Source organism: Polaribacter sp. Hel1_85, assembly GCF_000766795.1.
Taxonomy (GTDB): Bacteria; Bacteroidota; Bacteroidia; order Flavobacteriales; family Flavobacteriaceae; genus Polaribacter.
In genome coordinates this window covers 1331441-1562126 of the sequence record NZ_JPDS01000001.1, presented here as the reverse complement: position 1 = coordinate 1562126, position 230686 = coordinate 1331441, and the positions used below count along the sequence as shown (strand labels likewise).

At 28.8% G+C, this 230686-nt stretch carries 234 protein-coding genes, 7 tRNA genes and 3 pseudogenes (2 of these 244 cut by a window edge); 127 read left to right on the top strand and 117 right to left on the bottom strand.

Translation table 11 applies throughout. The features are described 5' to 3' along the window. The 12 genes from PHEL85_RS06845 to PHEL85_RS06790 all read right to left on the bottom strand — a co-directional run. Nucleotides 1-396: the 5' end (the start) of a cryptochrome/photolyase family protein gene (locus PHEL85_RS06845; protein ID WP_036822714.1), read on the bottom strand. The gene continues 912 nt to the left of window position 1, outside the view; 396 of the gene's 1308 nt are visible here — the first part of the coding sequence; the start codon lies at nt 394-396; its stop codon lies beyond the left edge, outside the window. Next, nucleotides 396-860 carry an SRPBCC family protein gene (locus PHEL85_RS06840; RefSeq protein ID WP_036822713.1) on the bottom strand — a complete coding sequence of 155 codons (465 nt, stop codon included), beginning with the start codon at nt 858-860 and terminating at the stop codon, nt 396-398. Before PHEL85_RS06840 ends, PHEL85_RS06845 begins: the two co-directional genes overlap by 1 nt. Before the next feature lies 1 nt (nt 861). After that, entirely contained in the window at nt 862-1323 is a 462-nt protein-coding gene (locus PHEL85_RS06835; protein WP_036823230.1) for a TspO/MBR family protein, read from the bottom strand. A gap of 4 nt (nt 1324-1327) precedes the next feature. After that, complete coding sequence (locus tag PHEL85_RS17750) at nt 1328-1501, bottom strand: Lacal_2735 family protein (RefSeq protein WP_036822712.1); 174 nt, start codon at nt 1499-1501, stop codon at nt 1328-1330. A gap of 4 nt (nt 1502-1505) precedes the next feature. Beyond that, nucleotides 1506-1979: a glutathione peroxidase gene (locus PHEL85_RS06825; protein ID WP_036822709.1), complete on the bottom strand. Its 474-nt coding sequence runs from the start codon at nt 1977-1979 to the stop codon at nt 1506-1508. A 15-nt stretch (nt 1980-1994) separates the two neighbouring features. Continuing rightward, nucleotides 1995-2678 (bottom strand): SDR family NAD(P)-dependent oxidoreductase, encoded by a 684-nt coding sequence (locus PHEL85_RS06820; protein ID WP_036822706.1) that lies wholly within the window; start codon nt 2676-2678, stop codon nt 1995-1997. A gap of 6 nt (nt 2679-2684) precedes the next feature. After that, on the bottom strand, nt 2685-2900 hold the full coding sequence (locus PHEL85_RS06815) for a hypothetical protein (RefSeq protein ID WP_036822704.1): 216 nt from the start codon (nt 2898-2900) through the stop codon (nt 2685-2687). Nucleotides 2901-2977: 77 nt separating this feature from the next. After that, nucleotides 2978-3202 carry a hypothetical protein gene (locus tag PHEL85_RS06810; RefSeq protein WP_036822700.1) on the bottom strand — a complete coding sequence of 75 codons (225 nt, stop codon included), beginning with the start codon at nt 3200-3202 and terminating at the stop codon, nt 2978-2980. A gap of 292 nt (nt 3203-3494) precedes the next feature. Further along, nucleotides 3495-4916, bottom strand: coding sequence for an SDR family oxidoreductase (locus PHEL85_RS06805; protein ID WP_036822697.1), 1422 nt, complete (start codon nt 4914-4916; stop codon nt 3495-3497). An 8-nt stretch (nt 4917-4924) separates the two neighbouring features. Then, nucleotides 4925-5545 (bottom strand): flavin reductase family protein, encoded by a 621-nt coding sequence (locus tag PHEL85_RS06800; protein ID WP_036822695.1) that lies wholly within the window; start codon nt 5543-5545, stop codon nt 4925-4927. After that, nucleotides 5545-6849, bottom strand: a complete 1305-nt coding sequence (locus tag PHEL85_RS06795) for an ABC1 kinase family protein (RefSeq protein WP_036822694.1) — start codon at nt 6847-6849, stop codon at nt 5545-5547. Before PHEL85_RS06795 ends, PHEL85_RS06800 begins: the two co-directional genes overlap by 1 nt. Nucleotides 6850-6856: 7 nt before the next feature. Beyond that, a complete protein-coding gene (locus tag PHEL85_RS06790) occupies nt 6857-7513 on the bottom strand; it encodes a TetR family transcriptional regulator C-terminal domain-containing protein (protein WP_036822691.1) in 657 nt (218 codons plus the stop codon). A gap of 291 nt (nt 7514-7804) precedes the next feature. Between PHEL85_RS06790 and PHEL85_RS06785 the strand changes: the two genes are divergently transcribed. The 11 genes from PHEL85_RS06785 (at nt 7805) to PHEL85_RS06735 (ending at nt 17476) form a co-directional block, all read left to right on the top strand. Continuing rightward, the gene (locus tag PHEL85_RS06785; RefSeq protein WP_036822688.1) at nt 7805-8191 is read left to right on the top strand and encodes a hypothetical protein; all 387 of its coding nucleotides are present in this window, start codon (nt 7805-7807) and stop codon (nt 8189-8191) included. A 6-nt stretch (nt 8192-8197) separates the two neighbouring features. Further along, nucleotides 8198-9472: an MgtC/SapB family protein gene (locus PHEL85_RS06780; protein WP_036822685.1), complete on the top strand. Its 1275-nt coding sequence runs from the start codon at nt 8198-8200 to the stop codon at nt 9470-9472. Nucleotides 9473-9758: 286 nt separating this feature from the next. Next, nucleotides 9759-10574, top strand: a complete 816-nt coding sequence (locus tag PHEL85_RS06775) for a DUF1269 domain-containing protein (RefSeq protein ID WP_036822682.1) — start codon at nt 9759-9761, stop codon at nt 10572-10574. Between the two features lie 50 nt (nt 10575-10624). After that, a complete protein-coding gene (locus tag PHEL85_RS06770) occupies nt 10625-11335 on the top strand; it encodes a 2,3-bisphosphoglycerate-dependent phosphoglycerate mutase (protein ID WP_036822679.1) in 711 nt (236 codons plus the stop codon). An 11-nt stretch (nt 11336-11346) separates the two neighbouring features. Further along, a complete protein-coding gene (locus PHEL85_RS06765) occupies nt 11347-11847 on the top strand; it encodes a hypothetical protein (protein ID WP_156109122.1) in 501 nt (166 codons plus the stop codon). Nucleotides 11848-11867: 20 nt separating this feature from the next. Further along, a complete protein-coding gene (locus tag PHEL85_RS06760) occupies nt 11868-12437 on the top strand; it encodes an HdeD family acid-resistance protein (protein ID WP_052108470.1) in 570 nt (189 codons plus the stop codon). A gap of 187 nt (nt 12438-12624) precedes the next feature. Beyond that, nucleotides 12625-14217, top strand: a complete 1593-nt coding sequence (locus tag PHEL85_RS06755) for an oleate hydratase (protein ID WP_036822674.1) — start codon at nt 12625-12627, stop codon at nt 14215-14217. 164 nt (nt 14218-14381) lie between these two features. Next, nucleotides 14382-14999 carry a DUF2238 domain-containing protein gene (locus PHEL85_RS06750; protein ID WP_036822671.1) on the top strand — a complete coding sequence of 206 codons (618 nt, stop codon included), beginning with the start codon at nt 14382-14384 and terminating at the stop codon, nt 14997-14999. A gap of 186 nt (nt 15000-15185) precedes the next feature. Beyond that, nucleotides 15186-15839: a BON domain-containing protein gene (locus PHEL85_RS06745; RefSeq protein WP_036822668.1), complete on the top strand. Its 654-nt coding sequence runs from the start codon at nt 15186-15188 to the stop codon at nt 15837-15839. 176 nt (nt 15840-16015) lie between these two features. After that, nucleotides 16016-16669, top strand: a complete 654-nt coding sequence (locus PHEL85_RS06740; protein WP_036822666.1) for a BON domain-containing protein — start codon at nt 16016-16018, stop codon at nt 16667-16669. A gap of 42 nt (nt 16670-16711) precedes the next feature. Next, nucleotides 16712-17476 carry an exodeoxyribonuclease III gene (locus PHEL85_RS06735; RefSeq protein ID WP_036822665.1) on the top strand — a complete coding sequence of 255 codons (765 nt, stop codon included), beginning with the start codon at nt 16712-16714 and terminating at the stop codon, nt 17474-17476. Nucleotides 17477-17481: 5 nt separating this feature from the next. On the opposite strand, the gene PHEL85_RS06730 is transcribed toward PHEL85_RS06735, so the two are convergent. From PHEL85_RS06730 to PHEL85_RS06645, 18 genes are all read right to left on the bottom strand, one after another. Then, a complete protein-coding gene (locus tag PHEL85_RS06730) occupies nt 17482-17853 on the bottom strand; it encodes a hypothetical protein (RefSeq protein ID WP_036822662.1) in 372 nt (123 codons plus the stop codon). A gap of 36 nt (nt 17854-17889) precedes the next feature. Next, a complete protein-coding gene (trxA, locus tag PHEL85_RS06725; protein WP_036822660.1) occupies nt 17890-18189 on the bottom strand; it encodes a thioredoxin in 300 nt (99 codons plus the stop codon). Nucleotides 18190-18251: 62 nt separating this feature from the next. Continuing rightward, nucleotides 18252-18665 carry a hypothetical protein gene (locus PHEL85_RS06720; RefSeq protein WP_036822657.1) on the bottom strand — a complete coding sequence of 138 codons (414 nt, stop codon included), beginning with the start codon at nt 18663-18665 and terminating at the stop codon, nt 18252-18254. A gap of 11 nt (nt 18666-18676) precedes the next feature. Further along, nucleotides 18677-19459 (bottom strand): RNA polymerase sigma factor, encoded by a 783-nt coding sequence (locus PHEL85_RS06715; protein ID WP_036822654.1) that lies wholly within the window; start codon nt 19457-19459, stop codon nt 18677-18679. 114 nt (nt 19460-19573) lie between these two features. After that, complete coding sequence (locus PHEL85_RS06710) at nt 19574-20221, bottom strand: carboxymuconolactone decarboxylase family protein (protein WP_036822653.1); 648 nt, start codon at nt 20219-20221, stop codon at nt 19574-19576. Between the two features lie 157 nt (nt 20222-20378). Further along, on the bottom strand, nt 20379-20873 hold the full coding sequence (locus PHEL85_RS06705; RefSeq protein WP_036822650.1) for a hypothetical protein: 495 nt from the start codon (nt 20871-20873) through the stop codon (nt 20379-20381). 98 nt (nt 20874-20971) lie between these two features. Continuing rightward, nucleotides 20972-22042, bottom strand: a complete 1071-nt coding sequence (locus tag PHEL85_RS06700) for a response regulator (RefSeq protein WP_036822646.1) — start codon at nt 22040-22042, stop codon at nt 20972-20974. Continuing rightward, on the bottom strand, nt 22039-24012 hold the full coding sequence (locus PHEL85_RS17295; RefSeq protein ID WP_081965080.1) for a sensor histidine kinase: 1974 nt from the start codon (nt 24010-24012) through the stop codon (nt 22039-22041). Before PHEL85_RS17295 ends, PHEL85_RS06700 begins: the two co-directional genes overlap by 4 nt. A gap of 63 nt (nt 24013-24075) precedes the next feature. Next, on the bottom strand, nt 24076-25131 hold the full coding sequence (locus tag PHEL85_RS06690; RefSeq protein WP_081965079.1) for a mechanosensitive ion channel family protein: 1056 nt from the start codon (nt 25129-25131) through the stop codon (nt 24076-24078). A gap of 93 nt (nt 25132-25224) precedes the next feature. Then, complete coding sequence (locus tag PHEL85_RS06685; protein ID WP_036822643.1) at nt 25225-25992, bottom strand: patatin-like phospholipase family protein; 768 nt, start codon at nt 25990-25992, stop codon at nt 25225-25227. Between the two features lie 65 nt (nt 25993-26057). Further along, a complete protein-coding gene (gene cls / locus PHEL85_RS06680) occupies nt 26058-27494 on the bottom strand; it encodes a cardiolipin synthase (RefSeq protein WP_036822640.1) in 1437 nt (478 codons plus the stop codon). 124 nt (nt 27495-27618) lie between these two features. Continuing rightward, complete coding sequence (locus PHEL85_RS06675; RefSeq protein ID WP_162179431.1) at nt 27619-29028, bottom strand: hypothetical protein; 1410 nt, start codon at nt 29026-29028, stop codon at nt 27619-27621. Nucleotides 29029-29075: 47 nt separating this feature from the next. Beyond that, nucleotides 29076-30674, bottom strand: coding sequence for an SLC13 family permease (locus PHEL85_RS06670; RefSeq protein ID WP_036822635.1), 1599 nt, complete (start codon nt 30672-30674; stop codon nt 29076-29078). A 58-nt stretch (nt 30675-30732) separates the two neighbouring features. Next, nucleotides 30733-31206, bottom strand: coding sequence for a CYTH domain-containing protein (locus tag PHEL85_RS06665; RefSeq protein ID WP_036822633.1), 474 nt, complete (start codon nt 31204-31206; stop codon nt 30733-30735). Nucleotides 31207-31211: 5 nt separating this feature from the next. After that, nucleotides 31212-31853: a hypothetical protein gene (locus PHEL85_RS06660; protein WP_036822630.1), complete on the bottom strand. Its 642-nt coding sequence runs from the start codon at nt 31851-31853 to the stop codon at nt 31212-31214. Between the two features lie 2 nt (nt 31854-31855). Continuing rightward, nucleotides 31856-32410, bottom strand: coding sequence for a hypothetical protein (locus PHEL85_RS06655; RefSeq protein WP_036822627.1), 555 nt, complete (start codon nt 32408-32410; stop codon nt 31856-31858). A 32-nt stretch (nt 32411-32442) separates the two neighbouring features. Further along, nucleotides 32443-33810: an OprO/OprP family phosphate-selective porin gene (locus PHEL85_RS06650; RefSeq protein WP_036822625.1), complete on the bottom strand. Its 1368-nt coding sequence runs from the start codon at nt 33808-33810 to the stop codon at nt 32443-32445. Between the two features lie 99 nt (nt 33811-33909). Next, nucleotides 33910-34344, bottom strand: coding sequence for an Hsp20/alpha crystallin family protein (locus tag PHEL85_RS06645; RefSeq protein ID WP_036822622.1), 435 nt, complete (start codon nt 34342-34344; stop codon nt 33910-33912). A 330-nt stretch (nt 34345-34674) separates the two neighbouring features. Here PHEL85_RS06645 and PHEL85_RS06640 point away from each other — a divergent pair, with 330 nt between their 5' ends. Next, nucleotides 34675-35166: an alpha/beta hydrolase gene (locus tag PHEL85_RS06640; protein ID WP_052108468.1), complete on the top strand. Its 492-nt coding sequence runs from the start codon at nt 34675-34677 to the stop codon at nt 35164-35166. Nucleotides 35167-35314: 148 nt separating this feature from the next. Here the strand turns inward: PHEL85_RS06640 and PHEL85_RS06635 are convergent. After that, nucleotides 35315-35389, bottom strand: a tRNA-Pro gene (locus PHEL85_RS06635). A gap of 82 nt (nt 35390-35471) precedes the next feature. On the opposite strand from PHEL85_RS06635, the gene PHEL85_RS06630 reads away from it, so the two are divergent. Both PHEL85_RS06630 and trxB read left to right on the top strand, forming a co-directional pair. Beyond that, on the top strand, nt 35472-36557 hold the full coding sequence (locus PHEL85_RS06630) for a PQQ-dependent sugar dehydrogenase (RefSeq protein ID WP_036822619.1): 1086 nt from the start codon (nt 35472-35474) through the stop codon (nt 36555-36557). 137 nt (nt 36558-36694) lie between these two features. Then, nucleotides 36695-37642, top strand: coding sequence for a thioredoxin-disulfide reductase (gene trxB, locus PHEL85_RS06625; protein ID WP_036822615.1), 948 nt, complete (start codon nt 36695-36697; stop codon nt 37640-37642). A gap of 86 nt (nt 37643-37728) precedes the next feature. Here the strand turns inward: trxB and PHEL85_RS06620 are convergent, their stop codons facing one another. Continuing rightward, nucleotides 37729-38175 (bottom strand): KTSC domain-containing protein, encoded by a 447-nt coding sequence (locus PHEL85_RS06620; protein WP_036822612.1) that lies wholly within the window; start codon nt 38173-38175, stop codon nt 37729-37731. Nucleotides 38176-38298: 123 nt separating this feature from the next. Between PHEL85_RS06620 and PHEL85_RS06615 the strand changes: the two genes are divergently transcribed. Beyond that, nucleotides 38299-39069, top strand: coding sequence for an RNA polymerase sigma factor (locus PHEL85_RS06615; protein ID WP_036822610.1), 771 nt, complete (start codon nt 38299-38301; stop codon nt 39067-39069). Between the two features lie 33 nt (nt 39070-39102). On the opposite strand, the gene PHEL85_RS06610 is transcribed toward PHEL85_RS06615, so the two are convergent. From PHEL85_RS06610 to PHEL85_RS06570, 9 genes are all read right to left on the bottom strand, one after another. After that, nucleotides 39103-40755 carry an ABC1 kinase family protein gene (locus PHEL85_RS06610; RefSeq protein WP_036822608.1) on the bottom strand — a complete coding sequence of 551 codons (1653 nt, stop codon included), beginning with the start codon at nt 40753-40755 and terminating at the stop codon, nt 39103-39105. Nucleotides 40756-40797: 42 nt separating this feature from the next. After that, nucleotides 40798-41184 (bottom strand): hypothetical protein, encoded by a 387-nt coding sequence (locus PHEL85_RS06605; RefSeq protein ID WP_036822604.1) that lies wholly within the window; start codon nt 41182-41184, stop codon nt 40798-40800. 103 nt (nt 41185-41287) lie between these two features. Then, complete coding sequence (locus tag PHEL85_RS06600) at nt 41288-42103, bottom strand: 5'-nucleotidase, lipoprotein e(P4) family (protein ID WP_052108467.1); 816 nt, start codon at nt 42101-42103, stop codon at nt 41288-41290. A 6-nt stretch (nt 42104-42109) separates the two neighbouring features. Next, entirely contained in the window at nt 42110-42475 is a 366-nt protein-coding gene (locus PHEL85_RS06595) for an arsenate reductase family protein (protein ID WP_036822600.1), read from the bottom strand. Between the two features lie 20 nt (nt 42476-42495). Continuing rightward, a complete protein-coding gene (locus PHEL85_RS06590; protein ID WP_036822597.1) occupies nt 42496-42711 on the bottom strand; it encodes a hypothetical protein in 216 nt (71 codons plus the stop codon). 259 nt (nt 42712-42970) lie between these two features. Further along, nucleotides 42971-44767, bottom strand: coding sequence for an acyl-CoA dehydrogenase family protein (locus PHEL85_RS06585; RefSeq protein WP_036822594.1), 1797 nt, complete (start codon nt 44765-44767; stop codon nt 42971-42973). A 24-nt stretch (nt 44768-44791) separates the two neighbouring features. Beyond that, complete coding sequence (locus tag PHEL85_RS06580; protein ID WP_036822591.1) at nt 44792-45985, bottom strand: acetyl-CoA C-acyltransferase; 1194 nt, start codon at nt 45983-45985, stop codon at nt 44792-44794. A 4-nt stretch (nt 45986-45989) separates the two neighbouring features. Then, complete coding sequence (locus PHEL85_RS06575) at nt 45990-48392, bottom strand: 3-hydroxyacyl-CoA dehydrogenase/enoyl-CoA hydratase family protein (RefSeq protein ID WP_036822589.1); 2403 nt, start codon at nt 48390-48392, stop codon at nt 45990-45992. A 13-nt stretch (nt 48393-48405) separates the two neighbouring features. Further along, nucleotides 48406-48864, bottom strand: coding sequence for a MarR family winged helix-turn-helix transcriptional regulator (locus PHEL85_RS06570; protein WP_036822587.1), 459 nt, complete (start codon nt 48862-48864; stop codon nt 48406-48408). 180 nt (nt 48865-49044) lie between these two features. Here PHEL85_RS06570 and PHEL85_RS06565 point away from each other — a divergent pair, with 180 nt between their 5' ends. From PHEL85_RS06565 to PHEL85_RS06550, 4 genes are all read left to right on the top strand, one after another. Beyond that, nucleotides 49045-49974, top strand: coding sequence for an ABC transporter ATP-binding protein (locus tag PHEL85_RS06565; protein ID WP_036822585.1), 930 nt, complete (start codon nt 49045-49047; stop codon nt 49972-49974). 4 nt (nt 49975-49978) lie between these two features. Then, nucleotides 49979-51298: an ABC transporter permease gene (locus PHEL85_RS06560; RefSeq protein ID WP_036822583.1), complete on the top strand. Its 1320-nt coding sequence runs from the start codon at nt 49979-49981 to the stop codon at nt 51296-51298. 133 nt (nt 51299-51431) lie between these two features. Further along, nucleotides 51432-52133, top strand: a complete 702-nt coding sequence (locus tag PHEL85_RS06555; RefSeq protein ID WP_235318238.1) for a mechanosensitive ion channel family protein — start codon at nt 51432-51434, stop codon at nt 52131-52133. 8 nt (nt 52134-52141) lie between these two features. Continuing rightward, entirely contained in the window at nt 52142-53305 is a 1164-nt protein-coding gene (locus PHEL85_RS06550; protein ID WP_036822577.1) for a sigma-54-dependent transcriptional regulator, read from the top strand. A gap of 79 nt (nt 53306-53384) precedes the next feature. Here the strand turns inward: PHEL85_RS06550 and katG are convergent, their stop codons facing one another. Beyond that, on the bottom strand, nt 53385-55589 hold the full coding sequence (gene katG, locus PHEL85_RS06545; protein ID WP_036822575.1) for a catalase/peroxidase HPI: 2205 nt from the start codon (nt 55587-55589) through the stop codon (nt 53385-53387). Nucleotides 55590-55914: 325 nt separating this feature from the next. Between katG and PHEL85_RS06540 the strand changes: the two genes are divergently transcribed. The 3 genes from PHEL85_RS06540 to PHEL85_RS06530 all read left to right on the top strand — a co-directional run bounded on the left by PHEL85_RS06540 (nt 55915) and on the right by PHEL85_RS06530 (nt 57206). Continuing rightward, nucleotides 55915-56556 carry a peroxiredoxin gene (locus tag PHEL85_RS06540; RefSeq protein ID WP_036822573.1) on the top strand — a complete coding sequence of 214 codons (642 nt, stop codon included), beginning with the start codon at nt 55915-55917 and terminating at the stop codon, nt 56554-56556. Nucleotides 56557-56637: 81 nt separating this feature from the next. Further along, nucleotides 56638-56946 carry a thioredoxin family protein gene (locus PHEL85_RS06535; RefSeq protein WP_036822570.1) on the top strand — a complete coding sequence of 103 codons (309 nt, stop codon included), beginning with the start codon at nt 56638-56640 and terminating at the stop codon, nt 56944-56946. Nucleotides 56947-56948: 2 nt separating this feature from the next. After that, the gene (locus PHEL85_RS06530) at nt 56949-57206 is read left to right on the top strand and encodes a DUF6952 family protein (protein WP_036822567.1); all 258 of its coding nucleotides are present in this window, start codon (nt 56949-56951) and stop codon (nt 57204-57206) included. Between the two features lie 51 nt (nt 57207-57257). On the opposite strand, the gene PHEL85_RS06525 is transcribed toward PHEL85_RS06530, so the two are convergent. The 7 genes from PHEL85_RS06525 to PHEL85_RS06500 form a co-directional block, all read right to left on the bottom strand. Next, entirely contained in the window at nt 57258-58025 is a 768-nt protein-coding gene (locus PHEL85_RS06525; protein ID WP_036822564.1) for an SGNH/GDSL hydrolase family protein, read from the bottom strand. A 2-nt stretch (nt 58026-58027) separates the two neighbouring features. Beyond that, nucleotides 58028-58186, bottom strand: a complete 159-nt coding sequence (locus PHEL85_RS17935) for a hypothetical protein (RefSeq protein WP_200882319.1) — start codon at nt 58184-58186, stop codon at nt 58028-58030. Between the two features lie 13 nt (nt 58187-58199). After that, complete coding sequence (locus PHEL85_RS06520) at nt 58200-58886, bottom strand: GNAT family N-acetyltransferase (RefSeq protein WP_036822562.1); 687 nt, start codon at nt 58884-58886, stop codon at nt 58200-58202. 66 nt (nt 58887-58952) lie between these two features. Further along, nucleotides 58953-60551 (bottom strand): pyruvate dehydrogenase complex dihydrolipoamide acetyltransferase, encoded by a 1599-nt coding sequence (locus tag PHEL85_RS06515; protein ID WP_036822559.1) that lies wholly within the window; start codon nt 60549-60551, stop codon nt 58953-58955. 3 nt (nt 60552-60554) lie between these two features. Further along, nucleotides 60555-61544, bottom strand: coding sequence for a pyruvate dehydrogenase (acetyl-transferring) E1 component subunit alpha (gene pdhA / locus PHEL85_RS06510; RefSeq protein WP_036822556.1), 990 nt, complete (start codon nt 61542-61544; stop codon nt 60555-60557). A 130-nt stretch (nt 61545-61674) separates the two neighbouring features. Further along, nucleotides 61675-62346, bottom strand: coding sequence for a hypothetical protein (locus PHEL85_RS06505; protein ID WP_156109118.1), 672 nt, complete (start codon nt 62344-62346; stop codon nt 61675-61677). An 81-nt stretch (nt 62347-62427) separates the two neighbouring features. Then, nucleotides 62428-63096: a M15 family metallopeptidase gene (locus PHEL85_RS06500; RefSeq protein ID WP_036822553.1), complete on the bottom strand. Its 669-nt coding sequence runs from the start codon at nt 63094-63096 to the stop codon at nt 62428-62430. 91 nt (nt 63097-63187) lie between these two features. Between PHEL85_RS06500 and ctlX the strand changes: the two genes are divergently transcribed. Together ctlX and PHEL85_RS06490 are read left to right on the top strand one after the other, a co-directional pair. Continuing rightward, nucleotides 63188-64123: a citrulline utilization hydrolase CtlX gene (ctlX, locus tag PHEL85_RS06495; protein ID WP_036822551.1), complete on the top strand. Its 936-nt coding sequence runs from the start codon at nt 63188-63190 to the stop codon at nt 64121-64123. A gap of 4 nt (nt 64124-64127) precedes the next feature. Further along, a complete protein-coding gene (locus PHEL85_RS06490) occupies nt 64128-64802 on the top strand; it encodes a PrsW family intramembrane metalloprotease (RefSeq protein WP_036822549.1) in 675 nt (224 codons plus the stop codon). Here PHEL85_RS06490 and pafA read toward each other — a convergent pair whose 3' ends face one another. Further along, nucleotides 64803-66446, bottom strand: a complete 1644-nt coding sequence (gene pafA, locus PHEL85_RS06485) for an alkaline phosphatase PafA (protein ID WP_036822546.1) — start codon at nt 66444-66446, stop codon at nt 64803-64805. It lies immediately after the preceding gene. A 108-nt stretch (nt 66447-66554) separates the two neighbouring features. Here pafA and PHEL85_RS06480 point away from each other — a divergent pair, with 108 nt between their 5' ends. The 5 genes from PHEL85_RS06480 (at nt 66555) to PHEL85_RS06460 (ending at nt 70387) form a co-directional block, all read left to right on the top strand. Further along, a complete protein-coding gene (locus PHEL85_RS06480; protein WP_036822543.1) occupies nt 66555-67295 on the top strand; it encodes an MlaE family ABC transporter permease in 741 nt (246 codons plus the stop codon). Between the two features lie 3 nt (nt 67296-67298). Further along, complete coding sequence (locus PHEL85_RS06475) at nt 67299-68066, top strand: ABC transporter ATP-binding protein (protein ID WP_036822540.1); 768 nt, start codon at nt 67299-67301, stop codon at nt 68064-68066. 60 nt (nt 68067-68126) lie between these two features. Then, nucleotides 68127-68199 (top strand) — tRNA-Lys (locus PHEL85_RS06470). Nucleotides 68200-68342: 143 nt separating this feature from the next. Continuing rightward, nucleotides 68343-68843: a CIA30 family protein gene (locus PHEL85_RS06465; protein ID WP_036823215.1), complete on the top strand. Its 501-nt coding sequence runs from the start codon at nt 68343-68345 to the stop codon at nt 68841-68843. Between the two features lie 62 nt (nt 68844-68905). Beyond that, nucleotides 68906-70387 (top strand): DUF389 domain-containing protein, encoded by a 1482-nt coding sequence (locus PHEL85_RS06460; RefSeq protein ID WP_036822537.1) that lies wholly within the window; start codon nt 68906-68908, stop codon nt 70385-70387. Nucleotides 70388-70430: 43 nt separating this feature from the next. Here the strand turns inward: PHEL85_RS06460 and PHEL85_RS06455 are convergent, their stop codons facing one another. Together PHEL85_RS06455 and PHEL85_RS06450 are read right to left on the bottom strand one after the other, a co-directional pair. Beyond that, nucleotides 70431-71024 (bottom strand): SprT-like domain-containing protein, encoded by a 594-nt coding sequence (locus PHEL85_RS06455; protein WP_036822535.1) that lies wholly within the window; start codon nt 71022-71024, stop codon nt 70431-70433. 10 nt (nt 71025-71034) lie between these two features. Continuing rightward, a complete protein-coding gene (locus PHEL85_RS06450; protein WP_036822532.1) occupies nt 71035-71715 on the bottom strand; it encodes an SDR family NAD(P)-dependent oxidoreductase in 681 nt (226 codons plus the stop codon). 64 nt (nt 71716-71779) lie between these two features. On the opposite strand from PHEL85_RS06450, the gene PHEL85_RS06445 reads away from it, so the two are divergent. After that, the gene (locus PHEL85_RS06445; RefSeq protein ID WP_036822529.1) at nt 71780-73060 is read left to right on the top strand and encodes a metal-dependent hydrolase family protein; all 1281 of its coding nucleotides are present in this window, start codon (nt 71780-71782) and stop codon (nt 73058-73060) included. A gap of 7 nt (nt 73061-73067) precedes the next feature. On the opposite strand, the gene PHEL85_RS06440 is transcribed toward PHEL85_RS06445, so the two are convergent. Together PHEL85_RS06440 and PHEL85_RS06435 are read right to left on the bottom strand one after the other, a co-directional pair. After that, entirely contained in the window at nt 73068-74582 is a 1515-nt protein-coding gene (locus PHEL85_RS06440) for a hypothetical protein (RefSeq protein WP_036822526.1), read from the bottom strand. A gap of 42 nt (nt 74583-74624) precedes the next feature. After that, nucleotides 74625-75668 (bottom strand): glutaminyl-peptide cyclotransferase, encoded by a 1044-nt coding sequence (locus PHEL85_RS06435; protein ID WP_036822524.1) that lies wholly within the window; start codon nt 75666-75668, stop codon nt 74625-74627. A 261-nt stretch (nt 75669-75929) separates the two neighbouring features. Here PHEL85_RS06435 and PHEL85_RS06430 point away from each other — a divergent pair, with 261 nt between their 5' ends. Both PHEL85_RS06430 and PHEL85_RS06425 read left to right on the top strand, forming a co-directional pair. Further along, nucleotides 75930-76181: a type B 50S ribosomal protein L31 gene (locus tag PHEL85_RS06430; RefSeq protein WP_036822520.1), complete on the top strand. Its 252-nt coding sequence runs from the start codon at nt 75930-75932 to the stop codon at nt 76179-76181. A gap of 382 nt (nt 76182-76563) precedes the next feature. Continuing rightward, nucleotides 76564-78075, top strand: a complete 1512-nt coding sequence (locus PHEL85_RS06425) for an FMN-binding glutamate synthase family protein (protein WP_036822517.1) — start codon at nt 76564-76566, stop codon at nt 78073-78075. A 210-nt stretch (nt 78076-78285) separates the two neighbouring features. Here PHEL85_RS06425 and PHEL85_RS06420 read toward each other — a convergent pair whose 3' ends face one another. From PHEL85_RS06420 to gcvP, 6 genes and pseudogenes are all read right to left on the bottom strand, one after another. Continuing rightward, a complete protein-coding gene (locus tag PHEL85_RS06420; RefSeq protein WP_036822515.1) occupies nt 78286-78582 on the bottom strand; it encodes a type II toxin-antitoxin system RelE/ParE family toxin in 297 nt (98 codons plus the stop codon). Then, nucleotides 78575-78823: a hypothetical protein gene (locus PHEL85_RS06415; RefSeq protein WP_036822513.1), complete on the bottom strand. Its 249-nt coding sequence runs from the start codon at nt 78821-78823 to the stop codon at nt 78575-78577. The genes PHEL85_RS06420 and PHEL85_RS06415 overlap by 8 nt, the downstream gene beginning before the upstream one ends. Before the next feature lie 169 nt (nt 78824-78992). Continuing rightward, a complete protein-coding gene (locus PHEL85_RS06410) occupies nt 78993-79895 on the bottom strand; it encodes a hypothetical protein (RefSeq protein WP_036822511.1) in 903 nt (300 codons plus the stop codon). A gap of 199 nt (nt 79896-80094) precedes the next feature. Beyond that, nucleotides 80095-80380: pseudogene (locus PHEL85_RS17605) on the bottom strand (hypothetical protein); the annotation flags it as partial. 99 nt (nt 80381-80479) lie between these two features. Then, a complete protein-coding gene (locus PHEL85_RS06405) occupies nt 80480-83752 on the bottom strand; it encodes a WG repeat-containing protein (RefSeq protein ID WP_036822508.1) in 3273 nt (1090 codons plus the stop codon). A 156-nt stretch (nt 83753-83908) separates the two neighbouring features. Then, nucleotides 83909-86794 carry an aminomethyl-transferring glycine dehydrogenase gene (gcvP, locus tag PHEL85_RS06400; RefSeq protein WP_036822506.1) on the bottom strand — a complete coding sequence of 962 codons (2886 nt, stop codon included), beginning with the start codon at nt 86792-86794 and terminating at the stop codon, nt 83909-83911. Nucleotides 86795-86982: 188 nt separating this feature from the next. On the opposite strand from gcvP, the gene PHEL85_RS06395 reads away from it, so the two are divergent. Together PHEL85_RS06395 and serA are read left to right on the top strand one after the other, a co-directional pair. After that, nucleotides 86983-87804 (top strand): membrane protein, encoded by an 822-nt coding sequence (locus tag PHEL85_RS06395; RefSeq protein ID WP_036822504.1) that lies wholly within the window; start codon nt 86983-86985, stop codon nt 87802-87804. Between the two features lie 141 nt (nt 87805-87945). Next, nucleotides 87946-89838 (top strand): phosphoglycerate dehydrogenase, encoded by a 1893-nt coding sequence (gene serA / locus PHEL85_RS06390; RefSeq protein WP_036822501.1) that lies wholly within the window; start codon nt 87946-87948, stop codon nt 89836-89838. Between the two features lie 186 nt (nt 89839-90024). On the opposite strand, the gene PHEL85_RS06385 is transcribed toward serA, so the two are convergent. Next, a complete protein-coding gene (locus tag PHEL85_RS06385) occupies nt 90025-91212 on the bottom strand; it encodes a C40 family peptidase (protein ID WP_036822498.1) in 1188 nt (395 codons plus the stop codon). A 99-nt stretch (nt 91213-91311) separates the two neighbouring features. Here PHEL85_RS06385 and kynU point away from each other — a divergent pair, with 99 nt between their 5' ends. The 13 genes and pseudogenes from kynU to PHEL85_RS06325 all read left to right on the top strand — a co-directional run bounded on the left by kynU (nt 91312) and on the right by PHEL85_RS06325 (nt 101715). Continuing rightward, nucleotides 91312-92571, top strand: coding sequence for a kynureninase (gene kynU / locus PHEL85_RS06380; protein WP_036822494.1), 1260 nt, complete (start codon nt 91312-91314; stop codon nt 92569-92571). Nucleotides 92572-92587: 16 nt separating this feature from the next. Beyond that, entirely contained in the window at nt 92588-93124 is a 537-nt protein-coding gene (locus PHEL85_RS06375) for a Crp/Fnr family transcriptional regulator (protein WP_036822491.1), read from the top strand. Between the two features lie 56 nt (nt 93125-93180). Next, complete coding sequence (locus PHEL85_RS06370; RefSeq protein ID WP_036822488.1) at nt 93181-93735, top strand: DinB family protein; 555 nt, start codon at nt 93181-93183, stop codon at nt 93733-93735. Nucleotides 93736-93895: 160 nt separating this feature from the next. Further along, entirely contained in the window at nt 93896-95320 is a 1425-nt protein-coding gene (locus tag PHEL85_RS06365; protein WP_036822485.1) for an FAD-dependent oxidoreductase, read from the top strand. A 220-nt stretch (nt 95321-95540) separates the two neighbouring features. Further along, a complete protein-coding gene (locus PHEL85_RS06360; RefSeq protein WP_036822482.1) occupies nt 95541-96062 on the top strand; it encodes a DUF1697 domain-containing protein in 522 nt (173 codons plus the stop codon). 88 nt (nt 96063-96150) lie between these two features. After that, complete coding sequence (locus PHEL85_RS06355) at nt 96151-96552, top strand: RidA family protein (RefSeq protein ID WP_036822479.1); 402 nt, start codon at nt 96151-96153, stop codon at nt 96550-96552. Between the two features lie 47 nt (nt 96553-96599). After that, nucleotides 96600-96920, top strand: a complete 321-nt coding sequence (locus PHEL85_RS06350) for a GIY-YIG nuclease family protein (RefSeq protein ID WP_036822476.1) — start codon at nt 96600-96602, stop codon at nt 96918-96920. A gap of 48 nt (nt 96921-96968) precedes the next feature. After that, entirely contained in the window at nt 96969-98411 is a 1443-nt protein-coding gene (locus tag PHEL85_RS06345; protein WP_036822474.1) for an aldehyde dehydrogenase, read from the top strand. Further along, a complete protein-coding gene (locus tag PHEL85_RS06340; protein ID WP_036822471.1) occupies nt 98404-98619 on the top strand; it encodes a DUF6500 family protein in 216 nt (71 codons plus the stop codon). The genes PHEL85_RS06345 and PHEL85_RS06340 overlap by 8 nt, the downstream gene beginning before the upstream one ends. Before the next feature lie 37 nt (nt 98620-98656). Beyond that, nucleotides 98657-98974, top strand: a pseudogene (locus PHEL85_RS17600) (GIY-YIG nuclease family protein). Between the two features lie 47 nt (nt 98975-99021). Then, nucleotides 99022-99798 (top strand): SDR family oxidoreductase, encoded by a 777-nt coding sequence (locus PHEL85_RS06335; RefSeq protein WP_036822468.1) that lies wholly within the window; start codon nt 99022-99024, stop codon nt 99796-99798. Between the two features lie 225 nt (nt 99799-100023). Further along, a complete protein-coding gene (locus PHEL85_RS06330) occupies nt 100024-100554 on the top strand; it encodes a 3-hydroxyanthranilate 3,4-dioxygenase (RefSeq protein WP_036822467.1) in 531 nt (176 codons plus the stop codon). Nucleotides 100555-100626: 72 nt separating this feature from the next. Then, nucleotides 100627-101715 carry an amidohydrolase family protein gene (locus PHEL85_RS06325; RefSeq protein WP_036822465.1) on the top strand — a complete coding sequence of 363 codons (1089 nt, stop codon included), beginning with the start codon at nt 100627-100629 and terminating at the stop codon, nt 101713-101715. Nucleotides 101716-101776: 61 nt separating this feature from the next. On the opposite strand, the gene PHEL85_RS06320 is transcribed toward PHEL85_RS06325, so the two are convergent. The 11 genes from PHEL85_RS06320 to PHEL85_RS06270 all read right to left on the bottom strand — a co-directional run bounded on the left by PHEL85_RS06320 (nt 101777) and on the right by PHEL85_RS06270 (nt 110861). Further along, a complete protein-coding gene (locus PHEL85_RS06320) occupies nt 101777-102400 on the bottom strand; it encodes a hypothetical protein (protein ID WP_036822462.1) in 624 nt (207 codons plus the stop codon). An 11-nt stretch (nt 102401-102411) separates the two neighbouring features. Beyond that, nucleotides 102412-103026 carry a DUF2306 domain-containing protein gene (locus PHEL85_RS06315; protein WP_200882318.1) on the bottom strand — a complete coding sequence of 205 codons (615 nt, stop codon included), beginning with the start codon at nt 103024-103026 and terminating at the stop codon, nt 102412-102414. Nucleotide 103027: 1 nt separating this feature from the next. After that, nucleotides 103028-103447: a DUF2141 domain-containing protein gene (locus tag PHEL85_RS06310; protein WP_052108465.1), complete on the bottom strand. Its 420-nt coding sequence runs from the start codon at nt 103445-103447 to the stop codon at nt 103028-103030. A gap of 79 nt (nt 103448-103526) precedes the next feature. After that, nucleotides 103527-104327, bottom strand: coding sequence for an alpha/beta hydrolase (locus tag PHEL85_RS06305; RefSeq protein ID WP_036822460.1), 801 nt, complete (start codon nt 104325-104327; stop codon nt 103527-103529). Between the two features lie 141 nt (nt 104328-104468). Then, a complete protein-coding gene (locus PHEL85_RS06300) occupies nt 104469-106643 on the bottom strand; it encodes a TonB-dependent receptor (protein WP_036822457.1) in 2175 nt (724 codons plus the stop codon). A gap of 100 nt (nt 106644-106743) precedes the next feature. Further along, complete coding sequence (locus PHEL85_RS06295; RefSeq protein WP_200882317.1) at nt 106744-107373, bottom strand: GyrI-like domain-containing protein; 630 nt, start codon at nt 107371-107373, stop codon at nt 106744-106746. Between the two features lie 10 nt (nt 107374-107383). Beyond that, the gene (locus tag PHEL85_RS06290) at nt 107384-108301 is read right to left on the bottom strand and encodes a GyrI-like domain-containing protein (RefSeq protein ID WP_036822451.1); all 918 of its coding nucleotides are present in this window, start codon (nt 108299-108301) and stop codon (nt 107384-107386) included. Beyond that, entirely contained in the window at nt 108288-108650 is a 363-nt protein-coding gene (locus tag PHEL85_RS06285; RefSeq protein WP_052108464.1) for a hypothetical protein, read from the bottom strand. Before PHEL85_RS06285 ends, PHEL85_RS06290 begins: the two co-directional genes overlap by 14 nt. Nucleotide 108651: 1 nt before the next feature. Continuing rightward, the gene (locus PHEL85_RS06280) at nt 108652-108960 is read right to left on the bottom strand and encodes a hypothetical protein (RefSeq protein ID WP_036822450.1); all 309 of its coding nucleotides are present in this window, start codon (nt 108958-108960) and stop codon (nt 108652-108654) included. Beyond that, nucleotides 108957-110258 (bottom strand): NAD(P)/FAD-dependent oxidoreductase, encoded by a 1302-nt coding sequence (locus PHEL85_RS06275; RefSeq protein WP_036822449.1) that lies wholly within the window; start codon nt 110256-110258, stop codon nt 108957-108959. Before PHEL85_RS06275 ends, PHEL85_RS06280 begins: the two co-directional genes overlap by 4 nt. Before the next feature lie 78 nt (nt 110259-110336). Next, nucleotides 110337-110861: a hypothetical protein gene (locus PHEL85_RS06270; RefSeq protein WP_036823207.1), complete on the bottom strand. Its 525-nt coding sequence runs from the start codon at nt 110859-110861 to the stop codon at nt 110337-110339. Between the two features lie 727 nt (nt 110862-111588). On the opposite strand from PHEL85_RS06270, the gene PHEL85_RS06265 reads away from it, so the two are divergent. Next, complete coding sequence (locus PHEL85_RS06265; protein WP_036822446.1) at nt 111589-113502, top strand: sensor histidine kinase; 1914 nt, start codon at nt 111589-111591, stop codon at nt 113500-113502. Further along, entirely contained in the window at nt 113502-114146 is a 645-nt protein-coding gene (locus PHEL85_RS06260) for a response regulator transcription factor (RefSeq protein WP_036822445.1), read from the top strand. The genes PHEL85_RS06265 and PHEL85_RS06260 overlap by 1 nt, the downstream gene beginning before the upstream one ends. 50 nt (nt 114147-114196) lie before the next feature. Here the strand turns inward: PHEL85_RS06260 and dnaK are convergent, their stop codons facing one another. Beyond that, nucleotides 114197-116101: a molecular chaperone DnaK gene (gene dnaK, locus PHEL85_RS06255; RefSeq protein ID WP_036823204.1), complete on the bottom strand. Its 1905-nt coding sequence runs from the start codon at nt 116099-116101 to the stop codon at nt 114197-114199. A 242-nt stretch (nt 116102-116343) separates the two neighbouring features. On the opposite strand from dnaK, the gene PHEL85_RS06250 reads away from it, so the two are divergent. Then, nucleotides 116344-116682 (top strand): DUF2853 family protein, encoded by a 339-nt coding sequence (locus PHEL85_RS06250; RefSeq protein ID WP_036822442.1) that lies wholly within the window; start codon nt 116344-116346, stop codon nt 116680-116682. An 85-nt stretch (nt 116683-116767) separates the two neighbouring features. Further along, nucleotides 116768-118193 (top strand): annotated as a pseudogene (locus PHEL85_RS06245) (L-serine ammonia-lyase). A gap of 80 nt (nt 118194-118273) precedes the next feature. On the opposite strand, the gene yaaA reads toward PHEL85_RS06245, so the two are convergent. Beyond that, complete coding sequence (gene yaaA, locus PHEL85_RS06240) at nt 118274-119032, bottom strand: peroxide stress protein YaaA (RefSeq protein ID WP_036822439.1); 759 nt, start codon at nt 119030-119032, stop codon at nt 118274-118276. 208 nt (nt 119033-119240) lie between these two features. Between yaaA and PHEL85_RS06235 the strand changes: the two genes are divergently transcribed. The 14 genes from PHEL85_RS06235 to PHEL85_RS06170 all read left to right on the top strand — a co-directional run bounded on the left by PHEL85_RS06235 (nt 119241) and on the right by PHEL85_RS06170 (nt 128127). Continuing rightward, nucleotides 119241-119780: an RNA polymerase sigma factor gene (locus PHEL85_RS06235; RefSeq protein WP_036822437.1), complete on the top strand. Its 540-nt coding sequence runs from the start codon at nt 119241-119243 to the stop codon at nt 119778-119780. Between the two features lie 41 nt (nt 119781-119821). Beyond that, nucleotides 119822-120358, top strand: a complete 537-nt coding sequence (locus tag PHEL85_RS06230) for a hypothetical protein (RefSeq protein WP_036822435.1) — start codon at nt 119822-119824, stop codon at nt 120356-120358. A 72-nt stretch (nt 120359-120430) separates the two neighbouring features. Further along, on the top strand, nt 120431-121306 hold the full coding sequence (locus tag PHEL85_RS06225) for a hypothetical protein (protein WP_036822432.1): 876 nt from the start codon (nt 120431-120433) through the stop codon (nt 121304-121306). Nucleotides 121307-121359: 53 nt separating this feature from the next. After that, complete coding sequence (locus PHEL85_RS06220) at nt 121360-121833, top strand: hypothetical protein (RefSeq protein ID WP_036822429.1); 474 nt, start codon at nt 121360-121362, stop codon at nt 121831-121833. Nucleotides 121834-121845: 12 nt separating this feature from the next. Then, nucleotides 121846-122751 carry a hypothetical protein gene (locus PHEL85_RS18090; protein WP_235318237.1) on the top strand — a complete coding sequence of 302 codons (906 nt, stop codon included), beginning with the start codon at nt 121846-121848 and terminating at the stop codon, nt 122749-122751. Nucleotides 122752-122856: 105 nt separating this feature from the next. Then, nucleotides 122857-123183, top strand: a complete 327-nt coding sequence (locus PHEL85_RS06210) for an ArsR/SmtB family transcription factor (RefSeq protein WP_036822426.1) — start codon at nt 122857-122859, stop codon at nt 123181-123183. Nucleotides 123184-123199: 16 nt separating this feature from the next. Then, nucleotides 123200-123823 (top strand): low molecular weight phosphatase family protein, encoded by a 624-nt coding sequence (locus PHEL85_RS06205; protein ID WP_036822423.1) that lies wholly within the window; start codon nt 123200-123202, stop codon nt 123821-123823. Nucleotides 123824-123829: 6 nt separating this feature from the next. After that, nucleotides 123830-124285, top strand: coding sequence for a DUF6428 family protein (locus tag PHEL85_RS06200; protein ID WP_036822421.1), 456 nt, complete (start codon nt 123830-123832; stop codon nt 124283-124285). Nucleotide 124286: 1 nt separating this feature from the next. Beyond that, nucleotides 124287-124775 (top strand): GNAT family N-acetyltransferase, encoded by a 489-nt coding sequence (locus PHEL85_RS06195; RefSeq protein WP_036822419.1) that lies wholly within the window; start codon nt 124287-124289, stop codon nt 124773-124775. 265 nt (nt 124776-125040) lie between these two features. Then, nucleotides 125041-125604: a TetR/AcrR family transcriptional regulator gene (locus tag PHEL85_RS06190; RefSeq protein WP_036822415.1), complete on the top strand. Its 564-nt coding sequence runs from the start codon at nt 125041-125043 to the stop codon at nt 125602-125604. A 57-nt stretch (nt 125605-125661) separates the two neighbouring features. Then, entirely contained in the window at nt 125662-126219 is a 558-nt protein-coding gene (locus PHEL85_RS06185; RefSeq protein ID WP_036822412.1) for a carboxymuconolactone decarboxylase family protein, read from the top strand. Nucleotides 126220-126254: 35 nt separating this feature from the next. Then, the gene (locus PHEL85_RS06180; RefSeq protein WP_036823200.1) at nt 126255-126896 is read left to right on the top strand and encodes a peroxiredoxin-like family protein; all 642 of its coding nucleotides are present in this window, start codon (nt 126255-126257) and stop codon (nt 126894-126896) included. After that, the gene (locus tag PHEL85_RS06175) at nt 126893-127300 is read left to right on the top strand and encodes a DoxX family protein (protein WP_036822409.1); all 408 of its coding nucleotides are present in this window, start codon (nt 126893-126895) and stop codon (nt 127298-127300) included. Before PHEL85_RS06180 ends, PHEL85_RS06175 begins: the two co-directional genes overlap by 4 nt. Further along, a complete protein-coding gene (locus tag PHEL85_RS06170; RefSeq protein ID WP_036822406.1) occupies nt 127297-128127 on the top strand; it encodes a DUF6503 family protein in 831 nt (276 codons plus the stop codon). The genes PHEL85_RS06175 and PHEL85_RS06170 overlap by 4 nt, the downstream gene beginning before the upstream one ends. A 202-nt stretch (nt 128128-128329) precedes the next feature. On the opposite strand, the gene PHEL85_RS06165 is transcribed toward PHEL85_RS06170, so the two are convergent. Together PHEL85_RS06165 and PHEL85_RS06160 are read right to left on the bottom strand one after the other, a co-directional pair. After that, nucleotides 128330-129370, bottom strand: coding sequence for an RluA family pseudouridine synthase (locus PHEL85_RS06165; protein ID WP_036822404.1), 1041 nt, complete (start codon nt 129368-129370; stop codon nt 128330-128332). Nucleotides 129371-129527: 157 nt separating this feature from the next. Beyond that, a complete protein-coding gene (locus PHEL85_RS06160) occupies nt 129528-130085 on the bottom strand; it encodes a PASTA domain-containing protein (protein ID WP_036822401.1) in 558 nt (185 codons plus the stop codon). A gap of 92 nt (nt 130086-130177) precedes the next feature. On the opposite strand from PHEL85_RS06160, the gene PHEL85_RS06155 reads away from it, so the two are divergent. The 7 genes from PHEL85_RS06155 to PHEL85_RS06125 all read left to right on the top strand — a co-directional run bounded on the left by PHEL85_RS06155 (nt 130178) and on the right by PHEL85_RS06125 (nt 137817). Beyond that, the gene (locus PHEL85_RS06155) at nt 130178-131158 is read left to right on the top strand and encodes a D-alanine--D-alanine ligase (RefSeq protein ID WP_036822398.1); all 981 of its coding nucleotides are present in this window, start codon (nt 130178-130180) and stop codon (nt 131156-131158) included. Between the two features lie 90 nt (nt 131159-131248). Continuing rightward, nucleotides 131249-131719, top strand: a complete 471-nt coding sequence (gene coaD, locus PHEL85_RS06150) for a pantetheine-phosphate adenylyltransferase (RefSeq protein WP_036822394.1) — start codon at nt 131249-131251, stop codon at nt 131717-131719. Nucleotides 131720-131734: 15 nt separating this feature from the next. After that, nucleotides 131735-132703: a hypothetical protein gene (locus PHEL85_RS17290; RefSeq protein ID WP_052108463.1), complete on the top strand. Its 969-nt coding sequence runs from the start codon at nt 131735-131737 to the stop codon at nt 132701-132703. A gap of 7 nt (nt 132704-132710) precedes the next feature. Beyond that, complete coding sequence (locus tag PHEL85_RS06140) at nt 132711-134456, top strand: M14 family metallopeptidase (RefSeq protein WP_036822391.1); 1746 nt, start codon at nt 132711-132713, stop codon at nt 134454-134456. A gap of 13 nt (nt 134457-134469) precedes the next feature. Then, a complete protein-coding gene (locus PHEL85_RS06135) occupies nt 134470-134985 on the top strand; it encodes a pyridoxamine 5'-phosphate oxidase family protein (RefSeq protein WP_081965091.1) in 516 nt (171 codons plus the stop codon). A 2-nt stretch (nt 134986-134987) separates the two neighbouring features. Further along, the gene (locus tag PHEL85_RS06130) at nt 134988-136085 is read left to right on the top strand and encodes a lactonase family protein (protein ID WP_036822389.1); all 1098 of its coding nucleotides are present in this window, start codon (nt 134988-134990) and stop codon (nt 136083-136085) included. A 43-nt stretch (nt 136086-136128) separates the two neighbouring features. Continuing rightward, entirely contained in the window at nt 136129-137817 is a 1689-nt protein-coding gene (locus PHEL85_RS06125) for an LIC_10190 family membrane protein (protein WP_036822386.1), read from the top strand. 103 nt (nt 137818-137920) lie between these two features. On the opposite strand, the gene PHEL85_RS06120 is transcribed toward PHEL85_RS06125, so the two are convergent. Both PHEL85_RS06120 and PHEL85_RS06115 read right to left on the bottom strand, forming a co-directional pair. After that, the gene (locus PHEL85_RS06120; RefSeq protein ID WP_036822383.1) at nt 137921-139549 is read right to left on the bottom strand and encodes a SulP family inorganic anion transporter; all 1629 of its coding nucleotides are present in this window, start codon (nt 139547-139549) and stop codon (nt 137921-137923) included. Between the two features lie 51 nt (nt 139550-139600). Then, entirely contained in the window at nt 139601-140197 is a 597-nt protein-coding gene (locus PHEL85_RS06115) for an NUDIX hydrolase (RefSeq protein ID WP_036822380.1), read from the bottom strand. 7 nt (nt 140198-140204) lie between these two features. On the opposite strand from PHEL85_RS06115, the gene pyrE reads away from it, so the two are divergent. Beyond that, a complete protein-coding gene (pyrE, locus tag PHEL85_RS06110; protein ID WP_036822378.1) occupies nt 140205-140846 on the top strand; it encodes an orotate phosphoribosyltransferase in 642 nt (213 codons plus the stop codon). Nucleotides 140847-140855: 9 nt separating this feature from the next. Further along, nucleotides 140856-141245 carry an orotate phosphoribosyltransferase gene (locus PHEL85_RS06105; RefSeq protein ID WP_036822376.1) on the top strand — a complete coding sequence of 130 codons (390 nt, stop codon included), beginning with the start codon at nt 140856-140858 and terminating at the stop codon, nt 141243-141245. On the opposite strand, the gene PHEL85_RS06100 is transcribed toward PHEL85_RS06105, so the two are convergent. Beyond that, a complete protein-coding gene (locus PHEL85_RS06100; protein ID WP_036822373.1) occupies nt 141242-141973 on the bottom strand; it encodes a biotin--[acetyl-CoA-carboxylase] ligase in 732 nt (243 codons plus the stop codon). The genes PHEL85_RS06105 and PHEL85_RS06100 overlap by 4 nt on opposite strands. Nucleotides 141974-142059: 86 nt before the next feature. Between PHEL85_RS06100 and rsfS the strand changes: the two genes are divergently transcribed. From rsfS to PHEL85_RS06055, 10 genes are all read left to right on the top strand, one after another. Further along, nucleotides 142060-142428, top strand: a complete 369-nt coding sequence (rsfS, locus tag PHEL85_RS06095) for a ribosome silencing factor (protein WP_036822372.1) — start codon at nt 142060-142062, stop codon at nt 142426-142428. A gap of 21 nt (nt 142429-142449) precedes the next feature. Then, nucleotides 142450-144438, top strand: a complete 1989-nt coding sequence (gene ftsH / locus PHEL85_RS06090; protein WP_036822370.1) for an ATP-dependent zinc metalloprotease FtsH — start codon at nt 142450-142452, stop codon at nt 144436-144438. 18 nt (nt 144439-144456) lie between these two features. Beyond that, on the top strand, nt 144457-145041 hold the full coding sequence (locus PHEL85_RS06085) for an LUD domain-containing protein (RefSeq protein ID WP_036822367.1): 585 nt from the start codon (nt 144457-144459) through the stop codon (nt 145039-145041). A gap of 1 nt (nt 145042) precedes the next feature. Continuing rightward, a complete protein-coding gene (locus tag PHEL85_RS06080; RefSeq protein ID WP_036822364.1) occupies nt 145043-145837 on the top strand; it encodes a phosphatidate cytidylyltransferase in 795 nt (264 codons plus the stop codon). 2 nt (nt 145838-145839) lie between these two features. After that, nucleotides 145840-146496, top strand: a complete 657-nt coding sequence (locus PHEL85_RS06075) for a phosphatidylserine decarboxylase family protein (protein WP_036822361.1) — start codon at nt 145840-145842, stop codon at nt 146494-146496. Nucleotides 146497-146501: 5 nt separating this feature from the next. Next, nucleotides 146502-146753: an acyl-CoA-binding protein gene (locus tag PHEL85_RS06070; RefSeq protein ID WP_036822359.1), complete on the top strand. Its 252-nt coding sequence runs from the start codon at nt 146502-146504 to the stop codon at nt 146751-146753. A gap of 18 nt (nt 146754-146771) precedes the next feature. Then, the gene (locus PHEL85_RS06065; RefSeq protein WP_036822357.1) at nt 146772-147401 is read left to right on the top strand and encodes a YceI family protein; all 630 of its coding nucleotides are present in this window, start codon (nt 146772-146774) and stop codon (nt 147399-147401) included. A 131-nt stretch (nt 147402-147532) separates the two neighbouring features. After that, complete coding sequence (locus PHEL85_RS17285) at nt 147533-151354, top strand: T9SS type A sorting domain-containing protein (RefSeq protein WP_052108462.1); 3822 nt, start codon at nt 147533-147535, stop codon at nt 151352-151354. A gap of 18 nt (nt 151355-151372) precedes the next feature. Next, nucleotides 151373-151546 (top strand): hypothetical protein, encoded by a 174-nt coding sequence (locus PHEL85_RS17930; RefSeq protein ID WP_200882316.1) that lies wholly within the window; start codon nt 151373-151375, stop codon nt 151544-151546. Between the two features lie 80 nt (nt 151547-151626). Then, the gene (locus tag PHEL85_RS06055; RefSeq protein WP_036822353.1) at nt 151627-152076 is read left to right on the top strand and encodes a hypothetical protein; all 450 of its coding nucleotides are present in this window, start codon (nt 151627-151629) and stop codon (nt 152074-152076) included. Nucleotides 152077-152079: 3 nt separating this feature from the next. Here the strand turns inward: PHEL85_RS06055 and PHEL85_RS06050 are convergent, their stop codons facing one another. Continuing rightward, on the bottom strand, nt 152080-152961 hold the full coding sequence (locus PHEL85_RS06050) for a TIGR01777 family oxidoreductase (protein WP_036823189.1): 882 nt from the start codon (nt 152959-152961) through the stop codon (nt 152080-152082). 126 nt (nt 152962-153087) lie between these two features. On the opposite strand from PHEL85_RS06050, the gene PHEL85_RS06045 reads away from it, so the two are divergent. Together PHEL85_RS06045 and PHEL85_RS06040 are read left to right on the top strand one after the other, a co-directional pair. Further along, nucleotides 153088-154212 (top strand): vWA domain-containing protein, encoded by a 1125-nt coding sequence (locus tag PHEL85_RS06045; RefSeq protein ID WP_036822351.1) that lies wholly within the window; start codon nt 153088-153090, stop codon nt 154210-154212. 60 nt (nt 154213-154272) lie between these two features. Further along, nucleotides 154273-155739, top strand: coding sequence for a hypothetical protein (locus PHEL85_RS06040; RefSeq protein WP_036822348.1), 1467 nt, complete (start codon nt 154273-154275; stop codon nt 155737-155739). A 4-nt stretch (nt 155740-155743) separates the two neighbouring features. On the opposite strand, the gene PHEL85_RS06035 is transcribed toward PHEL85_RS06040, so the two are convergent. From PHEL85_RS06035 to PHEL85_RS06020, 4 genes are all read right to left on the bottom strand, one after another. After that, nucleotides 155744-156319 carry a YdeI/OmpD-associated family protein gene (locus PHEL85_RS06035; RefSeq protein WP_036822345.1) on the bottom strand — a complete coding sequence of 192 codons (576 nt, stop codon included), beginning with the start codon at nt 156317-156319 and terminating at the stop codon, nt 155744-155746. 116 nt (nt 156320-156435) lie between these two features. Then, nucleotides 156436-157758, bottom strand: coding sequence for a hypothetical protein (locus tag PHEL85_RS06030; RefSeq protein WP_036822343.1), 1323 nt, complete (start codon nt 157756-157758; stop codon nt 156436-156438). 191 nt (nt 157759-157949) lie between these two features. Next, nucleotides 157950-158906 (bottom strand): alpha/beta hydrolase family protein, encoded by a 957-nt coding sequence (locus tag PHEL85_RS06025; protein WP_235318236.1) that lies wholly within the window; start codon nt 158904-158906, stop codon nt 157950-157952. Between the two features lie 47 nt (nt 158907-158953). Further along, entirely contained in the window at nt 158954-159334 is a 381-nt protein-coding gene (locus PHEL85_RS06020; RefSeq protein ID WP_036822340.1) for a DUF6249 domain-containing protein, read from the bottom strand. 146 nt (nt 159335-159480) lie between these two features. Between PHEL85_RS06020 and PHEL85_RS06015 the strand changes: the two genes are divergently transcribed. Beyond that, on the top strand, nt 159481-160065 hold the full coding sequence (locus PHEL85_RS06015; protein ID WP_036822338.1) for an RNA polymerase sigma factor: 585 nt from the start codon (nt 159481-159483) through the stop codon (nt 160063-160065). Then, entirely contained in the window at nt 160052-160465 is a 414-nt protein-coding gene (locus PHEL85_RS06010; protein WP_036822335.1) for a hypothetical protein, read from the top strand. The genes PHEL85_RS06015 and PHEL85_RS06010 overlap by 14 nt, the downstream gene beginning before the upstream one ends. A 317-nt stretch (nt 160466-160782) precedes the next feature. On the opposite strand, the gene PHEL85_RS06005 is transcribed toward PHEL85_RS06010, so the two are convergent. The 5 genes from PHEL85_RS06005 to PHEL85_RS05985 form a co-directional block, all read right to left on the bottom strand. Beyond that, on the bottom strand, nt 160783-161334 hold the full coding sequence (locus PHEL85_RS06005; RefSeq protein ID WP_156109116.1) for a hypothetical protein: 552 nt from the start codon (nt 161332-161334) through the stop codon (nt 160783-160785). A 133-nt stretch (nt 161335-161467) separates the two neighbouring features. Next, nucleotides 161468-162664: a BRCT domain-containing protein gene (locus tag PHEL85_RS17280; RefSeq protein WP_052108461.1), complete on the bottom strand. Its 1197-nt coding sequence runs from the start codon at nt 162662-162664 to the stop codon at nt 161468-161470. 138 nt (nt 162665-162802) lie between these two features. Further along, complete coding sequence (locus PHEL85_RS05995; RefSeq protein WP_036822331.1) at nt 162803-163705, bottom strand: DUF5777 family beta-barrel protein; 903 nt, start codon at nt 163703-163705, stop codon at nt 162803-162805. After that, on the bottom strand, nt 163695-164240 hold the full coding sequence (locus tag PHEL85_RS05990; protein WP_036822329.1) for a YceI family protein: 546 nt from the start codon (nt 164238-164240) through the stop codon (nt 163695-163697). The genes PHEL85_RS05995 and PHEL85_RS05990 overlap by 11 nt, the downstream gene beginning before the upstream one ends. Further along, on the bottom strand, nt 164233-164670 hold the full coding sequence (locus PHEL85_RS05985; RefSeq protein WP_036822326.1) for an OB-fold protein: 438 nt from the start codon (nt 164668-164670) through the stop codon (nt 164233-164235). Before PHEL85_RS05985 ends, PHEL85_RS05990 begins: the two co-directional genes overlap by 8 nt. A 151-nt stretch (nt 164671-164821) precedes the next feature. Here PHEL85_RS05985 and PHEL85_RS05980 point away from each other — a divergent pair, with 151 nt between their 5' ends. From PHEL85_RS05980 to PHEL85_RS05955, 6 genes are all read left to right on the top strand, one after another. After that, nucleotides 164822-165919 (top strand): LytR/AlgR family response regulator transcription factor, encoded by a 1098-nt coding sequence (locus PHEL85_RS05980; protein ID WP_036822324.1) that lies wholly within the window; start codon nt 164822-164824, stop codon nt 165917-165919. Nucleotides 165920-166071: 152 nt separating this feature from the next. Then, complete coding sequence (locus PHEL85_RS05975) at nt 166072-166431, top strand: cytochrome c (protein WP_036822321.1); 360 nt, start codon at nt 166072-166074, stop codon at nt 166429-166431. Between the two features lie 11 nt (nt 166432-166442). After that, a complete protein-coding gene (locus PHEL85_RS05970) occupies nt 166443-166859 on the top strand; it encodes an OB-fold protein (protein WP_036822319.1) in 417 nt (138 codons plus the stop codon). Between the two features lie 10 nt (nt 166860-166869). Next, nucleotides 166870-167415, top strand: a complete 546-nt coding sequence (locus PHEL85_RS05965) for a YceI family protein (RefSeq protein ID WP_036822316.1) — start codon at nt 166870-166872, stop codon at nt 167413-167415. 3 nt (nt 167416-167418) lie between these two features. Next, entirely contained in the window at nt 167419-168276 is an 858-nt protein-coding gene (locus PHEL85_RS05960; RefSeq protein WP_036822313.1) for a DUF5777 family beta-barrel protein, read from the top strand. A 72-nt stretch (nt 168277-168348) separates the two neighbouring features. After that, nucleotides 168349-168771, top strand: coding sequence for a thioesterase family protein (locus PHEL85_RS05955; RefSeq protein ID WP_036822309.1), 423 nt, complete (start codon nt 168349-168351; stop codon nt 168769-168771). A gap of 774 nt (nt 168772-169545) precedes the next feature. Here PHEL85_RS05955 and PHEL85_RS17275 read toward each other — a convergent pair. Genes PHEL85_RS17275 through PHEL85_RS05930 form a run of 5 tightly spaced genes read right to left on the bottom strand, consistent with a single transcriptional unit; the run spans nt 169546 to nt 174868 of the window. Then, nucleotides 169546-170982, bottom strand: coding sequence for a hypothetical protein (locus PHEL85_RS17275; RefSeq protein ID WP_052108460.1), 1437 nt, complete (start codon nt 170980-170982; stop codon nt 169546-169548). Between the two features lie 18 nt (nt 170983-171000). Next, the gene (locus tag PHEL85_RS05945; RefSeq protein ID WP_036822306.1) at nt 171001-171951 is read right to left on the bottom strand and encodes a succinylglutamate desuccinylase/aspartoacylase family protein; all 951 of its coding nucleotides are present in this window, start codon (nt 171949-171951) and stop codon (nt 171001-171003) included. Further along, nucleotides 171941-172816, bottom strand: coding sequence for a 30S ribosomal protein S6--L-glutamate ligase (rimK, locus tag PHEL85_RS05940; RefSeq protein WP_036822303.1), 876 nt, complete (start codon nt 172814-172816; stop codon nt 171941-171943). Before rimK ends, PHEL85_RS05945 begins: the two co-directional genes overlap by 11 nt. Then, nucleotides 172813-173253 carry an ATP-dependent zinc protease gene (locus tag PHEL85_RS05935; RefSeq protein ID WP_036822301.1) on the bottom strand — a complete coding sequence of 147 codons (441 nt, stop codon included), beginning with the start codon at nt 173251-173253 and terminating at the stop codon, nt 172813-172815. Before PHEL85_RS05935 ends, rimK begins: the two co-directional genes overlap by 4 nt. Nucleotides 173254-173311: 58 nt before the next feature. Continuing rightward, nucleotides 173312-174868 (bottom strand): NAD(P)/FAD-dependent oxidoreductase, encoded by a 1557-nt coding sequence (locus PHEL85_RS05930; protein ID WP_036822298.1) that lies wholly within the window; start codon nt 174866-174868, stop codon nt 173312-173314. A gap of 187 nt (nt 174869-175055) precedes the next feature. On the opposite strand from PHEL85_RS05930, the gene PHEL85_RS05925 reads away from it, so the two are divergent. The 4 genes from PHEL85_RS05925 to PHEL85_RS05910 all read left to right on the top strand — a co-directional run bounded on the left by PHEL85_RS05925 (nt 175056) and on the right by PHEL85_RS05910 (nt 180558). Beyond that, nucleotides 175056-175910 carry a PPK2 family polyphosphate kinase gene (locus tag PHEL85_RS05925; RefSeq protein ID WP_036822296.1) on the top strand — a complete coding sequence of 285 codons (855 nt, stop codon included), beginning with the start codon at nt 175056-175058 and terminating at the stop codon, nt 175908-175910. 94 nt (nt 175911-176004) lie between these two features. Continuing rightward, nucleotides 176005-176832, top strand: a complete 828-nt coding sequence (locus tag PHEL85_RS05920) for a 3'-5' exonuclease (RefSeq protein ID WP_036822294.1) — start codon at nt 176005-176007, stop codon at nt 176830-176832. Between the two features lie 114 nt (nt 176833-176946). Next, a complete protein-coding gene (locus PHEL85_RS05915) occupies nt 176947-177432 on the top strand; it encodes a hypothetical protein (protein WP_036822291.1) in 486 nt (161 codons plus the stop codon). A 207-nt stretch (nt 177433-177639) separates the two neighbouring features. Continuing rightward, entirely contained in the window at nt 177640-180558 is a 2919-nt protein-coding gene (locus PHEL85_RS05910) for a glycoside hydrolase family 3 N-terminal domain-containing protein (RefSeq protein ID WP_036823178.1), read from the top strand. A 125-nt stretch (nt 180559-180683) separates the two neighbouring features. Here PHEL85_RS05910 and PHEL85_RS05905 read toward each other — a convergent pair whose 3' ends face one another. From PHEL85_RS05905 to PHEL85_RS05880, 6 genes are all read right to left on the bottom strand, one after another. Next, complete coding sequence (locus PHEL85_RS05905) at nt 180684-181766, bottom strand: lysophospholipid acyltransferase family protein (RefSeq protein ID WP_036822288.1); 1083 nt, start codon at nt 181764-181766, stop codon at nt 180684-180686. Further along, complete coding sequence (locus PHEL85_RS05900; protein WP_036822285.1) at nt 181763-182695, bottom strand: bile acid:sodium symporter family protein; 933 nt, start codon at nt 182693-182695, stop codon at nt 181763-181765. Before PHEL85_RS05900 ends, PHEL85_RS05905 begins: the two co-directional genes overlap by 4 nt. Nucleotides 182696-182849: 154 nt before the next feature. Continuing rightward, a complete protein-coding gene (locus PHEL85_RS05895; protein ID WP_036822283.1) occupies nt 182850-183491 on the bottom strand; it encodes a DUF4159 domain-containing protein in 642 nt (213 codons plus the stop codon). Between the two features lie 41 nt (nt 183492-183532). Then, nucleotides 183533-184240 carry a 16S rRNA (uracil(1498)-N(3))-methyltransferase gene (locus PHEL85_RS05890; protein WP_036822281.1) on the bottom strand — a complete coding sequence of 236 codons (708 nt, stop codon included), beginning with the start codon at nt 184238-184240 and terminating at the stop codon, nt 183533-183535. A gap of 136 nt (nt 184241-184376) precedes the next feature. Continuing rightward, nucleotides 184377-185498, bottom strand: coding sequence for a hypothetical protein (locus PHEL85_RS05885; RefSeq protein WP_036822279.1), 1122 nt, complete (start codon nt 185496-185498; stop codon nt 184377-184379). Nucleotides 185499-185516: 18 nt separating this feature from the next. After that, nucleotides 185517-186677, bottom strand: coding sequence for a transporter (locus tag PHEL85_RS05880; protein ID WP_081965078.1), 1161 nt, complete (start codon nt 186675-186677; stop codon nt 185517-185519). Between the two features lie 179 nt (nt 186678-186856). Between PHEL85_RS05880 and PHEL85_RS05875 the strand changes: the two genes are divergently transcribed. The 6 genes from PHEL85_RS05875 to PHEL85_RS05855 are packed head-to-tail and all read left to right on the top strand — an operon-like array spanning nt 186857 to nt 193502. Further along, on the top strand, nt 186857-187114 hold the full coding sequence (locus PHEL85_RS05875) for a DUF4834 family protein (RefSeq protein ID WP_036822276.1): 258 nt from the start codon (nt 186857-186859) through the stop codon (nt 187112-187114). A 31-nt stretch (nt 187115-187145) separates the two neighbouring features. Further along, nucleotides 187146-189563 (top strand): YfhO family protein, encoded by a 2418-nt coding sequence (locus PHEL85_RS05870; RefSeq protein WP_410477243.1) that lies wholly within the window; start codon nt 187146-187148, stop codon nt 189561-189563. Next, nucleotides 189560-190750 (top strand): glycosyltransferase family 4 protein, encoded by a 1191-nt coding sequence (locus PHEL85_RS05865; protein ID WP_036822271.1) that lies wholly within the window; start codon nt 189560-189562, stop codon nt 190748-190750. The genes PHEL85_RS05870 and PHEL85_RS05865 overlap by 4 nt, the downstream gene beginning before the upstream one ends. Continuing rightward, complete coding sequence (locus PHEL85_RS18260; protein ID WP_316931325.1) at nt 190747-191346, top strand: hypothetical protein; 600 nt, start codon at nt 190747-190749, stop codon at nt 191344-191346. Before PHEL85_RS05865 ends, PHEL85_RS18260 begins: the two co-directional genes overlap by 4 nt. Nucleotides 191347-191392: 46 nt before the next feature. Beyond that, on the top strand, nt 191393-192010 hold the full coding sequence (locus PHEL85_RS18255) for a glycosyltransferase (RefSeq protein ID WP_316931323.1): 618 nt from the start codon (nt 191393-191395) through the stop codon (nt 192008-192010). A 4-nt stretch (nt 192011-192014) separates the two neighbouring features. Then, the gene (locus PHEL85_RS05855) at nt 192015-193502 is read left to right on the top strand and encodes a lipopolysaccharide biosynthesis protein (protein ID WP_036822269.1); all 1488 of its coding nucleotides are present in this window, start codon (nt 192015-192017) and stop codon (nt 193500-193502) included. On the opposite strand, the gene PHEL85_RS18085 is transcribed toward PHEL85_RS05855, so the two are convergent. The 10 genes from PHEL85_RS18085 to PHEL85_RS05805 all read right to left on the bottom strand — a co-directional run bounded on the left by PHEL85_RS18085 (nt 193493) and on the right by PHEL85_RS05805 (nt 202200). Further along, complete coding sequence (locus PHEL85_RS18085; RefSeq protein ID WP_036822267.1) at nt 193493-193801, bottom strand: DUF6122 family protein; 309 nt, start codon at nt 193799-193801, stop codon at nt 193493-193495. The genes PHEL85_RS05855 and PHEL85_RS18085 overlap by 10 nt on opposite strands. 133 nt (nt 193802-193934) lie before the next feature. Beyond that, nucleotides 193935-194513 (bottom strand): Crp/Fnr family transcriptional regulator, encoded by a 579-nt coding sequence (locus PHEL85_RS05845; RefSeq protein ID WP_036822264.1) that lies wholly within the window; start codon nt 194511-194513, stop codon nt 193935-193937. A gap of 34 nt (nt 194514-194547) precedes the next feature. Next, nucleotides 194548-195150: a WbqC family protein gene (locus PHEL85_RS05840; RefSeq protein WP_036822261.1), complete on the bottom strand. Its 603-nt coding sequence runs from the start codon at nt 195148-195150 to the stop codon at nt 194548-194550. 5 nt (nt 195151-195155) lie between these two features. After that, the gene (lepB, locus tag PHEL85_RS05835) at nt 195156-196859 is read right to left on the bottom strand and encodes a signal peptidase I (RefSeq protein ID WP_036822259.1); all 1704 of its coding nucleotides are present in this window, start codon (nt 196857-196859) and stop codon (nt 195156-195158) included. Nucleotides 196860-196938: 79 nt separating this feature from the next. Further along, the gene (gene dapB, locus PHEL85_RS05830; protein WP_036822256.1) at nt 196939-197640 is read right to left on the bottom strand and encodes a 4-hydroxy-tetrahydrodipicolinate reductase; all 702 of its coding nucleotides are present in this window, start codon (nt 197638-197640) and stop codon (nt 196939-196941) included. Nucleotide 197641: 1 nt separating this feature from the next. After that, complete coding sequence (locus tag PHEL85_RS05825) at nt 197642-198235, bottom strand: DUF5683 domain-containing protein (RefSeq protein WP_036822253.1); 594 nt, start codon at nt 198233-198235, stop codon at nt 197642-197644. Next, nucleotides 198236-199120: a ParB/RepB/Spo0J family partition protein gene (locus tag PHEL85_RS05820; RefSeq protein ID WP_036822250.1), complete on the bottom strand. Its 885-nt coding sequence runs from the start codon at nt 199118-199120 to the stop codon at nt 198236-198238. It lies immediately after the preceding gene. Nucleotide 199121: 1 nt separating this feature from the next. After that, on the bottom strand, nt 199122-199886 hold the full coding sequence (locus tag PHEL85_RS05815; protein WP_036822247.1) for a ParA family protein: 765 nt from the start codon (nt 199884-199886) through the stop codon (nt 199122-199124). 193 nt (nt 199887-200079) lie between these two features. Next, a complete protein-coding gene (locus PHEL85_RS05810) occupies nt 200080-201540 on the bottom strand; it encodes an aminoacyl-histidine dipeptidase (RefSeq protein WP_036822244.1) in 1461 nt (486 codons plus the stop codon). 27 nt (nt 201541-201567) lie between these two features. Further along, on the bottom strand, nt 201568-202200 hold the full coding sequence (locus tag PHEL85_RS05805) for an NAD(P)H-dependent oxidoreductase (RefSeq protein WP_036822242.1): 633 nt from the start codon (nt 202198-202200) through the stop codon (nt 201568-201570). Nucleotides 202201-202312: 112 nt separating this feature from the next. Between PHEL85_RS05805 and PHEL85_RS05800 the strand changes: the two genes are divergently transcribed. Beyond that, nucleotides 202313-203587, top strand: a complete 1275-nt coding sequence (locus tag PHEL85_RS05800; protein ID WP_036822239.1) for a DUF2851 family protein — start codon at nt 202313-202315, stop codon at nt 203585-203587. Between the two features lie 21 nt (nt 203588-203608). On the opposite strand, the gene PHEL85_RS05795 is transcribed toward PHEL85_RS05800, so the two are convergent. From PHEL85_RS05795 to uvrA, 7 genes are all read right to left on the bottom strand, one after another. Further along, the gene (locus PHEL85_RS05795) at nt 203609-206062 is read right to left on the bottom strand and encodes a thiamine pyrophosphate-dependent enzyme (protein WP_036822236.1); all 2454 of its coding nucleotides are present in this window, start codon (nt 206060-206062) and stop codon (nt 203609-203611) included. Nucleotides 206063-206256: 194 nt separating this feature from the next. Further along, nucleotides 206257-207894 (bottom strand): tetratricopeptide repeat protein, encoded by a 1638-nt coding sequence (locus PHEL85_RS05790; RefSeq protein WP_156109113.1) that lies wholly within the window; start codon nt 207892-207894, stop codon nt 206257-206259. A gap of 382 nt (nt 207895-208276) precedes the next feature. Next, nucleotides 208277-210097 carry a hypothetical protein gene (locus PHEL85_RS05780; protein WP_036822229.1) on the bottom strand — a complete coding sequence of 607 codons (1821 nt, stop codon included), beginning with the start codon at nt 210095-210097 and terminating at the stop codon, nt 208277-208279. An 11-nt stretch (nt 210098-210108) separates the two neighbouring features. Beyond that, on the bottom strand, nt 210109-210825 hold the full coding sequence (locus PHEL85_RS05775; protein WP_036822228.1) for a hypothetical protein: 717 nt from the start codon (nt 210823-210825) through the stop codon (nt 210109-210111). 129 nt (nt 210826-210954) lie between these two features. Continuing rightward, the gene (locus PHEL85_RS05770) at nt 210955-213765 is read right to left on the bottom strand and encodes an aminopeptidase (RefSeq protein WP_036822225.1); all 2811 of its coding nucleotides are present in this window, start codon (nt 213763-213765) and stop codon (nt 210955-210957) included. Nucleotides 213766-213877: 112 nt separating this feature from the next. After that, nucleotides 213878-214585: a TIGR00730 family Rossman fold protein gene (locus PHEL85_RS05765; RefSeq protein ID WP_036822222.1), complete on the bottom strand. Its 708-nt coding sequence runs from the start codon at nt 214583-214585 to the stop codon at nt 213878-213880. 55 nt (nt 214586-214640) lie between these two features. Continuing rightward, on the bottom strand, nt 214641-217463 hold the full coding sequence (uvrA, locus tag PHEL85_RS05760) for an excinuclease ABC subunit UvrA (protein WP_036822219.1): 2823 nt from the start codon (nt 217461-217463) through the stop codon (nt 214641-214643). 113 nt (nt 217464-217576) lie between these two features. On the opposite strand from uvrA, the gene PHEL85_RS05755 reads away from it, so the two are divergent. From PHEL85_RS05755 to rpoB, 22 genes are all read left to right on the top strand, one after another. After that, nucleotides 217577-217798, top strand: a complete 222-nt coding sequence (locus tag PHEL85_RS05755; RefSeq protein ID WP_036822217.1) for a hypothetical protein — start codon at nt 217577-217579, stop codon at nt 217796-217798. Nucleotides 217799-217801: 3 nt separating this feature from the next. Beyond that, nucleotides 217802-218806 (top strand): potassium channel family protein, encoded by a 1005-nt coding sequence (locus PHEL85_RS05750; RefSeq protein ID WP_036822214.1) that lies wholly within the window; start codon nt 217802-217804, stop codon nt 218804-218806. Nucleotide 218807: 1 nt separating this feature from the next. After that, a complete protein-coding gene (locus PHEL85_RS05745) occupies nt 218808-219707 on the top strand; it encodes an SDR family oxidoreductase (protein ID WP_036822211.1) in 900 nt (299 codons plus the stop codon). Between the two features lie 87 nt (nt 219708-219794). Next, nucleotides 219795-221381 carry an alanine/glycine:cation symporter family protein gene (locus PHEL85_RS05740; protein WP_036822208.1) on the top strand — a complete coding sequence of 529 codons (1587 nt, stop codon included), beginning with the start codon at nt 219795-219797 and terminating at the stop codon, nt 221379-221381. A gap of 16 nt (nt 221382-221397) precedes the next feature. Beyond that, entirely contained in the window at nt 221398-222285 is an 888-nt protein-coding gene (locus PHEL85_RS05735; RefSeq protein WP_235318235.1) for a helix-hairpin-helix domain-containing protein, read from the top strand. 20 nt (nt 222286-222305) lie between these two features. After that, nucleotides 222306-223472 (top strand): acyl-CoA dehydrogenase family protein, encoded by a 1167-nt coding sequence (locus PHEL85_RS05730; RefSeq protein ID WP_036822202.1) that lies wholly within the window; start codon nt 222306-222308, stop codon nt 223470-223472. A 300-nt stretch (nt 223473-223772) separates the two neighbouring features. Further along, nucleotides 223773-223970 (top strand): 30S ribosomal protein S21, encoded by a 198-nt coding sequence (gene rpsU / locus PHEL85_RS05725; RefSeq protein ID WP_036822200.1) that lies wholly within the window; start codon nt 223773-223775, stop codon nt 223968-223970. Between the two features lie 98 nt (nt 223971-224068). Further along, on the top strand, nt 224069-224956 hold the full coding sequence (locus PHEL85_RS05720; protein WP_036822198.1) for a tyrosine-type recombinase/integrase: 888 nt from the start codon (nt 224069-224071) through the stop codon (nt 224954-224956). 3 nt (nt 224957-224959) lie between these two features. Continuing rightward, a complete protein-coding gene (locus tag PHEL85_RS05715) occupies nt 224960-225268 on the top strand; it encodes an HPF/RaiA family ribosome-associated protein (protein ID WP_036822195.1) in 309 nt (102 codons plus the stop codon). 107 nt (nt 225269-225375) lie between these two features. Beyond that, nucleotides 225376-225449: transfer RNA gene (locus PHEL85_RS05710), tRNA-Thr, on the top strand. Nucleotides 225450-225505: 56 nt separating this feature from the next. Continuing rightward, nucleotides 225506-225587: transfer RNA gene (locus PHEL85_RS05705), tRNA-Tyr, on the top strand. 13 nt (nt 225588-225600) lie between these two features. Beyond that, nucleotides 225601-225673 (top strand) — tRNA-Gly (locus tag PHEL85_RS05700). A 15-nt stretch (nt 225674-225688) separates the two neighbouring features. Continuing rightward, a tRNA-Thr gene (locus PHEL85_RS05695) sits at nt 225689-225761 on the top strand. A 58-nt stretch (nt 225762-225819) separates the two neighbouring features. After that, a complete protein-coding gene (tuf, locus tag PHEL85_RS05690; RefSeq protein WP_036822191.1) occupies nt 225820-227007 on the top strand; it encodes an elongation factor Tu in 1188 nt (395 codons plus the stop codon). 77 nt (nt 227008-227084) lie between these two features. Next, nucleotides 227085-227156 (top strand) — tRNA-Trp (locus PHEL85_RS05685). Between the two features lie 20 nt (nt 227157-227176). Further along, nucleotides 227177-227365, top strand: coding sequence for a preprotein translocase subunit SecE (gene secE, locus PHEL85_RS05680; protein WP_036823174.1), 189 nt, complete (start codon nt 227177-227179; stop codon nt 227363-227365). Nucleotides 227366-227376: 11 nt separating this feature from the next. Further along, the gene (nusG, locus tag PHEL85_RS05675; RefSeq protein WP_036822188.1) at nt 227377-227925 is read left to right on the top strand and encodes a transcription termination/antitermination protein NusG; all 549 of its coding nucleotides are present in this window, start codon (nt 227377-227379) and stop codon (nt 227923-227925) included. A 75-nt stretch (nt 227926-228000) separates the two neighbouring features. Then, complete coding sequence (gene rplK, locus PHEL85_RS05670) at nt 228001-228438, top strand: 50S ribosomal protein L11 (RefSeq protein WP_036822186.1); 438 nt, start codon at nt 228001-228003, stop codon at nt 228436-228438. A 20-nt stretch (nt 228439-228458) separates the two neighbouring features. Continuing rightward, nucleotides 228459-229148 carry a 50S ribosomal protein L1 gene (gene rplA / locus PHEL85_RS05665; protein WP_036822184.1) on the top strand — a complete coding sequence of 230 codons (690 nt, stop codon included), beginning with the start codon at nt 228459-228461 and terminating at the stop codon, nt 229146-229148. A 19-nt stretch (nt 229149-229167) separates the two neighbouring features. Further along, nucleotides 229168-229683 (top strand): 50S ribosomal protein L10, encoded by a 516-nt coding sequence (gene rplJ, locus PHEL85_RS05660; protein ID WP_036822181.1) that lies wholly within the window; start codon nt 229168-229170, stop codon nt 229681-229683. A gap of 50 nt (nt 229684-229733) precedes the next feature. Further along, nucleotides 229734-230108: a 50S ribosomal protein L7/L12 gene (rplL, locus tag PHEL85_RS05655; protein ID WP_036822178.1), complete on the top strand. Its 375-nt coding sequence runs from the start codon at nt 229734-229736 to the stop codon at nt 230106-230108. 147 nt (nt 230109-230255) lie between these two features. Then, nucleotides 230256-230686 carry the 5' portion of a DNA-directed RNA polymerase subunit beta gene (gene rpoB, locus PHEL85_RS05650; protein ID WP_036822175.1) on the top strand. 3379 nt of this gene lie beyond the right edge of the window, so only the first 431 of its 3810 coding nucleotides appear in the window; its start codon is at nt 230256-230258; its stop codon lies beyond the right edge, outside the window.

Below are 230686 nucleotides of genomic sequence, written 5' to 3'. Positions count from 1 at the left end.
TACTTGATCCTTATAAGTTTTAAAAAGAATATTTTTTGATGTTAAAAAGTCTTTAATTTCTAAATCTCTTTTGATAGCATAAGGTTCATAATCGTGATTTGTGAAAATACTATCAATTTTATATTTTTCAGATAATTTTTTGAAAATATTAAGCGGTTTTCCTTTGATAAAAGATAAAGAACTTCCAATTTCCTTTAATCGGTTATTAATGTTTTCTACTTCTTGATGAATAAATGAAACACGTGCATCATCTTTAGGTAGTTTATTTAAAATTTCTTCATCAAAAATAAAAATTGGCAAGAGTTTTTTTCCTGATTTTAATGCATGAAATAATCCACAATTATCATTTAAACGAAGATCTCTTCTAAACCAAAAAATGTTAATTTTCTCAATCATTACTTTAATTCTCCAAAAAGTTCAATTAATTTCTTTTGTCTGTATGCAAATATTTCTTCCAATTTTGGTTTTACTAGAATTGGATGTGCTATTTGACCTAAAATCCCCATAGGAACTTTGTAATCTATAATGTCTTCCATTTCTACGCCACCTTCAATTGCTTTGATAAAGTGTTTGTGATGCCATAAAGCATAAGGTCCAAAACGCTGTTCATCTACAAAATATTTATTTTCTTTTACGTGTTTAATTTCTGTAACCCATTTTGTTTTTATCCCAAGAATTGGAGTAACAATATATTGTATAATTTGACCAGCAAACATTGGTTTTTCCGCTCCAGAAAGAATATCAAAACTCATGTAATCTGGAGTTATTGTTTTTAAATTCTTTGGACTTGACAAAAACTCCCAAGCTTTTTCTACAGAAATAGGTAAGTTTTGTTTTCTATGAAATGTGTAAATTTTCATCTTAATTATGAATTAGAATATAGAGATTTAATGAAGTAGCAATACACAGCCAAATCATATAGGGTAAAAGTAAAAATTTATAATAACCGGTTTTACTGCTTAATTTGAAGAAATAGTAAAATAGGAGAGAAGTAAGTAAAACAATTGTTATCAAACCAAATAAAATTAAATGTTGGTTAAAGAAAATGTAGTTCCAACTTACATTTAGAATAAATTGAATAAAAAAGATAATGGTTAATTTTATGCTGTAATCTTTTATATTAAGGCGACCTAAATAAATTGAAAAACAAATCATAATTAGAGTCCAAGCAATTCCAAAAACAATACCTGGAGGCGTCCAAGGAGCCTGATTTAAATTAGTATACCATGTTGTTAATGGCCCATTATTCATTAACCAGCTTCCAATTGCCAATCCACCAAAGTTGATAATTAAAAATAATAGTGTAAGTTTTAATTGCTTCATGGGTTTATAATTTTGATTGTAAAGATTCAATTTTCTTTAAAATATTGTCTGCTTCTAAATATTTTTTATCGCTATCAGTTCTGTTAATAGATTGCAATTTAAATGCTTCTTTCATTATCTTTTTATAAGAATCTTGCAAATTTTCTACTTCACTTTTCTTTTTAAATAAACCAAACATAGTTTTATGATTTTAAGTGTTTTGTGATTTTTGAACTCATTGGTTTTGTAATTGAAAAATAATAATCTATTAATTTTCCTTCTGGAGAAACTAAATACTTTTGAAAATTCCATTTAACTGTAGAATTTTTTCTGTTATTCATTTTTTTCGAAGTTAACCAAGTATATAAAGGATGTTGATTTGTGCCTTTTACATCAATTTTTTCTGTAATTAAAAAAGAAACACCATAATTTAATTCACAAAATTCTTGAATTTCTTCATTACTTCCTGGTTCTTGATTTCCAAATTGATTACAAGGAACTCCAATAATAATTAAGTTGTCTTTATAAGTTTTACTTAAATCTTCCAATTCTTTATATTGAGGAGTAAAACCGCATTTAGAGGCCACATTTACAAAAAGAATGTATTTATTTTTAAAATCTGATAATTGAATAGGATTATTCTGGAGACTGTTAATCTCTATATCGTAAATATTCATTTTGATTAGGTTTTATTATATTTTAAAACTGACAATTCCACAATCTAGTTCAAAAATTTGACCTGAGATTGAATTAGCTTTTTCAGAAATTAAAAAAGAAGCTAAATCTGCAACTTCTTTTGGAATTAAATATTTTTTTAAAGGATGACGTTCTGTAATATTTTCTATCATTCGTTCATTTCGCAATAATTTAGATGCCAAATCTGTATCTGTTACAGTTGGTGCAATTGCATTTACACGAATTGATGGCGCTAATTCTGCACCTAAAGATTTTGTTAAACCTTCTACAGCAGATTTTGCCGCAGCAACACTTGCATGAAAAGGCATTCCTAATTTTGCTGCAACAGTGCTAAAAAGTAAAATAGAAGGTTTGCTTCCTTTTTTTAAAGAAGGCAAATAATGTTGAATAGTTTTTACGGCACCAATAACGTTAATTTCAAAATCATTTCTGAAATCATCTAATTTTAGTCGAGAAATTGGTTTTAAATTGATGCTTCCTGGGCAATAGATTAAAGTATCTATTTCTTCAATTTTAGGGAGGTCATCTGTAAGAATATCACATGTATAGTGAGTAAGATTAGTGTGGGAAAGCAAAGGAGCAGTTCTACTTATATTTATAATTGAATTATCATCAATTAAAGATTTAATAATTGCATTTCCAATTCCTTTGCTTCCTCCAACAACTAAAATTTTATTCATAGGCTTTTAAGGTCTTCCTTTCAAGCGCTTTTCAATTTTTTGTTTAACTGCTGTTAAGCGCTTCATTTGATCCATTATTTTAATGTCTTTTTCTACTTTATATACTTCGTTTAGCTCTAAAATTAAGGCTTTAACCTCTCTAGATGCTACAATTCTATCACTTGTAGTTTTAAATGAATGTTTTCTGTGTTCAAATTCTTCAGCTCTTTCTAATAAATTCATTGCTTGTTTCTCTGTTTTATTCTATAATTTTCGAATATAATTATAAAAGTTAGAAAAGCAAGAAAAATATGTACTTATTATGAAGTTAATGGTTTTCCTTTTAAACGTTTTTCGATTCTTTGCTTAATTACAGTTAATCTTTTCATGATATCCATAATATTAGAATCTTTATTTTCTTTATAAACTTCATTTAAACTTAAAATTAAAGATTTCGCTTCTCTAGCTGCCAGAACACGATCACTGGTAGTTGGAAATCTCATTTTTCTTGTTTCAAATTCTTGTGCTTTTTTTATCAAATCCATATTTTGTTTTTCTTTTTTAAATCGTTTTTTTTAACTTCTTAAAGCTTCTTACTTTTTTATTATAAGAATAACATTTTATTATTTTAAGTTAAATTATGATTGTTCTGCTTCAAAAGTTGTTCTTTTTTCTCAGACCCTTTTAATAATGCATGCAATTGCTATGCCATTTAAAATAACATACTTTGATTTCAGATTTAATTATGTATCAAATATAGTAATGTTTATTTAAAATTAAAAAAGGTTAAACAAAAATTAACAAAGAATTATAAATTTTGAGGTGATTTTCTGTAATTTAATTGTTGATATTGTTAATCATCCCATTAAAAACAAACCAATGAAATGGCATTACTGCATACCAATATAATCTTCCAGCTAAACCATGAGGTCTAAAAGTTGCTGTTTGATACAACTTACCGTCTTCAATTTTAAACTCTAACCAAGCTTCACCTGGCATTATCATTTCTGCATAAAGTAGAAGTTTTTCTTTTTCTTTATCAGCATAAATTACGCGCCAAAAATCTAAAGCATCACCAGCATTCAATTCTGTTGGATGTCTTCTTCCTCTACGTAAACCTGCTCCACCAAAAAACTGATCTAAAAAACCGCGAATTTTCCATAGAAAAGTACCATAATACCAACCTGTTTCTCCTCCTATTGCCCAAATTCTATCTAATGTTCTTTTCTTATCTTTTAGTGTTCTTTTTTTATAATCTTTAAAACATCCATATTCTGGAACATTTATAAATTCATGTACATAGTTTTTTAATTTTCCACTACTTATATAAGAATCTTTCCAGCTAGAAATAATACTATTTTGTTCAATTTTTTTGAAAGCTAATTTTACAGCTTCTTTGTAGGACATTGGATTGATGTCTAACATTTTATTAATGTTACTTTTATTTCCAATAACTTCTACACCCATAGAGTTTACTAAAGAACTTGCTAATTTGTATGATGTAGAGGTTACAAAGTACAACCAATAAGAAGATAGTTTTGGTGTCATAACAGGTACAGTTAAAATCCATCTTTTTAACTTTCTTACTTCTGCAAATTGTAATAACATTTCTTTATAAGTTAATATTTCTGGGCCAAAAATATCATGAGAAGTGTTAAATAATTCTTCTTTACCGAGAGATTTATGTAAAAATGATAAAACATCTCTAATTGCTAAAGGTTGCGTTTTTGTGTTTAACCATTTGGGCGCAATCATTGCAGGTAATTTTTCTACAATATCTCTAATTATTTCAAAGGAAGAACTCCCAGAGCCAACGATAATTCCAGCTTTAAAAGTTGTTAATGCATATTTGTTAGAAGTTAAAGTGATTTCAACATTTTTTCTTGATAATAAATGTTTAGATAGCTTTGTATCATTAGTTATTCCGCTTAAGTAAATAACTTGTTTTACAGCTGTAATTTCTGTAAATCGTTTAAAATTGAAAGCACATTTTTCTTCTAAAACATGAAATTCTTTGGCTGAGTTAGACATCGAATGAATTAAGTAATAAGCAGCATCAAAATCTTTTGGAATGTTATTTAAACTATCGCTGTTTAAGAAGTCAGCTTCAATTAATAATACATTTTTTTGATTTTTGTAATAATCTTCTGCTCTTAATTTATCTCTAACAGGGCAAATAATGGTGTGACCATCATTTAATAATAACGGAATTAATCGTTTACCAATATAACCAGTGGCACCTGTTACAAGAATTTTCATACACTATGTTAAGTATTTTTAGGTCTTTGATAAGATAGTTGCTTCTTAAATTTAGGAATTGCATAAGCATCCAAACCATTAATAGCTGTAATGTTTCCTTTGGATAAATTAATTAATCCATCGTTTTCAAGGATTTCATCTTGAATATATAATTCTTCAATTTGCCCTACAATCAGCATCACATCATTAGAAGCAACATATATTTCTTCTACAAATTTCATACTCATTTGTACGGGGGAGTTTTTAACAAAAGGTACTTTAAAACGGCCTTTATATTCTTCTTTTAAATTAGTCATATTAAATTCAGAAATTTTTTCTGAATACTTGGCAGAAGTATGATGAGCATCTTCTATAATGTCTTCATAAATATGATTTATAGTAAAATTCCCCGTTTCTTTTATGTTTTTATATGTATCTCTAGGCACTGTTGTAGGTCTTAAAATAAAACCTAAAGTTGGTGGATTAGAACCTAAATGCGTGACAGAACTAAAAATAGCAACATTGGTTATTCCATCTTTAGAAATAGAGCCCAATAAATTAGCAGATTTAAAACCAGAGCAGCTATTAATAAGGTTAATCTTATAAAGATGATCTAAATTATTGATATCATTAAAGGTAAAAAAGGTCATTAATAAGTATTAAAATTATTAATTTTTATGTTTTGTGCTTTTAAATCGTGCATTAAATTATAAAGGCCAAAAAATGTTCTGTTAATGTAAATAAAGTGTTTAGAACCTCTGTTGCCATTCATGTTTTTAAGCTCTGTGTTTTTTGCATATTTTGTACCTAATTCTGATAGTTTACCAAAGAAATTTTCATCAGAAAAATCAAAAACTTCTTGATGAAATGGTTGTGTAAATAAACTTAGCATTTCATGAAACATTGCTCTAAAAAAATCTAATTCTTCTTTAGAGTCATCTTCTCTTAAAATTTCTAATTCAAATAATTTTTCTTCAAAATATGTTGGATTAGCAATGTTTTCTTTCTTTGCTAATTCAAAATAAGGAATGTAAAAATCTTCAGGAATCGTTTTCATACAACCAAAATCAATCACAATTAATTCATTTTCTGGAGAAATTAAAAAATTACCAGGATGAGGATCTGCATGAACTTTTTTTAATTTATGAATCTGAAACATATAAAAATCCCATAAAGCTTGTCCTAATTTATTTGATACTTCTTGGTTATTTGTTGAAAATTCTGATAAATGAACACCATGCATCCAATCCATTGTAATAATTCTATCTGATGATAATGCTGGATAATAATTAGGGAAATTTAAATTAGCAATATGTTTGCAGGCCTCTACAATATCTTGGCTTTGTTTAACTTCTAAAATATAATCGGTTTCTTCAACTAACTTATTTTCAACCTCTTTAAAATATTTATCAGAATCTTTACCTTTAATATTAAACATTTTAATAGCAATTGGTTTTACCAAAGCTAAATCTGAAGCAATACTTTGAGCAACACCAGGATATTGAATTTTTATAGCCAATTTTTTTCCATCTTTTTCTGCTTTATGAACCTGTCCAATACTTGCTGCATTTACAGAAATCGCATTAAATTTATCATAAATTTCATTTGGATTTTTGCCAAAGTATTTTTTAAAAGTTTTTGTAACCAAAGCAGGTGAAAGTGGAGGTACTGAGAATTGAGAAAGTGAAAATTTTTCTACATAAGCTTGTGGTAAAATACTTTTTTCCATACTTAACATTTGAGCTACTTTTAAAGCACTACCTTTTAATTGCTTTAGACCATCATAAATATCTTCTGCATTATTTTCGTTTAATTTAGCTTTAGCTTCATTTTCTGTTTTGGTAATTTTATCACCATAATATTTTAGGTAATTTACACCAATTTTTGCTCCAGTTGTAACTAATTTAGAAGCTCTTTGAATTTTCGAAGTTGGTATAGAATCAATTGTTTTCATAGGCTTTTTAATTAAAATTTACTTTTTCTTTGAGTATAAATTTTCCAAAATCGATGATACTTTGTAAAGGTGTTATATCCATTAAATCAAAACGAGCATTGATAGATTTTTCGATAAAAATATCTGTCTTTTCAAATGAAGGAGAAATGTCATCTAACCAAAATTTTATGGTAACTAATAAATGAAACCATGAAGATTCTTGTATCGATTTTTCTTGAATTTTTTCTAACTTTTCTTGTTTTAAATCTAATTTTTTAATTCCAATGTTATTTACATAACTTATGTAGTCTTTTCTTAGTTTTTTTAAACTTTTAAGTTTTTTAAAATCTCTTGTACTATTACCCAATGCATACACTAAATAGCTTCTATTAGCAGTAAGTATTTCAAAAAAAGTAAAATAAAAACTTAACAACTTGTTTCTGGCATCAAAGTTTTCGTAATCTTCACTTTTAGCTAACACTTTTATAGTATGATGAAAAAATTCAGAAAAAATTGATTCTTCTATAGTTTCAAAAGAACCATAAAATTTATAGAAACCTGCCTCTTCAAAATTATTTTCTTTTGCAAAACTATACACAGATTTTGGTTGATGATTGTTCTCTAGCACAAACTCCATGTACCAAGAAATTAAATTGTCTTTGGTAATTTTTTTCTTACGAGCCATAATTTTCAAATTTTATGTAAAGATACAAATGTTTAACATATTTTATATTTTGTTAAACAATAAATTTTTGTTAAAAAGTTAAGGCTAATTAAGTTAAGAAAATTATTGTAAAAAACAGGTTGATTGTGACTGACAATAGTTTCTAAATTAAAAAAGGATTTATCATCAATGTTTTAATTTCTATATAAATCATCAGAATGACTCAGGTCATTTCAACTATGTAAGTAAAACTCAATCTTTGTAAATAATTCAATCAGTAATTTTTTTAATAAATTTTTAAAAATAAATATTATGGAAACAGAAGTTTTATATAACACAAATATGCATTTTGAACATGTACACTGGAAAAGAGAACTTGCTTTTTGGGAAGACGAACTAAAATCTTTCAATAACAGATTGAGTGAACTTGTAACTCGTTGGACAGATAAAGATGTACTCGCTAAATTAGAACATTTTCAAAATGAATTTGTTCTTCATAATGGTGTAATTGAAGATTTACAAGAAACTATAGAAGAACATGAGACTCGTATTGCTGGTCAAAGTAAAAAAGGTTCAAATGCAATAGATACACAATTAGCTAAAAAACATGTTGAGTTTAGAAACCGTATTGAAACTCAAAGAGAAATTTACGTAAAGCTTAAAAAAGACTTTTTTAGATTTCTAGAAAAGTATATGTAGCAATAAATGCAAACATACCAAGATATAAATGAGCTAGTAGGAACCTATATTTTAGGTGTATTTATAAGTATGGGAATAGGCCTTATTATTGGTCTAGAAAGAGAATACGACAAACTTAAGGAAGAAAAAGGAATTGCAGGAATAAGAACTTTTCCTATTGTTGCTATTCTAGGTTTTTCTTTGGGTAGTCTTACAAATTTATTTACACCTTGGTTATTGATCATAAGCTTTGGTTCGTTTATTTTATTCTTAGCGATTAATCATTTTTTACACAAACCAGAAGAATATGGATATGGTTTAACTACCAATTTAGCATTAATAGCAACTTTTGTTTTGGGTATAATGGTTTCTGTCAAATTTTATAGAGATGCAGTTGCAACAGCCGTTATTATAGTTACATTACTTTCTCTTAAAACTCGATTTCGTTCAGTAATTAGTAATATTACTTCTGAAGAGCTTTTTGCATTTATAAAATTTTCCATAATAGCTTTATTAATATTACCATTTCTGCCAAATAAAGAATATGGTCCAGACAACTTATTAAACCCTTTTGAAATCGGATCAATTATAGTAATTGTATCTTTTTTAAATTTCATTGGATATTTTTTAGTCAAATTTGTAGGCTCTAAAAAAGGTATTATTCTTACTGCAATTCTTGGTGGACTTATTTCCAGTACTGCAGTTGCCTGGAATTACGCTTCAAGAAGTAAGGAGTTTCCAGAACTTTCAAAAAAATATAGTGCAGGTATAGTAGTAGCTTCTGCTATAATGTTTCCAAGACTTGCATTATTAGCTTATATTTTTAATAATGAAATTTTAAAATACTTAGCAATTCCATTTGGGGTGTTAATGTTGGTTTGTATTATAGCAACCTTTATATTGATGCGACGAGATGACAATAAACCTGCCACTGCTATTAAACTTGGTAACCCTTTAAATATATTGAACGCGATTGGGTTTGGTGTAATGTATTTAGTCATCCTTTTTGCCGTTTTTTATAGCAATCAGTTTTTTGGAGAAAGTGGTTTATATTATTCAGCTTTAATTGCTGGTTTGGCAGATACCGATGCTATAACTATAAGTATGGCAAAGTTTTCTTTAGATACAGAAAAATTAAAACTCGCATCATCAGTTATTATTGCAGCTACAATAAGTAATATGTTAGTAAAACTCGGAATTACGTTGTTTAAAGGTTCTAAAACAGCAAAAAAAATAGTAGGTTATGCTTTTGGAAGTGTAATTTTAATAGGTATTATATTTATTATTGTTAGCAAAGGTTAGTTAGTTTATTTTCTTTAAAATTTGGGCGTGACCACAAGGGTCAGGCTTTGCGCTACAATTCCTCGCATCTCCTTCGTCGAGCTGTGGGATTTCCACTTCAATCCTTCACGCAAATATCAAATCAGAATAATAACAATATTAAACTATTTATTTTTTTCATCAGATTGACTTAGGTCAGTGTGTTATTTTATATAACTATTTAATTTTGAAGTGTAATTGCTTATTTAAAGAGAAGTTAAAACTAAGAAAAACAATAATTAATAATAACATTTTAAAATTAAAAAAAATGGCAAACATTATCGTCGTTTCTTTTAAGGAAGAAACAAAAGCTATAGAAGCTTTACATAGAATAAAAGAATTAGATTTTTATGGAGATATTACACTTTATGAACATATGATGATTCGTAAAAGAGAAAATAATCAGTACGAAGTGTTAGATGATCAAAGAGTAGAAGAAGGTTGGAGAACTTTAACAGGAGCTGTAGTTGGAGGTTTATTGGGTGCAATTGTAGGACCTGTTGGTTTTGTAATAGGAATATTTTCAGGTTTAACTGTTGGTTCAATTATAGATACTAGTCGTTATGATTTTGAAGATGGTTTTATAGATAAACTAAGTAAAAAAATGAATACAGGAACAATTGCCATTCTAGCAGAAGTAAGTGAAGGTAGTTCTGTGTTTATAGATGATGCTCTTAAATCTTATAGTTCAGAAATTATAAGAAGTGAGGCAGGTTTAGAGTTTGATGATTATATAGTTGAACAAGTTGAAGATTTAGAAGATAAGATTGAAGGTCAGCGTGAAAAACTTAAAATATCAACAGCTGCTGAAAAAGCCAAAATTAACGCTAAAATAGCAGATTTAAAAGCAAAAAGAAAAGCTAAAATTGCTGAATTAGAAACTAAAAGTAAATCTGCTTTAAAAGAAATTAAAGACAAGACTAAAGTTCAAATTGATAAATTAGAATCTCGTCTTAAAGGTTATGAAAATTCTGTTTCTAATTCTTATGTAAAAGCAAGAGCAAATAGAATTCAGAAAAAAATTAATAAGCAAAAATCAAAATTAAGTAAACTCAGCAAGCAGTTAGAAGAAGTTCTTCTTTGATATTAATTGATGAAAAGCTCATTTTTCATATGGAAAAAAAAGCATAAATAATGGGAAAGTTAATATTGGTAAGACATGGAAAAAGTATCTGGAATATAGAAAATATATTTACTGGATGGACAGATGTTGATATTGCTGAAGAAGGTATTGAAGAAGCTAAAATAGCTGGTCAGCTTATTAGAGATCATCATTTATCAATAGACATTTGTTTCTCATCTTTTTTGAAAAGAGCAATAAAAACAGCCACTATTATTTTGGAAATTTCAGATTTAATGTACATAGATTTTATAAAAAGTTGGAAGCTAAATGAACGTTGTTATGGTGATTGGCAAGGAAGAAATAAAGATGAAGTAAAAAGAGAAATTGGAGAAGAATTGTTTTGGAAGGTTAGGAGAGGGTTTAAGACACTACCTCCTAATCTATCAATTCATGATGAAAGGCATCCTAAATTTGATGCTAAATACAATAAAGTAAGTATAGGTGATTTACCTAGAAGTGAGTCTCTAGAGCAGACAAAACAAAGAACTGTTCAATATTTTTTTGAAGCAATTGTTCCTGAATTAGTAAAAGGTAAAACAGTATTGATTTCGGCTCACGGAAATTCTCTTCGTGCTTTAATAGGATATATTGAAAATATTGCTTCTTCTGAGATGCCAAAAGTTGAGGTACAAACAGGTGTGCTAAATATTTATGAGTTTGATGAAAATATGAGTTTAAAAGAGCAATACCAATTAAAACAAACAAGTGTATTAAAAACTTAAAATAATTAATTATGAAAACAAAAATTTTGTCCTTAACCATGATGATAATTATGGCAGGAGTAATGTTAACAAGTTGTGGACAAGGATCCAAACAAGATGCAAAAAAAGTTAAAGGAGACATAAAAGAGCTCAACAAAGATTTAAAAAAAGGAGCACAAGATTCTAGTAAAGAGATACAAACAGCTATCAAATCAAATTGGAAACAATTTAAAGCTTCATCTGAAGTAGCAATTGAAAATACTGAAAAGCAGATTGAAGTTTTAAGAATTAAAATTGCTAAAGCTAATAAAAATGAAAAAGAAAGATTAACAAAAGCACTTGATAAATTAGAACAAAAAACCAAAGAACTTAAAGATAAATTAGCAAAACGAGGTAAAGAGTTTAAAGAAAATATGATTGATTTTAATCAATCTGCAAAAGCAGAAGAGCAAGAATTTGAGAGAGAGTTCACTCATGATATGAATGAATTAGGAACTGCCTTAAAGGATCTCTTTAAAAACAATGTGCAATAATTATTTAAAAAAATAAAATTATGGCAACTACAATTATAAGTTCAGCAGAATCTGAAGTAAAAAAATGGTGGATTTCCCTTTTATTAGGAATTCTATACATTATTGCAGGAGTTTGGGTGTTTCAAACACCATTGGTAAGTTACGTGTCATTAAGTATTGTTTTTAGTGTATTTATCTTTGTTTCAGGAATCTCTCAAATCACTTTTTCTATTTCAAATAAAAACGAGATAAGCAGTTGGGGATGGTATTTAGCGGGTGGTATTTTAGATTTAATTATAGGAATACTATTAATCTCTCACCCATTAATGACAATGACTATTTTACCATTTTATGTTGGTTTCTGGTTATTGTTTCAAGGTTTTATGATTATTGGTTTATCCTTTCAATTTAAATCTGCTGATGTACCCAATTGGGGATGGCTTTTATTTTTAGGAATTTTGACTTTACTGTTTTCATTTCTACTATTAGCGAATCCAGTTTTTGCGGGTTTAAGTATTATTTATATGACTGCTTTTGCATTTATATCTGCTGGTGTTTCTAGAATGTTTTTAGCAATTGGTTTAAAAAAAGTTAAGAACACTTTTAAATAAGAGTACTTAAAAAAAAAGTAGTGTTATAACTATAAACAGGTATAAGTTATTTTGATGAAGTCTGTTATTTGTTACTATAAGGATTAACTCCTTAATTATTAACAAATATTAAAAACTAACCTAAACAAAATTGGTTATTAGTTATAACGCTATTTTTTGATAGACATAATTATAAAAAATAGAAATAATGAAAGTAAATACAAAAGAAATTAAAGCCTATTTAGTGGGTGGAGGTATTGGGAATATGGCTGCGGCTTCATTTATGATCCGAGATGGAGAAATTCCAGCAGAAAATATAACAATTTATGAAGTACTACCAGTGTTAGGTGGAGTTTTAGATGCTGCTGGAAATGCAGAAAGTGGTTACTCTATGCGTGGTGGACGTATGTTATGTGCAGATATCTATGAATGCATGTGGTCACTAATGAAAACGATTCCATCATTAACAGATCCTAATAAATCAGTTTATGACGAAACCGTAGAATTCAATAAAGTAGTTAAAACTGATGCTCATGCGCGTATTATCAACAAAAATCGTGCGGTTCCAGATCTTTCTTCATTAGGTCTATCAATGCACAATCGATTTGAACTTCTTAGGTTATTAGAAACCAGTGAAGAAAAACTTGGTAATGATAGGATTACAGATTGGTTATCGCCAGAACTACTAGAATCAAATTTTTGGTATATGTGGATTACTTCATTTGCTTTTGAACCATGGCATAGTGCTGTAGAGTTCAAACGTTATATGCACCGTTTTTTAAAACAGTTTACACAAATTGCAACCATGGGTGGAATTTCACGTACGGTTTACAATGAATATGATTCGATTGTGCGCCCTCTTGAAGCTTGGTTAGTAGAAAAAGGAGTTAAGATTTTAAAAGGACACAAGGTTACCGACCTAAATCTCGATTTTGATGATGAAGATGGCAAATGGGCAGTAAATAAGCTTGAATATGAAGTAGATGGTAAAATAGAAACGATTCCGATTAGTAAGAATGATCTAGTATTTTTTCAAAATGGTTCTATGGGAGATGCAACAAGCATTGGGTCAATGACAAGCCCACCAAAACATTTAACCAAAGAAGATAGTAAAGGTTGGGTTTTATGGGAAAAATTAGCAAAAGGACGCCCTGAATTTGGTAACCCTGCTGTATTTAATTCTAGCATACCAGAGTCTAATTGGGAGTCATTTATTGTTACTTTGAAAGATCCTATATTTTTTGATAAAATGGAAGAGTTAACAGGGAATAAACATGGTACAGGAGCTTTAGTTACTTTCAAGGATTCTAATTGGTTATTATCAGTGGTCTTAAAACACCAAAGACGTTACCCACAACAACCAGATGGTGTACAAGTATTTTGGGGTTATTCTTTACGACCTGATCGTATTGGTGATTTTGTTAATAAGTCAATGACAGATTGCAATGGTAAAGATATCCTTAAAGAAATTTGCGGTCATCTTCGATTTGATATGGATGAGGTATTTTCAAAAGCAACTTGTATTCCTTGTAGAATGCCATATATAACTAGTATGTTTATGCCTCGTACAAATACAGATCGACCATTGCCAGTGCCAAAAACTTCAAGAAATTTGGCCTTTGTAAGTCAGTTTGTAGAAATCCCACATGATACCGTTTTTACAGTAGAATTTTCAGTTAGATCTGCACAAATGGCAGTTTATGAATTACTAAATATTGATTTGGAAATACCACCAATTACGCGTCATGACAAAAATTTAAAAGTGAATCTTGAAGCCGCTCTTAGAACATTAAAAAATTAAGTAAAAAAATCCTCAAGAAAAGTATTAATTTTTCTTGAGGATAAATAAAAACCAAGGACATTATAAAATGCATTAGATAGAAATTAGTTTAATTTATATAGTGTTTATTAATATAGATGTTTTTAGTGTTTAGTAAAAAAATAATAATTTAAAGCTGTGTAATAATGGTGAAAGAAAATAAGCTTTTTTTGTTTGGTTTTTTGTTTGCTATTGTGTGGATAAATTCTCTAGTTGGCACAACAGATATAGAAAATTGGCTTATAGAAAATACATTGACGGTTATTGCACTGCTTTTTTTTATTATTACCTATAAAAGGTTTCGTTTTTGTAATTTTAGTTATTTCTTGATTTGTGTTTTTATGTGTTTACATGTTTATGGCTCCAAATATACGTATGCAGAGAACTTGTTTGGCTATTGGTTACAAGATATATTTAATTCTTCAAGAAACCAGTATGACAGGGTTGTACATTTCTCATTTGGCTTTCTTCTGTATTATCCGTTACAAGAAGTTCTTTTAAAATGGATTCAACTTCAAAAGAATTTAGCACTAAAATTACCAATATTAATAATTATTTCTGCAAGTGCTTTATATGAAATTATTGAGTGGCTTGTCTCATCTGTGTTTTTTGTAGAACAGGGTATTTCATATTTAGGAACTCAAGGCGATATTTGGGATTCCCAAAAAGATATGTCAATTGCATTTTTAGGTGTTGTGCTTGCTGCAATGCTTTATTCTATTTCTGAATTTTATAAAAAGAAAAAGCTAACTATTAATAATTAATTAAGGTTTATTCATCAATACTTAAGTTTTTTTTATTCTAGTTTTAACTTACTTAGCTTCCAATAATATACTTCTTTTGTTAAAATTTTCAAAAAACAAATCATTCTGATGTAGGTCAGTGTCAGTAATTTAAAACCACAATACCTTTGAAGTATTAATAAATGTTTAATTAAAATATATAATATTATGAGAACAGATTTAAGTATTAAAGAAGATGTTTTGGATGAATTACAATGGCAACCAAGCATCGATGAAACCCAAATTGGGGTAGTTGTAAAAGATGGTATTGTAACACTATCTGGAACTGTAGATAGTTTTCAAAAAAAACAAGAAGCAGAAAAAGCAGCTAAAAGCGTATTTGGAGTAAAAGCGGTAGCAGAAGATATCGAAGTAAAATACAGTACAACTTCACAAAAATCAGATACGGAAATTGCAGTAGCAGCGGTAAATGCCTTAAAATGGAATATTTCTGTACCTGCAAATAAATTAAATGTTAAGGTTGAAAATGGTTGGATTTATCTAACAGGAGAAGTAATGTGGGCTTTTGAAAAAAATGCTGCTAAAAAAGCTGTTGAGAATCTTACAAGTGTAAAATATGTAGTAAATAATATTACATTAAAAAACAAAGTAGATGCTGGTGATATTAAAGCCAAAATTAAAAAAGCATTTGAACGTTCTGCGGATATTGATGCAAAAAATATTACGGTAAAAGCTGATGGACATACCGTTAAGTTAACAGGTAAAGTACATTCATTAAAAGAAAAAGATGAAGCTAGAAATACTGCTTATTATGCTCCAGGAGTTTGGACTGTAGATAATGAGTTGGAAGTAGTGTATTAAGTTTTATTAAAAAGATCTTATAAGAAATCATTATTATAGATTATTATAGAGAATTGCCCTAATTCATTTTTTGAGTTAGGGCAATTTTTTTCTACTGACTTAGGTCATTAGCTAATATTTTTTACTGCATTAATTTTGTACTATAACAATTATTGTAGAATTAAAATTCAGTTACCATGAAAACAGATTTAAAAATTAAAAAAGATGTATTAGAAGAACTTGAGTGGCAACCCAATATAGATGAAACTCAAATAGGTGTAATTGTAGAGAACGGAACTGTAATGCTCTCTGGTGTACTTGATGATTACCAAAAAAAAGTGGCAGCAGAAGAAGCTGTAAAAAGAGTAAAAGGTGTAAAAGCATTGGCTGGAGATATTCAGGTAAAGTATGGTGCAAATTATCAAAAAACGGATAAAGAAATTGGAAAAGCTATTGTAGAAGCTTTTGAATGGGATGTAGCTGTTCCAGAAGATAAAATTAACATCGAAGTTAGAGATGGTTGGGTTAATTTGTCTGGTGAAGTAGATTCATCTTATCAAAGATATACGGCTAAAAAACTGGTAGAAAAAATTATTGGTGTAAAATGGATTAATAATACCATAACCTTAAAAAAATCTATTTATACAGTTGAAATAAAAGAAAAAATTGCCAAAGCATTTAAACGTTCTGCAGATATTGATGCAGATGGAATTACTGTTGATGTAATGAAAGGGTTAGTGAAATTAAAAGGAATAGTAAATTCAATTTCTGAAAAGAAAGCAGCTGAAAAAGCAGCATATTTATCTCCAGGAGTTCATGTAATAATAAATGAATTAGAGGTTATAGACTAATCTATTATTATTATTATTATTATTATTATAAAACAATACAAAATGAAAATTGTCTCTTGGAATGTAAATGGTATAAGAGCCATGGTGAAGAAAGATTTTTTTGAATCGATACATATTTTGAATCCAGATATTTTGTGTTTACAGGAGACAAAAGCTCAAAATAGAGAAGTTGAAAAAGCTTTGTCGCAAATGAAGGATTATTATCAATATTATAATTCGGCTAATAAAAAAGGATATTCAGGAACTGCTGTATTGAGTAAATCCAAATCGTTATCTCTTATCAATGATATGAGCATTGTAGAACACGATGCCGAAGGAAGAATACAATGTGCAGAGTATGAAGGTTTTTATTTAATAAACGTATATGTTCCTAATTCTGGACAACAATTAGATCGTTTGCAATACAGAAAACAATGGGATTCTGATTTTCTAAGTTATTTAAAAGAATTAGAAAAAACCATGCCTGTCATAGTTTGTGGCGATTTTAATGTAGCTCATAGAGCAATCGATTTAAAAAATGATAAATCTAATTACAATAAAACAGCGGGTTATACACAGGTTGAAATTGATGGTATGGATAATTTTATAAAAGCAGGGTTTGTAGATGCTTTTCGATATTTCTATCCTGAAAAAATTACCTATACTTTTTGGAGCTATCGTTTTAAGTCTAGAGAACGAAATACGGGGTGGAGAATTGATTATTTTTTAGTTAGCAAATCTTTGATAGAAAAAATAAAAGACGTTTCGATTTATTCGGATGTTTTCGGTTCTGACCATTGTCCAGTTAGTCTTGAAATTACCTTGTAATTTAATCAAATGAATCGAGAAGGCTCATCAAGATACTTTTTTAAAACATCTACTTGAAATTCATTTACAACAGATAAGCTTTTATCTGCATTCATCAATACCAATCCATACCCTAAACGTGAGAGTTTGCAATCTTTAATAATTCCTTGATTTAATGCGCTAAAAACAGGTAAAAAATGCTTGTGAGTTTCAATACCTGAAGATTTTGCTACTTTAATCGCCATTGCAACTGCATCTGTAATTTGTTTAGGTGATAATCCTTTACCCAAAAGATCACTAGCCAAATACTTCATATTTATAGAGTAATAAAAATCCATAAAATCATGAATAGCTTCTGTTGTTTCATATCGCTTTTTATATATTAATAATTGCTGCATAATGTGTGATTTTAAAATTATTATTTAACATAGCTTTTAAGTATGTTGTGCAATAATACCAACTAATTGCGCTTTGCTTTGTACTCCAGATTGTCGCCAAACAATTTTTCCTTCTTTAAATAATGCCAATGTAGGTACACCTCTAACACCATAACGCTGTGCTATGGCTTGGTTTTTATCAATATCTATTTTGATAATGCGGACTTTTCCGTTTACCTCTTTTGCTAACTCTTTTATAATGGGAGATTGTGCTTTACAAGGCCCACACCATTCTGCATGAAAATCAACAAGAACTGGTGTCTTTCCATTTACTATTTTATTAAAATCTCCTTTCATGGGTTTGTCTTTTTAATTTTAAAATTAAACTAGGACATGCGAATTACTAGTTGGGTGTTTTGTTATTTGAGCCCTTTTACATACTCAAAAACAATACTTTTAAAGATTTTAAAATCAACTTTAAAGGAGGTTATTTTAGATGATATTTTACGATGTTTTTCTCTATAATCATTATCAGATAATCCTTTTTCTGCGAGTTCTATTCTAGACAACAACTGCTCATGTTCAATAATATTATCTTCAAAACCTTCAAATAAATCAGTATAAATTTTTTCTAAATTTATAAGCATTTTTTTATACTCTGGGTTATTGTTTTTATCTGATGTTTCTTTTCTTTTTAATAAATGATCAAAAAATTTAACTTCATCTTTCCAGAAGGCTATAGTGTCCAACCATTCTCTACTTTCAAAGTGCAAAACATCTAATCCAGCACCTAATAAAAATTGTTTCTTTGGGTTTAAAATTGTCTTGTTCATAATTTTAAGTTTTATTTGTTTTTACTACTATTAGAATATCTATTAAAAAGGCTTATTTGTAATGCTTTTTTTGCGTCTTTTAAAAGTTGTTTAACTTCTTCAATCGTATTATTTCTTATTTGAGCAATTTCTTCTAATTCTAAATGTTCATTTGTAGATAGTTCAAAAACAGTACGCATTGGCAATGGTAAGTTGTGTAATACCAAGGCTATGTGATTTTTAATTTCTTCGGTACTTAAGTTTTTATCAATTTTTCTCATCAATTCCTTTTCATTATCTTCAACAAAAACATGATTTAAAGTATAGTCATTATGATTATAAGACATATCATCTAGTTCTTCAATCATTAATAAATCTCCTCCTCCATCTGTACTGAATTGTTCTTGCATTGCATCCCATTCTGGTTTAGAATAATTATCAATATTTTTAAAGAAAAGATCATCAAATTCTTCATCTACAGTAATATCACCTAACAAGTCATTGGTTTTTTTAAATAACCAGAGATAGAAATCTTTTTCATTTTTAACCTCTTCAATATTATCATAAATTTCAATAAATAATTGATCGATAATATCATCTGCTTTGTATTTATTTATTGAAAAATGTCCTTTTTTTATGGCTGTATTTAATAACCCATTAACATACTTTCTTATTTCGGGTATTATTTTTAATACTAATTGGTTAAAAGAAGCTTGATCTCCATCTTTTTTTAGTTGAATAAGATTGGAAAAAGTATTGGTTACGAATAAACGGAACTCCTTTTTGTCTTGGTAATAAGAAACATTTGTTTGCATGATATATCCTTAAATAAGTTATAAGTAAAGGTGCAAATTTGATGCTTGAAATGAAATGACATAGGTCAGTCAATAAAAAATTATCATGCTAATCTGCTTTATAAGAATTCTACTTTATTTCTCTGTTGTAGTTTTATCTAGTCTTACATTTGGTAGCCCAATAAAGCCTCTTAATAAACCATGAATAATTGCAATTGGTAGTATAACCAATCCTAGGATTAGTGTTTCTAGCTCAAAAAATAACGAACTACCTTTGTATGGTTTTCCTTTAAACCTAGACTGTAATGCACTAAACGGAATACCAAGCATATTACCAATAGTCATTATTTGGATTACAGAAAGTATAATAGTTGCTTCTTTTTTACCATATTCTTTTATAACAGTATCAAGAGCGTATTTTTTAGGATAGCTTCTTGAATTTGCAAAATGTTGGGCAAACATAATTGCTTTGGCTTCTTCTGGTTTTATTAAATGATCTTTGCCACTTAATAAGCAGCTTATTTCTTCACCACTCATACCTTGGCGTAAAGCCATTTTAGCATGTCCATACGAACAAACAGAACATCCATTTACTTCAGTTACTGCCAATTGCAAACGTTTTACAAAATCATTATGAATTAATTGGCTTTTATTATTTTCAATCATTTTTATTATTGCTCTTGGTAAAAAAGCAAAAGCACGATACATTTCCCATAAGCTAAATTTATGTTTAAACTCGGTTTGTGAGCTTATGGTTTCTGGTATTTTTAAGCCTGTTTTCATTTTTTAATTATAACTAATTTATAATAGCAAAAAAAATATTTTGTAGTCAGAAGGTATTTGAATACTGGTTGTTATTAACGATTGTCTCTATCTTTTTACATAAACAGATTTAATGTTTTAGATACAAAATACTATTAAGTTATTCTATGCAACTTTTTTAAGTTAGTTCTCTTAAATTATCTTCGATTTGATTTAATTCATTTTTATATCCTCTAAGTATAAGTAAAAAGTCACCTTTATGCAGTGCTTTCAAATATAATATAGCTCTTACTTCATCTATACCTAAACCTCGTAAAATACCATAAGGACCTGTAGATAAAGCCCCAATTGTTTTTCTTCCTACTTTTTGTAGAAATATAGGTGCAAGAAATTCTGTAATAAAAATAGTTCCAATCTCTGGGTTAGAAAGAACTTTAAACTCTATAGGGTATTCACACAGTTTCTCACATCTTGTTTTTATTGCATTTTCTTGAATAATTAAGTTTTGCAAGTCACCTGGTTTTTTTTTTGCAACTTTGCCAAGAATAGATACTTGTAGATTACTCTCTTTATCTTTTTTAAGAATTTTTAAAGCTTCTTCAATTTCCTTAAATCTTGGATATGATTTTAAGAAAACTTGCTTTTGTTTTATCTCTTGAGTTTTGGTTTTCATGATAATTTAGTAATGTAAAATATTTACTTAATATTTTACATTACTAAGTTAATACTAAAGATACATTAAAGGAATGACCTGTATCATCTATATATTTTTTAGTTAAAATATGCAATATGTCTTAACTTATTTTTATTTAAGAGAATAACTCTTCTGTTAGTTTCAATATCAATTAATCCTTCATGCTTAAATTCAGTTAACATTCTAATAGCTGTTTCTGTTGCAGTACCAATTAATCCTGCAAAATCTTCTCTGGGAATATTAATGCCTATATGTTCATTATCTTTAATCATTCCTTTATCATCCAAATCTAAGAGTGCTTTGGCAGTTCTTTGTCTTACAGATGCAAATGCCATATTTACTAATTGATCTTGCATGTCAATTAAATTATTGGAAATTATTGCAATAAACTTATTAGAGACTTCTTTATTTTCATACAATAATTTGGTAAAATCAGACTTTGGGATTCCACAAATTTCAGCTTCAGCCAATACACTAGCTGTTTCTGTATAAATTCCTTTATCGCCAAGTAGTGATAACTGTCCAATAAAATCTCCTGGTCCATACAAACCTGTAACAAACTCTTTGCCTTTTTCTGTAGTTCTGTATGTTTTTACGTTTCCGCTTTCAATAAAATATAATTGATGGGCTGCACTTCCTTCTGTAAAAATTTCTTCTTTGATTTTGTATTTTTCAATATTACGATCTTTAGATAAATCTTCAAGATTTAAGTATTCTGAGGCTTCATTAATAAATTCGTTAAAACCTTCAATATTTTTAGAAAATTTTCTTTTCAAAAAAGCATTCTTTTTTAAACGGATTTTTATGGCATCTAATAATTCTTTTTCTTCAAAAGGCTTAGTTAAATAATCATCAACACCCAAATTCATACCTTTTCTTAGATCAGATTTTTCAGATTTTGCGGTTAAAAAAATAAAAGGAATTGCTGAGGTTTTAGCATTTTTACTAAGACTTTCAAAGACTCCATATCCATCCAATTCAGGCATCATAATATCGCAAATAATAATATTTGGAATATGTTTTAAGGCTTTTTTAACACCTATTTTACCGTTTTCGGCAGTAATAACTTCGTAATTTTCCAGTTCTAGGATATCAGCTGTATTTTCTCGTACATCTTGATTATCTTCAATTAATAGAATTTTTTTCATTTTTTTTCATTTAAAGGAAATTCAATATAAAAAGTAGCGCCTTTATTTAATTGGCTTTTAAAGTTGATAATACCTCCCATTAATTCTGTATACTGCTTCACAATATTTAGTCCTAAACCAGTACCTTCAATATTAGAAGCGTTACTTGCACGATAAAATCGTTGAAACATATTGTTTTGATCTTCGACTGGGATACCAATACCTTGATCTTTAATTTCTAGTAGTAACTTTTGATTCGTTTGTACTATTTTAAAAGTTATATTTTTCTTTTCTTCAGAATATTTTAAGGCATTTGATAGTAAATTATATATTATATGTTTTAATAATTTGGGATCTAAAAACACTTCGATATTTTGGTGCTGAGGTTGAAATGTAATGGTTTGTCCATTTTTTTTGATACTTTCAATTTCTTCACATAAGGATTTAGAGAAATCAACAATATTAAAAGAAACAGGTTGTGCAATTACTTTTCCTTCTTGAAGCTTACTTAAAGATAAGAAGTCGTTAAGTATTACAACCAAGTTTTTAACATTAGACCTAATTTTTGATACATGATTTGATATTTTTTCTTCTTTCCCCTGTGCATTTAGTTTTTTAATTAATATTGCTGAAGATAAAATAGCGCTTAAAGGTGTTCTAAATTCATGGGATGCCATAGAGATAAAGCGAGACTTTAATTTACTTAACTCCTGTTCTTTTTCTAAGCTATTTTTAATTTTTAACTCCACCTGTTTTTGTTCTGAAATATTACTATAAACAAACAAAGCTTGTTTGATTTTTTGCTCTTTATTTAGCAGAGGTGTTGTATTCACTAAATAAGAGTTGTTGTTGAATTCTATTTCAAAAGAGAGGTGTTCTCCATGAACTGTTTTTCTAACATCTTCTTTAAATCTTAACTTTCGCTCTTCCGAAAAAGATTTAATTTCATCAATAATTGTTCCTTTGGTAACTAATCCTTTAATGCCCATTTCTTCTAATCCCTCTCCTTCAATATAATCGATACTACAATTATCATTTACAACTGTAATGACACCATTAGGGAAATTTTGAGCAATATTATCGAGTAATAGTTTGCTAGTTAAAACTTCTATTTCTGCTTCTTTGGTAATTAATATTTGGTCCTCTAAACTTAAATTAGATTCTACTAATTTCTGAACTGTAGTAGTAAGTTCTTTAGTGCGCTCTTTTACTTTTTTCTCTAATTTTAAGGCATAATTGCGTAATTCTTCCTCATCTTCTTTTATTTTTTTTTCTGTATTTTTTTGTTTAGAAATATCGTGAGTTACACCAATAACACGTGTAGATTTTCCTTTTGAGTTTTTAAAAATTTTTCCTTTTTCATGAAGCCAATGAATTGATGAGTCAGGATGCACTATTCTATAATCTAATGTATAACTGCTAGCATTTTTTATAGCTCTTGAAACTTCTAGTTTTACATTTTCTCTATCTTCAGGATGTATTTTGTCTAAAAATGATTGATAAGTATCAGCATCATCTTTAGCTTTTAAACCGAATAAAAAGTTTTGGTATTCATCTCTTACAATTCTATTAGTAACTAAATTCCACTCCCAAGAGCCTAACTCACCAACCTCTAAAGCAAGTCTTTTTCGTTCTTCATTTTCTATAATATTTTTCTCTACGTTTTTGCTTTTAGTTACATCACGTATAATAATTAAAAAACTTCCTTCATCTGTTTCAACTATTCGTGATTCTAAATGTTTTAATGTATTCTTAACAACATGTGAATATTCTATAATTTGATTTTTTTCTTTTTTAAATTCATTAAACTTTTGCGGAATTAGGTCTTCAACTTTTTTATGAATTACTTCTTCTTTATTTAAACCAAACATTTGCTCAATAGCAGGATTAGCTTTAATTATAAAACTATTATTATCAACTATCAAAATGCCTTCCATAGAAGATTGGAAAATTTTTTGAAAAAGGGTGTTATTTTTTAATTCATCTATCATTCTGATATTTATATATTGTCTTAAGCCACTTATTTTGTAAGTGATATTATAGCCCTAATTGTTTTATTTTTTTAATTTTTCAAAACCTCTTAATTTGGGTAAACATGTAGGGTGTTTTTCTTTGATAAACTCGATGAGCTGTTCTCTAATTTCACATCTCATATTCCATGCATCTGAAGCATTTTTTGCACTAAAAGCAGCTCTTAACTCCATAGAACGAGCATCTGTATTAGTAACTAATAAGTTTGCAGTTTTTTTATCCCATAAAGGGTTGTTATTTAAAATTTCTAATAATTTTTTTCTTAAAACTTTAACAGGAAATGTATAATCTACATATAGAAATACGGTTCCAATAAGGTCTGTAGAATTAAAAGTCCAGTTAATAAAAGGTTTATCATTAAAATAACTCAAGGGTAATACCAATCTACGTTTATCCCATATTTTTATAACTACATAAGTTAATGTAATATTTTCTACTGTACCAAACTCTCCTTCTATAACAACTTCGTCATCAATTTTTATGGGTTGTGTAAATGCAATTTGAAATCCTGTAATTAAGTTAGCAATAGATTTTTGAGCTGCAACACCTACAATTATACCTATCACACCAGCTGAAGTTAGTATAGTAGTTCCTAATTTTTTTACTGCAGGAATATTCCACAAAATTGTTGCAATGGCAAGTGTAATAATAATGATAATAGAAAGGCTTTTTATAAAACGTAGTTGTGTTAAAACTTTTCTATCTTTTGCTTTATGTGTATTGTCTATAGAAAACTTTTGTTTTATGATTTCTTCTGTAGCATTTAATGATGCAATTACAATCCAAGAAATATTGATGATAATAAGTGCTTCAATTACTTTATACCAAAATGAGTTAAGCTCAAAAAGACCTAGAGAGCTATATATAAATAGAATAGGTAATAAAAATTTAGCTGGTGTTTTTAAATGTTTTAATAATTGTACTTTTAAAACGGCAGGTTTTTTGTTATTTGAAAACTTAAGTATTGAAAATAAAACCCATCTTATGCCAAGACCCAACAAGATACAACCCAAGATTACTAAACTATAAGTAATCCAAGATTCTAAATTAATTGGTGTTTTTATTTCATTGATAATCATGTGGTTTAACAAAGCTATATGAACATTCGTCCATTTAAAATGACTTTGGTCATAATTTTAAATGAAATACAATATTGAGTTTTTTACCCAAATTTATTTTGCGAATTTATTTTCGTTTTCTTCTAGAATTTTTTTAGTGGTTTTATAACCTAAATTAAAAATGGCTTCTATACTATTCATGTCAAAAGTTCCATAATTAATTAATTCTTCTGGGTATATAATTAAATCACAATCTGGAAATTTTAGCATAGATTCTGAGGCTACTTTAATTTTATAAGCTCTTTCAACAACTGTATATGAGTGTTTTAAATCTTTGATGCTAATCTTTTTTAAAGGATTAACGTATACGCCTATAATTTTATCACAATTATTCTTTAACGGTTCTACAGGAAAGTTATTTAAAGTACCACCATCAATGTAGAACTTTCCATTAATTTCCGTGGGTGTGAAAACACCAGGAAAAGAGGCAGAAGCGATTATTGGTTTTATGAGTTGACCTTTACTAAATATTTTTAAAGTTCCATCAATTACATTGGCTGCAGTTATGAATAACGGTTTTTTTAACACATCAAAATTGTCTTCAGGAAAATATGTTTTGAGGTCATCATAAAAGTTCTCTGAATTTATGAATCCAGGTTTATTTCGTGCATATCTATTCGTTTGAAAGATAGATATGGTTTTAAAAAAGTTTAATATTTCAGACCAATTTACTCCTGCAGCATATAATGCACCCACAATAGCTCCAGCACTCGTTCCAGAAATATGTGTTGGTGCAACACCAAATTCTTCTAATGCTTTTATGACGCCAATATGAGCTGCTCCTCGAGCTCCACCACCAGAAAAAACTAAACCAATATTCATAATATGATTTATTTTTACGAAGATATTGTGTCGATTTTGAATAGAGAATGACTATCGTCAGTTCATTATAAAACAGGACTAAAAACTTTTGCAAGACCTTCTTTTAAGCGGTCAGTTTTAGGTCTTTTAAGATATTCTTGATAATTTATCTTATTGCTTTTTTTACAATCTTTTAAAAAATCTTGTTTCAATAATGATGTAATTTGACTATCATAAATCAAGGTATTTACTTCGTAATTTTGTTCAAAGCTTCTTATGTCTAGATTTGCGGTTCCTATTGAAGTTAATTCATTATCAGAAATTATAACTTTACTATGTAAAAAACCATCAGGATATAAATATATTTTAACTCCAGATTCTAATAAATTTTCAAAATGAGAACGTACATTCCATTTTACTAAAAAACTATCAGAATTAGCAGAGAGTAAGAGCCTAACATCTATACCACTCATTGCTGCAACTTGTAAAGATTCCTTTATAGCTTCTCCAGGAATTATATATGGATTGGTAATATAAACATACTTTTTTGCGCTATTAATTATTGAAAAATAAAGCTGATGTATAGAAGAGAAATCAGAATCAGGACCACTAGCTACTATTTGTGCAGTTGATTTACCTGGTGTTGAGTTTTCTAAAAAATATTTAATATTTAACAAGCTATCGTTGCCACTAGCAAAACTCCAATCTAAAGCAAAAACAGCTTGTAAACTATTTACTACACTACCTTTTAGTTGTAAATGCATATCGTACCAATTACCTAAAACAGCATCACCTGTTATGTATTTGTCTGAAACATTAATTCCACCTGTATAACCAATAATACCATCAACAATAATAATTTTTCGATGATTTCTATAATTAATAGAAGATAAGAATTTACCTAAGCGCATTGGTAGAAAGCTGTAAACCTGTATTCCAGCTTCTTTTAGACTTTTTAAGTATTTATTACTTAATGTTCTACTTCCTAAAGCATCGTATAGAAAACGTATTTCGACACCTTTTTTTGCCTTTTCGATTAATATTTCCTTGAATTTTTCAGCTAAATTACCTTCTTCAAAAATATAATACTGAATGTGAATAAAATTCTTAGCCTTTTTTAAAGCTGTAAAAATAGCTTCAAAAGTAGCTTTTCCATTTTTTAATGGAATTAATTCATTGTTATGAGTTGGTATAAACTTCGATCCTTTGGTTATTAGTTTTGCTAATTTAATATGCTCTTTAATAACGGTTGGAATGTTGCTCTCTTTACTTTTATCTAAAGTATTATAATAATCATCTACTTTAGCGTAGTATTGAGTTATTTCCTTGGTTTTTTTAAGTTGATAAAATTTGTTCTTTCTTCTGTTTCTACCCAGAATAAAGTAAAAAAGAATTCCACCTATTGGAATCGTGAAAATAGCCAATAACCAAGCCAAGGTTTTTGTTGGTCTTATGCCATAGAGTAATAACCGAAACATTAATACAATTGCCAAAAGAAAATATAAAATAAGTGCTACTGTCATAGTTTAATGTTAGTCTCTTTCAATAGTTTTAAAAATAACACTTTATTTTGGGATGTAAAATGAGATGAATCATTCACTTTTTTTTTGGATAGAATTATTAAGAAAAAATTATTAAAGAAGCTAATTAGTCAAATATTGATACTTTTTCAATTCGCTTTATTCCGTTTCTACTCATTATAATTCTAAAACGATTAAATTCAATTCCTTCTTTGGTAAAGTATTTTTGAATAATATTAATAGGATAAACTTTGTCAGCTACTTTATTATGAATTTCTCCTTTTTTTACCAATATAAAATCTTTTTCGGGGTCATCCATATATTGGATAAATCTTTGAAAATTAAATCGTGTAATATCAGTTAAGCTAACAATATCTTCGTCAGGTAAATCATTCCCAAATTTTTCTGGATATATAATTACCTTTTTTTTATACTGAATAATTTGTTCTCTCAATGATTTTGTATTAATAATTCTATCTTTAAATCTATATTTTGTAATGGCTAAACCTAATTTATTGAAGGGGATAAAAGCAAAACTCTCTTTAAAAAGCCCGATTTTTTTATCTAATGAATTGGTTATTTTTATTTTATAATCGTAAAAAAGACTACTTGATTTGCTTACAAACAACATACTCATTACACCTTTTATTCTGTCTTTTAACATATAACCAACAACTAAAGCAATAAAAAAAGGAGTAGTAAAATTACCATAATACTGTTGGAAATAAAAGGCGATTCCTGTAGAAAAAACCATTGCAAATCCTGCTGAAATAGCTAATAAAGTTTGCTCAAGAACGGTACCATCTTTACGTATTTCTTGCTTTAAAAAGAATACACTATCAATATATTTTTTTAATTGATTTCGTTTATACAATAACTCTTCAGAACGAATAGATTTATCTTTAGGAGAGCTGTAAGCTTTCTTTTTTTTATATTTCTGTTCAAAATCTATTATTTTAATAATAGAAATAAGTTCTTTTTCAGAGAATTGATCTTGTAAATAATTATATAAACGTGTCATTTGTAATTCTACTACATTACTTATGTGCTCATCTGCATAATAAATAAATCTTTTACTATCTAAATGTAAAGAAGAAGTTGCTGTTTTGTCAACTAATACTCTGTATTTTGTCAGTATTTTAGAAATAATATCTAAATAATCATCAATTTTAATAAAACTTAATTTTTGAATGGTAAGAAATTTATCTGTTTGTTTACTTAATAAACTACTAAAGATTGATGCAAACATTTTTACCTGGTCTTCATATAATAAGCTATTTTTAGTAGAGTTGTTTTTAATAAATTTTTTAGTTTGTTTTTCTAATTTTACCAAAGGAGAATCTGCCTTTTCAATGATTTCATTTATCTTATAATTTGGTGTATTGTATTTTATAAATAGCCTTACATCATTATAAAATTTTGTACTTGGATATGTATTATTATTGATGTTTAAACTATCAGGGAAAAATAAATAAGTGATTGAAGTATATTCTGATATTTTTCTTTTGAAAATTTTATCATACGTAACGTTAATCACAATTGAAAACTTGTCATGTATTTTTATAGTTTTTTTAAGCATCCATATTAAAATAAACCATTTGGAGTAATGCCCAGCCATTTAAAGTAGGTCATTGCCATTAAAATAGAAATAACCCATGCAATAGTTTGCATAGAAATACCAAATTTAAAAGCATCTGTCATGCTATAGTGATTGGTAGAATAAAGTAACAATGCAGGTTTGCTGTTAAAGGGTAATACATAAACGTGCTCAATTAAAAAGGCCACTGGTAAAGCCAAACTAACAATTTCAAAACCAAAACGAGTTGCAACACCTATCGCAATAGGAATAAAGATCATTGTTCTCATGGTTTTAGATTGCATAAATAATGAGCTAAATACCATGAGTCCAGTTAAAACTATATATAGAACCCAAAAAGGAGTTGAATCTCCAAAACCTACTGCATCAAAAAATGCATTTACAGAAATTGAAGGCAAATCAGTTACTTTAAAACCTGCTCCCAAAGTATATGCACCAGCAGAGAATAATAATAAGTGCCAAGGTATATCAACATCATTCCATTTTATGATTCCTATTTTAGGCATTAATGCAATTATAGCTCCAACAAATGCAACTGCTGTAGGACTAATTCCATGCCATTTATCTGTAACCCAAAAACCTAAAATAAGTCCAAAAATTACAACAGATTTTAGCTCGTTAAAAGAAAATGAACCCATAGAATTCAATTCCTTTTTTAAGCTTTCCATACCACCAGAAATATTTGGTAAACGTTCATTTTTAGGTATTGGAAAAATAATTTTTGTACCAATAATCCAACCTATCATCATTAATCCTAATGCTACAGGAAAAGAGGCTATCATCCACTGTGAAAAAAAAATATCAGAACCAATGGCACCTCCAATTAAAGATGCCGCTAATAAATTAGCTCCAGATCCAGTTAAAAATGAAGATGCACCCATATTTATTTGAAATAAATTTTGGAGAATTAAATTCCGTCCAAAATTATTTCGATCTCCTTTTGATGCTCCATACACTGCTGCAACCACCATCATTATAGGAAGTAAAATTGCAGCTTTAGCTGTGGTAGCAGAAATAAATAAGGATAGAACAATGTTAATCACCATAAAGCTTAGCATAATAGTTGACGAATTTTTACCAAATTTAAGAATGAACCACAATGCAAATCGTTTTGCTACACCAGTTGCTACTAACATACTTGCCAAAATAAAAGACAATATATTTAACCACATTATTTTATGGCCTAATTGCGCATAAGCAACCTCTTCAGGCAATACTTTGGTTAATACTAATGCAATTATGAGTATTAATGAAGTTAAATAATTGGGTATAGCCTCTGTAACCCATAAAATTAAAGATGCCGTAAAAATCGCAAGCATTGCTTTGTTAGAATAGATAAATTGTTGCAACCCTATAGAATTGAAGTTCGCTTTTCCGCTTTCACTTAGTGTATTGACATCAATATTTTTTAAAAATGGAACTTCAACAAAGAACATTAAAAGTAAAAATGAAATGATGGCTAAAGGTGCACCTATTTGCATTAAAAAATTTTCGAATTTAGATTTTTCCCTTATTGGGAGTTTCTCCATTCTATAATTCTTCATGTCTAGAACATCAAACGCTTCTTTTTTTATTTTCTCTTGCATTTTTTGCTATTTATAATTGAAAAAGGCGACATTGAAATAGTCTTAATTGGATCTTACTTTACCACTCCTTAAAAGGTTTTTTCATAAGCATAGCATTGTAATATTCTACCTTACCTGTAACTTCTTTACCTAACCAATCTGGTTTTTCAAAAACCTCATTTTCTGATGATAATTCTATTTCAGCAATTATTAAACCTTCATTTTTACCATAGAACTCATCTACTTCAAAAGTATAACCGCCAAATTTTACATTAAAACGAGTTTTATCAATAAGCTCTTTTTCACAAATAGCTAATAACTGTTTTGCATCATCAACTAATATTTCTTTCTCCCACTCAAAGCGTGATGCACCCGATTCGTTACCAATTCCCTTAATTGTAATAAAAGCATTATTATTTCTGATGCGAATACGAACTGTTCTTTCTGGTACTGATGATAAATAACCTTGAGTTATTCTCATTTGTTGAACTGATTGGTCTTTGAAAGTGTTGTTTTTTACTAAAAATTTTCTTTCTATCTCTCTGTTTTTCATACTTTTTAATTTGATAAAGGTTTGTCAATCCATCCTATAATTCGTTTAATTGCTTGTAGATAATTGATGTTTTCTACACCTTCTAACTCTAAATCTGAGATTGTCTTTTTTATATCATTTAATTCAGTTGATTCAGAATTAATAGAAACAACTTTTACGCCGTTAATTAGAATATGACCAACTTCACAAATTGTATCGTTAACCATGTAACCAAAACGTTTTTTATGAACTTTAATAGCTTTCAACTTTGAATGCTCAACAACGATTGATAAAAACTCTTTGAGCGTATAGAGACCTTGTATTAATAAAGGAGTGTCTACCTGAAAGGCAGGGAAAACTTCTTTCTCCAACACTTCTTTAGTAATAGGAAACTCCGCTTTCATCAACGGATTCCATTGTTCTAAACCATCAATGGTTTGCACAAAGGTTTTAATATCCATTTTACCATTTCGAATCTTGGTATTATTTATATTATTTGTTTTAGACAGGATATAAATTTCATCAGATTCTCTTTCTCTTACCTTTTCAGGAACAGGAACAGACAATTGCGCCATTAATTTAGCTGATTTATCAAAATTGTGGCCAAAGGTTCTAAACTCAAATCTAGGTTTAGATTGCTCTCCAATTTTCATTACTGTTTTAGACATAATTATTGAACATTATATACGTTCCAAAGTGCTGGATTATCTTTAAAATCATCTGATTCATCTGTAGATCCTCCTCCTGGAGTGTCATCTAAATACATTGACCCATCATTTGAATAATAATATTCTGCTGTATCTGTAGCAATACGAATATAGAAAGAGACCTTTGCACTTGTTTCACTTAATGATAATCCCAAATCTGTACTTACTTCTTTTAGGTTAATTGTAACTCCGGTTTGTGTAAATGAAGCATCATCTTCACCTGAAACTTTATTCGCTTTTACATACTCAGGAGTGTCACCAACTGCAAAATAAATACGTGCTTCTTCAATAGTTTCTGTACTTGCATAAACTAGCACAACATTAATGTCTGTTTCTGGAACCGGATTTGATGGAAAAGTAATCTTAGTTAAAGGACTATCTGTAGAATTAACCGTAAGATTAACAACTGCATCGTAAGTGTTATCAGGGTCTGTATCTTCTAGAACTTTATCTTCAACACAACTTACAGTTGCTATTAAAGTTATTATGAATAGTATGAAATAATTTAAATTTTTCATTTTTATATAGTTTTAAATATTATTAATTTTGATTAGAAGTCAATTTCTAATCTCATTGATACCATACCAAAATCATCTCCTGCATTACCTTCTGTTTCTGTAATTTTTGAAGGATCTGTTGATAGGTTTCCATCAACATCGTAACCTACATATAATTTCCCTTTTCCATTAGCATATCTATCATTGTTATTGTAGGCGTAATTCAACATAAATTTTACATTCGGATTAAAGTGATAATTTAGACCTAAAGTATATCCTTCTGCCGATCCACCATAAACTGCTGCATCAAAATCATTTGCATCTACAAAATCATATCTAAAAGCAAGCTCTAAGTCTCCATACTCTTTTCCTCTAGTAATTCTTGTAAACTCACCTTCTGTTTTATTGTAGTTATATTTTCCTCCAAAAAGCAAGTAACCAGCTTGTGCATAAAATCCATCAAAATTTATTGTTGATAAATCATCTATTCTACTAATATTTATGAGTTTATATTCTCCTTGAAACATGAAGCCTTTGTAAGCTCCAGCTAATTCAAAATCAAACATTGTTTGGTAATCCACATTTAAGATATCATCAGTATCAATATATTTTTTTCTATTTATTGAGGAATGAGATCGAGTGCTGTATCTAAAAGAGTGTGGTACTTCTGCAGTCGTTTGTGGAGTTCTATAAGTAGCAGCAATACCAAAGTGCAATACTTTTTCGTTCTCAATAATAGGTCTATAAACAGCTCTACCAGTAAATGCATATCCTTCATCTAAACCGAGATCTTTATTGTGATCTTGTGATATTTCAAATTCTTCTAAATCTCCCACAGTATTAAAATGAATACCACCAGATAATAAGTACTTTTCTTTCCAATAATTAGCTTGTAAGCCTAAATGACGAGAAGGATCTAATTTAGAAGCTAAAGAGCGCTCCATAAATGTTATATATCTTGAAGTTGTAGTCGTTTCCATACCAAAACTTTCTCTAAAATGACCTGCCTTTATATTCAAATCGCCTGAATCAAAGGTATATTTAAGATATGCATCTTTTAATTCAACAGCACTACCTGAAAAATCTAAATCTAATTCGGCATACCAATTATTCCACATAATTGCTTTAATAGCAAATCGGGCTCTACGAATAGTTGCTCCATTACCAATAGGATTTAATGCATCATTTGAAAAAAAAGCACCATCAAATTGCACTCTATTATCTAACCATAATGAATAACTGTTATCATCAGAAGTAAACTTTAAAATACCTTCTTGAACTTCTCCGTGTAAACTAAGCCAACTTACTTTTTGACCATATTGATTAAGTCTAATGGAATCATTTTTTTTATTTTCCTGAGCAATTGATCCTAAATTATATAGGATCATTACTACTAATATTATATATAGTTTATTTTTCATCTCATTTGTGTTTTTGTTGTTTTCTATAATTTAAAATTTAGTTTTTACCCATTAAAAAGAGGAGCTAAACCAACTCCTCTTTTTAATGAATAGAAGTTTTTAAACAACCTCAATTTTCTTTGGCTTATGATTCTTAGATTCTTCTTTTTTAACAAGATTAAAACTAAGTACACCATCTTTATATTTAGCTTTAACATCTTCTTCTTTTACTGAATCTGGTAGATGTAGTTTTTTTTCAAAAGAATTATAACTAAACTCTTTACGAGTATAGTTTTCTTCTTTTTCTTCTTTAGAATTTGAACTCTCTGCAGAAATATTAAGACAACCATCATCAATGGTTACTTCAAAATCCTTCTTAGCAAATCCAGGTGCTGCTAATTCAACTTCAAAGGCTTCATCAGTTTCTTTAATATTTAAGGCAGGTTCGTCTAGTTTTTTGTTCCAAACATTATTACCAAAGAAATCGTCTTTATCAAAAAAATCTGATGTAATAAGATTTCCCCAAGGTCTACTTTTAAATTTTACTAGTGACATAATTTTATAATTTTAAATTAAACAATTTTAACAAGTCTAAATTATAATTAAGATGCTAGTTCTGAAATGATCTGGGTCAGGGGAGTGGAGTAATTGTTGAAAATATTCTATAATAATACTATTTGTTTTTTAAAAGTTGGATGGTAACTTTTGTAATGAAGTTTTTTATATCACTTAATTACTTTCTTTTATTACATTTTTTTTCTTTTGATGTGTTTTTGTTGTTTGAAAAAGATGAGTATAAGTTAATATATTAAGAATAACTTTTGTAGTTTAGGGATTTATGAAATAATTAGGTAAACCTGACAGTTTTCGATAGATGAAATTAAGATGCTAAAATGGTGTTTAAATATAGGTAGAATTGGTATAATGGGGTTTTCAGCAGGTGGTCATCTAGCAGCAACATTATCTACTCAGTATAATAAAAACGTGTATGATAATGATGAAATAAGTGCAAAACCTAATTTTTCTATATTGATTTATCCGGTTATTTCCATGAACGATGCCATTACTCATAAAGGTTCAAGAATAAATTTATTAGGAAACGTACCTTCAAAAACAGACATAGAAATATTCTCAAACGAGCTAGGTGTAAACAAAGAAACTTCTAAAACATTTTTAATACATGCAACTGATGATAAATCTGTACCTGTAGAAAATAGTATTCAATATTATCTGGCTTTGAATAAAAATAATGTGTCAGTAGAAATGCATCTTTATGAAAAAGGCGGGCATGGTTTTGGTTTAGGAAAAAACGGTAGAAGTAAATCTTGGCCAAAAGCTTGTGTGAATTGGTTAAAAAGTAATAATCTGATTAAATAATATAATTAAGTTACAAGTAATGTAGAAGGAATTTATTTTGTTTTAATTCTGAACCAATTTGTTATTTGATTTATATTAATTTAATTTTCATTACTGCTTAAAATAAAAAAAAACCTTGATAAAATTTATCAAGGTTTTTGAATTTAAGTCGGGGTGGCAGGATTCGAACCTGCGACCTCCTCGTCCCAAACGAGGCGCGATGACCGGGCTACGCTACACCCCGAAAATAGTCATCAATTTTAGGACTGCAAATATAGAATAAAATTTATATATTGTATTTAAATTCATCATTTAATTTATATAAAATGAATCGAAATATTTTACTGTTATTTTTTGTTTTTTTTCTTGTAATTAATTGTTTTTCACAAAGTAGAGAATATGAGTTAATTGTATCTGATTTAACGAATCCTTGGGGATTTACTTTTTTTCCAGATAATTCGATATTAATTACTGAAAAAGAAGGAAAGCTGATTCATTTTAAAAATGGGAAAAAAATAGAAATTTCTGGGGTTCCTAAAATATACTTAAGAGGCCAAGGTGGTTTTTTAGATGTAGAGTTGCATCCCAATTATAAAAAAAATGGTTGGATTTATTTTACTTACGCATCCTCTCTAGGAAAAGGAAATGGAGGTAATACAGCATTAATGAGAGCTAGATTAAAAGGGGGGCAATTAATTAATCAAGAAGTATTGTATCAAGCATCACCAAATAGTACAAAAAGTTATCATTTTGGCTCTAGAATTGCTTTTGATTCTAACAATCATGTATATTTTAGTATTGGAGATAGGGGAGATAGAGATGGAAACCCACAGGATATTACCAAAGATTGTGGTAAAATTTATCGCTTAAACGATGATGGTTCAATTCCACAACATAATCCGTTTGTAAATTCTAAAAATGCAAAAAAAGCAATATTTAGTTACGGTCATAGAAACCCACAAGGAATGGAAATAAATCCATTTACAAAAGAGATATGGTCTCATGAACATGGTCCAAAAGGTGGAGATGAAATAAATATTATTAAAAAAGGAAAAAATTTTGGCTGGCCAAAAGCTAGTTTTGGAGTAAATTATAGTGGAACTAAATTTACAGATAAAACTTCAATTCCAGGAATGGAAAGCCCTATATATTATTGGACACCATCAATAGCACCAAGTGGAATGGCATTTATAAACAGTGCTAAATATGGAAAATGGAAAGGAAACCTTTTAGTAGGTTCTTTAAAGTTTCAATATTTAACAAGATGTATTTTAAAAGGAAATAAAGTTTTTAAGGAAGAAAAGCTGCTAAAAAATATTGGAAGAATTCGTTCTGTAGAACAAGGTGTAGATGGTTTTATTTATGTTGGTGTAGAGCAACTAGGAATTGTAAAGTTACTTCCTAAAAAATAAGAAAAATCATTACTATTATTACTTTCTGTTTAAATATTTTAAATTTCTATTTTTCCATTGTTAAAACTTATAAACATTCGTTTTTAAAAGCACCAAAAAACTTTATTTTTACAGTTCAAAATTCGATACAGAATATTATGTCAGATACAATAGAAAAAATAAAATGTTTAATTATAGGTTCTGGTCCTGCAGGATATACTGCAGCAATATATGCAGCAAGAGCAGATATGAAGCCTATAATGTATACAGGTATGCAAATGGGAGGTCAATTAACTACAACAACCGAAGTTGATAATTTTCCTGGTTATGCAGAAGGTACAGACGGGACTGCAATGATGGAAGACTTAAAAAAACAAGCAGAACGTTTTGGTACAGAAGTTCGTTTTGGTTTGGTTACAAAAGTAGATTTAAGTAATAAAGTTGGAGGCATTCATAAAGTTATTGTGGATGAGTCTAAAGAAATTGAAGCTGAAACTGTAATTATTTCTACTGGTGCAACTGCAAAATATTTAGGCTTAGAAAGTGAACAACGTTTAATTGGTGGTGGTGTTTCTGCTTGTGCAACTTGTGATGGTTTCTTTTATAAAGGTCAAGATGTAGTTGTAGTTGGAGCAGGAGATACTGCAGCAGAAGAAGCAACTTACTTATCAAATATATGTAATAAAGTAACCATATTGGTTCGTAAAGATTATATGAGAGCATCTAAAGCAATGCAACATAGAGTTAATAAAACTAAGAATATTGAAGTTTTATACAATACTGAAATTGATGAGGTTTTAGGATCTAATGTAGTTGAAGGTGTTAGGGCTATCAATAATCAAACAAAAGAAACTACAGATATTTCTGTAACAGGAGTTTTTATTGCAATTGGTCATAAACCAAATTCAGATTTATTTAAAGGTGTTTTAGATATGGATGAAACAGGTTATTTAATTACAAAAGGAAAATCTACAAAAACAAATTTACCAGGAGTTTTTGCTGCTGGAGATATTCAAGATAAAGAGTACAGACAAGCTGTAACTGCTGCAGGTACAGGTTGTATGGCTGCTTTAGATGCAGAACGTTATTTAGGAGCATTAGAATAGGCAACAAAGTAGTATTTTCTATAAATAAAAAAAGAGATTACATTTTATATAATCTCTTTTTTTATCTATTGTTAAATGAAAAATTCTTAAACTGCTACAGAAGCTTTCATTGATTTTCTATAAGTAAAAGAATTAAAAATGTTTCTTTTTCCAAAATTGTTCATTGATCTTGCGTTTACAAATTTTCCAAAAAGAATTTTACTAACTCCAAAATATTCATATTTATTACCATCTGTAAAAGTAACTTCTAATAACATACCCTTATGATGCCAATCTGCAACTTGAAATTCTGTAATAGTAGTTTTATAAGCATCTAAGTTTGCTTCTTTAGTTTCTGGAGCAATACTTACTAAAAAATGATACCCATCTATAATTTGAGTACTCATAATGTCTGCTTCTTCTTTTTTTACTTCATCAGTAAATTTATCAGGATGCCATTCTTTAACCAAACCTCTATAAGATTTTTTTAGATCTTTTAAATTAATAGGACCTTCTACTTTAAAAAGTTTTTTATATTCTTTTATGCGCTTCATTGTAAGCTGATTTTTTTAAATGCGTGCAAAACTACTGATATTAAATGTTTTATTACTGATTTTTATCATTTAATTTATGCTTTCTTTTTTGCATCTTTAAGTATAAATCTAAATTATTTTATTATGAAAGCGAACATTTCCTATTATCAAAACAAAAATGAGTTTCGTTTGTTTGTAACGAAATCATTTTCTAGTTTAATAAAACTTAAAGAAGAAAAGAATCAATATTCCTTTAATCAATTGGTATTAAAAATTTTACCAGAATTAAGGAAATATGTGAATCAAAGATTAAATATAGCAATAAAAAAGGGGCGTTTTTCAAAAGAGAAATATAAAGCAGATGATATTATTGATGAACTTTTTATAACAATATACGATAATATTGAAGAGGTAGAAGATGAAAGTAAATTTTATGTTTGGTTATTTAAAAAAGCAAATAAATTGTTAGATGATGTTATTGTAGAGGAAGAATTTAATGAATTATTTTTCAAAAATATTGATGATTTTTCTAAACCAGAATGGGATGAAATGCAAGAAGAATTTAGTACTGATGGAGATGGAGATTTAGTAATGATTGAAGAATTAGATGACCTTTCTTATAACCATAATGATTACAGTCTAAACCAAGTTTTTGTAGAAGATAATGAGAAGTCTTTATCAGAAAAATTAGACAAAGATTTAAGTGAAGATAAGGTAAACGAACATATCGAATTAGTTTTACATAATATGCCTTCTTCAATGCGAACTGCTTTCTATTTGTATACAAATCAAAAATTAAAAATAGAAGAAATTGCAGAAATCCAAAAGAGAACTATTCATGAAGTTGAAAAACTTTTAGATGATGCAAAAAAAGTAATACAAAGAAGTTTGTTTAATAGGTATTCTAATGATTAAAAACACTTTCTATGCAAGTATTATGGGGTTTTATTAATGTTTCTTTCTGAAAACGGAAAAAATAATTGTGAGTCCTAAAATTGCAGAAATAATAAATCCCATTGCACCTAAAAGAGGAACACCATTTATTAAGGGGGGCATTTTTGCAATAACTAAAATGGAAGATCCAATAGATAAAGCAGCAATTATAATAGCAAATACCAAACGATTTGCTACTTTGGTAGTTGCTGTTTGAAATTCTCTAAGCCCTTTATGTTCATGAATTACAACTAATTTCCCTTCTTTAATTTTCTTAAGAATTGTGTCTATATCTTCTGGCAGATTATCTATAAGATTACCAATGTCTTGATAACGAGTTAAATTCTTTTTAAATAACCTTTTTAAGCTAAAACGTTTTTTTGTAATTTTAGAAATATAAGGTTTAAGATTATCTGTTATATTAAATTCTGGATCTAGTTTTAAACCTACACCTTCAATAATTATTACAGCTCTGATTAACATATATAAATAATGAGGTAAAACTATTTTATTAGTATACATAACACTTTTAAATTGTGTTAAGGTGTCTGCTAATTTTATATTTCCCAAAGAAGTATTACTAACTCCTGCCATTAATTCATATAAATCGTATTCTAGTTTTTTATAATCTGGAATTTCTGTTTTTATTGCTATTTTTTCTAAGACCGTAATAATTTTGGTGACATTTTCTTGTACAAAATATAAAAGAAAATCACTTAACGCTTCTTTGTCTTTTGGCATAATTGTACCCATCATTCCAAAATCTATAAAACAAATTTGTTCAGTTTTTGGTAGTACAAAAATATTTCCAGGATGAGGATCTGCATGAAAGAAACCAAAATCTAAAATTTGTTGTAAATACAAATCAACACCTACTTTAGCAACAATAGCTGGGTTTATATTAATAGAATTTAAGATGTCATTTTCTGAGACTTTAATGCCATCTATAAATTCCATACAAATAAGTTTATCACTAGATAAATATTTATATACTTTTGGAACGTAAATAACTTCATTGCCTTCAAAATTCTTAGAAAAACGTTCCATATTACTTATTTCTCTTAAAAATTGAAGTTCTTCTTTAATACTTTTTTCAAAAGATGCAACAATTTGCATAGGTTGAAAAGCTTTAGCTTGATTACTATATTTAAGAAGGTTTTTAGCAATTTGTTTCATAACCAAAATATCTGCTTCAATAATTTCTATAATATTTGGGCGTTGAATTTTTAGAACAACATCGTCTCCAGTAATTAATTGTGCTTTGTATACTTGTGCAAGTGAACCAGCAGCAATAGGAGTAGCGTCTATATATTTAAAATGCTCAGAAATAGTAATTTTAAGTTCTTGTTCAATAACTTTATGTATATCAAAATTATTAGCTATTGCAACATGATCTTGTAGCTTTTGCAATTCTTTAATTAAATCGGGAGGCAAAAGATCTTCTCTATTGCTAAATATTTGACCCAGTTTTACATAAGTTGGTCCTAATTCTTCTAAAACCATTCGAATGCGCTCAAACTTTGAAAAGGAAAGTGATTTTTGTGTATCTGGATGTTTTTTTAAAAAGTTATTTGGAACAATTTTTTTTAGCTGACTATTGGCCACAATATCTTCAAACCCATACTTTGTGAGTACTGTAAAGAGCTTGTTATATCTTTGAAGCTTCATTTTATTAGTAAGTTTTAGTCTTATTTTAAAAGAATACTAACCTTACATGTGTTTTGAAAGGAATCTAAAAAAACTTTTCTTGAGATCAGAATAATCATGTCTTTGTTTCTCTAAACTATCTCTGAAATCCCCATGGTTTTTCATCAGCTTTTCATCTAATACACTTGTGTTTATTTTACTTTGAGGAGCAATTTCGTTTTCATGCTTTTCAATTTCTATAAGCATATTGTCAATATCTGATTTAAGAATTGTAAATTTATTTTTATAATTTGCTAGTTTTTCAAGAACCTTTTTTTTCTTCCAACGTTTTACTAGTTCATCTAATCTCTCGTTTAAAAAAAATAATTCTTCTTTCCAGAAATTAAGCTCTCCTTTCCATTGTTCATGTTCAATATGCATGTTCGAGTTGTAAATAACCTCCTTTTTCATAATAGTAAATACTTTAAAAGTTATGACTCTTTTTTAATAACCAAAGATTTAAATTTTAAATCAAAAGAAAAATGACTTTAGTCACTTTAGTTAAAATATATTCTTAATAAGAAATGATTTTTTTACGTCTAATAGAGTCTTTCTGAGAATTTGTCCAATTAAATTTATTTTCTAAAATCCCTTTTGTTTCCCAATCACCATAAGTAGGGTTAGGGAAGATTATAAATTTTCTACCAAAAAATGTTTTTAAACTATCAACACTTTTATTTCTTTGAAAAGTAGATTGGTTTTCGAATACTGATGAAAAGTCAGTTAGATTATCACCAAGAAATAACACAATTTCATGTGTTTTTCTAACACGATTCCTTCTGGTTTCTTTTTGATTGTCTATGTTTTTTAATATTACATGAGCTTTATCTGCAAAAGGAAAACCTTTAACTTTTAGGTTTTTAATAGTTTCCTTTGTTTGTTTAGATGATCTGTTAGAAATATAAAAAATTGTTACATTTTTACTTTTTGCATAGTTAAAAAAAGACAACGCACCAGGTATTGATTTAGCTTGCTCTTTTTTCACCCATTCTGTCCATCTAATTGTAGAATAGTCTTCATCTAATTCAACTTGTTTACCAGCATAAGGACTATTATCTAATAAGGTTTCATCAATATCTGTTACAATTGCAATTGGCTTTTTAAACTCGTTCTTTATAAGAATGTTATCTAACTGAATTCTAGCTAAATTATAAGCTTGATAAGTTAAAGCTCTGTATTCTGCAGCATTTTGTTGCCATAAAACAGCTTGAATTGTGTGTTCTTTAATTGGAATGTTTCTTGAATTTTCTTGTTTAACTTGAGTTATTTGTGATTTACATCCAATAAAAATAATAAATATAAGAAGAGAAAAAAGAGTGCTATTTTTCATTATTAATTAAATTTTTATAATATCACTAGGTGTTTCCACTAAAATGGTAATGTCACCTCTAATAGCAATGGGTTGCTTCATGATTTCAGGATTGTGTTTTATCATTTTTATCCAATCATTTGTAGAAAAATTATGGTGTTCAAAATTTTTTTTATAGGATGAATGCTCTTGATTTACTAGTTCTGAAACATTAATATTTAATCTTTCAGCTAGTTCAATAATTTGAGTTCCTGTTAATTTTGTTTTTAATAAATCAATTTCTAAAATAGCCAATCCTTCTGCTTTTGCATAAGCTAAAGTTTGTTTTGCTCTTACAGATTTTGAATGATAAAACAATGTAATTTGTCTTTCTGATGTGGCTATTTCTCCCATAATATCGATTTTTAATTATTCTACTTTCTTGCTTTATGTGTTTCTATATGATGAAGTAATAATTGTTTTAAACTTTCAAGATATTCCTGCATAACTTTAGCATCCATATGTGGGTGATTTATTGAAGGAATTGTCATTGGGTTTTCATCTAAAGATCTGTATAACTCAGGATAATTAGTCTCAATATTAGTTGTAAGTTGCGTAATTTGAGTTAAAATTTTTTGAAGATTTTTCATGATTAATAATCTTTTATTAATACAATAGTGTTTATAAAGATAAGTACATTAATTAAAGATTATTATGATATTAGTCAGGCTATTGAAAATAAAAGCAACAAAAAAACCATCATGTACATGATGGTTTTTTAAACAAACAACTAACTATAACCATTAACCAAATTGATAAAGGTTAAATTTTAATAATATTTGATAGCCAGTTGAGCTTGAAAAAGAATTTGACAACTTCAACAAACTCAATTTGACATCAAGAGTTTTTTTAGAAGCAGTATTTATTTTCTGCTTTTACTTTTTCTGCTATTTCGTTACGTAAATCTACTATATCTGGGTAGTTTGTATATTTTGTAAATCGTTTTAAGCCCATTAACATCATACGTTGCTCATCACCTTCTGCAAAAGAAATAATACTTTCTTTTCCTTTTTCTTCAATGATATCTACAGCATGATACAAGTACAATTTAGACATTGCTATTTGTACAGATTGAGAATCTTCACCAAAACGTTTTGCGTTTTTCTCAGTTCTTAAAATTGCAGATTCTGCCATATATATTTCAATTAAAATATCTGAAGCTGCAATTAATAATTGTTGATGAGATTCTATTTCTTGACCATACTTTTGAAGTGCTGCACCAGCAACCATTAAAAAAGTCTTCTTTAACTTAGCAATCATATGTTTTTCTTCAGAAAATAACTCAGAATAATCTGGAGTTTCAAAAGAAGGAATACCCATTAAACTATTTGCTACTTCTGTTGCAGGTCCTAGTAAGTCTACATGACCTTTCATTGCTTTTTTAATCAACATACCAACAGAAAGCATTCTGTTAATCTCGTTCGTTCCTTCGTAAATACGTGCAATTCTTGCATCTCTCCAAGCAGATTCCATAGGTGTTTCTTCAGAGAATCCCATTCCACCAAAAATTTGAATTCCTTCATCAGCACAATTTTGTACATCTTCAGAAACCGCAACTTTTAAAATAGAACATTCAATAGCATATTCTTCTACACCTTTTAATTCTGCTTCTTGATGTGTATTTCCTGCTTCAATTCTTAAAGCAATTCTATCTTCAATATCTTTTGCTGCTCTATAAGATGCAGATTCACCAACATAAGTATTGGCTGCCATTTCTGCTAGTTTTACTTTAATTGCTCCAAAATCTGAAATAGGTGTTTTAAATTGTTTACGCTCGTTCGCGTAATTTACAGCATGAGAAACAATTCTACGTTGAGAATCTAAGCAAGCTCCTGCTAATTTAATACGACCAACATTTAAAGCATTCATTGCAATTTTAAAACCTTCACCACGTCCTGCTAGCATATTTTCAGCTGGTACAACTGTATCATTAAAAAATACTTGTCTAGTTGATGAAGCTCTAATTCCTAATTTATGTTCTTCTTCTCCTAAAGTAATTCCATTTGGACTGTCTTTATCAAATTCTACAATAAAACCAGTAATATTTTTATCTCCTTCAATACGCGCAAAAACAATCATTAAACGACAAAAACCTGCGTTTGAAATCCACATTTTTTGACCATTAATTTTATAAGATTTTCCATCTGCAGATAATTCCGCAGTTGTTTTTCCTGAATTTGCATCAGATCCTGCACCAGGTTCTGTTAAACAATAAGCTCCAAACCATTCTCCAGTAGCTAATTTAGGAACATATTTTTGTTTTTGTTCTTCAGTTCCATACAATGTAATTGGCATTGTACCAATACCAGTATGTGCACCAAAAGCAGTACTAAAAGATCCTGTTCCACTAGAAATATAATCACAAGTTAAAAGTGTAGAAACAAATCCCATTCCTAAACCTCCATAAGCTTCAGGAACAGCAACTCCTAAAAACCCTAATTCTCCAGCTTTACGCATTACATCTTCTGTAAGTGCATAATCTTTTGCTTCAAAACGAGCTTTGTGAGGAATGATTTCTCTATCATTAAATTCCATCACTGCTTCTTTCATCATTTGTTGCTCTTCAGAAAAATCTTCTGGAGTAAATACGTCTTCACAGTTCGTTTCTTTTACAAGGAATTGTCCACCTCTTAATAAATCTGCCATTTTTTTGATTTTTTAATTTTGTTATTAACTTAAGAATTCGAAAACACCTGCAGCACCTTGACCTGTACCAACACACATTGTTACCATTCCGTATTTATTTTTCATATCGCGTTTACGCATTTCATCAAATAATTGCACAGATAATTTTGCTCCTGTACAACCTAAAGGATGTCCTAATGCAATGGCGCCACCATTTACATTTACAATTTCTTGATTCAAATCTAACTCACGCATTACTGCTAAAGATTGAGAAGCAAAAGCTTCATTCAATTCAATTAAATCAATATCATTTTGTTTTAATCCTGCTTGTTTTAAAACTTTTGGAATTGCAGCTACAGGACCAATTCCCATAATTCTTGGTTCTACACCAGCTGCAGCATAATTTACAACTCTTGCAATTGGTTCTAGATTTAATTCTTTTACCATTTCTTCACTCATCACCATAACAAAAGCTGCACCATCACTCATTTGAGATGAGTTACCAGCAGTTACACTTCCTCCAGCAGCAAAAACTGCACGTAATTTATTTAAAACTTCAATTGAGGTTCCTTTTCTTGGACCTTCATCTTTAGTTACGGTATATTTTCTTGTTGCTTTTTTTCCATTATTATCTAAATATGTTTCCTCAACTTCAATAGGAACTATTTGATCTTGAAAACGATTTTCAGCCTGTGCCTTTAATGCTTTCATATGAGAGTTAAATGCAAATTGATCTTGGTCTTCTCTAGAAACATTAAATTGATTTGCTACAGCTTCTGCAGTATTTCCCATTCCCCAATAATAATCTGCATGACCAGAATTAACGGTATCATAATTTAATTCAGGTTTAAAACCTGTCATAGGAACAGAACTCATGCTTTCTGATCCACCAGCAATAATACAACTTGCCATTCCTGCTTGAATTTTAGCTGCTGCCATTGCAATAGTTTCTAATCCAGAAGAACAAAAACGATTTACTGTAACTCCTGGTACATCCACAGAATTTAATCCTATTAAAGAAATAAAACGTGCCATATTTAATCCTTGAGAACCTTCTGGCATTGCGTTACCTACAATTACATCATCTATACGTTTTACGTCTAGATTAGGTAATTCTTTCATCATGTGTTGAATGGTTTCTGCACCCAACTCGTCTGCACGCTTAAAACGAAAAACACCTTTTGGAGCTTTTGCAACTGCGGTTCTATATGCTTTTACTATATATGCTTGTTTGCTCATAATTTTAGTTTCTTAAAGGTTTACCAGTTTTTAACATGTGTTGAATTCTTTCCAATGTTTTACGTTCTGTACAAAGTGATAAAAACGCTTCTCTTTCTAGGTCTAGTAGATATTGTTCTGTAACCAATGTTGGTTCAGATAAATCCCCTCCAGCCATTACATAGGCTAGTTTGTTGGCAATTTTCATATCGTGTCCACTAATGTATTTAGAGTCTTTCATAGAATCTGTTCCTACTAAAAACATTCCTAAAGCTTGTTTTCCTAAAACCTTAACATCATTACGTTTTGCAGGTTGTGTATAACCACTTTCTGCCATTAATTTTGCATGTGCTTTTGCAGTTGCAATTTGTCTTTCTTTATTTACAACAACAACATCTTTTCCTTTTTGAAGTAAGCCTAAATCGAATGCTTCATGAGCAGAAGTTGAAACTTTTGCCATACCAATAGTTAAGAAGTTTTCTTGTAAAATGTTTAGTTCTACATCTCCTTTGTGAAATAAATCAGAAGCTCTTAAAGCCATTTCTTTAGAACCACCTCCACCAGGAATTACACCAACTCCAAATTCTACTAATCCCATATAAGTTTCTGCAGCTGCAACAACTTTATCTGCATGAAGTGATATTTCACAACCACCACCTAAAGCCATTCCATGAGGTGCAGAAATTGTAGGAATTGCAGAATAACGCATACGCATCATTGTGTCTTGGAAATATTTAATTGCATAATTTAACTCATCATATTCTTGTTCTACAGCCATCATAAAAATCATACCAATATTTGCTCCTACAGAGAAATTTGCAGCTTGATTACCAATAACTAAACCTTGAAAATCTTTTTCAGCTAAATCAATTGCTTTGTTAACTCCAGCTAAAACATCACCACCAATTGTATTCATTTTAGATTGGAATTCTAAATTTAAAATTCCATCTCCAATATCTTCAATTACAACACCAGAGTTTTTCCAAACTTCGTTTGATTTTCTAATATTATCTAATATGATAAATGATTCTTGACCAGGTTTCTTCGTTTGAGATTTAGAAGGAATGTCATAAAACTGAGTTGCTCCTTCTTTTACTGAATAAAAAGATGTTACACCAGAAGCTAACATTTCTGTTACCCAGGCTGCAGGTTCTTTTCCTTCAGCTTTCATTAATTCGATTCCTTTTTCTACACCAACTGCATCCCAAATTTCGAAAGGTCCATTTTCCCAACCAAAACCAGCTTTCATTGCATCATCTATCTTATAAAGCTCATCAGAAATTTCTGGAATTCTATTTTGAACATAAGCAAACATTGCAGCAAAGTTTTTTCTGTAAAATTCACCAGCTTTATCTTTTCCGCCAACTAAAATTTTAAATCGATCAATTGGTTTGTCTATTGTTTTTGTTAATTCTAAAGTTGCAAATTTTGCACGTTTTTTAGAACGGTATTCTAAAGTGTCTAAGTCTAAAGTTAAAATTTCTTTTTTACCATCAACTACTGATTTTTTGTAAAAACCTTGACCAGTTTTACTTCCTAACCACTTATTTTCCATCATTGTATTAATGAAACCTGGTAATTTGAAAAGCTCATGAGCTTCATCATTAGGACAGTTTTCATAGATTCCGTTTGCAACGTGCACCAAAGTGTCTAAACCAACAACATCTACAGTTCTAAAAGTTGCAGATTTTGGTCGACCAATAACAGGGCCTGTTAATTTATCAACTTCTTCAACAGTTAAACCTAATTCTTTTACTTGATGAAAAAGCGATTGAATTCCGAAAATTCCAATTCTATTACCTATAAATGCAGGAGTATCTTTAGCTAAAACGGAAGTTTTACCTAAGAATTTTTCACCATACATCATTAAAAAGTCTGTAACTTCTTGTTTACAATCTGGACCAGGAACAACTTCAAAAAGTTTTAAATATCTTGGTGGATTAAAAAAGTGAGTTACCGCAAAATGCTTTTGGAAATCTTCACTTCTTCCTTCATTCATAAATTTAATAGGAATACCAGAAGTGTTAGAAGATATAATTGTTCCTGGAGTTCTGTATTTTTCTAGTTTTTCAAAAACTATTTTTTTGATATCTAGTCTTTCTACAACAACTTCCATAATCCAATCTACATCTGCAACTTTTGCAATATCATCTTCTAAATTACCAGTAGTAATTCTGTTTGCAAATTTTTGATTGTAAATAGGAGAAGGTTTAGATTTTAGGGAAGCTCTAAGCGCATCATTTACTAAACGATTTCGTACAACTTTGTCTTCTAGCGTTAATCCTTTAGCTTTTTCTTTGTCGTTTAATTCTCTTGGAACTATATCCAATAATAGAACTTCAACTCCAATGTTTGCGAAATGACAAGCAATTCCGCTTCCCATAATTCCAGAGCCAACTATTGCTACTTTTTTAATTCTTCTAGTCATTAGTTAATTTGTTTTATACTGCTTTATTGTTGATATTTTCATAAATATCTCTGTCGGCAATCAATTTATTAATAGTTGCTGTTACTTTAAAAAAACCTGCTAAATCTTTTTCAGAAACATTATCTCTTACAGTTTCATTAAACTGTATAACATGACCTTTAGAAACTTTACGCATTTCTTTGCCATATTCTGTTAATTTGATGATAACACTTCTACCATCATCAGGGTTTTTTTCTCTACAAATAGCACCTTTATCTTCCATCGTTTTTAAAATTCTAGAAAGACTTGTAGGTTCCATTCCCATTAAAGGGCCTAAAGCTGTAGATGGAGTTCCGTTTTGTTTATCAATATTTAATAAAACAAAAGCAGTAGCCATAGTACTATCATGCTTTACAGCTCGCTCATTATACAATTTTGCAACAGCTTGCCAAGTTGCTCTAAGTTCATGATCTATTGATTTTAATTTCTCCATTTCGCCAAATATATAAAAATTTATTATGCATGCATAGTAAATTACAAAAAAGTTATGCATGCATAGTAAATTTTAACATAAATTAAAGTGTAACGTTTTAATACCTTTGAATACTAATACCTATAAAATATGTAAGTTTGTAGTTACTGATAACTTTCAGAAAAAAATTATTGAGACTCAATGAAGAATTTATTAGAAGTTAACAATGTTGTTAAGAAATATGGAGATTTTACTGCATTAAACAATGTTTCTTTACACATTCCTAAAGGAAGTGTTTTTGGTTTGTTAGGACCAAATGGCGCAGGAAAAACATCATTAATTAGAATTATCAATCAAATAACAATGCCAGATAGTGGTTCTGTTATTTTAGATGGAGAAGCATTAGCACCAAAACATACAGCACAAATTGGGTATTTACCAGAAGAACGTGGTTTGTATAAATCGATGAAAGTAGGTGAACAAGCTTTGTATTTAGCACAATTAAAAGGTTTAAGTAAATCTGAAGCTAAAAAACGATTAAAATATTGGTTTGAAAAATTTGATATTTCTGCTTGGTGGAATAAAAAAATTGAAGAACTTTCTAAAGGAATGGCGCAAAAAGTACAGTTTATTGTTACTGTAATGCACAATCCAAAATTATTAATTTTTGATGAACCTTTTTCTGGATTTGATCCAATAAACGCACAACTAATAGCAAAAGAAATTTTACAATTACGAGAGGAAGGAGCAACTATTATTTTTTCTACACACAGAATGGAGTCTGTTGAAGAAATGTGTGATGAAATTGCTTTGATAGATAAATCGAATAAAATTTTAGACGGAAAACTAGATGATATTAAACGTCAGTTTAGAACACATACATTTCAAGTTGGTTTAGAAACTGAAAATCCAAAAGAAGTAGAGGAGAAGCTAAGAAAGAGTTTTGAAGTTTTTCCTGCTGATTTTAAATTATTGAATGATAGTTTAACAATGAATGTAAAATTAACTGAAGGAAATACTTCTAATGATTTGTTATCGTTTTTAACAAGTAGAGGAGAAGTACAGCATTTTGTAGAATTAATACCAAGTGCAAATGATATTTTTATTCAGGCAGTAAATAAAAACAGTTAAGAAAATGAGCAAGTTAAAACTAATTATACAGAGAGAGTTTATTGCAAAAGTTCGTAATAAATCATTTATAGTGATGACTTTTTTAAGTCCACTTATTATGGTAGGTATGGGAGCTTTGGTTTATTTTCTGATGCAAAAAAATGACGAAAAAGTTAAAAAAATCGTCTATGTAGATAATTCTGGTATGTTCTCTAAAGAGGATTTTAAAGATTCTAAAACGATTCATTTTACAGATTATACAGCTTTAGGAGTTGAAGAAACAAAGAAAAAAGTTGAAGAAGGGAATTATTATGGAGCTTTAATTATCCCAAAACAAGATAGTTTAGAGTTATTGGCAAAATCAATAGAATTTTACTCTAAAGATTCTCCAGGTATGTCTGTAATGAGTTCTATGGAGAATAAAATAGAAACTAAAATTAGAAATGAAAAACTAACTAATTATGGTATCGATTTAGAAAAAATAAAGGCTTCTAAAATTAATACAGACATAAAAATGTTTAACTTTTCTGGAGAAGAATCATCTAAATTAATAAATGGATTAAAAATTGGTGTTGGAGCAATTGCAGGTTATTTTCTAATGATGTTTGTGATGATTTATGGAACCTCAGTAATGAGAAGTGTGATAGAAGAAAAAACAAGTAGAATTATAGAGATTATTGTTTCGTCTGTAAAACCTTTCCAGCTAATGCTGGGTAAAATTTTAGGAAATGCATCTGCAGGTTTATTGCAATTCTTTATTTGGGGAATTATACTTTTTATTATTTCAATTGTAGCTTCATCTATTTTTGGAGTAGATATGGTAGAAATGCAAACAGCTAGAGTTCCAGCAGAACAAATGGAAGCTGTAAAGCAAGCTACAGAAGGAGATAAAGGTCAAATGATTATTCAAGAAATTTTTAAACTTCCTATATTAAAAATGTTTGTATTATTCATTTTTTACTTCTTGGGTGGTTTTATGTTATATAGTTCTTTGTTTGCAGCAGTAGGTGCAGCAGTAGATAATGAAACAGATACACAACAATTTATGTTGCCAATAATGTTGCCTTTAATTTTAGGGGTTTATGTTGGTTTTGCAACCGTTATTAATGATCCTCATGGCTCAATTGCTGTGCTATTTTCACACATTCCATTTACTAGTCCAATAGTTATGTTAATGAGGGTTCCTTTTGGTGTTTCTTGGTACGAATTAGCAATATCTATGGCATTATTATTGGTTACCTTTGTATTCATGGTTTGGTTGGCAGCTAAAATATATAGAGTAGGTATTTTAATGTATGGTAAAAAACCAACTTATAAAGATTTGTACAAATGGTTAAAATATTAAGGATAGGTTTTTAATGGAAAAGATAAATGAGTTTCTAGATTTTTCAATAATTAATACAGAGAGTATACATATTAATGTAAAAACAGTTTTGTTTGTAATTGTTGTTTTTATATTAACCGGTCTATTTTTAAAGTTGATTAAAAAAATAGTTAATAGAAAATTGCAAGACGAAGATAAAGACAAATTTAAAGCGGTCTATTCTTTTATAAAATATTTTGTTTATGTAATAGTTTTAGTCATAGCTCTAGAATCTTCAGGTGTAAATGTTAGTGTTTTATTAGCAGGTTCTGCGGCATTATTAGTTGGTATTGGTTTAGGATTACAAACCTTATTTCAAGATATAATGTCTGGTATTTTTATTTTGATTGATAAATCATTACATGTAAATGATATTATAGAAATTGAAGGGAAAGTAGGTAAAGTCGAAGAAATTAGATTAAGAACTACAAGAGCAGTTACAATTGATGATAAAGTATTAGTGATTCCAAATCATAAATTTTTAACTAATAGTTTGTTTAATTGGACACAAAATGGAACTCAGACAACAGAAGCAGTTGAGGTAGGAGTTGCTTATGGTTCTGATGTAGAGTTGGTAAAAAGTATTTTAATTGATGTTGCAAAATCCCATCCAAAGGTTTTGAAAATCAAAGAACCCAGAGTCTTATTTACAGATTTTGCTGATAGTGCTTTGCAATTTAAATTGCTTTTTGTGATAAATAATAGTTATGAACATTTAACTATAAAGAGCGATTTACGCTTTGCAATTGATAAAAAATTTAGAGAAAATAATGTTACAATTCCATTTCCACAGAGAGATATACACCTTATAAAATAAAAAAAAATATGCCAAAGATTTTAATAATAGAAGATGAAGCTGCCATTAGAAGGGTCTTATCAAAAATTATATCAGAAGAAAATGAATCTTATAATGTTGAAGAAGCAGAAGATGGTTTGTTAGGAATAGAAATGATAAAAAACAATGATTACGATTTGGTTTTATGTGATATTAAAATGCCAAAAATGGATGGTGTTGAGGTATTAGAAAAAGCGAAAAAAATAAAACCAGAAATACCAATTGTGATGATTTCTGGTCATGGAGATCTAGATACAGCTGTAAATACAATGCGTTTAGGTGCTTTTGATTATATATCTAAGCCACCAGATTTAAATAGACTTTTAAACACGGTAAGAAATGCTTTAGACACAAAAACCTTAATTGTAGAAAATAAACGATTAAAGAAAAAAGTTAGTAAAAATTACCAAATGATTGGTGAGAGTAATGCTATTTCTCGTATAAAAGATATGATTGAAAAAGTTGCAGCTACAGATGCAAGAGTTCTAATTACAGGTCCAAATGGAACTGGAAAAGAATTAGTTGCTCATTGGTTACACGAAAAGTCAGACAGGGTAAAAGCGCCTATGATTGAAGTGAATTGTGCTGCAATTCCATCAGAATTAATAGAAAGTGAATTATTTGGACATGTAAAAGGTTCTTTTACAGGAGCAAATAAAGACAGAGCAGGTAAGTTTGAAGCTGCCAATGGAGGAACTATTTTCTTAGATGAAATTGGTGATATGAGTTTGTCTGCACAAGCAAAAGTATTACGTGCTTTGCAAGAAAGTAGAATATCTAGAGTTGGATCTGATAAAGATATAAAAGTAAATGTTAGAGTGGTTGCTGCTACTAATAAAAATCTAAAAGAAGAAATTGCTGAAGGTAGATTTAGAGAAGATTTGTATCATAGATTAGCTGTTATTTTAATTCAAGTTCCTGCTTTAAATGATAGAAGAGATGATATTCCTTTATTAGTAGACTTCTTTACAGCAAAAATTTCCCAAGAACAAGGAACTCCTAAAAAGATGTTTACATCTGGAGCAATTAAATTGTTGCAAGAATATGACTGGACAGGAAATATCCGTGAATTAAGAAATGTTGTAGAGCGTTTAATAATTCTTGGTGAAAAAGAAGTTTCCGCAAATGATGTTAAGTTATTTGCAACAAAATAAAAAGAAGTTTTTTTAACATATAAAAAAGGAGGTAATATAAAATTACCTCCTTTTTACTTTCTTATATTTTTAGAATAGTTTACAAATCAAAACGATCTAGATTCATAACTTTTGTCCAAGCTGCAACAAAATCGGTAACAAATTTGTCTTGTCCGTCGTTTGCACCATAAACTTCAGCTACAGCTCTTAATTCTGTATTAGAACCAAAAATTAAATCTGCACGAGTTCCAGAAAACTTCATTGCACCAGTTTTACTGTCTCTTCCAATAAATTCTTTATCTTCAGAATTAGTTGCTTTCCATGTTAAAGAAAAATCAAGAACATTTGTAAAGAAGTCGTTTGTTAAGCTACCAACAGTATCGGTAAAAACACCATGTTTAGAGTCATCAAAATTTGCACCTAAAACACGTAAGCCACCAACAAGAGCAGTCATTTCTGGAATTGAAAGTGTAAGTAAATTTGCTCGGTCTACTAATAAATCTTCAGCAGCAACATTTAATTTAGAGTTCATATAATTTCTAAAACCATCAGCTAAAGGTTCTAAATAACCAAAAGATTCTAAGTCTGTTTGTTCTTGAGTTGCATCACCTCTTCCTTGAGAAAAAGGAACGGAAATATTTCTTCCTGCTTTTTTTGCGGCCTCTTCAATACCAGTGTTTCCTGCTAAAACAATTAAATCAGCCATAGAAATTATACCCGTAAAATTTTTCTGAATTTCTTCTAAAGCATTTAAAACTTTATTTAATTCTTTCGGATTATTTACTTCCCAACTTCTTTGTGGTTCTAAACGAATACGAGCACCATTTGCACCTCCACGCATATCAGAGCCTCTAAAAGTAGAAGCAGAAGCCCAAGCAGTTTTTACTAATTCTGATGTTGTTAAACCAGAAGCTAAAATCATTTTTTTCAGAGAAAAAATATCAGCATCAGATAAATTATAATAAACTGTTGGTATTGGGTCTTGCCAAATTAATTCTTCTTTAGGAACCTCTGGGCCTAAATAACGACTTACTGGCCCCATATCTCTGTGTGTTAATTTGTACCAAGCTCTGGCAAAAGCATCTTCAAATGCTTTTTGATCTTTATGAAAACGTTTTGAAATCTCTAAATAGGTTGGATCCATTTTTAATGCCATATCTGCAGTAGACATCATTAAAGCTTGTTTGCCATTTGCATCTCCTGCTTTTGGTGCCATTCTAGCATTTGAAGCTTTTGTTGGAGTCCATTGATGTGCACCAGCAGGACTTTTCGTTAATTCCCAATCATAATTTAATAAAACATCAAAATATTCATCATCCCAACTTGTTGGACTTGGTGTCCAAGCTCCTTCTAATCCACTTGTAATTGTATCATCTAATACACCTGTTCCAAAAGTGTTTTTCCAACCTGTACTCATTTCTTCAATAGGTGCGCCATGAGGTTCTGGACCAACATATTTATCAGGGTCTGCAGCTCCATGTGCTTTCCCAAATGTATGTCCACCTGCAACTAAAGCAACAGTTTCTTCATCATTCATTGCCATACGTGCAAAGGTTATTTTTATGTCATGAGCTGATTTTAAGGGGTCAGGAACTCCATTTGGACCTTCTGGATTTACATAAATTAATCCCATGTGTACAGCTCCTAAATGGCCTTCTAAATCTCCATCACTTGTGTCATATCTTTCATCATTATCTAACCATTGGTTCTCAGAGCCCCAATAAATATCTTGTTCTGGTTCCCAAACATCTTCACGTCCTCCAGCAAAGCCAAATGTTTTGAATCCCATGGATTCTAATGCACAGTTTCCTGCAAGAATCATTAAATCTGCCCAAGAAATTGTATTCCCATATTTCTTTTTTACTGGCCATAATAACAATCGTGCTTTATCTAAATTCCCATTATCTGGCCAACTGTTTAAAGGAGCAAAACGTTGTGTACCAGAACCTGCACCACCTCTTCCATCTCCAACTCTGTAAGTACCTGCACTATGCCATGCCATACGAATCATAAATGGTCCATAATGGCCATAATCTGCTGGCCACCAATCTTGAGAATCTGTCATTAAATTAATAACATCTTGCTTTAATTCAGCAAAATTAACACTATTAAAAGCTTTTGCATAATCAAAATCTTCTCCCATAGGATTAGATTTCACACAATTTTGACGCAGAATATTTAATTTCAATTCATTAGGCCACCAATCTCTGTTAGAGGTTCCCCCTCCAGCAGGTTTTTTTTGTGCTCCACTGTGAAATGGACATTTACTTATATCACCATTAATACTGTTACCGTTGTTATCCATAATAATAAGTTTTTTGAGATTATTAACTCAAAGCTACAATAAATATTTAAATAATTTTTATCTATATTTTTTATCTAATTATAGATAAAAATTATATAAAATAAAAAAACACCTTTTTTAAAAATGGGTTTGTATGTTAAGATACAAAGTGTTGAAAATGTTTGGTTTATGGATGTTTATAAATAATATATATTAAATTATGTTTTTAACATAAGAAAAGCTTATTGTGAAATAAGTAAAAAGATTTGACATTGCTTTTTATTCGTTTTGTGTAGAATATATTTGCCGTGTTAAAAAAAATATTAATCATAAAAAATAGAGTAAAATGGCAACAGTAGTTGGAAAAAAATTCCCAGATTTAAATGTAGATGCAATGAATGAAATGGGAGATACATTTAAATTAAATGTATTGGAGGAAGCAGTTAATAACAAAAAGAAAGTACTGTTATTTTGGTATCCTAAAGATTTTACATTTGTTTGCCCAACAGAATTACACGCATTTCAAGCTGCTTTAGGCGAATTTGAAAAAAGAAACACAATTGTAATTGGTGCTTCTTGTGATACACCAGAAGTACATTTTGCTTGGTTAAGTACTGCTAAAGATAATGGTGGAATTGAAGGTGTAACATACCCAATTTTAGCAGATAGCAATAGAAATTTATCTTCTATCTTAGGTATTTTAGATATTTCTAATGAAACATTTGATGAAGCTACACAAACAATACAAGTAGAAGGAGATAATGTTACTTATAGAGCAACTTATTTAATTGATGAAGAAGGAACAGTTTTTCATGAAGGAGTTAATCATATGCCAGTTGGTAGAAATGTAAACGAATTTTTACGTTTAATAGATGCTTATGCTCACGTACAGTCTCATGGAGAGGTTTGTCCTGCAAACTGGGAAGAAGGTAAAGAAGCGATGGCTCCTAATGCAAAAGGAACTGCAGAATATTTAGCTGTTCACTAAAAAAAACATTTTAAAGGGAATGAGGTTCGTATTTTGGATTAGGGGCTAGATACGAACTCCCTTTATTTAAATATATACATTATGGTACAAGAATTAAGTCAAGATAATTTAGCAAACATAGTTTCAGAAAATAAAAAAGTAATAGTGCAGTATTCTGCAACTTGGTGTGGAAACTGTAGAATTATGAAACCAAAATTCAAAAAATTATCAACAGAAAATGAAGATATTGTTTTTGTAATTGTTGATGCAGAAAAATTTCCTGAAAGTAGAAAGTTAGCAGATGTTAGTAATTTACCAACTTTTGCAACTTTTGTTGATGGTAAATTTGTGAATCAGACTCAAACGAATAAGTTTGAAATATTAAAAGATTTGGTAAACGAAGTTATTTAATTATGAAACTACCTGTAATAAAACATTTAACTAATTTTATCGAAGAAAACGATCAAGATTATGTTTTAGAAACTATAGAAACATTAGAAGCTTTAACTGAAGTTCTGTCTTTAAAAGATGAAGAATTAGATGTTATTGGTGAAATAATTTCTAATTTATATGGAGCAGTGGAAGTGGATAAAATGATTAAAGAAGGAACACCAAAAAAAGAAGCATTAAATTCTTTTATGAAACGTGTTTTAGGCTCTATAGATAATTAAAAATAAGTTAATCATTACAATAAAAATCTCAGGTGAAAGCTTGAGGTTTTTTTATTTGTAATTTTTTTCAATAAATTCTGCCATTTCTTCTCCCCAAATTTTATAGGTTAATTTTGATGGATGAACACCATCACTAAAAAAGATGTTAGAATTGCTGAAATCCAAAGTATGTTTTTTACTCCATTCTTTAAGAGTAATTATTTCATCATAATAAAATAGGTTTTTTTTATTTCTGGTGAAATGGTATAATTCCTTTCCAAAAATTTCTACTAAATTACCAATCACAAATTTTATACTTTTAGTAAAAGCAGGAAACTCTTTTATAGGCGGCATATTTGTGAAAAATATAGGTGTATTTGGATATTTGTTTTGCAATAATTGTGTTAATTTATCAATATCTAAAGTCCATTTTTTAGGAGAGTTTAATGTAAAAGCATCATTTCCTCCTATTCCTACAATAATTATATCAGTAGTAAATTCTTCTATATTAGGAATAATTTTTTTAGTGAGTTGTTTTACTGTGTAACCACTTTTTGCATAAACTTTCCAATTAATATTACTCTTTAATTTTTTAGAAAGTGTGGTTGCTAAAGCTCCTGTAAATCCATTTTTATGATCATCTACGCCAACACCAGCAATTGTACTTTCTCCTATAGAGAGTATGTTTAAAGTTTTATTAAAATTACCATTTACAAAACCTTTAGGTTTTTTAGCTTCGGGTAGCTTAGGTACTTTTTTTCGAATATTTTTTCCTTCAAAATATAATAAAGGTAAAAGTGGTATCGAAATTATGCTACCTAAAACATATTTTAAATTCATAATTATTCTTTAGCTTTAGATTCATTTACCTTTTTAATAATAGCTTTTAAGCGTTCTTTATGAAGTTGCTTTTCTAACTTTACCTTATTGATTTTTCTATTCATCAATTTGGTATGTTTTGCTTTATTAACAGTGTTTTTTGCTTTTCCTTTTTTAGGCATTTGATAAAAATATTTATTTTCTACGGAATAACCACCAGTTCATGTCTCTAGTTAATTTATATCCTAATTTCTCATAAAGAGGAATTGCTTTGTTTCCTTTATTTGTGTGTAAGATAGGAAGTTTTTTCTCTTTTAAAATTTCTTTTGTAGTATAAGAAATTAATTGTTTTTCGAAACCTCTTCTAATATAATTAGGATGTGTAACAACAGAGCTAACTTCAATAAAATCATTGGTTTGCATTCTCTGACCAGAGATAGCAACTAATTTATTATCTTTAAAAATCCCAAAGAATTTACCCATTTCAAAACCTCTTTTTTGATAAAAACCAGGCATAACCAACCATATTAAATCATAAACTTCATCTATATTTTCATTAGTTAATAAAGTAATTTCTTCCGTTATTTCAACTTCAATTAAATTTTCTAAAATCATTTGACATCCATTAATCTTTTTCTCTAGAATAATTTTTTCATTGTCAATTATTGGTATTTGATTTTCTGAAACTAAAAAGAATTTTTCTGAAATTTTTGAGTATTCATTTAAAGCCTTTTTTGTTTTACTCGAGTCAAAAAAAGCACCAAAATTATTTATCTCAGGCTTGTAGAATTGAACACCATCATATTCTATTAGAAACTTATTATGAGCTTCATTTAAAGAATACCAAACTGGGTTTTTTAACTTCTCTTCTAATTTTTTCATTAAAAATAAATATATAAAAAAGCTCGCAATTTGCGAGCTTTTTTATGAAATATAGTTTTAAAAAACTTAAGCTAACATTGTAACTGGGTTTTCAATAAACGTTTTTAATGTTTGTAAAAATTGAGCACCAACAGCACCATCAACAGTTCTGTGGTCGCAAGTTAATGTCAAATTCATTGTGTTACCAACAACAATTTGTCCGTCTTTTACAACAGGTTTTTGTACAATTGCACCAACAGATAAAATAGCTGAGTTTGGTTGATTGATAATAGAATTAAAATTCTGTATACCAAACATTCCTAAGTTAGAAACAGTAAAAGTACTACCTTGCATATCTGCAGGAGCTAATTTCTTGTTTCTTGCTTTACCGGCTAAATCTCTAACACCAGCACCAATTTGAGTTAAACTCAATTCATCTGTGTGTTTAATAACTGGTACTAATAATCCATCATCTACAGCAACAGCTACACCTACATGAATATGACTGTGATAAACTGTGTTTGCATCTGTCCAAGAAGTATTTACTTGTGGATGCTTTTTCAATGCCATAGCACATGCTTTAACCACCATATCATTAAATGATACTTTTGTATCAGGAATTGCATTTATGGTTTTTCTAGAAGCCATTGCGTTGTCCATTTCAACTTCAATATTTAAACTGAAATCAGGAGCAGAAAATTTAGAGTTACCTAAAGATTTTGCAATTGCTTTACGCATTTGAGAATTCTTAACTTCTTCAGAGTTTTCTACACCATTAGCAATATTTGCAGCAGCAGGAGCAGCTTCAACTTTTGCAGCAGGAGTATAGTTTTCAACATCTTTTTTAATGATTCTTCCGTTTTCACCAGAACCACTAACATCTGTTAAATTTATTCCTTTATCAGAAGCAATTTTCTTTGCTAAAGGAGATGCAAAAATACGTCCATTAGAAGTATTACTAGTTGTAGCAACAGGTTTTACTTCTTCAGCTTTAGTTGGTTTCGTTTCTTTTTTATCAGAAGTAGTAGCTGCAGGCTTTTCAGCAGGAGCAGAAGCTCCACCATTAGCAACTAATGCAGAAACATCAGTACCTGCAGGTCCAATAATAGTTAATAAACTATCTACAGGAGCAGTTTCTCCTTCTTGTACACCAATATATAAGATTGTTCCTTCGTAGAAACACTCAAATTCCATTGTTGCTTTGTCTGTTTCAATTTCAGCAAGCATATCACCTTCAGAAACAACGTCTCCAACTTTCTTTAACCATGTTGCCACAGTTCCATCGGTCATTGTATCACTTAAACGAGGCATAGTTATTACTTGAACACCTTCAGGAATTGCTACTGCATCTGCTGTATTTGCAGCAGGAGTTTCTTCTTTCACTTCTTCAGTAACTTCTGCTTTTGCTGGTTCTGAACTACCATTTATAATTGCAGAAATATCTTCACCTTCTTCACCAATAACAGCTAATAATACATCAACAGGAGAAGTTTCTCCTTCTTGAATACCTATGTATAAAAGAGTTCCTTCATAGAAAGACTCAAATTCCATAGTTGCTTTGTCAGTTTCAATTTCGGCTAAAATATCACCTTCTTCAATTTTATCTCCAACACTCTTTAACCATTTTGCCACAACACCTTCTTCCATGGTGTCACTTAAACGCGGCATATTTATAATTGTAGCCATATCTTAACTTATAAAAGGATAATCTTCTTGTTCATAAACCATATCATACATTTGCTTAGGTTCTGGATATGGAGAATCTTCAGCAAATTTCTCACATTCTTTTACCATAGCTTTTACTTCTTTATCTATTGCAGCAATTTCATCTGCACTAGCATAATTTTTATCCTTAATTACATCTAAAACTTGAGTAATTGGGTCTATTTTTTTGTAATCTTCTACTTCATCTTTTGTTCTGTAGTGTTGCGCATCAGACATTGAGTGACCTCTATATCTGTATGTTTTCATTTCTAAGAAAGTTGGGCCATCACCACGTCTTGCTCTTTCTAAAGCTTCATCAACAGCTTCAGCAACTTTAATAGGATTCATTGCATCTACAGGTCCACAAGGCATCTCGTAACCTAAACCAAGTTTCCAAATATCTGTATGATTAGCAGTTCTGTCTACAGAAGTACCCATTGCATATCCATTATTTTCACAAATAAAGATTACAGGTAATTTCCATAACATAGCTAAGTTAAAAGCTTCGTGTAAAGAACCTTGTCTTGCAGCACCATCTCCAAAACATGTTAATGTAACACCTCCTGTATTATTATATTTATCTCCAAAAGCAAGACCTGCTCCTAAAGGAATTTGTCCACCAACAATACCATGACCTCCATAAAAACGGAATTCTTTAGAAAAAATATGCATAGATCCACCCATTCCTTTAGATGTTCCTGTTACTTTTCCGTATAATTCTGCCATTACTCGTTTAGGATCTTCTCCCATACCAATTGGTTGTACGTGATTTCTGTAGGCAGTTATCATTTTGTCTTTAGATAAATCCATTGCATGCAATGCACCTGCTAAAATTGCTTCTTGACCGTTGTACAAGTGTAAGAAACCTCTAACTTTTTGTTGAATGTAAACAGAAGCTAGTTTGTCTTCGAACTTACGCCAAAAAAGCATGTTTTTGTACCAATCTAAATAGGTTTGTTTGGTGATTTTTTTCATTTTAGTGATATTGTTTGTTTAATCGTTTAAGCAGTTGTTATATTCTACAATACGAGGCACAAAAATAACTGTTTTAAATAGAATAAAAAAACAAGATTCGTTTAATTTAAAACAAAATGGTATTAATCAATTATTTGTCTTTTGATATAACTATCGTGGCTTTAGCACCAGTAGCTAGATTCCATTCGTTAGATGATAGTAACATTCCTGCATCATTATAGACTTTAAAAGCAGCAGTATTTGGTCCAGAAGAACCTTGGTTTAATGCTTTAAAAGCAATTTTATTTATACCAATTTCTAAGGGGATATTAAATTTTTGATAGCTCTGTCTGAGCGTAATATTATGAATAATAGGTATGTCATTTATAAAGATAGTAACTCTGTCGCCATCTGGGTATTGAAAATCTCGACAAATAATGTTTACACTTTTAGAATTAGATCTAAAACTACCTAAATCTTGGTCTATTTTAGGATAAATATATTGACCGTTAATTTTTTTAAATGCTTTTAAAAAACGTTCTTCACTTAACTTAGCTTTTGTTAAAATACCTTTGTTGTTAAGATTGTTTTCTGCTTGCTGTTTTTTTAATTTTTCGTTTTCTTTATTGTATGCATCTTTAAAACCATTAGTATTATTGTTATTTAAAGAAGTTGGTTTTTTTACTTCCTTAGAACTGTTTAGAACAATTGCTTTAATTTTTCCTTTTTCTTGGTTGCCAGAGTTGTTATCTAATTGTGCAGATACTTGGTTAACAGAAAAAAAAGAAATAGATAAAAAAAGGAGTTTAATTTTTAATTTCATGTTATAGAATACTTTCAAACAATAATAATACAAATATAATGCCGATTTTTAGTGTAGCTGTTTAGATATTGTTAAAACTTGTTATTCTACAGGAAAATTAAAATAAGAATTACGAAAAGGTTCATTTTTAAGTGTAAAATGCCACCACTCATTATCGTAAGGTTTAAAACCATTTTCTAACATCACCTTTCTTAATAAAAATCGATTGCTTTTTTGAGTTGTACTTATTTCTTTAAAAAATGGATGAGATTCTTCTCCGAAAAAATCAAATGGACTTCCCATATCTAATTCTTTCTCTTTTTTTATGTCTACTATTGTTAAATCTACAGTGCTTCCTCTTGAATGACCTGATTTTGAAGCAATATATCCTTGATTAAATAATTGGGATTTTGGTACATTTGGATAGTATTCTTGTTTCATAATTGTATCACTTAAAACCTTTGCCCAACGTACAAAATGATTCACAGATTGCTGAGGTCTATAAGCATCAAAAATTTTTAGACTTAAACCCTTTTTTATTAAAATCTGCTGTATTTTTTGTAATGCACTTGCAGTTTCTTTTGTGACGATTACACAGTTTTTATGATAACCATCAATAGGTTTTCCTATAAAATTATTACTACTTAAATAGCGTAATTCAGATTGAATAGTAGCATCAACATCTGATAAATACACAAAACCTTCAGGGAGCTCTTGTCCAAAAGAAAAGAGAGATAGACTAAATGTAATTAGGAAAAATAATTTTTTCATAAAGTAAAAATAAGCAAAAGTTAATATCTATAAGTTAAGAATGATTTTATACTGAAAAAAAAGCTAATTTTGTTTTAAATAAATACACTTAATGAATCAAACTACAAATACAATTTTAATGATTCGTCCTGTAAATTTTAGGATGAATGAACAAACTGCTGTAAATAATTATTATCAACACGAAATTGATAATATGCTTCCTACAACAATTAATACAAAAGCACAGAATGAGTTTGATGCTTTTGTAGAAAAATTACGCAGCTTTGGTATTAATGTTATTGTAATTTCTGATACAAATAAATTTGATACACCAGATTCTATTTTTCCAAATAACTGGATTTCTTTTCATGAAAATGGTACTGTTGGTATTTACCCAATGTTTGCAGAAAATAGACGTTTAGAAAGACGTGAAGATGTTTTAAAGCAATTAGAAAACAATGGTTTTTTAATAGAAAATATTGTTGATTATACTTCTGCAGAAGAAGATGATATTTTTTTAGAAGGAACAGGGAGTATTTGTTTAGATCGACAAAATAATAAAGCTTACTGTGCGCTTTCTCCTAGAGCAGATGAAGAATTGTTTATAGAGTTCTGTGAAGATTTTGAATACACACCAGTGGTTTTTACAGCGAATCAAACAGTAAATGGAGAGCGAGTAGCTATTTATCATACAAATGTAATGATGTGTGTTGCAGAAACTTTTGCAATAATTTGTTTGTCTTCTATAGATGATAAAAAGGAGCGTAAAAATGTTTTAAAGCATTTAAAAGAAGATGGTAAAAAAGTTATTGATATTACAGAAGAACAAGCTACTCATTTTGCTGGAAATATGTTGCAAGTTCATGGTAAAGATGCTGAACGATTTTTAGTGATGAGTCAAGCAGCTTTTAATAGTTTAACACAATCTCAAAAAGCACAAGTTAGTAATCATTGTAAAATTATTTCTAGTTCTTTAGATACTATTGAGGCTTGTGGAGGAGGAAGTGCACGTTGTATGATGGCAGAAGTTTTCTTGCCTAAAAAATAGCAAAATGAATTTACTTCTTCTCGCAGTTGCACCTGCAACAATAATTATACTTTATATTTATTTTAAAGATAAATTTGAGAAAGAACCAATTGGTTTGTTATTTAAAAATTTCCTTTTAGGTGCCACATTAGGTATTTTGATTACTGCAATTTTAGGTGGTTTTGCGAGCGAGTTATTTCCGTTAACAGATAAAATAAGTATTTTTCAGCAGTTTTTAAAAGCATTTGTTGTTGTTGGTTTGGTAGAAGAATTTTCGAAGTATATTATTGTTAGGTATTATTCTCAAAGAAATAAAGAATTTAATGAACCTTTTGATGGAATCGTTTATGCTGTGATGGTTTCTATGGGATTTGCTACTTTAGAAAACGTATTATACGTTTTACAACATGGTGTTGCAACAGGAGTTTTAAGAGCTTTTACAGCGGTTCCTGCGCATGCAACTTTTGCAATTTTAATGGGATATTTTATGGGAAAAGCAAAGTTTTCTAAAAATAGAATTGTATTGAATTTAACAGGATTATTTTTTGCAACACTTTTTCATGGAGCTTATGATTTTTTTCTATTTATAAACTTTATACCTGGAATTTCTATAGGAGCCTTTGTCTCACTAATTGTTGGAATTTTATTATCTAGAAAAGCTATTGAAAAACATCAAAATAGATCTGTTTTTAAAAAGTAATCACTTTTCTAAAACTTCATCAATAACAACACCATTTGTTCCATTTGGAGCTTCAATATTTAAGAAATTTGCAATTGTTGGTGCAATGTCTGTAATATTATATCTTTTTGAAGTAGCACCTTGATTTATTCCATTTCCATAGAAAATTACAGGTACATGGGTGTCATAAGAATAACCAGATCCATGGCTTGTTCCTGTTCTTTCTCTTATTAAAGTTGCAGGATTAGGAATCATTAAAACATCTCCAGATAATTTCTGATTATATCCATTCTGTAATGAATTTAAAATTCCTGTTGAGAATTGAGTTGTTTGCAATGTTCTTGCAGTAACTGCTTTGTATATTTCATCAAAATAAACAACTTCATCTGCTAATTTTTGAGCAACGGTATTTACATCTAAGCCTAAAGATTCTACTTTTTCTTTATCTAAAAATATTTGATAATTAGAAACGTTTTCAATCAATTCGATAGAATTAAAATATTTTTTTGTGATTTTTAAAACAAACTCTCTAAATTTCTGAAGGTTTAAATAATGAGCAGGAATTTTTAAAGATTGTAAATAAGAAGGTGCATGAACTGCAGCATGATCTGCTGTTAAAAATAAAGTGTAGTTTTCTTTTCCAACTTGTTGGTCTAAGAATTTGAAGAAATCTGCTAAATCTTTATCTAAACGTAAATAAGTGTCCTCTGTTTCAATAGCAGAAACTCCATATTTATGACCAATATAATCTGTAGATGAAAAACTTACTGCTAAAAAATCTGTGTATTCACTTTTACCTAGTTTTTCACCAATTATTGCTGCTTTAGCAAAATCGGCAGTAAAGGTATTACCAGCAGGAATTGTCTTTATTAAACTGAAATTTCCGTTTTTTGAACGTAAAGATTTTAAATTTTTAGGAAAGGTTGGTGATTTTTGACCAACTAATTTTCCTTCATATATATTATCATCATCTCTACTATTTGTATAACTTTTAATATCATAAAGCGTTTCCCATGGTTTATTTAGGTATTCATCAGCTTTGTTATCCAAATTAAAATCTTTTACCCATTTAGGTAAATCTTTCATATAAAAAGTACTCGTAATCCAAGTGTTATAATTATCACCATCATACCAATAAGCTGCATTTGCAGTATGACCTGCAGGTAAAATAGCAGAACGATCTTTTATAGAAATTCCAATTGTTTTTCCATGCATATTTTGCGCTAGATGTAATTGATCTGTAATTGTAGATGTGTAAAGTCTTTTTGGTGATTTTTTACCATTAAGACCATTATTTCCAACTGTTTTGTAATTGGTATCATCAACACAGTAAATAGATTTTTTTAAAAATTTATCATACCAATTGTTAGAGATAATTCCATGTTCACTTGGTGTAGTTCCTGTATATATAGAAGTATGACCAACTGCAGTATAAGTTGGTATGTAATTATAATGAGCATTTTCTAATGAAAATCCACCTTTTAAAATTCTATTAAATCCATCTTTTCCATATCTATCAGCAAACCTTGTTAAATAATCATACCTCATTTGATCAATAACAATACCAACAACTAATTTAGATTTTTTTGGCTGTTGTGCTATTTGTTTAGAGCTTGTAAGAAATATAAATAAACAAACAAAACTTAAAAGAAATTTGAATTTCATGGATTGAAAATTAAATAATTAGTCAAAAGTAATTATTTTTTATTTTGATATAGTGAATTTAACTATCTATTAATGATATTTTAATACTTTAGCATAAAATTAAAATGAATGAATTACCTAGAGCATACTGGTAAATATTTTATGATGTTAGGGCGTGTTTTTAAAAAACCACAACGTACAAAGGTTTTTTATGAAGCATTTCTAAAAGAAATAGAAGATTTAGGTTTAAAATCTTTAGGGATTATTATGTTTATTTCTTTCTTTATTGGAGGTGTAATCGCACTACAAACAGCATTAAATTTAGAAAATCCTTTCATTCCAAAATCATTAATTGGTTTTGCCGCAAAACGTTCTATAATTTTAGAATTTGCACCAACCTTTTGTTCAATTATTTTAGCAGGTAAAGTTGGTTCTTATATAACATCAAGCATAGGTACAATGCGTGTTACAGAGCAGATTGATGCTTTAGAAGTAATGGGTATAAATGCACTTAATCACTTAGTTTTACCAAAAGTTTTGGCAACAGTTTTCTTTTATCCTTTTTTAATATCATTAGGGATGTTTTTAGGCATTTTAGGTGGTTGGGTTTCTGGAGTATTATCTGGTCTTTTTTCTGGAGCTGATTATATTGAAGGAATTCAAACCGATTTTGACCCATTTTTACTTTCGTATGCAATTATTAAAACATTAGTTTTTGCATTTATAATAGCAACTGTACCTTCTTATCATGGTTATTTTGTAAAAGGAGGATCTATAGCAGTTGGTAGAGCAAGTACACAAGCAGTTGTTTGGACTACAATTTTAATAGTAATTGCAAATTATTTTTTAACTCAAATGCTTTTAACCTAAAAGATGATAGAAGTAAAGAATTTACATAAAGGTTTTGGAGAGGTAAAAGTGTTAAAAGGCATTTCTGCTACATTTCTTGCAGGAGAAACAAGTTTAATTATTGGAGAAAGTGGTTCTGGTAAAACAGTATTTATAAAATCTTTAATTGGTTTACATACTCCAGAAGAAGGAACTATTTCTTTTGACGGAAGAATTAATACTAAATTCTCAGAAAAAGAAAAGCAGCAATGGAGACAAGAAATTGGTATGGTTTTTCAAGGTAGTGCATTATTTGATTCTCAAACGGTTGAAGAAAATGTAATGTTTCCATTAAAAATGTTTACGAAACAAACGCAAGAAGAAATGTTAGAACGTGTAAACTTCGTTTTAAAAAGAGTTAATCTAGAAAATTCAAATAAAAAATTACCGGCAGAACTATCTGGAGGAATGCAAAAAAGAGTTGCTATTGCAAGAGCAATTGTTATGAATCCTAAATATTTATTTTGTGATGAACCTAATTCTGGTTTAGATCCTCGAACTGCAATTGTAATAGATAATTTAATACAAGAAATTACGGATGAATATAATATTACAACTGTAATAAATACGCATGATATGAATTCTGTGATGGAGATTGGAGAAAAAATTATTTTTTTAAAGGATGGAAGAAAAGCATGGGAAGGAAGTAGTAATGATATATTTAAAACTGATAATGAAGCAGTTGTAAATTTTGTGTATTCTTCTAATTTGTTTAAGAAAGTTAGAGATGCTTATTTAAATGAAAAAAAATAAAAATAAATTTGTTTTATTTAAAACAAGGTGTATATTTGCAGCCGCTTAAAAGAAAAGAATGACCTGGTAGCTCAGTTGGTAGAGCATCTCCCTTTTAAGGAGAGGGTCCTGGGTTCGAGCCCCAGCCCGGTCACATTAAAAGCTTCACAATTTTGTGAAGCTTTTTTTATTTAACAAATTTCCAATATGTATTTTGCTAAATGAATGCTATTTTTGATTGATATTTTTTATAATTATCATGAACAAAATTTATTTTCTAATTATTACACCTTATTTATGAGCGATACTAAAAATGTTATTTTCGATTTTAAAGAAAATTCAAATATTTCTGATTGGCTTGTTGTGGATGATGTTGTAATGGGAGGGAAATCTAATGGGAGTTTTAAAATTAATAATCATGGATATGGTGAGTATTCTGGTTTAGTTTCTTTAGAAAATAATGGTGGATTTTCTTCTTTAAGGTATCGCTTTAAACAGTTAAAAATAGAAAACTTTACAAATGTTGTTGTAAGGATAAAAGGAGATGGTAATAAATACCAATTTAGAATTAAGGACGATTTTAGTAATTCTTATTCTTATGTCTATACATTTTTAACTATGAATAATGAGTGGCAGAATATTATAATTCCATTAAAAGAAATGTATCCTGCGTTTAGAGGAAGAAAATTAGATATGAATAATTTTTCAGCCAATAAAATTCATCAAATTGCATTTTTAATTGGAAATAAAATTCAGCAAAAATTCAAGTTAGAGATCGATATTATTTATCTACAGTAAAATTAAAAAATGTTTTTTAGATAACTTTTTTTGTATCTTTCCAACGTTATAAAATATTAAATATGGAAGAAAATAACGCAGGTAATGAAGCTGTTGAGCAATCTAAGCAAGAAATGAAGAATGGAGCTAAAGGATTGCTTTCTAGTGTTAAAAAGTATTTAAAAGAACTTTTAGATTTTAGAGAAGATACAGATCACGAAGCAACAATAAATGCTATAAAAGCAGATATACCTTTTAAGGGTGCTACTGCTTGGATTCTTATTTTTGCTGTCTTTGTCGCTTCTATTGGTTTAAATGCAAATTCTACAGCAGTTGTTATTGGAGCCATGTTAATATCTCCTTTAATGGGACCAATTTTAGGTATTGGAAGTGCTTTTGCTATAAATGATATTGAGGTTTTAAAAAAATCGACAATTAGTTTGGCAACAATGATTGTGTTAAGTTTACTTGCATCTTTTGTCTTCTTTTATTTTTTTCCATTAAGTGAAGATACTTCAGAGTTATTAGGTAGAACAAAGCCAGATATTCGAGATGTTTTAATTGCATTTTTTGGTGGTTTAGCTCTAATGGTTGCAAGAACTAAAAAAGGAACAGTTGCATCTGTAATTTTTGGAGTTGCAATTGCAACAGCCTTAATGCCTCCTTTGTGTACTGCTGGTTATGGTTTAGCAAAAGGTTTTTCTGGTGAAGCTATTGGGTTTAGGTATGCTTTAGGTGCAATGTATCTTTTTACTATTAATACTATTTTTATTGCTTTAGCAACTTTCTTGGTTTTAAAACTATTGAGTTTTCCAATGCACAAGTACGCTAACGCTAAAAAAAGAAAAAGATATGCAACTATTGCTACTGTTGTAGGTATTGCTGTTATGATTCCTGCAGTTTATACATTTATTAATGCTTTAGAAGAGAGTAGAGTAAATGCACAATTAAAAGCGTATGTAAAAAATGAAATAAGTGTAATTCCAAATTTTCAATTAATTGATAAAGATTATGATGCTGACACTAAAGTTTTGAAACTTAATTTTTTTAATGAAGTAACAGTTGCTGAGAAAAATATGTTAGAAAGTAGATTGGTTAATGATCCAAGGTATGAGCGTTTAAAAGAAGTGAAAATTGATATTAAAGGAAGTGATACTAAGAGTTTTGAGCTGATTACTACTGCTTACACTGAGAAAAGACAAGAGTTGCAAGAAAGTAAGAATATAATTGCAGGGCTTCAAAAGCAAATAGAAGATTTACAAGGAACTATTTCTGGATTAAATACTAGAATAGAGCAAGATGCTTTAAACAAAAACAAAAATGGAATTGCTTTTAGTAGTATTGCTAAAGATGCAAAAATTAGATATAATGATATTCAAGAAATAGGGTTTGCTAAAGTTTTATCATCTAAAGATTTTATTAAAATAGATACAATTCCTCAAGCAATTATTAAATGGAATCCTAGTTTGCCAGACAGTATTGTAAGTCCTAAAGAAAGAGAATTACGTACGTGGTTGCAAAAAGAAATGAATTTAGATACACTCTTTATTAAGAGAGATAATTAAACTAAAAAAGCATCCAAAGGATGCTTTTTTAGTTTAAGAATATTTAAGAATGATATTGTTTTACTTCTACATTTTGATTGAAAAGGTATGCTTTATTATTACTCATATTCAAACACTCAAATCTAGTTCTCCGTTTATTTCCTCTTTTATAAATGGTGTTTTTAAATACAAATAGATTTCCAAAAGGAATTTCAAAGATAAAATTCAGACCTGTTTCAGCTTCATTTCCTCTTAAAACTAGTGATAAATTAACATCGGCATCTGTACTCGCTTTTGGATTTTTAAAATAATTTGCTAAATGAGGAAGCATTTCCATAGGATAAATTTCAGGACGTAAAAATGGCAGCATTAAGTGTTGAAAAACTGTTTTCCATTCTTTTCCATGTGGTTGTACTCTTCCAAATTTTTGATGAGTTACATGATGTGCAATTTCATGCACTAATGTTAGTAAGAATTGATATTTGTTGAGGTTGTTATTAACAGTAATTTGAAATCTACCATTTGGTAATTTTCTAAAATCACCATGTTTTGTTTGCCTTTGATTCACAATTTTTAAATCAAACGAATGTTTATCAATTAAAAATTGAACAAAAGGAATTGCTTTTGATGGAATGAAGTTTTGGTAATCTGAATTCAATTTCTAGTTTTTACGGTGTTGTAGAAGAAACTTGTAATACTTTTCCGTTGTAAAATTTATTTCCTGTTAAAGAGAAATCATAAATGTAATTAGCCATTTCTATTGCTGAAATTGGAGCTTTATAACCAGGAAAAGCTTCTTCTAACATTTCTGTTTGTACAGCTCCTAAAGCCAGAACATTAAATGCAATTTGTTGCTCTTTGTATTCTTCTGCTAATAATTCTGATAAAGTAATTACTGCGCCTTTTGCAGATGAATAAGCTGCTAAACCAGGGAATTTCATACTTCCTTGAATTCCTCCCATAGAACTTACAGTAACTACATGACTTCCTTTCTCCATAAATGGAATCATTAATTTAGTCAATTCTGCAACTGCAAAAACATTTATTTTATACACTTCTAAAAAATCATCCGAAGATAAATCTGTAAAAGGTTTGTTGATTAATTTTCCTGCATTATTGATTAAGATATCAACTTGTTTCCAGTCGTTTTTAACAAATCCTGTTACTTTCTGTAAATCAGAATTAACAGATAAATCAACAGAAATTACAGTAATATTTTTATGATTGAAATCCGATAAAGGTTTTGCATTTCTAGATAACGCTAGAACTTTATGTCCTTTTTCTGCAAATTGTTTTGCGAGTTCAAAACCAATTCCTCTGCTAGTTCCTGTTATAACAACGTTTTTCATTAGTAAAAATTTAAAGAAGCAATCTACTCAATTTTTCATACATTTAAAGACAAAATTTTATCAAATGAAAAAATCATTATTTCTTTTAGTTCTCGTCCTTTTCATACAAAGTTCAGTTGCTCAATCGATATATATTTTATGTGGAAAACTGATTGATACGAAATCTGGGAAAATTCACTCTAAAAAAACAATTGTTGTAAAACAAAATAAAATTTACAAAGTAATGGATGGTTTTGTTTCACCTAAAAGTAAAACAGCAAAAACCATTGATTTAAAAGACAAAGTAGTAATGCCAGGTTTAATTGATATGCATGTGCATATAGAAATGGAATTTGATGCGAAAACAAGAATAAATAGATATATTAATAATGAAGCAGATGTTGCTTTTAATTCTGTAGGTTTTGCAAAATCTACTTTGTTAAATGGATTTACAACTGTAAGAGATTTAGGAGGAACAGGTGTAAATATTTCAATTAGAAATGCAATTGAAGCAGGTAAAATTCCGGGGCCAAGAGTTTTTACCGCCGGTAAATCTTTAGCAACAACGGGTGGTCATGCAGATCCTACAAATGGAAGTAGTAGAAAATTAATTGGAAATCCGGGTCCAAAAGAAGGTGTTGTTAATTCTGTTGAAGATGCTAAAAAAGCAGTAAGACAACGTTATAAAAATGGCGCAGATTGTATAAAAATAACTGCAACTGGAGGCGTTTTGAGTGTTGCTAAATCTGGTGATAATCCACAATTTACGATAGAAGAGGTAAAAGCAATTTGTGATACTGCAAAAGATTATGGAATGCATGTTGCTGCACATGCTCATGGAGATGAAGGAATGCAAAGAGCAATTATTGGTGGTGTTAAGACTATTGAACATGGAACCTATATGAGTGATGAAACTATGGAACTCATGAAAAAACATGATGCATATTTAGTGCCAACAATAACTGCAGGAAAAGAAGTTGCAGAAAAAGCAACTGTAAAAGGTTTTTATCCAGAAATTGTGGTTCCAAAAGCGTTAGCTGTTGGTCCACAAATTCAAGGAACTTTTGCAAAAGCATATAAAAAAGGAGTAGGAATTGCTTTTGGAACTGATGCAGGAGTTTTTAAACATGGAAACAATGGAAAAGAATTTGGTTTTATGTTAGAAGCAGGTATGCCTGCAATGGAAACGATTCAATCTGCAACGATTACAAATGCAATGTTGTTAAAGATGGAAAATGAAATTGGGCAAATAAAAGAAGGTTTTTTTGCAGATATTATTGCTGTTGATGATGATCCTACAAAAAACATTTCTACCATGGAAAATGTAGTTTTTGTGATGAAAAATGGAGTTGTTTATAAAAAATAAATCTTATTTATTCTTCCTTTTCAAAAGTAATGTGTTGATAAGCACCAATATCTGGAGTTGTACTTCTATCAACTCCTAAAATATCTGTAGAAAAAGGTGTCGATTTTGCTTTGTTAATAGCATCAGATTCTTCACCAATAATAAAATCATTTTTTTGAGTATCTCTAAAATGTGATTTTCCGTTTAAAATAATATCTTGGTAAAAAGATGATGTAAAATCCATTTCTAGAACATCTTTATAAGAATCGTTAGTGTCATTAAATTTAATCATAGAATTACTAATATTATAATTGAATTCACCTCCATCTAATTTATCTAAACGAAATTCTATATTATTATTTCCATCAAAAATACAATTTGTGAAATTAGCAGATTTAAGATTTGCTACTTCAATAACTTCTTCTTTATCTTCATTTTTATAAATTAGATAATTATTTACGAATACAGTTTCGGTTTGTCGTAAACTATTATTCCAAAAATTAGCAAAAGTACAGTGCGTAAAATTATAAACACCTCCAATAGTTGCAGCTAGAGAATATTGCCCTGCGTTTCCAATTACTAAATTAGATCCTTCAATATTGGTTATTCTTCCGAATAATCCTGCAACTGAATGATTGTATATTTCTGTATTTTCAATTTTTAAAGTAGTTGTAGAAATATCTTCATAGCCATCAACTAAAATACCAATAATTCCATTTTTAATTTTTGCATGGTAAATTTCATTTTCTTTACTTCCTGCACGTAACCAAATTGTTCCCCATTGACCTGCAGTTTCGCTAAAAGAATGTTCTAAACGGTCACCTTCAAAAACTACTTTTTCTTCTAAAGTTCCATTTACTTTTAAAGTTGCTTTGTTATCAATAATTAAACCAGAATTATCATGAAAATGAACTTTTGATCCAGCTTCTATTGTTAATGTTTTATTCGCTGGTACAGCAGCAAAACCATAAATAACTGTTGGTTTAGCATTGGTGAAAATTAATTCGTTATCTGTTAAAAAACGACCTCTTGCATATTTTTCATCATTTAAAACTAACGAATCTATTTCCATAGTAACAGCGTCTCTTCCTGGAAAAATAAAGTTAGCATCTTGCACTAAAGTTACTAAGTCTACATCTTGTTGCGTATCTCCATTCCCAAATAAAATTTTGTCTGTATATAGTGGATCTACAATGTTACCTGCATTAATCGTTGTTTCAATAAAAATAAAAATACTGTCTTTCTCTAGAATATCAATATTTGTAAATTCTTTACCAGGAATTCCATCAACATTTAACCTGTAGTTAGAGTTAGTACCGTTTTCTAATTGAATTTTAGGAATTGTAATTGCGTTACTTCCACGATTATAAACTTTTAAGTTATACGTTGCAGAACCAATATTTGTAAATACTGTGTCTAAATAAACCGTGTCTTTAGAGAATTGTAATTTCCCAGAACTAGGTGAAGTTGTAAAATCTTTTCTCTCACAAGAACTTACAGAAATAAGTAGCGCACAAATAAGAAAAGTAAACAAATATTTCATAAAATCAATTTTATATAAAAATAGAACTTTTTATTAACTGAATTATTGTTTTTTTACCAATTCAATTTCAAATAATTTACCCCAATGTTTTCCAGTTACAAACAATCTATTGTTTTCAGCATCATAAGCAATTCCGTTTAAAACTTCATCTTGTGGTACCAATTTTTGCGTTTTTTCCATTTCTTTTTTCAAAGATTTTAAATTCGCAATTCCTTCAACAATACCTGTGTTTGGGTCTATAATAACAATGGCATTTTGCTGATATTTATTCGCATAGATTTTACCATTAATCAATTCTAATTCGTTTAAATCTTTTACAGCGTATTTGTTTGTATATACCTGAATCGATTTTTTCTCTTTTAAAGTTTCAGTATCTAAAAACCAAATTTTATGAGTACCATCAGATTTAATCAACTCAGTTCCGTTATGTGTAAAACCCCAACCTTCTGCACTTTTGTTATAAATAAACTCTTTTTCTTGCTTAAAAGTATCTAAATTATAGACAAAACCCTTTTTACCTTGCCATGTTAACCAATAAATTTTATTGTTAAAAATGGTCATTCCTTCACCAAAATACTTTTTATCTAAATCTATTTTCTGTAAAACTTTACCCGTTTTTATTTCAACTTTTCTTAAAGTAGATTGCCCTCTTCGTCCTGTAGTTTCATATAAAAAACCATTATGATATTCTAAACCTTGCGTGTACGCTTTTGTGTCATGAGGATATTCGTTAATAATATTATAATCATAAACAACAGGCGCTTTGTTAGCTAAAACTTCAAAAGAGTTATTTACTTTTTTCGACTTTTCAGGATAAAAAACCAATGCAGAAACAACATGTTTACCAACACCAAAATCAGAAGTGTTTATAGAAGTAGAATTTCCTTCAGAAGAAATTTCTTTTCCGTTCACAAAAAACTGGACACTATTTACAGGTTTATCTTCCTTTTCTTTTAAAGTAACATCTATTGTAGCGTTTAAAGTAGTTTGTTTTTTATGTTCTAAAGTAAATTTATAGACATCAGAACAAGAAGTAATTAGTAGAAAACATGCTAAGAAAGCAATACATACAGCATTATTTTTCATTTTTGATTTTTTTTAATTTGTTTTTAGCTTTTTTACGATTCCAAAAAGTAGTCAAAAACCACTATTTATCTACAAAAGTAGGTGTAAAAGTAACGAATGTGTTTGTTAGACCAAATAAAAACAAAATAATTATTTGTTAATTAAAAAATATAGTTAAATTTGCATCCTCAAAATAGTGAAAAATAACTATTTAGAGATAAGAGAAGGCTTTACCAACTTTACTCTTGCAAACATAACATTAAAGTATTAAAATATTATAAAATGAGAAAAGGAATTCATCCAGAAAATTATAGAATGGTAGCGTTTAAAGACATGTCTAACGAAGACGTATTTTTAACACGTTCTACTGTAGACACTAAAGAAACGTTAGAAGTTGATGGTGTTGAGTATCCTTTAGTAAAATTAGAGATTTCTAGAACATCTCACCCATTTTACACTGGTAAATCTAAACTTATTGATGCAGCAGGACGTATCGATAAATTTAAAACGAAATACGCAAAATTCAAGAAGTAATCTTTTTAGAATTTTCAACATATTTAAAACTCCAACATGTATTTGTTGGAGTTTTTTCTTGTCCTGAACTTGTTTCAGGATCCTAAAATCACCACATATCATACATACCGCTATGTTTTCTATGTGTCTATATGGTCATTTTTTTTTAATATTCGGGCGTTACCTTTCAGGTCGCGCTTTCCATTATATCTTTTTATGCTGAATTTATTTCAGCATCTGTTTTTTATAAACAAGTAATTTCATTTTTTGCAAGAGTTACTGAAACGATTCTAGCATAAAAAGGATGCCATTACAATCCCTAACGCAACCTATTTGCTAACTAAATTGTGTAAATTAAAACGAAAAGCCTATTTTTAAAACTTATTAAATTAGATTTTAGAAAATGAGAAATACCATCCTTTTTGTTTTATTTTTAATAACCATTTTATGCGGAGTTTTAGTATATTTTATTCCACAAACAGGAACCGTAATTTTACTTTCAGTTTCAGGTTTTCTATCATTAATAGCAATTTATGATAGTTTACAAACCAAGCATTCATTACTAAGAGCATTTCCATTAGTAGCACGTTTGCGTTGGTTTTTTGAAGACGAAAGAGATAAAATTCAACAATATTTTATAGAAGACAATTTAAACGGAACACCAATAAATAGAGAAAAAAGAAGTATTGTTTATCAGAGAGCAAAACTATCTAAAGAAACCATTCCTTTTGGTACACAACATAATGTGTATGCAAAAGGATATGAGTTTGTAAAACACTCTTTATTTCCAAAAGATCATCATCAGATAAAAGGAGAAAAAATTGTTTTTGGTTCAGATAAATGTGTTAAAAAATATGAAAGTTCAATAATCAATATTTCTGCAATGTCATTTGGTTCTTTGAGTAAAAATGCAATTATGGCATTAAATCAAGGAGCAAAAATGGATGGTTTTGCACATAATACTGGAGAAGGTGGAATCTCACCTTATCATTTACAAGGAGGCGATTTAATTTTTCAAGTAGGAACAGGGTATTTTGGAGCAGGGAAATCTGTAAATGGAAAACGCGTTTTTGATGATGCAATTTTTAAAGAAAATGCCATTCGTCCAGAAGTAAAAATGATAGAAATTAAGTTTTCTCAAGGAGCAAAACCTGGTCATGGAGGTATTCTTCCAGCAAAGAAAAATACTCCAGAAATTGCAAAAATTAGAGCAGTAGAACCAGGTACACAAGTAGATTCTCCTCCAAGTCATTCTGCATTTTCTAATTTTGAAGAAATGATAACTTTCATTCAAAAAGTAAGAGATTTATCCGAAGGAAAACCAGTAGGAATTAAATTTTGTGTTGGTAATAATGAAGAAATAGAAGAGATGTTTCAGGCATTTGTTACTGCTAATAATTATCCAGATTTTATATCTGTAGATGGAGGAGAAGGAGGTACAGGTGCTGCTCCCTTAGAATTTACTAATTATATTGGTACACCTTTAATAGAAGGATTGGTTTTTGTAAACAAGCTTTTAAAGAAGCATAAATTGAAAGATCAAATAAAAATTATTGCTTCTGGTAAAGCAATTGACGCGTTTGATATTGTAAAATATTTAGCTTTAGGAGCAGACGCTATTGGTATGGCAAGAAGTTTTATGTTAAGTTTAGGTTGCATACAAGCAAGAGAGTGCAATTTAGATACTTGCCCAGTAGGAGTTGCAACACAAAATGAAGATTTGGTTGAAGCTTTAGTGGTTGAAAAGAAAAATGTACGTGTAAAAAACTACCACAATAAAACAATTTCTGCTGTAAAAGAAATGACTGCTGCCATGGGGATTGAATCTATTTCAGACATTACAGCAAACCAAGTTTTTAGACGCAGAAAAGACGAAGAAATTGTGAGTTTGGAAGAGGTTTATTTTAATGATTAGCTAACGGTTCGGCTAAGGTTAGTACGGGATTAAATTAGCATTTAATTTCGGATTAAGCGATTAGCCAAAACTTTTTATTTTGTTTTATCTTTTTCTGTTCTAAAGCCAAATCAAAAGATTTGTCGGACTTTATAAAAATATACTAAACTTTTGATTAAACACTAAAACCCGTATTAATTTTAGCCATTGTTGTGTTTAGTGTTTCGTTCGCTAAAATTTCAATTTATTAGGGTTTTGTCGTGAATCAAAAAGTCTTACTATTTCAAGTTTTCCAGCTTTTTCTCTGTAAAAAAGTGTATTCTGTTTTGAAATTACACTTTTTCTGATTTTAAGTTCTTCATTAATTATAGGAAATATTTTACAGTCCTCAAGTATTAAACTAATATTATCATCTACTTTGTTAATGAACTTATTAATTATTCTGTCATTCCATTTTAATTGTAAATAATCTAAAATTGATTCAAAATCCTTCTCAGCTGACGGAGACCAAATAACCTCTTTAAGCATTTGTATATCGTTTTCTAATATCAGACATTACTTTTTTATGCTCTCTTCCTTCTCCATTATCAAGTTGTTCAATACCAAGTCTAATTGCATTTTGTTGCTCATTAGTCAGGTTTTGCCAATCATCAAGTTCACTCTTTCCGTTAATATAATTCAACAACATACCATAAGCTTCTTCTAATCGGTTTCCTTTTAGTGAGTCTAATTTTCTGAACAAGTCTATTTTTATTTCCGCTGAATTCATAATAAAGTATTTATAGTAAAGATAAATATAAAAAGTCAAGTTTCACAATTACTATGTTTTTTTTGCATTAAACACAACTTTAACACTGATATGATGTCCGTTTTAATGACTTATATCAGAAGTTAGCTAAGTTAGGCTTTTCAGTTTAGAAAATCAATAAGGGAAAACCTCATTCTTCTTTAAAGTCAATATTGTCTTCCTTTTTGCATCCACAAGGTAATTCTTCCTTATATTTTGCGTGTAAAGTAATTTCATCTCCTTGGTTATATTTATGATACTCTTTTAGATTTATAGATTTGTGTTTTACTCCATTAATCATAAAGAATATTTCACGATGAAAAAGAATATCGTTAAGGATTGTAACTTCGCAGTTTAAATATTTTTTAGTTTCATTCTCATAATAATAGGGTAGAAAAAGTTGATTTGTATTTGATGGATTTCTATTTAATACTCCAATACCAGAAGCTCCTTTTGCATCTTTCATGTCTTTTGTATTTATCCATGGGAAGTCGTTACACTCAACTTTGAAGGGAATATAATCAACTTTTAAATCTTCAAACGAAGCATCGAGTTTTACTTTAATGTATTTTATAAACATGGGCTTTAAAAGACTATAATCTAAATAAACCATTTGTGCAGGTTTTTCTCCTTTTAATATGAACTTGTCAGGTGTTACAAGACCAATGTCATATATAGTGTTTGGTTTCTTAGTAGCAGGTTTTCCTCCTTTAAATACTGGTGGTGATGCAATATAATATTTGGAAATATAAAAAGGTTTATTCGTAATATAATCTTTTTGATAACCAAAAGGAATACCAGAAAGAACTTGGTTTTTTTTATTCCACTCAAAACCTTTTTTAGACCCTTTCCAAAACTTACTGTTTATAGATAATACTGTATTACAACCAAAAAGAGTTATAAATTGATGTTCATTATGGTTTAGTGTTGAATTACCAAGATTAAAGTTTACATATCCAGTAACTTTTGGCTGATATGTATTTTGGGAAATTGATTTAGAATTAAAAAAGAATATGAAAATACTAAATATTATGAATTTAATTGATAGTTGCATTTTTTCTTAGATTTGATTAATAAAAAAATATAATCTCAAAATTGAATTCAATTTTTTATTAAATGTTATTATTAGCTGTGTTTAAGTAGCTAATTTATAAACTTTTGAGAAGGAAAATCTAAGTATAAACCCTTGTTTTTAAAAACAAAAAACCATCTCAAATAGAGATGGTTAAAATATTTATTTATGTTAATATCTGCTACATATAATCTTCAATCGGGTTACAAGAACAAATTAAGTTTCTGTCTCCAAAAGCATCATCTACTCTTCTAACAGAAGGCCAGAATTTATTATCAGCAGTTAACATTTCTTGTGTATTAGGTGCGTTTTTTAAAGCGTTATTTTCGTTTTCTTTAGTTACTTCAGAAATTTCTTATCTAATAGAAATCATCGCATCACAAAAACGATCTAATTCTGCAATGCTTTCAGATTCTGTAGGTTCAATCATCATTGGTTCCAGCGACAGGAAAAAAAATGACTGCAGCCAGGGGAATTGGATCTATTACAGGTATAACAGCAAGCCAAGTTTTAGACCAAGAAATTGTAAGTTTGGAAGAGGTTAATGATTTTTTTGTTGAACTATATTAATTAACTTTTTGTCCTTTTTTATTAATATAATAGACATCAGGTTTATAAAAACTACCGTTGTTTACCTGAGCTTTACCGTTTACAAAAGAAGTACCTGTATAATACTTGAAAGGGATTATCGTTTTTCCTTTTGTGTTAATATATCCAACTTTTCTTCTTATCAAATTCACTTTTCCAACGACAGCAATACCTTCAGAAAAATCGCTGCATTCCCCAAATTTTTCTTCTACAATTTTTTCCCCCTCTTCATTAATATATCCGCATTTGACAAAAGTACCTTTACTTTTATCAGTGAAAATAGCTAAACCATCATGAAACAATCCTAATCTTTTTAAGCTTACAGTAATTTTTATTTCTCCTCTTTTAGTAATAAAACCAAATCTAGCATCTTTTTTCACTCTATACCCATTACCAGATTTTAAAACTTCTTCATAATTTTTACTCAAAATATCTTCTAAGTCTTTAATCGAAGTAGCATTTTTTAACTCACTTTTAATTTTATTGGTTTTATCTTCATTGTTTATTTTATTTCCTTCTTTATCAATATAAAATGTTTCATTGTTTTCCTCTACTAAAGCTTTTCCATCAACAAACTCACCCGCTTTTGTATATTTTATTTTAGCAATTGTTTTACCTGTATAATCTATATATCCATATTTTACATAACTACCAAAAACTGCTCTAAATGCAGAAGTAGTTTCTACAATTGCAATTCCATTTTTAAAAACAGGTTTATTATGAAATTTTAATTTTGATGTAATTTCTCCTTTTTCATTAATTATTGCATAATAATTGTCATTTTTTACAGTAGCATACCCATTTTTAAAATTAGAAGCTTTTGCAAGGTTGTAGTCTTGTTTGTTTAATCTTTGTCCTTCTCTATTTATATAATAAGTTTTGTTACTTCCTCCACCCATAAAAGAATCATTTGTTGCATATTTTGTTACTCTTGCACTTCCATTTTTAAAAGGTTCTCCAGTATCAAACTTTTCTGAAACAATAATTTTATTGGTTTTGTCAATATAGTAAGCTTTATACTTTGCGTCTTTTAATAAATTTCCACCTAAAATCCATTTTTCATCTTTTATTGTTTCTTTTACAAAAGCCAATCCTTCCGAAAATTTACCTACTTTGTTGTATTTGAAAGGAATTATTATATTTTCTTTTACATCAATAAATCCCCATTTTTGAGTGTTTGAATTCTTTACAGCTGCTAATCCTTCAGAAAATAGACCTATGTCATTATATTTAAATGGTATTATCACTTCTTGTTTTGTATTTATAAAGCCATACTTTAAATTTTGATTTGAAGAGTTAATAAAAGAATTTAAGAATTTATTATTTGTATTTTTTACTTTAGATTTTTTTACATTTTTTACAGGAATACCTACCTTTAACAAACCGTTGTTAAAATTTTTTTCGTCTATATTGTTTCTATTACTAGAGATTGATAAACCTTCTTTTAAAATAAAAACTCTTTCACCTTTAGAATTTGCAAAAATAAATTTATTGTTTACTTTAATTCCCATTAAGTTACTATGCTTTTCCCAATTAAAATTAGGTTGACTTTTAACGGTATTTAAAATAGCTAATCTTTCTGCTTCTATATAATTTGCAATTGCATCTAAAGATTTTTTATAAGCATCGTTTATTTTATTGTTGTTTTTATCTAATTCATGTGCTTTTTTTAGTATGGCTGCATTTTCATATAACCCCAACTTTTTTATTAATGTTTTTTCATAAAGCCAAATTGCATTTTTAGGTTCTGCTTCAATAGCTAAATCTAAAAATGTTTCTGCTTTTGCATTCATAAACCCAATGTCACTTTTTGCTTTTCTTTTGTAGGTATGATAATATTCTTCACCAGAAGGGTTTCTATTTTTTTGAATAGAAATTTCTCTAGGTTTATTACAATCATCATCACCTTGCATAGCATAATATGCATCTTCTAAAAGGCAATTGTAGTACTTGTATTGAGCAAGATAATATTCTTGATTTTTATTGCTAATAGCGTAAGTAGCTAGTTCTTTATATTTATCTTTTAGAGGTGTAATTTTACTTTTAAATTTTGTAACTAATTTATTTATTTTTGATTTTTTCTCAGCTTCTAATCTTTCTTTAGCTTCTCTTTTTTGTTTTTCTATTTTCTTTTTAGCTAATGCTGATGTTAAGATTGTTGCTCCACCAAAAACAGCTAACTCAGTTTCGTTTTTGGCACCACCTATTAGTTTAGCTCCTTTTTGTACTATTTGGTTTAAAGTTTCTGTAGATTTTTTATTATAAAGTGAATTAATTTCACTGTTTTTTCTTCTACTCTCTGAAATTATAGAAGTTAAAGATGTGGATCTAATGCTTGTTAAAGAACTAACTCTAGAGTTAAAAGCTCTTTGTTTAATCATATCATTATTGATTTGGGTAAAAGTATTTGTTAAATCATTTTCAAGTTTTCTAAAACCATCTTCCATGATTTTGGTCTTCTTTTTTTGATTTTCTATAAATGCCATTCCTTCATCATATCTCTTTTTTTCTCTTTTATTTTTTATAATTTCTTTTTCTCTAGACTCACGTTGTCTTTTTTGGTAAATAGATTCTTTTGAAGTTGTATTTATAGTTTTTTTATTATTATAAGTAACATTTTTTTCACTTAAAGTGTTTGATTTTTTAGTATTAGATTCTATCTTTTTCTCTTTTATTTCATCTTTAACTTTTTGTTGTTTCTTTTCTCTAGATTGTTTTTTCATTTCATCAACTATTGAACCAATAAAAGAAACTCCTAATTTTGAAACTGTGGCAGAATTCATGTTGATTTTAATATCATTGCATGTTACATCTTCTCCAAAAACTTGAAATATTTTATTTCTGGTTGATGAAGGTAAATCATAAGTGTCTAATGCTCCATCAGAAACCCAGCCTTTTTTAAATGAATAAGAGATAGATGTTCTTCCTTTACTAACAATTACACTTCCAGTTAAATCTGCTTGTAATTTTTTTGATACAGGAAAGCTCATATTGTTTAAATATGAAGAAGCCTTTTTGCCATTATAATATACTTCTGTTATTTGAAAATTAGAAAAACCGACTTTTAAAGATGTTGGGCTATTTCCATAACCAGCATCTAGCATTTGATACTTTACTGTTACACTATAATCATATTTTGAGCCATTATATATATCGCTAGAATTAACTATATATGTTTTGATATTTGTTTGAGAAAAAGTAGAATTGAATATAAAAAATGTTAGTATTAATAGTAAGAACTTAGTTTTCATTTTGGTTTGTTTATAATTGTTTAAAAGAAATTTTTAAAAATATAAACTTTCTTTATTTTAGACAATACCTATCTTTAAGTAAAAATTAATATTACTAAAAACAAAAAACCATCTCTATTTGAGATGGTTTAAAATATTTATTTATGTCAATATCTGCTACATATAATCTTCAATAGGATTACAAGAACAATTTAAGTTTCTGTCTCCAAAAGCATCATCAACTCTTCTAACAGAAGGCCAAAATTTATTATCAGCAATATATGCTAACGGAAATGCAGCTTGTTTTCTTGTGTAAGGTAAAGTCCATTCATCTGCAGTTAACATTTCTTGTGTGTGAGGTGCGTTTTTTAATGGATTATTAGCATCCTCTTTAGTTACATTTTTAATTTCTTCACGAATAGAAATCATGGCGTCACAAAAACGGTCTAATTCTGCAATAGATTCAGACTCTGTAGGTTCTATCATCATTGTTCCTCCTACAGGAAAAGAAACTGTTGGAGCATGAAAACCATAATCCATTAAACGTTTTGCAATGTCTACAACCTCAATTCCGTTTTGTTTAAAATCTCTACAATCAATAATCATTTCGTGTGCAGCTCTGTTCATTTCACCTGTGTATAAAGTGTTGTAATGTCCGTGCAAACGTTCTTTAATATAATTGGCATTTAAAATGGCATTTTTTGTAGAATCTGTCAATCCTTTTGCGCCTAACATTGTTATATATCCATAGGAAATTAAACACACTAAAGAAGAACCCCAAGGAGCAGCAGAAATTGCTGTAATTGCATTTTCTCCTCCAGTGGCAACTACAGGATTTGTTGGTAAAAACGGAACTAATTGTGGAGCAACACAAATAGGCCCAACTCCAGGACCACCTCCACCATGAGGAATTGCAAATGTTTTGTGTAAGTTTAAGTGACAAACATCTGCACCAATTGTTGCAGGATTTGTTAAACCAACTTGTGCATTCATATTGGCACCATCCATATAAACTTGCCCGCCGTTATTATGAATAATTTGCGTAACTTCTTTAATGGCTTTTTCATAAACTCCATGCGTAGAAGGATATGTTACCATTAAAGCAGCTAAATTATCTTTGTGTAATTCTGCTTTTTCTCGTAAATGATTTACATCAATATTACCTTTTTCATCTGTTTTGGTAACTACAACTTTCATACCTGCCATAACAGCAGAAGCAGGATTTGTACCATGTGCAGAAGCTGGAATTAAACAGATGTTTCTATGTGAATCTCCGTTTGATTGATGATAAGCTCTTATGGTCATTAAACCAGCAAATTCACCTTGTGCGCCAGAATTTGGTTGTAAAGAAGTACTAGCAAAACCTGTAATAATATTTAATTGATGTTCTAGTTTTTTTAAAACTTCTTGATAACCTTCAGCTTGATTTAAAGGCACAAAAGGGTGAATATTTCCCCATTGTGGATTGCTTAAAGGCAACATTTCTGAGGCAGCATTTAGTTTCATCGTACAAGATCCTAAAGAAATCATAGAATGATTTAAAGCTAAATCTTTACGTTCTAATTTTTTAATGTAACGCATCATATCAGTTTCTGATTGATACATATTAAAAACCTCGTTTTCTAAAAATGGTGTATTCCTTATAACGCTATCAGAAATAACTTCAAAATCAGCATTAAAAGATGTTTGTGTTAAAATTTGATGAAATTCGTCAATATTTTCAGCTTCAGAAGCAACAGGTTTCTTTTTTAATTGTCCAAAAATGGTAAACAATTTCATTAAATCTTTTTGAGTAGTTGCCTCATTTATAGAGATAGAAATATGTTTGTCATCTACATAATTAAAGTTCACTTTAAAAGATTCTGCAACAGACTTTAATTTAATACAATCTATTTCAACCAATAAAGTGTCAAAATAAGAAGTGTTTAATTGATTAAAACCAGCTTTTTCTAAATAATTTGCAACTAATTTTGTTTTATTATGTACAGAATCAGCAATAAATTGCAAACCACTTTTTCCATGATAAACAGCATACATTCCTGCCATAACAGCTAATAAAACTTGTGCAGTACAAATATTAGATGTCGCTTTTTCACGTTTAATGTGTTGCTCTCTGGTTTGTAAAGCCATACGCAAAGCTCGTTTTCCATTTCTATCTTTGGTAACACCAATAATACGACCAGGAATACTTCTTTTGTATTTTTCTTTAGTTGCAAAATATCCTGCATGAGGTCCTCCATAACCTAAAGGAATTCCAAAACGCTGTGTAGTTCCTACAACAACATCAACTCCAAATTCTGCTGGAGCTTTTAATTTTACTAATGATAAAATATCAGCAGCAACAGCAACTTTTATGTTGTTTTCATTTGCTTTGGATACAAAATCTGAATAATCATAAACTTGTCCATGTTTTCCAGGATATTGTAAAATTGCTCCGAAAAAACTATCAGAAAAATCAAATTCTTCATGGTTTCCAATGACTAATTCAATTCCAATAGGAATAGAACGTGTTTGTAAAACAGATAAAGTTTGAGGCAGAATTTCTTCAGAAACAAAAAACTTATGTACGTTTGCTTTTTTCTGAGCTCTTTCTCTAACATCATATAATAATGCCATTGCTTCAGCAGCAGCAGTACTTTCATCTAGCAAAGAAGCATTTGCCAACTCCATTCCAGTTAAATCACAAATCATTGTTTGAAAATTTAACAAAGCTTCTAATCTACCTTGGGCTATTTCTGCTTGATAAGGTGTGTAGGCTGTATACCAACCTGGGTTTTCTAAAATATTACGTTGAATTACACTCGGTACAATTGCTTCATGATATCCTAAACCAATGTAACTTTTAAAAACTTTATTTTTTTCAGATAGTTTTTTAATATGCGCTAAATATTCATATTCACTCATAGCTGGCGCTAAATCTAACGCTGTTTCTAAACGAATATCATCAGGAACAGTTTCGTAAATCAATTGATCTAAGCTATCAACTTTTATAGTCGATAACATTTTTTCTTGTTCCTTTTTATTAGGACCAATATGTCTGTTTTGAAACAAATTTGTATTCATTACCTCAAGTTTTGTTTATGCATACTTCAACCGATTTAGATATTTGTTGTAAATACATAAAAAAGATTGAGTTTTTCTGCAACAAAAATAGGGATTTTACAAGGTTTTAAGTTTATGTAAAACTGATAAAAAATGGTTAATTATTAACCAAATTAAAATGTTATTAACATAAAAGCTACTTTTGTAAAATGAGATTCTTAAAATTAATATTTAACTTTTATTTAAATGCAAGTATTCATGTTGCTTTCTCTGTATTTGCATTTTTAAGAATTACAGAAATTTATTTTGAGCTTCCTTATAATGAAAATCTTAATTGGTTTATTTTTTTTGGAACAATTACGGGTTATAACTTTGTAAAATATGCAGGTGTTGCAAAATTGCATCACAGAAGTTTGACCAAAGATTTAAAAATTATTCAAATATTTTCTTTTTGCTGCTTTTTAGCATTGTGTTATTTTATATTTCAAATTTCATTAATCGCACTCTTTTTAAGCATTCCTTTTTGTTTATTAACTATATTATATGCAGTTCCTTTTTTAAGTGGGTTTGATAAGAATTTAAGAGAAGTTAGTTATTTAAAAATAATAGTAGTAGCATTAGTTTGGGCTGGTTTTACAGTGTTAATTCCTTTGGTTGATGCAGGCAAAGAAATCAACTTAAATATAGTTATGTTTTTAATTCAAAGGCTTTTAATTGTAGTAATTTTAATACTTCCTTTTGATATAAGAGATGTAATGTATGATGCTATTTCACTACAAACAATTCCGAAGAAAATAGGCATGGAAAAAACGAAAAAACTAGGATTAATGTTGTTAGTTTTTTCATTGGTTTTAGAGTATTTGATTTCTTCTTTAGATTTTGTGAAAACTCCATATATGATTTTCTTTTTTCTGTTGATTATTTTCCTAATGAGAGCAAAAACAGACCAATCTAAATACTATAGTTCTTTTTGGGTAGAAGCATTACCAATTGTTTGGTGGCTACTTCTTTTAGGATTCCATAATTTTTGAGGATTAAAAATAGGTATCTTATAAATAATTTTGATTTATTAGAATAAATAAGGCAGATATCATAAAACTGTAAAATAGCTTCTTATTTTCCTACTATATTTGTAGATTTACTCACTTAAATTCAACCAAGATTCTTAAGTAATGAGTACCACAAAAAGAAGTTATGTTTTCGATTTTGACAGCACCTTAACAAAGGTAGAAGCATTAGATGTTTTAGCGGAAATTACGCTTGAAGATAATCCTAAGAAAGAACAAATTATTCAAGAAATAATTGATATTACAAATTTAGGAATTGATGGCGAAATATCCTTCACACAATCATTAGAAAGAAGAATTAAACTATTAAAAGCAAATAAAGCAGATTTATCTGGTTTAGTAGCAGCTTTAAAAAAGCAAGTATCAAAATCCATAGAAAGCAATAAAGAGTTTTTCGAAAACTTTGCAGATGATATTTATGTGATTTCTTGTGGTTTTAAAGAATTTATAGATCCTATTGTAAAAGAATACAATATACCTTCAGAAAGAGTGTATGCAAATACTTTTGAGTTTGCAAATGATGGTGAAATTGTTGGCTTCGATGCTAACAATCCACTTTCTCAACACAATGGAAAAATAAAGTGTTTAAAAGACATGAATCTTGAAGGAGAAATACAAGTTATTGGTGATGGGTACAGCGATTATGTAACTAGAGAAGCTGGTGTAGCAGATAGGTTTTTTGCGTATACAGAAAATGTTTCTAGAGTAAAAACAACGGAAAACGCAGACCATATTGCCCCAAGTTTAGATGAATTTTTATACGTTAACGATTTGCCAAGAAATATATCATACCCAAAGAACAGAATTAAAATATTATTATTAGAAAACGTACATTCAGACGCTTTTACTAAGTTGTCTGCAGATGGTTTTTCTGTAGAAACAGTATCTAAAAGCTTGTCTGAAGACGAATTGATAGAAAAAATAAAAGATGTACACGTTTTAGGAATCCGTTCTAAAACACAAGTAACTCAAAAAGTTGTAGATGCTGCAGAAAAATTGATGGTGGTTAGTGCATTTTGTATTGGTACCAAGCAAATTAATTTAGACGCATGTAAAGAAAAAGGAATCGTTGTTTTTAACGCGCCTTATAGCAATACACGTTCTGTTGTTGAGCTAGCAATTGGAGAAATCATTATGTTAATGCGTTCTGTATTTCAAAGAAGTACAGAAATTCATAATGGTGAATGGAATAAAACAGCACAAGGTTCTAGGGAAGTTCGTGGTAAAAAATTAGGTATTGTTGGTTATGGAAACATAGGTAAACAATTATCTGTTTTAGCAGAAGCTTTAGGAATGGATGTTTATTATTACGATGTTGAAGATAAATTAGCTTTAGGTAACGCAACTAAAATAAGTTCATTAGAAGAATTATTGTCAATTTCAGACGCTGTAAGTTTACATGTAGATGATAATGCAGCTAACAAGAATTTCTTTGGAGAAAAAGAGATTTCTCAGATGAAAGATGGAGCAGTATTAGTTAATTTAGCAAGAGGTTTTGTAGTTGATATTCCTGCTTTAGTAGCCGCATTAAAAAGTGAAAAATTAGCAGGAGCTGCAATCGATGTTTATCCATCAGAGCCAAGAAAAAATGGAGAATTTTATACAGAATTAAAAGGATTACCAAATGTAATTTTAACACCTCATGTTGGTGGTAGTACAGAAGAAGCACAAAGAGATATTGCAGATTTTGTACCAAGTAAAATTATGGCATATATCAATTCTGGGAATACAGTTGATGCTGTAAATTTTCCAAATATTCGTTTACCAAGACAAACAAATGCACACCGTTTTTTACATATTCATAAAAACGTTCCTGGTGTTATGGCTAAAATCAACGAGATATTAGCAAAATACGATTTAAACATCACAGGTCAATATTTATCTACAGATCCAAAAGTTGGATATGTAATTACAGATTTAGATAAAGAATATAACAAAGAGGTTTTAGACGCTTTAAGAGCAATTGAAGGAACAATTAAATTTAGAGTTCTATATTAATCTTCTTTTTAGAATATAAGAACACCCTTCAGGTTTATAATCTGAAGGGTGTTTTTTTTTGAAGCTATTTCCTGCTTTCACTACTCGCTTTTTTCGTACCTCAAAAGAGCTCAAGCAAATCGTTCAATCAGGGCTAAACTTATTTACTAACATTTTGTTATTTCGAGGAACGAGGTAATTAATTTATTAAAGTTTAATCTTCTCTTTCAAATCAATAATCAATTTGTCTTCAACGTTCAAATAACGTTTGCTACCCAAATACCTGTTTTTATTAAATTCATCATAGTTTGGTTGACTTGAATCCATAGAGCTTAAATGAACGTTTCCAGAAGCATGAATAAATTCCATTTTGTTATTTCCCAGCCAAATTCCAACATGAGTTACTCTTTGTCTTTTCTTTTTTGTAGCTTTTCTTCCAAAAAATAGTAAATCACCTTTTTCTAAACCTTCAAAATTTAAATTTGTATCAACTGTTTCACCAGCATTTATTTGCTGAGAAGCATCTCTAGGAATTACAAAACCATTCATTAAATATACCATTTTTGTAAAACCACTGCAGTCAATTCCTTTGCTAGAAGTTCCTCCCCATAAATAAGGAAAACCAATCATGGTTCTAGCAACTGTTTCAATGTTTTCTTGAGAAATAGTTAAATTTTTAATCCAAGAACTGTAAATAACTCCTTCACTTTTCTTAATAAAACCAGTTCTATTATCAGGGTATTTTACTTCATAGAACTGATTGTCTTCAGATACATAATGCAACAATCCACCTAACGTAATATCAGAAATAATTTTAGAATTCACGCTTTTGTCAACATAAACATAACCGAAATTTTGAGTAAAAATTACTTTTCTTGATTGATTCCAAACATCAAATTCGTTTTCATTCATTCTTGTAATTCCACCTTTGTCAACCCAAGAAATATAATTATCAGGAGTTTGAATTCTGTAGAAATCACCTTTTTTATCCAACACTTTTAAAGACATTCCTAACAAACCTTGCGTTCCTAATTCAGCCGAATGTTTTGGTTGAGAACGAATGTTGATTACTGAATTTCTTGCAACAGCATATTTTAAGTCACCAACTTTAACATCAGGCAAAACACGAACATTATTACTAAATTCTAAATTTCTATTTTTCAAACTATCTAAAAGTATAGAAAATGCTTTTTTACTAGTTATTTCTCCTTCTAAAATAAGTTGATTGTCAGTTAATTCAAAATTAATATCAAACAATTCTACACGTTTGTCAGGAGCATATTTAGCTTTAATTTCTGAATGAATATTTTGAAGTTCACGAATTATTTTTGTGTCGTTTTTACAAGACATAAAAAACATTAAAAATATCAGTGTAAAAAGTTTTAAGAATTTCATTAATAAAATATTTTCAGCTAAAGTACAAAAAATCAAAACTCAAAAAATTGAATTCTCAAAAGGATTGTTTTATATTTGAAGTAAATCATTTTTTACTAGATGCATTATCAAAATTCGTTAGCATTTGCTAAACAGCAAGATAAAGAGGATAAATTTTCTCATTTACGAAATCGATTTCATATTCCAAAAGATAAAAATGGAAAGGATTGGTTGTATTTTACAGGAAACTCTTTGGGATTACAACCAAAATCTACCAAAGAATATATCAATCAAGAATTAGAAGATTGGGCAAATTTAGGTGTAGAAGGTCATTTTGAAGCTAAAAATCCGTGGTTAAATTACCATGAAATATTAACAGATAAAATGGCAAAAGTAGTTGGTGCAAAACCAATTGAAGTTGTGGTGATGAATACACTTACCACTAACTTACATTTATTAATGGTGTCTTTTTACAGACCCACAAAAACAAAATATAAAATTGTAATAGAAAGTGATGCTTTTCCTTCAGATAGATATGCAGTACAATCGCAATTGAAGTTTCATGGTTTTGATGACAAAGGATTGATCGAATGGAAACCAAGAAAAGGAGAGGAATTATTAAATATTGAAGATTTAGAAAAAATCATTGCTGACCAAGGAGATGAAATTGCATTATTATTAATTGGTGGCGTAAATTATTACACAGGTCAGTTTTTAGATTTAAAAAGAATTGCAGAAATTGGACATTCAAAAGATTGTGTTGTTGGTATTGATTTAGCTCATGGAGCAGGAAATATTCAGCCGAATTTACACGATTCAAATGTAGATTTTGCAGCTTGGTGTACCTACAAATATTTAAATTCAGGTCCAGGAAGTTTAGCAGGATTATTTGTCCATGAAAAACATTCAAAAAATAAAGACTTACCACGTTTTTCAGGTTGGTGGAATCATAATAAAGAAACACGTTTTAATATGCGAATGCCTTTTGATGTAATGGAAGGAGCAGAAGGTTGGCAATTATCAAATCCGCCAATATTATCTATGGCAGCCATAAAAGCGTCATTAGAAATGTTTGATGAAGTTGGTATGGATGCATTAAGAGAGAAATCTGAAAAATTAACAAGTTATTTCGAGTTTTTAATCAATGAAATTGGTTCAAGTGATATTAAAATTATCACACCAAAAAACCCAAAAGAAAGAGGTTGTCAATTATCTATTCAAGTAAAAAATGCAGATAAAAGTTTGCATAAAAAATTAACTGAAAACAATATTATTACAGATTGGAGAGAGCCAGATGTTATACGTTGTGCGCCAACACCAATGTATAATACTTTTGAAGATGTTTACAGAATGGTTTCAATTTTGAAAAAAATGTTGTAGATTATTTACTAATAAAATGAATATGATTGCAAATTTAATTGATCAAATAAATAATGAGAATCTTTGGGAAAAAGAGATACAATTAGAGCGTAATGAGTATTTAAAAATAAAAGGTAGTATTGATACTAACCTATATTTAGTTGTAAACGGAAGTTTAAGAATATTTGTAATTGATGAGTACGAAGAACATACAATTAGGTTTGGTTATCAAAATAATTTAATTGCTTCATTAGATTCATTTTTAAATGAGCAGCCTTCAGATTTTTATATTCAAGCACTAAAAAAAACAAAAGTAAAATCGATTTCTAAGAAAAAGTTTATTTCTTTTATTGAATCATCCTTAGAAAATAAAAAAATATGGTTAGCTATTTTAGAAAACTTTGTTTTGCAGCAAATGGAAAGAGAAAGAGATATTTTAACATCTTCTCCTATAGAAAGGTATCATAGAGTTTTAAAGAGAAGTCCACAATTATTTCAAGAAATACCAAATAAATATATTGCTTCGTATTTAAGAATGACACCTGAGACACTTTCTAGAATAAAAAAATCTTAATTTCAATCAATGTTTTTAAAAGTTTATCTGCAGAGTTTTGCAATAAAACAAATACAATGGCTGTAGCAACTGAAAAATTAATTCAAAATTTATTAGAAATTACCCGTAAGAATTTAAATAGTGTAGAACAATTAAAAATGCAATCTATAGATTTTCTTAATTGGAAACATAATTCGGAAAGTTGGAGTATATTAGAATGCATAGAGCATTTAAATAGATATGGTGATTTTTATATTCCAGAAATAACAAACAAAATAAAAACATCTAAATATAAGAGTTCTAAAACTTTTAAAAGTAATTGGTTAGGTAATTATTTTAGCAAATCAGTTTCATATAATGAAGATTTAAACAAAATGAAAACGTTTAAATCTATGAATCCTTTAAATTCAGAATTAGATTTTAAAACTCTCGAAAAATTTATAAACCAACAATATCAAATAATAGAACTTTTAGATAAGTCTAAAAATGTTAATTTAGACAAAACTAAAACAGCTATTTCAATCTCAAAATTGATTAAATTAAGATTAGGAGATACATTTAGAGTCCTAATATATCATAATGAAAGACATATAAAACAAGCAGAAAAAACACTAGAAAAAGCTAGAAAGTAATTAATGATTAATTCTGTATGTATTTAGAAAATCTACAAGATTTTCTTTAGGTTCGTTTTCTTTTACTAAATTAGTTCTATCGAATTCTACTTACAAAAAATGATAAGTTGATGGAGAAATTAAATTTTGCCTTGTCGTAGAAATAAATTGAAAAAGAAAAATGAACAAAAATGATAAAATAGTAATTATAGGAGCAGGTTTATGTGGTTCTTTACTCGCTTTAAGACTTGCTCAAAGAGGTTTTAAGGTAGAAATGTATGAAAGTAGACCAGATCTTAGAAAAGTAGATATTTCTGCAGGAAGAAGTATAAATTTAGCATTATCAGATAGAGGTTTTAAAGCATTACGTTTGTGTGGAGTAGAAGAACAAGCCAAAGAAATCTGTATTCCAATGTTTGGTAGATTAATTCATGATAGAAAAGGAAATGAGTTTTCATCAAATTATTCTGGGAGAGAAAATGAATACATCAACTCAATTTCAAGAGGAGATTTAAACGCACTTTTATTAACGGAAGCAGAAAAGCACAAAAATGTAAACATTCATTTTAATAAAAAGTGTAAAAAAGTTGATATCGAAAATTCAATTGTACACTTTAAAGATTACAAAACCAAAGAAGAATTTTCTATAAAATCAGCTGTTGTTTTTGGAACTGATGGCGCAGGTTCTTCTTTAAGAAAAAGCTATTATTTAGAAAAAAAGTTCTTGTTTAGTTATTCTCAAAATTATTTAAATCACGGTTATAAAGAGTTAGAAATCCCAGCAAACAAGGAAGGGAAACATAAAATAAGTAACCAACATTTACACATTTGGCCTCGTGGAGATTTTATGTTGATCGCCTTACCAAATTTAGATGGTAGTTTTACTGTAACACTGTTTTTAAGTTATAATGAAGGTGAATTTAATTTCGAAAATTTAACTTCCGAAGAAAAAATAACACAGTTTTTTGAGCAAGAGTTTCCAGATGCTTTAGCATTGATTCCTAATATAAAAGAAGAATTTATAAACAACCCAACTGGCGCTTTAGGAACCGTAAAATGTTCGCCTTGGTTTTATCAGAATAACACCTTATTAATGGGAGATTCTGCACATGCAATTGTGCCTTTTTACGGACAAGGAATGAATGCTTCTTTTGAAGATGTTACTGTTTTTGATGAAATTCTCTGTCATTTCGAGGGCAGTCGAGAAATCTTTGATTGGCAAACCGTTTTTAAAGCGTATCAAAAAGCAAGAAAACAAGACACGGATGCTATTGCAGATTTAGCGATTGATAACTTTCATGAAATGAGAGATCATGTTGCAAATCCTATTTTTAAAGAAAAAAGAAAGTTAGAAATGAGTTTAGAAAAAACGTTTCCAACTGAGTATTTTTCTAAATATTCTATGGTAACTTTCAATTCAACAATTGGTTATCATGAAGCGCTCAAAAAAGGAAGAGCACAAGACAAAGCATTGTTAAATTTAATTGCAGATGATAAAGTACACACAGATTTAAATATGGCAAAAGAGGAATTGAAAATCATTTTAGATAAAGTGAAAATAGAAACAGAAGAGATTTTAAGAGAAGATGAAATTGCAGGATTGTAAGCAAAGCGAAATTCTGAATTAATTTAAGAATCATATTATTTGAAACTATTTCCTGCTTTACGCACTCGCTTTTTTGTGAAAAATAAAAAGAGCTCAAACAAATGCTTCAAATGCATAGCATTCAACGACTCAATAAAATAGAAAAGCGGAGTTAATCAGGGCTAAACCAATTAATAAAAACTATTAATTAGAAGAAATAAATAGAACGTTTATAAAGTAAATGAAAACATACATCATTTTATTACGCGGAATTAATGTCTCTGGAAAAAATAAAATTCCAATGGCAGAACTACGTAATTTATTAAACGATTTAGGTTTTCAAAATGTACAAACTTATATCCAAAGTGGAAATATTATTTTAGAATCTGAAAAATCAAAATCAGTAATTTGTCAAGAAATAAAAGAAGCTATAAAAGGTAAATTTGGTTTCGAAGTTCCTGTATTGGCAAGAACAATTCCTGAATGGAAAAAAGCAATTGCTAATTATCCTTTTCCAATAGATAATACAAAAATAGTGGCGTTTGTTTTTTTAAACAGAAAAATATATGAAACAAAAATAAACGTAAAAGGGATTCATAACGATGAATATTTAATCGATAATGATATGGTTTATATTTATTGTCCAACAGGTTTTGCTAAAACAAAACTTTCTAATAATTTGTTTGAAAGAAAATTGAATGTGACAGCAACAACTAGAAATTACAATACAACTTTAAAGTTATTAGAGTTGGCTATAAAGTAACTAAATGTCTCCTCGAGCGCAGTCGAGAGGTTTTTAAAAAGTATTAATATTAAATAGGTTTCGACTGAGCTCGACCAAAAAAAACAGCATGGAAAAAAAAGTAACACCAAGAGGCGCTTATCCACACGTAAAAGTTGTAGGAGATTTTATTTTTGTTTCAGGAACAAGTTCTAGAAGAGCAGATAATACCATTGCAGGAGTTGATATTGTTGATGAAATGGGAACAAAATTTCTAAATATAGAAACGCAAACTAGAGAAGTTTTACAGAATATTGATAAAAATTTACAAACAGTTGGTGCAACTATAAAAGATGTGGTTGATGTTTCTACGTTTTTAGTAAATATGAATGATTTTGCAGGTTATAATAAAGCTTATGCAGCGTTTTTTGACAAAGAAACAGGACCAACAAGAACAACAGTTGCAGTGCATCAATTACCACATCCAGATTTGGTTGTAGAGATTAAGGTTACTGCTTATAAAAAGAAATAATCATTAACGAACGAATGTCTCCTCGAGCGCAGTCGAGAGGTTTATTTATGAAAACGTATTTTGTTTATATTTTAAAATGCTCAGATGATTTATTATATACAGGAATCACAAATAATATAGAAAGAAGAAGATTTGAAGAACATCAAAAAGGATTAAATAAGAGTTGTTTTACTTTTAAGCGAAGACCTTTAGAATTAATCTTTAACCAAGTTTTTAATGATGTTGAGCAAGTAATTTATTTTGAAAAGAAAATAAAAAAATGGAGTTCAAAGAAAAAGTTATCTTTAGTAAACGATGATTTTGATATGTTAGAAATTTTGTCAGAATGTAGAAATGCTACACATCATAAATATAATTCTGATAATTGAAGAGTTCTCGACTGCGCTCGAACAGACATTTAGTTTTAATAAAATAGTATGAACATAAAAAACTACATAAACGGAATATTTATAAATCCAACTGAAGGAAATTATATCGATAATTACAATCCATCAAATGGAGAAGTATATAGTCAGATTCCTAACTCTACCAAAGAAGATGTAGAAAAAGCTTATGAAGCTGCAGAAAAAGCATTTCCAAGTTGGTCTAATACAGCATTAGTAGCAAGAAGTAAAATCTTGTTTAAAATAGCAGAATTGATAAAAGGAAAATTACACTTTTTAGCAGAAGCAGAATCTAAAGACAATGGAAAACCAATTAGTTTAGCAAAAGCAATAGATATTCCAAGAGCAGCAGCTAACTTTCAGTTTTATGCAAATGCAATAACACAATTTTCATCAGAAGCACATGAAAGTATTGGGTTGAATGCTATGAATTTTACCTTGCGTCAACCCATAGGAGTTGTCGGTTGTATTTCTCCTTGGAATTTACCATTGTATTTATTCTCATGGAAAATTGCACCAGCAATTGCTGCAGGTAATTGTGTTGTTGCAAAACCTAGTGAAATAACACCAATGACAGCTTTCTTATTAGGAGAAATTTGCACAGAAGCAGGTTTGCCTAAAGGTGTTTTAAATATTGTTCATGGTTTAGGAACTACAACTGGGCAAGCAATTGTTGAGCATCCAAATATTAAAGCGATCTCTTTTACCGGAGGAACAAAAACAGGAGCTCATATTGCACGAGTTGCTGCGCCAATGTTTAAGAAACTCTCATTAGAATTAGGAGGGAAGAACCCAAACATCATTTTTGCAGATTGTGATTATGAAAAAATGTTAGAAACTACAGTGCGTTCTTCGTTTGCAAATCAAGGTCAGATCTGTTTATGCGGAAGTAGAATTTTTGTAGAAGAAAAAATCTATGATAAATTCAAAAAAGATTTTATAAAAAAAGTAAAGCAATTAAAAGTTGGTCATCCATCAAAACCCAATACAGATATTGGAGCATTAGTATCAAAAGAACATTTAGAAAAAATAGAAGCTTATGTTGAAATAGCAGAAAATGAAGGAGGAAGAATTTTATGTGGAGGTTTAGAAGTTACAATTCCTGGTTATGAAAACGGATATTATTTTCAGCCAACAATAATTGAAGTAACAGATAATTCTTGTAGGATAAATCAAGAAGAAGTTTTTGGACCAATTGTAACTATTATGCCGTTTAAAACTGACAAAGAAGCTTTGCAATTGGCAAACGATACAAAATACGGATTGTCATCAACATTATGGACAAATAATTTAAACAGAACTATGCAATTTTCTAAACAATTACATACAGGAATTGTTTGGGTAAATACATGGATGTTACGCGATTTAAGAACGCCTTTTGGCGGACAAAAAGCAAGTGGAATAGGAAGAGAAGGTGGTTTTGAAGCGCTGCGTTTTTTTACAGAACCCAAAAATATTTGTATTCAATATGAATAAAAAAATAAGAGAAAAAATTATACAAGTTTGTGATGATAAAATTGCAAAAAAAGGAAACAATGTAGGTCTGTCTTTTTATGCATTTTTCAAGAATAAAAATGATAATCCAACTTTATTAATGGAAGTTGCAAAATGGTGGATAGAAACTCATGAGTTAGATCATTTTGAAAAGGCTGTGAAGATTAAAAAAATGGTAGAGAATAATTAAAATTAAATGTTTCCTCGAGCGCAGTTGAGAGGTTGTTATGAAAACGTATTTTGTTTATATATTAAAATGTTCAGATAATTTACTTTATATAGGAATTACAAATAATATTGAAAGAAGATTTGAAGAACATTAAAAAGGATTAAATAAAAATTGTTTTACATTTAAAAGAAGACCTCTTGAATTAATTTTTCATCAAGTCTTTAACGATGTTGAACAAGTAATTTGTTTTGAAAAGAAAATTAAAAAATGGAGTTCAAAGAAAAAGTTAGCTTTAGCAAATGAAGATTTTGATATGTTAGAAATTTTATCAGAATGTAGAAATGCTACACATCATAAATATAATCCAGATAATTAATGAGGTCTCGACTGCGCTCGACCAGACATAAATAGTATAATAGAAAAATGGAACTAAATTTAAAAAACAAAAACGCTTTAGTTTGTGGAAGCACACAAGGAATAGGAAAAGCAACTGCAATTTTATTAGCAGAAGAAGGTGCAAATGTTACTATAATTGCTAGAAATGAAGAGAAGTTAAAAGCAGTTTTAGCAGAACTACCAAATAACAATCAATGCCATAGTTATTTGGTGGCAGATTTTTCGAAACCAAATGAACTAAAACAAGTTTTAGAAAAGTCAGATTTACAGTTTCATATATTGGTAAATAATACTGGAGGTCCTGCAGGAGGCCCAGTTTTTAAAGCAACAATAGAGGAGTTTGAAAGTGCCTTTACACAACATTTAAAATGTAATCATGTTTTAGTTCAAGCAGTTGTTCCTTTTATGAAAACACAATGTTTTGGTAGAATTGTTAATATAATTTCAACTTCTGTAAAACAACCTTTAGATGGTTTGGGTGTTTCCAACACCATTCGTGGAGCAGTTGCCAGTTGGTCTAAAACATTGGCAAATGAGTTAGGCGAATTCGGTATTACAGTAAATAATGTTTTGCCAGGAGCCACAGAAACAGAGCGTTTAAAGGAAATTATAAATAACAAAGCTCAAAAAACAGGTACGTCTTTTAATGAAGTTGCAGAAGCCATGAAAAATGCTTCTCCAGCAAAACGTTTTGCAAAACCAGAAGAAGTTGCTGCTGCAATTGTGTTTTTAACGAGTGAAAAAGCAAGTTATATAAACGGAATTAACGTTCCTGTTGATGGTGGAAGAACGAAAAGTTTGTAAATTTATACAGAATCTCGCGTTAGGGATTGAAGCGACATCCTTTTTATGTTAGTTCGAGTATTTTTCTTTTTTGAAAAATGTAACGAGAACAAAAAAAAAGATATAGCGAAAAGCCCGACCTTTAGGGAACGCCAAAAAGAAGAATAAAGAAAAGAGAAAAAAAGAGTAGAGCGAGTTATAATGAAATCTTATCTTTTTATTTCAATAATCTAAAAATATATAAAAATGAATTTAGTACAACCTTTAAATTTTAAAAAGTGGATTGATGAAAATCGTCATTTATTAAAACCACCAGTTGGAAACAAACAAGTTTGGGATAATGGAGAATATATTGTGATGGTTGTTGGTGGGCCAAATAACAGAAAAGATTATCATTATAATGAAACTCCTGAGTTTTTCTATCAAGTAGAAGGAGATATGGTTTTAAAAATCATTGATAATAGAGGGGAGATGATTGATGTAGAAATTAATGAAGGTGATATTTATTTATTACCAGCAAAAGTGCCACATTCTCCACAAAGAAAAGCAAATACAGTTGGTTTGGTTATAGAATATCCACGTTCTGAAGGAATGTTAGATGCTTTAGAATGGTATTGTGAAAACTGTGGAACACCTTTGTATAGAGAAGAATTTGCTTTAGATAATATTGAAACAGATATGCCAATTATTTTTGATAAATACTATTCGGATAAAAAGAAATGTACTTGTGATAATTGTGGAACTGTAATGGAAGCTCCAAAAAAAGCTGGCAGTTAACAGAAATATTAATCAGTACCTGAGTTGAGTTAAAGTTATTGCTTTGATTTTTTAATTTATAAATACTCAAAAATGAAACGTAAATTACGCATAAACGGACATTCACACTTATTGCCTTATCCAGAAGAAATCCCTCAATTTATGAAGGAAAAAGAAATTTTTTGGGTAGATGATGAGCGCAAGCACATGTTACAAAAAGGATGGAAACGTCCTGTAACAGATTCTAGTTTTTTCTTAGACGAGAAATTACTTTGGATGGAAAAAAACAAAATAGATCATGCTGTAGTATTGAATCTTTCTCAATTGTATGGTAATGGTTTGCGTTTAGAAGAAATGAAAAAAGCATTGCGTTTTCAGAATGATTTTAACGCAAAAGTACAAAGAGAGCATCCATCTAAATTTACTTGTGGGTTTGTTGTACATCCTGGTTTTATTTATGGTGCACTAGATGAAATTAAACGTTGTGTAGAAGAATTAGATTTAAAAGTTTTGTGTTTGCCAACTCATTTTATGGATTCTATTGGTCAGTGGAGATGTGTTTTTGATGAGGAAAATGACCGAATTTTTGAATTGGCTGATAAATATAAATTGGCAATTGAAATTCATCCTTATGATGGAGATAAAATGATAAAATTAGAAAATATCAATTGGCGTTTTCATTTAATTTGGATGCTAGCGCAATGTGGAGATGCGTATCATTTTTATACGTTAAACGGAATGCAAGAACGTTTCCCAAATATTAGAACGTGTTTTGCTCATGGAGGTCAATTAGCACAAATGAATTTAGGAAGAAGGATTCAAGGTTTTGATGGAAGACCCGATTTATTTGAAGGAAAAACACATCCAAGAAAAGCAGTTGGACATAAAAACATCTTTTTTGACACGTTGGTTCACGATACAGATTCGTTAAAATTGATGTTTAAAAGACAAGGTACAAATCAAGTTTTAATGGGGTTAGATGATCCTTATCCGTTAGGAGAAATGGAAAGTGATGCACAATCTTCTTATCCTGGTAAAATATTAGATTTAGCTGTAGAACAAAAGATTATTTCGGAAACTGAAAAAGAACAAATTTGGGAAGATAATGTGTTGCAATGGTTGTTTGGAGATGATGAAAAAGCAAAACAAGAATTGATTGATAAAATACTTTCTTATAGTTAACAGTTTACAGTTGCAGTTTTCAGTGAGCTATTTACTGGAAACTGCAACTGCTTACTGAGAACTATTTTTCACATTGTTTTAAAACTTCTTCTGCTCTTGATAATATGAATTTTGGATAAAATTCAATATCATTTTTTTCTTCTTTACTAAGTGCTATTGCACGTTTAATTTCTGCACAATAAGGTTTGGTAGATTTTCCAAAGAATTTTGCAGAACCGATATTCCATTCTGCATTTCCTAAAATTACTCTTGGGTTTTCTGGAGAAATTTGTAATGCTTTTGCATATAACATACTGTTTTTTCCTCCTAAAGTCATTCCATATTTTTGTCCGTCAAAAGCAATATAACCTAAGTTTAAGAAAGCTTGTGTAATAATGATTTCTGGATTGTTTTCTGAATTAGATTTTGCAGTATCTAAAAACTCTTGTGCTTTTGTTAGTTTAGCTTTTAGTACAGCTTCGTCTTTTAAACCAAAACTCCCTATTATTTCTACAGTTGCTGCATAATAAGCAGGTAACCATTTTGTTGGTTCAGCTTTTGAAATTCTCTCAAATAGTTGTGAAGCTTCTGTCATTTTTCCTTGTTCCCATAAACCAAATGCTTTTTGCATTCCTTTTTGGTATTTTGTTTGTGCAGAAAACCCTGTCGCAATGAAAATTGCGATAATAATTGTAAATTTTTTCATGATGTAAAAGTTTAGGTTGTTTTAAATTGATATTTAATAATTAAGTAAGCTGTAATTGTATTTGGAACCCAACATAACCAAGCAATTAATTTATACGCTGGTAACCCACCTAATAAAGGAGAAAGTAAGGGTAAGTATATTCTTAAAGTAACAGCAGAAAAACAAACTGCATAACTATATATCATTAACTTTTGATGTTTTATTACGTTTCCATTTTTAATGGTTGTAAAACCAAAAAATGTAGTTAAAAACCAAACTATTGCTAATGTCATAAATCCTGATTTGGCAATAATTCCTCCAGTTGCAAAGTAGCCCATGTAAAATCCTGAAAAACTACTTAATAAAGCAGAAATCACATAAATTTTCCCTACTTTTTTATGAAAGCTTATATTTTTTAGGCGTAATTTTTTATTGAATTGTAACCATCCTATTAATAGAGCAATTCCTCCAAAAATAATATGTGTATAAAACATTGTGTTCCAAAGATTGTTGTCTAAAAGTTCTTTTGATTTACTAGCTAATAATCCAAAGGTTCTATCCGGAACTACAAAGTAGATTATAGGGTATAAGCCAATTAAAAATGCACAGATTGAAATAAGATAATATGATACTTTTCTTAAGATCATTTTATTTTACGTTTATAGTTAAAACAGTGTCTTTTGTTACTTCAAATTTTGCGTCTTTATATTTTGGAGGTCCCATAAAACCTGTTGCGTCGTTAGACATTCCTGTTGGTTCTTTAGGGATTCCTATAAAATTAGTATCCATTTTTTTATTATCATTTACATCATGAAATGCAGAAACAGCATAAATTCCTGCAGGAATATCTTTTAAAGTTACTGTAGCTTTTTTGTTTTCAATTTTAACAATTGTTCCCTTAATTGGTTTTTTTAAGAAATGATCTTCTTTGTCATAAATTGCTACATATAAATTTCCTTTATCAGATTTCATTCCTTGAAATTCTAAAATAACAGTGTGTTTTTCTTGAGCAGGAATTGATAAAATTCCTGTAAAAATAAATGCTGTGATTAAAAGTATATTTTTCATAATGATTGTTTTTGATGATTCAAATATCTGATGTTTTTACGTGAAATACACAAGAATAATACCGAATTGTTGATTTCAATTACTGAACTGTTATAAGTGCATTAATTTGTTTAAAAACTTTTTTAGTTTCTAAAGTTAATGCTTCTAAATGACCATTTTCTGAAATAAAAAACTCTTTAGGTTCTAATGCATTTTTAAACACTATTTCTGATTGATTGAAGGGAATAGATTTGTCTTTTTTTCCATGAATAAATAATTTAGGTATATTTTTAATTTCTTTTATTTCTTCTTTTGATGGATATATATTAACTAAAGCATTTTCAATAAAAGTATGAGCTTCTTTTGGGGCATATAGTTTTGCAACATCTGCAAATGAAGCAAAACCACCGTCTAAAATTAATGCATCAACTTCATTTTGATGAAGTTTTGTAAATTGAGTTGCAATTTGACAACCTAAAGAAGCTCCATAAACTATTAATTTGGTGTTTTTTGTTGCTTTATTTTCTTTCATTTTATTAAAAACAATTTCTACGTCTTTAACAATATTCAAATGTGTTGGTTTTCCTGAAGACTTTCCATATCCTCTAAAGTCTACTGCATAAACTTGATATTCATTTTTCACTAAAGCTTCTATCATATACATATAAGTAGATATGTTTCCTCCAGCTCCATGAAAAAATAAAACGGTTGCTTTTGGAGATGTTTTTGGTTGAAAAAAAGCAGTATGTATAGAATCTTTTTCTACAGAAATAAAATTTTCTGAATATGAAATTTTTACTTCTTTCCATTCTTTTTTAGGAAAGTAAAATTTTTCATCTAATTGTGCATTTGTAAATTGAATAAAGGCTAGAAATATAAGAGTGATTTTTAATGTTTTCATTGTTTTGTGTTTATAAATTATAGATGTACTTTAATTTTGCTTTTAGATTTTGAAGAAGTTTAGCCCTGATTGAAGTGACATCCTTTTTTTGTTTTTTCAAAAAAAGATATAACGGAAAGCAGGAAATAGCTTCTAATAAAATTATAAATTATCTAACTGATTTGTTTTTTTGTTATCGCTAATTGTCCAGAAGAAACCTACAAAAAAGAAGCTGTCTGCATTTGGGATAATTGCTTGTCTATCGAATTTTTTATTTGGTTCTGCTGTGTTTTTATAATTATAACCAAAAACATTTTGAGTTCCTAAAACATTGTTTACAGAGAAATATAATATTTTTTGTTGATCGATTAAATACGCCCAATTTAAACTTAAAGAGTTGTAATTTTTTGTTTTATCATTTAGTATAGTCTCACCTTTTATAAAGCCAGCATCATTAGGATTTGTGTAATTTCTGCCAGATGCAAAATTATAACTAAAACCAATTTGACTTTTCCAATTTTCTACCCAATGTTTTGCAACCACAGACAAATTATGTTTAGAAGCAAAATTGGGTCTTGCTGAGGTTGGATAGTTTTTGTAATCTCTTTGGGTGTCTAAAAAGGAATATGAAACCCAATAATCTGTGTTTTTAATTTTACCATTTTGTCTCCAGAAAATATCGAAACCTTTTGCAAAACCACTTCCGTTATTATTAAAATTGCTATTGAAAATTGGTGTGTTATCATCGTATTTTACTAAGTCTTTGTAATTTTTATAATAAGCTTCTATTCTAAAAATTTGGCCTTGTTTTGTAGCCTGATAATTGGCAATTAAATGTGATGTGTTTTCAGCTTTAAAATCTTGACTGAATTTTAAATATTCGTTTTTAGGGTTCTGATAAAATTGACCATAAGCTAAAGAAAATTGTGCGTTTTTACTTGCTTTATAAGCTAAAGAAACTCTTGGCGAAATTGTAAACTCATTTAATAACTCTGAATATTCTGCTCGAATTCCGATTTTTGTAGCTAAGTTTTTAGAGAAGAAAATATCAGTTTCTGCAAAAGATGCAAAAATGTTATTGTTAAATCGATAGTTGAATTTTTGATTTTTATCTGTTGTATAATCTTCATCAAAATCGGTCATAAAATATTCTGAACCAAAACTAATTTTAAAACGATTAGAAAACTGTTTTTTTAACTTTACCTTAGAGTGCATTGAGTTTTCTTTGTCTGTAACTAAATCTTCTAAAATTTTAATATTAGAATGATCGTTTGTAAAACTAAAACCTGTTTCTAGTTTCCAGTTATCTCCAAATTTATTTTTGTAAGAGGTATTAAAATATAGGTTTCTGTTGTTTAATCCAAAACGAAAACCATCAACATAATTAATATCATCTTGTATCACATCTAAATCTGAATAGCTAAAAGCACCATATAATTTTAATAGAGATTCGTTTTTAAATTTGTGTCTAAAAACCATTTCTCCATTTAAAGCTTGTACAGGTTTTTTCCATGTATTTCTATCAGGAAAAGCTTCTTGATAAGGCGCTAAATTTATGTAAGAGGTATTTACGCTAAATGAATTGTTGTCCCAAATTTGTGTATTTCCAACTCCTAAACCTAGCGTCATAAAAGACAAATCTGTTTTTTCTTCTAAAGGTTCATCAATGGTGTTTAGTTGTAAAACACCAGACAAGGCTTGTCCATATTCCGCAGAATAACCACCCGTAGAAAAAGAAATTCCTTTAAATAAAAAAGGCGAAAATCTTCCGCGAGTTGGCATGTTATTTGGGCTAGCTGCATAAGGCGTAAAAACACGAATTCCGTCTATAAATATTTGAGTTTCTTCTGCTTCTCCTCCTCTTACAAATAAACGTCCATCTTCATCTACAGTAGAAGTTCCAGGAAGCGTTTGTAAAGCGCCCATAACATCACCCAAAGCACTTGCAGTTGTAACAATATCTAAAGGTTTTAAAACGGTTACTTTTGCTTTTTCTCCCGCTTCAAAAGTTCCCGCATTTATAACAACTGCATCTAAAGTATTTACATCATCTCTTAATTTTATGGTTAAGTATTTAAGTGATGAAACATCAGCAGTTTTTATATAAGTTTCAAACGAAATAAACGAAATAACAATGGTTTGTGTTCCTTTTTCTGAAGTAGAAAAAGAGAAATCTCCACTTTCATTGGTAGATCCTCCATCATAAGTTCCGTCTAAATACACATTGGCTCCGTAAATAGGATTGCTTTTAGAATCTGTTACTTTACCAGAAATTGTGGTTTGTGCAATTAATGAAAATTGACAAATTGTAAGTAGTATAAATAATATGCGTTTCATCAGTATTGGTTTTTTGATGATACAAAGATGTGGCGTTATCTGTTTTTAAAATAAAAACAAATACCGAGTTGTAAATTTTGAATGATGAATTGTAAAGAAGTTATTTTAATTTGAAACGTAACACTGTCTTTAATTTTTCTGGAGCAACTTTTCTAAAATCTGATAAATAAATTTCTCGATGTATTTTAGATGCTCTTTCTAAACCATTATTTATAGCATAATCTTCCATGATTTTGAAAGTTTCTGGCTCATTATCATAAGAACCAATATGTAACATTTGTATGCATTTACCTTCTGTTATTTTCTCGAAGTTTACTTTGTCAAATAACGGATTTGGTTTTTTAATTTTTGCTTTTTCAATCGCTTCTAAAGCGTATTCTTTAGTTACAAAACTAGGTTGACGAATCATTAAAGTGAAAACTAAATCGTCTTTATTTAGTTGTGTTTTTTCTGTATATATATTCTTTGCTTCATCAGAAATATCCCAAACTCCTTCTAAAGGATACACAGTGTAATCGTAATAATTTTTTAAAATAGGATTTTTCTTCAAGCCCATTTTAATTCCGTAACAAATAGGATATAAAGCACCAATATAATCTGCAAATTCTGGATTATTTGGATTTCCTTTTCCAGAAATTGTTAAGAAATTATATTCAGGAATTTCTATAACTTCAGGTTTTGTTTTAGGAATATAAACTTGTTTTTCCTTTTTTCTCCATTCGTGTTTCATCAGAAATATTTTACAAAATAGGAATACATAAATCTACAATAAACTTGTTTTCTGGATGTTCTGCAGCATTGTTGTAATAGATTTCAAAAGGATCAACTTCAGATTTTTTATATCCGTTTTCTATCATAAAAGCAAAAGAAGATTCCCATGCTTGTTGAAACTCAAAAGGAGCAATTTCTAATCGAGAAACAATACATTTTGTAGGACTTAATATTCTTAAATTTACCTCTCCATCAAGTTCAATAGGATCATTTAGAACAATGCAAGCGCTCATTCTTAAATTATTTGGATCTGTAATTTTAGGACTATCATGATAAATAGTTACCATTCTAGTTTGCTCATTTATCAAACCTTTTGGTGTTGCCCATTTTACCAATCGATTATAAATACTTCCAATAGCTTCCATTTTTCCTTTATGAGCAATGTAGCCTAAATCTAATCTTGGAGTTTTTTTAATTTCTGGATTTGTTTTCATTTTTAACCAATTTAAAGCGTCGTTTACATTGCAAATATATTGCTCAAAAGTTACGCTAACTTTTCCAATCTTGCTTTCTGTTTTGCTAATCTTGCTATATTTCTCCGGACTTTCTTCTTTGAATTTGTTTGGCGAAATTCCGTAAAACTTCTTAAAAGATTTCGAAAAAGCAGATAAGTTACTAAAACCTACAGTTTCTGCAATTTGCGTTATGTTTTTCTCTTTTTGATGCAATAAATACGCTGCAGATTTTTCAATTCTTTTTCTAATGATGAAATTCTGAAGAGTTTCACCAACAATTAATTTAAACAATCTGTGAAAATGAAAGGGAGAGAAGTGCGCTTTTTCTGCAATAATTTCTAACGTTAGTTTTTCTGATAAATTTGCTTCAATAAATGCAATTGCAGTATTTAATCGAGCAATATTTTCTTTTGCAATTTTATCTGAATTCATTTTTAGGTTTTTGTAAGAAGTAGAATATTATTCCGCTTGCAAAATATAAAATTACATCTACAATGTCTTTGGTATATCTTGCTAAATATTTTGGAAAAATGTATTCGAATAAAACGCTGTACATTAAACATAAATATAAAATTACCCAAATATTTAAAGTGTAATTTTTATCGTTTTTAGACCATCTTAAAATACATAAACTGATATAAAGAATAATAGGAGTAATTAAAAAATCGTTTACATAATGACGAACAAATCTGGGTAATTGAATATTTAAATGTGAAGAAAAATAAATGAAAGTACCTGTAATAAAGGAAAATAAAAAGTAATAAAATAATTTTTCTTTCATATTAACCAGCTGCTACCATTGCAATAAACCAAGCTAAACCTGCACCAATTGCGCTCACAGTAATTATTGCAGAATACAAAACCCAACCAATAATTTTATACAAAAAGAAAGGATGTTTTTTTAAACGTTCTGCTAAATTAGGATTCTCTAATTTATGAATCGCTTCATCAACTTGCGCTTGTTTAACTGCAGCCTCTTTTATTTCTCTTTTTTTCTGATGAGAAATTAGTGCATTACAGTTTTCGCAATATTCTTTGTTGGTATTAAAAACACCACAATTCGGACATTTTATAATCCTTTTTCCACTCATAATTTATCTCTAAAAGAAAACTTATTTTTCTTTTTATAAGGTCTAATGATTAATCGTGTTTCTCTATCAAAACGAACATAATTATATACCCAATTTAGAAAAACAATGGCTTTGTTTCTAAAACCAATTAAAGAAAATAGATGAACAAACATCCAAACAAACCAAGCAAAAACTCCTTGAAATTTCCATTTTGGTAAATCTACAACTGCTTTATTTCTACCAATTGTAGCCATAGAACCTTTATCATTATAAACAAAAGATTTTTGTTTTTTGTTAAATAGTTTTGCTATAATATTTTTAGCAACCAATTTTCCTTGCTGAATGGCAGGTTGTGCCATCATTGGATGTCCGTAAGGATTTTTTTCTGAAGACATACAAGCAACATCACCAATTGCATAAATATTTGGGTGCTCTAAAACTTGACTAAACTCATTCACTTTAATTCTTGCAGCTCTTTCAATAACACATTCGTTATTTAAACCATCAATCATTTTACCTTTTACACCAGCTGCCCAAATAACTGTTTCTGCATTAAAATGATCTTCACCATTTGTAGTGACTGTTTTTCCATCATAATCTAAAACACGTAAATTTTTCCAAACATTTACACCTAAATTAATTAAAAAATCTTCTGCTTTTTCTGATGCTTTTGCACTCATTCCTTTTAAAATGCATTCAGAACTTTGAATTAAGTTTATTTGCATTTGTCTAATGTCTAAATCTGGATAATCTTTAGGTAAAATTCCTTTTTTCATTTCTGCCAAAGCACCAGCTAATTCAACTCCTGTTGGTCCACCTCCGACAATTACAAAGTTCATTAATGCATTTCTTTCTTCTAAATTAGAAGTTAATAAAGCTTCTTCAAAGTTTTCTATAATAAGACTTCTAATGTTTAAAGATTGAGGAACAGATTTCATTTCCATTGCATATTTTTGAATGTTTTTGTTTCCAAAAAAATTTGTGGTAGAACCAGTTGCAATAATTAATTCATTATAATCTAAGTTTCCTATTGAAGTTTCAATGGTATTTTTATCAGGGTTGATTTTATTTACTTCTGCCAATCTAAAATAGAAATTGTCTACATCGTTAAAACGTTTTCTTAATGGAAAAGCAATAGAATCTGGTTCTAAACCTCCAGTTGCAACTTGGTAGAGTAGTGGTTGAAATGTATGATAATTGTGCTTATCTATTAAAACAACTTGTAATTCTTGTTCTTCTAAACCTCTTGCAGCAGCTAAACCTGCAAATCCGCCACCAATAATAACTACTCTTGGAAAACTAGTTTGTGGAATGTTCATATTAGATTTTTGGATTGTTAGAAAATTGGATTGTTAGATTTTTTGAAGTGCGAATTTACGGAAATAATAAGATAAATTTTATTTATGAGATAACTTAATCTCTTGTAATGTTTTATCAGAGTTGATAAACTCTGAAATAATATTCTTTCTAATAATTTCAATATCATCATCAAAATATTTTGCCCATTTATCATCTTTAAATAAATGAGTTATTTGTTTGATTCTTTTTTGAGCTTCAGAAAATGAAAATAAATAATTGGTAGTGTTTTCTTTTTTAGGTTGAAGTTTTACTGATTTTTTTTTAAAATCAACATCAATAAAAAAGTTTTTTTCTGATGAGTTAATAGAGTAGAAGTTGCTCCATTTTGCAAAACCAATAACTATTTGTTGATTTTTATAATTATCATTAGCAATTAATTTCCATCTGCAGTTTGCAACTCTTCCCCAGTGATTAGATTTTCTGTAAATACCTTCATGTGTATAGAAATACATGCTTTCAGATTTACTTTTATAATTGGTGTTTTTAGGAAATTCAAAATCATCAATTTGATTGAATTCACAAAAAGTATGTTTAAAGAAATTGGTTTTATTGTAAGTTTTCAAATGAAAATAAATTGAATTAAAAAACGCAACCAAATTAATGATTGCGTTTTTAGTTTTATAAAGAAAATTAAATTTCTTTTGGTAAATCTCTGATAATATATTAATTATTAAATAAAGCTACCAGATTTTACTCATAAAATGTGTAACTTAAGTTTACAATTTGACCTTCGTTTTCAATAGTAACACTTTTACTGGCAACAATTTTATTATCAATCTTTATTTCTAAATTAATTGTATAAGGTTCAAAAACATCGTTTATTTCAACAATTGAATCATCTGCATAACTTAAACCTAGAAGTGTTGAGTATTTAATAGTTTGGTGTATGTATATTTTTTTAAAAGGTAAATGATAATTTGAATATGAAAATGATGTTAGTTCTAAATCAGTTATTCCATTTTCATTTGTGCCAGAAGTTATTTGTGTTTCAATTTTAGAAAAAATTAATTTATTTGTAGAAGTGATTATAAATTCAATATCAGCTTTTTTTTGGTAATTAAAATCAGGATCATTACCATCTGTATCACAAGATGAAAAAAAATGAAATGCATAATATCAAGGATAAATAAATTATTTTTTTCATAATAAATTGGTTTTAAAATTATACTACAAAATTGCAAATTAAAGGTTTAAAAAAAGTAACGGATTTCAGGTATTTTATATTAACGGTTTTCCGTTATAAATTTCAAATTTCATTTTCTTTACTTTGTATTATTCAATAATAGAATCATGAAATTATTTTTTTGGATTTTTATTTTTTTAAGCAACCTTGTTTTTTCTCAAGAGAAACATGATGGTTTTAAAGCGGAAGAAATTATTTTAGATTCTATTCTTAATGGAATAACGAATGATAAAAACCCTGAAAAAACTGTTCGCGTAGCAGATTCTTTAATTACTTCACTAGATTCAAAACAAGAACTTAAAATATATAAATTAAGAGCACATCATATTAAAAGTATTGGTCTTTATTTGCTTCAAAAAGGAGATTTATCTCTAAAAGAAGTTGAAATAGCATTAAGCTATTTTAATAATGATTCTACACTCATAAAAAAGTTACCAGAATTATACACTTCAATCTCATATGCTGTTTCTATATATGCAGAAGGAAAAGGGAATTTTTACCAAGCCTATTCAATTTTATCAAACGTTTTAAAAAATATAGACACTTCTGATTATGAAAATAAAGCTAGAATATTAAATAGTTTAGCAGATTTAAATTTGTTGATGAATGATAGAGAAAAAGCAAAGCAACTTGCTTTTAAAAGCTTGAGTGCGAAAGGAATAAGTAAGCTTACTAAAAATTTATGCTACCTTACCTTAGGAAATATTTATAAAGTATCAAATTTAGATTCATCTTATTATTACTACAACAAAGCTTCCGATTTTTTCAAGAGAAGAAATAAATCAACATTTTATGGAAACAATGTAAGTATGGCTGAAATTCTTATCAAAAAAGGAGAATTAAAAAAAGCAAAAAAAATACTTTTTGATGCAGAAAAACATCAAAGAGAAAACAAAGATATTACACTCATAGGAAAGACATATAGGCTACTATCTGAAATTGCAGGATATGAAAAAAATAAGAAGTTAGAACTAGAGTTTTTAAAAAAAGCGGACATTTTTCTGAAAGGTGATATTTATTTATTAGATAAAGAAGAACTATATAAAAATTTTAGTAACTATTATAAACAAGAAGGAGATTTTTCTAAAAAACGACTGTATGAAATAAAAGTTCAAAAAATTAAGGATAGCATTCACTACAGAGAGAATATTTTTTTAGTAAAAGAATTAGAAGCTAAGTATGAAAATGAAGCTAAAGAGAAAGAAATTAAAAAGCAAAAAGAGTTTATTAAACTACAAAATAGACAAAAAAATAATTTATTTGTTGCTTTAGCTTTAATAGCAGTGTTGTTATTGTTTACAATAATTCTTTATAGAAAAAGATTAAATACACAAAAAATACTTCTTAGTAAACAAGAACAATTATCTAAAGAAAAATTAAAAACCTTAGAAGAAACTCAAAAAGTAAAAACAATTCAGTCACATTTAGACGGACAAAATGATGAAAGAAAAAGAATTGCCAAAGATTTACATGATAGCATTAGTGGGAATTTAGCGGCAATTAAAATGAAATTGTCAAATATTGATAAGGATCATTCAAATCAGATAAATAACATTATCTCAAATATAGATGACACATATAATGAAGTTAGATTGATTTCTCACAACTTGTTGCCTCAAGAAAAGACAAATCAAAACTTTACACAACGTTTAAAAACTTTGGTCAGTTTATATAAAACAAAAGAACTCAATATAGAGTTTGATGTTTTTTCTGTTGAAGAAATTAATAGTATAGATGATGATATTCAATTAGAAATTCATAAGATTTTACAAGAATTAATGACTAATATTACTAAACATTCTAAAGCTTCAAAAGCAATTGTAAATATTACTCTGCATGACAATTATTTAAATTTGTTAGTAGAAGATAATGGTTTAGGTTTTGATAAAATCAGAATATCTTCAGGAATTGGTTTCCAAAATATTTTTTCTCGTGTAAATGATTTAAAAGGTACTTTAGAAATAGATTCTATGAAAGGAAAAGGAGCAACAATTACTATTAATATTCCAATAACAAAATAATGGAGAAAAAGATTAAATTATTTATTGTTGATGACCATAAAATGTTTTTGGAAGGAATCCAATCTATTCTTATTGATACTCAATTTATAGATGTTATTGCAACTGCAAAAGATGGAAAAGAAGCATTAAAATTATTAAATAATTTTCTTCCAGATATAATAATAACTGATATTGATATGCCAAATTTAGATGGTATTGAACTTACCAAACTAGTAAAAAAACAATCTGATAATATAAAAATTATAGCTGTAAGTTCGCATTCAGAAGGAGAAGTTATTTCTAAAGCAATTAAAGCAGGGATTAATGGCTATATATTAAAAAATACAGGAAAGACAGAACTTCTTAAAGCTATTAAACAAGTATATAAAGGAGAAAATTATTATACTGAAGAAGTAAAAAAAAATCTAAACGATAGTTTATTTAATCCAACAAAAGCAAAAAATCAAATTGTAAAAATAAGTAGTAGAGAAAAAGAAGTCTTGAAATTAATTTCTGAAGAAATGAATACTCAAGAAATAGCAGAAGAACTTTTTATATCACCTAATACAGTTGAGGTGCACAGGAAAAATCTTATGCGTAAAATTGGAACAAAAAATATGGTTGGTCTTGTTAAATATGCCATACAACAAGGTATTATAAAATAAAAAAACCTCGAGAATTTCTCGAGGTTTTTTATTTATATTGAAGTTAATTATTATTTCACTTCTTCAAAATCTACATCTTCAACATTGTCACCTTGATCAGCATTACCTTCAGGTTGTCCTTGTTGCGCTCCTGCATCAGCATCACCTGCAGCTTGTTCAGCAGCATACATTTCTTCAGAGGCAACTTTCCAAGCTTCATTAATCTTTTCCATAGCAGCATCAATTTGTGCTAAGTCTTTAGATTCATGTGCAGCTTTTAATTCAACTAAAGCAGCTTCAATTGGTCCTTTTTTATCATCAGATAATTTATCACCAAATTCTTTTAATTGCTTTTCTGTTTGAAAGATCATAGAATCAGCTCCATTTACTTTTTCTGCAGTCTCTTTAGCAATCTTATCAGCATCAGCATTTGCTTCTGCATCTTGTCTCATTTTTTCGATTTCTTCTTCAGATAAACCAGAAGAAGCTTCGATTCTAATTTCATGAGATTTGTTAGTTCCTTTGTCTAAAGCAGAAACTTTAATAATACCATTTGCATCAATATCAAAAGTTACTTCAATTTGAGGAACTCCTCTTTGTGCTGGAGGTAAACCATCTAAATGGAAACGACCAATAGTATTATTATCTGCAGCCATTGCTCTTTCACCTTGTAAAACATGAATTTCTACTGATGGTTGATTGTCTACAGCTGTAGAGAATACTTGAGATTTTTTTGTAGGAATTGTTGTGTTTGCATCAATTAATTTAGTGAAAACATTCCCCATAGTTTCAATACCTAAAGATAAAGGTGTAACGTCTAATAACAATACATCTTTAACATCTCCAGATAAAACTCCACCTTGAATTGCAGCTCCTAAAGCAACAACTTCATCAGGATTTACACCTTTACTTGGCGCTTTTCCAAAGAATTTTTCAACAGCTTCTTGTACAGCAGGTATTCTTGTAGAACCACCAACTAAAACTACTTCATCGATATCAGAAATTGTTAAATCAGCATTTTTTAAAGCAGTTTGACAAGGCTCAATAGTTCTTTTAATTAAATCGTCAATTAATTGCTCAAATTTAGATCTAGATAATGTTCTTACCAAGTGTTTTGGTCCACTAGCAGTAGCAGTAACATAAGGTAAGTTAATTTCTGTAGAAGCAGAAGAAGATAATTCAATCTTCGCTTTTTCAGCAGCTTCTTTTAAACGTTGTAAAGACATTGGGTCATCACGTAAGTCTAAACCTTCATCAGATTTAAATTCTTCAGCTAACCAGTTAATGATTCTTTCATCAACATCATCACCACCTAAATGCGTATCTCCATCAGTAGCTAATACTTCAAAAACTCCATCTCCTAATTCTAGGATAGAAACATCATGTGTTCCACCACCAAAATCAAAAACAACAATTTTTTTATCATCATTAGATTTGTCTAATCCGTAAGCTAATGCAGCTGCAGTTGGCTCGTTTATAATTCTTTTTACTTGTAAACCTGCAATTTCACCAGCTTCTTTTGTAGCTTGTCTTTGTGCATCGTTAAAATATGCTGGAACAGTAATAACTGCTTCAGTAACATCTGCTCCTAAATAATCTTCAGCAGTTTTTTTCATTTTTTGTAACACCATTGCAGAAATTTCTTGAGGCGTATATAAACGACCATCAATATCTACTCTAGGTGTATCATTATCTCCTTTAACTACTTTATAAGGAACTCTTTTTGCTTCTTTAGTAGATTCAGAAAATTTGTTACCCATAAAACGTTTAATAGAATAAACTGTTTTTGTTGGGTTTGTCACAGCTTGTCTTTTAGCTGGGTCACCAATTTTACGTTCTCCTCCTTCAACAAAGGCAACGATAGATGGTGTAGTTCTTTTTCCTTCTGCGTTAGGAATTACAACTGGCTCATTTCCTTCCATTACAGAAACACAAGAGTTTGTTGTACCTAAATCGATTCCAATTATTTTACTCATAATATTTATTTTAATATTTTTTAATTCAATTTTACATTTTCTATTAGTCAAATGGTATGCCAACTACTTTTTGACTTGAAAATGTCAGTTTTTTTTTAAAATATTTAAAAATGATGTGACATTCTGACACAAATTGTATCTAAAGTATTGAACAGGAAGAATTTTGAAAAGCATTTTTATTTTCCTATATTTGGATAGTTCAATTGGAATGAAATATTATTTAAAACACTAAACACGTAATTATGAGTAAATTTGACGAAAAAGTAGCACAGTATTCTAAGTTTATGGACGATAAAGGTCTAAAATATAATGCAGACTTATTAAGAGCTGTAACTAAAGGTTTAGGACCGTCTATTTATAAAAGAGATGCTGAAACAGTTTCTGGTTCTGATGCAAAAGAATTAGCAACAGTTAAAAAGAACTTTTTAATGAAAAAACTAGGTTTAGCAGATGGACCAAAATTAGATGAAGCAATTGCAAAAGTTGTTGAAGCTATTGGTAAATCTGAAAGAAGCAAGTATAGAGCTGTAGTTTACTATATGTTAGCTGTTGAATTTGGAAAAGAGTCTATTTACAAATAATATAAATTTATATTTTTGATAAAAAATCCAACTCGTTGAGTTGGATTTTTTACATTTACAGCTGTTTTAAGTTTAAATTTTACGAATGTCGCAATTTATTAGTGTTTTTGATATGTTGAAAATTGGTGTAGGTCCATCAAGTTCACACACATTAGGTCCTTGGAGAGCTGCTCAAGAATGGGTTTTAAAATTAAGAGAAACCAATTTATTTGAAAAAATAGATGCTGTTAAAGTAGATTTATATGGTTCATTGTCATTAACAGGGAAAGGACATGCAACAGACTTAGCATTACTTTTAGGTTTAAGTGAAGCAGATCCTGAATATATACCAATTGAAGATATCGCTATAATTGTTGACAGAATAAATACCCAAGAAGAAATTTACTTTAAAGGAGGAAAAAAAATTCCTTTTTATAAAGATTCTATTGTTTTTAATAAAGATTTTTTACCTTTTCATTCTAACGGTGTCACTTTTAGAGGTTTTTTTAAAGGAGAAGAAATTTCAACTGAAACTTATTATTCTATCGGTGGTGGTTTTATTGTACAAGAAAACAATAATTTAGAGGAAGAAATTGAAATTAATAAAAAGAATTTTCCATATCCAATAAATAGAGCCAAACAATTAGAAGATTATTGTGAAAAAGAAAATTTATTAATTTCTGATATTGTTTTTAAAAATGAATTAGAAATAAATTCTGCAGAAAAAATTGATTTTGAATTGCATAGAATTTGGGATACTATGTTAGAATGTATGTATATAGGTTGTCATACAAAAGGAATTCTTCCTGGAGGATTAAATGTAAAACGTAGGGCTTTTGATATACAAGAAAAACTAATCAAAGATGCAGAATATTCTAATCCAACAGAATGGATTGCAGCAATTAGAAGTTCTGAAGTTAAGTTTCGTGAAATTTTAAAGTGGGTAAGCTGTTTTGCTTTATCAGTTAATGAAGTAAATGCTTCTTTAGGAAGAGTTGTTACAGCACCAACAAACGGGAGTGCAGGTGTAATTCCTGCTGTATTAATGTATTATTTAGTGATAGAAAATCATGACGCAAATTTTAAACACATAAAACAGTTTTTATTAACTGCTGGTGAAATTGGCAGTATTTTTAAAAAAAAATGCTACAATATCTGCAGCAATGGGAGGTTGTCAGGCAGAAATAGGCGTGTCATCTGCAATGGCAGCAGGAGCTTTAACAGAATTGTTAGGAGGAAGTCCGGCTCAATCTTTAGTAGCTGCAGAAATAGCAATGGAACATCACTTAGGTTTAACTTGTGATCCTATTGGAGGTTTAGTACAAATACCTTGTATTGAAAGAAATTCAATGGGAGCAATTAAGGCAATTAACGCAGCAGAAATGGCTTTAGAAACCAATCCTAAAGATGTAAAAGTCCCTTTAGATAAAGTGATTGAAACCATGTGGGAAACTGCAAAAGACATGAATAAAAACTACAAAGAAACTTCTGAAGGTGGTTTAGCAGTAACTGTAAGAATTGTAGATTGTTAGGATTTAGTAGGCAGTATTCAGTTGCAGTTTTCAGTCAGTTTGCGACTGCTTACTGCAACTGAATACTGCAAACTTCTTTTCTATCTCGTAAAAACCAATTCTGTTTCTGTAGACATTTCTTCAGAAAAACGATATTTATCAGCATCAAAACCTTTTAAATCTTCAATTGTTTTTACGTTGTTATCTATAATGTAACGCACCATTAATCCACGTGCTTTTTTAGCAAAAGTCATAATAGTTTTATACTCTCCGTTTTTTAAATCTTTAAAAACAGGTGTAATCATTGGCACTTTTAAAACCTTTTTAGGAATCACTTTAAAGTATTCTAAGCTAGCTAAATTAACTAGTAACTCACCATCTTCTAATTCTTCATTCAATGCTTTAGCAACAGTATCATCCCAAAATTTATACAGATTGTCTTTTCTACCAACTTTAATACGAGTTCCCATTTCTAAACGGTAAGGTTGTATTAAATCTAAGGGTCTTAACAATCCATATAAACCAGATAAAATTCTTAATCTATTTTGAAGAAGTGGTAATTTTTCTGCTTCCAAAGTATTTACATCAATTCCTTGAAAAACTGCACCCGTAAAAGCATAAATAGCTTGTTTTGCATTTTCTGGAGTAAAAGGCGTTTCCCAAGTTTGATTTCTTTCATAATTTAATGCAGCCAAATCATCAGAAATTTTCATTAATTCAGATAATTTTTTCTTAGAAAGTGTTTTTAGTTTTTTGTTCAGTTTTTCTGATTGTTCTAAAAAACGTGGTTGCGTATGCAAACTAGTGGGTACATTACTTTCAAAATCTAAAGATTTTGCTGGTGATATTATGATTTTCATCTCTTATTTCTATTGAAAAGTTTAAACATTAAATAGTTTAATTGTAAAAATACTAATGATTGTAGTTTTTTCCTAAATATTTTTGGAAGTTAATTTTGATAAAACTATTTAAAAAATTGATAGAAAGAATGAAGTTGAGTTTTTTCTATTAATAATCAAACTAATTCATTTATCTTGGGTCAAAGAAAAGAAACTAACAAACCAATACTTGAATAAAGACGTTGAACTTGTAAAAAAGTTAAAAGATGTTACACAAAAAGATGCCGCTTTTAGTGAGCTTCTTGATGTCTATCAAGAACGTTTGTATTGGCATATTAGAAAGATTGTAACTACGCATGAAAATGCAGATGATGTTTTACAAAACACATTTATCAGAATTTATAAAAGCATTCAAAACTTTCAAGAAAAAAGCACTTTACATACTTGGATGTATAGAATAGCTTACAATGAATCTATTCGTTTTTTAGAAAAAAACAACAAAAAAAGTTACGATAATATTGATGCCATTTCAGAATCTCACTTAGAAGTATTATTTGATGATGCATATTTTGATGGCGATGAAATTCACAAAAAACTAAATTCAATTATTGATGGATTTAAAATAAAACAAAAAAGAATTTTTCAAATGAAATATTTTGATGATCTAAGTTTTCGGCAAATTTCAGAAATTTTAGAAGTGCCAGAAAGTACTTTGAAATCGTCTTATTATTCATCAGTAAAAACAATAGAAGAAAAAATATTTTTATAAAACCAAACTATCTTAATAAAGTAAGGTCTAACAAATGTATTATGGAAAAATCAACAAAAAATAACAACAAAAAAAGCTTTTTAAAAGAAGGTTTTAAAAGTGATATTTCTAAACATCATAAAGAATATTTAGGAACAACTGTTTCTGAAGGATATTTTGCGAAATCTAAAATGTCAATTTTAGACAAAATAAAAGAAGAAGAAATTAAAGAGATGCCAAAAACAACCAAAAAACAAATCGTTTTTTGGATGAAACCACAGTTTAGGTTTATGGCTGCAGCATCTGTAGTTTTTATTTTTGCGTTAACAATTTGGTTGCAAAAAGCTGATAATAATACTATAAATGAAAACAATATTGAGTTTCTAGCCTTTTCAGATGATGTTTTAATCAACTCATTATTAGTAGAAGATGCAGAAATGGATTTGTTTGCAGACGCAACTATAATAAATGAAATTTTGATAAAAGCAGAACTTTCTGAACAAAAAATGGATGATTTATTTTTAAATTCTTTGTTTGTAGAAGATTCATTAATAGATAATTACACAGATGATGGTTTCTTAGAAACAATTATTTTATAATTTTTTCAAACTATTTTAAAAAATGTAGTTCTAAATAAATAGAAACAATTAATAATTAAAAAATTTACAATTATGAGAACTTCAATTTCTAAAGAAAGCATTCTTAAATCAAGTGTTTTATTTTTATCAATTAGTGCGTTTATTTTGTCAGTATTATTATTTACATCTTGTTCAGATTCTGAAGGATTAGAAACTGTAGCTGATGATGCAACATTGATTTCACAAATAGAAAGTGCAACAACAGAAGTAGTTGCAGTAAACAATTTACCAGCTGCTACAACAATAGTTTTTAATGGAGATTTAGCAGATAGTTATGTTCAAAGTGCTGAGTTAGCAGTAGGTTTGGGGTATAAAGTTGCAGTTGCAACAGATAATCTTTCTAGAGAAGAAGCAACAAGTGATGTGTATTTTTCTTTGGCCGGAAAACAATTAACAGATACTAATGAGAAAAGAAGAAGGAGAAGGTTTAAATGTTTTGAATTTGTATTTCCTATAGATTTTATTATGGCAGACAATTCTTCAATTACTTTAAATAGTAAAGAAGATTGGACATTAATTAAAGATTGGTATGAAGCAAATCCTGATGTTACAGAACGTCCAGAATTAGTTTTTCCTTTAGATGTTACTTTAAAAGAAGATGGTACAGTACAAACTTTAATTGATCTTGATGAGTTAAAAGCTATAAAAGATTCTTGTAGAAAAGGAAAAGACAAAAGAAAATGTTTTAAATTAGTATTACCAGTTAGTTTTACAATGGCAGATGCTTCTGTTATAGAGGTAAATGAAAGAAAAGATTTTAAATTATTAAGAGAATGGCATAAAGCAAATCCTGATGTTACAGAAAAGCCAGTTTTAAATTTTCCTGTAGATATCTTTTATAGAGATCAAACTACAGCAACAATTAATGATGCAACAGAATATGCTGCTGCTAAAGATACCTGTAAATAATAAATAGTAATTTTGTACTTTAGTTGTTAAAGAGTAAAAAAATAATAATAAAAATGAAATTAAAAACCATCATATATACTGTTAGCTTTATGAGTTTGATGTTATTTAATACAACACTTTTTGCTCAAAATTCAAACTACGATTTAATTACCAAAGAACTCACTAAAGAGCAAAAGGAATTATTGCAAAAAGAAAGAGCGGTAATGAAATCTAATAGAGAAGTATTTAAAGCTACACTTACAAAAGAGCAATTAGCTATTTTAAGAGATAAAACCATTTCTAAAAGTGAAATAAGAGCTAAACTTTTAGCAACTTTTACAAGAACGCAAAAAGATTTGGTGAGAAACCAACAAGTTCGTTTAAGAAAAACAAGAGATAATTTTAGAAAAACACTTACAGTAGATCAACGTAAGATGTTAAAAGATAGAATAGACAAAATTAGAGAAGCAAAAGATAGAGGAGAATTGAGAAATGGTACTAGAGAAAATGGAAATGATGGAAAGAAAAGGAGAGTTAGAGGTAATTAGTTTTAAAAAATTATGACAAATCCTTTTCAGGAAATTAAAACAGCTACAAAAGTTTTTGGGTTGCTATTGTTTACAATGGCAACCTCTTTTTGTTCTTATGCACAAGATCCTATAGACGATGAAATTGATGGTTTATTAGACGAGCTTTTTTTTAATGATCAACAGTTTTTAGACGAGTTGATAGAAAGTGATTTTTCTTACAATTTTTTATATACTTCTGTCTCTTACAATAGCAATACTTTTTTTTCAGGAAGAGATTCGGGCACAGATCAATTTAACATAATTCCGCAAGTTTCTTATTATCATTCTTCTGGATTTAATGCTAGTATTTCAGGGATTTATTACCAAAATTTTGCTCCAAGTTGGGATTTTACAAGTGTTTCTGCAGGATATTTTAATACTATTGGAAAAAAGAAAATATTCAATTATAATTTAGGCTATACAAAGTATTTTTATTCTGATGATTATGATGGTTTTACAAATTCTTTGGATGTAAGCCTTGGAATTAGAAATAAAAAAAGAACTTTAGGAACCAATATTTCTGGTTCTTATTTATTTGGCACAGAAGAAAGTTACCAATTAGTTTCTAGTAGTTTTGTGAATTTAACCTTAAAAAGAACCTCTAATTTTGCATTGCGTTTAAGACCAAGATTAAACTTTATAATTGCTAAGCAAAGTCTTACTATTAGCAGATTGGTTACATTAGCCAATGCAACAGTGTATAGAACGTTTAATTTTGATGTTTTTGATTTATTAAACACACAAATAAACTTTCCGCTTTCACTTTCTTTAAAATCTTGGGATTTCGAACTAGGGTATAACCTTAATTTACCTAACTCTTTAGTTTATGAAGATTCTCTTAAAAACACCAGTTACTTTAATCTTTCTGTTGGTTATTTGTTCGATTTAAGTAAATAATTAGTTGTTTTTTACTTAAGTTGATTTGATATAATTCTAAAAAAATTAATTTTTTTTGGTGTTTGTTTTATTTATTAATCGTAATATTGCAATAAACAAATTAAGATGGGGTTAACCAAGTCAGAAATATTTACCGATGAACAAAATGAAATTGCTGCCATTGCAAAAGTGTTAGGTCATCCTGCAAGAATTGCCATTTTAGATTTTATTATAAAATTAAAGTCTTGTGTTTGTGGAGACCTTGTTAAAGACATTGGTTTGGCACAACCAACAATTTCTCAACATTTAAAAGAATTAAAAAAAGTAGGTATTATAAAAGGTACAGTAGAAGGTACAAGTGTTTGCTATTGTATTGATGAAGAAAATTGGGAGCAAATAAAAAATAGATTAAATAAATTTTTAAACAAGAATCCAACAGAAAACTGTTGTTAAAAATAAAAGTAAAAACATGAATAAAAGCGTTTACCCAAAAATTGAAAAAACGATATCAGCATTAAATATTGAGACTATTTCTGATGATAGAAAAAGTGTTTTGCAACCCTTAATAAATTATATCCAAGAAAAAGTAGTTGCAAAAAAAGAGGTTAGAATTAATTTTATTTGTACACATAATTCTAGAAGAAGTCATTTAAGTCAAATTTGGGCACAAACAATTGCAAACTATTTAGGTTTAAAAAACGTCGTTACTTATTCTGGAGGAACAGAAGCAACTGCAATGTTTCCTAAAGTGGCAGAAACATTAAGTAATACAGGATTTAAAATTCTAACAATTTCTGAAGGAGTTAACCCAGTTTATGCAATAAAGTTTGATGATAATTCACATCCAATTATAGGTTTTTCTAAGAAATATGATAATGAGTTTAATCCAAGTTCAGAGTTTGCTGCAATATTAACTTGTTCTAGTGCAGATGTAGGTTGTCCATTTATTGCTGGTGCAGAAAAGAGAATTCCTATTACTTATGAGGATCCAAAATTGTTTGATGGAACTATTCAACAAGCAGAAAAATATCAAGAAAGAAGTTTACAAATTGCAACAGAAATGTTGTACATATTTTCAGAAATTAAAAAATAAAAGATTATGAAATTATCAGAAATTAAAAACCACCTTAAAGGTTTAGACAAAATAGGTTTTCAATTACCAAATGGAGAATTAGTTGCAAGTCATTTTCATGTAACAGAAGTTGGTAAAATAACAAAAGATTTTATTGATTGTGGAGGAAAAGTAAGAAGCGAATCTGTAATTAATTTTCAACTTTGGGAAGAAAATGATTACGATCACAGATTGCATCCAGAGAAATTGGTGCATATTATAGAATTATCAGATAAGATTTTTAAGTTTGATGATTTAGAAATTGAAGTAGAATACCAAGGAAAAGATACAATTAGTAAATACAATTTAGATTTTGATGGCAAAAACTTTTTACTAACAACTAAAGCTACTGTTTGTTTAGCACAAGAAGTTTGTTGTGCTCCTGTAGAAGAAGTTGTAGAAGAAAGTTCTTCTTGTTGCAGCCCAAGTTCTGGATGTTGCTAAAATGGAATTTGTAAAAATTAATAAAGAAAATTACAAGCAAGTAGCTGCAATTTATAAAGAAGGGATTGCAACAAACATAGCTACTTTTGAAACTGTTGTTCCAGATTGGGAAATTTGGAACCACAAGTTTCTTTCTTTTGGGAGAATTGCTATCGAAAAAGAAAATAAAATACTTGCTTGGGCAAGTTTATCTCCAACTTCTAAAAGAGATGTTTACAAAGGTGTTGCAGAAGTAACCGTCTATGTAAAAGCTTCTGAAAGAGGCAAAGGCTTGGGAGAATTACTACTTAAAGAGCTTATTAAAATTAGTGAGAAAAATACAATTTGGACACTACAAACTAGTATTTTTAGAGAAAATAAGGCAAGTTTACACATTCATAAAAAAAGTGGATTTAGAGTTGTGGGTTACAAAGAAAAAATTGCGCAATTACATGGTGTTTGGCAAGATAATATGATGCTAGAAAGAAGAAGTAAAATTATTGGAGTTTAATTCTTTTTCTTAATGAAACAAGTGTTTTTACTTGTTGATTTTGTCCTTGAAAAAAGACAACTTCTCTAACGCCGATTATAAGTCACTTGTGTTGAACTTGATTCAGTATTAAAACGGACATCATAATCGTCTTAGGTTGTAGCTAATTATCTAATCAACAACTTACCCATTCAATTCAACTAAATACATTGAAATTTTAAAATAAAAGTTAAAATATTTTTTTATTTCTAACTGATTGTTTAGTTTTGATCTGTTTTTAGAAATAATGGCTAGAAAAAAAGAATATAACGAAGATGTAGTAGTAGAAAAAGCAATGAAGCTTTTTTGGCGAAATGGTTATGAAACTACTTCAATGCAAATGCTTGAAAAAGAAATGGGCATTAATAAGTTTTCTATATATTCAAGTTTTGGAAGCAAACATGGTCTATTTCTGGAAAGTTTAAAAAGTTACAAAAGAAAAGTAAATTCCATTTTTGAAGAATTTACAAACTCAGATAATGGCATAGAAGCTATTCAAGATTTTTTCTTTAATTCCGTTAATATTTGCAATGTAGATGGAAATCAAAAAGGCTGTTTGGTTACAAATACTTATAATGAATTCTCAGAAAAAAAAGATGAACAAATTAATGAACAGATGAATTCTTTTATGAGCAATTTAAAAGAATTGTTCATTGATAAATTAAAAAAGGATACCACTAAAGATGAAGAAACGGTATTAAAACAAGCCAATTATTTAGTTTTAGCAAAACATGGTTTAGCTGCGGCATCTAAAGTAAATACCCCAAAAGAAATAGAAGACTATATTGAAATGATATTTAAAAACCTATAACCTTTTTTTTAACTAGTAACTAAACGATTGTTTAGTTTAAAATAAAACAATAAAATTATGACAACTTTAAAAGTAAATACAATCGAAACAGCTCCAGAAGCAAGTAAAGCATCATTAGAACAATCTGTAAAAGCATTTGGTATGCTACCGGGTTTACATGGGGTATTAGCTTCTTCACCTGAAACATTAGAAGCCTACAAATCATTACATGGTTTGTTTTCAAACACATCATTTAACGAAGAAGAACTTACCGTTGTATGGCAAACCATAAATGTAGAGCACGAATGTCATTATTGTGTACCTGCTCATACAGGGATTGCAAATATGATGAAAGTGAATCCTGATTTAACAGAAGCTTTAAGAAATAGAGAACCTATGACATCTGATAAATTACAAGTTTTACACGAATTCACCTTAAAAGTAGTACGTAACCGTGGACATGTTACACAAGGGGATTTAAACACTTTTTATGCCGCTGGTTATGAAGAAAAACAAGTGCTGGAAGTTATTTTAGGTGTATCACAAAAAGTAATTAGCAATTATACCAACCATATTGCCAACACGCCTGTAGATTCAGCATTTCAAAAATTTGTTTGGGAAGCACAAACATTATAAATCCAGCAATTATATCAATTAAAAACATAAAAAAAATGAATCTTACAGAACAATTAACAGAAAAAAGAAATAATAGCGCAAAAGTAATTCCTGAAGAAATACGTGCTATTATGTTAAGAAGCATAGAAAATCTTAAAGCTCACAATGTGGCTGAAAAAGCACTAAAAACAGAACAAAATTTACCTTCTTTCACTTTAAGAAATATAGAAAACAAAACCGTTTCTTTAGCAAATTTTAATTCAGATTTTTTAGTAATTTCATTCTATAGAGGCGGTTGGTGTCCGTATTGTAACATAGAACTTAAAGCATTACAAAACATAATTCCAGAATTAACGGCTCTAAATGGGGAATTAATTGCAATTACTCCAGAAACTCCTGATAATTCATTAACAACTTCAGAAAAAAACAATTTAACTTTTACTGTTTTAAGTGATATTGATAATGCGTATGCTAAAACTTTAGGCTTAGTATTTCAATTACCTGAAGATTTAAAAGCAGTTTACAGTGAATTTGGGATTAAAGTAGATAAACACAATGAAAATAATGATTTTGAACTACCAATGCCAGCAACATATATTGTAAATAAAGACCGAAAAGTGGTTTGTAGTTTTGTTCCAGAAGATTATACAGAACGATTAGATCCAGAAACTATTTTAGAAATTATTAAAAAGAAATGAAAAAACTAATCAGTCAAACCATTAATGCTATTTCCATTTTTACAATGCTATTTTTTGCTATTCCTAAACTTTTAGCGAAACCTACAAGTGTTGCAGGGTTTAAGCAATTTGAAAAAGTCATTCATTTAAATGCTGACCTTTTTATGATTTTCACAGGAATATCTGAGTTAAGCATGACAATACTCATTCTATATTTTGCCATCATTCAAAAAATAAAAGTTGGAATATTTGCTTATGCGTTTCTATTTATTACTATGATTTCGGCTTTAAGCTTAGAGTTTTTTGCTAGACCAGAACCAAAAATAGTATTAGTAATCATTGCCTTTGTTCTCGCATTATTTTCAATTTATCAACTTATTTACTTAAAAAACAAATATCCTAAAACAACAATAAATATAAGATGAATTTAAAAATAATAACAATAGCATTCAGTTTTCTTTTAACCATTGTAAGCTGTAGAAATACTTCAAAAGAAGAAGTAAAAGAAATAGTTCACAAAGAAACAGCTATTAACTATGAGAACAAAGGACACGAATTAGTGTATAACCTTGTTCAGAAAGTAGGTGATTATCGTCATTTAAGACTTAAAAGGGATGTGGTATACACCTATACCTACACAACATCAGATGGTAAGGCCGATATTTCAACAGAAAAATACATTTTTGATGGAGAACTATCTTACGGAGAATACAAACAACATCAACGCACTTTACCACAACTTGAAGGTAAAATGGAGCAAGGTTATGGTGGTAAAGACTATTGGTTAAAGATAGATGGAAACTTAGTTAACGATACAACGGCATTAAAAAGAGTGAAGTTTAGCAGACCCACTAATTTTTATTGGTTTACCATGTTTCAAAAACTTTTAGACCCAGGTTTGAATTACGAGTATTTAGGTGAAAAAGAAGTGAATAATAAAGCTTTTGATATTGTAAAAGTGTCTTTTGAATCTAAAAATGATAAACCAACCGATATCTATCAACTGTACATCAATAAAGAAACTGGATTAGTAGATCAATTCTTATTTACAGTAGCCGATTTTGGTGTAATTGAAGAACCATTACTTATGAAAGTGAATTATGAAAAAGTAGATGGTTTCTTAATTCCTTCTACTCGTAAATACAAAAAGTCTACGTGGGATGCAGTTGTGACCGATGCACCTTGGATTAAAGTTAATTGGTCTAATATAAAATTTGACAACAAATTAAAAAGGTCAGAATTTATAAATTAACTGTGTACAACAAAGATGTATAAAAACAATATGGGGTAAAGTGTCAAACCCAAAATTGGAGCATATTAAAAATGTCCGCCAAATTTACAATTTGACTGTAAAAAGAAAAATAGTAGTAAAATTGTAAATTTGACTAAGTGCTAAATCCGAAAGTAAGTGCGTTTTTAATCCCTTACTATCCTTATACTAGACTGTTAGGGAATTATTCCAATTCTACATCTTTAGAATTCTCAGAATACGTTCTCCATTTTTCTAAACAATCTGTAATATCTTGTGGCATGTCAGAATTAAACTGCATAAACTCACCAGTTGTTGGATGTGTAAAACCTAAAGTTTTTGCGTGTAAAGCTTGTCTTGGTAAAACTTTAAAACAGTTGTGTACAAATTGCTTGTATTTTGTAAAAGTGGTTCCTTTTAAAATATCATCTCCACCATAACGTTCGTCATTAAAAAGTGTGTGACCAATATGTTTAAAGTGCGCTCTAATTTGATGCGTTCTACCTGTTTCTAATTTACATTGCACCAAAGTAACATATGTTAATCTTTCTAAAACTTTAAAATGAGTAACGGCATGTTTTCCAAATTCTCCATCAGGAAAAACAGACATTTGTAAACGATTTTTTAAACTTCGTCCTATATTTCCTTCAATAGTTCCTTCATCGTCATCAATATTTCCCCAAACTAACGCATAATACAAACGTTCTGTAGTTCTATCAAAAAACTGTTTAGATAAATGAGCCAAAGCAAATTCGGTTTTAGCAACCACTAACAATCCACTTGTATCTTTATCAATTCTATGCACTAAACCTGGTCTTTCATTAGAATTGGTTGGTAAATTTTCTATATGATGAATTAAACCATTTACCAAAGTACCTGAATAATTTCCATGACCAGGATGCACTACCATTCCTGCAGGTTTGTTTACCACAATTACAGCATCATCTTCATAAATAATATCTAAAGGAATGTCTTCTGCAACCAACAAATTTTCTGCTGGTGGATATGACAAAACAACTCTTACAACATCATTGGGTTTTACTTTATGATTCGATTTTACAGCAACATCATTCACCAAAACATTTCCTGCTTTGGCAGCTTGTTGTACTTTGTTTCTAGTTGCGTTTTCTACAAAGTTCATTAAAAATTTATCTACTCTTAAAGGTTCTTGACCTTCACTAGCAACAAATCTATGATGTTCGTATAAATCGTCGTTTTCTGTATCTTGTGGTTGATTTTCTTGCATTTGTTTAATTAAGTTTCAAAGTTTCAAAGTTTCAAAGTTTCAAAGTCTCAAAGTAAAAAAGTTTTCATTTTTGATAACTGATAACTGATAACTGATAACTGATAACTGATAACTGATAACTGATAACTGATAACTGATAACTGATAACTGATAACTGCTAATTCCCTTTTCCATCACCTAAAACCAAATCTACAATTGAGTTTAGTGGTAATTTATCACCTGAATTTAAAATTTTTCCTTTGTAACGTAATCCACGAACAACATCTTTACCAATATCACGTACAAAAGTGTAATTTGTACCAACATTTAGTCCTTTAGAACGTAGTTGAGAAATAGCTTGTCTTTTAGTTCTTCCTTTTAAATCTGGTATCGTTACATCTCTATATTTAGATGGGTTTAAAGTCAAATAAATTTTACGTTTTTCTTTTACAAAATCGCCAGATTCTGGTGTTTGTTCAATCACAGATTTTTTAGGGTAATTTGGATTGTAACTTGCACTATCTATTACAATAAAATCTAAATTCAATTCTTTTAACTTTCTGTCTACATCTTCTAAAGACATTTTATGTAAGTTAGGAACTTGAATTTTTTGATCATGATTAGTAGAAAATCCTAACCAATATTTTAAGGCAAAAATAAACACCAATAGGCCTACAATTGCAATTGCAACTTGTATAAAGAAGGATTTACTTTTTAGAAATTGAAAAACACTCATTTTTTGATTTTTAGAACATACAAAGATATAAAAAGTAAACGTTGCTATTTCTATAAATATTTTGATAAATTTGTTTTATTATTTTACATTCAATGAAAAAGAACATCGCAATTGTTATGGGTGGTTATTCATCCGAAGTTAATATTTCACTTACAAGTGGAAATGTAGTTTATAAGCATTTAGATAAAGAGAAATACAATCCTTTTAGAGTACATATTTTAAAAGAAAAATGGGTTGCTTTAGATGATGCTAATAATGAATATTCTATTAATAAAAACGATTTTTCTTTTATTTTAGGTGATCATAAAATTACTTTTAGTTGTGTTTTTAATGCAATTCATGGTGCACCAGGAGAAAACGGAATGTTGTTAGCGTATTTTAATTTAATAGGATTAAAACATACATCTGCACCTTTTTATCAAATGGCCTTGACATTTAATAAACGAGATACTTTAAGTGTGGTAAAAGAATACGGAATTAAAACAGCAGTTTCTATCTACTTAAATAAAGGAGATATAATTGATTTAGATATAATTATAGATAAAGTTGGTTTGCCATGTTTTGTAAAACCAAACAATGCAGGTTCTAGTTATGGAATTTCTAAAGCACATACAAAAGAAGAAATTTTACCAGCAATAGAAAAGGCTTATAAAGAAGATTCTGAGATTTTAATTGAATCTTTTTTAGACGGAACAGAAGTTTCTGTGGGTGTAATTCAATACAAAGGAGAAACTAAAGTTTTACCAATAACAGAAATAGTTACAGAAAATGATTTCTTTGATTATGAAGCAAAATACGAAGGAAAATCAGAAGAAATTACACCAGCAAGAATAACAGAAGAAGAAAAAATAAAAGTTGAAAAAACTGCAAAAAAAGTCTATGCTGTTTTAAATATGTCAGGATTTTCACGGTCTGAATATATTTTAGTAAATTGTGAACCATATTTCTTGGAAATGAATACAGTTCCTGGGCTTACTGAAGAGAGTATTTTACCTCAACAAGCACAAGCAGCTGGAATCTCATTAAAAGAACTATTTGAAAATGCCATAGAAACCTCCCTCAATGCCTTATAAATAAAGAAGTTTAATTACTTTTATTTAAAAGATATTTTTCTATTTTTATCAATTATTAATTACAAGTCTACAAAGTATAAAATAGGGAATATGAAAAGAGCAATTTTTCCAGGATCATTTGATCCTTTAACATCTGGTCATCATGATATTATTACTCGTGGAGTCACTTTATTTGATGAATTGATTATTGCTATAGGTGTAAATTCTAGTAAAAAATACATGTTTTCTTTAGAAGAACGTATAAAATTTATTGAAGATGCTTTTGGAGATAACCCAAAGATTAAAGTAGTTTCTTATAAAGGATTAACAGTAGATTTTTGCATGAAAAATGACGTAGATTTTATTTTAAGAGGATTAAGAAATCCTGCAGATTTTGAGTTTGAGAAAGCAATAGCACATACAAATAGAGATTTAGCACCAATTGAAACTGTGTTTCTTTTAACAGCAGCGAGTACTTCTTATATTTCATCATCTATTGTAAGAGAAGTGATAAGAAATAATGGAGATTATACAAAATTAGTACCTCAAAGTGTAAGGGTTAAAAAAAATAAATCAAAATAGAAAATAATAATAGAAATGAAAAATTTTTTAGTTACAGCAATTTTAATGACCATGACGTTTGTTGGGTTTTCTCAATCTAATTCTTATTATAAAGTAGGTGATACTTTATATTATGATAATAATAGAGCAACCTATGGAAAAACAAATACTTTAGTTATTGTTAAAGAAACGAATGTAGATAAAAATAGCAGTGTTTATAAAGTTGCTAAGTTTTTGCTAGATAATGCTAAAGAAGAATATATTTTAGATTCTGAGTTTACTACAAATGGTTTACAGTTATTAAAGGCAGATGGAAATTTTGTTTCTTATCATAAAAATGGAAATAAAGCCTCTGAAGGAAAAACTGTAAATGGAAAAAAAGATACTGGAATTTGGTCTTATTTTTATGAAAGTGGAGAAAAAAGATCAGAAGAAAAAATGTCTTCAGAAACTTATTTTAGTGACCAAATTCAGAACTTAGTTATTAATTTTTGGGACGAAAAAGGAAATCAAAGTGTAACAAATGGAAATGGTTTTGCACAATTTACAGATGATGAAAACCATCTTGTAAAAGGTACGTATAAAGGTGGTTTAAAAAATGGTCTTTGGACAGCTTTTAGTGGAAAACAAAAAAAATATGAAGAAACATATAAAAAAGGAAAGCTCTCTAAAGGAACTAGTTGGAATGATAAAGGAGAGAGCTATGAATATGAAGAAGTAAATACACCAGCTTATTATAAAAAAAATGACAGAAATACAGTTAGAAAATATGTAGCCAAAAAGTTTAACTCAAATACTGCAGGTGTTAGTGGCGATATTTACGTTACATTTTTAGTAACTAAAGAAGGTTTGCTTAGAAATATAAATATAATTAGAGGGTTAACTGAAGCTTATAATGCAGAAGTAGAAAGAGTACTTACTGAGATGAAAGCTTGGGTTCCTGCTAAAAAAAGAGGTGAAGCTTATAACTCTACATACTCATTAAATTTACGTTTTACAGAATAATAAAAACATGAAAAAATTAGTTGTATTACTCTTTGTTTTGGTACTATTCTCTTGTAAAAATGAGATTAAAAAGCAAATAGATTTTACAACACTTTTCGAAAAATCTAAAGGAACTGAAACTCCTGAATACCATGACGTTATTTCTTTTTATAAAGATTTATCAGAATCATATTCAGGAGTTTCTTTGTTTTCTTTCGAGCAAACAGATTCTGGGCAACCGCTTCATTTAGTAGTTTATAGTCAAGAAGAGATTTATAATATAGATGAAATAAAAAACGCATCAAAAAACAGAATTCTAATAAATAACGGAATTCATCCAGGAGAATCTGATGGAATTGATGCCTCTATGTTATTGATTAGAGACATTGTGCAAAACGATTCTTTAAAAGAAAAGTATAAAAATTCAATTATTTGTGTAATTCCTGTTTATAATGTAGGAGGTTCTTTAAATAGAAACTCACATACAAGAGCAAATCAAAACGGACCAGTTGTTTATGGTTTTAGAGGAAATGCTAGAAACTTCGATTTAAATAGAGATTTTATAAAACAAGACACAAAAAATGCAGCGGCTTTTGCAACCATTTTTCATACAGTAAATCCAGATGTTTTTATAGACAATCATGTTAGTAATGGTGCAGATTATCAATATGCAATTACACATTTATTTACACAACATAATAAATTAGGAGGGAAGTTAGGCTCTTTTTTAGAGACAGAAATGCGCCCAAGTTTAGAGAAGTCTTTGCAAAATAAAAACATAGATATTACACCTTATGTAAATGTTTGGGGAACAACGCCTGAAGCAGGTTTTTCGCAGTTTTTCGATTCACCAAGATATTCTACGGGTTACACAACATTGTTTAATACGTTGGGTCTTATGGTAGAAACACACATGTTAAAAACGTATAAAATTAGAGTAGAACAAACGTATGAGTTACTTTTTTCTGCTTTAGATTTTACAGAAGAAAATTCATCTAAAATTAAAGAGTTAAGAAAAAATGCAGTTGAAGAGGTTTTAGAAAAGAAAACCTATCCAATTGCATATAAGATTGATAAAGAAAATCCTACAGAGTTGCAATTTAAGGGATATGAAGGTAGGTATATTGATAGTAAAGTCACTTCAGGAAAACGTTTGTTTTACGATACTAGTCAACCATTTATAAAACCTGTAAAATATTACAATAATTTTGTGGCAACAAAGTCGGTTGAAATACCAAAAGCATATATTTTACAACAAGGTTGGCATAAAATTGTAGAACGATTAAAAAATAATCAAATTGAATTTACTCGTTTTAGAAATGATACGATAATAACTGTTGAGGTAAACCATATTGATGAGTTTAAAACTAGAAAAATGGCTTATGAAGGTCATTATTTACATTATAATACCTCTATAAAAAAGTCAACTCAAAATATTCAGTTTCGAAAAGGAGATGTATATATTGATACCAATCAAACAGGAATTCGTTATTTATTAGAAACATTGGAAGCAGTAGCAACAGACTCTTTTTTTAATTGGAATTTTTTCGATACCATTTTACAGCAAAAAGAAGGATATTCTTCTTATGTTTTTGAAGATGTTGCAGAAAAACTATTAGCAGAAAATTCAGTAATAAAATTAGCTTTTGAAGAGAAATTAAAAAACGATAAAGAGTTTGCAAAAAATGAACGATTGCAGTTGAATTTTATTTATAAAAATTCTCCTCATTATGAAAAAGCACATTTACGTTTGCCTATTTTTAAAATTTTCTAAATTTTTATTGTTGATGAAATCTATTCTCTTTTCTTTATTTCTGATTGTTTTAGTAAGTTGTAAAAAAGATTCAGAACCCTTAAAAACAGATTTAAAAGAAATTGCAAAAGAAATAATGGTTAATGCAAAAAACTGTGCTTTAATTACTGTCGATGCAAAAGGAATTGCACATGCAAGAGCCATGGATCCATTTTTACCTGAAGAAGATTTTACAGTTTGGATGGGAACAAACTCTAAGAGTTTAAAAGTAAGCCAGATTCAACAAAACGAGAATGTAACCTTGTATTATTTTGATAAAGAAAACGCAAGTTATGTTACTTTACAAGGTGTTGCAAGCATTGTAAATACAAAAAAAGAAAAAGAGCAGTTTTGGAAAAAAGAATGGGAAAACTTTTATAAAAATAAAGCTACAGATTATTTACTTATAAAGTTTACACCTAATTCAGCAAATGTAATTAGTGAAAAACATAGTATTTTAGGAGAATCAATAACTTGGAAAACGCCTCAAATAAATTTTAGAAAAAAATAAATATGAAAAAGATACTAGCATTATTTGCTTTCACAATTCTTTTTAGTTGTCAAAAATCAAAAATGAACGAAGAAATAACTACTGATTTTTATGTAGGAACCTACACAAAAAAAGATTCTAAAGGAATTTATAAATACGAACTTTCTAAAGAAGGAAAACTCAAGCAAATTGGTTTAGTTGCAGAAACAATAAATCCTACATTTTTAGTAAAAACGGATGATAATAAAACCCTTTTTGCTGTAGGAGAAACCAATGAAAATGGAACAGGATTTGTAAAATCTTTTAAGATTACAAAAGATTCTTTAGAATTGATTAGCAAAGAAGAATCTGGTGGAGCAGGACCTTGTTTTGTTGCTTTAAATGATGAAAATTATATTCTAACGGCAAATTATGGTGGAGGAAGTGTAGGTTTATTAAAAGCAGCATCTTCTGGTAAATTATCATCGTTATTAAATGTACAGCAACATATTGGTAAAGGAAACACAAACAGACAAGAAGCGCCTCACTCACATTCTGCTTGGTTTCATCCAACTAAAAAAGAAGTGATTTCTGTAGATTTAGGAACCAATCAATTATGGTTTTCTTCAATTGTAGAAAATAAATTAGTACCTACAAGTCAGAAAACATTAGAAATGGCAGCTGGAGCAGGTCCAAGACATTTAACTTTTCATCCAAATAATAAATGGATTTATGTTTTAAATGAATTGAATAATACCGTTTCATTGATAAAAGAAAAAAACGAATTATATTATGTAGATTTCTCAATACCAACATTACCAAAAGACTTTACTGTATTTAGCAAAGCAGCAGATATTCATATTTCTAAAGACGGAAAGTTTTTATATGCTTCAAATCGTGGACATGAATCGATTGTAATTTATGAAGTAAATTCAAAAAACGGAACCTTAAAAACAATTGATTACCAACCTGTTTTAGGAAAGCATCCTCGTAACTTTTCTTTATCACCAGATGAAAAATATGTATTGGTTGCCAATCAAGATACCAATAACATTGTTTCTTTTAAACGTGATGCTGAAACTGGTAAACTAACTTTTGTAAGTGAAATTTTTGCACCTATGCCAGTTTGTATTCTCTTTTAGTTTATGTAACTTGTAATTTCTAAAACAATTTTAAAATAACACAATGCTTTTAATTTTAATTAATTGGATTTATATTTTTATATCTACATTAAGCTTTGGGTTTTTATTAAAAAAGATTTTTAAAATTGAGAATCATAATTTTGTAATTCACCACATTTTAGGGCTGTTTTTAATTTCAATATTTAGTTGGGTTTATGCATTTTTTCTTCCGCTAAACTTGTTTTTTTATGCAATTATGGTTTGCATAATTATAGGTAGTTTTTTGGTGTTTAAAAATGAAATTAAAATTCATTTTAAAGAAGTGAAGAATAATTGGGCATCTTTTAGTACAACTTATAGATATAGCTTTGTCTTTATTTTTATAGTTTCATTAGCAATGTCTTCTGTAATACCTTCTATTTTTGATAATGAAAGTTATTATATACAAACCATTAAATGGTTAAATGAATATGGTTTTGTAAAAGGATTGGGGAATTTACATATCTTTTTTGCACAGACTTCTAGTTGGCATATTTTGCAAGCAGTATTTTCTTTTCCGTTTTTAGAAACTACTTTTAACGATTTAAATGGTTTTTTTTTAGTATTATTTTCTGCTTTTTGTTTTCAAGAATTACATCAATTTAAGAAAGAAAAAAAAACAAATCAATTATATGCTGGTAGTATTATAATTAGTTTGCCATTTCTCATTTTTTTTATAAATGCTCCATCACCAGATTTACCAGTTTTTTTAATCAGTCAATTATTGTTTTATCTTTTTATAAAAAATTATAAAGAGATTAATACTTCTATGTTTTCTATTATTTTATTGTTGACAATTTTTATATGTGTTATAAAAATTACGACTTGTATTTTAATTTTATTACCATTCATTTTATTAATTAAAAATTTTAAAAAGTTAAAATATTCATTATTAAAACCAATTTTAATCTCGCTTTTAGCGATTATTCTCTTCTTAACAAAGAATGTTGTTCTTACAGGATATTTGTTATATCCTTTAGATATTATTGATGTTTTTAATGTAGATTGGAAAGTGCCCACAGAAATAGTCGATTTATTTAAAATAGGTACTTATAACGCTGCTTTCGATTATCAAAATCTAGAGAACCTTTCTACACTACAATTATTTAAAACATGGTTAACTTCGTTTAAATTTAATGGGGTTATTAATACCTTATTTATTATTTTATTTATTATTTTTCCTTTTTTATGGAAGCTAAAAAGTAAAGAAAAATCAATTTTTATATTGTATATAATTGGTGTTTTACACTTTGTACTTGCTTGGAATTTCTCTCCACAGTATCGTTTTTTCTTTTTTTATATGATTTTCTTTTCAGTACAAATTGGTATTTGGTTTATAAGAAAAGAGAAAGGAATTTTACTGTTCATCTATTTTGGTTTTGTATGTACTTTAATTCCTTTTTTCACAGAATTAAAATTAAGTAATTATACAACCATCAAAAAAATAAATACAAAAACAAGTCTTTTAAAAATTGAAAACATTTTAAAACCAAGTTTAAATTCTAGTATGAGTTTAGACTACAATGCTCGAATTGAAAATGGGTTTAGTTACAATACGCCAACAAAAGAGAGTTACTTTTGGACAACCGGTAACGTTCCATTGCCTTCTGTAAATGAAAAACAAGTACTTTTTGTAAAAAAACATTATAAGATTACACCAAGTTTAAGAACCAATAGATTAAAAGATGGTTTTAAAAGTGTTAGAGTTGAATAGAAGCTAGCTTTAAACAAAACTGACCATTCTTTATCTTATCTTAGATTTATAAGTGCATTATATTTAAGAATAAAAAACCCTGCGAAAGCAGGGTTTTTTATTCTTAAAATTTATACTCACCTAAAGGTTTTGGGAAATCTTCAGGATTTGCTGCTAAATGATAACGCGGGTCATCAATATCTTCTTCAATAATATCGGTATAAATTGGGCTAGATTTGTAAAGTAATAATTTACAATCTTCACTTAAGTGTTTTAATGTAATTTTTTTACCAGCAGCTTGGTATTTTTCTACCAAAGCAAAAATAGCTTCTATTGCAGAATGGTCCGAAATACGAGCTTCAACAAAATCTATTTCTACTTTTTCTGGGTCGTTTTTAATATCAAATTTTTCATTAAAAGCAGTAATACTTCCAAAGAATAAAGGTCCCCAAATTTCATAAACTTTTGTTCCATCTTCTTTAAGACGTTTTCTTGCTCTAATTCTTCTAGCACTTTCCCAGGCAAAAACAAGAGCACTTACTATAACTCCAGAAATAACAGCAATTGCTAAATCAAAAATTACAGTTAAAGCAGAAACTAAGATTAATACAAATAAATCTGTTTTAGGTATCTTATTTATAATTCTAAAACTAGACCAAGCAAAAGTACCGATAACAACCATAAACATTACACCTACTAAAGCAGCAATTGGTACTTGTTCTATGTAAGAAGAAGCAAAAAGTATAAACATTAACAAGAAAATAGCAGCAGTAAGACCAGATAAACGTCCACGTCCACCACCTTTAATATTAATAATTGATTGTCCAATCATTGCACAACCACCCATACCACCAAACAATCCTGTAATAATATTTGCACCACCTTGTGCCATACATTCTTTGTTTGAGTTTCCACGAGTTTCTGTTAAATCATCAATTAAATTTAAGGTCATTAAAGATTCAATTAAACCAATTGCAGCTAATATTAAAGCATATGGAAAAATGAATTTTAAAGTTTCGAAGTTTATCGGAATATTAGAAAAAGTTTCTAAAACAGGAACAGGAAAACCACCTTTTAAGCCTTCACCACCACCATCTTTTATAAAAGAACCAACGGTGGCAACATCTAAATTAGAAAAAATTACTATTCCAGTAACTACTAAAATTGCGATTAAAGCTTCCGGTAATTTTTTTGTGGCTTTAATTTTTGGTAATCCCCACATAATAAGCATGGTTAAGCCAACTAAACCAACCATATACCATAAAGAGTTTCCTTCTAACCAAACTTTTTCTCCTCCAACAGTTTGTTTAAACATTCCTAATTGGGAAAGGAAAATTACAATAGCTAAACCGTTTACAAATCCCATCATTACAGGATGTGGAATTAATCTTACAAATTTACCTAGTTTAAAAATACCTGCTAAAACTTGTATAACTCCCATTAAAATTACAGTTAGAAATAGATAGTATAAACCAAGGTTTTCATCTGGGTTTCCCATTGCATTTCCTTCAGCTACCAAAGAAACCATTACAACAGCTAAAGCTCCAGTTGCTCCAGAAATCATTCCAGGTCTTCCTCCAAAAATAGAAGTAATTAACCCAACCATAAATGCAGCATACAATCCAACAAGTGGGTCAACACCTGCAACAAAAGCAAAAGCAACAGCTTCAGGAACCAATGCTAAAGCAACAGTAATACCCGATAATACATCATTTCTTACGTTTTTAACACGTTTGGTAATAAATTCAGTCATAATTTTGGTGATTTTTACAAGTCGGCAAAGATAGGAGGTTTTTTTAGAAAATTATCCTTCTTTATAAGTATCGTATACTAATTTTATATTTTCGTAAGAATTTCTTAAAGCATCTATAGTTTCTATTTCATTTTTAAAAACAACTTCAGTAATTCCTTCTTCAATTTGTGGTATTAATTTTTTCTGATAATCAGAAGTCATTAAAAACCAATACGTTTGTTTTAATTTAATTCCTTTATGAAAATAAATATGATAGGTAGTTTCTAGAGGTTTTATCAATTTTAGATTAAAAATACCACATTCTTCTTCCACTTCCCTAATCGCAGCAGTTTCTATGGTTTCTCCTTTTTCTAACCAACCTTTTGGTAAATCCCAAACGCCATTTCTAAAAATAAATAAAACTTCTTTTTTAGGATTTAGAACTAAGCCTCCAGCAGCAGGAATTACCTCTAAATTTGTAAGAAATGATTGCCAATCGTTCTCTAAATCAGTAGAATGTAAATAAACACCTAAAAGCTCTTTATTTTTAAGTTTTTGGATGATTTCATCAAAAATAATATTTTTAAATAGGTAAGTAGGAAAATTATTTTCTTTTTGTGAAGAAGAAGTCAGAATTATTGGGGTATCATTTACAAAAACTTTATACATTTGCTATATGATTTTAAACAAAGATACGGCAAAAAAAACAGCTGAACTTTTATTGAAAATAAAAGCAATAAAACTAAGCCCTAGTGAACCATTTAATTGGGCATCAGGTTGGAAATCTCCAATATATTGCGATAATAGAATTACGTTATCTTATCCACCAGTTCGTGTTTTTTTAAAAGAAGAAATTGCAAAAATTGTTGAATTAGAGTATGGTAAGCCAGATATTATTGCTGGTGTTGCTACAGGCGCAATCGCTATTGGGGTTTTAGTAGCTCAAGAATTAGGAGTTCCTTTTATTTATGTGAGGCCAGAGCCAAAAAAACATGGTAGAAAGAACCAAATTGAAGGGCACTTAGAAAGTGGACAAAATGTTGTGGTAATTGAAGATTTAATTAGTACAGGAAATAGTAGCTTAAATGCAGTAGCGGCTTTAAAAGAAGCAGGTGCTGTTGTAAAAGGTATGGTTGCTATTTTTTCTTACGGATTTGATATTGCTGACAATAATTTTGAGGAAAAAGGAGTTAGTTTAACTACTTTAAGTAATTACGAAAACTTGTTAGAGCAAGCTTTAGATAGTAGTTATATTACAGATAAAGAGTTAATCACTTTAAATGATTGGAGAAAGAGCCCAAGTGAGTGGAAACAATAAAATTGAAGAATGAATATAAACGGAAACACAGTAGTAGTTGAAAAATCTGCAGAAGAAGTATTTACTTTTTTTACAGACCTAAAGAACTTTAAGGAAATAATGCCTGAAAACATTAAAAAGTTTGAGGTTGATGGAGAGTCTTTTATATTTGGATTACCAGGAATGCCTGAAATTAGATTGGTTTTAAAAGAAAAAACGGAGTTTTCTAACATTACATTAGGTGCTGCAAGCAGTAAATTGCCTTTTACATTAGCAGCAGATATTAATGAGATTTCAGAAAATAAAACGGAAGTTAAATTAGACTTCGCTGGAGATTTTAATCCAATGATGGCAATGATGATTAAAAAACCATTGACAAAATTTGTAGATACACTAACAGAAAATATAGGGAAACTTTAAAGAAAAGTAACTTCTTTAATTCCAAATTCGATGATAGAATCATCTTCTAATTGAATTTGTAAATTTCCTTGATCAGAAATTCCGGAAATTAAACCCATAAATATTTCATCCTTACTATTTTTAAACATAGTAGGGATGTTTTTTTTATATAAAACATTTAAATATCTTTTTTCTAAAACCTGAAACTGATTTGATTCTAATAAATTTATTTTTTCTTGAAGTTTTATTAAAATAGTATTTAATAAACTATCTAAATTATATTCGTTTTTGGTTTCTAGCTTTAAAGAAGTAACATTTGTAATAAAATCTGGAAATATTTCTTGGTTTACATTTATGCCAATTCCTATGATAGAATTTTTTATTCTGTCTCCAGAAAAAGTGTTTTCAATTAAAATTCCACAAATTTTCTTGTTTGCTGACAGAATGTCGTTAGGCCATTTTATAGAAAGTTTCGGTATGTTTTTATCAAAAAGCACCCCGTAAATAGCTAAGGAAATAGCAAAATTTAAATATTTTCTTTTAATTATTTTTAAATCTTTAAAAGAGATAAGTGTACTGAATGTAAGGTTTTTGTGTGGTTCTGAAACCCATATGCTATCTTGTTGTCCTCTACCTTTTAGTTGCTTTTTAGTTACAACAGTGGTGAGATTTTCTAAGGTAGAATTATGCGCCAAATCCTTTAAAAAAGAATTTGTAGAATCGGTGGCACTAAGTTTGATTATTTTCAAGTGTTAAATAAAGTGTAAACTACTGTAATAATACATAAAATACTCGCAAAAAAATAATAACTTTGCGTTAAATTAGAAAAAAGTTAATGACAAAAAAAGAAGTAAGTACAGATGATTTAATTGCTTTAATAATTAAAGGGATTGATGAAGTTAAAGGAGAAGATATTCAATTATTAGACTTACGAGAAATAGAGAATACTGTGTGTGATTATTTTATAATTTGCTCTGGTAATTCAAATACACAGGTAAATGCAATTTCTGGTTCTATCCAAAAAATAGTTAGTAAAGAACTTAAAGATAAACCTTGGCATATAGAAGGGCAAACAAATTCTGAATGGGTTTTAATGGATTATGTAAACGTTGTTGTACACATTTTTCAGAAACATGTCCGTGAGTTTTATGATATTGAAAGTCTTTGGGGTGATGCAAAAATTACAGAGATAAAATCAGTTTAATTTTTTTTATTTTTTAAATAAATGAGTGATTCAAAAAAAGATAATAATTCAAATATGCCTAAATTTAAGTTTAATGCGTATTGGATATATGCTGCGATATTTATAGTAATTATTGCATTCCAATTTTTTAATAGTGGAGATTTAGCTTCTAAAAGCATTTCAAAAAATGAGTTTAATGAAATATTAAAAGAGAATGATATTTCTAAAATTGTTGTTTTAAATAATAGTATAGCTCAAATTTATATAAAGGATGAAGCATTAAAGAAAGAAAAATACAGAAAACTTATAAACTCTGCTTTTTATAACAAAGGTGCCTCTTTATATGAGTACAATATTGGTAATTTAGAAAATTTTGAAAAAAATTTAGAAAAAACCAAATTAGAGGAAGGGTTAAGTTTCGATGTAAAAAACGAGGACAAAACAAGCTTTTTTGATATGATTATAGGTTTTTTGCCATTCATTATTTTAATTGCTGTTTGGTTATTCTTTATGAAAAGAATGTCTGGTGGTGGAGCAGGATCTGGTGGTGGAGGTCAAATTTTTAGCATAGGTAAATCGAAAGCTAAACTATTTGATAAAGACACTAAAGTAAAAACTACGTTTGAAAATGTAGCAGGTTTAGAAGGCGCAAAAGAAGAGGTACAAGAAATTGTAGATTTCTTAAAAAATCCAGAAAAATATACATCATTAGGAGGGAAAATTCCAAAAGGAGCTTTATTAGTAGGACCTCCAGGAACAGGAAAAACATTATTAGCAAAAGCTGTTGCAGGTGAAGCTGATGTTCCTTTTTTCTCTTTATCAGGTTCAGATTTTGTAGAAATGTTTGTGGGTGTTGGAGCTTCTCGTGTTAGAGATTTATTTAAAAAAGCTGCCGAAAAATCACCTTCTATTATTTTTATTGATGAAATAGATGCTATTGGTAGAGCACGTGGAAAAAATAGTATGACTGGTGGTAATGATGAGCGTGAAAACACGTTAAATCAATTATTAACAGAAATGGATGGTTTTGGAACAGATACAAATGTAATTGTTTTGGCTGCCACAAATAGAGCAGATGTTTTAGATAGTGCGTTAATGCGTGCAGGTCGTTTTGATAGACAAATCTATGTAGATCTACCTAATATTAATGAAAGAAAAGAAATTTTTGAAGTACATATTAAACCTTTAAAATTAGCAGATGATGTTAATATTGATTTCTTAGCACAACAAACTCCAGGTTTCTCTGGTGCAGATATTGCTAATATGTGTAATGAGTCTGCATTAATTGCCGCTAGAAATGGTAAAAAAGCAATTCATCATCAAGATTTTTTAGATGCTGTAGATAGAATTGTTGGTGGTTTAGAAAAGAAAAATAAAGTAATTACTCCAAAAGAGAAGAAAGTGATTGCTTTTCATGAAGCTGGTCATGCAACGATTAGTTGGATGCTAGAACATGCTGCACCATTAGTTAAGGTTACAATTGTTCCTAGAGGCCAATCTTTAGGTGCTGCTTGGTATCTGCCAGCAGAAAGAATGATTGTTCAAACCGAACAAATGCTAGATGAAATGTGTGCTACAATGGGTGGTAGAGCAGCAGAAAAAGTGATTTTCGATAAAATTTCTACAGGAGCATTAAGTGATTTAGAAAAAGTAACCAAACAAGCTAGAGCTATGGTTACTGTATATGGTTTAAACGAAGAAGTAGGTAATATTACTTATTATGATTCATCTGGAAATGATGGTTTTGTGAAACCTTATAGTGAAGAAACAGGAAAGAAAATCGACAAAGAAATTTCTAAAATAATTGAAGCACAATATGTAAGAGCTATTCAAATATTAGAAGAAAATAAAGATAAATTGACTGTTCTTGCTGATTTGTTATTAGAAAAAGAAGTTATCTTTAAAGATGATTTAGAAAAAATATTTGGAAAAAGACCTTTTGAAGAGGTTGCTGAGATTGAAGAAAAAAAAGAAAAAGTAATTGAAGAAAAAGAAGATATTCCCCCAGTAGAATTAAATACTGAAGAATAAATAAATATCTTTAATTAAATGAGTTTTTTTAAAAAGTTATTCAATATTCCTGTTAAAGAGGATGAAGACATTCAGAAGCAAGAAGTAGATCTTTCTTTAGATGATTTATTTGTGCATAATTTTGTTGAAAAAGGAGGTAAGTTCTTGTATTGTTCAAAAGAATCTGAAGTTACCGATAATTTAAAAAATATCTTAAAAGAGAATAATTGGAATCAACTTTCACTTTTCAACAATAGTTTATCTGCTTTTTTTACTAATAAAGATGTAGAAATAAGTGAAAGATTGAATTCAGATATTCCTATTTTCTTGAGTTGTGAACATTTAATTGCAGATAAAGGAGATATTTTATTTTCTTCAAATCAATTAAAAAGTTTTAAGTTATCTGAAATGCCTCAAAATTTTATAGTTTATGCAACTACAAGTCAGTTGGTTAATGATATGGGTCAAGGTTTAACTGGTATTAAAATACATCACAAAGAAAAATTACCAACAAATATATCTGCCATAAAAAATTATAGCATCAATAAAAATGATGATAATTTCTTAAACTACGGAAACAGTAACTCAAAAAACTTATATTTGCTGCTATTAGAAGATTTATAATATGAGTAACCTTTTAAGAAGGAGTCTTTCTGGCATTATTTACGTTTTAATTTTTTTATCCGCTATTCTTTTTTCTAAAGAATCGTATATAATTTTAACTTCTTTATTTGCATTAATTTGTATTTGGGAGTTTTCTAAATTAATTCAATTTAAAAGTTTAATAGGATATATTTTCTTTTGTTTAACTTTGTTTCTAATCATAAAAAGACCCGAAAGTTTTGCGATTAAAGGAATTTTAGGAATCACTATAATTTCTTCTTTATTTCTTATTTATTACTTGTTTACTAAAAAAGAAATTACTTTTTCTAATGATAGGTCTAAATCTGGTTTATTAATAAGGTACGTTATCTTTTCGATGATCTTTTTAGTGTTATTACCTATTTATAAAGGAGCTTATAATCCCTATTTAATGATTTCTATTTTAGTTATGATTTGGGTTAATGATAGCTTTGCTTTTTTAGTTGGAAAAAACTTCGGAAAAAGAAAATTATTTGTTTCTGTTTCTCCAAAAAAAACACAAGAAGGTTTTATAGGAGGGTTGGTATTTGCATTACTTTCTGCATTTGCAATAAGTAGGTTTAATAATGATTTTACGGTTACAAATTGGTTGATTATAGCTTTTATAGTAAGTGTAATTGGTACTATTGGAGATTTGGTAGAATCTAAATTTAAAAGACAAGCCAATATTAAAGATAGTGGTAATATTATGCCAGGTCATGGAGGTATGTTAGATAGGTTAGATAGTTTGCTGTTTGCAGCTCCGTTTGTATATTTGTATATTAATTTTATAATTTAAGTATGATTCGTTTTCACAAAGAAGGATATAAAATAATTACTATTGTTTTAATAGCATCGATTGCAGGTATATTATTAGCAGAAAAATTTATTGATATACCTTGGTTGGTAAAAACAATACAAGTTATAATTATTGCTTTTTTAATAATTATTTTACAATTTTTTAGAAATCCCAAAAGAGTAGCTCCTTTAAATGATAATGTTTTAGTGGCACCTGTAGATGGAAAAGTTGTTGTTATTGAAGAGGTAGAAGAACCAGAGTATTATAAAGGTAAAAGATTACAGGTTTCAATTTTTATGTCTCCTGTTAATGTGCATGTAACTAGATATGCTATGAGTGGAGTTGTAAAATATAGTAAATATCATCCAGGTAAATACTTGGTTGCATGGCATCCAAAAGCATCAACAGAAAACGAAAGAACTTCTGTAGTTGTTAATAATAAAGCTTTTGGAGATATATTATACAGACAAATAGCAGGAGCTTTAGCGAAAAGAATTGTTAATTATGCTAAAGTAGGAGATAAAGTGATACAAGGTGCTGATGCAGGGTTTATTAAATTTGGTTCTAGAGTAGATCTTTTTTTTCCTTTAGGTACAAAGTTAAATGTATCTTTAGGTGATAAAGTTAAAGGAGGAACTCAAGTAATAGCAGAAAAATAATATTTATGGAATCTGATTTAGACAAAGAGTTTAAAGAAGCTTTCGATAAAATTTCTGCATTAAGAAAAGCGATTGCTCCAGACATAATGTTAAAATTTTATGCTTATAATAAGCAAGCAAATTTTGGAAATAAATTTTCTTTTAACGATGGACTTAACGTTAGAAGCGCATTTAAATTGAATGCTTGGATGCAATTAAACGGAATGAAACCTGAAGAAGCGAAAAGAAAGTATATTTTATTAGCAAAAACAGTATAAAACTTAAAAAATAACATCATGAAAAGAGTACTATTATTATCATTATTATTAGTTGTAGCATTTAATTTTTCATCTTGTAAATCAGAAAAAAAACCTGATTATAGTAAAGAAAATAAAGTAGAAGCTAAAAAAAGTACTGCAGCTTTCTCATTAAAGAATGCAAAAAACGAGATTAACTTTACTGCTTATAAAACTTCTGATAAAATACCAGTAGGAGGTCAATTTAAAAAAATTGATATTACCACTGGAGGAGAAGGGAATTCAATTAAAGAAGCTATTAATAATGCTGAATTTGCAATACCAGTAAGTAGTATTTTTACGAAAGATACAAGTAGAGATTTTAAAATAAAGAAATTCTTTTTTGGTATAATGGATAGCACAAAGTTATTATCTGGAAAATTAGTGATAGAAAATGACTCTATTGGTTATGCTAACATTAAAATGAATGGAATTACGGAAAAAGTATCTTTTTTATATACTATTGAAGCAAATACTTTTTCTATGAAAGCTACTATGGATATTACTAAATGGAATGCTAGTACAGCTTTAAATTCTTTAAATTTAGCTTGTAAAGATTTACATAAAGGTGCAGATGGAGTTTCTAAAACTTGGAGTGATGTTGCTCTTGATATAAAATCTACTTTTTAAATAATTTTCTTTTTAAATAATTTTATTAAAAAAATTATAGTTATATTTGAGAGTATTTAAAATTAATTAACCCCTAAAAATTAATGATTAATGATTAAGTATTAATTTATACTTTTTTGGCCCCCTAACCAATGACTACAAAATTTTCCCCTAAATTTTTAAGACATGGATTTGTCTTAATATTATTATTACAATCTTTTTACAGTTTTTCACAAAACGCAAATCTTTTTATTACAGTAGATTGGCCTCAATGGGCTAGAGAAAATAAGGTTGAATTATATTCTCCTGCACCTGATAATGAATTGCTTTTAACAGTAACACATCCTTCTGGGTATTTATCTGGTACGGAAACAGGTTCTGGTTCTGATATTTTATCAGGAACTTTCCCAGATCCAACTGCACTTTCTTTAGCAGTAAATGCGAGTACTACAGATGGGTATTATGTAAAACTCTATGATGGTTATGGAGATGGATGGAATTCAAGTGGAAATATGACTATTTCTGTAGATGGAGTTACTGCTTATACTTTTAATGGTAGTTTCGATACAAGTGATTCTAATAATGAAATTAGCCAAATAGCTTATTTTGCAGTAAACCAAGCACTTGTTTTAGATGATGCTTCTTTTACTTATTCAAAGTCAGAATATTGTCAATCTGAAATTGATCCAACTCCAACTATAACAGGTGAAACAGGAGGAACTTTTTCTTCTACTTCAGGTTTAAGTATAAATTCATCAACTGGGTTGGTAGATGTTTCTGCTTCTACAATAGGTAATTATATAATTACATACATAACTACAGCTCCTAATCAAAATAACTCAACTTTTAATTTTGCTATTTCAGATGGAGATATTGCTACTTTTGAATATCCATATTCTTTTGCAACACAAGGAGATGAAGATCTTACACCTACAATAACAGGACAAAGTGGATCTTTTTCATCTACTTCTGGTTTAAGTATTAATTCATCAACTGGTAAAATAGATGTTTCAGCTTCTTCAGATGGATTGTATACCGTTTCATATACAACTAATGGAAGTTGTTCTAAAATATATACAGATTCTGTAAGAATAATTGAGTCGGTATATAATGATGTATCTAACAGTTATCCAAATAATGCTAATAAAAAATATATTGAATACATTCCTGGTACTATGCCAGTTATTATTTCTGCACCTCATGGAGGAACTTTAACAGGAAGTGAATTATCTACTAGAGGTTGTGGAACTGGTGAAATGGATGATAATACAGATATATTAATAAGGGAAATTCAAAAAAAATGTTTCGATCAATTTGGTGTTTATCCTTATATTATTATTAATAATTTAAGGAGAAATAAACTAGATCCAAACAGAAATAAAAGTGTAGCAACGTGTAGTAATACAAATGTATATGAGTATTTTGATGCTTATCATGACTTTATTGATGCAGCAAGTGCAGATATTACAGCAAAGTTTGGTAAAGGATTATATATAGATTTACATGGACAAAGTCACGTTTTACCAAGAATTGAAGCAGGTTATAATTTAACCAGTAGTTCTTATGATGAAGATTTAAATAACTCAAGCACAAATGCAACTGAATTATCTAGAGTAACAATAAAGAATTTAATTAATAACAATCTTCAAAACCTAACTTTCGAAGATTTAGTGAGAGGTTCTCATAGTTTAGGAGGTTTATTACAGACTACTGGAGGATCAGAGTACGATGCTTTAGATCATTCTGATAAAGATAAATATGGTAATGTCTTAAATTGCTCAAGAGATGTTGGTTACAGAACCGTGCCAAGTCATATTGGAGATGGTAATCAAGGTAACTGTGATGATACAAACCCTGGAAATAATGATTATTTTCTAGGAGATTATTATAGTAATATTAGACATGGATCTGGTAGTGTTTCTTATGCAAACACTGTTGTAGGAGGTGGGGGAAATGTTAATGGAGGTGGAGGTACTATAGATGGTATTATGACAGAAGTAAACAGAAGAGTTAGAGATGTTGGTGCTGTTTATACTTCATTATATGGTAGAGCTAATGATGGAAGGTCTGCTACTATTCCTTATTTTTCTAGAGATTATGCACAAGTTATTGAAGAATATATAGACTTACATTATAATGATTTTTCTAAGTTTTCTTATGATACTAGTGTTTATTCAATTTATGGTTTAGATCCTACACCAACAATTACAGGAATTTCAGGTGGAACTTTTTCAAGTACATCAGGATTATCTATTAATTCATCTACAGGTATCATAGATGTTTCTTCTTCAACAGAGGGAGTCTACACTGTTACTTATGTTGGGTTAAATGTTGGAGAATATTATAAGAAAGAAATATCAATAACAATAAATAATAGTGCAGTTACAAATACCTTTACTGCTTCAACAGGAGATTGGTCTTCTACTTCTAATTGGAGTTTAGGAAGATTGCCAATTGCAAATGATAATATTTCTATTCCTGCAGGGAAAACTGCAAATTTAAATTTATCTAATATTTCTGTTTCAGATATTTCAGTAGAAGGAACACTAAATATTAATTCAGGGAAATCTATAACTGTAACAGGAGACTTAACAACATCTGGTACAACAAATGTAACGTCTAATGGTACAAGCAGCGGCTCAATAATTGTTGATGGTAATTCTACAGGAAGTATTACTTATAGTAGATATATTAAAGACAATTCGAACTGGTATTTAATTTCAAGCCCTTTAGAGAATCAAGATATAGATGTTTTTGCGTCAGCTAGTTCTTTAGCATCAGGTTCTGGTTCTAATAGAGGTTTAAGTAATTATAATAATACTGCACCAGGTTGGGATTATTATCAAAATGGTTCATCTACTTCAGGTGATTTTGAGCTTGGTAATGGGCATTCTATAAGGTTAACTTCAGCAGGAAATATAATTTTTACAGGTAATCTAAAAACAGAAAATGTATCTAAAAGTGTTACTGTTGGTTCAAATGGTTGGAATTTAGTAGGTAATCCTTATCCTTCATTTATAAATATGAATAACCCTGCTAGTAGCACTAATAATTTTTTAGACTTAAGTTCTAATTTTTCAATTTTAGACTCTGGGTTTAAAGCAATTTATTTCTGGGATACAGTTTCTCAAACTTATAAACCAATTAATAATGCTTCTGATGCTAAATATTTAGCACCAGGACAGGGGTATTTTGTAAAAGTAAATACTGATGGTAATATAACTTTGAATGAAAAGATGCAAAGTCATCAAACAGGAGATTATTTCTTAAAAAGTAGCTCTGACAGGTTTGAAATAAAATTAAAAATAAATGATGGAACTTCAGAAAAGAATACGGATATTAAATATATAGCTGGTACTACTACTGGTTTAGATGAAGGTTATGATGCTGGATTATTTAATGCGAGTAGTACTTCATTTTCTTTGTATACTCACTTAGTAGTTGCAAGTAATAATACAAAATACGCCTTACAAGCATTACCAGATAGTAATTTTAATTCTATGATTGTTCCTGTTGGATTAAATGCTACTAAAAACTCTGAAATTACCTTTAATGCAGATATTAAAAACATTCCAACTGGTTTAAAAGTTTACTTAGAAGATAAAAATGAAAATGTTTTTACCAGAATTGATGAGAATAACACTTCTTATAAAATAACTTTAGAAGAGGATTTATATGGAGGTGGACGATTTTATCTTCATACAACATCTGAAACACTTAAAGTAGATGAGGTAGTAATTGAATCATCATTAAAGATCTATAAAACAAATAATAACAGCATAAATGTACAAGGAATTGATAATGATACAGCTACTTTGGAACTAATATCAGTTTTAGGAAAAGAAGTTTATAATACAAAACTTGCCAATAAATATAATCAAGAAGTAGTATTACCAAAAGTAAATTCTGGTATCTATTTTGTTCAAATAAAATCAAATTCAGAAAAATTAATAAAGAAAATTATTTTAGAGTAACCCCTAACTTTAATAAAAATGAAACAAAAAGTAGAAAAGAAGAACATTGAAGAGATTTCTAGAAAAGAAGCAATTCAAAAAATTGGTAATTATGGTAAATATGCAGCTTTAACTGCATTAGGTACCTATTTGTTATTAAACCCTAAGTCTGCACAAGCAGCTTCACTTGAAGCTCCTGGAGACGGTTTTTAAAGAAAATCGAACTTAGAGAAAGCTAAAGAATTTATACGAATCCCTATATATTAAATTTTAACCCCTAAAAATTATCAAAAATGAAAAATTTTAAAAAGCAATTTGCAATAGCAATTATCTTATTAACAATAAACTATGTAAGTGCTCAAGATTATTTAATGACCTTAAATGCAACAGCTATAAACTTTATAGATAAAGACGCTAAAGAATTTGAAGGTGAGCCTTTAATTAGTAACCAAACTTTTACATATAACCATGATAATGATGAGGTAGAAGTTATGTTTAACGGAAATGAACATTATGAGTTTCATAATAACAAAAAATATTTTATAAAATCTAATTTATTTTGGGTTTCTGAAGACATCGTTTATGTTACAATAGAAGAATTTACAATACCTAACTTTCCTTTTAAAAAAGGAACAAAAATGAAAATAGAAATTACTAAAGTAGATAATAAATATGTTTATTATAAATCTACTTTAGGTGGAAGAACTTGGCTGGGGAAAATGAAGGAGAGTAGCTTAGAATAATCTTTATTTTAAGTTACTCATAGCCTTCTGGAGCTTTGAAAATCGGAAAGAATACCTCTTATTCTTTTCGATTTTTTTTGTTGAAATTCTACTTCCTTTTAGTAGAATAATTGCCATTTCTCCAAAAATAAGTTTCAATATAAAACTAGGGATTCCAATACCCAAAAAAGGTCTGTTGATACTTTTTGCTAAAGTTTTTGAAAATGATTTACTTGTTTGATAGTCTGGCGCAACTGCGTTAAAAACTCCAGATAAATTACCTTCTATTGCTTTTATGTATAAATTGCATAAATCATCAATATGTATCCATGATATATATTGTTTTCCAGATCCTAAAGGAGAAATTATTGGAGTTTTCATTTTCTCTAAAGCTCCTCCGTTTTTAGCTAAAACAATACCAGTTCTTAAAATTGTTACAGGTATATTTTTTGTAGAAAACAGATGTGCAGCTTGTTCCCATTTTTGGCAAACTTCCCCTAGAAAATCATTACCAACTTTATCTGTTTCTTCAAAAATTTTGTCAGAAGTTATAGTTCCATAATAACCAATACCAGAAGCAGAAATAAAGCCTTTTAAGTCAATTTTTAATTCGTTTATTTTATCAAAAAGTAAATTGGCAGTTTTAACTCTACTATCAATAATTAATTGTTTCCTTTTTTCTGTCCAACGTTTATCAGCAATTCCTGCACCGGCTAAATGAATTATATAATCGGTGTTTTTTAGAGCTTTCTCATCAATATAATTAGAAGAAACATTCCATTTAAATTCATTTTCTTCTTTTGGGTTTCTACTTAAAATTACAACTTCATGATTTTTATCAATTAACATTTGGGTTAATCTTTTTCCTACTAAACCAGTACCACCAGTAATTAAAACTTTTGTCATAATGTAAATATAATTATATTTTTTGTTTAATATTTTTATCTTTTCATAAAACAAATCTATGATAATATATAATAAACTAATGTTAATCCTTTTTAAGAAGTTACTTAAAACCGTATTTTTATAGAAATGAAAAACAATATAAAAAGAAAAGGTTTTATTTTTAAAACCTATGAAGCAGAAAATCAATCTCCTTTTGATAAATTATTTGAAATTTTTAAAGAATTGATTACTCATACTTCAGGTGATTTTGATGAAGCCATAGATTGGTTACGTTCTTTAGATAAAGAATATAAATTAACGGACGAAAATTATACAATTGATGACTTTATTGAAGATTTAAAGAAGAAAGGTTATATAAAAGAAGAAGTAAAAGGTGATGGAACTGGTGGTACAAAAATTACTCCAAAAACAGAACGCGCTATTCGTCAGCAAGCGTTAAATCATATTTTTGGTAAGATAAAAAGAAGTGGTTCAGGTAATCATAAAAGTAAATCTCCTGGAATTGGAGATGAACATACAGGAGATTTTAGAAATTATCAATTTGGTGATTCTTTAGATAAAATATCAATAACAGAAAGTATAAGGAACGCGCAAATTAATAACGGGATTGATAATTTTAATCTCACTGAAAATGATTTAGTCATAGAAGAAACGCTGCATAAATCTCAAATGAGTACTGTTTTAATGATTGATATTAGCCATTCTATGATTTTGTATGGAGAAGATAGAATTACACCAGCCAAAAAAGTTGCCATGGCTTTGGCAGAATTAATTACCACTCGTTATCCAAAAGATACATTAGATATAATTGTTTTTGGTAACGATGCTTGGTCTATAAAAATTAAAGATTTACCCTATTTACAAGTTGGTCCTTATCATACAAATACAGTTGCAGGTTTGCAATTAGCGATGGATTTGTTACGCAGAAAAAGAAATACCAATAAACAAATATTTATGATTACTGATGGTAAACCAAGTTGTTTGCGTTTGCCAGATGGACAGTATTACAAAAATAGTAATGGTTTAGATACATACATTGTAAACAAGTGTTATGCGATGGCGCAACAAGCTAGAAAATTACACATTCCAATAACTACTTTTATGATTGCTCAAGATTCTTATTTAATGCAATTTGTAAGAGCATTTACACAAGCAAACCAAGGAAAAGCTTTTTATACAGGTTTAAAAGGTTTGGGGGAAATGATTTTTGAAGATTACGAAACAAATAGAAAAAAGAGAATTAAAGGTTAAAAATAAGTAACAAAGTTGCAAAGTAAAAAGTTGCAAAGTTTGTTTTTGATAATATAATATATGAACATAAGTACAATCAAAACATTAGGTGAGTTAGTAAAAACAGGATATAAATCTAGGTCGATAAAAGACGAATTAAGAGAAAATATTATTAGTAAAATAATGAGTAAAGAAACTGTTTTTAAAGGTGTTCATGGTTACGAGAATACTGTAATTCCAGAATTAGAAAGAGCAATTTTAAGTAAACATAATATCAATTTATTAGGATTAAGAGGTCAAGCAAAAACGCGATTAGCTAGATTAATGGTTAATTTATTAGACGAATATATTCCAGTTATTGTAGGTTCTGAAATTAATGATGATCCACTACAGCCAATATCTAGATTTGCAATTGAAACTATTAAAGAAAAAGGAGATAATACACCCATTTATTGGTTGCATAGAACCGATCGTTTTGCTGAGAAATTAGCAACCCCAGACGTTACTGTGGCAGATCTTATAGGCGATGTAGACCCAATAAAAGCAGCCAATTTAAAGTTAAGTTATGCAGATGATAGAGTGATTCATTATGGAATGATTCCAAGAGCAAACAGATGTATTTTTGTTATAAATGAGTTGCCAGATTTACAAGCTAGAATTCAAGTTGCATTGTTTAATATTTTACAAGAAGGTGATATTCAAATTAGAGGTTTTAAATTAAGATTACCATTAGATATGCAATTTGTGTTTACTGCTAATCCTGAAGATTATACAAATAGAGGTAGTATTGTTACACCATTAAAAGATAGAATTGGCTCGCAAATTCTAACACATTACCCAGAAGATATTGAAACAGCAAAAACTATTACCCAGCAAGAAGCTAATAAAACGAACTCACAGAAAGAATTTATTCAGGTTCCAGAATTAGCAAAAGATTTGTTAGAACAAATTGTTTTTGAAGCTAGAGAAAGTGAATTTATTGATGCAAAAAGTGGTGTAAGTGCTCGTTTAAGTATTACAGCTTTTGAAAATTTATTAAGTACAGCAGAAAGAAGGGCTTTACTTTCTGGTGATGAAAATACCATGATTCGATTAAGTGATTTTGATGGAATTATTCCTGCAATTACAGGTAAAGTAGAATTGGTATATGAAGGTGAACAAGAAGGAGCACATGTAGTTGCAGAAAATTTAATTAAAAATGCAATTAAAACATTGTTTCCAATGTATTTTCCTGAGATAAAAAAGTTAGAAAAACAAGAAGCGGAATCTCCTTATGATGCTATTATTTCATGGTTTTTTAATGCTGATGAAGATTTTGAATTATTAGATGAATTTACCGAGAAACAATATAAATTAGAATTAAATAAAGTGAAGCCCTTAGATGATTTTCTTAAGAAACACCAACCAAATATAAATATTTCTGATGTATTTTTTGTCAAAGAATTTATTCTTTGGGGATTGGTAGAATTTAAAAAATTAAGTAAATACAGATTTGCAGAAGGCACACAGTTTAAAGATCCTTATGGAAATTTTATGAGTGGATTGTAATTGATTACCAATTTCCACGAGATTTAATATTTGCATTGCATAACCGAATTATTTCAATAATTCGGTTTTTTCTTGTGGCATCTCTTTTTGCTTGATTCAGCCAATACAAATAGCTTTTTCTATAATTTGGTGCAAAGTTTTCGAAGTTTTCAAAAGCTGTTTTATTTTTATTAAATTCGAGTTGTAATTCTTCTGGAATTATCCCTTTTTCAACATCATCTAAAGCTGTCCAAGAACCATTTTGTTTACCAATTTTAATAATTTCTAAACCTCTATCATGCATTAAATTAGCTTCTATTAACTCTTTAATATATTTTTTATTTAATGCGCTCCAAACACTTTTTGGATTTCTAGAACAGAAATATTGTTTACGTTTTCCGTTTCCTAAACTTTTAACAGTAGAATCTATCCAACCAAAACATAATGCAACTTTTACAGCTTCTTCCCAACGCATCGATTCTTCTTTATTTTCTACTTTGTAAAAGATTAAATAAACTCCAATAGAAATATGATGATTTTCTGAAAGCCAATTACGCCATTCAACATCATTTTTAAAATAAAGTTCTGGTTTTTTAGACATTATCGCATAATTTTATTCGGAAAAACATCATTTATAATGGCGTAAATTTTTTAATCTGTTTGTGCTGTTATTGTACAGGTTATCATTAACGATAATAAGATAGTTTTTTCATTTGTTTATTGTTTAAAGTACCAAAAAGGAATACTAATATCAGTTACTTTTAATGTGTCTTTTTTCCTTTTTTTTAATCTTTTTAATTTTAAAATATGTTTCCCGTCAGAAATGTTTTTTAAGTTGATATAAGTTTCAAAACCAAATTGCTCTTTTTTGTTTTTTGCAATTAAAAAATCTGAATTTAATTTTAAGGTATCAATATAAACTTGATGTGTGTTATTAAAAACCTCTAGATATTTTTTTGTCAAACTATCTCTTTTTTGCATAGATTCTGTTGAGTTAAACATAACAATATCAGTTTTAAAACCCCTTTTATCTTCTTTTGGTTTTAATGATGGGTGATAGCTATAAAGTCTATCCTCAACACTTTCTGTAAATACTCTAAATAGCTTAATATATGGTTCTGTTATAACTTTAGATTGTATGGTTGCAATTCTTGGGAAGTCATCATCATTTATTAATAAATCTTCATAATTTTTTGCATCTATATATGTATTTGTAACATGTTTTGCAGATTCTAAATAATTTGTTTTATTGTGTTTAAAAGAAATTAAAATTGAGATGGCAATATAAGAAGGTACTAAAAATAAACTCAATCTTCTTGTAAACTTATTGTCTAAAAAATTATAAACTAAAGGTCTGTATAAGAATGTTAAAGTTAAAAAGCTGAAAACCCAATAAAATGGAAAATAAATTTTTGATAACCATTTTTTCTTTTTTAAATAACCTTGAGTTAAAAAATCTATAAAAACGAGTAAAGCACCTATCAATATAAAAAATAATAGAAAAACTCCTATAATAGTTCTAAGTACTTCTGGTAAGTTGTCATTTGAGAGAATTAATGTTGCAATACCAACAATACAAAGTGAAATAATTGATATTGAAATCACATAAAAAATGAGAAGAAAAGAAATAGCAAATAAAACACTACAATAGTTTTCTAGTGTTGCTACATATTTATCAAAAGAAACAATTTTTTTTCTTAAATAGTTTGTAAATTTATTTTGATAATTTAATTTTTCAAAATCTATATCTCCAGAAACATATCTTAATCCTAAAGAACCAATCCATAAACCTCTTAAAATAACGTGTACTAATAAATTAAAAATTAAGACAGAGCAAGCAATAAAAGCAATTAATAAAGCTACAAAAGAATAAATTTGCCTATCATTTTCAGCAATAATCATTGCTGTTCTAATATGAGGAATTGAAGTTATTAAACCAAAAATGGCAAAACCAGAAATCAGTAATTCTAGTTGCCAACTTTCTTGTTGTAACTTGTCTAGTAATTCTTTAAACTTATTGTCTTTAAAATTATTACTCATAGAAAATTAATTTTGCTCTAAGATACAGACTTTTTAAAAACAAAAAAACCACTTCAAAAAATTGAAATGGTTTGTTACGTATTTAAATAACCTAATTAGCAAATAAAAACCGAATAGAAAACCCGAGAAGATTCTCTTAAATAGGTTAAAAATAGAAATAAATTATATACTTTGTTGTTGGTAGTGCTTTATTACTTTAATATGTTTTTCTCCTTACCACTCCTAATGTTCAATGACTTTTGTTTAATCCAATTAACCGAAATGTCTATTGGTTCCTTTTTATTGGTATTGTGCCCTAATGATGGAAACAAAACATATTCGAAAGGTTTATTTTTTAATTTTAGAGTGTTGAGTTGTTCTATACACATTTTTACAGGAATTTGAATATCTTTTTCACCGAAAAGCCAAAGGCCAGGAATTGAAAGAGTTTTCAGAGCGTCTTTGGGGTCTGTAGCTTTAAATTGATATCTGTCAGAGTCATTTTTTATATGTTCGCGTGCGTCTTCTTCTGTGTGATTTTCCCAAAAATCTGTTCTTCCATTTGTATAAAACTGAAACCTTAATTGTTCAAGAGTAGTTATTGTAGGACTACTTAATAAAACCATAAATTCTACTAATGGGTTTTTGTTTGCAACAATAGGAATTATCCACCCCGCTTGACTTGCACCTATAAGTCCAATAGGTAAATCTTCTTTCATTTTATGAATTACGTTAACAGCTGAACTTGCATCTTTTGCTAATAAATTTAGATTTTCAAAGCTGATGTTATTTGTACCTACTTGAGGTCCAGCATAAATTCCACCAGACTCTCCAACTCCGCGTTTATCATAAGTTAATACCAAAATATCATTTTGAGCTAATCGTTTAGCAAATTTAGTCATTCGAGGTACTTGGTCAGAACCGTGAACAATGACAATAGCAGAGTGAGGATTTTTAGGACTATAAATTGTACTTGCCAGTTTAATTCCTTCACTCTCGAAAGTTACATTCTCTGTTTTTATAGAATCTATTGATTGATTTTTTTCTTGAGTAGATTGTCGACCTTCTTGTATACTTGATTTATTACAACTAATCAAAGTTGTAAAAATAAATAATAATAAAAGATGATTTATTAATTTCATATGTTGATTTTTTATTGAATTATTCATTAACGTAACTTTGGTTGTATTGCCTACAACTATATTCTAATAAAGAGTTACTCTCTGTCTAATTTTTTAGTTTGATTAAAGCCTATTAATAAAGCTCCACCAGCACATAAAAATATTGATGCTGCATAGAAAACCCCAGAATCTATTGCGTTTTCTGGTCTGTTTTGCCAAGAACCATTATAACCAAAATGGTAACTTAATAAGGTTCCTAAAAGGATTCCTACTCCAATTCCCATTGCTAATAAACCAAGGTTTAGTATTAAAACTTTCCAGAAAGGAGCTGCGTTTTTTGTAGCACCTTTCATAAATATACTAGCATCAACTCCTTTTTCTATTAATGCTAAACGTTCTTTGTTTCTTGTAGAAAAGTATAAATAGAATATGCCAAAGATGCTTCCAAATATTACTGCTAAAACTGCTACTTCCATAATTTTTTATTTTAAAGTTTAAATGATTAATTTTATTGTGTTTGTAGCTTTGACGATAACATTTAAATAAAGGTTACAGAAAAATTAAAAAATATTTTTTTAATAAAATGTGTAACCTATTTATATAAGCGCTCGTCAAAGATAAAATGACTAACAACAACGACCAACTATATATTACAAAAGTCATCAATGGAGATACAAACGCGTTTGCTTATCTTGTTGATGCGTATAAGAATATGGTGTATAGTTTGGCGTTAAAGATGACAAAGAATAGGGAAGAAGCAGAAGAAATTAGTCAAGATACATTTATAAAGGCTTATAAAAATTTAAGTAAATTTAAAGGAGATTCAAAATTCTCTACTTGGTTGTATCGAATTGCATATCATGCAAGTTTAGACGCTATAAAAAAGAATAAAAATAATAATAACACGTTAGAGATTAACGAAATTACGTTCAATCAAATACAATCTGTCGAAAATATTTTAGAAGGAATAGAAAGAAAAGAACGTGCTAAAATTATGAGTAATTGTTTAGATAAATTACCAGAAGAAGAACGTTCTATAATTTGGATGTTTTATTATGATGAATTAAGTTTGAAAGAAATTATTGAAGTAACTCAATTTTCTGAAGCCAATATAAAAGTAAAGTTACACAGAGCTAGAAAAAAATTATTAGCAATTGTAAAAGAAAATGTTGAACCAGAAATTATAAGTAATTATGGAAGAAAATAAACATATAGAAGAATTACATACTTTTGCAAAAAAGTATGTAAAAGAGATTCCGCAAGAAAAACCATCTTTAGATTTTACGGCATTTATAATGCAAAGTATTTTAGAAGAAAGTACTTCTAAATCTTCGGTTTTTACTCCAAAAGCTTTAATTACTAAAAAAGGATGGTTCTTAATTATAGGTTTATTATTAGTGGCAATATTTGTGCCTTTTAAACAGATGAAAGAAAATACTATACAACTTCCTAAACTCGATTTTTCTTTCTTTGATAAAATTCAAATACCTAATTTATTTGAATCATTTTCAGTTTCAAACACCGTTTTATATGCTATGTTTTTCTTTGGATTGATGATAATTGCACAAGTAGTTTTCCTAAAAGGATATTTTGAAAAAAGGATTTAATAATTCAATTTTTTGTGATTCGCTAACGTTTCGTGTATTGTTAGTGCGGAAATAGAAAGTCAGAAAACTTTCAATTTAGCACGAGGCAAAGCATTTTGTTTGCCTTTACCTTTTTTTGTTAGAAAGTCAAATCAAAATGATTTGACGGACTTAGTAAAAATAAACAACACTTTGAATTAAACACTAAACTCCGCATTAAATATACACATTGTTACCTGTAGTTTTTTATATTTTCTCGAAAGATATAATATTATTCAAAATCAGTTAAAGTAAATTGATTTTTAGATTATATAGCTAAATATTACTACGGACTTGTTTTATTGTTTTTCATATATCACGTCAATATTTAATAGAACCCAATTATTTGAATTAAAATCATAGTATTCTTTAGAGATAGATGTTTTTATATGATTATCATCAATTACAATTAAATTACAGTTAATTGTTACATTTTTATTACTCTCTACATTATCGATATAAGATTCCTCTATATAACTTTTTTCTTTTAAAGAAAATAAATTGTCCTCATATTCAAAGTTAGTTCCAAAACCATAACCAATAAACTCTATGCTCCCTTCTGGACTACTTGGATATTGAAAAGAAATCCAAGTTTTTGGAAAGAAGAATGAAATTAAGTTTGGCTTAATTTCCAAATCATTCAAATCAAATGAATTTATTTCGTTTGTAAGTTCTTCAGAAGAAATATTGTCATTATTTAAATCAACCTCAGTATTAGATTTAAACGATATGATTTTATATCTTCCAGTGTACAATTCAACTTCATTATTTATATTATCATCACTTTCACAACTAAAAAGCATAAAAGTAAAGAGAGTTATTAAAATCGGATTAAATAGCTTTTTTTTCATCATTTTTTGTTTTAATTATAGGTAACGTGTTTGTATATGGTTTGTTGCGTGGTTTAAGCACCTAATTTAGCAAATAAAAACCGAATAGAAAATTCGCGAGGATTTTCGTAAGTAGGCTAGAACTAGCAATAAATTATATACGGTGTTGTGTGACGTATTTTTTTTTCAGATATTCAAAATCCGAATTCGTTAATATTCTTATTTTACAGTTTTTGTTTTCATTAAATTCTTTGACTTTTTGAATTTTTGACCAACCAAAGTCAGCTCCAATAACAATATAATCTAATTTACTACTCATTCCAGATTTTATTATTCCTCCGTTTTGTTCAATAAATCCCTTTGCAGTATCTCGTTCAGTTGTAATATCTCCTGTGAATATAAATCCTTTTTTATTAATATCTAACTGTTTCAATTGTGTTTTTGAAATCGAATACTTTTTAATTATATCAAAATTTTCGTTTTTTACTTCTATACTTGTTAGTGTTAAATATGGTTTGTCTTTTTTTGTCTTATTTTGAATTGGTTTAGAAGCAATTTTTTTGTTAGAATTTAAACTATGAATATATTTACTTAAGATAATACCAATATCCTCAAATTCAAGAGCAAGAGTTGGACAAATTATAGAAAGATCATTTTTTAAAGTTAATTCAGATTCAAAATGTTCCAATAAACTATCTATTAAATCAGGAAGGTTATTGTCTTTTGCAATTTCTCTAATTTTTATATACTTTATGTTATAATCGTCTATTTTATTCTCAATTAGAATCTTTTCTAATATCTCAATTTCATTATTCCAACAAACTAATAAATTGTTGTTGAAAGAGATTTTTAAATCAAGTGAATCCCAAACATCTTCAAATGAAAAATCGTTTAAAAATTCATTATCAATTTCTAAAATATCCAAATTTTCTTGGAACTCTTTTTGATTTGAAATATATTTTGGAACACGAAAGTCATATTTTGTAGAATACACTATTTTGTCATTAATTATAAAATGAGTTCCGATTTGAAAAGCACTCAAAATATCTTCTGTACCACTTAAAAATTGAAACCCGATATAGTCAAATTTATTGTTAAAATATTTTGGAAAACTATGTGGATTTTTAAATTTAGATGTTTCAGTTTTCTGCTTTATCGCTTTCTCGTATTGAGGTTTAAATTTAATTCCATTTGACTTTGCTTTTTCGTGCCATTTTTGTAAATGAGGAGCAAAAGTCATTTCTACAAAATTATAAAATAGAAACTCATTTTCAGTTTGAGGATTTATTCCAGTAACGGAAATTTCAATCGGATTTTCTATTTTTTCTTTTTTCTTGAACCAACTAAACATATTTATTTTTCTTGATTTTGGTTGTTTGGTAATATGACACACAACTTAAGACGATTATGATTCGTTTTAATGACTTATAATCGGCGTTAGCGAAGTTAGGTTTTTTGAGCTAGAAAATCAAGAGTGAAAACACCTCTTTTACTTCAATTTTTTCTTTTTAGTATGCAATACAAAAGTCGCATTAAAGCCAAAATGTAAATTTGGGTCTTTAAAATTAAAGTTATGTGTCGTTTTTGTTATAAAAGTATCTTCTGCATAATTACGTGCATTTGTTATATGAAATTGTAATAATAAATGGCTTAATTCCCAATTTACACCAACCATAAAAGCATTATAAGTATCTATAGATTTTAATGGGTTTGCAACATAATAATATTCAGACACAACAGAAGCATGACCACCAATTTTGTGTCTTCCACCAAAACCAATTGCAAATTGAGTATTTGGGTCATCGTTTGTTGCTGTTGCAGTGTTATAAATAAAAGTAGGTGTAATTTGTATTGAAAGATCTGGATTAAATTTTCTTGCAATTAAAACCTGACTTGTAAAAGCGTTATTATTTGTAGAAGTTTCTTTACCATAAAGACCTGTATTTGTTGTTTTTCTATTTGATATTGTTTGTAATAAGGTGATAGAAATTGGTGTTTTTTTAGACCCTTTTTGCTGTTTTAAAAGTCGATATTTTAAATAACCATCAGAAATTTTATCAAAATTAGTATATCCAAAACCTACTGTAAAATTATCTAAAAACGCATATTCTAAACCATAACGTGTACTTACTTTATCAGCTAAAAAACGTTCTCCTCCAAAATTAGGAATATTCCAATAACGATTATACAGAGAAATTTCTAAAGCACCTTTTTTACGCGTTTCTATAGAATGACCTAAACCAATTCTCGTCATTTTAAAAGTAGCTATTTCATATACAGGTTTGTCTGGGAATTCAGAATCTAATTTATCTAACAAACTCTGTGCGATTAAAGAAGAGTTTGTAAGGAAAAACAATACTACAAATAGCGGATATATTTTTTTATTCTTCATAAGACTGGTATTGAAATCTGAATTTTATAGTAATCATTTTTGCAATATTACTAGATAAAATAGGTGGAATTTTAATGTCGAAATCTTTTACAAATACATTGTATTCGCCAGAAAGAAGGTAGGTTCCATTTATCTTTTCTATAGTCGTTTTTATGTCTATTTCTTTTGTGTTTCCATGTATGGTTAAGTTACCTCTAACAATTTTGGTTTGCTTTTCTAAAGAAGATTCAAAATCTAATATATTTCCTTCAAAAGTTGCTTTTGGATAAATGTCAGATTCAATATAACTCTCATTAAAATGCTCGTACATTAAATCCTTTTTAAATACAAAAGCACGCATTAACATACTTACTGCTATTTTTTTATTTCTAAGATCTAAAATACTTAAAACTTGATTGTTTTGTGCCTCGATATTTTCCATCGAAGCATAAGAAAAGAAAGAAACGTGCCCTTGTCTTGCAATAAACTGATTTTCTTCAGAGCTGAAACCAGTCAGTAAAATGAGTAATAAAAAGAAAGGTAAAATTTTATTCATTCAGTTTTAAATCTATATAACAATTTAACAATACAACATCTTTTAAAAAGCCTTTACAAATACCTTTTACAATAATTTTTTGATGTTCTTTTAAATTTTTTACTTTTTCAATTTGACTTGGATGTATGTCGCAAATAATTCCAGAAGTTTTATTCTGGCTATACAATATTACGGTATTTCTATTATTTAAAAAAGTAACTTCCTTTACAAAGCCAGTTACTTCTATAATTTTTCCTGAATAAAGTTTATCCGTTTTTTCTTCACTTAAAATATAAGAATCTATTAAATCATTAGAATTAATAGAAGCTTCAGAAGCCACTAACTCTAAGTTTTTGTTAGCGTTTTTAAAATATGGAAGCACATAATAATAGCCATTTACTAAAAGTAAAACGACAATTATAATGTAAAAAAAAGTGTTTTTTTTCTTCATAAACTGAATTAGAAAGCTAACTCAAAGAAACTAAATGTAACCATTAATTTGCTTAAAAAAGTGTCTAAAGCCGAAAAATAAGACTTAAATAGGAATAATCAATCGTAAAAAGAAAAAGAATAATGGTATATTTCAACATTGAAAAACGGGCATGAAAAAAGACAAACTATACTTTTTAACTTTCTTATCTATTGCAGTTATTTTTTTATTGATTGCTGCTATTGCATCACAATATTTTATAAAAGTAAGTGCAAATCAATTAATAGAAGTACAAGTAGAATCTAGTAAAAGAGAAGCAAATGAACTTGCAAAATCTATAGATTTTCAGCTTTCTTCTGGTATAAAAAAAGAGGAAGTTGTAAAAAACATTCAAAAAATTATTTCAAATTCTAACAGAGATAGTTGGTTTGTTAGCGTTTTTAATTGGGGAGGAAAAGAAGTTTGTCATCCAGATATTACAAAAGTAGGACAGCAGGTAAATTCTAATCAAACGTTGTTGTCATCTTTAAAAGAGAAAAATAATTCTGATGATTTGTATGATTTATTAGTGAAAAGAAAATCTGATTTAGAAACAATAAATTCATCAGAAGTTATTCATATTTCACCTATAAAAAATTCAGATTTAATAGTTGCAGCCAATGTAAATATTAATAGTATTAATGTGCAAATGGATGCTTTAAAAAACAACTTCTATCTAATTTTTTTAATCATGGGAGCTTTGGTTATTGTTTTGTCTTTTTTAGCAGTAAGAGTTATTGGTAGCGCTTATGAAAAACAATTAGAGTTAAAAAATTCTAATTTAACTTCTGAAGTTGTAAATCTATCAAAATTAAACACAGACCTAGTTTCTTATAAAGAAAAAGTTGTTGAGGTTTCTGATGAAAACCCTGTAGAAGAAGCATCAGAAATTGCAAGAAAAAGAATTCTTACTTATGTTAGAAATGAGTTAGTGCCTATTCCTATTAAAGATATTGCATACGTTTATACAGAAAATACAATTACATATGTAGTTTGTTTTGATGGTAAAAGATCTACCACAAATGCAAGTTTAGATGATATGTATAATAACTTAGATGCAACCTTATTTTTTAGAGCAAACAGACAGTTTATTATCGGTATTACTGCCATAGATAAAATTATAAAATATGGTAATAGTCAGCTTAAAATTTTGCTACAATCTAAAACTTCCGAAGAAATTATTATCAGTAAAAATAAGGCAGCAGAATTTAAACAGTGGTTAAACATATAATTCGATTTTTACCTAAATTAGCAGAAAACAGGTAATTATTCAATGCTTTTTTTTCCTTTTTAAGGAAATTTTTTCCCTCTCATACAGGTAAATGAGTTACTAAATGCTTTTGTTTAGTTTCTTTACGGTATCAAAATTTAAAACTCATAAAAATGAAAAACAAACTAAAATTTACAACAACGTTTATAATAATTGCTATAAGTATCTTTTTTGCTTCTTGTATTTCTAATGTAGAAGAGCAATTAATAGATGATGGAGGTGAAGATCCAATAACAGCAAACAAAGTGTCTTTTGCAGATGATGTAAAACCAATTATAGATGCCAGATGTCTTAGTTGTCATTCTGCAGGTGCAAACTCTCCAGAATTGAGTAGTTATGATTTAATTAGTGCAAACGCATCTAGAGTAAAAGATGCAGTTGCAAGTTCAAGAATGCCTCAAGGAGGAACTTTAACAGCAGCACAAATTAAAAGTATTGTAGATTGGGTAGATGAAGGTGCTTTAGATAATTAAAAATTCATATCATGAAAACCAAGAAAATACTTGTTGCAATTTTAATTATCGGAATTATTGGCGCATTTGTTGCTTATAAAATATATAACAAACCACATGTAAATGTTGGGGATACAAAATCTGATATTACACTTACAGCAAATAAAATTATAAACGATTTTTCTTCGGATGAAAGCATAGCAAATACAAATTATTTAGATAAGATAATTGAAGTTTCTGGTGTAATTTCTAAAGTGAAAATTGAAAAAGAGAAAGGAATTATCACATTAAAAACCAATGATGATTTTGGAAGTGTACTTTGTCATTTATCTGATAATGCTACTCAAAAAATAAATTTACTTAAAGAAGGACAAACCATTACTGTAAAAGGAATTTGTACAGGTTATTTAATGGATGTTATTCTTGTAAAGTGTGAAATAACTTACTAAAACAAAAAAAATGAAAACTATATATACAATTCTAATTTGCTTTTTATTAGCAAATGCTACCAATGCTCAAGAGCGATATTTAACAAAAAATGGTGCAGTAACTTTTTTCTCTTCTGCACCAATGGAAGATATAAAAGCAGACAATAACCAAGTATTGAGTATTGTAGATGCTTCTTCTGGCAAAATGGCAATTGCTATTTTAATGAAATCTTTTATGTTTAAAAAAGCATTAATGCAAGAGCATTTTAATGAGAATTATGTAGAATCAGATAAATTTCCAAAAGCTACTTTTAAAGGTGATATTTTAAATTTTGATACTATAAAAGATTCAGAAACAAAAGTAGAAGTAAAAGGTACAATGACGATTCATGGTAAAAGCAAAGAAATTGTAATACCAGCAAATATTACAAGAAATGAAGATAACATTTTAGTAAAAGGTGAGTTCAATTTATTAGTGGCAGATTATGATATTGAAATACCTGGAGCAGTTGCTAAAAATATTGCCAAAAAAATTAAAGTTACTTTTAAATTTAATCACAAACCTTACAAGAAATAAAAGATGAAAAAAATTATAGCAATCATTTTTGTACTAACTTTTAGTATTCAACTCTCTGCACAAGATTTATTAGATGTTTTAAACAATGAAACTCCAGAAACAGAAAACATTGTTACCGCTACTTTTAAGGGAACTAGAATTGTAAATGGCCATTCTATAGAAAATAGAAAAAAGAAGGAATTAGAATTTATAATTTCTCATAGATTTGGTAGAGTAAACACCGGTTTTGAAGAGTTTTTTGGTTTAGATCAATCTAATATTCGTTTTTCTTTTGAATATGGTTTAACAGATAATTTAACAGCAGGTTTAGGAAGAAGTAGTTTTGAGAAAACTTACGATGGTTACTTAAAATACAGTTTGTTAAAACAAAAAAAAGGTACAAATTCATTTCCTTTTGCAGTTTCTCTTTTTGGAAGTATTGCTGCTAAAAGTCAGAAAGCAGTTGCTGGTAATGAAAGGTCTTTTGCGGAAAGTTTGTTTTATGTAGGACAGGTTTTAATTGCGAAAAAAGTAAACTCTTCACTTTCTTTTCAAATAACACCAACCTATGTTCATAGAAATTTAACAGCTATAAATGCAGATCCACATGATATTTTTGCACTTGGTTTTGGTACTAGAGTTAAATTGAACAAAAGAGTTTCTTTAAATGCAGAATTTTATCCGCAGTTTAATAAACTAGAATCTATTGATGCTAAAAATTCATTGGCTTTTGGTGTAGATATAGAAACTGGTGGACACGTTTTTCAAATCATTTTATCGAATGCAATTACCATGATAGAAAAAGGATTTATTACAGAATCTACAGGTAATTTTTTTGGTGGAGACATTCATTTAGGATTCAATCTTTCTAGAACTTTTTAAATTATTTTCATTTAAATTAAGAATGAATTTTATTAGGTGTTTTACAAAAATAATTAATTTAAATCATACGCTATGTTTCTAAGAAATTATACAGTAAAAGGAGAAGATGTAAACGATTTTATGGTGATGCAAAATGCTGCATATTTAAAATATGCATCTAAAATTGTAGAAACTTTTTTGTTTGTAAATGGATTTACAAATTTAAAAATGAACAGCTCAAAAGTCGGTTTGCAAAAAAGGAACGATCAAATTAAGCATTTTAAAAACTTAATGTTTACAAAATCTTTTTCTGTTGAATTAGTTTGCAAAGAAATAGGCTTATGTCAACAAAAGATGAGCGTAGAGGTTTATTTTTATAATGACAAAGAAGAATTAAGTACTAAAGTAATAAGAGAATTATTTTGGTTCGATTATACTACTTGGCAAACGCTAACACCACCAAAAGTGATTGCTAAACATTTTATAGAGCAAGAAACTTTAAAAAGGGTTGGGTAGTTTTTTTGAGATTCGTTAACGTTTATGTATAAGATTAGTTGTGTTTGTGTGCGAGGATTTTCTGAAGGAAAATCAGGTGCTAGCAAACAAAGCAACTAACATTGGTTAAGCACAAAATAGCAATTTTTTATATACTTTGTTGTGTAACGTTTTTTTTATCAGTCAGTTTATCAATTTCCTCAATCAATTTTTCAATCAGAATAAAAATATTCGACAAACTATTTTTATCTCGACGACCAACTCTACAATTATAAATCAGATATTTTCCATTTAATTCAAAACCTGCTTTTCTACTTTTTAACAAGTTGAGTGATAATTGACTTGTCAGTAGAAAATTCGAAATTTCGCTCGCCTTTCCAGATAAGTTATAATTATCATATCGAGCAATTAAACTTATTAAAGAAGCATTTTTTTATAATACAATCAGTGAATTCATTGTAAAGATTGGGTTTCCGAAATTTTATAGTAAGGTCAATATGTTTAGAGTTCCAATTTGAGTCAATTTCTAAAGTCCAATTTTCATAATTTTCAATGATTACTTTATTCCCTTTTGGAAATAAAATCATTTGTTTTGTTATTAATCCGGACAGCTTATGAAATTCAGTCAAATGTTTGTTTTTCAAATGTTACACAACTTAAGATTATTATGATGCCGTTTTAATACTGAATCAAGTTCAGCACAAGTGACTTATAAACGGCGTTAGCGAAGTTAGGCTTTTTAGCCATGAAAATCAAAAAGGATAAACAACTGTTTTTTATAAAAATAGATATTTATTAGTCTATTATTAATGTAAAAGGAATGCTATATTTAATATTTACATTTTTCCCAATTTGTACACCAGCAATAACCTTAGGTAATTGTTCCATCACTTTTATTACTTCGTTTTTTATAACAATGTGAGGAGCTTTCACCTTTATGTCAACAATCTCCCCTGATTTATCAATTTTAAAACCTATAAAAACTCTTTTTCTACCTTTAGATAAACCAAGTTTTTTTGGTAAATCAGCATCAAATTTTTGCATAAAATGTTTTTGAACACCTAAGCTAAAACATTTTTTTAAATCCTTTATACTGCTCGAATTTTCACAACCAGGAAAAATAGGAGCTCTTATATATGAAACTTTAGTACTTGTGTTAATTACTGATTGGTTATCTTTAAAAGAAAGTATTTGTAAGTTATAACGGTTAAATTTCTTTCTATTAAAAAAATTCAACTTTTCTATAGGATAATCTATAAAAGCATTAATAATTTCTTTTTCTAATTGATATGATCTAGAATTTGTTGTAATATTAAAAGGATTATAGTCTTTATCTAATTCAAAATTAATTCTAAGGCTATGATTAATTCTATTTAATCTAGCTTTGTTTATATCTTCTTTTGTTAATTTCTCTGCTAAATAATTAGAAAAATCGTTGTCTATGGTTGGTTTAGAAAATAAATTAAATTTTATTTGAGAATCTTCATAAATGAATTTTTCACCTTTTTTAAAAGGAATAGATAAACTATAAAAAGGTTTATTTAAAACATTATTAAAATAACTAGGAGTTATAATGCCAGAAAAAGTTGAAAGACTCCTTTTTATTTCATCAAGATATTTTGATACTTTTTTAGTTGTTTTTAGACCAATACTACCATCAGGTTTTATATAATATTGGAAAAATATATTGGTTTCATCTTCCGTAATTTTAGAACTATTAAAAGTATTATAGAAATGTTTTTTTACTTCTATATTCAAACATTTTTCTAAATCTTCAAAGTTCTGTAAATCCTTACAATTTTCACAAATAGCAGGTGTTTCTACCATTACTTTTGTACTACAATTAAAAATATTTTTATTTCCTTTCTTAGTTATAATTTGTAAAGAATACCTGTTTTTTTTGTCTAACTCATTTAAGTTTAGTTTTTCTAAAGGATATTTTTTAAAAGCTGTTTTTAGCTTATTATACAATTCATTAGAGCCAAAAGTAGAAACGTTTATATTGTATGGTATATTTTCGGTATTGATCTTAAAAGATAATATTATATTGTTTTTACCTCTTTGATATCCTGCTTTATTTAAAAGTTTTTTAGGAATCTCTTTTTTAAAATACTTAGATAATTCATTCTTTGGGTTTGGGTTATGTCCTTTGGCTTTTACTCTCCAACTAATATCTTGAGCATTTAAACTGTTGTATAGAATTAGAATTGTAATTAAAATAATTTTTTTCATAGCATTTTTAATTAAATATTATTCATCGATACTTATATGAAATAAGGCTTCGCCTTTATTTACAATAGGAGTTTTGTTTATACAAAAGATGTGTCCATCAAAAGGAGCGTAAACTATTTTTTTAAAATCACCAAAAGGATCTTGAATAATACCTAAAACTTCTTTTTTCTTAACAAAACTTCCATTTATAGCCATTACTTTAAACATTCCAGAATGAGAAGCTCTTAACCATTTGGCTTTATTTACAAAAATAGGAGTTTCTTTTACGGTAATTTCTCCTTCAATTAAGCCCAAACGAATTAAAACATTCTTTGTTCCGTTTACACCCTCGTTAATAATTGTTGGGTTTAATTCATTCGATTTTCCACCTTCAAATAATAAAATAGTTTTCCCCATTTTATGCAAAGTTTCTCTTAAAGATTTTTTTATGTTTTCAGAAAAAACAATCATTGGAGGATTAAAAACTTTTGCTAATTCTAATGCTTTTTCATCATCATTGCTACATCTTATTTGTGCAATATTATCTCTATCTCCACCACCAGTATGAAAATCGATAACATAATCTACATAAGGTGCAATTTCTTTTGTAAATTGATTAGCAAACTGACTAGCTAAAGAACCATTTACAGAGCCTGGAAACATTCTGTTTAAATCACGTCCATCAGGAAACTCTCTAGTTTGTATTAAATATCCAAAAATATTAAAAACAGGAATACAAATAATTGTTCCGTTAGTGGGTACATTTATTTTCTGTGAAATAATTTCTCTAATAATTCCAACGCCATTTGTTTCATCTCCATGAATACCTGCCAATAATAACACAACAGGTCCTGGGTTTTTAGAACGTTCTATAATAACAGGAACTTTTACAGTAGTTCTGGTGTGTAATTTTGCAACTTCTAAATCTAAAACAGTACGTTTTCCTTCAGGAATTTCTTTTCCTAAAATAATAAAAGGTTTACTCGACATGAATTTCTAAATAACGTATAATTTCTTTAGCAATATCTTTTCCAGTAGCAGTTTCAATTCCTTCTAAACCAGGAGAAGAATTTACTTCTAAAACCAAAGGTCCTTTAGAAGATTGCAGCATATCTACACCTGCAACTCCTAAACCTAAAGCTTTGGTAGCTTTTAAAGCTGTTTTTTCTTCTTCGTCAGTTAATTCTATAACGGTTGCATTTCCGCCTCTGTGTAAATTAGAACGAAACTCTCCTTCTTTTCCTTGACGTTTCATGGCACCAATTACTTTCCCATCAACAACAAAAGCTCTAATATCTGCCCCACCTGCTTCTTTAATAAATTCTTGCGCAATAACTCTAGCACCTAAACCATTAAAAGCTTCTAAAACAGAAGTAGCTGCATTTTTAGTTTCTGCTAAAACAACTCCTAAACCTTGGGTACCTTCTAGTAATTTTAAAACTAAAGGAGCACCACCAACAGATTCAACAACGTGTTCTACATCTTTTGTGTAGTTTGTAAAAACAGTTTTAGGCAAACCAACACCAGCTCTTGCTAAAATTTGTAAACTGCTTAATTTATCTCTAGATCTTGTTAAGGCAATTGAACTAACAGATGTAAAAACTTTCATCATTTCAAATTGACGAATTACCGCGGTTCCATAAAATGTTACGGAAGCACCAATTCTTGGAATGATGGCATCAATATTGTCTAAATATTCACCTTTGTAATATATTTTTGGTGATTTTTTTTCAATTTCGATATTACACTTTAAATGATCTACTACAATTATTTCGTGTTTTCTTTTTTTTGCAGCCTCAACCAATCTTTTTGTAGAGTATAAGTTAGGGTTTCTAGAAAGAATTACAATTCTCATTTGATTTTGTTTTTTAATTTATATGATAAATCTTTTTTTGCAGTATCTATCACAAATTTTTTGTTTAAAAATTTTCTTCCTAGCAAAATAGGAAATTTCATGTCTTTTCGTTCACTTAAAGTTAAATGAATTGGAAAATTAGTATTAAAAATTTCAATTTCAGTTGCTATTAGAAACCTTTTTTCCGAAATTCCATTTGAGCTTTTTACTAATTTTGAAGAATATTTTTTAAAAGTAAACTCTTTATTGTTGTAAAAATCATGTTCTGGGTCTAATAATTTAAATCTTATAAAACTTTCATTATTAGTTGATATTTCTTCAATATTCGAACAATGAATAGAAGATGTGTAAGCTCCAGAATCTATTTTTACATCAATATCTTCTAGAATTAATTCTGGAAAATCTGCTTTATCGATTCTACCAATGGTTAGTTTCATCTATTGTATTTAATAGTAGTAAAATTAGTATAACTAATTGAATTATCTCAAAAATGTTTTAAAATTTTGCAATGGCAGCTTCAGCACACCTTTCTCCATCCATAGCAGCAGAAACAATACCACCGGCATAACCACCACCTTCTCCACAAGGAAACAAACCTTCAATTTCTGTATGCTCTAAATTTTCTTTTCTTGGAATATTTACGGGAGACGAAGTTCTAGATTCTACACCAATAATATTGGCTTCATTGGTATGATAACCATGCATTTTTTGTCCGAATGCAGCAAAACCTTTTCGTAACCTACCACCAATAATTTTTGGTAAAAGAGAATGTAAAGGAGCCGATTTTAATCCTGGTTGATAAGAACAATCATTTAAATCTGTAGATAATTTTCCATCAACAAAATCTACCAATCTTTGTGCAGGTGCAGTTTGTGTTCTTCCGCCAGCATAAAAAGCAATTTTTTCTAAGTCTTTTTGAAACTGTAAACCTTTTAAAGCACCTAAATGTTCGTACTTTTTAAAATCTTTATCAATATCTAATTCAACAACAATTCCAGAATTAGCAAATTTGTTGTTCCTTTTACTTGGCGACATTCCGTTTACAACAACTTCTCCATTTGCAGTAGCAGCAGGTACAATAAATCCACCAGGACACATACAAAAAGAATAGACACCTCTGTTATTTACCTGATGAACCAAACTGTAGGCAGCTGCAGGTAAAAGTTCATCTCTTTCTCCAGAACAATGATATTGAATTTGATCTATAATTTCTTGTGGATGTTCTACACGAACGCCCATTGCAAAAGACTTAGCTTTTAATGCAATTTCTTTTTTATCTAACAATTCATAAATATCTCTTGCGGAATGACCCGTAGCTAAAATTACAGAATTTACAGACATTTCTTGTCCGTTTTGCAATTGAATAGCTTGTAGTTTATTGTTTTTTACGATAAAATCTGTAACTCTAGTTTCAAAATGAACTTCGCCACCAAATTTTAAAATATTTTCACGAATATTCTGAATGATTTTTGGCAATTTATTAGTTCCAATATGAGGATGCGCATCAATCAAAATTTGTTCTGTAGCTCCATGAAAAACAAGGTTTTCAAAAATTCTTCTAACATCTCCACGTTTTAAACTTCTGGTATATAATTTTCCATCAGAATACGTACCAGCACCACCTTCTCCAAAACAATAATTAGAATCTTCGTTTACAAAATGATCTTGATTTATGGCTTTTAAGTCTCGTCTTCTATCTTGTACATTTTTACCACGTTCTAAAACAATTGGTTTGTAACCTAATTCTATACAACGCAATGCAGCATACATTCCTGCAGGACCAAAACCAACAATATGAACTTCTTTCGCTTTAGAAACGTCTTTATATTCAAAAATATAATCAGATTTCTCTGGAACTTCTTCATTAATATAAACAGCAACTTTATAATTAAAAATGATGTCTTTTTTACGAGCATCAATAGATTTACGCAACACTTTTACGGCAGAAATTTCACTTATATCAACTCCTAATTGCTTAGAAGCTTTGTATAAAAGTGTATTTTCTTTACGTTCTTCTATTAAATTTACACGAAGCTGAATTTCTTTAACCATTGGGCAAAAATAATGAAATTAAAAGTTTAAAAAATAAATTAGTTTATACTAAAATTAAGATTTAGATAATTTATTTATTCTAAATTTAGACAATAGCACTTTAGATAACATTAATATCATAAAAGACTATAAGAATCAAAGATAAAATCACTATTTTTTTTATCTTTAAAAAATATTTAAAACACATATGAGTAAAGGAAATTACAAAGTAGAAAACACGATTAAACTTGCTGATTACAATACAAAAGCAGTAATTGATGATGCAGAAAAGAAGCTAAAAAAGATTAGTAAAAAGCTAAGTAAAATTCAAGATACTATGTATGCAGAAGGCAAATATAGCATGTTAATTTGCTTACAAGGAATGGATACTTCTGGTAAAGACAGTTTAATTAGAGAGGTTTTTAAAAATGTAAATGCTCGTGGAGTTGAGGTACACAGTTTTAAAGTGCCTACAGAATTAGAGTTGAAACACGATTTTTTATGGCGCCATTATATTGCACTTCCTTCTAAAGGAAAAATTGGCGTTTTTAACAGAACGCATTATGAAAATGTATTGGTTACAAGAGTGCACCCAGGTTATGTTTTTGGCGAAAATATTCCGAATGTAAATAGTTTAGATGATTTAAATGATGAGTTTTACCATAACAGAATGGATAGAATTAATGATTTTGAAAAACATTTAGCAGAAAGTGGAACGATTGTTTTAAAATTCTTTTTAAATTTATCTAAAGACGAACAAAAAAATAGATTATTACGTAGATTAAATTTACCACATAAGAATTGGAAATTTTCTGCAGGCGATTTAAAAGAACGTAAATTGTGGGATAAATACCAATTCTGTTATGAAGATTTATTAAACAGAACGTCTAAAGAAATTGCACCTTGGTTTGTAATTCCTGCAGATGATAAACCAACCGCAAGATTACTATTAGCAGATATTGTTTTAGAAGAGCTAAAAAAGTATAATTTTAAAGAACCTACATTGCCAGCAAAAGCTCTAGCGCAAGTAGAAGAGTTTAAAAATCAATTGAATAACGAGTAAATAGGAGTTGAAAAAGTGTAAATGTTGTAAAATTTTGGAAGCAGAATTTCAACTTTAAAACTTTTTAACTTTATAAATATTAAGAACTAATAATATGAATTTAGACTTAAAAAAACCAATTGTATTTTTCGATTTAGAAACAACAGGAATAAATATTGCAACAGACAAAATTGTAGAAATAGCAATTTTAAAAGTGTTTCCAAACGGAAATAAAGAAAGTAAAACGTGGTTGGTAAATCCAGAAATGGAAATTCCACAAGGTTCTATTGATGTACATGGAATTACCAACGAAAAGGTAGCTGCAGAACCTACCTTTAAAGAATTAGCTCCACAAGTAAATGAAATGATTGCAGATTCTGATTTGGCAGGTTTTAATTCTAATCGTTTTGATATTCCTTTATTAGCAGAAGAATTAATGCGGGCTGGTATTGACTTTGATATGAAAAATAGAAAAGCAATTGATGTACAAGTTATTTTTCATAAGAAAGAGCAAAGAACATTAAGTGCTGGTTATCAGTTTTATTGTGGTAGAGAATTAGAAGGAGCACATGGAGCAGAAGCAGATACCAATGCAACGTATGAAATTTTGTTAGCTCAGTTAGATAAATACGACGACATAGAAAATACAGTAGATGCTTTGAGTGAATATTCTACACACGGAGAAAGAGCAGATTTTGCTGGTTTTATTTTAATGAATGATCAAAAGCAAGAAATTTTTTCTTTTGGAAAATACAAAGGAAGAACAGTAGAAGAAGTTTTTAAAGAAAATCCTGGTTATAATAATTGGATGCAAAATGCAGATTTTCCTTTATACACTAAAAAGGTGTTGAATGAGATTAAAAAAAGAATGACACCTCCAAAAAAGAAAATGTCTGATGCTGAAAAGTTACAAGCTTTACAGCAGAAATTTAATTTAAGGTAGATAAAATAGAATATTAGATTGCTCGATTTTTTAGATTGCTAGACAATTATTTGACAATCCAAAAATCTAATTATCCTAGTATTTAAATATCTAATAATCTAACAATAAAAAACAATGTTTACAGAATATAAAAATTTACCAAATAATTCTCGTGTTTGGATTTACCAATCGGATAGAGAATTTACAGCAAATGAAGTTGAACTTATTTCAGCAAAAGCAGAAGAGTTTATCAATCAATGGACGCGTCATGGAGATGATTTAAAAGGTTCTTTTACTATAAAATACAATCAGTTTTTAGTTTTGGCTGTAGATGAAAGCTTTAATGATGTTTCTGGTTGTTCTATAGATAGTTCAGTTCGTTTTATTCAAGGATTAGAAAATGAATTGAAACTAGATTTAATGGACAAAATGAACATTACTTTTAAAGATAATGATAATATTAATTTAGTGAAATTATCTGATTTTCAAAAATTTGCGAAAGAACAAAAAGTAACTTCAGAAACCATTGTATTTAACAATATGGTGAATACAAAAGAAGATTTTGAAAATAATTGGGAAATTCCTGCAAAAGAAAGTTGGCACAAACGCTTTTTGGTATAAAAATTGTTTTAATAATAATGTTAAGTTATTAGATAAGCTGCGTTAAGGATTGAAATGACATCCTTTTTATAATCTAATTAAACAAGCAATCTGTTTATAGATTATGAGATTGCCACAGTTTACAAAAGAGTAAACTTCGCAATGACATTATAAAAAGATATAATGGAAAGCCTGTTAAAACGCCCAAAAAAAATGTTGAAGAAAAATATGAAGAAAGAGTTACTTATTATCCTTTTTATAGGTTTTGTTTTTAATTTATCTGCTCAAAGTGTAGATCCTTTAAGAACGAAAGATGCAGAGGCGCAAACTATTTGGGTAGATAGTATTATGAAAAATATGACTTTAGATGAAAAAATAGGTCAGTTATTTATGGTACAAGCGTATTCTAATAAAGATGAAAAACACGCAGATTTTATTACAAAAATGATTACAAAATATCATGTTGGTAATTTAATTTTTATGCAAGGAACTCCAGAAAAACAGGCGGAATTGAATAATAGATATCAAGAAGCTGCAAAAGTGCCTTTACTAATTGGTTTTGATGGAGAATGGGGTTTAGATATGCGTTTAAAAAATACCTACAGATTTCCATGGAACATGACTTTGGGTGCGATTAGAAACGACTCTTTAGTAAAACAATTTGGCGAGCATTTAGGAAAACATTGTAAACGTTTAGGAATTCATGTAAATTTTGCACCAGTTGTAGATATTAATACAAATCCAGATAATCCTATTATTGGAAATCGTTCTTTTGGAGAAAGTAAAGAAAACGTAACTCAAAAAGCAATTGCATTTACGCAAGGAATGCAAAGTCAAGGAGTTTTAGCAAACGCGAAACATTTTCCTGGTCATGGAGATACTGCAACAGATTCTCATCATACATTACCAGTTTTAAATTTTGATATGAATCGTTTAGATTCTATTGAATTGTATCCTTATAGAAAAGTGTTTGATGCAGGTATTGCAAGTGTTATGACTGCACATTTAAGCATACCAAGTTTAGAGTCTGACCCAAGATTGCCAACTTCTTTGTCTAAAAATGTGGTGACTAATTTGTTACAGCAAAAATTAGGTTTTTTAGGTTTAGTAATAACAGATGGTTTAAACATGAAAGGTGCTGCAAACTATGCAACATCTGCAGAAATTGATTTGGCTGCCATACAAGCAGGAAATGATTTGTTGTTGATTCCACAAGATGTACCAGCAACTGTTAATTTAATAAAAAAAGCAATTGAGTTAAAAACCTTAACCGAAGAACGTATTGATTTTTCGGTTAGAAAAATATTAAAAGCCAAATATTGGGCAGGTTTACACAATTATAAACCAGTTAAAATTGAGAATATCCAGAATGATTTAAACTCAGTTGAAGATGAATTATTGCATAGAGAATTAATAAAAAATTCACTAACTGTAGTTAAAGATGTTAATGGAGATTTACCAATTAGAAATTTAGAGAAAAGAAAAATTGCTTATGTAAATTTAGGAGATGATTCTGGTAATGATTTTGTAAAAATGTTACAAAATTATGGTAAAGTCGATGTAATTTCAGATAAAAACTTAGATGGAATTATATCTAAATTAAAACCATATAATTTAGTAATTGTTGGTTTTCATAAATCGAATTTACATCCTTGGAAAAGTTACAAATTTAAAAACCAAGAGTTAGTTTGGTTACAAGAAATTGCACGAGAAAAAAACGTAATTTTAGATGTTTTTGCGAGCCCTTATAGTTTGTTGCAAGTAAAAACTTTTACAAATATTGAAGGTATTATTGTTTCTTATCAGAATAGTAAATTGTCTCAAGAATTGTCTGCACAACTAATTTTTGGAGCTTTTGGTGCAAAAGGAAAATTACCTGTTTCTATTAAAAATGAGTTTGCAGAAGGTCATGGATTTATAACCTCTAGTTTAAGTAGGTTTGAGTATACAATTCCTGAAGACGTTAAAATGTCATCAATAAAATTAAAAGAGATAGATTCTTTAGCGAATGTTATTTTAGATAAAAAAATGGCACCTGGTTTTCAAGTTTTAGTAGCAAGAAAAGGTAAAATTATTTTAAATAAAAGTTATGGTTATCACACAGATAAAAAAACTAGAAAAGTAAATAATTCTGATGTATATGATTTGGCTTCTCTTACTAAAATTTTAGCTTCTTTACCTTTAATAATGAAAGCAGAAGAAGAGCATAAAATTTCTTTAAACGAGAAATTACAAGATCTTTTACCAAGCTTTAAAAACTCTAATAAAGCAAGTGTTTCTGTAAGAGAAATACTATCTCATTATGGTAAGTTAAAAGCATGGATTCCTTTTTATAAAGCAACTCAAGATAGTATTACAGGTAATAATTTGCCTATTTATTATCGCAAAAGAAAGTCTAAAGCATATAATATTAAGGTTGCTAAAAATCTGTATATCAATAAAAATTATAAAGACAGTATTTATAAATATATTAGAGATGCAGACCAAAGAGAAAGAGAAGGTTATAAATACAGCGATTTAGGATATTATATCTTTAAAGAAGCAATAGAGAATCAATATGATAAACCTTTAAATACATTGGTAGATGAAGAGTTTTATCAATCTTTAGGAGCCGATAGAACAAGTTATTTACCACTACAAAAATTTTCTCCAAAAGAAATTATTCCAACAGAAAAAGACGATTATTATCGTAAACAATTATTGCAAGGTTATGTGCATGATATGGGAGCAGCAATGTTAGGTGGAGTAGGAGGTCATGCAGGTTTATTTGCTAATGCAAATGATGTTGCCAAAATTATGCAAATGTATTTACAGAAAGGCTATTATGGAGGCAAAAGATATTTAAAACCAGAAACTTTAGACAAGTTTAATCACCGTTATTTTTCAGATAAAAAAGTACGAAGAGGTTTAGGTTTCGATAAACCACAGTTAAATCCAGACGTAAAAGCAACTTGTGGTTGTGTTTCTGATGAAAGTTTTGGGCATTCTGGCTTCACAGGAACGTATACTTGGGCAGATCCTAAGAGCGAAATTGTGTATGTATTTTTATCTAACAGAGTATATCCAACAATGGAAAACCGAGGTTTGGTAAAGAGTAATATGCGTACAGAAATTCAGCAAGTTATTCAAGATGCAATTTTAGATTAGAAGCTATTTCCTGCTTTCACTACTCGCTTTTTTTATTGCTAGTTCTCGATACAAATTTGTTCTTTCATCACAAATTCACTCGAACTGACAGTAAAAAAGAGCTCAAACAAACCGTTTAATCAGGGCTAAACTTGTTTACCAAATTCATTAAACTCTTTATGTTTTTTACTATTTGTAGGCGCTAATTTAGAATGTAAAAGCACCATAAAAGCAGATAAACTTAGGTAAAACAAACCAATTGTGTTTCCAAAAAAGAGACTTAAAATATATCCTTGTAAACAATAAAAGAACGTACAAGAAAACCAATTTATAGCAAAACGAAAAGTATCTATAAATTCAATTTCATCAATTTTTTTACGTACCATTTTCCAAAGAAAAAACGGAATGATACTATTTAAAATGATGAGGTATAATAATGGTTTTACAAAGTTCGTTTTTGCTTTTTTAGCTGCAGGTATTGTATTAGATTGAATTATGTTATTCACTTCCTCTACTTTTGTAAAATCTACTTGTGCATTTGTTAGCGCTTGTAAAGTTGCTTCATAATTTTCATCATCAGGAATATGAACACTTAGTTTTTGTAACTGACTACTCACTTTTTCTTTTAAAATATTAATAGATTTTGCAGTAGTATTGTTTTCAAAAATTTCTCTTGTAGCAATTGGCTCTCCATAATTAATAGTCACTTTTGTAGGGTAATCAGATGGATGCTGGTACGTCATTCCTACAGGAACTACTTTAATTTCTAAATCTTTGTATTTTTCTAAAGCCCCAAAAACGATTCTTGTAAATCCTTTACTTAAAGGTCTAATACTTCTTTTTTTATCATGACTTCCTTCAGGAAAAATCATTAAAGTTTCTCCTTTGTTTAAAATATTAAAACACTTTTCAAAAATCTCTTGATTGTTAGAAAGTTGTTTAATTCCATCTCTAATTCTATAAATTGGCATTAAATACAAAGACTCTAAAATTTTTTTAATAGTTGGGTTTTTAAAAGAAGCAGCTCTCACTAAAAAATGATTTTGTCTATTATTAGTAGTAGTAACAAACAAAGGATCTACTAAACCATTTGGGTGATTTACTGCAAATAAAACAGCTCCTTTTTTAGGAATGTTATTTCTGCCTAAAACAGTTATTTTTTTACTGTAAAAAAACAATCCCAATTTTATGTAACCCCAAACAAGTGTAAACCAAATTTTCTGAATCATAAATTAATTATTTTCACTAATTTATTTTTTGCTTTACTTCCCCAGTAAGTTGCCAATGCCATACCAGAAAAGACATCCCAAATCCCCCAGAAAGCAGCTAATAAAGCCATTCCTCCTAAGCCTTCAAAGAAACCAAAAATAAGCAATAAACCCAAACCACCATTTTGTATTCCTGTTTCCATGGCAATTGTTTTACGATCTTGTTTGTTAAGTTTAAATGCTTTTGCAGTATAAAAACCTAAGAAGAACGCAAAAATATTATGAAAAATAACCAAGAATAAAACATGATGAATGTGATTTACAAAAACATCTAAATTTTGAGAAAATGCAATAAATATTAAAGCAATAAAAACCAACATTGATAATGGTTTTAATACTTTTTCAATCTTACCAGCCATTTCAGAATGGTAATGTTTTATAATCATTCCTAATATTAAAGGGATTCCTAATATTAAAGAAACCAACTTAAATAAATCATAAGGATTTAAAGAAACTGTTTTTAAAATTTTATTAGTAGGTTCGTATAAACTTCCCCAAAACTGTAAGTTAAAAGGTGTCATAACAATACATATTAATGTTGCAAATGCTGTTAAGCTAACTGATAATGCTGCGTTTCCACCAGCCATTTTACTAAAAAAGTTAGAAACATTTCCACCAGGACAAGCAGCAATCATCATCATTCCTAAAGCAAAACTAGGATGAGGTTCTATCATCAGAATTGCTAAAAAAGTAAATGCAGGTAATAAGATAAATTGTGATAAAACACCGACAAAAACTATTTTAGGGTTCTTAAAAAGATGTTTAAAATCGTCTATAGTAATTCCTAAAGCAACACCAAACATAATAATAGCAATGGCAATATTTAAAACCCATAAACCACTTTCATCAAAGTTTATTTTAATGGCGTCTATGTCAATTTGGTTTTTCATTTATTTAATTTAGGTTCAAAGCTGTAGCGTTTTTCGTTTTTGTTAACTGCTAATAGTTAATTTTTAAAAGCGTATTCTATAGTAATTAATTTGTCTCCTTGAGCGCAGTCGAAAGGTTGTATTAGTTCTCGACTGCGCTCGAACTGACACTTTTTTAATTTTTAAAAGCATATTCTATAATGTTTGCACCCATTTTAAGTGCTTTTTCTCTCACGCTTTTAGGATTGTTATGTATAATTTCATCTTCCCAACCATCACTTAAATCTGTTTCATAATCGTAAAAAACAACCAATCTTCCTTCATAGAATAAACCAAAACCTTGAGCAGTTTTTTTGTCATGTTCATGAATTTTAGGAATTCCGTTTGGAAATTTAAAAGTCTGATTATAGATTGGATGATTTGTAGGGATTTCTTTAAAATCTAGTGAAGGAAATACTTTCTTCAATTCTCTTCTTATAAACTTATCTAAACCAAAATTATCTGAAACATGTAAAAATCCGCCAGAAATTAAATAATTTCTTAAATTATTAGCATCATCGTCAGAAAAAAGAACATTTCCATGACCCGTCATAAATAACATCGGAAAGTTAAAAATATCTTCACTACCAATAGTTACAGTTTGAGGGTTTATAGTAATATTTGTTTTGATATTTTCGTTTGCGAACGCTACTAAATTAGGAATTGCAGTTGGGTTTGCATACCAATCTCCACCACCATTGTATTTTAAAACTGCAACATCTTGTGCTGAAATTGAAAACAATGATAAAGTGAATAATAGTAAAAAAAGGTGCTTCATTCTTTAATTTAGTACGAATAAGAAAGCAATATAAGAAAAACTTACTGATTGATAAACGAAACCGTATTTACAGCAACTAATGCAGCAGTTTCTGTACGTAATCTACTTTCACCTAAAGAAATAGGAGTGAAGTCTTTATCTAAAAATTTTTTTATTTCATCAACAGAAAAATCGCCTTCTGGTCCAATTAAAATAGTTGTTTTTTCTGATGGTTTTATAACAGATTGTAATAAGTTTTTATCTTGTTCCTCACAATGTGCAATACAAACTTGTCCTTCAAAATCTTGATTGATAAATTGATTTAGTTTAACAGGAGCATTTAGTTTTGGCAATGTAAATTTTAAAGATTGTTTCATGGCAGATTGAATGATTTTTTCAAATCGTTCTAATTTAACCACTCTACGTTCTGAGTTAGTACAAATAATTGGGGTAATTTCATCAATACCAATTTCTGTTGCTTTTTCTAAAAACCATTCTATTCTGTCATTCAGTTTTGTAGGAGCAATTGCAATATGTAAATAATAATTCCAAGGTTTTGGTTTTTCTTCAGAATGAATAACTTCTGCAACGCATTTTTTATCACTTGGAACTATGATTTTAACATCAAACAAATAACTCTTTCCGTTTGTGATTTTAAGAATGTCATTTTCTTTTTTACGTAAAACACGTACAATATGTTTACTTTCAATTTTATCGAAAGTAATTTGTGTTGTTTCTACAGTAATTTCTGAATTATAAAATAGTTGCATGCTGTGGGTTCAAAGTTTAATAATTAAAGGTCAAAATTGAGATTTCTCAATCGCTAAAAAAGCTCATTTCGAGATGACATTCGTTATTTTTTTCATTCGTGATAACTGAAAACTGCGACTGCCACTGAAGACTAAATTACTGAATACTCTTTTTATAAGTTCTACGTCTTTTATGAGTTACAGGTTTAAAGTTTTCCCACAATTTTTTAATCGCTTCGTTGTCTTCTAACTCAGGAGTTCTAATACAGTTGTCAATACCTAAAGGAGCGAATGTTTTTGTGTATTGATCAAAAATAATGGCATGTACACCTTTATTCTGATAATCTGGATGCACACCAATTAAATAGAAAGTAACGTCTTTTGCGTGTTTTCTAGCTTTTAATAAATGAAACAATCCAAAAGGAAATAATTTTCCTTTCGCTTTTTGTAAAGCTTCCGAAAAAGAAGGCATTACAATTGCAAAAGCAACTAATTTATTGTTTTCATCAACCACAAATTTTATGTATTCTGGGTTGATAAATGAAATGTATTTCTTTTTAAAAAACGCAATTTGAGCATCAGAAATAGGAACAAAAGTTGATAGTTTAGAATACGCTGCACTAAAAACTTCGAACATTTCATCTACATAAGGCATAATGTCTTTTGTCTTTGTAAAATCTAAAGCTTTTAGTTTAAAACGTCTTTTTAAAATGTTACTAATTCTATCAAAATAAACACCATCAACATTTTTAAATTTGAATTTATTTTCTAGATATTCTTTCTCTTTTACAAAACCTAACTGTTCTAAATGTTCCTTGTAATAGGGGTGATTATACCAAGTAATCATGGTTCCTAAATGATCGAAACCTTCAATTAAAACACCTGTTTTGTCTAAATTGTTAAAACCTACAGGACCTTCAATATATTCGAGTTTATTTTCTATTCCAATCTCTTTAACTTTATTGAGTAAAACTTTACTAACTTCAATATCATCAATTACATCAAACCACCCAAAACGCATTTTTTTAATTTGTTGTTTTTCAACTTCAAACCAATTGATAATAGCAATAACTCTACCAACAATTTTATTGTTTTTTATTGCTACAAAAAACTGAGCATCAGCATTTTCGAAAACAGGGTTTTTAGCAGGATCAAAATTATCAATTTCGTCTTTTATAATTGGTGGAACCCAATATTTGTTGTCTTTGTATAATGAAAAAGGAAAAAGCACAAAAGCTTTCATTTCTTTTTTGGAAGTAACTTTTTTGATTGTAATCATATTACAAAAATAGCATTTCTATTTGTTATTTTTCTTCATTTCCTTTTCTAGCTCTTTTATTTCTCTTTCTAGTTTTTCTATATCGGTTTCTTTCTTTTTTACTTTCGGTTTTTTCTTTCCAAACAAACCTAAAAAACCACTTTTTTTCTTTTTTGTTGAAGTTTGCTTTCTACTTCTACTAGGTCTTTTTCTAGTAGATTTTTTACTTTCCTTTTTCTTGAAAATATTCAATAATCTATTAAAAAAACCGCGTTGACTTTTATTGTATCTTGTAATTGGAGTATCTTTCAATAGTACTTCTTGTGCATCTAAATCTACATAAGAATCTTCGTGGTTGTCAATTCTATATGAGATTCCTAAACTACCATAAAACCCGGAAGCTTTTCCTTCTATAAGGTATCTTGAAGAAGCATTTATTTGAAAATCTTTACTAAACAGGTATGCTAATCCTGTTCCTAAATTTAAATTATTCTGATATTTTTGAAAAATTCCTTGATGTTCTAAAAAACCAGACCATCTAGAACCAAAATTTTGTGTTGCAGTAATTATATATGATATTTCAGAGAAATCAGTGCCAATTTTATCATAATAAACATTTGAAATAACGTTGAATTGGTTAGTAAGATTGTGTTGTAATAAAATACCCACTTTTGGTGTAATACTTTCTGTTTTATGAATTTCGTTTACAAAATCAGTATTCATCCCTAAGTATAAAGCTACAGAAGGAATAAAACGTTTTTTGTCAAATGCATTTCGTTTTTTCCAGCTTCTAACTTCTTTTGTTTTATCTGTGTATTCTGGTTGAAATAATAAGTATTTCGCTCCAATTGTAAACTTGCTTAATCCTGATGAAAAATAATGAGAAGTAAAAATATTTTTAAAAGCTACTTTGTCTCTTTGATACGTTAATTGAGTATTTAATTCTAATTTATCAAGAAAAAAACTTGTTCTAAAAAGCAAGTCTACACCAAAAGATTGTGGTCTAGAAAAAGTAGGCTCTATACTTGTGTTTTTTAAGAAAAAATTACTTTCAAATTGATATACTCCCGAGCCAACACTATAGGGGCTTTCTGAAAAACCAGGTTTGTTAGAATTGATTACATTTGTATATTGTGCTTGTATTGAGTTGATTACAAGTAGGGAAAAGAATAAAAAGAGATTCGAAAAAAAGTTCTTCATAAATTAGAATACAATTTTAAATATAGTATCTATCAATTAACACAAACATAGGTTAAAAATGCTATTTTTTAAAAGCAAACAATACTTTTTTGAGTTTATGAAAGTTTTATAGTTTGTTAACGCTTCAATTGTCTTCAAATTGTTATTTTTGAATGATTTTTTTATAAACATAAATTTAAATGGGTTTACTAAAGACTATATTCTTTATACTTCTTTTTTACTATGCTTTTAAGTTTTTAGCACGATTATTTGCACCTTTTTTAATGAAAAAAGCGGCAGAAACAATCAAAAAGAAAGCTGAACAGCAATATGGAGGAGGACAACAACAAAAAAGTACTGTGCCAGAAGGAGAAACTGTAATTGATAAAAAACCAACAAAGCAACAACAGGGTAAAGATTCTGTTGGTGAATATGTTGATTTTGAGGAAGTTGATTAATTTGAGATTTCATTAACTAAAAAGTATTCACTTGAAAATTTTTAATAAAGTTATACCTTATATTATAGCTATTGTAATTTTTGCATTAGCTTCAATCATATATTTTCACCCGGTTTTAAAAGGGCAAAAACTAAATCAATCTGATATCACTCAATTTAGAGGTATGGTAAAAGATATTAATGATTTTAGGGCAGACAAAAATGCAGAACCTTATTGGACTGGAGCTTCTTTTAGTGGGATGCCAGCGTATCAAGTAAGTGCTTATTATCCGAATGATTTTGTAAGATTATTAGATAGAACTTTACGTTTTTTACCAAGACCAGCAGATTATACTTTTCTTTATTTTCTAAGTTTTTTTGTATTGATGATGGCTTTAAAAGTCAATTGGAGATTGGCAATTTTAGGAGCACTCGCCTTTGGGTTTTCTACATATTTGATTATCATTTTTGGAGCAGGACATAATGCAAAAGCACATGCAATTGCATATATGCCTTTGGTTTTAGCAGGAATTTTGTGGGTTTTTCAGAAAAGATACATTCTTGGTTTTGTGGTAACAGGAGTTGCAATGGCTTTAGAAATTTATTCTAATCATCCTCAAATGACTTATTACCTAGGATTCTGTTTATTAATATTAGGAATCGTAGAACTTATAAATGCAATTAAAGAAAAAACGATTCTGGTTTTTATAAAACAAAGTGTGGTAATTATTGCAGCTGTTTTATTAGGAATTGGAGCAAATTCTTCGCGTTTAATGGCGATGAAAGAATATGCAGACCATAGTACAAGGGGAAAATCTGAATTAACAATAAATACAGATGGATCTAAAAAAGAAGCTTCAATAGGATTAGATAAAGCATATATTACAGAATACAGTTATGCTAAACTAGAAACTTTTAATCTGTTTATTCCACGTTTTATGGGTGGAGGAACAGTTGAAAAATTGGGAGAAGATTCTAAATTCTATCAAACGATAGAAGATGCTGCAGGAAAAAAAGTAGCCAAAGATTATGCTTCTCAAGTTTTAACCTATTGGGGAGATCAAACAATTGTAGAAGCGCCTGCTTATATTGGGGCTGTAGTTTTCTTTTTATTCTTTTTAGGATTTTTCTTAGTAAAAGGAAGATTAAAACAATGGTTAGTTGCTGCAACGGTTTTTTCAATATTAATGAGTTGGGGAAGAAATTTTGATGTGTTAACCAACTTTTTTATTGATTATTTTCCTTTATACAACAAGTTTAGAGCAGTTTCATCGATACAAGTTATTGCAGAATTGTGTGTCCCAATTTTAGGTGTTTTAGCATTAAAAGAATTCTTTTCATCTTCTGTTTCTTTAGAAGAAAAACAAGATGCATTAAAGAAAACTATGTATGTTTTTGGTGGATTAATAATTGTTGGGTTTTTATTAGCTCATGGTTTTGCCACTTTCGAAGGAACAAGAGATTCACAATACGCACAATTACCGGGATTAATAGATGCAATAATTTCTGATAGAAAATCGATGTTGTTAATAGACTCTTTACGTTCTATAATTTTAATGTTACTTTCTGCTGGAGTTTTATTTATGTTATTAAAGAACAAATTAAAACAAGGTGTAGCAATATTAGTATTAGTTGCTTTTATACTGTTTGATTTAATTTCGGTTGATAAAAAATATGTAAAGGAAGATGATTTTAAATCGTCTAGAAAAATAGAAAAACCATTTACAGCTTCTACTGCCGATAAAATAATTTTACAAGATAAAGCACATTTTAGAGTTGGTAATTTTACTGTAAATCCTATGAATGATGGAAGTACATCTTATTTTCATAATTCAATTGGTGGTTACCATGCTGCAAAATTAGGACGTTATAATGAGCTGTTTGAATATCAAATAGCAAAAAATAACATGCAGGTTTTAAACATGTTAAATACCAAGTATTTTATAATTGGTAATGATAAAGGAGAAAAACAAGCACAACTAAATCCTGATGCAAATGGAAATGCTTGGTTTGTAGAAAATGTAAAAGTTGTAAATTCTGCAAATGAAGAAATACAAGCATTAGATTCTTTAAATACTAAAATACAGGCAGTTTTTGCTAAACCATTTGAAAAGAAGAAGGCAATAAAGTTTCCACAAGAAATAGATTCAACTGCAAGAATAGAATTGGTTAAGAATGATCTTACAACATTAACCTATCAATCTAAAACAGAAAAAGAACAGTTTGCTGTATTTTCTGAAATCTATTATAAAGAAGGTTGGAATGCTTATGTTAATGGAGAATTAACTCCACATTTTAGAGTAAATTATGTTTTACGAGGAATGATAGTTCCAGCAGGAAATCATGAAATTGTGTTCAAGTTTGAGCCAAAAGTAATTCAACAAGGAAAAATAATATCATTATCATCTTATGCTTTACTAATTTTAATATCAATTGGTTGGTTCTTTTATGAAAAGAAGAAGAAAGCATGAAAATAGGAATGATTTTAGATGCTCAGTTTCCACCTGATCCAAGGGTAGAAAATGAAGCAGTTTCTTTAGTAAATAACGGACATGAAGTTTTTCTTTTTTGTTTAAAATATGCAAATGAAAAGAAATCAGAAATTATTAATGGAATTCAAGTAAAAAGATATGCTTCTAATAAACTAAAGTATAAATTATCTGCCTTAGCTTACACTGTTCCTTTTTATACTTTTTTGATGAAAAACAAGATTCATCAATTTATAAAAGAAACAAATATTGATGCTTTACATATACATGATATAAGAATTGCAGAGGCTGTATATAGTGCAAATAAAACGTTTAAATTACCTGTTGTTTTAGATTTGCATGATAATATGCCAGAAGTGATGAAACTGTATCCACATCTTCAAAAATTTCCTGGAAAATATATTATTTCTCCATCAAAATGGAAAATTAAAGAAAGAGAGTTTATAGAAAAAGCAGATAAAGTGATTTCTGTTTCACCAGAATTTCTCGAAAATTTAGAAGAAAGAATTCCAACATCAAAAGACAAATTGGTTTTAGTGCCAAACACTATTAGAGAATCATTTTATAAAAATTATACTTTAGATAATTCGATCATCAATAAGTATAAAAATAATTTTGTTCTTCTGTATTTAGGAGATACTCATTTAAGAAGAGGTTTGCAAACTGTAATAGAATCTTTAATTTCTTTAAAAGATGTAATACCAAATATTAAGTTAGTTATTGTTGGTAAGAATACTACAGATGTTGTTTTAAAACAACAAGTAAAAGATTTAAACCTTGAAAAATATGTTGATTTTGAAGGATGGCAAAATGTTTCTTTATTTCAATCTTATATTTTGGCAAGTGAAATTTGTATTTCGCCTTTGCATAGAAATTTGCAACATGATGTAGCTTATGCAAATAAAATTTTTCAATACATGAGTTTAGCAAAACCACTTTTGGTAAGTAATGCAACTGCTCAAAAAGGGTTGGTAGAAAAAAATAACACAGGTTTAGTTCATAAAGATAGAGATGTTAATGACTTTTCTGATAAAGTATTAATTCTTTATGAAAATTCTGAATTAAGAAATGAATTAGGAAAAAACGGTGAAAATTTTATTAAGAATAAATTTTCATGGGAGCAAACTTCAAAAAAACTACTACATTTATACGATAATTTACAAAATTGAAAGTACTAATAATTACATATTATTGGCCACCTGCAGGAGGTTCTGGAGTTCAACGTTGGTTGAAATTTGTAAAATATTTACAAGAATTCGGAATAGAACCTGTTGTATATACTGTTGATAATGTGAATTACCCGAAAGAAGATAATACGTTAATTAAAGAAGTTCCAAAAAATATAGAAGTTTTAAAACAATCAATTTGGGAACCAACAAATCTTCTTTTTTGGAAGAAAAATAAATCACAGAAAAGTGGTGTTTCAAATGTAAGTAAAAGTGGTTTGTTATCCTTTGTTCGAGGAAATTTCTTTATTCCTGATCCTAAAATATTTTGGGTAAAACCTTCTGTGAAATATCTACAAGAATATTTAGATTCAAACAAAATTGATGCTATAATTTCTACAGGTCCACCTCATAGCATGCATTTAATTGCTCATAAATTACAGCAAAAAAACAATATAAAATGGATTGCAGATTTTAGAGATCCATGGTCTGATTTGTATTATAATAAAGATTTTAATCAGCTTTCATTCGCAAAAAACAAAAATAGAAAGTTAGAAGAAGCTGTTTTAAAAAAATGCAGATTGTATTTTAACAGTTAGTAATACTCTAAAAGAAGAATTTAAAAAAACTGCCAATAGAGTAGAGGTGATTACCAATGGTTTTGATGATGAAGTATCCACTAGAAATATTATAAGGTTAGATAAAAAATTTACGATTTCTTACATTGGTTTGTTACCAAAACAAAGCAATCCAAAGGTTTTATTTAGAGTTTTAAAAAAACTTTGTTCTCAGAATGAAAACTTTAAAAGAGATTTAAAACTTAATTTTATCGGTGATATTTCTGATGAAGTTAAAACAGAAGTTGGCAATAATAATTTACTTGAAAATGTAAATTTTGTTGGTTACGTAAATCATTTTGAAGCAATAGAATATCAGAAAAAAGCACAAGTATTATTGTTGTTAATTCCGAATATAGAAAAGTCTAAAGGGATTTTAACCGGAAAACTATTTGAGTATTTAACAGCAAAAAGACCCATTTTAGCTATTGGACCAAAAGAAGGAGATTTATCAGAAATTCTAAAAGAAACAAATGCGGGTTGTGTTGTTGATTTTTCTAATGAGAAAGAGTTGTCATCAGAAATATTAAAACTTTATCTTCAATATAATGAAGGTAGTTTAGAAGTGAATTCTAAAAATATTGAAAAATATCACAGAAAAGAATTAACTAAAAAGTTAGCATCAATAATTAAAAGTCTACATTAGTAAAATGGGAATTATATTAAAACAATCTTTTAAGAATACACTTTTTATTTACTTAGGTTTTGCCTTTGGTGGAATAAATACCTTGTTTTTATATACTCGTTTTCTTGAAGATGAATATTATGGTTTGGTTACTTTTTTATTATCTACATCAAACTTATTAATGCCTTTAATTGCATTAGGAATTCATCATACAATTGTAAAATATTTTTCAAGTTATTTTACAAAATTAGAACAAGATCGTTTCTTGTCCTCTGTTTTGTTTTTACCATTGTTAGTGGCAATACCAATTGCTTATTTTGGTAACCTTTTTTATAATGAAATAGGAGATTATCTATCAATAGAAAACCCAATAATAAAAGATTATACGTTTGTAATTTATTTGGTAGCAGTTGCTTGTGCTTATTTCGAAATTTTTTATGCATGGGCTAAAGTTCAATTTCAATCTGTTTTTGGAAACATTTTAAAAGAACTTTGGAATAGAGTTGTAGTAATGATTTTACTATTTGCTGTTTATTTTGAGCTTATTACAAAGGCAGAATTTATTTATTATTTAACGGGAGCGTACTTTTTAAGAATGTTTGTAATGATGTTTTATGCATTCAAATTATATATGCCAAAATTCACCTTTTCTAAACCGGATAATTTTAAAGAAGTACTCCATTTTTCTGGTTATATTATTTTAGCAGGAAGTGCTGGCGCAATTATTTTAGATATTGATAAGTTTATGATTCCAGGAAAAGAATCTTTAGTAAAAGCTGCTTATTATTCTGTAGCAGTCTTTATTGGTTCTTTTATTGAGGCGCCAAGTAGAGCAATGTTAAATATTTTACAACCTCTAACATCTAAAACTTTAAATGAAGAAAATCATAAAGAAGTAGCTTCTTTATATAAAAAAAGTTCTATTAATTTACTGTTAATTAGCGGGCTTTTCTTTGTTTTGATAAATGCTAATGTAGGTCAACTATTCAAGTTATTACCTGTAGAATATGCTGGTGGCGCATTAGTTGTTTTAATGATTTCTTCACTGAAGTTATACAATGGTTTTTTAGGAAATAATGGTGCGATTATTAATAATTCTAAGTTTTACAGAATAACGTTACCTATTAGTGTTACGATGGCATTATCTGTATATTTCTTAAATAAACTTTTTTATTATGAGTTAGATATGGGAACTGATGGATTGGCATTAGCAACTTTACTTGTTATATTTTCTGCAAATACATTCAAACTGTTTTTTGTCAAGAGTAAGTTTTCTATGACGCCTTTTACAAATAAATCTTTGATGATGATTTTAATTATTGCCGTTTTATATCTCGGTTTTAATTTCTGGGATTTTCCTATAAACAATATCTATATTTGGAAGTTTCCAATTCATCCAATAATTAATATCGCATTAAAAAGTATCTTAATTTTGGTTGTATATATCTTTTTAGTACTGAAGCTTAATATTTCAAATGAATTCGATAACCTTCTTAAGAAGTATTATAGATAACAATCTATATAGTCTGTAATCATATGAAATAACAGTGCAAAACATAAGATTTTTGTTTTCTTAAAAAATAGGCCAACACCATAAAAACCAATTGCAATATAAGAGTGCAATGGATGAAAGTTAATACTGCATCTATTGTTGTCAAAAATAGGATTTGCTAAAAGATGATCTAGATCAACTAACATAGAGCAAATGAAAATTAAGTAAACAATTTTCCAATTACTCTTAAAGAAAAAGTAGGCTATAAAAAATGGCGCTATAAAATGCAGTCCATAATGTATGATAAACTCTAGTGTCATAAATAAAAAAAAAGGCTTATTTTAAAATAAGCCTTTAAATATATTGTTAGTGTAACAATAAATTGGGGGAATTAGTATTACAAAGTTAGTTTATTTAGACCAGTTATAAATTAACATATGTTAATTATATTGATTATTTTGAAAATGATTTTTTTCTAATTCTACTTAATTGTATGGGGGTAATATTTAAATAAGAAGCAATATGGTATTGAGGAATAAGGTCTTCAATATCCGGAATTTGCTTTTTAAGTTTGATATATCTTTCTGTTGCATTTAAAACTGATAAATCATATATTCTGTTTTCTGATATTGTATGGACTTTCTCTAAAGCTTTTATATAAATAAGTGAAAGTTCTAGATTAGAATTTACTAAAGCTTTAAAATCATAAAAATTACCTTCTAAAACCTCACAATCTGTTAAACAATCAAAAACATAGTTAGATGGTTTCTTTTTTATTAAAGAAGTTAAAGGGGCAAAACCAGAGATAGATTTATACAATCTTTTAATATACTCTTTACCTTTATTATCAATAACATAACTTCTAACCATACCTTCTTTTAAAATATAAAATTTAGAAGTCGTTTCACCTAAATCAATAATGACATCATTTTTTTTGTAAGATTTAGCTTTTACTATATTTTTTATTGCTTTAAAAATCTCTTCAGATTGAGAAGTTGAATAGTTTTCGATAAAAATTTTAAAGTAGTCCATAAAAAAATCCTGTCTAAAGTTAATGAATTTTTTATTACAAAAAGCTAATTGTATTAGGGCCTTCCATAAAAAGTAAGTCTAAAATTGATAAGTTCGCAATAAAACCGTGTTTATCATCAAACATTTGAATGTAGTTGTCTACTAATTTATTAGGTTTGTTTTTTACATCTGCAAGTCCTCTAAAATCATTTTTATTTGTTTTAACAATATATTCTTCTGTTTTAGAGTATTGTTGAGGTATTTGTAATGCATCAGATATAAATAAAAAAGTATCAATATTTACATCTTGTAAAAAAGTGTATTTTTTTGTGAAGATAGATAGTAAATCATCTTCATAAAATTCGTAAAAAGGTGAAGTTCTATATGCTGTTTGTAAAGATTTTAAATGATGCTCTTGCCAATGAGCTTCATTATCAACCAATAAATCTTTTGTTTTTTTACGTTGAGAATTTCCTTTGTTTTTATCCTTAACAGGAATGTTTAATAGCTGTTTTCCATTAGAATTGTAGATGTAACATCTATTTCTATAACTCTGCTTTTGAAAATTATCTTCCATTTCAAAAACAACAGCTTCAGATTTTACAATTTCTGAATATTCAGAAATAGGTCCAAAATAAGAAGGGATAAATAATGACATCCTTCTTATTTTTTAGCAGATTTCTTTTTTCCTTTGTAGAAACTATAACCTACATATAGACCAATTAAGGCCAAAACTAAATACCTATAAGAAACTGGTTTTCCATCTCCATGCACAGTTGTAAACATTCTGTCCCAACGAATTGATTTTATTTTCTCACCAAATGAAGGCGCATTGGCATCCCAACTAAACCAAACCATTACAGGTTTTCCTAAAACATGATCAAAAGGAACATAACCCCAATATCGACCATCTAAAGAGTTGTGTCTATTATCTCCAATTAAATAATAATAATCTTGTTTAAATGTATATGAATCTGCTTTTTCTCCATTAATATAGATGTTTTCTCCAACAACTTGTAAATCATTGTTTTCATAATTTTTTATGATTTGCTCGTAAAAAGGTAAAGATTCTGAATCTATTTTTACAGTTGCTCCTGCTTCTGGAATATAAATTGGCCCAAAGTTATCTTGACTCCAACCTAAGCTCTCTACATGAGGAAAAATTGCATTGTCTGCACCATGATTCACTTTATTTACTGAAACAGTTAATGGGTATTTTTTTAAACGTACTACTTCTTCATCAGTTAAATTGATATTAATTTTAGTATCAACAGAAAGCATTTTTAATCTTTGAGCAAACTGAGGATTTATTCCTCCAACTACTTCTGTATATAAAGAATCGGAGCCAATTTTAGATAAGAAACCATTTTCTTTTATAGCTGCTTGAACTTTAGGATTATTCCAATATTCACTTAGAATTTTATAGACATTCGTTCTTTCTTTGTCAATTAAAAACTTAGGATATGTACTTTGATTTATAGGTTTTTTAGATTCATATGTGTAATAAAACTGTAATTTTGCTCTGTCTGGTAAAGTATTTTCTTTTCCATTTATGTAGAAACGACCATTTTTCATTTCTAAAGAATCTCCTGCAATACCAACACAACGTTTTACATAATTCGTTTTTTTATCTACAGGTTTGTATGTGTATTTTCCAGAATTATCTCCCCACATTGTAGCTAATGTATCGGCAGGCCAATTAAAACAAACAATATCGTTGTTTTTAATTTTTTGCAAACCAGGTAAACGTGTATAAGGTAACTGAGGTTTCTTTAAATAAGATGCAGTTCCTGTAAAAGGTAAAGAATCATGAACCATTGGTGCAGCAATTACTGTTGATGGAACTCTAGCTCCGTAATGAAATTTACTTACAAATAAATAATCTCCAACTAACAAAGATTTTTCTAAAGAGGATGTTGGTATTGTAAAGGGTTGCATAAAATAAGTATGTACCAAAGTTGCAGCAATAATCGCAAAAGCAATAGAGCTAATCCATTCTCCAAGTTCAGAACGAGGTTTTGAACTTCTATTTGCATTGTATTTAGAGTCAGTAGCGTAATTGATATAAAAGATATACAATCCTAAAGTTACAATAACTAAAAACGAATCTAATTTTTTATAAAAACCAAAAGTTCTAATGGTTTCAATCCAAATAACTGGAAACATTAATAGGTTTACAATAGGAATAAATAGTAAAATTATCCACCATTTAGGACGATTTATTATTTGCATTAAAACAATTCCGTTATAAATAGGAATTGCTGCTTCCCAAGCTTTTCTACCAGCTTTTACATATAATTTCCAAGTTCCTAAAAAGTGAATTACTTGTACTACTAAAAAAAAGATAAACCATTCTGTAAATGTCATAATTGTAAACTTTAATTTTCTCTAAAGAGAAAAATTTTATTTTATTATTAGGCTTAAAATAGCCAAAATGTTACATTTTTTAACTGATGTTTAACACATCTTTCATAGAGAAAACTCCATTCTTTCCGATAATCCATTCTGCAGCAACAACTGCACCTAAAGCAAAACCTTTTCTACTGTGAGCTGTATGTTTAATTTCTATAGAATCTACTTCAGAATCATACCAAACAGTATGTGTACCAGGAACATCTGGAGTTCTTGTTGCCACAATTGGTATGTTTTCTTCTGATGCTTTACCACCTAATTCCCAATCTTTTTTAGAAGAGTTCTCTATAATTCCTTCTGCCAAAGTAATTGCGGTTCCGCTTGGCGCATCTAATTTTTTAGTATGATGAATTTCTTCCATAGAAATATTGTAATCTTCTAAAGAACTCATCATTTTAGCCAATTGTTTATTTAGTTCAAAGAAGATATTTACTCCTAAACTATAATTGGAAGCATAAATAAAAGCACTGTTTTTTTCTTTACAAAGTGCAACAGCTTCATCATATTTATCTAACCAACCTGTTGTTCCAGATATTACAGGCACATTATTGTTTATACAATTAGTTATGTTATTAAAAGCAGAAGAAGGTACACTAAAATCGATAGCAACATCAGCTAATGTGATATCAATTTTATCATCTACATCTTTTCTAATTACTATTTCATGTCCACGAGATAAAGCAATTTTTTCAATTTCTTTACCCATTCTTCCATAACCTAATAGTGCAATTTTCATTTTAAAAATTATATTTAATTGTTAGTCCTACTTTTGGAGCCTCAAAATATGTTGGGTCGTTAATAAAAGTAGGTTTAAGTGATAAGTTGTCGTCTGTGTTAAATTGAAGTAAATGTGCATTAACACTAGCTTCTACAATTTGTAAAACATACAAAATAACTGTTGTTAATAAAGACATGTCTCTATTTTCACTTAATTGATCTTGGGCTCTTTCTAAAGTTTCTAAAGAAATAACTTCAGTTCCATCATCTTGGGTAAACTCATCTTGGAGCCCAACTTTTCTTAATTTATAGGCTGTTCTATATCTTTTATACTCTTTGTTATTGTCTAAGTAATAATAAATGCTAGTTCCCATTGCTCCCCAAACAATAGGTGCTTTCCAGTATTTTTTATTGTAAACTTGTCCCATTCCAGGGAAAATAGCAGAATAAAATGCGGCTTTAGAAGGAGCTAAAGCATCGTAAACTCCACCCTTTTCAATTTTAATGTCTCCTTTAATTTTGACATCTTTTACATTTACAGAATCTTTCTGCCCAAAAAAAGTAGCAGAAAAAAGTGTACAGCATAAAACAAATATGATTTTTTTTAAAAGCACTTATTTTAATAAGTTTTTTATACGATTGAAATCTTCTTCAGAATGAAAAGGAATTGAAATTTTTCCTTTACCATTTGTACTAACAGTAACGTCTATTTTATGTCCAAAGTATTCGCTAATGTCTTTAATACTAGTTTTAATATAAGCAGGAACTGGCTTTTTCTTTGGTTTAGCAACTGTGCCAGTTTTTAAACTTTTAACTAAATCTTCAGTTTGTCTTACAGATAATTTTTCGCGTAAAATTTTCTCATAAATCGCTAATTGATCTTCTGTATTTTCTACATTAATCATTGCACGACCATGTCCCATTGAAATAAAACCATCTCTCATCCCTGTTTGTAAAATTGGATCTAATTTTAACAAACGTAAATAATTGGTTACTGTAGAACGTTTTTTACCAACTCTTGTACTTAATTCTTCTTGTGTAAGTTGAATTTCGTCAATTAAACGTTGATAAGATAATGCTACTTCAATTGGGTCTAAGTTTTTACGTTGTATATTTTCAACCAAAGCCATTTCCAACATTTCTTGGTCATTGGCAAGTCTTATGTATGCAGGTACGGTTTTATTTCCTATTAATTTGGATGCTCTAAAACGACGTTCTCCAGAAACTAATTGAAATTTATTTTCTTCTAATTTTCTAACAGTAATTGGTTGAATAACACCTAATTCTCTTATAGAGCTTGCAAGTTCTCTCAGCGCTTCTTCATCAAAATAAGTTCTTGGTTGATATGGATTTACGTCAATTAAGTCTAAATCTATTTCAATGATATTTCCAACAACTTTATCTGCATTTTTATCTGATGCAGAAATAACGTTAGAAGATTCTTTTAATAAAGCAGATAATCCTCTTCCTAAAGCTTGTTTTTTGGTCGCTTTTGCCATTTTACGAATTCTTTTTTAATAATTCTTGAGCCAAATTTAAGTAATTTACAGCACCTTTACTTGTTGCATCGTATGCAATAATACTTTCACCATAACTTGGTGCTTCACCTAAGCGTGTATTTCTTCTAATAATGGTATCAAAAACCATGCTAGAAAAATGCTTTCTAACTTCGTCTACTACTTGATTAGAAAGACGTAATCTAGAGTCGAACATTGTTAGCAATAAGCCTTCTATATCTAAATCTGGGTTATGAATATTTTGAACACTTTTAATTGTATTTAAAAGTTTTCCTAAACCTTCAAGTGCAAAATATTCACATTGAATAGGAATAATTACAGAATCTGCAGCTACTAATGAGTTTAAAGTTATTAAACCTAATGACGGAGCACAATCAATTAAAATATAATCATAATCGTTTTTAATTTCTTCCAACGATTTTTTTAACATATATTCTCTTTCTTGCTTATCTACCAATTCAATCTCAATTGCGACTAAATCTATATGAGCAGGAATCATATCTACATTTGGTGAATCCGTTTTTACAATTGCTTCTTTTGCAGAAATTGTATGCTCTAAAACTTGATAAGTTCCAAATTCTACAGCTTCAACATCGATACCTAAACCAGATGAAGCATTTGCTTGTGGATCTGCATCAATTAGCAATACTTTCTTCTCTAAAACACCTAAAGAAGCAGCTAAATTAACACTTGTTGTTGTTTTACCAACACCACCTTTTTGGTTTGCAATTGCAATGATTTTTCCCATTATATCAAGTTATCTTATAAGTAGTAAAATTACGTTTTTTTATGTTTTTAGAAAGTGAAAGATGTTAACAAAACTATAATTTTGTAAAATACTGTAATTTAATTAATTATGTTTGGTTTTTTTGATTTTTTAAACAAAATTGGTTGTAAAAAAACCGAAGTAAAAACTTCGGTTATAAGCATGTGTTAATATTCTATTTTTTTGGAATATTCTCTAAAATAGCTTTTAAAAACTTCCAAAATTTTTGAGTTGATAAAATACTAGCTCGTTCGTCTGGAGAATGTGCTCCAAGAATAGTTGGTCCAAAAGAAACCATATCCATTTTTGGATAATTCTGTCCTAAAATACCACATTCTAAACCTGCATGACATGCTGCAACATTTGCTTTTTCGTCATGTAATTTTTCATATAAATTAGCAACTACATCTAAAATTGCTGAATTTACATTGGGTTGCCAACCTGGATATTCACCTGAAAACTCAACATCAAAACCAGATAATTCAAAAGCAGATTTTAAAGAGTTTGCTAAATCAAATTTGTTGCTTTCTGATGATGAACGTGTTAAACATCCTATTTTTATCTGTCCGTTTTTTACAATTACTCTTGCAATATTGTTAGAGGTTTCTACCAAATCTGTAATATCTGGACTCATTCTGTATACACCATTATGGGCAGCATAAATCGATTTTAATAAACCTTCTTGCACTCCTAGTTCCATTACTTTTTCTGGTAATGTTGTTTTTTTGATATCAACAATTAAGTTAGGTTCTAATGTTAAAAACTCTTCTTTTATGTTGTTGATAAGTAAGTCGATTTCTAAAAGAAATGCTTCTTTAGAAATTTTATCAACTGTAACAATAGCAGAACTTTCACGAGGAATTGCATTACGCAAACTACCGCCATTTATTTCTGAAATTCTTAAACCAAAATTAGTATAACCATCAAATAATAAACGATTCATTATTTTGTTTGCATTTCCTAATCCTTTAATAATATCCATTCCAGAATGCCCGCCATTTAAACCTTTTACTGTTATGGAAAAAGCTGTAGAGTATTTTGAAACGTCTTCTTCAGAATAACTTCTGGTTGCTGTAATGTCAATTCCACCAGCACACCCCATTCCTATTTCATCATCTTCTTCTGTGTCTAAATTTAAAAGAATATCACCTTTTAAAATCCCACCTTCTAATCCCATCGCACCAGTCATACCCGTTTCTTCATCAATGGTAAAAAGTGCTTCAAGATTTGGGTGTTTTAAATCATTAGAAGATAAAATTGCCATAATTGCAGCAACTCCCAAACCATTATCTGCTCCTAAGGTGGTTCCTTCTGCTGTAACCCAATCTCCATCAATTACCATTTTAATTCCTTCTTGATCAAAATCGAAAATAGTATCAGAATTTTTTTGATGAACCATATCTAAATGACTCTGTAAAACAATAGTTTTTCTGTCCTCAAGACCTTTTGTAGCTGGTTTTGAAATGATAACATTACCAACTTTATCTACTAAAGTTTCTAAGTTTAAACTTTTACCAAAATCTACCATAAACTGAATTACACGTTCTTCTTTTTTCGAAGGACGAGGAACTGCATTTAAATCTGCAAAGTGATTCCAAACAATTTTAGGCTCTAAATTTCTTACTGCTTCACTCATTTTATTAAATAATTTTATGGTATAAATTTAGTTTATTTCTATCACAATTTCTTGTGTTTCTTTTCTAACTTTTGGTAAATCTTTCATGTAACAATCATCAGCCCTAAAACCAACAGGTAAAACTAAAATTGATTTTAAATTTTGTGATTTTAGGTTCAGAATTTCATCGTATTTTTCAGGTACAAATCCTTCCATTGGGCAAGCATCAATTTTTTCTACAGCACAAACAGTCATTAAATTACCCAGGGCAATATATGCTTGATTTTTATTCCATAAAGCTAATTCTTCTTGATTTTTTTTCTCAATATCCGCAGTTAAAAACTCTTTAAAAGGATTGATAATTGCATCTGGAGTATTTCTGATTTTTTTAACTAAATTAAAGTAGTTTTTAACTTCTTCGGTTGTGTAATTATCAGGAATACAAATCACTAAAACATGAGATGCTTCTTGGATTTGGGTTTGGTTCATTGAGTGAGGAACCAATTCTTTTTGAATTTCTTTATTTTGAATAACTACAAGCTTTATAGGTTGTAAGCCATAAGAAGTTGCTGTTAAGTTAAAAGCTTCTTTTAGTGTATTTATTTGTGCTTCTGAAAGCTGTTTTTCTGAATCAAATTTTTTAACAGCATATCGCCATTTTAAACTATCTATAATATTCATTTTTCTTAATTATGATGCAAAAATAGTGCATTCTTTTAGATGATTTCTATTAAGGTGATTATAAAAATTTATGAAGGTATAAATGATTTTTTGTACCTTGAAAAGAAAAACTATGAATGAGGATTTCCTTCATTATGTGTGGAAGTACCAGTTATTTTCTATTCACAATTTAAAAACAACTACTAAAGAGGATTTAACAATTCTAAAAACAGGAATTCACAATCATAATTCTGGGCCTGATTTTTTAAATGCACAATTAAAAATAGACAATCAACTTTGGGTTGGGAATGTAGAAATTCATTTAAAATCTTCAGATTGGTATGTACATCACCATGAAATTGATGTAAACTATGACGCTGTTATTTTACATGTTGTTTGGGAAGATGATACTACTGTTTTTATGAAAAATAATAAACCTTTACCGGTTTTAGTTTTGAAAGATCTTGTTGTGAAATCTGCCTTAAATAATTATAGAAATCTATTTTCTACCAAACAAAGATGGATTCCTTGTGAAAAGGAAATTATTTCGGTTGATAATTTTACTGTAGAGAACTGGAAAGAAAGATTGTTTTTTGAAAGATTAGAGCGAAAATCAAATGAAATGAATGCACTTTTAACTTCAAATCAAAATGATTTTGAAGCTGTTTTATTTCAATTATTGTCAAAGAATTTTGGTTTAAAAGTAAATGGAGAAGCTTTTTTAGATTTGGCGAAATCTTTTGATTTTTCAATTTTAAGAAAAGTTAGATTTGATGAAAATCAATTAGCAGCTTTATTATTTGGGCAAGCAGGGTTTTTAGAGGAAGGTTTTGAAGATGAGTATCATCAACAATTAAAAAATGAGTATCAGTATTTAAAACATAAATATAACTTAAATTTTATTTCAAAGAATCAATTTTCTTTTTTTAGAATGAGACCTCCAAATTTTCCAACAATACGAATTGCTCAATTAATTTCTTTGTATCATATTCATCAAAATTTATTTTCTTTAATGATGAAGATAGAAACCTTAAAAGGTTTTTATGAGTTGTTTGAAATTAACGTAAATCCATTTTGGAAAACACATTATACATTTGATAAAACATCTAAATTATCTTCTAAAAAACTTACAAAATCGTTTAAAGATTTATTATTGATAAATACCATTATTCCTTTAAAGTTTTTATATCAAAAGAATAGGGGAGAAGTGAATGAAAGTGAATTTTTAGAACTTCTTCAAAAAATAAAACCAGAAAAAAATAGCATTATTTCTAAATTTGATGCAATTAGAATTAAAGCGAAAAACGCATACGAAACTCAATCTTTGTTAGAGCTTAAAAATAATTATTGCGCAAAGAAACGTTGTTTACAATGCGCAATAGGAATTAAATTGTTGAGTAAAGAATAACTTTACTTTATTTAACAGAGTTTAATACAAACTCTTATATTTATTAGGGTTTTCTTCATTCATTATTTCGTAAATTTTTTCGAAAATATCTTCTGCAGAAGGTTTAGAAAAATAATCTCCATCTGTACCATAAGCAGTTCTATGAGCTTTAGCAGTTAATGTTGCTGGCTTGCTATCTAAGTGTATGTAGCCATTTTGTTTTTCTAAAATTTCTTGTAGAATATAAGCTGAAGCTCCTCCAGGAACATCTTCATCTATAACTAATAACTTATTTGTTTTTGCTAAACTTTTTACACAATTATGGTTTAAATCAAAAGGAAGTAAACTTTGAGCATCTATAATTTCGATATTGATAGCTACTTGTTGTAATTCAATCGCAACTTCTTCAACAATTCTTAAAGTAGAACCATAAGAAACAACAGTTAAATCGGTACCTTCTTTAAGAATTTCTACTGCTCCAATAGGAGTTTTATATTCGCCTAAATTTATTGGTAACTCTTCTTTTAATCTATAGCCGTTTAAACATTCTATAACTAAAGCAGGTTCATCTCCTTCTAATAAAGTATTGTAAAATCCTGCTGCTTTTGTCATATTTCTAGGAACTAAAACATGAAGACCTCTAACATTATTTATGATCCCACCCATTGGTGAACCAGCATGCCAAATTCCTTCTAATCTATGACCTCGGGTTCTTATAATTAATGGAGCTTTTTGTTTACCAAAAGTTCTGTATTGAAGGGTTGCTAAATCATCACTCATAATTTGTAATGCATATAGCAAATAATCTAAATATTGTATTTCTGCAATAGGTCTTAATCCACGCATTGCTAATCCTATACCTTGACCAATAATTGTTGCTTCTCTAATACCAGTATCTGCTACTCTTATTTCTCCATATTTTTCTTGAAGGCCTTCTAAACCTTGATTTACATCACCTATAAAACCAGCATCTTCACCAAAAATAACTACTTCTGGATGTTTTTTTAAAATAGCATCAAAATTATCTCTCATAATAATTCTGGCATCAACTAAAGTTTTCTTTTTAGCGTAAACTGGTTTTTTTTCTAAAATACTTACAGCATTAAAATCTGATTCACTATGTAGGTGTGATGAAAATTTTTCTTCTGCAACTTTTAAAGATTTTTTTATAAAATTTTGAAGTAATATTTTTTCAGCAAAGTTTTCATCTTTTAAATAGCGAAGTGATTTCCTTGCAGTTGATAAAACATCTTTTCTACTAGGTTCTACAATAGCCATTAAATCTTTTTTATGCTTGATGATAAAAGTGCTATTTTTACTTTTTGTTGCAACTTTGTCTAATAATTGACAAGCAATAGCTACTTCATGTTTTATATCATTAATAAATGCGTTCCAAGCATTTCTTTTGGCACTTACAACTTCTTTTTTTGCTTCTTTTTCTAAGATATATATATCTTCTTCAGAATCTACAAAGCGTAAAATTTCACCATTTTCAGCTTCTAATTCGAAATCTAAAATCCAGTTTCGCATTTTTGTAATGCAATCGTGTTCTTTTTCCCAATTTAATCTTTCTTTTCCTTTGTATCTTTCATGAGATCCAGAAGTAGAATGACCTTGTGGTTGTGTGAGTTCTTTAACGTGAATTAAAACTGGTACATGTTCTTCTCTTGCAATTTTTGAAGCTTTATTATAAATGTCAATAAGTTGAACATAATCCCAACCATTAACTACAAATATTTCATATCCATCTTTGTTGTTTTCTCTTTGAAAACCTTTTAAAATTTCAGAAATACTTTCTTTTGTTGTTTGATGCTTTGCATGAACAGAGATTCCATATTCATCATCCCAAACACTCATTAACATTGGTACTTGTAAAACTCCTGCAGCATTTATGGTTTCAAAAAATAAACCTTCACTTGTACTTGCGTTACCAATAGTTCCCCAAGCAACTTCATTTCCATTATTCGAAAACTTAGATTTATGTTGAACACTTTTTTCGTTTCTATAAATTTTGGATGCTTGAGCTAATCCTAATAAACGGGGCATTTGACCAGCGGTAGGAGAGATGTCTGAACTTGAGTTGTATTGTTTAGTTAAGTCTTTCCAGGTTCCATCTTCATTTAAACTATGTGTAGCAAAATGGCCACCCATTTGTCTACCTGCAGACATTGGATCTGCTATAATATCTGTATGAGCATATAAACCTGCAAAGAATTGTTGTGCAGTTAACTCACCAATTGCCATCATAAAAGTTTGATCTCTGTAATAACCAGATCTAAAATCACCAATTTTAAAGGCTTTTGCCATTGCTAATTGAGGAACTTCTTTTCCGTCACCAAAGATTCCGAACTTTGCTTTACCTGTTAAAACCTCTCTACGCCCTAATAAACTACATTCTCTACTAATTCTAGCAATTCTGTAATCATTTAAGACCTCAGTTTTAAAATCCTCAAAAGAAAGTTTTTGTTTATTCTTTGATTGTGTTTCTTGCAACATTTATTGGATTTTTTAGGTATTGCAAAGATAGTTTTTTTAGTTGATATTTAAAAATGTAAATCTTTTTTAGTGATTTCGTAATTTTTTTAAAAATAATTAGTTTTTGTTTGATAATAATGCAAAGTGCAGTAAGTTTTTTTTGTTTAATTATTATCTATTTTCATTTTAGTTACTATAAACAAATGGTTTTTTTATTAACTAATTTTTTTAATAATATCTTCTAAACTTTTATTGGATTCTAAATTTAATTTTTTTCGAATACGATGTTTTGTAACACGTATAGTATTTGTTGAAACACCAAGAATCAGTGACATTTCATTATTTGTTAAAGCTAGTTTATTTAAGCATAAACAACGTATTTCTGCTTGACCTAATACAGGATAAGAATTAATAAATGATTGAATAAAATTAGGATATGCTTCTTTAAACAAACTTTGAAATTGTTTCCAATCGTTTTGGGTTAAAATGTTTTTAGATTTTAATTGAGAAAGGATTTCTGAATTATTTTTATATGTGTCGTTTTTTTGTAGCTCTGTAATTAAATTACTATCCTCTCTAATTTTCTTTGTTAAGTTTTTTAAATTGCTTTTAGCATTCTCTAAATCTTTTTGTATGTTTTCTAACTCAAGTGCTTTTATCTCTTGCTCTTTTAAGAGGTATTTGTTTCTATACCAAAAAATAAAAATACTTGTTATAAGTAGTAAAATAGCTATTAATAGGATGTAATTACGTTGGGTAAGTTTTAATTGACCTTCGTTTTTTAATTTTTCAATTTCAAGTTTTTTTTCTTTTGCTAAAACTTTTTGGTTAGCTCGTAATAATTTTAAGCCATTGTATTTTTTATTTTGAATATTTACAGCTAATAGTGTAGAGTCTAGGTAAATAGCACTAAATTCGGGTTGGTTGTTTGCTGTGTACCATTTGCTAATAACTGGGTATAATTTTAATAAACGATCTGTTTGATTCGTTTTTTTAATATAGTGGTAAGCACTATCTATTTCTTTTTTTGCTAGATTAAGTTTATTTTGTTTTAAATGAATGTCTGCTAAAGGAATTAAAGAACCAACAGCAAGATTAAGATCATTTATTTTTAGCGCATTTTCAATATCAGTTTTAAATAATGGAATTGCTTTTTCATAATTTTCTTGAAGGTAGAAATTGTAACCCAAGTTACCCGCGGCTATATTTTGCCATATTGTGTCTTTATATTTTGAAGTATCATTAATAACTCTTAAAAAAGATTGTTCTGCTAAGTTAAACTCGTCTAATTTTTGATAGCAGAGACCAACAGTACTTTGAGCTTCTAATACTCTTCGACTATTAAATTCTGTCTTTTCTAATTCACTAGATTTTTTATAATATATAAGAGCATTAGTGTAATCTTCAAAATTGTAATAACATCTTCCAATATAATTTAAATGATTAGCCATTTCTGGAAAATTTTCTGGCTTTATTTTTTCTAAAATTTTTGCAGATTGCAATAACCATTCAAAAGCACTTTCATAATTTTTAATGGACCAAAAGTGTGTAGCAATTACATTTATTGCTCGTTCCTGTACATGGTAAATTTTATTTTTGTTTCCTTTATGTGCTACTTCAATTAAGTTTTGTACTAAGTCAGGGTTTTTATATCCGTGAATATACCAATTTGTGTAGGCTTTTAATAATTCTGCTTCTAATGCAAGTTCTTTATCTTTATTAGATAATGCCCATTGTTGCATTTTGTTTGTATAATTATATACATATAAAGAATCATTAGTAGTTTTAATAACTGTATTTCTATATAATACATCTATATCATTTACCTTGTTTTTATAAGGTTGATGTAGCATTTTTTTATATTGAGAAAAAGAGTATAAAGCGCTAAGTAAAAAAAATATATTTATTAATTTTGATTTCATTTTAAAAAAAAAATCGAAGGTACTTAATAATATATTTAAATCTAGAAATTTTTGTTGTGTAATTAATTAAAATATTGTGTTTTTTTTTTTTGATAAAAAAAACACCCTAAAATTTAGGGTGTTTTATTGTTTGGGGGATGTTTAAATTCTTAAACGATAGGTTAATCCAAGAAACCCATGTATATCGTCTATTACAATTATCACAAGCGTATCCTTTGGCACCTGGAATTAATTTAGATATTGGCTTTCTTTTTATTCTATGTCTAGATTCTGATCTACATCGGGGGCATGCTTTCATTATAAATAATTTTTCTTAAATATTTAAAGCATCACAAGCAGATTGAGGTACTTCAAAATTTTTGTCTGTAAAGATTTCACTGTCAAAAGTCCATTTATGAAAATAGCTTTGTCCTTTATAAACCGTTTTAAAGTTGTATTCTTTACCTAATTCAAAACCTTTTAAAGTCATTTTACCTTCTTTTATAGTTCCTTCGTAACTAAAAATACCGTTTTCTCTTTCTACATAAAAAGGAAAACCATCTGGTACAAAAGTTTTATTGTTACAATTGGCAGCAACATCTATTGCAATGTTTTTTAAATTACCAATATTAAAATAATCTGTACCATCTTGTGTTAGGTTTATATTTAACTCACAATTAGCGAAAGTAGCAATGCTTGATAAATTTGTTCGGTAGATTACGCCTTTAGAAGTTACGTAAAGCTGTGATTCATAAGTGCTTTTACCCCAAATTGAACCAGTATGAGTTACAATATTCACATCATTTCCAGATGCAAGAAGACTTTTGATATCATCAATATAGCTAGTATCAAAAATAGTTGTTGTCCAATCTTCTTCAGAACCTCCCAGACTATTTATGTGTATATTTACCTCTTCATCATATTCTTTTGATCCTTTGATATAATTACTAGGAAAACTTTGCCTAGGTGTATCTACAGATACTACTTTACCATTTACAATTTTGATTTCAAATGCATAATAATAACGATCACCAGGAAAAATATTGAAACTTCCTTCATACACTGTACGTAATATTATTTCGAACGTTGCAGAATAGTTGTCTGGTAAGTTATTAGCTGTAATGTTATAGGTATTGTTGCTACAGTTTGTGTCTTTAAAATTTACAACTGTATAATTAGATAAATGTGTGGTTTCGAAACTAATGTTAAATGTATCTGCAGTATTACCTGCTGTTACAGTTCCTAAACCATGGTATGTCCAGTTAAAACTTTCTTCTTCATTGGTGTATACAGGAAAAGTATCACCTAATTGTACTTGGTTTCCTGTGTTTGGGTTTGTTGCATCCGAAGGTATTTCTATAGCAACATCAATAGCATTGGTAAACTTTTTTACAGCAGTACTATTTACATCCATTTTAATGTTTGTATTACCAGTTACAAAAGTTGCTTCTTTTCCTGTAATTTCTGCATCGTTACTATCTTTAAATGTTAAAATACTAGTAGGTGGTAATACTTCACTTAAAGGATCTGTATTGGTAACTTCTATATTTACGTTGCTACCTGTTAATACATTGTCTGAAGCATCTTTAAATTGTGTACCTGTTTTAATGGTAACAGAACTTGTGGTTAAAGAATTTGTTAAAGACGTTTTTGTTGTGGTTGCTATTGTAGTTGTATTATTGGTTAAACTAACCGTTTTACTAGCTGTATTTGTACCTTTGTATATTTTACTATCATCTACTAAAGGTAATTTAATGTGAGAAACGGTATCTGTTAAAGTTACAGGGTATGTTGTTGTTGTATAATCTCCACCACTTATAGTTACATCAAAATTTAGTTCTTTTACTCCTGTACTTTTGTTAGGGTTTACGTTTAGTTGAATAAAACCATCTGTTTCAGATATTGTAAATTCACCAGCTTCGTTAACTAGTTTGTCTGCATCTGCGCCACTAAACTCTACTTTTAAATTTGTGTCTATTATATTTTGTTGATCTCCAAAATAATCTTGTAATTCAATTACTGCAGATTGTTCAAAAATAGTATTGGTAACGCCAACGTTAAAGTCGTCTATTTTGTCAAAAAATTCTGTACATCCTACCAAAAAGGTGAAAGATACTACTAGAATTAGAGTTAGTTTTTGTATTGTATTTTTCATTTTTATTTTTTTTAAAAATTATAAGTTAGTCTAAATTGTATTCTAGGAATCAGTGTTAACGATTCAAACGCGTCTTGTAAATCTTCTTGTTCATCTTGTGTAGGTGTTAATAATTTATCGGCTTGTAAACTTACTTCTGGTGATTTTGCAAAATAAGTACCAATGTCTACACCAAAACCAAATCTGTTTTTAGGAATTGCTCTACCAAAGCCAAACCCTAAAAAAGGAGCTGTACCAGACCATTTAGAGTTTATAATTACTTTACCAACATCTTCAGATGCTACAATAATATCTCCATATTCAATACCTTCTTTGTAGGTAATTAAACCATTAATTGCTACATCGTTTAAAAAACCAACACCAAAAGCAAGTTTAAAAGAAGAATTTTTAAAAGGCACATATTCTATACCTGCATCTATAATAGTGCTATTTGCACTACCAAGAAATTCTACATCATCGTTGTCTAAAAATTCAGAGATATCTACTTCTTTGTCTTCTACGGTAAGACTGTGGTAGGCAACAATTGCATTTAATTTTGTGGTTAATTTTCTTGCATAACCTACACCAAATCCAGAGGTTCCGAAAGAGATGTTTAGTCCGTTTTTTCTAGTTTTTACAGTTTCATCATTGTTAATAATATTTGTTTTTGTTTGTTTGGTTGATTGCTGTGTAAAAACTTGCGTGTTGTAGCAAAATACAACTGCTAAAAGTAATAGCTTAATTTTCATTATTTTTTGTATTGGTTTGTGTACAAATAAATATAAAGAATAGTGTATATTGGTTAAAAAGAGCGTTACAAAAGCGTTACAAAATAATTTTTTGTTTTTTTAAGTTGCTTTTTTTTATTGTGTTATGGTTTAGAGTAAACCGCGTCTAAAAAAGTTGTAAATAGACCTAATATCTGCAGATAATGAAAATCTTATTTTTTGCGGATATGCTCTTTGAGATAGCTCCCAACCATTGTTGGAATAAAAAGGAAAATAGATCTCAAAAATTTCATGAACAAAATTAAATCTTACACCATTTTCGTAAGCAAAGTATAAAGGTTGGTGTTTGTTTTTTAAGAAAGCAACATCATTATAAACCTCTAACCAGCGCCATAAACCAATACTAGAATTGTTTGAAATCATAAATTGATTTGCAAACCTTGTGGGTAAAACAGATTTAAATCCTCCTTCAGTTATAATATATTGCTGGCTAAAAAAACCAGAATCTTCAGATCTTCCTAAATAATTTAATTGAAATAAATAATCATTACTTCTATCCAGACCAAAGCTGAAATAATCATTTGTAGTTTTATTGTTAAAAAATACACCTGCAAAAATTCTAAAATCTAATTGTGTATCTGATGCTGTTAAGGTTCTGTATCGTAAATCTAAAGCTGCTTTAGAAAAGTTTTTTGCAAACTCTGTATTAAAACTATATCTAAATTCTTTTATAATATCTGGGTTGGTGTAATTGTAACTTAAACTAAATATACTGTAATTATCTTGTGAGTTTCTAACTGTATTTGGAGCTATATCTTTGTCTATGTGAACTACTTTAGCTCTTATAGATTCTGTTGTAGCGTCTCTTAAAGATTTTCTTTTAAATATAATATCCATATAAGGAATAAATGACTTGTATGCTAAGTTTGGAGCATAATCTAAAGTGCTACCTACTACTCCATATGATATTTTATATAATTTAGTATCTTCAAAAAACTGATCATATAATAAAGAGAATTGTCCAATCACCGATCTACTTTTTGTTGCATAATATGGTGCAACTTTAAAAACAAAATTTCTTCTAATTAAGGGTTTGTTGTGTAGTTTTATTCCAAAAATTAACCCATTATAATAATTGTAACCTAAATCTGGCTGATAAAAAATTTGGTTGTGTTTTGGACTGCTAATATCTTTTAATAATGAAAATTTAATTGGTTTGTGAAATAGTTTTTTATCAATTTTTTTCCAATTATCTAGAGTGTTTAATTCTGGGTATAAATTTTCATAATTCAACACAAATGTGTCATAATTACCTTTTTTGAATTTTACAGTCTTAGTAGAGTCAATATTATAAATCCATTTTTTTAATTTTACTTCTTTGTCTTTAAGAGCATAAATAGCCAAAGGAGTTATAATATTTCTATTGTTTTTTATGGTTACAGAAATACTATCTTTTTCTTTTTTAATATGCTGTATTGTATGGTCTATTTTTTTATTTGTTTTTACAAAATCATTAAAAAACCAATCTAAATTTTTATCTGTTTTGGAAGAGAGTAGGTTTTTAAATTTTTTACTAGAAATAATTTTTAATTGGTTGTTTTGATAAAACTCCTGAATTGTTTGGTTAATAATGCTATCTCCTAAATAACCTTTTAGAAATCTAAAACCTAAACCGGCTTTATATTTACTGACTATTTTTCTGTTGAAGTTAGACAAGGAATCTGCAGAGGTATTTAAAGCTTGATCTAAAAACCTACGTGCTGAAAATTGGTAGATAAAAGGATATTTATCATTAAATTCTAATTTAGAAATATTAAAGTTCTTCAAAAACCAAGAGTCAGAAGCGTTTCCTAAAAGCTTAATTTCTGGATAATACTTTTCTATGTATTCTATCATTAAGTAATTCTGAATACCATCAATTAGCCAATAATCTTTTCTCTTATTTAATAGGATTGTATTTTCTATATATCTTTTTGTTAAAGCCTTAAACATGGCTATATCCCATTTAAAAGTATCAGAAAAAGGGCGTAAAAATTTTGGTAATTGATTTAATCCAAAAATAGGGTTTTTACTCTGTGTAGCTTTGTCTATATATATTTCTACATGTGGATATTTACCAAGATATTTCTGTATAAATAGTAGTTCTCTGTTTAAAATACTCGTAGTTAAATTAAAATCTAATTCTTCAGTAAAAACATCAGTATGTATAGTTACTGTTTTTGTTGTATATGTTTTTATTTGCGGTGTTTTATTGACACCTAAAAGAATATCAGTTTTGTTTTTTCCAATAAAAAAGTAGCTGTTATGATTTTCTTTTTTAGTTTCATATCGATATAAGTTAGACTCAACAATAAACTCTTTTGGAACATCAATTTCAATTTTAAAATCAGTTCCTTTTTCATATAAATCATCTAAATTTAAATTACTCATAGATTTCCAACCATTATCATAAACAGCAGGAGTTATATACCAGTTTCTAAGATGATAACCTGTTGCTGTTTTACCATATTTTGTAAAACGTGCGTTTGGTATTTTTACGATATAAGTAAGTGCAATTTTAATTTTTGAATTTGGATACAAAGGCTCTTGTAGAAAAACTTCTATAATGTCTGATTGTTCTTTTAATTCATTAAAAAATACATTTTCAAAATTTACTGAAAGGCTTTTTACTGTTGAAGAACCAAGATCTTTTTCTTTTGCAAAATATAAGTCTTTTCGATAGTCTTTAATAAATCTTTTTGATAAAGGTGTTTTTCTGTCTCGATAACTATTTGCCCAATTATGAAGAAATATGCTTGTTAATATTGAATCAGAAGTATTGTAGAAAATTATTTCTTGCTGAATTTTTAATTCATCTTTTTCAGTATCTAGTGTAGATTTTATATTGATTGAATTCTGTTGTGAAAACAGAAAAGGAGATGCAAATAAGCAAAGAAATAATATGTATAATTTATTTTTCAATTAACTCTTTACCAATTTTATATGTTTTTTATAGCTTGTTTTAATTTTGGTCTGTCTTATTAAGACAGACCAAGTTTGTGAAAAAAGAAATAAATTCTTTTTAAAAAGCATTTTAAAAGTTAGGTTTTAGGTGGTATTTAGCATAGAATTTGTTTAAATGCTCTACAGCTTCTTCTGCTGTATCTACAATTCTAAACAAGTTTAAATCTTCCTCGCTGATATTTCCTTCAGCAATTAATGTTTTTTTAATCCAATCTAATAATCCGCTCCAAAATTCAGTTCCTACTAAAACTATAGGAAAACGCCCAATTTTTTTAGTCTGAATTAAAGTAATTGCTTCAAAAAGTTCATCCATTGTTCCAAAACCACCAGGCATTACAATAAAACCTTGCGAGTATTTTACAAACATAACTTTACGAACAAAAAAGTAATCAAATTCTAAATTTTTATCACGATCAATCCAAGGGTTGTCATGTTGCTCAAAAGGTAATTCAATATTTAAACCTACAGAAATACCTTTTCCTCTATGTGCACCTTTGTTTCCTGCTTCCATAATTCCAGGTCCTCCACCAGTAATTACTCCATAACCATTTTGTGTAAGTTGAAAAGCAATTTCTTCTGCTAATTTATAATCTTCATGATCTTCTTTTGTTCTTGCAGAACCAAAAATTGAAACACAAGGACCAATTTTGCTTAATTTTTCATAACCATCTACAAATTCTGCCATGACTTTAAAAATAGCCCAAGCATCTTTTGTCTTTATTTCATTCCAGGTTTTGTGTTGTAGTTTTTCTTTTATTTTTCTATCATCATTTGTCATAATCAGTAAATTTTAAAATTGATTTTTCCTTTTTTTCTGAAAAAAGAAATGCCTGCTAAAATAGTTCTTTTTTCAAAAACTTTGCAGTATAACTAGTTTTATGTTTTGCAACTTCTTCTGGTGTTCCAGTACATAGAATTTTTCCACCTTTTTTTCCACCTTCCATTCCAACATCAATAATATAATCTGCTAATTTTACAACATCTAAATTATGCTCAATAATTAAAACAGTATTTCCTTTATTAGCTAATTTATTTAAAACATCCATTAAAACTCTAATGTCTTCAAAATGAAGGCCAGTTGTAGGTTCGTCTAATATATAAAAAGTATTACCAGTATCTCTTTTAGATAATTCTGATGCCAATTTTATTCTTTGTGCTTCTCCACCAGAAAGTGTTGTAGATTGTTGTCCAAGCGTAATATAACCCAAACCAACATCTTCAATAGTTTTTAGTTTTCTGTGGATTTTAGGAATGTTTTCAAAGAAATTCGTGGCATCTTCAATTGTCATATTTAAAATATCAGAAATTGATTTTCCTTTGTATCTAATTTCTAAAGTTTCTCTGTTAAAACGTTTTCCTTGGCAGGTTTCACATTCTACTTGCACGTCTGGTAAAAAGTTCATTTCAATAACTCTAACTCCTCCACCTTGGCAAGTTTCACATCTTCCACCTTTTACGTTAAAAGAAAAACGACCAGGTTTGTAACCACGAATTGCAGCTTCAGGAGTTTTCGCAAACAAACTTCTAATTTCACCAAAAGTGCCTGTATAAGTTGCTGGGTTAGAACGTGGAGTTCTACCAATTGGAGATTGATCTATATCAATTACTTTATCTACATGTTCTAAGCCTTCAATTTTTTTGTAGGGCATTGGTTTTTTTACACCTCTATAAATATGAGCGTTTAAAATTGGATATAACGTTTCGTTGATTAAAGTTGATTTTCCACTTCCAGAAACTCCTGTTACACAAATCATTTTTCCAAGAGGAAACTCAACAGAAACATTTTTTAAATTGTTACCAGTTGCCCCTTTAAGTTTTATGAATTTTCCATTCCCTTCTCTTCGTTCTTTTGGAACTTCAATTTCTTTTCTTCCTGTTAAATAATCTGCAGTTAATGTTTTATGTTTTTTTAAATCTTCAAAAGTTCCTTCGCTTACAATTTCTCCTCCATGTCTTCCTGCTCCAGGACCAATATCGAACACAAAATCTGCATGTTCAATCATGTCTTTGTCATGTTCAACAACTAAAACAGAGTTTCCAATATCTCTTAATTTTACAAGAGAATCTATTAATTTTTGATTGTCTCGTTGATGTAAACCTATACTAGGTTCATCTAAAATATATAGAACTCCAACCAATTGTGATCCAATTTGTGTTGCCAAACGAATTCTTTGTGCTTCTCCACCAGAAAGTGATTTGGATGTTCTATCCAAAGCTAAATAATCCAAACCAACATCTAATAAAAACTGAATTCTAGTTTTTATTTCTTTTAAAATTTCTGATGCAATTGTAAGTTGTTTTTCTGATAAATTGTCTTCAATATTTTGAAACCAATTTGCCAATTCAGTAACATCCATTTGTGCTAAATCACTGATGTTTTTATCTGTAATTTTAAAATGCAGCGCTTCTTTTTTTAATCTTTTTCCACCACAAGAAGAGCATGAAATTTCATCCATAAAAGCTTTTGCCCAACGTTTTATTGACGTGCTTTCTGCATTATTATATTGATTTTCTATAAAAGAAATAATTCCTTCAAAATCAATTTTATAATTTCTAGTTACACCAACAGTTTTAGATTTGATTTCAAAAGATTCATTTCCACCGTTTAAAATAACTTCTAAAGCTTCTTTTGGTATGTCTTTTATAGCGTCTGTTAATTTAAATTTATAACGTTCAGCAATGTTTTCTAATTGTTTAAAAATCCAACTACTTTTCTGTTCTCCTAAAGGAATAATCCCTCCATTTTGTATTGAAACAGCATAATCTGGAATTACTTTTTTTAGGTTGATTTCATTTGTTATACCTAAACCATTACATTTATTACAAGCACCTTTAGGTGAGTTAAACGAAAATGTATTTGGTTCAGGGTTTGGATAAGCAATTCCTGAAGTTGGACACATTAATTCTCTACTAAAATAACGAGGATTATTGTCATCAATATCAATAACCATCATAATGTTATTACCAGAGTATAATGCTGTTTTTATGGTTTCTTCTAAACGTTTTTCTGAGGACTCATTTATAAGAAGTCTATCAATAACAACTTCTATATCATGCGTTTTATAACGATCTAAACGCATTCCTTTTTCTATTTCTTTAATTTCTCCATCAACTCTAACTCTTAAAAAACCTTGTTTAGAAATTTGCTCAAAAAGTTCACGATAATGACCTTTTCTAGATTTTACAAGAGGAGCTAAAACTGCAATTTTTTTATTTTCAAAATCTTTTAAAATAAGTTGCCTAATTTGTTCATCAGAATAACTTACCATTTTTTCTCCTGTATTAAAAGAGTATGCATCTGCTACTCTTGCAAATAATAATCTTAAAAAATCGTAAATCTCTGTAATGGTACCAACTGTAGAACGAGGGCTCTTATTTGTAGTTTTTTGTTCAATAGAAATAACTGGTGAAAGGCCATCAATTTTATCAACATCTGGTCTTTCTAATCCACCTAAAAACTGACGAGCATAGGCAGAAAAAGTTTCAATATAACGTCTTTGTCCTTCGGCATAAATGGTGTCAAAAGCTAAAGATGATTTTCCACTTCCGCTTAAACCAGTTATAACAACTAGTTTTTCGCGAGGAATTTTTACATCAATATTTTTTAAGTTATGGACTCTTGCCCCGTAAACTTCAATATATTCTTGGTCTTTCAAATGAGGAGTTTTTTTCGGAAAAATGCAAAGTTAAAGAATCCAATTTTAATTTAATTGATGTATGGTAGTCAAATCATAAAATAGTATCTTGCATTTAAATATTTTAACAATTTATGATAGATAATATTCGACATTTTTTTGAAAGAAATGGATTTCATGTTTCATCTAGATTAGCAGATAGAATAGGAATGAGAGCTTTAAATGTGCGCCTATTTTTTATTTATGTTACTTTTTTTACAGTAGGTTTGTCTTTTGGTTTTTATTTAACCATGGCATTTTTATTCAAGTTAAAAGATATGGTACACACCAGTAGAAGCTCAGTATTTGACCTATAGTATATGAAAATAAATGTATTAGAATCTAAAATCAATAAAACGTTATTTTTAGTTGGTACTATTTTATCAATAGGAACAATTGGGTATATGTGGCTTTCTCATTATTCTTTTGTGGATGCCTTGTATATGACAGTAATAACGGTAACAACTGTAGGTTTTGGTGAGTTAAGGCCCTTTTCTCCAGAAGAAAAAGTTTTTACAATATTTTTAATTTTAACAAGTATTTCTGTTTTTGGGTATGCTGTTTCAGCTTTTTCAGAATATTTGGTAAGTGGTAGATTATTTGAACATTTTAAGCATAGAAAAGTGGAAAAAAAAATAGCAAATTTAAAAGGACATACCATTGTTTGTGGATATGGGAGAAATGGAAAACAAGCAATTTTAAAACTTAAAAATTATAATAAAGATTTTGTAGTTGTTGAAGAAAATAGAGAAATGTCTGAGTTTTTAGATGCAGAAGAAATTTTAAATATAAATGGAGATGCTACATTAGACGAAACTTTGTTAAAAGCGGGTATCGAAAAAGCAGCTAATTTAATAACAGCTTTACCTTCAGATGCAGATAATTTATTTGTAGTTTTAACAGTAAGTCAATTAAATAAAGATTGTAAAGTTATAAGTAGGGCATCAAATGAATCTTCTTTTAGTAAATTAAAAATTGCAGGAGCAAGTAATGTAATTATGCCAGATAAATTAGGGGGAGATCACATGGCTTCTTTAGTTGTAACTCCAGATGTTATAGAATTTGTAGATAGATTGACGATTGAAGGTGAAACGACCGCAAATTTAGAAGAAATTGCTGTAGATGATTTGCCTAAAATGTATATTAATAAGACTATTTTAGATTTAGATTTAAGAAAAGAAACAGGATGTACCGTTATAGGTTTTATAAAACCTGATAAAGAATACATTATAAATCCAGAAGCAGATTGTATTTTAATTAAAGGATCTCATTTAATTGTTTTAGGAAGACCAGAACAAATTATAAAACTTAGAGAATTATTTTAGAATGATAAAAGTTGTTATAACTGGTAGTAATGGTTTGCTAGGTCAATCTTTGTTGAATTTGTTGCTTCAAGAAAAAGAGAAATATCAAGTTTTTGGGTTTTCTAGGGGGGGAAATAGAAGTGGAAGAAATGACTTTTCTTATGTTTCTATTGATATTACTAATGAAGAAGATCTTAAAGAAACCATTTTAAAAATTAAGCCAAACTTTATAATCAATACAGCAGCAATGACACAGGTTGATGATTGTGAAGTTGATAAACAAGCATGTGACTTATTAAATGTAACTGTTGTAAAATGGTTAGTAGAAGTTTCTCAAAAAATAAATACACATTTAATTCATATTTCTACAGATTTTATATTTGATGGAATAAAAGGAAATTACAAAGAAACAGATACACCAAATCCATTAAGTTATTATGGATTATCAAAACTAAAATCAGAAGAAATTTTAATCAATTCGAATATAAACTACACTATTTTAAGAACTATTTTAGTTTTTGGTAAAGTGTATGATATGAGTAGAAGTAACATTGTACTTTGGGTAAAAAGTATGTTAGAAAAAGGTAATGAAATTACAATTGTTGACGATCAATATAGAACACCAACATATGTAGAAGATTTAGCTTTGGCTTGTAAAATTTCTATGGATAAAAAAGCAACAGGAATTTTTAATATTTCTTCCAATGAACTGCTTAGTGTTTTTGAAATTGCCCAAGAAATTGCAGATGTATTTCACTTAGATAAAAGCTTGATAAAACCAATTTCTACATCAACATTAAACCAAACAGCACCAAGACCTGCAAAAACTGGATTCGATTTATCAAAGACTAATACCATTTTAGAGTTTTATCCAAAATCCTTCAAAGAAGATTTGCAAAGATTTAAAGATATCATAAGGTAAAAATCACTTTTAACGCTCAAAAGTTGTTAAAAGAGCAATTTTTTATGATATTGCGAATTACTTTTAAAAAACTAATCAAAATAAATTATGAATAAAAAACTTCTTTCATTGCTGTTTTTAGCAGTGCCATTTTTCACATTTGCACAAGAAAAAGGGCTAGATCAAAAAATTGATGAAGCTTTTGGAAATGCAACAGGATGGTTTGTAGAAATTATTTTTTACCAAATACCTTTTACAGATACAGTTAGTATTTATTGGGTTTTATTTCCTTTAATTTTAGGAGCATTGTATTTTACTTTTTATTTCAATTTTATAAATTTTAAAGGTTTTTTTACTTCTATAAACATTGTTAGAGGTAAATATGATGATTTAGAAGGTCGGGTAGATCATAATGTAGAGATTGCAAAGTCTAAATTTACTGATGAAGATGATAATCCAGATACAATAAGAATAGAAGGGCATGAAGGAGAGGTTTCACACTTTCAAGCATTAACTGCTGCATTATCTGCAACAGTTGGTCTAGGAAATATTGCAGGAGTTGCTATTGCAGTTTCTATTGGTGGAGCTGGTGCTACATTTTGGATGATTGTTGCAGGGTTTTTAGGAATGGCTTCAAAATTTGTAGAATGTACTCTAGGTGTAAAATATAGAGATATCGAAGACGATGGAACTGTATATGGAGGTCCTATGTATTATTTAACAAAAGGATTAAAAAATAAAACATTAGGTAAAATTTTAGCAGCGCTATTTGCAATTTTTGTAATTGGAGGTTCTTTTGGAGGAGGAAACATGTTTCAAGTAAACCAAGCATTTCAATTAGTAGAAAATATAACTGGTGGTTCAGAATCATTTATCCATGGTAAAGGATGGTTGTTTGGTTTAGTAATGGCTATTCTAGTAGGTATTGTTATTATTGGAGGAATTAAAAAAATAGCAAAAGTAACTGATAAAATTGTTCCTTTTATGGTGGCAATTTATGTAGCAGCTTCATTATTTGTAATTTTTGCAAATTACAATATGATAGGAGATGCTTTCGCTCAAATATTTAATGGAGCATTCAGTCCAGAAGGAATAGCTGGTGGAGCTGTAGGGGTTTTAGTGCAAGGATTTAGAAGAGCTGCTTTCTCAAATGAAGCAGGTATTGGTTCTGCATCTATTGCACATTCAGCTGTAAAAACAAAATATGCAGCAAGTGAAGGTATGGTTGCTTTATTAGAGCCATTTATTGATACAGTTGTAGTTTGTACAATGACTGCTTTAGTATTAATTATTACAGGAAATGTAGCTGCAGAAAATGCATCCTTAAATGATGCGCAAGCAATTTTGTTAACTTCTGGTGCATTTGAATCTGCAATTTCATGGTTTCCTTATGTATTAACTGTTGCAGTTGTATTATTTGCATTTAGTTCTATGATTTCTTGGTCTTATTATGGTTTTCAAGGTTGGGTTTATTTATTTGGTAGATCTAAAAAAATGGAATATACATATAAAGTAATTTTCTGTGTGTTTGTGGTTATTGGAGCAGCAGCGAGTTTGGGTTCTGTTATTGGTTTCTCAGATGCAATGGTGTTTGCAATGATGGTTCCTAATATGATTGGTTTAATAATTCTTGCACCTAAGGTAAAAGAAGAATTAAATAAATATATGAGTGCTATAAAATCAAAAAGCGAATAAGAAATTCTATATGAAAATGTTTAAATCCCATTTCTGGTATAACAAAAGCCAAAGAAATGGGATTTTCTTTTTAGTATTTTTAATCATCATTTTACAAACCATAATTGTTTTTGGTGATTTTTCTTCTGATGAAAAAGTAGATTTAGATACTACAAAAGTTATAGCATTTCATCAACAAATAGATAGTTTACAAGCAATTGAAATAGAAAATAGAAAACCAAAAATTTATCCTTTCAATCCTAATTATATAACAGATTATAAAGGAGAACAATTAGGAATGTCTCTAAAAGAGATTGATAGACTCTTAGCTTTCAGAAAAACAAACAAATTTATAAATTCTAAAAGTGAGTTTCAAAAAGTAACTCAAGTTTCAGACTCTTTGTTGAATCAAATTTCACCTTATTTTAAATTCCCAGACTGGGTTGTAAAATCAAGTAAGCAAAAGCCAAAATATAATGTTTCTTCAAGCTCAGTTGAGAAGTTTTATATAAAGAAGAAAGTATCAACCACAGATCTCAACAAGGCTACTGCAGAAGATTTTAAAACGATTAGCGGAATTGGAGCTGCGTTTTCAGAACGAATTATAAAATACCGCTCAAAATTACAGGGTTTTTCATTTGAAAGTCAACTAAATGAAGTTTGGGGATTAGAAAATGAAGTTACAGAAAAGATAATTGCAATATTTAAAATTTATGAAAAACCAATTATCAAAAAGACAAATGTAAATACAGTAACATTTAAAGGGCTTTTGAAAAATCCATATATAGATTATAATTTATGTAAAAAGATATTCGAATATAGAGATGAAGTTGCTGAACTTCAAAATATTTCAGAATTAAAAAATATCAAGGATTTTCCTTTGGATAAATATGATAGAATAGTCTTATATTTGGTCGCTGAATAATTAACAAATTCTCTATCGTAATGAACAGTATGTATTTTACAGAAGAGCATGAAGCTTTTCGTGCTAGTTTCAAAGAATTTTTGCAAAAAGAAGTAGTTCCTCATATTGATAAATGGGAGAAAGATGGAAATATAGAACGTTTTATATGGAAGAAATTTGGAGAAATGGGTTACTTTGGCTTAAATACTCCAGAAGAATTTGGAGGTTTAAACTTAGATTTATTTTATACAGTTATCTTTTTAGAGGAATTGCAAAAAATTAATTCTGGTGGATTTGCAGCTGCAATGTGGGCACATGAGTATTTAGCAATGACACACCTTAATAAAGAAGGTGATGATTTTATTAAAAATAAATATTTAGTACCAAGTGTAGAAGGAGATATGATTGGTTGTTTGTGTATCACAGAACCTTTTGGAGGGAGTGATGTTGCAGGTATGCGTTCTACAGCTGTTAAAAAAGGCGATAAATATATTTTAAACGGATCAAAAACATTTATTACAAATGGTGTAGATTCAGATTATTTAGTTGTTGCAGCAAAAACAGATCCTTCAGATAAATATAAAGGAATCAGTATTTTTGTGGTGGATAGAAAATCAAAAGGTCTTTCTGCAACCAAATTAAATAAATTAGGTTGGAAAGCTTCAGACACAGGAGAAATTGCTTTCGATAATGTAGAAATTCCAGCAACAAATTTAATGGGTGAAGAAGGAAAAGGATTTCCTTATATAATGCAGCATTTTGCTTTAGAGCGTTTAATAATGGGAGTTAATGCACATGCAAGAGCAGAATTTGCTATGAATTATGCGTTAAATTATATGCAAGAACGTGTTGCTTTTGGTAAATCTTTAGATAGATTTCAAGTCTTAAGACACAAAATTGCAGAAATGGCAAGTAGGGTAGATATGTGTAAAGAATACAATTACTCAATAACAAAACGTTTAAATGATGGTCAGTATGTTGTAAAAGAGGCAAGTATGTCTAAGTTGCTTTCTACAAAAATGGCAGATGAGGTTATTTATGACGCATTACAAATGTTAGGAGGTTATGGTTATATGGAAGATTATCCTATGGCACGCTTGTTAAGAGATAGTAGATTAGGACCAATAGGAGGAGGAACTTCAGAAATTTTAAAAGAAATTATCGCAAAAATGGTAATTGATCATAAAGTTTACAAACCAGCTACATAGAATAATTTTATAAAAGTTTAATTTTTTAGTTTTGCTAATTGTTAACTTTATGGCGTTGCCTAAAGGTCTCGCTTTCACTACTCGCTTTTTGTTTTTATCAAAACAAAAGAGCTCAAACAATTAACCTGTCTTGAGCGAAGTCGAAAGGTTCAATCGCTAACGCAAACTGCTTATTTAAAATATTTTGTAATTACTAATTGTCAATTCATAATTTGTAATTATCTTTGCAGTCCAAAAAATAAATCAATAGTTTAAATACTATTCAAAATATAAAGATACTATGAAGGGAGGTGCCAACTTATGTTAATTATACCAATTAAAGAAGGAGAGAATATAGATAGAGCTTTAAAACGTTACAAAAGAAAATTTGATCGTACTAAAACGATGAAAAACTTGCGTGCTAGAAAGAACTTTACAAAACCTTCAGTAGCAAACAGAGCGCAAAGAATTAAAGCTTCTTATGTTCAGAGACTAAGAACACAAGAAGAAGTAGGTTAGAAATAACTTATTATTCTAAATATAAAACTCGTATTGAATTTTCAATACGAGTTTTTTTATGCATTTTTTTGTAGATTTACTTATAAAATATTTGAAATTTGATTAATGCTTTTTTAGATTATTTGTCTTTAGAAAAAAAATATTCTGTACATACAGTTACTGCGTATAAAAACGATTTAATTTCATTTAGAGATTTCTTAGTTTTAGAGTATGATCAGGAAAACATATTAGAAGTTCATTATCCACAAATTAGAAGTTGGATTGTTGTTTTGGTGAATAGTAAAATATCTAATAGAACTATTAATAGAAAAGTAAGTTCATTAAAATCTTTTTATAAGTTTTTACAGAAAACGAATCAAATAGATAATAATCCACTTTCTAAACACAAAGCTTTAAAAGTAGAGAAAAGAGTACAAGTGCCATTTTCGTTTAAAGAAATAGATGCTGTAATTAATCAAATAGAAATTGATAATGATTTTACATCCATAAGAAATAGGTTAATTGTAGAGCTATTTTACTCAACAGGTATTAGAAGGGCAGAACTTATTAATATTAAAGAAAGAGATATTAGCTTTTCAGATAAAACAATTAAGGTATTAGGTAAAAGAAATAAAGAGAGATTTGTTCCTCTGTTAAGTTCTGTAATTCAAACTTTAAAAAGATATTTAGAGTTAAAAAAAGAATTTTCAATAGGTTTAGAAGAGCTTTTTATTACAGAGAAAGGAAATAAAATATACGAAACTCTTGTTTACAGAATTATTAATTCCTACTTTAGTAGGGTCTCATCAAAAGAGAAAAAAAGCCCACATATATTAAGGCATTCATTTGCAACACACTTATTAAATGAAGGGGCAGATCTAAATTCAGTTAAAGAGTTGCTAGGGCATTCTTCTTTAGCTTCAACACAAGTCTATACTCAAAATAGTCTTGATGTAATAAAAAAAGTATATAACCAGTCTCACCCTAGGAGCAATAAAAAAGGATAAAGTATGAAAGTATTCACCCAGTCAGTAAATTTTAATGCAGATAAAGAACTTATAAAATTTGTAGATGAAAAAGTTTTAACACTAGTTAAATATCATGATAAAATAGTAGATGCAGAAGTTTTTTTAAAAGTTCTTAATATAAGTGATAAAGAAAACAAGTTAACTGAAATTAAAATTAATATTCCGGGAAGTGAATTAATAATAAAAAGAGAAACTAAAACCTTTGAAGAAGGAGTGAATTCTGCAGTAGATAACCTAAAAAGACAACTAAAAAGATCTAAAGAAAAGTATAGAGATTCAATAATTTCATAAATATTGAAAAAAAAACAAAAAAATAATTATAAAATGTTTTAGAATCTAAAAAAACTTTATACATTTGCAATCCGTTAGAAATAGCGGGTTGTTTTTTTGCAACAAAAGCCGATGTAGCTCAGCTGGCTAGAGCAGCTGATTTGTAATCAGCAGGTCGTGGGTTCGAGTCCCTCCATCGGCTCAAAAACAACAAAAATTGCGCAAGCAATTTTAAGTTCATTAAAATAGTAAATTAAAGGGGAGATACTCAAGCGGCCAACGAGGACGGACTGTAACTCCGTTGACTACGTCTTCGCAGGTTCGAATCCTGCTCTCCCCACAATTTACATATTGCGAAAGTAGCTCAGTTGGTAGAGCGTCAGCCTTCCAAGCTGAATGTCGCCGGTTCGAACCCGGTCTTTCGCTCAAAATTATCAACAAGCCGGTGTAGCTCAGTTGGTAGAGCGCATCCTTGGTAGGGATGAGGTCGTGAGTTCAAATCTCATCGCTGGCTCAATTAAAAAGTATTATTAGACACTAAATATTTAAATTAAGAATTAAAATTAATAAACATGGCAAAGGCAACTTTCGATCGTTCAAAACCACACCTTAACATAGGTACTATTGGGCACGTAGATCACGGTAAAACAACTTTAACTGCTGCTATTACTAAAGTATTAGCTGATGCAGGATTTTCTGAAGCAAAATCATTCGATCAGATTGATAATGCACCAGAGGAAAAAGAAAGAGGTATTACAATTAATACTTCTCACGTAGAGTATCAAACTCAAAACCGTCATTACGCTCACGTTGACTGTCCAGGTCACGCGGATTACGTAAAGAACATGGTAACAGGTGCTGCTCAGATGGACGGTGCAATTTTAGTTGTTGCTGCAACAGATGGGCCAATGCCTCAAACAAGAGAGCATATTCTTTTAGGTCGTCAGGTTGGTATTCCTCGTATGGTTGTATTCATGAATAAAGTGGATATGGTTGATGATGAAGAATTAATCGAGTTAGTAGATATGGAAGTAAGAGAATTGCTTTCTTTCTATGAGTATGATGGAGATAATGGGCCTGTAATTGCTGGTTCTGCATTAGGTGCATTGAATGGAGAGAAAAAATGGGTAGATACAGTTTTAGAATTAATGGAAGCTGTTGATTCTTGGATTGAAGAGCCATTAAGAGAGGTTGATAAAGATTTCTTAATGCCAGTTGAGGATGTGTTTTCTATTACTGGACGTGGTACTGTAGCAACAGGTCGTATTGAGACTGGTATTGCTAATACTGGAGATGTTGTTGATATTATTGGTATGGGAGCTGAAAAAATGACTTCTACTATTACTGGTATTGAAATGTTCCGTCAAATATTAGATAGAGGTGAAGCTGGTGATAATGCAGGTATCTTATTAAGAGGTATTGCAAAAGAAGATATTAAAAGAGGTATGGTAATCTGTAAGCCAGGTTCTGTAACTCCTCATGCTAAGTTTAAAGCAGAGGTTTATGTTCTTAAAAAAGAAGAAGGTGGACGTCATACTCCTTTTCATAACAACTACCGTCCTCAGTTCTATGTAAGAACTACGGATGTAACAGGTACTATTAACTTACCTTCAGGTGTTGAAATGGTAATGCCAGGTGATAACTTAACAATTACAGTTGATTTGATTCAGCCAATCGCATTAAACGTAGGTTTACGTTTTGCTATCCGTGAAGGTGGTAGAACAGTTGGTGCAGGTCAAGTTACAGAATTATTAGACTAATATTTTATTAGTTTATTAATCAATAAATTCTAAGGGTGTTCCGTTTTTAACGGAACGCCTTTATCAATGAATAAGAAACGGGCGTAGTTCAGCGGTAGAGCACTGGTTTCCAAAACCAGCTGTCGGGAGTTCGAATCTCTCCGCCCGTGCAATAAAACATAAAAGTAATATGAACTTTATACAATATATCAAAGATTCTTTTGACGAATTAAGTAACCACATGACGTGGGTATCTAAAGAAGATGCTCAAAAAACTACTGTAACAGTAGCTGTTTTTACAATTGTATTTGCATTAGCAGTAGCTGGTATTGATTATGTTTTTCAAACTGGATTAGATAACTTTTTTAAATTGTTTTAAGAAAATAAATTATGGCTGATACAGTAATGAAATGGTATGTTGTTAGAGCCATTGGAGGACAAGAAAATAAAGTGAAAGCTTATATTGAAACTGAAATTTCACGTGTTGGTTTATCTGATTATGTGAGTCAAGTAATTGTTCCTACAGAAAAAGTAGTTCAAATTAGAAACGGAAAGAAAGTTAACAGAGAAAGAGCCTTTTTTCCGGGTTATATAATGATTGAGGCAAACCTTTCTGGAGAAGTACCACACGTTATTAAAGCTATTACAGGAGTAATTGGGTTTTTAGGTGAAACAAAAGGTGGTGATCCTGTTCCTATGAGAAAATCTGAAGTAAACAGAATGTTAGGTAAGGTTGATGAGCTTTCAGTTCAAGATGATAACATAGCAATTCCATTTAATATAGGAGAAACAGTAAAAGTTGTAGATGGTCCATTTAATGGATTTGATGGAACTATAGAAAAAGTTAATGAAGAGAAGCGTAAACTTGAAGTAATGGTGAAAATTTTCGGAAGAAAAACTCCATTAGAATTAAGTTATATGCAAGTAGATAAGATATAATTGTTACACAAATATTATATATAACGATTTGTTTTTAAGCTTCCAAATTTAAAACAAATCATTAAACATTTTAAAATGGCAAAAGAAGTTAGTAAAGTAGTTAAGTTACAAGTAAGGGGAGGCGCAGCGAATCCATCGCCGCCGGTTGGACCCGCTTTAGGAGCTGCTGGTGTTAACATTATGGAGTTCTGTAAACAGTTTAATGCAAGAACGCAAGACAAACAAGGTAAAGTTTTACCTGTTGTTATTACTGTTTTCAAAGACAAATCATTTGATTTTCTTGTAAAGACTCCTCCTGCAGCAGTTCAGTTACTAGAAGCGGCCAAAATTAAAAAAGGTTCTGGAGAACCAAACAGAAAGAAAGTAGCATCAGTTACTTGGGATCAAATTAAAGTTATTGCAGAAGATAAAATGGTAGATTTAAATGCCTTTGAAGTTTCTTCAGCAATGAGAATGATTGCAGGTACAGCACGTTCTATGGGATTAACAGTAAAAGGTGATGCACCAGCATAAACTTTATAAAAAGTAGTAAAATGGCAAAATTAACAAAAAAGCAAAAAGAAGCTTACGCAAAGGTAGATAGCTCTAAATCTTATGATTTAGCTGCAGCTTCAGCGCTAGTCAAAGACATTACTAATGTAAAGTTTGATGCATCAGTAGATTTAGCAATACGTTTAGGAGTAGATCCTCGTAAAGCAAATCAAATGGTTCGTGGTGTTGTAACATTACCTCACGGAACAGGGAAAGATGTTAAAGTATTAGCATTAGTAACTCCAGATAAAGAAGCAGAAGCTACAGCAGCAGGTGCAGATTATGTTGGACTAGATGAGTACCTTCAAAAAATTAAAGGAGGATGGACAGATGTAGACGTAATTATTACAATGCCAAGTGTAATGGGTAAATTAGGTCCTTTAGGAAGAGTTTTAGGTCCTAGAGGTTTAATGCCAAATCCAAAAACTGGTACTGTAACTATGGACGTTGCAAAAGCTGTTACAGATGTAAAAGCTGGTAAAATCGACTTTAAAGTTGATAAAACTGGTATCGTACATGCAGCAATTGGAAAAGTATCATTTGATGCTAAGAAAATTGAAGAAAATGCAAACGAGTTAATACAAACAATTATTAAATTGAAACCAACAACAGCAAAAGGAACGTATGTAAAAAGCGTTTTTATGTCTAGTACAATGAGTCCTAGTATTGCGGTTGAGGTGAAAACTGTTTAATACGTTAAAACTTATAATCATGACTAGAGAAGAGAAATCACAAGTAATACAAGATTTAACAGCAGTATTAGCAGAAACAAATACGTTATATTTAACAGATATTTCTGGATTAGATGCACAAGCTACATCTAATTTAAGAAGAGCTTGTTTTAAAGCAGGTGTTCAGTTATCAGTTGTTAAAAATACATTACTTGCAAAAGCAATGGAGGCTTCAGATAAAGAATTTGGAGACTTACCATCAGTATTAAAAGGTAATACATCAATGATGATTGCTGAAGCAGCAAATGCTCCAGCAAAATTAATCAAAGAATTCAGAAAGAAAGCAGATAGACCTTTATTAAAAGGTGCATTTGCAGAAGAATCTGTTTACATTGGAGATGATCAATTAGGTGCTTTAGTAGATATTAAATCTAGAGAAGAGCTTATTGGAGAAATCATTGGATTATTACAATCACCGGCTAAAAATGTTATTTCAGCATTACAATCAGGTGGTCAAACACTTTCAGGTATTATTAAAACTTTATCTGAAAAATAATTACGCGCACAAATAAACTATAATAAACAAAATTTTTAAAAACAATTAAAATGGCAGAATTAAAAGATTTCGCAGAGCAATTAGTTAACTTAACAGTAAAAGAAGTTAATGAATTAGCTACTATTTTAAAAGATGAATATGGTATTGAGCCAGCAGCAGCAGCAGTTGCAGTAGCAGGTCCAGCAGCAGGTGGAGAAGATGCAGCAGATGAGCAAACTGAATTTGATGTTATTTTAACAGCAGCAGGAAGTTCTAAATTAGCAGTTGTAAAATTAGTTAAAGAATTAACTGGTTTAGGATTAAAAGAAGCTAAAGGTATCGTTGATAGTGCTCCTGCAGCAGTAAAAGAAGGTGTAACTAAAGATGAGGCTGAAGGTCTTAAAAAGTCTTTAGAAGAAGCTGGAGCTGAAGTAGAGCTTAAGTAAGCTATTATTCCCGATTTCGAAATTATCGAAACGGGAAAACAAATTTAGGTTTAGGTACTAAGAACTAACGTTTTTAGACCTAAACCATTTTGTGTATATATTCGTTTTTTATTTTTATTCAGATTTTAATCAAAAAAATATTCTCTTTTGGCAACGAAAAACACTACTGAAAGAATCAACTTCGCTACTTCTCAAATGATTAAGGAGTATCCAGACTTTTTGGATATTCAGGTAAAATCTTTTCAAGATTTTTTCCAACTTCAAACAAAGGCAGAAGAAAGAGGTGAAGAAGGTTTGTACAAAACCTTCATGGATAACTTTCCAATTACAGATACAAGAAATCAATTTGTATTAGAATTTTTAGATTACTTTGTAGATCCACCAAGATATTCTATTCAAGAATGTATTGAAAGAGGTCTTACACACAGTGTGCCCTTAAAAGCACGTCTAAAATTGTATTGTACAGATCCAGAACACGAAGATTTCGAAACTATTGTTCAAGATGTATATCTTGGAACAATTCCTTATATGACAAACTCAGGTACCTTTGTAATCAATGGTGCTGAGCGTGTAGTTGT

Bases quoted from the DNA above. Each gene is read 5' to 3' on its own strand.
- PHEL85_RS06840 (WP_036822713.1), bottom strand. From the start codon at position 860: ATGAAAATTTACACATTTCATAGAAAACAAAACTTACCTATTTCTGTA.
- PHEL85_RS06835 (WP_036823230.1), bottom strand. From the start codon at position 1,323: ATGAAGCAATTAAAACTTACACTATTATTTTTAATTATCAACTTTGGT.
- PHEL85_RS17750 (WP_036822712.1), bottom strand. From the start codon at position 1,501: ATGTTTGGTTTATTTAAAAAGAAAAGTGAAGTAGAAAATTTGCAAGAT.
- PHEL85_RS06825 (WP_036822709.1), bottom strand. From the start codon at position 1,979: ATGAATATTTACGATATAGAGATTAACAGTCTCCAGAATAATCCTATT.
- PHEL85_RS06820 (WP_036822706.1), bottom strand. From the start codon at position 2,678: ATGAATAAAATTTTAGTTGTTGGAGGAAGCAAAGGAATTGGAAATGCA.
- PHEL85_RS06815 (WP_036822704.1), bottom strand. From the start codon at position 2,900: ATGAATTTATTAGAAAGAGCTGAAGAATTTGAACACAGAAAACATTCA.
- PHEL85_RS06810 (WP_036822700.1), bottom strand. From the start codon at position 3,202: ATGGATTTGATAAAAAAAGCACAAGAATTTGAAACAAGAAAAATGAGA.
- PHEL85_RS06805 (WP_036822697.1), bottom strand. From the start codon at position 4,916: ATGAAAATTCTTGTAACAGGTGCCACTGGTTATATTGGTAAACGATTA.
- PHEL85_RS06800 (WP_036822695.1), bottom strand. From the start codon at position 5,545: ATGACCTTTTTTACCTTTAATGATATCAATAATTTAGATCATCTTTAT.
- PHEL85_RS06795 (WP_036822694.1), bottom strand. From the start codon at position 6,849: ATGAAAACAATTGATTCTATACCAACTTCGAAAATTCAAAGAGCTTCT.
- PHEL85_RS06790 (WP_036822691.1), bottom strand. From the start codon at position 7,513: ATGGCTCGTAAGAAAAAAATTACCAAAGACAATTTAATTTCTTGGTAC.
- PHEL85_RS06785 (WP_036822688.1), top strand. From the start codon at position 7,805: ATGGAAACAGAAGTTTTATATAACACAAATATGCATTTTGAACATGTA.
- PHEL85_RS06780 (WP_036822685.1), top strand. From the start codon at position 8,198: ATGCAAACATACCAAGATATAAATGAGCTAGTAGGAACCTATATTTTA.
- PHEL85_RS06775 (WP_036822682.1), top strand. From the start codon at position 9,759: ATGGCAAACATTATCGTCGTTTCTTTTAAGGAAGAAACAAAAGCTATA.
- PHEL85_RS06770 (WP_036822679.1), top strand. From the start codon at position 10,625: ATGGGAAAGTTAATATTGGTAAGACATGGAAAAAGTATCTGGAATATA.
- PHEL85_RS06765 (WP_156109122.1), top strand. From the start codon at position 11,347: ATGAAAACAAAAATTTTGTCCTTAACCATGATGATAATTATGGCAGGA.
- PHEL85_RS06760 (WP_052108470.1), top strand. From the start codon at position 11,868: ATGGCAACTACAATTATAAGTTCAGCAGAATCTGAAGTAAAAAAATGG.
- PHEL85_RS06755 (WP_036822674.1), top strand. From the start codon at position 12,625: ATGAAAGTAAATACAAAAGAAATTAAAGCCTATTTAGTGGGTGGAGGT.
- PHEL85_RS06750 (WP_036822671.1), top strand. From the start codon at position 14,382: ATGGTGAAAGAAAATAAGCTTTTTTTGTTTGGTTTTTTGTTTGCTATT.
- PHEL85_RS06745 (WP_036822668.1), top strand. From the start codon at position 15,186: ATGAGAACAGATTTAAGTATTAAAGAAGATGTTTTGGATGAATTACAA.
- PHEL85_RS06740 (WP_036822666.1), top strand. From the start codon at position 16,016: ATGAAAACAGATTTAAAAATTAAAAAAGATGTATTAGAAGAACTTGAG.
- PHEL85_RS06735 (WP_036822665.1), top strand. From the start codon at position 16,712: ATGAAAATTGTCTCTTGGAATGTAAATGGTATAAGAGCCATGGTGAAG.
- PHEL85_RS06730 (WP_036822662.1), bottom strand. From the start codon at position 17,853: ATGCAGCAATTATTAATATATAAAAAGCGATATGAAACAACAGAAGCT.
- trxA (WP_036822660.1), bottom strand. From the start codon at position 18,189: ATGAAAGGAGATTTTAATAAAATAGTAAATGGAAAGACACCAGTTCTT.
- PHEL85_RS06720 (WP_036822657.1), bottom strand. From the start codon at position 18,665: ATGAACAAGACAATTTTAAACCCAAAGAAACAATTTTTATTAGGTGCT.
- PHEL85_RS06715 (WP_036822654.1), bottom strand. From the start codon at position 19,459: ATGCAAACAAATGTTTCTTATTACCAAGACAAAAAGGAGTTCCGTTTA.
- PHEL85_RS06710 (WP_036822653.1), bottom strand. From the start codon at position 20,221: ATGAAAACAGGCTTAAAAATACCAGAAACCATAAGCTCACAAACCGAG.
- PHEL85_RS06705 (WP_036822650.1), bottom strand. From the start codon at position 20,873: ATGAAAACCAAAACTCAAGAGATAAAACAAAAGCAAGTTTTCTTAAAA.
- PHEL85_RS06700 (WP_036822646.1), bottom strand. From the start codon at position 22,042: ATGAAAAAAATTCTATTAATTGAAGATAATCAAGATGTACGAGAAAAT.
- PHEL85_RS17295 (WP_081965080.1), bottom strand. From the start codon at position 24,012: ATGATAGATGAATTAAAAAATAACACCCTTTTTCAAAAAATTTTCCAA.
- PHEL85_RS06690 (WP_081965079.1), bottom strand. From the start codon at position 25,131: ATGATTATCAATGAAATAAAAACACCAATTAATTTAGAATCTTGGATT.
- PHEL85_RS06685 (WP_036822643.1), bottom strand. From the start codon at position 25,992: ATGAATATTGGTTTAGTTTTTTCTGGTGGTGGAGCTCGAGGAGCAGCT.
- cls (WP_036822640.1), bottom strand. From the start codon at position 27,494: ATGACAGTAGCACTTATTTTATATTTTCTTTTGGCAATTGTATTAATG.
- PHEL85_RS06670 (WP_036822635.1), bottom strand. From the start codon at position 30,674: ATGCAAGAGAAAATAAAAAAAGAAGCGTTTGATGTTCTAGACATGAAG.
- PHEL85_RS06665 (WP_036822633.1), bottom strand. From the start codon at position 31,206: ATGAAAAACAGAGAGATAGAAAGAAAATTTTTAGTAAAAAACAACACT.
- PHEL85_RS06660 (WP_036822630.1), bottom strand. From the start codon at position 31,853: ATGTCTAAAACAGTAATGAAAATTGGAGAGCAATCTAAACCTAGATTT.
- PHEL85_RS06655 (WP_036822627.1), bottom strand. From the start codon at position 32,410: ATGAAAAATTTAAATTATTTCATACTATTCATAATAACTTTAATAGCA.
- PHEL85_RS06650 (WP_036822625.1), bottom strand. From the start codon at position 33,810: ATGAAAAATAAACTATATATAATATTAGTAGTAATGATCCTATATAAT.
- PHEL85_RS06645 (WP_036822622.1), bottom strand. From the start codon at position 34,344: ATGTCACTAGTAAAATTTAAAAGTAGACCTTGGGGAAATCTTATTACA.
- PHEL85_RS06640 (WP_052108468.1), top strand. From the start codon at position 34,675: ATGCTAAAATGGTGTTTAAATATAGGTAGAATTGGTATAATGGGGTTT.
- PHEL85_RS06630 (WP_036822619.1), top strand. From the start codon at position 35,472: ATGAATCGAAATATTTTACTGTTATTTTTTGTTTTTTTTCTTGTAATT.
- trxB (WP_036822615.1), top strand. From the start codon at position 36,695: ATGTCAGATACAATAGAAAAAATAAAATGTTTAATTATAGGTTCTGGT.
- PHEL85_RS06620 (WP_036822612.1), bottom strand. From the start codon at position 38,175: ATGAAGCGCATAAAAGAATATAAAAAACTTTTTAAAGTAGAAGGTCCT.
- PHEL85_RS06615 (WP_036822610.1), top strand. From the start codon at position 38,299: ATGAAAGCGAACATTTCCTATTATCAAAACAAAAATGAGTTTCGTTTG.
- PHEL85_RS06610 (WP_036822608.1), bottom strand. From the start codon at position 40,755: ATGAAGCTTCAAAGATATAACAAGCTCTTTACAGTACTCACAAAGTAT.
- PHEL85_RS06605 (WP_036822604.1), bottom strand. From the start codon at position 41,184: ATGAAAAAGGAGGTTATTTACAACTCGAACATGCATATTGAACATGAA.
- PHEL85_RS06600 (WP_052108467.1), bottom strand. From the start codon at position 42,103: ATGAAAAATAGCACTCTTTTTTCTCTTCTTATATTTATTATTTTTATT.
- PHEL85_RS06595 (WP_036822600.1), bottom strand. From the start codon at position 42,475: ATGGGAGAAATAGCCACATCAGAAAGACAAATTACATTGTTTTATCAT.
- PHEL85_RS06590 (WP_036822597.1), bottom strand. From the start codon at position 42,711: ATGAAAAATCTTCAAAAAATTTTAACTCAAATTACGCAACTTACAACT.
- PHEL85_RS06585 (WP_036822594.1), bottom strand. From the start codon at position 44,767: ATGGCAGATTTATTAAGAGGTGGACAATTCCTTGTAAAAGAAACGAAC.
- PHEL85_RS06580 (WP_036822591.1), bottom strand. From the start codon at position 45,985: ATGAGCAAACAAGCATATATAGTAAAAGCATATAGAACCGCAGTTGCA.
- PHEL85_RS06575 (WP_036822589.1), bottom strand. From the start codon at position 48,392: ATGACTAGAAGAATTAAAAAAGTAGCAATAGTTGGCTCTGGAATTATG.
- PHEL85_RS06570 (WP_036822587.1), bottom strand. From the start codon at position 48,864: ATGGAGAAATTAAAATCAATAGATCATGAACTTAGAGCAACTTGGCAA.
- PHEL85_RS06565 (WP_036822585.1), top strand. From the start codon at position 49,045: ATGAAGAATTTATTAGAAGTTAACAATGTTGTTAAGAAATATGGAGAT.
- PHEL85_RS06560 (WP_036822583.1), top strand. From the start codon at position 49,979: ATGAGCAAGTTAAAACTAATTATACAGAGAGAGTTTATTGCAAAAGTT.
- PHEL85_RS06550 (WP_036822577.1), top strand. From the start codon at position 52,142: ATGCCAAAGATTTTAATAATAGAAGATGAAGCTGCCATTAGAAGGGTC.
- katG (WP_036822575.1), bottom strand. From the start codon at position 55,589: ATGGATAACAACGGTAACAGTATTAATGGTGATATAAGTAAATGTCCA.
- PHEL85_RS06540 (WP_036822573.1), top strand. From the start codon at position 55,915: ATGGCAACAGTAGTTGGAAAAAAATTCCCAGATTTAAATGTAGATGCA.
- PHEL85_RS06535 (WP_036822570.1), top strand. From the start codon at position 56,638: ATGGTACAAGAATTAAGTCAAGATAATTTAGCAAACATAGTTTCAGAA.
- PHEL85_RS06530 (WP_036822567.1), top strand. From the start codon at position 56,949: ATGAAACTACCTGTAATAAAACATTTAACTAATTTTATCGAAGAAAAC.
- PHEL85_RS06525 (WP_036822564.1), bottom strand. From the start codon at position 58,025: ATGAATTTAAAATATGTTTTAGGTAGCATAATTTCGATACCACTTTTA.
- PHEL85_RS17935 (WP_200882319.1), bottom strand. From the start codon at position 58,186: ATGCCTAAAAAAGGAAAAGCAAAAAACACTGTTAATAAAGCAAAACAT.
- PHEL85_RS06520 (WP_036822562.1), bottom strand. From the start codon at position 58,886: ATGAAAAAATTAGAAGAGAAGTTAAAAAACCCAGTTTGGTATTCTTTA.
- PHEL85_RS06515 (WP_036822559.1), bottom strand. From the start codon at position 60,551: ATGGCTACAATTATAAATATGCCGCGTTTAAGTGACACCATGGAAGAA.
- pdhA (WP_036822556.1), bottom strand. From the start codon at position 61,544: ATGAAAAAAATCACCAAACAAACCTATTTAGATTGGTACAAAAACATG.
- PHEL85_RS06505 (WP_156109118.1), bottom strand. From the start codon at position 62,346: ATGAAATTAAAAATTAAACTCCTTTTTTTATCTATTTCTTTTTTTTCT.
- PHEL85_RS06500 (WP_036822553.1), bottom strand. From the start codon at position 63,096: ATGAAAAAATTATTTTTCCTAATTACATTTAGTCTATCTCTCTTTTCT.
- ctlX (WP_036822551.1), top strand. From the start codon at position 63,188: ATGAATCAAACTACAAATACAATTTTAATGATTCGTCCTGTAAATTTT.
- PHEL85_RS06490 (WP_036822549.1), top strand. From the start codon at position 64,128: ATGAATTTACTTCTTCTCGCAGTTGCACCTGCAACAATAATTATACTT.
- pafA (WP_036822546.1), bottom strand. From the start codon at position 66,446: ATGAAATTCAAATTTCTTTTAAGTTTTGTTTGTTTATTTATATTTCTT.
- PHEL85_RS06480 (WP_036822543.1), top strand. From the start codon at position 66,555: ATGAATTACCTAGAGCATACTGGTAAATATTTTATGATGTTAGGGCGT.
- PHEL85_RS06475 (WP_036822540.1), top strand. From the start codon at position 67,299: ATGATAGAAGTAAAGAATTTACATAAAGGTTTTGGAGAGGTAAAAGTG.
- PHEL85_RS06465 (WP_036823215.1), top strand. From the start codon at position 68,343: ATGAGCGATACTAAAAATGTTATTTTCGATTTTAAAGAAAATTCAAAT.
- PHEL85_RS06460 (WP_036822537.1), top strand. From the start codon at position 68,906: ATGGAAGAAAATAACGCAGGTAATGAAGCTGTTGAGCAATCTAAGCAA.
- PHEL85_RS06450 (WP_036822532.1), bottom strand. From the start codon at position 71,715: ATGAAAAACGTTGTTATAACAGGAACTAGCAGAGGAATTGGTTTTGAA.
- PHEL85_RS06445 (WP_036822529.1), top strand. From the start codon at position 71,780: ATGAAAAAATCATTATTTCTTTTAGTTCTCGTCCTTTTCATACAAAGT.
- PHEL85_RS06440 (WP_036822526.1), bottom strand. From the start codon at position 74,582: ATGAAATATTTGTTTACTTTTCTTATTTGTGCGCTACTTATTTCTGTA.
- PHEL85_RS06435 (WP_036822524.1), bottom strand. From the start codon at position 75,668: ATGAAAAATAATGCTGTATGTATTGCTTTCTTAGCATGTTTTCTACTA.
- PHEL85_RS06430 (WP_036822520.1), top strand. From the start codon at position 75,930: ATGAGAAAAGGAATTCATCCAGAAAATTATAGAATGGTAGCGTTTAAA.
- PHEL85_RS06425 (WP_036822517.1), top strand. From the start codon at position 76,564: ATGAGAAATACCATCCTTTTTGTTTTATTTTTAATAACCATTTTATGC.
- PHEL85_RS06420 (WP_036822515.1), bottom strand. From the start codon at position 78,582: ATGCTTAAAGAGGTTATTTGGTCTCCGTCAGCTGAGAAGGATTTTGAA.
- PHEL85_RS06415 (WP_036822513.1), bottom strand. From the start codon at position 78,823: ATGAATTCAGCGGAAATAAAAATAGACTTGTTCAGAAAATTAGACTCA.
- PHEL85_RS06410 (WP_036822511.1), bottom strand. From the start codon at position 79,895: ATGCAACTATCAATTAAATTCATAATATTTAGTATTTTCATATTCTTT.
- PHEL85_RS06405 (WP_036822508.1), bottom strand. From the start codon at position 83,752: ATGAAAACTAAGTTCTTACTATTAATACTAACATTTTTTATATTCAAT.
- gcvP (WP_036822506.1), bottom strand. From the start codon at position 86,794: ATGAATACAAATTTGTTTCAAAACAGACATATTGGTCCTAATAAAAAG.
- PHEL85_RS06395 (WP_036822504.1), top strand. From the start codon at position 86,983: ATGAGATTCTTAAAATTAATATTTAACTTTTATTTAAATGCAAGTATT.
- serA (WP_036822501.1), top strand. From the start codon at position 87,946: ATGAGTACCACAAAAAGAAGTTATGTTTTCGATTTTGACAGCACCTTA.
- PHEL85_RS06385 (WP_036822498.1), bottom strand. From the start codon at position 91,212: ATGAAATTCTTAAAACTTTTTACACTGATATTTTTAATGTTTTTTATG.
- kynU (WP_036822494.1), top strand. From the start codon at position 91,312: ATGCATTATCAAAATTCGTTAGCATTTGCTAAACAGCAAGATAAAGAG.
- PHEL85_RS06375 (WP_036822491.1), top strand. From the start codon at position 92,588: ATGAATATGATTGCAAATTTAATTGATCAAATAAATAATGAGAATCTT.
- PHEL85_RS06370 (WP_036822488.1), top strand. From the start codon at position 93,181: ATGGCTGTAGCAACTGAAAAATTAATTCAAAATTTATTAGAAATTACC.
- PHEL85_RS06365 (WP_036822485.1), top strand. From the start codon at position 93,896: ATGAACAAAAATGATAAAATAGTAATTATAGGAGCAGGTTTATGTGGT.
- PHEL85_RS06360 (WP_036822482.1), top strand. From the start codon at position 95,541: ATGAAAACATACATCATTTTATTACGCGGAATTAATGTCTCTGGAAAA.
- PHEL85_RS06355 (WP_036822479.1), top strand. From the start codon at position 96,151: ATGGAAAAAAAAGTAACACCAAGAGGCGCTTATCCACACGTAAAAGTT.
- PHEL85_RS06350 (WP_036822476.1), top strand. From the start codon at position 96,600: ATGAAAACGTATTTTGTTTATATTTTAAAATGCTCAGATGATTTATTA.
- PHEL85_RS06345 (WP_036822474.1), top strand. From the start codon at position 96,969: ATGAACATAAAAAACTACATAAACGGAATATTTATAAATCCAACTGAA.
- PHEL85_RS06340 (WP_036822471.1), top strand. From the start codon at position 98,404: ATGAATAAAAAAATAAGAGAAAAAATTATACAAGTTTGTGATGATAAA.
- PHEL85_RS06335 (WP_036822468.1), top strand. From the start codon at position 99,022: ATGGAACTAAATTTAAAAAACAAAAACGCTTTAGTTTGTGGAAGCACA.
- PHEL85_RS06330 (WP_036822467.1), top strand. From the start codon at position 100,024: ATGAATTTAGTACAACCTTTAAATTTTAAAAAGTGGATTGATGAAAAT.
- PHEL85_RS06325 (WP_036822465.1), top strand. From the start codon at position 100,627: ATGAAACGTAAATTACGCATAAACGGACATTCACACTTATTGCCTTAT.
- PHEL85_RS06320 (WP_036822462.1), bottom strand. From the start codon at position 102,400: ATGAAAAAATTTACAATTATTATCGCAATTTTCATTGCGACAGGGTTT.
- PHEL85_RS06315 (WP_200882318.1), bottom strand. From the start codon at position 103,026: ATGATCTTAAGAAAAGTATCATATTATCTTATTTCAATCTGTGCATTT.
- PHEL85_RS06310 (WP_052108465.1), bottom strand. From the start codon at position 103,447: ATGAAAAATATACTTTTAATCACAGCATTTATTTTTACAGGAATTTTA.
- PHEL85_RS06305 (WP_036822460.1), bottom strand. From the start codon at position 104,327: ATGAAAACATTAAAAATCACTCTTATATTTCTAGCCTTTATTCAATTT.
- PHEL85_RS06300 (WP_036822457.1), bottom strand. From the start codon at position 106,643: ATGAAACGCATATTATTTATACTACTTACAATTTGTCAATTTTCATTA.
- PHEL85_RS06295 (WP_200882317.1), bottom strand. From the start codon at position 107,373: ATGAAACACGAATGGAGAAAAAAGGAAAAACAAGTTTATATTCCTAAA.
- PHEL85_RS06290 (WP_036822451.1), bottom strand. From the start codon at position 108,301: ATGAATTCAGATAAAATTGCAAAAGAAAATATTGCTCGATTAAATACT.
- PHEL85_RS06285 (WP_052108464.1), bottom strand. From the start codon at position 108,650: ATGAAAGAAAAATTATTTTATTACTTTTTATTTTCCTTTATTACAGGT.
- PHEL85_RS06280 (WP_036822450.1), bottom strand. From the start codon at position 108,960: ATGAGTGGAAAAAGGATTATAAAATGTCCGAATTGTGGTGTTTTTAAT.
- PHEL85_RS06275 (WP_036822449.1), bottom strand. From the start codon at position 110,258: ATGAACATTCCACAAACTAGTTTTCCAAGAGTAGTTATTATTGGTGGC.
- PHEL85_RS06265 (WP_036822446.1), top strand. From the start codon at position 111,589: ATGAAATTATTTTTTTGGATTTTTATTTTTTTAAGCAACCTTGTTTTT.
- PHEL85_RS06260 (WP_036822445.1), top strand. From the start codon at position 113,502: ATGGAGAAAAAGATTAAATTATTTATTGTTGATGACCATAAAATGTTT.
- dnaK (WP_036823204.1), bottom strand. From the start codon at position 116,101: ATGAGTAAAATAATTGGAATCGATTTAGGTACAACAAACTCTTGTGTT.
- PHEL85_RS06250 (WP_036822442.1), top strand. From the start codon at position 116,344: ATGAGTAAATTTGACGAAAAAGTAGCACAGTATTCTAAGTTTATGGAC.
- yaaA (WP_036822439.1), bottom strand. From the start codon at position 119,032: ATGAAAATCATAATATCACCAGCAAAATCTTTAGATTTTGAAAGTAAT.
- PHEL85_RS06230 (WP_036822435.1), top strand. From the start codon at position 119,822: ATGGAAAAATCAACAAAAAATAACAACAAAAAAAGCTTTTTAAAAGAA.
- PHEL85_RS06225 (WP_036822432.1), top strand. From the start codon at position 120,431: ATGAGAACTTCAATTTCTAAAGAAAGCATTCTTAAATCAAGTGTTTTA.
- PHEL85_RS06220 (WP_036822429.1), top strand. From the start codon at position 121,360: ATGAAATTAAAAACCATCATATATACTGTTAGCTTTATGAGTTTGATG.
- PHEL85_RS18090 (WP_235318237.1), top strand. From the start codon at position 121,846: ATGACAAATCCTTTTCAGGAAATTAAAACAGCTACAAAAGTTTTTGGG.
- PHEL85_RS06210 (WP_036822426.1), top strand. From the start codon at position 122,857: ATGGGGTTAACCAAGTCAGAAATATTTACCGATGAACAAAATGAAATT.
- PHEL85_RS06205 (WP_036822423.1), top strand. From the start codon at position 123,200: ATGAATAAAAGCGTTTACCCAAAAATTGAAAAAACGATATCAGCATTA.
- PHEL85_RS06200 (WP_036822421.1), top strand. From the start codon at position 123,830: ATGAAATTATCAGAAATTAAAAACCACCTTAAAGGTTTAGACAAAATA.
- PHEL85_RS06195 (WP_036822419.1), top strand. From the start codon at position 124,287: ATGGAATTTGTAAAAATTAATAAAGAAAATTACAAGCAAGTAGCTGCA.
- PHEL85_RS06190 (WP_036822415.1), top strand. From the start codon at position 125,041: ATGGCTAGAAAAAAAGAATATAACGAAGATGTAGTAGTAGAAAAAGCA.
- PHEL85_RS06185 (WP_036822412.1), top strand. From the start codon at position 125,662: ATGACAACTTTAAAAGTAAATACAATCGAAACAGCTCCAGAAGCAAGT.
- PHEL85_RS06180 (WP_036823200.1), top strand. From the start codon at position 126,255: ATGAATCTTACAGAACAATTAACAGAAAAAAGAAATAATAGCGCAAAA.
- PHEL85_RS06175 (WP_036822409.1), top strand. From the start codon at position 126,893: ATGAAAAAACTAATCAGTCAAACCATTAATGCTATTTCCATTTTTACA.
- PHEL85_RS06170 (WP_036822406.1), top strand. From the start codon at position 127,297: ATGAATTTAAAAATAATAACAATAGCATTCAGTTTTCTTTTAACCATT.
- PHEL85_RS06165 (WP_036822404.1), bottom strand. From the start codon at position 129,370: ATGCAAGAAAATCAACCACAAGATACAGAAAACGACGATTTATACGAA.
- PHEL85_RS06160 (WP_036822401.1), bottom strand. From the start codon at position 130,085: ATGAGTGTTTTTCAATTTCTAAAAAGTAAATCCTTCTTTATACAAGTT.
- PHEL85_RS06155 (WP_036822398.1), top strand. From the start codon at position 130,178: ATGAAAAAGAACATCGCAATTGTTATGGGTGGTTATTCATCCGAAGTT.
- coaD (WP_036822394.1), top strand. From the start codon at position 131,249: ATGAAAAGAGCAATTTTTCCAGGATCATTTGATCCTTTAACATCTGGT.
- PHEL85_RS17290 (WP_052108463.1), top strand. From the start codon at position 131,735: ATGAAAAATTTTTTAGTTACAGCAATTTTAATGACCATGACGTTTGTT.
- PHEL85_RS06140 (WP_036822391.1), top strand. From the start codon at position 132,711: ATGAAAAAATTAGTTGTATTACTCTTTGTTTTGGTACTATTCTCTTGT.
- PHEL85_RS06135 (WP_081965091.1), top strand. From the start codon at position 134,470: ATGAAATCTATTCTCTTTTCTTTATTTCTGATTGTTTTAGTAAGTTGT.
- PHEL85_RS06130 (WP_036822389.1), top strand. From the start codon at position 134,988: ATGAAAAAGATACTAGCATTATTTGCTTTCACAATTCTTTTTAGTTGT.
- PHEL85_RS06125 (WP_036822386.1), top strand. From the start codon at position 136,129: ATGCTTTTAATTTTAATTAATTGGATTTATATTTTTATATCTACATTA.
- PHEL85_RS06120 (WP_036822383.1), bottom strand. From the start codon at position 139,549: ATGACTGAATTTATTACCAAACGTGTTAAAAACGTAAGAAATGATGTA.
- PHEL85_RS06115 (WP_036822380.1), bottom strand. From the start codon at position 140,197: ATGTATAAAGTTTTTGTAAATGATACCCCAATAATTCTGACTTCTTCT.
- pyrE (WP_036822378.1), top strand. From the start codon at position 140,205: ATGATTTTAAACAAAGATACGGCAAAAAAAACAGCTGAACTTTTATTG.
- PHEL85_RS06105 (WP_036822376.1), top strand. From the start codon at position 140,856: ATGAATATAAACGGAAACACAGTAGTAGTTGAAAAATCTGCAGAAGAA.
- rsfS (WP_036822372.1), top strand. From the start codon at position 142,060: ATGACAAAAAAAGAAGTAAGTACAGATGATTTAATTGCTTTAATAATT.
- ftsH (WP_036822370.1), top strand. From the start codon at position 142,450: ATGAGTGATTCAAAAAAAGATAATAATTCAAATATGCCTAAATTTAAG.
- PHEL85_RS06085 (WP_036822367.1), top strand. From the start codon at position 144,457: ATGAGTTTTTTTAAAAAGTTATTCAATATTCCTGTTAAAGAGGATGAA.
- PHEL85_RS06080 (WP_036822364.1), top strand. From the start codon at position 145,043: ATGAGTAACCTTTTAAGAAGGAGTCTTTCTGGCATTATTTACGTTTTA.
- PHEL85_RS06075 (WP_036822361.1), top strand. From the start codon at position 145,840: ATGATTCGTTTTCACAAAGAAGGATATAAAATAATTACTATTGTTTTA.
- PHEL85_RS06070 (WP_036822359.1), top strand. From the start codon at position 146,502: ATGGAATCTGATTTAGACAAAGAGTTTAAAGAAGCTTTCGATAAAATT.
- PHEL85_RS06065 (WP_036822357.1), top strand. From the start codon at position 146,772: ATGAAAAGAGTACTATTATTATCATTATTATTAGTTGTAGCATTTAAT.
- PHEL85_RS17285 (WP_052108462.1), top strand. From the start codon at position 147,533: ATGACTACAAAATTTTCCCCTAAATTTTTAAGACATGGATTTGTCTTA.
- PHEL85_RS17930 (WP_200882316.1), top strand. From the start codon at position 151,373: ATGAAACAAAAAGTAGAAAAGAAGAACATTGAAGAGATTTCTAGAAAA.
- PHEL85_RS06055 (WP_036822353.1), top strand. From the start codon at position 151,627: ATGAAAAATTTTAAAAAGCAATTTGCAATAGCAATTATCTTATTAACA.
- PHEL85_RS06050 (WP_036823189.1), bottom strand. From the start codon at position 152,961: ATGACAAAAGTTTTAATTACTGGTGGTACTGGTTTAGTAGGAAAAAGA.
- PHEL85_RS06045 (WP_036822351.1), top strand. From the start codon at position 153,088: ATGAAAAACAATATAAAAAGAAAAGGTTTTATTTTTAAAACCTATGAA.
- PHEL85_RS06040 (WP_036822348.1), top strand. From the start codon at position 154,273: ATGAACATAAGTACAATCAAAACATTAGGTGAGTTAGTAAAAACAGGA.
- PHEL85_RS06035 (WP_036822345.1), bottom strand. From the start codon at position 156,319: ATGTCTAAAAAACCAGAACTTTATTTTAAAAATGATGTTGAATGGCGT.
- PHEL85_RS06030 (WP_036822343.1), bottom strand. From the start codon at position 157,758: ATGAGTAATAATTTTAAAGACAATAAGTTTAAAGAATTACTAGACAAG.
- PHEL85_RS06025 (WP_235318236.1), bottom strand. From the start codon at position 158,906: ATGAATAATTCAATAAAAAATCAACATATGAAATTAATAAATCATCTT.
- PHEL85_RS06020 (WP_036822340.1), bottom strand. From the start codon at position 159,334: ATGGAAGTAGCAGTTTTAGCAGTAATATTTGGAAGCATCTTTGGCATA.
- PHEL85_RS06015 (WP_036822338.1), top strand. From the start codon at position 159,481: ATGACTAACAACAACGACCAACTATATATTACAAAAGTCATCAATGGA.
- PHEL85_RS06010 (WP_036822335.1), top strand. From the start codon at position 160,052: ATGGAAGAAAATAAACATATAGAAGAATTACATACTTTTGCAAAAAAG.
- PHEL85_RS06005 (WP_156109116.1), bottom strand. From the start codon at position 161,334: ATGAAAAAAAAGCTATTTAATCCGATTTTAATAACTCTCTTTACTTTT.
- PHEL85_RS17280 (WP_052108461.1), bottom strand. From the start codon at position 162,664: ATGTTTAGTTGGTTCAAGAAAAAAGAAAAAATAGAAAATCCGATTGAA.
- PHEL85_RS05995 (WP_036822331.1), bottom strand. From the start codon at position 163,705: ATGAAGAATAAAAAAATATATCCGCTATTTGTAGTATTGTTTTTCCTT.
- PHEL85_RS05990 (WP_036822329.1), bottom strand. From the start codon at position 164,240: ATGAATAAAATTTTACCTTTCTTTTTATTACTCATTTTACTGACTGGT.
- PHEL85_RS05985 (WP_036822326.1), bottom strand. From the start codon at position 164,670: ATGAAGAAAAAAAACACTTTTTTTTACATTATAATTGTCGTTTTACTT.
- PHEL85_RS05980 (WP_036822324.1), top strand. From the start codon at position 164,822: ATGAAAAAAGACAAACTATACTTTTTAACTTTCTTATCTATTGCAGTT.
- PHEL85_RS05975 (WP_036822321.1), top strand. From the start codon at position 166,072: ATGAAAAACAAACTAAAATTTACAACAACGTTTATAATAATTGCTATA.
- PHEL85_RS05970 (WP_036822319.1), top strand. From the start codon at position 166,443: ATGAAAACCAAGAAAATACTTGTTGCAATTTTAATTATCGGAATTATT.
- PHEL85_RS05965 (WP_036822316.1), top strand. From the start codon at position 166,870: ATGAAAACTATATATACAATTCTAATTTGCTTTTTATTAGCAAATGCT.
- PHEL85_RS05960 (WP_036822313.1), top strand. From the start codon at position 167,419: ATGAAAAAAATTATAGCAATCATTTTTGTACTAACTTTTAGTATTCAA.
- PHEL85_RS05955 (WP_036822309.1), top strand. From the start codon at position 168,349: ATGTTTCTAAGAAATTATACAGTAAAAGGAGAAGATGTAAACGATTTT.
- PHEL85_RS17275 (WP_052108460.1), bottom strand. From the start codon at position 170,982: ATGAAAAAAATTATTTTAATTACAATTCTAATTCTATACAACAGTTTA.
- PHEL85_RS05945 (WP_036822306.1), bottom strand. From the start codon at position 171,951: ATGTCGAGTAAACCTTTTATTATTTTAGGAAAAGAAATTCCTGAAGGA.
- rimK (WP_036822303.1), bottom strand. From the start codon at position 172,816: ATGAGAATTGTAATTCTTTCTAGAAACCCTAACTTATACTCTACAAAA.
- PHEL85_RS05935 (WP_036822301.1), bottom strand. From the start codon at position 173,253: ATGAAACTAACCATTGGTAGAATCGATAAAGCAGATTTTCCAGAATTA.
- PHEL85_RS05930 (WP_036822298.1), bottom strand. From the start codon at position 174,868: ATGGTTAAAGAAATTCAGCTTCGTGTAAATTTAATAGAAGAACGTAAA.
- PHEL85_RS05925 (WP_036822296.1), top strand. From the start codon at position 175,056: ATGAGTAAAGGAAATTACAAAGTAGAAAACACGATTAAACTTGCTGAT.
- PHEL85_RS05920 (WP_036822294.1), top strand. From the start codon at position 176,005: ATGAATTTAGACTTAAAAAAACCAATTGTATTTTTCGATTTAGAAACA.
- PHEL85_RS05915 (WP_036822291.1), top strand. From the start codon at position 176,947: ATGTTTACAGAATATAAAAATTTACCAAATAATTCTCGTGTTTGGATT.
- PHEL85_RS05910 (WP_036823178.1), top strand. From the start codon at position 177,640: ATGAAGAAAGAGTTACTTATTATCCTTTTTATAGGTTTTGTTTTTAAT.
- PHEL85_RS05905 (WP_036822288.1), bottom strand. From the start codon at position 181,766: ATGATTCAGAAAATTTGGTTTACACTTGTTTGGGGTTACATAAAATTG.
- PHEL85_RS05900 (WP_036822285.1), bottom strand. From the start codon at position 182,695: ATGAAAAACCAAATTGACATAGACGCCATTAAAATAAACTTTGATGAA.
- PHEL85_RS05895 (WP_036822283.1), bottom strand. From the start codon at position 183,491: ATGAAGCACCTTTTTTTACTATTATTCACTTTATCATTGTTTTCAATT.
- PHEL85_RS05890 (WP_036822281.1), bottom strand. From the start codon at position 184,240: ATGCAACTATTTTATAATTCAGAAATTACTGTAGAAACAACACAAATT.
- PHEL85_RS05885 (WP_036822279.1), bottom strand. From the start codon at position 185,498: ATGATTACAATCAAAAAAGTTACTTCCAAAAAAGAAATGAAAGCTTTT.
- PHEL85_RS05880 (WP_081965078.1), bottom strand. From the start codon at position 186,677: ATGAAGAACTTTTTTTCGAATCTCTTTTTATTCTTTTCCCTACTTGTA.
- PHEL85_RS05875 (WP_036822276.1), top strand. From the start codon at position 186,857: ATGGGTTTACTAAAGACTATATTCTTTATACTTCTTTTTTACTATGCT.
- PHEL85_RS05865 (WP_036822271.1), top strand. From the start codon at position 189,560: ATGAAAATAGGAATGATTTTAGATGCTCAGTTTCCACCTGATCCAAGG.
- PHEL85_RS05855 (WP_036822269.1), top strand. From the start codon at position 192,015: ATGGGAATTATATTAAAACAATCTTTTAAGAATACACTTTTTATTTAC.
- PHEL85_RS18085 (WP_036822267.1), bottom strand. From the start codon at position 193,801: ATGACACTAGAGTTTATCATACATTATGGACTGCATTTTATAGCGCCA.
- PHEL85_RS05845 (WP_036822264.1), bottom strand. From the start codon at position 194,513: ATGGACTACTTTAAAATTTTTATCGAAAACTATTCAACTTCTCAATCT.
- PHEL85_RS05840 (WP_036822261.1), bottom strand. From the start codon at position 195,150: ATGTCATTATTTATCCCTTCTTATTTTGGACCTATTTCTGAATATTCA.
- lepB (WP_036822259.1), bottom strand. From the start codon at position 196,859: ATGACATTTACAGAATGGTTTATCTTTTTTTTAGTAGTACAAGTAATT.
- dapB (WP_036822256.1), bottom strand. From the start codon at position 197,640: ATGAAAATTGCACTATTAGGTTATGGAAGAATGGGTAAAGAAATTGAA.
- PHEL85_RS05820 (WP_036822250.1), bottom strand. From the start codon at position 199,120: ATGGCAAAAGCGACCAAAAAACAAGCTTTAGGAAGAGGATTATCTGCT.
- PHEL85_RS05815 (WP_036822247.1), bottom strand. From the start codon at position 199,886: ATGGGAAAAATCATTGCAATTGCAAACCAAAAAGGTGGTGTTGGTAAA.
- PHEL85_RS05810 (WP_036822244.1), bottom strand. From the start codon at position 201,540: ATGAGTGAAGCAGTAAGAAATTTAGAGCCTAAAATTGTTTGGAATCAC.
- PHEL85_RS05805 (WP_036822242.1), bottom strand. From the start codon at position 202,200: ATGAATATTATAGATAGTTTAAAATGGCGATATGCTGTTAAAAAATTT.
- PHEL85_RS05800 (WP_036822239.1), top strand. From the start codon at position 202,313: ATGAATGAGGATTTCCTTCATTATGTGTGGAAGTACCAGTTATTTTCT.
- PHEL85_RS05795 (WP_036822236.1), bottom strand. From the start codon at position 206,062: ATGTTGCAAGAAACACAATCAAAGAATAAACAAAAACTTTCTTTTGAG.
- PHEL85_RS05790 (WP_156109113.1), bottom strand. From the start codon at position 207,894: ATGCTACATCAACCTTATAAAAACAAGGTAAATGATATAGATGTATTA.
- PHEL85_RS05780 (WP_036822229.1), bottom strand. From the start codon at position 210,097: ATGAAAAATACAATACAAAAACTAACTCTAATTCTAGTAGTATCTTTC.
- PHEL85_RS05775 (WP_036822228.1), bottom strand. From the start codon at position 210,825: ATGAAAATTAAGCTATTACTTTTAGCAGTTGTATTTTGCTACAACACG.
- PHEL85_RS05765 (WP_036822222.1), bottom strand. From the start codon at position 214,585: ATGACAAATGATGATAGAAAAATAAAAGAAAAACTACAACACAAAACC.
- PHEL85_RS05755 (WP_036822217.1), top strand. From the start codon at position 217,577: ATGATAGATAATATTCGACATTTTTTTGAAAGAAATGGATTTCATGTT.
- PHEL85_RS05750 (WP_036822214.1), top strand. From the start codon at position 217,802: ATGAAAATAAATGTATTAGAATCTAAAATCAATAAAACGTTATTTTTA.
- PHEL85_RS05745 (WP_036822211.1), top strand. From the start codon at position 218,808: ATGATAAAAGTTGTTATAACTGGTAGTAATGGTTTGCTAGGTCAATCT.
- PHEL85_RS05740 (WP_036822208.1), top strand. From the start codon at position 219,795: ATGAATAAAAAACTTCTTTCATTGCTGTTTTTAGCAGTGCCATTTTTC.
- PHEL85_RS05735 (WP_235318235.1), top strand. From the start codon at position 221,398: ATGTTTAAATCCCATTTCTGGTATAACAAAAGCCAAAGAAATGGGATT.
- PHEL85_RS05730 (WP_036822202.1), top strand. From the start codon at position 222,306: ATGAACAGTATGTATTTTACAGAAGAGCATGAAGCTTTTCGTGCTAGT.
- rpsU (WP_036822200.1), top strand. From the start codon at position 223,773: ATGTTAATTATACCAATTAAAGAAGGAGAGAATATAGATAGAGCTTTA.
- PHEL85_RS05715 (WP_036822195.1), top strand. From the start codon at position 224,960: ATGAAAGTATTCACCCAGTCAGTAAATTTTAATGCAGATAAAGAACTT.
- tuf (WP_036822191.1), top strand. From the start codon at position 225,820: ATGGCAAAGGCAACTTTCGATCGTTCAAAACCACACCTTAACATAGGT.
- secE (WP_036823174.1), top strand. From the start codon at position 227,177: ATGAACTTTATACAATATATCAAAGATTCTTTTGACGAATTAAGTAAC.
- nusG (WP_036822188.1), top strand. From the start codon at position 227,377: ATGGCTGATACAGTAATGAAATGGTATGTTGTTAGAGCCATTGGAGGA.
- rplK (WP_036822186.1), top strand. From the start codon at position 228,001: ATGGCAAAAGAAGTTAGTAAAGTAGTTAAGTTACAAGTAAGGGGAGGC.
- rplA (WP_036822184.1), top strand. From the start codon at position 228,459: ATGGCAAAATTAACAAAAAAGCAAAAAGAAGCTTACGCAAAGGTAGAT.
- rplJ (WP_036822181.1), top strand. From the start codon at position 229,168: ATGACTAGAGAAGAGAAATCACAAGTAATACAAGATTTAACAGCAGTA.
- rplL (WP_036822178.1), top strand. From the start codon at position 229,734: ATGGCAGAATTAAAAGATTTCGCAGAGCAATTAGTTAACTTAACAGTA.